Source organism: Salibacterium halotolerans (genome assembly GCF_900115625.1).
GTDB lineage: Bacteria > Bacillota > Bacilli > Bacillales > Marinococcaceae > Salibacterium > Salibacterium halotolerans.
This window is the reverse complement of sequence record NZ_FOXD01000001.1, coordinates 1-230,686: the sequence shown is the minus strand read 5'-3', so window position 1 is coordinate 230,686 and position 230,686 is coordinate 1. Positions and strand designations below refer to the sequence as shown.

The following is a 230,686-nucleotide window of genomic DNA, read 5'->3' as shown; positions in this document are numbered from 1 at the left end:
TCATTTTTGTAGGCGTCATCCTTCACGTTGACCGAAGAGACGACCTGCCCTGCTTTATCTTTCACAATAATCGTTCCGCAGCCGTTTGCCGATTTATCCGGACGGTAAGCGTCTTCCACCTGGATGGTGCCGTTTTCGCAGATGATTTCATACCGGTTCGACGAAGGAAGGTCAAAGCCTGCAAGGACTTCTCCGATGCGTCCGCTTCCATCTTCAAACAGTGCCACGGCCATCAGATCTACGCCGCCGTTTCTGTAGGTGCGGCCTCTTGTCGTCACTTTTTCCGGCTTCCATCCGAGAAGCTGATTCATCGTGTGAATGCCGTAACAGCCAATATCGTAGAGCGCTCCTCCGCCAAGCGTCTTGTCCAGGCGGATGTTGGCTTCATCCTGAATCTGAAACGAAAAATGAGCCCGGTAAAATTTCCATTCCCCCAGTTTGTGGGACTGGAGCACTTTTTTCACGACATCATGCTGTTTGTGAAACTGATGCATAAACGCCTCCATCAGCACAACCTGATACTGCTCCGCCGTCTCCTTCATCTGCCGTACTTCGTCGGCCGTAATACCGGCGGGCTTTTCAAGAAGCACATGCTTCCCCTTCTCCATCGCCTTGCCGGCCCACTCGGCGTGAAGGGCATTGGGGAGCGCAATATAAACGGCATCTATCAACTCGTCATCCAGCAGTTCTTCGTATGTCCCGTAAAAGACCGGAACATCTTCAAATTGTTCGGCCGAACCGGACCGGCTGGCAACAGCTCGTATTTCTCCTTCCGGGGCTCTATGTAATGCCGGCAGAAAAGCCTCCATCGCTATTTTGGCTCCTCCGATGATGCCCCACTGCAAAGTGTCCTCCATATACGGCACTCCTTTCCTGAGTTTTTGTTGTCTCCGCGTTATTCTTCACCTGTTTCCGCGAGAAACCAAGGGTTGTGCAGGTCTTTTTTATTATAATTCAGCGTTTCATCCGTTCCCGCGATCCGGACGGATCCTCCGGCGGCTTCCACGATGGCCTGCCCGGCACCGGTGTCCCATTCCATCGTCGGCGCAAAACGGGGGTAAAACTGAGCGTTTCCTTCTGCGATTAAACAGAGCTTCAGAGAGCTCCCCGTTGAAACAGTTTCCACCTGTTCACCGGTACTTTTCAGCTGATCGATGAACTCCTTGGTTTCCTTCGACATATGCGAGCGGCTTGCAATAACGCGTATCGTATCCTCGAAGTCAGAGGAAAGCGGCAGTTTCACCCCTGCGTGGTACCAATCTGACGTGTCTTTCTTTAAAGCGGCGGCATTCTCCACTTTCACCGCTCCTTTTTCCTGGTCTCCGATATACAGAAGATCAAGAGCCGGCGCATAAATGACGCCGAACACCGGACGACCATTCTCCACCCTGGCGATATTAACGGTGAATTCGCCGTTCTTCTTGATGAATTCTTTCGTTCCATCGAGCGGGTCCACGAGAAAGAACGTGTTCCACGCCGCTCTTTCTTCATAGGATAGAGGCTGACCTTCCTCGCTTAACACCGGTATATCCGGAAATGCGCGGTTCAAAACATCTGTAATCAGCTGATTCGCATGCTGATCGGCAATCGTCAGGGGGGAATCGTCTTCCTTGTACTCCACGTCGAAGTCTTTATTGTATATCTCCATTACAGTCTCTCCTGCCTCCAGGGCAGCCTCAATGACAGTATTCATCGCCCGTCTCCTTTATTATCAGAAATAAATGCCCGGCAGGTCCAGCCCGTACTGCTCCTGCAGCCGTCGGTTGCTCTTAGTATAACGGTCTTTCAGTTGGTTCTCCAACTCCCCCGGAAGATGGTACCGCTTGTAATGCAGCTTAAAACTCAGTTTGCTCTGCAGCACCTTCCTTGGTGAAATCTTCCCCTTAATAGGAGAAGGGTTGGATGGAATCAAACCTTTAGGATGCAGCCTGGTTTTAAAAAGATGATTAGCGCGCCGGCCGACAGCCATCTGTAGGGTGCCGTAACTGCGGTTGATCTGTTCATTCTCATAGGAAGGAATCTCGTCTTCGCCCATATATTGCAGCAGATCAAGCATGTACGCGTTCATGTCATTTTTGAAGTTCTCATAAATAAGAACATAATAATGGTCATCTCCAAAGAGCTCCCTTACCTTATCAAGGTAATACTCATAATGGTAATGATCGAGAATACCCTGACGCTCCAGGTTCTTCAGGTGGCGCTCCGGCTTGTTCACCCCGCCCTGATGGACATACTGAACATACAGGGACGTGAGAAGGTTCACCTGTTCCCGGATGCCGGCGATGATGTGAACGTCAAACTCCTCTGCGGGAAAAACACGGCGGATATCTTCCAGCACCCGGATGTTGGATTTGGACCGTTTCTGCGAAAACGGACTTCCGGAAAGCCCTTCATAGGATACAAGCAGCGGTTTCTTTTTATAAAATGACTCGACTTTATCCCGGATTTCCTGGACACGTTCATCCGACAGCCTTTTCAGCCGCAGGTCATACAACTCCTGTTTCAGCTTCCCGTACTTCACGTACCGGACATTCTTCAACTTCGGGTATATACAACGCTGCAAAAAAGATGTCGCTGTTTTATGAAATCCTATATGTACAAATATCTGTTTTCTCATACCATACTCCATCTCTTCATCATATTTATTCTTATGATACACCATTTTTCCCTGTCTTTGCTACATTCAACCTTACACACTGCCGGCTGCGACGTATAAATGATGGCATCATGACCATACTGACACATATATTTCACAACGGCAAAGGGTGTTTTTTTATGACGTATCCAGTACACGAGCATTTTTTATTCAAAGAAAAGAGAGAACATTTTGCACACACCTTTCACGCACTGGCTGAAGAAATGAGAAAAAAGGAAATCGATGTGTCTTTCCTGCACGAGGTGATTGACGCTTCTCAGGCGGTCGGTGACATTCAGGCGGATACAGCCTATCGTCTGGGGTATGAACGTGGATTCCAGACGGGGAGAGCCAACCGGAAGTACGAAATCTTCCAGGAGGAGTTTTGGAAAAAAGCAGCGGAATGAAGCAGATCAGTCTCTCCGTTTTTTTGAGTTCAGTATCTTTCCTGCCGGATGTTATGATAAGGGTATCTACCTATCAACCGGAGGAACAGTTATGAAAGAATATACAGCATTTGATATCGGAGGATCCTATATCAAGTACGGCATGGTGACGGAACAAGGAGAGCTGCGGGAACAGGACAAAATGAAGACACCGGATTCGCTGGATGTTTTAATGCAGCACATCACAGACATCGTCCACCGGCATCCTGATTCGGCGGGCATTGCCGTCAGCGCTCCCGGTGCCGTCGCGGACGAAGGCGTCATTTATGGGATCAGTGCCCTTTCCTACCTGCACGGACCGAATATCAAACACCGGCTGGAAGAGAAAACCGGGCTTCCTGTGTTTATGGAGAACGACGGGAACTGCGCCGGTGCTGCGGAACTATGGAAGGGAACGGCGAAAGGAAAACAGGATGTGCTGACTGTCGTCATTGGAACAGGCATCGGCGGTTCGGTCATCAAAGAGGGCCAAACACATAAAGGAGCCAGCTTGCATGGAGGCGAATTCGGTTTTATGCTTCTTGGCAATCCTGATACCGGCCGCCTGGAAAGCTGGAGCCAGCTTGCTGCCACACGGGCTTTGACCCGTTATGCAGAAGCGGAAAAAGAAATCGAACCGGACACCCTGACAGGTGAACAGGTTTTTGAATGGGCGGACGAAGGGGATCCGGCATGTGTCAAAGCACTCGATCGATTTTACCGGTTTCTTGCGCTCGGGTTATATAACCTGCAGTACATATACGATCCAGAGCTCATTCTCCTCGGCGGCGGAGTAAGCGCCAGAAAAGAGCTTGTGCAGCGAATCAATAAAAAATTGGATGAGCTCATGAGAGAAGCGCCCGTCGGCACCATCCGCCCGACCCTTGATGTCTGCCACTTCCGGCAGCACGCGAACCTGCTCGGCGCGGTTTATCGTTTTATGCAGCAGACCGAAGCGGCCAACCGCTGAAATGAACCCCGGCTTACACCCCGGGGTTCATTTCATTTTAATTAAGCAGGATAAGCTGAAAGAATCGAAGGCAACTCATTAATATTATTGAAAAATGGTGTTTCCTTCTCTACACTTCCTTTGCTTCTGCATTCGTTTTTATAAAGTTGGTGAATAAATACCGGACGAGCGGCCCCATCACAACAATTTGCAGAGGCAGTGCCATGACGAAGTTCTTTCCAAATACGTTGAGATAGTCCAGAAGAATAGATCCGCTTTGAAATCCGGTATGCATGTAGGCTGTAATTAAGCCGTATATCGACATGAAAAACGCCATACCGATCACCATGCATGTGGAAACAGCGAGGATCATGTACACTTTATTACCCGTGTGCCCTACTGCTTTTCCGGCTGTTTTTTTCGCATAAGGACTGACGACGAACATATCCAACATAAAAGCTATGACAAAGGCCGTTAGAAAATTAAACGTACCTTCCGTAAATGTTATGGTGCTCAACATATCATTGATATAGAGATTGTATAGTGTCATGACCAGCACCATACCAAAACACATCATAAAGCCAAACTGCCAGCTTTCTTTCCTGGTTTCAGGCATTATCATCCTCTCCTCCCGTTTGTAGTACCAATGTATTATATAAAGAAGACATAATCTTTCGTAAGTGAAACGTTTGTGAACAAAGGGAGAAGGAGCTGCATAAACACCTGCCGAAAAAAACCCGCTGCTTCTATTCAAGCAGGCGGGTTTCCTGAATACCGGCGTTCTACCGCATTAAGGCGCCGCCGTTCACTTCGATTGTTTCACCGGTGATAAAACTTCCATAGTCGGAAACTAGGTAAAAAACGGTTCCGAGCACATCTTTGGGAGTACCCTCCCGTTTTAACGGCAGACTCGAGACGATGTTTTTGCGTGCCTCATCCGACGTAAACGTGTCATGAAACGCTGTCTCTCCGATGAAACCGGGAGACACATTGTTAACGGTTACATTTGGCGCCAATTCTTTTGCCAGCCCTTTCGTAAACGTCATCAGACCGCCTTTTGAAGCAGCATAGGCCGCCGCTCCCGGACCACCGCCGTTCTGCGCCGCAAGGGACGTCATGTTAATAATGCGTCCGCCGTTTTCTTTCATCATCGGCACCGCACGCTGAGATACAAGAAATGCGCTTGTCAAATTCAAATCTATCACCTGACGCCAGAGGGCTTCCCTCATCTCTTCGACAGAACTTCGTTCCACCATATTGCCGGCGTTGTTCACCAGGATATCCAGAGTACCGTCAAATTCATTCTCCACTGCATCAAAGAGGTTATCAATTTCTTCTGTTTTCAGCATATCCGCCTGGACGATGATGCACTGCCGCCCCATATTCGTAATGATTTCTTTTACTTCTTCCGCGCCTTTCTGATTGCTGCCGTAATGAACGGCCACATCAGCACCGGCCTCTGCCAGTCCTAGGGCAATTTCACGCCCGATCCCGCTTGCACCACCCGTAACGAGAGCTTTCTTTTGGTCCAGTTCTATTTTTATCATGTCACGCACCTCCTGTATGTTAGTTCCATACTCGTGCCCTGCATTCCTGCATCACTCGGAAAATGCCGGCCTTTCTTTGATGTGATAGGATGGAAATGAAACAGACTGCCAGGGAGGGATATAATGAAAGCGTTGATTCATGAGAAAAAAACCGGCATTGAAGGCCTGACGTACCGTGATACCGAGACACCGGAGCCGGGTCCGGGTGAAGTTCGTGTGCGCCTGAAAACGGCCGGCATGAACCACCGGGATTTGTCGATTCTAAAGCGTCATCAGCCGGACGACCCGGCCTGCATAATCGGATCAGACGGTGCCGGAGTGATTGAAGCAGCAGGTACGGATGTTACGGCTGTTTCAACGGGAGATGAAGTCATTATCAATCCGGGGCTCGGCTGGGAGAAAAACAGTGATGCACCGCCGGAAGGGTTTGAAATTTTAGGCGTACCGAATGATGGCACATTCGCCGAACAAATTGTGATTCCGGCAGCCAATGTAGAGCCGAAGCCGGAGCAGTTGACCTGGGAAGAAGCAGGAGTCCTTGCGCTGCCTGCTCTCACCGCCTACCGCGTCCTATTTACAAGAGCGCGGGTGCAGCCCGGAGACACCGTCTTTATTCCGGGGGTCGGCGGTGGAGTGGCTACCTTCCTTCTGCAGTTCGCCCGGGCCGCAGGAGCGCACGTCTATGTCACGTCCCGGTCTGAAGAAAAACGAAAGCAGGCCCTTGAACTCGGAGCCCGGCAGGCCATCGACAGTCATGAAGACTGGACGAAGGCGCTTGGCGGCAGAAAAATGGATGTTGTCGTTGAATCCATCGGCGGCGCCACGTTTAACAAGTCGCTCACCCAGCTCCGCCGCGGCGGTACCATGGTCACGTTCGGATCTTCCACCGATGACACCGTGGAGCTGAATATCCGGCCGTTTTTCTACGGGCAGTACAACCTCTTCGGCTCTACGATGGGAAGCACCGAAGAACTCCAGGAAATGCTGGCATTTATTAAAAAGTATGACATAAAGCCGTTCATGGATCAGACGTACCCTCTTGCTTCCTATGAAGAAGCATTTAAGCGGCTGCATCAGGCTGCACAAATCGGCAATATCGGGTTCAGCATGACATAATTTAATGGCATCAGTGTTGGTCATTTACACGAAGCGCTTCCGGGTGTACTTATGATAACCGGGAGCGTTTTTTGCATTTTCCATCCCCCCCCTCTAGCCACCACAACTATTTCCAATACTCTGTTATACTTTTCCGGTCATTCTGTTATACTTCTAGACAAACAGTCTTAAAAAGTTCATATTATTTAAATTCCCTGATTTTTCAATATTTCTCCCGCCTTTTATTCCTCTTGCAGCTTCCTATACATTCTATTTTACAATTTTTAATTATAGGTACTTTTGACATTAATAATTATATTATTTTCCCAATATAATATCCTTTGTTTGTGTAAAAAGAACCGTGACTAAACTATTGATTTTGATTTTTTTGAAAAAAAAGATTTCTAAAAATATTAAAGACAGCGCTTTCATTACCTGTTTGTCAGTGTCTGAGCTTGTTCAAGCTGGATAGTTAACATACCGCGGCAGATTTGGTAAGGTATAATGAACCTTTCATTGATACAGATTGTGATGAAAGATTAATACAGAGAATACAAAGAGGAGGTTTTTATGATGACAACCCATAGTGTCGAAGCTTTTCGTCAAAAAAACGTTCTCTTGGGTGGAGAATGGCAAGAGAACGAACAAGGAAATAGAATTACGCTGGACTCCCCGTCAAGCGGTGAGAACATTGGTAGTGTACCGGCTTTGAATAAAGCGGAAGTTGATAAAGCCGTTGAAGCCGCGCGCGGTGCACAGAAACAGTGGCAGAAAACCCCGCTTCATGAGAGAAAACAACTGCTTCTCCGCTGGGCGGATAAGCTTGAAGAAAATAAAGAAGCCATCGGAACCGTGATTATGCAGGAAGTCGCCAAAAAGAAATCTTCTGCGGTGGATGAAGTCGTCCGCACAGCCGATTTTATCCGCCACACGGCTGAAGAGGGTGTACGGATCAATGGAGAACTGCTGACAGGAGACAGCTACAATGGTGGTCCCGCAGGAAAAACTGCGCAGGTCAGCCGCGTTCCCCTCGGTGTTGTTCTTGCGATTGCACCGTTTAACTATCCATTGAACCTGTCCGCTTCGAAAATCGCACCGGCACTGATGACTGGGAACAGTGTGATATTTAAACCAGCCACTCAAGGGTCTCTGAGCGGCATTATGATGATGGAAACACTCGAAGAAGCAGGTCTCCCGAAAGGCCTTGTAAATGTCACAACCGGCCGCGGCTCCGAGATCGGTGATGTGCTTGTCACGCATGACGGCATTGACCAGATTTCTTTCACCGGCGGTTCGGGCACCGGCATTTCCATGGCGGAAAAAGCGGGAATGGTACCGATGGTTCTCGAACTGGGAGGCAAAGATCCGGCTATTGTGCTGGAAGACGCCGATCTCGACAAAGCAGCCAAAGAAATCACAGGCGGCGCGTTCTCTTACTCCGGTCAGCGCTGCACCGCAATCAAACGGGTGCTCGTGAAAGAGGAAGCCGCTGATGAAGTGGTCGCCAAACTGAAAGAAAAAGTAGAAGCTCTCTCTGTCGGCAAGCCTGAAGATGACGCTGATATTACACCGCTCATCAATGATAAAGGCGCCGATTACCTGCAGGGTCTCATCGACGACACCATCGCAGACGGGGCTGAAGTGGTGACAGAAAACAAACGGGACGGCAGACAGTTTTCACCGGTACTGTTCGATCATGTTTCAACCGACTCCCGCATTGCCTGGGAAGAGCCGTTCGGCCCGGTCCTTCCGGTCATCCGTGTGAAAGATGAAGACGAAGCCGTAAAAATCGCCAACGATTCCGAATACGGGCTTCAGGCCAGCGTCTTTACCCAGGATATCAACGCAGCACACCGCATAGCGGACGAGCTGGAAGTCGGAAGCGTCCAGGTGAACGGAAAAACATCCCGCGGCCCGGACCACTTCCCGTTTCTTGGTGTAAAGAACTCCGGCATGGGCGTCCAGGGCGTACGCTACAGCCTGCTCAGCTGCACCCGCGAAAAAGTGACCGTGATCAATCAATAATCAGGAGAAGGAAAAGGAGAAGGATGCCGCCCTTCTCCTTTTTTTATGCTCTGGAGGAAAATAGCCCGCCCGAACCGCATGCCGGGTACTTCAGCAGGACATTTCCGGTTTTCGCTTCTGTTCACCGGGTTGTGGACACTATCATCGAAAATAAAGAACGTAGTTTCCACCGATCCTCGTTTTATGGACACTACACCGCTGAAGTCAATCATTAGTGGATGCCGGCGAAACTCAATGGACACTAATCTCCGGCATTAGAAGTCTAGTGTACACCCACATTACCTCCGAGGACACCGCGAATGCTGCGGGCCCATTTAATGTCCACAGAGCAGCTCCGGCCCGGAATAAAAGCAGCCCGGCTCCTGATGCCGGGCTGCTTTTATTTAATCCATATATTTAATCGTTTCCGGAGTGTCGCCGGTGATTAATTGACAGAGGGGGTGATCACCTGCATGCTGAAATTCGTCAAACAGCTGCATCACTTTTTCTGCGCCTTCCCGGTTTTTTAATTTCTCCACTTCTGCATGATACATACGGAGAATGGAGGGATACACATTAGGTTCCGTTCCTTTGTCCGTTTCCTGATTCCGCAGCATGGCACCAAGATAACGGCAGCGGAATTCCAACCGCTTGGTTAAATGTACGACGTGGCGAAGGTGGGCTGTGAGTTCAGGCGAATGATGTTCAAGTTCGTCGATCTGCCGCCCGGCGTCCCGAAGAACCTGCAGACTGCACAGTGCAATCATGAATAAGCCTCCTTCTTATCTTCCCACGGTTTCTGAAGGCTGATAGATCCAGCCAGCTCCTTGCTTTTCTCCCGCTTCAGCTTCCGGATTTCCTCCCGTTCCGGGGCGGTTTCAAACAATTTGAGCTCCTCTTCTGTTTCCGGTTCAATACCCGGCACCTGCATCGGCCGTTTGTTTTCATCAAGCGCTACAAACGTCATAAAAGCCGTGGTCGCCATACGCCGTTCCCCCGACATCATATCCTCGGCAATCACCTTGCAGAAAATCTCCATGGAACTTTTTCCGGTATAGGAAACAAACGATTCCACACAAACCGAATCCGACTGGTATATCGGACTGAGAAAGTCTATCGAATCTGTCGAGGCGGTGACGCATTCTTTGGCACGCGAATGCCGGCGCGCCGACAAAACCGCACAGCCATCCAGCCTTTTCATCAAAACTCCGCCGAACAGGGTGTTATAGTTATTTAAATCACTGCTGAGAACTTGATCTGTATTGACGACTTTACTTTCTTTCGGATGTTTTTTATCCATGCTGATGCACCTTCCATCGTGTAACATTACTTTTTCATGATAACGAGGGAAGGTGTATGCGTAAAATGGAATCCTTACATAGGGTCATATAACGTTTGTCTATGAAACCGTCACCTTTTATGTAAGATGGGTTTTTGCAAACCGGATCCATTCTTCTGCGGCGTGGGAGAGATAACTGTCTTTCCGCCAGATGACGGCAAGGCGCCAGTACATTGCTTCCTGATCTATGTCCTTCACACAGACATCTCCCTTCACCTGCCTGCAGATACTCTCTGGAAGCAGCGTCACCCCCAATCGAGACGCGGCCATGCTGCCAAGCAGATCCCACTGCGAGCTTTCAAACACAACGAAAGGATCAAACCCCTCCATCCGGCAGGCTTCCACCACCCGGTTCCGCAGCGCGAAATCACTGTTCAACAGCATGAAGTGTTCGTGTTTCAGATCGGACAAAGGAATCGATTCCCTGGCGGCAAGCGGGTGATCGGAGGCAGTTACCATCTGGATCGATTCTGTTCCAAATGAAAAATAAGCAAAGATATCCTCCTTCACCGGCTCGACGACCACACCGAGATCAAGATTGCCGTTTTCCACGTCTGCGGCAATCTTGTTGGAGCCATCCTCCATTAATTCAATCGTCACTGCCGGATACATATCCCGGAACTTTCCAATAATCATCGGAAAGTAGCTCGATCCGACCATCGGAGGCAGGCCGATGCGCAGATGGCCCTGTTTCAGACCGGAGAGATCTTCCAGCTGACTTTCCAGGTCTTTAAATGCCTGATGAATTACCTGCGCCTGCTCCAGAATAATTTTTCCGGCATCCGTCAGGACGACCTGTTTTTTGGAACGGTCAAACAGCGTTACATTGAATTCCTTTTCCAGGTTCTTGATCATTTTGCTGATTGTCGGCTGCGTGACATATAGATGTTCCGCCGCCCTGCTGAAACTGTTAAAACGATTGATCTCAATAAAATACTGCAGCTGTTTGATATCCATGTTCGTTCTCCCCGCTTTTCTCGTGTTTTCTGCCCTTATCTTACTATAAAAAAACGAACTTTTTCAGAAAATGAAAAAGTCCGGATTTTCTTTCTTACTATTTCCCCACCCTTTGAATAATCTCTTCTGCAATCATTTTTGACGTTCTGGATTGGGCTTCTTCTGTCAATCCTGCGATATGCGGCGTGATAAAGCAGTTACCTAGCGTCAATAGCGGGTGATCCGGATCAACCGGTTCTTTCTCCACGACATCCAGAAAAGCTCCTCCTATTTCTTCGGTTTGAATCATGTCATACAAGTCATTTTCTTCAATCACGCCTCCTCTGGAAGAATTGATCACCCAGCTCCCCGGTTTCATCTGCTTCATCCGCTCCCGGTTGATTAAATGTTTGGTAGCGGGGGTCAAAGGAACATGCAGACTGATGAAATCCGCCTGCTGCAATGCAGCGTCCAGCTCCATCATATCGATGCCGGTTTCCATCACGGCATAATCATATGTTTTCACAAAGGGATCGTATCCAATTACATGCATCCCCAGGGACTTTGCTCTGTCTGCAGCACGAATACCGGTCTCGCCGGTTCCAATCAGGCCGAGGGTCTTTCCGTACAGCTCGCCTTTTGTAAATCCTCTGCGGTCCCAATTTCCGCCTTTCACATCCAAGGCCGCCTCGGCAAGAGGACGCGTGACATGAAACATCGCCGAAATAACATATTCGGCCACAGAAGCAGCGTTCGCATTTTTGGCGGTAATCACCTCGACTCCGGCCTGTTCAGCCGCCTTCAGATCAATATTGTCCAGCCCCACCCCGAGGCGGCCCACTATCTGCAGATGCGGGACCTGCTGAAGAAGGGCTTCATCCACCTGCGTCTGATTACGCACGATCAGAATCTCTGCGTCCGCTGTTTCCTGTACCAGTGCTTCTCTATCTTTCCACAACTCCGGTTGATAGATAACGGTAAATCCCTTCTCCCGTAACATGTCTATCCCAACCGGCCAGTTCAATTCCGTGATGACGGCTTTCATCGTATCTGCTCCTTTACAAGGGGTCCGGAAAGGACAACCCATATGTTGATGCCAGGTTCTGCAATTCTCTTTCTATATTTTCTGTCAGCGGTATACCTACCGCCCTGCTTTTTTCATACGAACGGGCGCGTCGTTCTCCCGGATACAGGATTTCCTCAAACCCTTCCGCCAGTGGAGAGCTTTTGATTTCGGACAGCATCTGCGCCACTCTCTCTTCGTACCGCTCCATCTCCATCCAGTGACGGATGTTCAGCAGGATAAAACCATGCCCCACATCAGCAGGCGGATTCCCTGACTGAAAAATACTGTTTACATGAGAACCGAAAGCAGCGCCTGTCAACACACCTGCCATCATTTCCACAGCCAGTGCCATCGCGTATCCTTTCGCTCCTCCCATTGGCAGCAGGGACCCCGCAATCGCTTCAGACGGGTCTGTTGTCGGAACCCCGTTTGGATCCAGAGCCCAGTCTCCCGGAATCTCCTTTCCCTCTTTTTCCGCGACCAGAATATTTCCGCGAGCTACCACACTGGAAGACATATCAATAATAATCGGCTCTCCCTTTCTGTGTGGAAATCCAAACGCGAGTGGATTGGTACCGAAATACGCCCGGCTTCCGCCCCACGGGGCAATGCCGGAAGGAGAATTCGTCACGGTGATTAATGCCATATCCTGTTCAAAGGCTTTCTGACAGTAATACGCCGCTGTACCGAAATGGTTGCTCCCGGAAATAAAGACAGACGCCGTGCCGTACCGCTTCGCGATCGAAAAACCATGCTCCAGCGCATGACTGGATACCACCTGCCCTAGACCATTGTCTCCATGGACGTTTAACACAGCGTCCTGTTCTTCAAACATCGGCTCAGGATTGGGGTTAATCTGCTTTTCTTCCAGGCGCGGTACATACATGAGAAGTCGATTCACCCCATGCGTTCGGGCGCCTTCCATATCTGCCCGCACAAGAGAATCAGCGGTGATCTCCGCTTCTTCCCCCGGCATTCCGGTCTGTTGTAAAAGCTCGGAGCTGAACTGTTGCAGCACGCTGCTCTCATAACGTTTTTCCACTGTCTCCACTCCCCTTTTTTCTACTCAAGACGTAAATATTCCTGTCGGCAGCTGCACCAGAAACACATAACGGAACAGGAAAAAGAAAACGACTGTCACGATAATGGAGCTTCCGGCCGCGTTGCGTACTCTTTTTTTCCCTGAAACGAATCCTCCCTGCAGGTACCACGTCATTCCTCCAAGAAATAGAAGGCTCGCCGCCAAAAAGCCTATCACCCATATAAACAATACATAGCCGAGCAGACAAAGCCCCGTAATAACAGCCTCTTTGGAAAAAATGGCGGATGCTGTTTCGGTGCTTTCCCTCCCTTTCATGATACTTATGAAGAAATAAATAATCGAAAACAACAGCAGCAGGGATAATACGAGAATCGGAAATACAGCGCTCATTGTATTGAAGGAAAGCGCCATCCATAATCCACCGGCCGCAAGCAGGATGAAAAATACGGCGCTCCCTGTATCCTTTGTCATAATGATTCCTCCGCTTCCTCTTTTTCCTGTTCTTCTTTTGCCTTCTGGCTTTTTAATAATTTTCCAATATAAGGGCTGAGCAGGGACAGAATACAAAACAGCATCAGAACGAGCGTAATCGGGCGGGTGAAAAACAGCCCAAGAAGACTGAAGAAACCTTCACTGATAAGAATCGACTGGGCTAAGCCTTCTTCCGCTATAGGACCTAGAATGAGTCCTAATACAATCGGTGCCGGGGCAAATCCTCTTTCGGACAAAACATATCCGATCAAGCCGATAATAATCAGGGTAACAACATCCGTAAAGTTATTGCGGATCGCATACGAACCGATGATGGTAAGAAATACGATCGCCGGCGCGAGATAGTACGTGGGAATATTGATAACGCGGCCGATATATTTCGAACCAAACAGCGCAAGAATCAACATCACAACATTGGCCAATATAAAGGCGGTGATAAATGTGTAAATAAGATTGGCATTCTCTTCAAATAGATTCGGCCCGGGCTGGATCCCCTGCATCAGCAGCGCGCCGATAATGACCGCGGCCGGCGGGGCACCCGGTATACCAAGTGCCAGCAGCGGAACGAGAGATCCTCCAACTTCAGCGTTATTGGCCCCTTCCGAAGCCGATACACCGCGTACATCCCCTTTACCGAAAGTGGATTGATCTTTCGACATACGCACGGTGGCATCGTAAGATAAAAGACTGGCTACGTTGCCTCCTGCGCCTGGTATGATTCCTACTATAATTCCTATAACAGCCGAGCGGAGAATAAGAAATGGACGCATAAAGATCTGTTTAAATACATAACCAATCACCCCTTTCTGAGACTGGAACGGCTTCACCTGTTCTTTGGTATTCGATTGATTCTTGATCATTCGGATAACCTGCGGAATGCAGAAGAAAGCAATTAACATCACAATGAGCTCAAAGCCTGCCTGCAACTGCGAAAATCCAAAGGTGAATCGGGAATCTCCTCCGATGGGAGCCAGTCCCACCGTGCTTAAAAGCAGACCGATGCTTCCACCGATTAATCCTTTTAAAAGCGACCCGGAGGATAGTGTAGCCACCATCGTTAATCCGAGCAGTGCGATCCAGAAAAATTCCGGCGGACCAAATTGCAGGGCAAGCGCCGCCAGCATAGGGGTTAAGAAGAGGAGGGCCAATCCTCCGATCACTCCGCCAATCCCGGAACTAACCGCGGCAGTAACCAGAGCCTGGTCCGGTTTTCCCTGCTGCGTCATAGGATAGCCATCGAACGTAGTAGCGATGGATGATGGAGTTCCAGGTGTGTTAATGAGAATGGCCGCGATACATCCTCCAAATATAGCGCCGATATAAATACCGCCCAGCGTGATTAAAGCTGTATCCGGCGGCATCGAAAAGGTGAAAGGCAGCATAACGGCAATCGCCATCGTTGCCGTTAATCCCGGCAGCGCTCCCACTATCATTCCTGCTGCTACACCGAATATCATATATATTAAATTAAAAGGCTGGGTCAGCGAGCTTAAAACTTCTTGAAAAACTTCCATCCTGTTACCTCCTCGGACAGCATGATGCCATTATTCAATCTCGCCCAGTTCTCTCATCGTTTCTTCATACTCGCTCTTAAGTTCGTCAATATGTTCCTGTGTTTCTTCCCGACCCATCGAAACCGGCTCAAATCCTTCATTGACCATTTCTTCCTGAACACTTTCATCATTGGCTATTTCCAGAAAGGCATCTTCAAGGGTCTGAATGATTTCTTCATCGGTATCCGGCGGAACAGCTACACCCCTGTCAATACTGGCCGTGAAATCCGCTCCTTCTTCCTGAAACGTAGGAACATCCGGCAGCGCTTCAAATGTTTCTTCCGCACCGATGGCCAGAATATTCATGTCTTCCTTGTACTTAACCAAATCATTGGAGTTGGCAAAAATCGCATCCGTATTGCCGCCGAGAAAGTTCTGAATGGATTCGGCAGCTCCGGTGGAAGGAACATACTCCATATCCAGGTCTTTTAGATTGGATAGCTGCATGAATGCCAGATGATGGCCGGAATAAGTGCCAGAACCGGAAATGGTCATCTGTTCCCCGGTCTCTGCCTGCTCAATGAAATCATCCAACGTCTCGATATCACTGTCTGCCGGTACGGCAAGGCCGATCGGTGTTCCCTGAAAAATGGCGACCGGGTTAATCTGATCCGTTTCATACCCGGCATCATCCTGTGTCATCGGCTGCAGAATGATATGGGGAATGTTCATGCCGGAAATAAAATAGCCATCTCCCTGCTCACTCACCAGTTCCGTCCACCCAACAGCTCCTCCTGCTCCTTCTTTATACGTAATATTCACTTCGGTATCCAGGATTTCTTCCAGCATAGGCTCCTGTCTTCTTGCCTCCACATCCGACTGTCCTCCGGGCCCGAAAGGAATGCTGTAGGTAATAGGCTCACTTGGATAATTTTCTGCGCTTCCGCCTGTGCCGCAACCGGTGATTGTCATAACTGCTGCAGCCAGTGTTGTCAGTGTGACCGCCCTCTTCATTATTAAATCCCCCTTTTCATGTTTTGTGTAGGAAACGCTTTCATTCTATCTTTAGAAAAACAGCCTCCGTGAGAAAAGATTATTATCTGACAGAGGCTGTTACCGCTGTTTTTTTTACGCGCTGCGATACAGTTTCGTCATGACAAATTCCTGATGACCAAGCGCCTCCGCACTGGTTAGACGCCCGTTCACGGTCCGCTGGAGACATTCCATCAGTTGATCTCCTGCCTGTGGCAGGTTGATCTCTCTGGAGAGGAGTCCTTTCACATCTACATCGATGTGTTCACTCATCGTTTCCGCCGTATCAGGGTTGGCCGTTACTTTCACCACGGGTTCAATCGGATTGCCGATAATGTTCCCCTGACCGGTCGGGAAGAAATGGACGACCGCTCCTCCCGCTGCCATCAGCGTTATACACTCTGCCGCGGCAGAAGACGTATCCATGAAATACAAACCGTTTCCGTTGGAAGGCATCTCCGCCGGTTCCAGCACACCAATCACCTCTTTATCTCCTGTTTTCGCAATGTTTCCGAGCGCTTTCTCCTCAATGGTGGAAAGACCGCCTTTAATATTTCCCTGGGTCGGCTGGGAGCCGAGGAGATCCACTGCCTGCGATTCAATTTCGTTAATATAGTCGTTATACACAGCCATGAATCTTTCTTTTAATTCAGGGGTCGCCATCCGGTCCGCGATCAGGTTTTCGCCGCCGGTCAATTCAGACGTTTCTCCAAAAAATACGGTAGCGCCGGCATCCACAAGCCGGTTCACGGCCTGCGATACCGTCGGGCAGGAGCCAAGGCCTGTTGTTGTATCCGATTCGCCGCATTTAATACTTACGGTCAGATCTTTCAGTTCCACTGGTTCTTTCTGAAGTTCCGAGGCCCACTGTACATATTCTTTGGCTTTCCATGAGGCCCGGCGCACCGTTTCCAGATCGCCGTATCCTTCAATCGAGAAGCCGGTCACTGGCTTGCCTGTTTCAGCAATACCGTCGACGATCGTTTTTGTCCAGTTGTCTTCAATTCCGATGACAATGACCGCTGCGACATTGGGATTTGATCCTGTTCCGATCATGGTTCTGAAATGAAGATCCAGGTCCGCGCCGTATTGCAACCTTCCATACGCATGCGGAAGAGGCAGCGTTCCTTTTATCTGCTGGGCCACTGATTCACATGCGGCGTTGGAAATGTCGTCCACCGGTAAAATAATGACATGATTGCGGATGCCTACTTTTCCGTTTTCTCTGCGGTACCCATATAACTGCTGATCCATCATTTCTACCACCTCTTTGTTTTTATGTTATGTGTGTGTACGTAATCGCCTTTAGACAGTGATGCTGTTGTCTCGCCGATGGTTACGAGGTACTTAATGACACTTTCACCTTCAGCCAGATCCGCCACTGCTATTTTGTGGCCGAGCGGAATGTCTCCGTGAGAGGTTACGTCCACTTTTTCATCGGTATCCATATACACCCCCGTCACCTTTTCCCCTGATTGAATAGGGGAGGTTGCTACTCCGACATGATCGCCTTGATTATGAATCAGAAATTTGTGCAATGTTTTACCTCCTTTAATTGGTCTATAGGTTAAGTGACCCAACCAATTTGACTTTATAATATATGAGTATTCAAAAAATTTCAACACTATATTTTTTCCTGTTTTGTATGTGAAAGGAGCAGAATTCCCGGCAAAAAGGGATCCAACATTTTCTTATCACGGTTTTCAATATGATTTATCAGCAGATATAATGATACATCACGATTCCATTTCTTCTTCCATATTGTCTGTGATGGACCGTTCCACACTTTCAAGATGCCGGGCCATACATTCTCCCGCTTCCTGAGCGTTGCGGTTTTTAACGGCCTGTACAATGCGTTCGTGTTCCAGCACCGACTGCACCCCTCTGCCGGGAATCTGCATCGACTGCAGCCTCGATTCCTGCAACAGGTCAATGAGATTATGCATGACATGAATCAATACCGTGTTTCCCGACATATGGGCCAGAGCGAGGTGAAATTTCTGATCCAGCCCGGCCAGGTTTTCGTGTCTGTCTTCCTCCCGTGCTATTTTTTTTGATTCTTCCACTACTGCGGCCAGCTCCTCGATCTGATCCACCGAAGCATGTTCCACCGCCCACTCGACCGCACTGTTTTCGAGAATTTTGCGGATCGCAAACAGATCCTTGAATTGATCAGTAGAAACAAAAAAGAATGAAGCCATTTTACTGATCTGATATTCTTCCGATGCGACAAATATGCCGGTTCCGTGTTTGATGGTAATATACCCATATGCTTCCAGGATTTTGTACGCTTCCCTGACGGTATTTCTGCTCACATTTAAATTACCTGCCATTTCTCTTTCACCGGGAAGTTTATCATCCGGTTTATATTTTCCTTCCACAATAAACTGTTTAATATAATCAGCGGCTCTTTCAGAAATACCTTTTCTCTCGAAATCGAAAGAGTCAAACATGCTGCATATCCCCTTCCATGGTATGTGACAGTGGATCATAGACCCAACCACTTTATTATTTATAACTATATCAAATATGAATGATTCTTTCCAATGTTTGTCTCATTCATGTCTCTATTTACCGGAAAAACAAGATCTCCGGACAAACCCTTCTTGATAAACAGGAGATAATTTATTAATTTCAATGATAAATAATATAAGAAACCCTCATAACCACAGACTGTGATCCTGTGCTACGGTGCATGTAACGATAAATTTTCGGCGCGGGACTCAGGAGGGGTTATGATGTTTTCTGAACAACGGCTTCCGCAGAAGCAGAAACGGTCATCCACACTTATCAGCAGAACAAAAACATTGGGGATGTACCAGGGAATACTACTGACATTTATGCTTGCCCTGTTGGCAGACAGCCTGGCTTCCCTTCCTTTCCTTTCTATTTTAGGAATTATGATTATCGCGATTCTGCTCGGCATGGCCTGGAAAGCAAGCATGGATGTTCCGGCGAATGCCTCGGCTGGCATAACGTTCAGCAGCAAGTATATTCTACGGGGCGGGATTGTCCTTCTCGGCGTGCGCTTGAATTTAGTAACCATCGCCGACATGGGAATTTCCATTCTCGTCATTGATGTCGTTGTGATTACCGCCACTCTGCTTTTCGTTGTTTTTATCGGAAAAGTGATGAATGTCGACCGGGACTTGACGCTTCTCATCGGCACAGGCACAGCCATATGCGGGGCGGCTGCGATTGTGGCCGTTGCTCCGATCTTAAAGGGCAGTGACAAAAAGACCCCCCTTGCTGTTGCCTGTATCGCCATTCTCGGAACTGTCGGAGCCATAGGTTACATTGTATTGTTCCCCTGGCTGGATCTATCCAACGAAACTTACGGAATACTTGTCGGCGCAACGCTTCATGAATTGGCCCACGTCGTTGCCGCAGCAGTACCGGGCGGCGATATCAGCAGTGACGCCGCCATCGTCGTGAAACTGGGACGGGTATTAATGCTCGTTCCCGCCGCTTTACTGTTGTCATTGTTCCTCAATAAATCAAATACAGAAAGAACCAGATTGAAAGATATTCCATTTCCATGGTTTGTACTCGGCTTTTTAGCGGTGAGCATTCTTAATACCCTCGGATTTTTCTCCGTGCCGGTGCAGGACTTTCTGACGTCCTCCAGCGTATACCTTATGGCAATGGGAATGGCGGGGCTCGGCCTCAGCATGAATGTCCACGACTTCCAGAAAGCCGGTTTCCGCCCTGTGATCGTCGGAATTGCCGGATCCATTTTTATTGTCGGCATCGGCATACTCCTTGTCGTTTTGATATGATAAAAGAATAAGGAGGCCGTCGCATGAACCTGGAACACTTGAAATCGTTCTATATTCTGGCAAACCACCAGAATTTTTCCGAAACAGCTAAAATTCTGCATTTAGCCCAACCGACCGTCAGCCTGCAGATCAAAAATCTCGAGCAGGCCTTGGACGCCACCCTGTTTGAACGGACGACAAAAAGTGTAAAATTAACGCCTTCCGGAGAGATTTTATATAAATACGCCGATCAGATTTTCTCGCTCGTAAAGCAGACAGAGAAGGAACTGGATAGTCTTTCCGAAACGATTCACGGGGACCTCCATATCGGCGCCAGCCTCACCATCGGAGAACATATTCTCCCTTACGTGCTGGGACAGTTCCGTAAAGAGTATCCAAATATCCAGATGAAACTGAAAGTGTACAACTCCGAGCAGATTATGGAGCATTTAGCCAACGATGACATCGATCTCGGTTTCATCGAATCGACGAAATCGTATCCGGATTACGATCAGTCTGCCTTTCTGGAAGATGAATTGGTCGTAACCGCATCCGCTTCCCCATCATCCCCGGTCAGCCCTCAGAAACAGATTATCCAGCCGGAGGAACTGTTTGAATTTCCGATAATCATGCGGGAGCCGGGTTCCGGGACGCGCCAGGTTGTGGAAAAGCATCTGCAGAACAACGGCCTGGATCCAAACAAACTCGATATCATCATGGAGCTGGAACACACCGAATCGATCAAATCCGCCGTGGAATCGGGGCTGGGCATTATGATTATTTCCAAAAATGCCATCAAAAAAGAGCTGGAACTCGGAACGCTCCGCCAGATTCCGATTAACGGCATCCGTCTCCGCCGCTTCTTTTATGCGGTCTACAACCAGAAAAAACTGACACTGCCAGCCGAAACTTTTCTATCCTTTATTCAACAGTATTATCTCCATGAACACTTCCAACTGTAACTCCGCTGCCGATCGCTGCGGCCGGCCACTACGCTTAGTAAAGACCGGAATGGAAAAAAGAAGAATCTGCAAATCAAACGTTCCTGGAATGTGTGTTAAGAGTAGTCATGAAAAATATTTTCACGAAGCGGCAGCTAATACACAACGGGGCTGGGACAAAACCTTTATAAAATAGAAAAATGCCGAACGATTTAAAAAAACCGTTCGGCATTTTTCGTTCCTAAGATAAACACCGCTGCGCCAAAATGCTTCGCTTTCCGCGGGCACGGCTCAAGCCTCCTCGGAAGAAAACCCTTCCTGCGGGGTCTTGAAACTCGTGCTGTTCTGAGCAGGAGTCGAAGCATTTTGGCTCCGCTGGATTGCCGTTTTGAGGCTTCCTATATTCTTCCTTTTATGATGAGATCAGCTTCCCTTTCTATTCAGCGGAGGCCGGCCACGGAGACTCCAATGGGACGAGAACGGGCTGAAGATCCACTTGGTAAAGCGGTTTTCTTTACCAAGTTAGCTGAAGCCGTTCCCATGGAAAGCGCAGTGGCCGGGCGCAGCGAGCTCGTCATTCTTGATTTGTTCGGGTTTTCAGTTGGCTTCTATCCTTTTATCCCAGACTCTTTATTTTATATTCAATTTCCATCGAGCATTTCCTTGATTTGAATCACTTCTCCTGTTTTAATGGAGCGTTCGGCTGCTTCTCCTGTTACAATCGACCAGAAACCCTCTTCCGCTGTGGCGGTGGACTGCGTGTCTCCGTTTATATTGTCGATAAAGTATTTATGCTCATAATAGGTGGCGCCGTTATGCCCGCTTTCCTGAATGACCGAAGGATAGCACGGGGCACCCACTCTCGCCGTCCCGCTTTCCCCGCTCAATACTTCCAGATGGGTCGACGGACGTTCCAGCGGGAGAAAATCCTCATTTTCATACGCTTTTAACCGGCCCTGATCGCCGCACAACGTGATTTCCTCATAAAACATCGGCGCAAACATGCAGAGGTTGAAATGGGCTTTCATACCGTTCTCATATTTCACGGTAACAAACGCATCGTCGATGATATCCGAGTCCCGCCCCTCATAGTGGAAATCGCGGAAATTGACGTCCATATCCCCGACAGCATAGACCTGTACGGGCCTGGAACCGGCAAACAGGTTCATCAAGTCAAAATAATGGCAGCATTTTTCGACGAGTGTGCCTCCGGAATACTCGGAAAATTTATTCCACTGATCGACTTTATCCAAAAACGGCACCCGGTGTTCCATGATGCTTATCGTTTTCACATCGCCGATCGACCGCCGTTCCAGTACTTCATGCACCGCTTCCCTGTAAATCGCTTTATACCGGTACTGCAGTCCGATCTGAAAGACAGCCTGGTAATCCTCGGCTGTCTGTTTCAGCTCCAAAGCGTCTTCCAGCGTCGTTGCCATCGGCTTTTCCAGCATAATATGTTTGCCTGACTTCACGGCTTCTTTGACGACCTCGAGGTGTGTGTAATTCGGCGTGCAGATAATGAACCCATCCACTTCCGGATCCATACACGCGGCGTCAAGGGTCTCATACAACACAAGGTTCCGGCCCGGAAACTCCCGGTGAAACATTTCTTTCGTATTCTCCATGCTGCCGGCATTGCTGTCATAAATGCCGTGTATGACAGCCCGGCCTTCGAGCATCGTTACGCGGATATGTTCCTGGCCGATCATTCCTGCTCCAATGATCGTAAAACGGTACTCCGGTGTATCGTCAGCAAAAATATATTTATCTTTTTCTGTTAAATGGTCCGACTTAAAAAAGGGATTGTAGTAATTGGTACGGAATTCCGGCATTTTTGTCCGCCTCCTTCAGGATATGAGCTACAGGTTCAATACAACGAGACGTTCCTCCGTCATTTCTTCTATCGCATATTTCGGTCCTTCTTTTCCATTCCCGCTTTTTTTCACGCCTCCATACGGCATATGGTCCACTCTGTACCCCGGCGTGTCATTAATAATCAGGCCGCCGACTTCCATCTCTTCGGAAGCTTTCATGGCAAACTCGAGTGAATTTGTAAACACGCCGGCCTGCAGCCCGTAATCGGAGTCATTCACCCTGGCCGTTACCTCGTCGGTGGTCGTGTAAGCGTCGACAGCCACAATCGGGCCGAATGCTTCTTCTTTACATACTTTCATATCATCCTGAATGTTGGTGAGCACCGTCGGTTCATACACCGGACCGTGCCTCTTACCTCCCGTCTGTATTTCTGCACCGTGTGCGGCTGCTTCGGCCACCCATTGTTCGATACGGACCGCTTCCTCTTCCGAGATCATCGGGCCTACATCGGTTGTTTCTTCAGACGGATCGCCTGTCTTTAACGATTCTGTCTCCTGTTTCAGCGTTTCGAGAAACGTGTCATACACATTGTGATGCACATAAATGCGCTGCACCGATATACATACCTGCCCGGCATTGTTAAAGCTCTTCTGTGCGCACGCTTTGGCTGCCGCCTCTATATCCGCGTCATGGTGCACCACAGCAGCTGAATTATTCCCCAGTTCCAGCGCCACATTCCGCAGGCCGGCATTCTCTTTCAGCTTCCTGCCTGTTTCCGGACTTCCGGTGAATGTGTACATATCAATATCCTGATTTTCACACAGCCAGTCTCCGATTTGGGAACCGGAGCCGGTAACGACATTCAGGCGCCCGGCAGGAAGTCCCGCCTCTTCCATCAATTCAGCCAGCCGCAGCGCCGACAGCGGCGTCGTACTTGCCGGTTTCAGCACGACACTGTTTCCGGCTGCGACAGCTGGACCGACTTTATGACAGACTAAGTTAAGGGGCACATTAAACGGCGTGATCGCTGCAATGACACCGACAGGAACATGTTTCGTGAATGCCTGCCGGTTTTCCGACCCAGGCGCTGCTTCCACCGGAACACCCTCTCCGTGCATCCGCTTGGCTTCTTCAGCAGAAATTTCCATCGTTAATGCGGCGCGTGTGACTTCTCCGCACGATTCTTTCACCGGTTTTCCTACTTCTGCGACGAGAATAGCAGCCAGCTCTTCCTGATTTTCCCGCATGAGACGGGCCGTCTTCTGCAGTACTTCATAGCGTGCATAAGGGGAAAAAGCCTGTCGGAATGCTTTCTGTGCGGAAGCGGCTGCTTCGTCTACATCGGCTTTCGATGCCTTTGAGGTTTCCGCCCATTTTTCCCCGGTATATTTATGAAAAACCGGCTGCGTTTCCTCTTTATGTTTCCTTTCCCCTCCAATAAACAGAGGGCTCTTCGAATAGGGTGTGGATGCTGTCATTATTACGTCCTCCCTCATGATAAGATTAAAGTGATGAAAGCAGCAGTTCGGACTTGCCGCTGCTCTGGAACACACGAATTTTCTCTTTGACTTTATCTTTCATTCTCGACTTCCCGCGGCCTAAAGAGTTAGCGAGAACGATTTCATTTTCATTTTCTGCAAAGACTTCTTGGACGCCTCTCGTAAACGCCTGCCGTAATTCCGTATCTACATTGATTTTAGCCACTCCCAGAGAAATAGCGCGCTGCACCTGTTCATCCGGCACATCGGAACCTCCGTGAAGAACGACCGGACGCTGCACCGCTTTGACAATGTCACCCAGACGGTCAAAGCGAAGGTTCGGTTTTTCTTTGTAGATGCCGTGGGCGGTGCCGAGAGAAACAGCGAGGTAATCAACGTTCGTTGCCTCCACAAACGCTTTTGCTTCCTCGGTTGTCGTAATCATGGCATCTTTTTCGTCCACCGTATTATCATCTTCCGTACCGCCGATTTTTCCAATTTCGCCTTCCGACCCTATGTTCAGAGACGCTGCGATGGCTGCTGCTTTTTGTGTCAATTCAGTATTTTCTTCAAAACGCAGCGCGGAGCCGTCAAACATGACCGATTGAAAACCGAGCTGAACGGCCCTCAACGTCTGCGAAAACTCCCTGCTGTGATCCAGATGAATGCAGATTGGTATACGTGCATCGCGGCCGTACCAGTCAATGAGCATTTTCATCGGTTCCATGCCGAGCGTCTGGATCACTTTCTGGCCGACCTGTATCATAATCGGGGCCTGTTCTTCCTCAGCTGCTTCGATGACAGCGAGAATCGTTTCTGCATTATGGGCACTGAACGCCCCGACCCCGTATCCGTGCTCAAAGGCATGGTTAAGCATTGTTTTCCCATCTACAAATGGCATGCTCTCTCTCCTTTTACCGGTTTAGTTCGATATCGTAATGATACTGGTCACTGCGGTATTTCGTTTTTGTGAATTCCATCGGATGATCGTTCATCCCGAAGCTCAGCCGGGTCATTTCAAGCAGGGCTTCGCCGGGACGGATCCCGAGGAGATCCCCTTCGTGCTGCGTTGCATTAATCGCGATGATTTTCTCGGATGCTTTTTTCAAAAAGATATTATGATGCTCCAGAATTTCGTAATATCTGGCTTCGTTCAGATCATACTGCATCAGGATATTCCCGATATCATACGGCCAGCAGGTCCTCTCGAGCGCAACCGGCACATGATCGGCAAAGCGGATCCGTTCCACGAGCAGGATGCTGGCTTCTTCCTCTACTTCAAGCATCGTCTTCTCCGTATAAAGCTGGTCGCTGAATTCCGACCGGATGAGTCTGGACCGAGGCGTCTGTCCTTTCTCCACCACTTCTTCGGCAAAGCCTTTCAACCGTCCGAGGCTGCCAACCAGCTTCTGTGGTTTGACAATCGTGCCTCTCCCCTGCGTTTTTTCCACAAGCCCGGTCTGTACAAGAATGGAGATCGCCTGTCGGACGGTGCTGCGGCTTACATCAAATTCTTTCATCAACTCCTGTTCGGTCGGGATCAGGGAATGAGCTTCCCATTCGCCATCCTGAATCCGCTGAATCAGGATATCTTTAATCTGCAGGTATAATGCTTCATTTTTGTTTTGGTTGATTTTGTCTGATGACATGATGATCCCTCCTTTGAAACGGGGGAGGGTACATTTCTAGCCCCTCCCCGAGAAGCGGCCGGAGCCAGTCACGAAAGGCGTCCTGATCATTGATGAACTTAGAAGGCAGCTTTCGTTCACCGCTTTGTTCCACCGCTTCCAGCCATACCGGTGTGAAGGAGACACGGTACGGAGATGTACTGATTCGTTTCAGCGAAGCCATAACCCCGCTTCGTTCTTCCAACACCCATTCCGCTCCTGTTTCACCCGTCTGAATAGCTTCTTTTAAATCAACAGTCGACACAGCAGGGGAAAAAGATCGTTGATTCATACCAAGAAGTTCCGAACGTACCATGACACCCAAATTTTCTTTCAGCAACTCTTCCACTTCTCTGGAGACACCGCCTAATACCGGACGCCCGTTCACGATTTCTTTTTCCACCTGCTCATCTCCGCTCCATGCGGAACCCTCACTGACAACGATCAAAGCAGATCCATACGTTTCCAATGCTGATTCGGTTTGCTGCACCAAAACCTGCGGCTTCATGGGACATTCCGGCAGACTTATGACATGAGGACCGTCTTCGGGGTATTCATTAAAAAATCCGCTCGTCGCTGCCAGCCACCCTGCATTTCGGCCCATTGTCTCTAATATCCGAACCTGCTCAAAATTGTTCATCGCCTGCAGGTCCCTGCTCATATCCCTTGCTGCCATCGCTGCATATTTAGCCGCACTCCCAAATCCCGGCGCATGATCGGTGCCGGCTAAATCATTGTCCACTGTTTTAGGCAGCCCGATCACCTGAAGCGGGTAGTGCTGCTGATCCGCTTCCTGCTGTATATCATGCAGGGCCTCCATCGTGCCGTTTCCGCCCATGAACACCAGCGTCTGGACCCCGCGGCTTCGAAGGTTTTTCACCGACTGCTTGACCTTTTCACGTGTAAAACCATACCGGCCTGCGCCAAGACACGCCCCCGGCACCCTTTCATGATCCAGCACACCGCTGATCATTTCTTTTGTCCCTTCGAAAAAAACATCTTCCGCCAATCCTTCATACCCATTCCGGATAAATGTCAGTTGATGATCCTTATATAATGTTCGGACAAAACCGGCCAACGTCGCATTGATCACAGCTGTGGGACCTCCGGATTGCCCAATGGCAATATGTTTCATCGTTCCGCAGCTCCCTTCACCTTGACGTATAGACCGATACCGGCAGACGCAGCTGTTTTCCAAGCTCCATCAAGTCTTCTGTGACATCTTCATAAACAAGACCGTAATGAGGTTCAAATCCTTCATCCATTAAGTCATATAATGTCTCTGTTACATTCGTTTCCAGCTGTACTTCCACCGACGTCCCGTTAAAGCGCTGCGGTGTATCCAGCGCCTCGCCTCTCATCACAAGCAGGCGGTATCCACCCGGTGTCCAGCCGACACGGAACATCGTTACTTTGCCGGGCTTCAGGCCGAATTCCATCGTAAACCCGAGCTTGCGGTTCGGATGCACACCGGGCCGCGCGCCCTGATCCGGATGAGCCAGCGAATAAGCCCCGGCCCCGCAGTGCCAGAACACCACGGAACCCGCCGCTTCGTTGACATGAACCATATCTCCCAGATACGGGGATTTTCCGCCGGAGAGTTCCTGCAGAATAAACATCGTCACCGCCCCGTGAATATCCGATTCACAGGAGGAGACAACGCCTTCTTCTGTGAACTGCGATAAAGTAGAGCAGGCTGCTGCTCCCAGTTCATTAAAAAATTCCGGCCAGCATCGAATCGCAAGAGCAGAAATATCCTTTTCCTGAACTTCCTTTCTTACATACGAAGAAAACTGAGCAAACCGCTGTACGGTTTCATCGGAGCGCTGCAAGCCGATTACCTGCTGTTCCGCCCTGTCGATCTCCGTCTCCCATTTCTCGCGGGGCATCTGTTTGCTTTCATCAAAAGCTTTCTGCAGATCAAGACGCAGCACATCAATGCCAAACTGCTCATTCAGCTGCTTTTCATCGGTGCCGGAAAAGAAAAAGCCCGGCTGGTAGTCCCCGATGACTCCGATTTTAAAATCTGCGAGTGACTCGAGGAGCGCCTGGATCCTGATCTGCTGCTTGATCCGGCTCTGCACCTGCGCTTCCTCGGTATTGCCGAAAACAAAGGTATAGCGCCGCCCCGCGCATTTCAGGACGTGGCTGGTGCTGTTTCCGCCGGTCAGGGAGTTGAGGCGAAGCCGGGCCCCGACCACCGGTTCCCGGATCGACCAGACGATCACGGGCGCCTTCACGTGTTCCATGACGCTCTGAATAAATTCACCGTCGGCGAATGTGATACTTTGATAAATAATCACGGAAACACAGCCGCTTTCTATGGATTGAAGAAAAGTGTCCAATTCTTCCGGTGAGGTGACAATCCCTTCCGGTTCGATAACCTGTTCGGACAGCTGGCGCAGAAAAGCAGAGCTTTTCTCTCTTTCTTTTTCTCCGGTTTCCAGGTCAAATGTTTTTCTTCCAATCGGAAGGTATAATAGATTCTCCACTTCGTTGTTCCTCCTTTTTACTCGTTCTCCGTCGTGCAGTAAATATAAATATCAGGACCATACATGCCCGGATAAGCTCCCTTATCCAAAAAACGTCTGTTTTCCGGGTGGGACAGCAGCCACTTGTTTTTCATGAAAAGCAGCTTATCATCCGACTCGTAATCGAGCGGAGCATTCGTCCCGCGGGGTAGAACGACCATGCACCGGAAACCTGCTTCTGTTGTTTTACAGGGAGCCAGATGCAGGGTTGTCTGAAATAATTCCACCGCGGTGGCTTCGGGCACATAAAAAGCCTGAATGTTCTCCGTGTCATAGCGATTTTCTGTGATATCCAGTACAGAGCCAACCAGCAGAATAAAATCCGACGCCCCCACATTGATTTCACTGCCTTTGTGAAATTCAAGACCACGGAGGGTTGAACTGTTGCCGTTGCAGTAACCGATCTGCACCGGCATTTCCCCATAAAACTGCTGCTCCACCTCTGTTCGGAAGGCGTCCTGTTCCCATTCCGGCACCGACCTCACGTATATGTTGCCTTCCGGCGGAGTATCGACGGTACGGAGCTTCTGAAGCGCGTCTTCCACCGGAAAGTATTCAAGTACCCGGCCGAAAACGGAGAACGCTTCATGTTTCACATGGTGAATCGTGATATGCGGATTCCGTTCCTGAATGTCTTTGAGCATTGTTTTCCTCCTTTTCTCATTCGGTCAGCCCTTCACAGCACCAGACGTCATTCCTGCTACGAAATAACGCTGCAGGAAGATATAGATGATAACCATGGGCGCAGAAGCAATAAGTACGCCGGTGAACAGCATCGGATAATTGGTCGAATACTGTCCCTGAAAGTCAAGCAGAGCAAGCGGCAGTGTTTTATAGGCGTTGTCCGTGATGAAAAGCAGTGGATACAGAAGATCATTCCAGTGCATCACGAATAAAAAGATGGCCGTTGCCGAAAGGGATGGGAGAGAGAGTGGAAGCGCCACCCGGGCATACATCTTCCAGTTCCCTGCTCCATCCACCGTCGATGCTTCAAACAATTCTTTCGGCAGCGTCTTCATGAATCCGGTCAGAATAAACACAGCCACCGGAAGGGTTGACGCTATATTCACAAGAATCAAACCGAGCAGGCTGTTTGTCAGGCCTAAATTAAGTACGACGGAATAAAGCGGCACCATGTTCACCTGCGGAGGCACCATCATGCCGAGCGTAAATACGATAAACAGGACATTCCCTTTCCAGTTATCGAGACGGGTGATACCGTAAGCGATCATGGAAGCAAAAAATAACGTCAGAAACACAGAGCTTAACGTCACGGTGGCACTGTTTACAAAATAGCCGGCCATCGTCTGTTCATAGAAGATCGAGATGAAGTTATCAACATTGATCCCTGCTTCCGGCAGTCCCAATGGGTTCTGGAAGGTTTCTTCCCGGGTCTTCATGGAGGTTAAGAGAACCATAATGAGCGGTATCAGAATAAGAACCGCGTAAATAAATACGGCAAATCTTCGAAAAAACATTCCGATCCTTCCTTTCTTTTAATAGGACACCCGATTGGAGCGCAGAACTTTGAACTGGATGAAGGTGATCAATGCGATCAGCATCATGAACAACACAGAAATGGCAGAAGCGTAACCAAAGTCATACCCGCGGAATGCAATTTCATAAATGTAGGTGGAAATGATTTCGGTCGCATTATTCGGACCGCCGCCTGTCATCGCAAACACCAGATCAAACGCCTGAAACGACTGAATCGTCGTATAGGCAATTACAATCGTGGCAGAAGGGGCGAGAAGCGGCCACGTTACTTTTTTAAATGTCTGCCATTTCGTGGCCCCTTCTATTTTCGCCGCTTCATACAGGTCAAACGGGATGGCATGCAGCCCTGCCACGAAGATAATCAGCATCTGTCCGGCATGGAACCATACCTGGGTGAAAGCCAGGGCATAGATTGCTATATCAGCATTCCCAAGCCAGTTCATCGTAAGCATATCCAGACCGACCAGACCAAGAATCTGGTTCAGAATTCCAAGCTGAGGGTCATAGACGAACGTCCAGATAAAGGCTACGGATACAGACGACAGAATCGTAGGGAAGAAAAACAACGCCCGCAGCAAGTAATTCACTTTTGTGTTTTTCACAAGGAAGATAGCGAAAATTAATGCGATGATGGTCTGGAAGATGACAACAAACAGCATAAACTCCATGTTGTTACCGACTGACTTCACGAATATACTATCGCCCGTAATCGCTTTTTCGTAATTTTCAAACCCGACAAAGTTAAAGTTTTCGCTGATGCCGTCCCAATCCGTAAAGGAATAGAAAATGGCGCTGAAAGTCGGATAAAGAAAAAATATCGAATAAAGGATCAACCCGGGGATAAAAAATAGATAGATTGTTTTTGAGATTTTCATGAAATCAATCCTTTTTAAAATTTACTTTATACGGACGTCCACGATCAGCCGCCTATGTTTTCTTCTACAATCTGCTGTGCTTCTTCGGCCGCCTCTCCCGGCGCCGTCCCGCCGAGCGTGTTTTCAATGGAAGATAGCACCGCGTCTTCCACCGCAGCTTCTGTGATCAGATAACGCGGCTGGAATCTTGTATCTTTTTCATCGATCCAGTGAGAGGTATTCTGCAGCGCTTCCGAATCATATTCCACATCGTTTACCGTCAGGTGCTGCCCGGTTTCATTCGCATACTGTGATGCAATATCCGGCTGGCTAAGAAACTCAATAAACGTTTTAGCTTCTTCTTTCTTTTCCGAATTCTGATTCACGGCAAGCATAAAGGTCGCCGTATGGATGCCTTCATATTCCACTTCTTCTTCCGGCACCGTTATAGGCGGAAGAAAACCGAGTTCCAGATCTTCATTCAAATCTTTCAGCGAAGCCATGTGGTAGGAACCGGTCGCGAGCATGGCCGCTTCTTCATCAGCCACCATCTGCATCGCCGAATCCTGGTTTGTTCCGAGAGCATCTTCCTGGAAATAGCCGTTCTCGTTAAAATACTGGAAATCTTCAAGCGTGCTGACCCACCAGTCATTGGTCAGTGATTCTTCCCCGCTTTCAAGCTGGGCAAAGACATCTACATTCTTGGCATTATTCATCATCATACTGTTCATCGTCTGGTTCGGGCCGATATCGGCGCCTGGAAACGCAATCGGCGTAATATCGTTTTCTTTCAGCGTCTCCGCCATCTCCTGATATTCCGACCAGCTTGTCGGCACCTCAATTCCAAGCTCTTCAAACATACCTTTGTTATACACCGGCATATTAAAGACAAGCTGATAAGGAATGGCAAGCTGACTGCCTCCGGACTGTCCTACTTCGAGAGACGTTTCCGCGAAATTTTCTACAAAACCTTCATCTGACAGGTCGGTAAAAAAGCCGGCATTATTAATTGTTTCAAACTGCGTGCCTGGAAAAGAAGTGAAAACATCGCCGGTCGAACCGTCCCGGAGCATCTGCTGTGCGTTGGATTGATACTGTTCCGAAGGATAGATATTCATCTGAACGGTGATATCCGGGTTCTCTTCTTCGAATTGACTGATAATGTCGTCAAACACTTCTTCATCTTCCCCGCGCCAGTGAATAAAGCTGATTTCCGTTGCATCTTCACTGGAAGCAGAAGAACCTTCGTCCCCACCCGAATCATTGCCGCTTTCTTCCGCTTCCTGCTGACTGCTGTTGTCCGCACAGGCTGCAAGCATAAACGAGACTGTCAGCATTCCGGCAAAAACACCATACTTCTTTTTCAACATAATGACCTCCCTGCAATACATAATTATAAATTTAAAAAGGTACGAACCTTTTTAACCAAAAATAAAAGCGCTTTCATAGAGCGGTAAAAAATAAAAGATGTTTATGTCATCTTATGCAGCCCCTTTCATCGTTATTCGTATATACTGCTTTCATTTAAACATCCCCTTTATGTATTTTCAATACTTTTTTAATTTTACAACAATTAAAAATTCCAATAACTCTTATATGTTTCTTTCATGAGTCGGATCGAAAAGCCTCTTCAACAAAATCCACCCATGCTGCTGCAGCATGAGACTGGTACCCATTCCGCCGCCGGATCAATGCCAGATTCCAGTGCACCGCCGGATCGGTGACAGATAACACAGCGACGTGTTCCAGATTCGCTTTTTTTACGACCGTTTCCGGTAGAAATGCCACTCCAAGTCCGGCCATGGCCAATTCAACCAAAAAATCCCACTGGGTGCTTTCGTGCTCAACCGCCGGTTCAAACCCTGCCTGAATCGCCGCTTCCCGCACTCGGTCATATAAGGAAAAGCCTTTGCGGAACATAAGAAAACGTTCCTGCTCCAGTTCTTTCATCTTCGCGGTATTCCGGCCGGCCAGCGGATGGTCCTTTGAAACGACAAGCAGCAGGTCCCTTTTCACAATCGGCCGGACTTCAAACTGTTCTTCATCCACCGGCAGAATCGCCACCCCGACATCAATCGTCCCTTCCAGAAGGGATTGTTCCATAATCTTGGCTCCCTCCTCCACGATCTGTATTTGGGCTTCAGGGTACGTTCTCCGGAAGGAGGCAATCAAGGAGGGAAAAAAGCTCGATCCGATTACCGGCGGCAATCCAAATGTAAAGCGTCCTTGTTTACGGAGCTTTATTTCATTCGCTGCTTCCCTCAGATCTTCTGCGCCGCGCAGCACTTTCTGCGCATGAAGCAGTATCTTTTCCCCCTCCCCGGTGATTTTCAGATAGCGGGTGGAGCGGTCAAACAATCGGATATCCAGTTCCTCTTCCAGTTGATAAACCATCTTGCTCAATGCCGGCTGGGATACGTGCAGTTTGTCGGCGGCTTTTGAAAAACTTTCCTCTTTATACACTTCCACTATGTAACGAAGCTGTTTTAGATCCATCGGCCTCTCCTTTTTATTCTTATAAAGAATAAATATATTATATTTATGTATTTTACGCATGTAAGCGCTTCTAGTAAAGTGAAAGAAACTACTTTTCCGAAAGGAGCGGGGACGGATGAGCAAACGATCCACATCCTTCAGCGCCAGAATTCAATCGATTAAAGACGGGGACACGATCATTGTAGGAGGCTTCGGTCTCTGCGGCATTCCGGAAAAGGCTATTGCCGCGCTGGCGGAACACGGAGCGAAAGATCTTACGGTCGTCAGCAACAATTGCGGAGTGGATGACTGGGGGCTCGGCTTGCTTCTGGCAAACAAGCAGATCAAAAAAATGATTGCTTCCTACGTCGGCGAAAACAAAATTTTTGAAGAGCAGTATTTGAGCGGCGGACTTGATGTGGAACTTGTTCCGCAGGGGACACTGGCGGAACGGATACGTGCAGGAGGCGCCGGGATCCGCGGCTTTTACACACCTACCGGGGTAGGCACACCGATTGCAGAAGGCAAGGAACACAAGGAGTTTGGCGGCAGAACCTGCATTCTCGAAGAAGCAATCACCGGGGACGCCGCTCTTGTAAAAGCGTGGAAGGGAGATTCGTTCGGCAACCTGATCTACAGAAAAACGGCCCGGAATTTCAATCCCCTTGCGGCGGCTGCCGGCGAAAAAACCATTGCGGAAGTAGAAGAACTCGTAGAAACCAGAGAGCTCGATCCGGATGTCATTCATACCCCGGGGCTTTACATTCAGGATGTGCTGGAAGGAGCCGAATATGAAAAGCGGATCGAAAAACGCACCACCGCACAGGTGTAATCATCATCATAAGGAGGAGTAAAACATGAGTGATGCGCGTGAAAGAATCATTCAACGGGCCGTCCAGGAAATCGAGGGCGGCATGATTGTAAACCTTGGCATTGGGATGCCCACGATGATTGCCAACCATATTCCGGCAGATAAAGATGTCTTTCTCCATTCGGAAAACGGGCTTCTCGGCATCGGTCCTTATCCGCGCGAAGAGGAACTGGACCCGGATCTCATTAATGCCGGAAAAGAGACCGTTACGGTGAAAGACGGCGGCTCCTTTTTTGACAATGCCGAATCATTCGCCATGATCCGGGGCGGACACATTGACCTGGCAGTTCTCGGCGGAATGGAGGTATCGGAAAATGGAGATCTCGCCAACTGGATGATTCCCGGCAAAATGGTAAAAGGTATGGGCGGTGCGATGGACATTGTACAGGGGGCCCGGAATGTCGTTATTATCATGAACCACGTAAACAAACACGGAGACTCCAAAATTCGTACATCATGTGAACTCCCGCTTACCGGTGAACAGGTGGTCAGCCGTCTCATTACGGATATGGCAGTATTTGATTTCACAGACGAAGGCATGGTACTGAAAGAAGTGCTGAACGGAACAGATATCGCGGACATCCGCGATCACACAGAAGCTGCCTTTACGGTTGACAGCGCACTTGCACAAAAGGAGGATTCCAGGTGACATTCGAAAACGTCGTTCTTGCCGGAGCAGTCCGTACGCCGATTGGCGGATTTCAGGGCGCATTGAAAGATGTGGAGGCTGTTGATTTAGGATCACCAGCGCTGCAGAGTGCTTTAACACGGGCCGGAATAGAGGCTGATCAGGTAGATGAAGTGATCATGGGCAATGTTCTGCAGGCCGGTCTCGGCCAGAATCCGGCCCGGATCGCCGCGATGCATGCCGGCTTCCCGGAATCAACACCTGCCATGACGATAAATAAAGTATGCGGATCCGGCCTGAAAGCTGTCCATCTTGCCGCTCAGGCGGTGCAGACAGGAGATGCCGACATCGTTATCGCAGGCGGCATGGAAAATATGAGCCGGGCTCCCTATCTCAGCATGAATGCCCGCGAAGGCCTCGGCATGGGAGACAAGAAGTTGATAGACAGCATGGTACATGACGGTCTGACGTGCTCATTAGAAAACTATCATATGGGCTTGACCGCAGAAAATATCAATGATCAATACGGATTTACCAGGGAAGAGCAGGATACCTTCGCTGCCTCCAGCCAGCAGAAAGCAGCAGCAGCCCGGGATAACGGGACATTCAACGAGGAAATCACCCCAGTAGAAATACCGCAGCGCAAAGGGGATCCTCACTTTGTCGATACGGATGAACATATCCGCAGCGGAACAACGGCCGAAAAGCTTGCAGCATTACGCCCGGCCTTCCGCAAAGACGGCAGTGTCACTGCCGGCAACGCTTCCGGCATCAATGACGGCGCCGCCGCTGTCGTTGTGATGAGTGAGCGCCGCGCCAAAGAGCTTCAGATCTCCCCTATGGCGCGGATGAAGAGCAATGCCAGTGCCGCAGTGGACCCTCGCATCATGGGAACCGGCCCCATTCCCGCCACGCAGCGTGCACTGCAGAAAAGCAGCATGAAAATGGAAGACATCGATCTCGTGGAAGCCAACGAAGCCTTTGCCGCGCAGTCTCTCGCTGTGCAACGGGATCTTGCTATTCCAGAGGACCGCTTGAATGTGAACGGCGGAGCCATCGCCCTCGGCCATCCGATCGGCGCAAGCGGGACACGTGTCCTTGTTACGTTATTACATGAAATGCAGCGGCGCGGCAGCAGCACCGGCCTTGCCACCCTCTGTATCGGCGGCGGCCAGGGAGTGGCCACCATCGTGGAGCGTACGTAAAAAGGTCAGCCTTCTGGATAGGCTGACCTCTACTTTTATGCTGCCAGCGAGCGAATGTTTGTCGGTTGCGGGCGGTTTTGTGTCGATGACGAGCGAATCTGTGTCGATTGTGAGCGATAACCTGTCGATTGCGAGCGAATCACTCTTTTTCAGTAAAGATTAAAATACCTGTTTTAATTTCCTCGCAATATTTTCCGCTGTAAACCCGTATTTTTCCACAACAATATCTCCCGGAGCGGACGCACCGAATGTTTCAATACCAAACACGTATCCATGATCCCCTGTGTACTTGTGCCAGCCCAGCGGACTTGCCATTTCAAACGCTGCCCGCTTTTTAACGTCCGGAGGAATCACCGACTGTTTGTACTCTTCGGTCTGCTGTTCAAACAGATCCCAGGACGGCATACTGACAACATTCGACCGGTATCCTTCTTCTTTCAGCTGCGCTGCGGCTTCCAGCGCCAGCGCCACTTCGGATCCGGAAGCAAGCAGTACAAGATCCGGGTTCTCTGACTTTTCTACACTATAGGCACCTTTGGCTGTCCCTTTTTCTACTTCGTCTAAAGAAAGGGGGAGAGACGGAAGCTTCTGTCTGGAAAAAATCAATGCAGACGGCTGCGAGGAACGGCTTAATGCCCTTTTCCAGGCTGCCGCTGTCTCTTTGGCATCAGCCGGACGGAGCACGTTGACGTTCGGCATGGCACGAAGCGAAGCAATATGTTCCACAGGCTGGTGTGTCGGGCCGTCTTCACCAACGGCAATGCTGTCATGGGTAAACACATACGTCACCGGATTGTTCATAATCGCAGAAGTCCGGATGGCTGAACGCATGTAATCGCTCTTTCATCAGATGGTGTAATACAATTTATCCTAAAAAAGGATCGCCCCAACAATATGGGACAGCCTCTCCTTTCCAAACAGCTTATAGTCAATTCAATAATTCTACATTCACTAGATGTACAGGTTTTTCTTCGTTTAAACCTTTTAACAAATCCTTCGCAGCCAATTTAGCCATTTTTGTTCTGGTTTTTATACTGGCACTTCCTATATGAGGCAGCGTAACTACATTCGACAAACTTAACAGCGGATTATCCAGACCGATCGGCTCTTTTTCAAACACATCCAGACCTGCTGCCCAAATTTTATTATCGTTCAGGGCTTCATATAAGGCCTGTTCATCTATAATACTCCCTCTTGAAGTATTAATTAGAACAGCTGTACTTTTCATCATGTCAATTTCTCTTTCGCCTATCAAATGATGCGTTTCTTCATTATAAGGGGTTAAAACCACAACATAATCCGATTCATGCAACAACTGCTCCAAATCACGGTATATTAATCCCAATCTTTGTTCTTGGTCTGGTTTTCTTGAACGATTATAATAAATAACATTCATATTAAATCCGTTGGCGCGTTTAGCAACTGCTTGTCCAATTCTTCCCATCCCTATTATCCCAAGAACAGAACCGTGAATATCTTGTCCGGTTAATTGCATGGGAGACCACGACTGCCACTTGCCGGAGCGTAAATAGTCAGATGCTTCCATTAATCTTCTCCCGGCAGACATCAACAATGCGAAAGTTAAATCCGCGGTGGTATCGGTTAGAACTCCCGGTGTATTGGTCACCATAACACCTTTTTCCGTAGCGTCTGCCACATCAATATTGTTATATCCTACTGCCATATTGCTGATCACTTTCAGCCGAGGAGCCTGCTCCATAATTTCCTGATCAATTTGATCGGTCAACATACAAAACAGGCCGTCTATATTTTCCACTTCTTTTTTCAGAATTTCTCTTGGAACTGGAGTCTCTTCCTCATCCCACATGTTAATTTCACATTCCTGCTTGAGCAGTGCAAGTGCTTCATCAGGAATTTTTCGGGTTATATAAATTTTCGGTCTCATTTGCCACCCTCATTTATTTGGTATTAGGATCTTTTTTGAAACAAAAGTTGCAGCGCGGGATAAAGCTCTACGAAAAAAGCATATTCATCTTCATATAATGTTTTATTTATTGCTGAAGGTTCAAATAAATGAAAACAATTTCCCCTTATTTGTTTTTCTTCAAACGAGGTAATTAAACCTGCCCCCCTGGAAGCAATTAAACAAGCTCCATATGCGGCGGCTTCAGAAATTTCTTTTACAGAAATATCAGCATAAAGTACATCAGCTTTGATCTGACCCCAGTGTGTATTTTTGGCACCTCCCCCAATCGCTGAAAAAGAGGAAATATTTTTCACGGTATATTTTTCTCGAATGATTTCGTAGATTTGTTTCAATCCAAAAGCACATCCTTCATAAACCGCCTGAAGCATATCTGCTTTAGTAGTTGTTAAATCCAGACCGAAAAATACACCTTGGGCATAGGGATCCCATACCGGAGCACGTTCCCCATGCATATAAGGTAAGAAATATACGCCGTTTGCTCCCGGGGACGAACCTTTAGCGTAATCATTCAATATGTCCTTTTTATCCTTATCCCCTACATCATCTAAGAACTCCTTGTAAAACCAGTCAATACTTGCTCCGGGGGTAGACATCGGACCGTGTGAAAGCCATTGATTCTCCAAAACATGACAGCGATTTAATAAACGTGTATCTAATTCAGCTGTATCCGTTGTACATACGGTAAGTACATTAGATGTCCCGGCAGATTCAAACATTTCATTTGGTTTAAGGCCAATAGCCAAAGAGGCACAGGCAGTATCAGCACCACCTGCGATAACAGTCGTTCCATCTAATGCAGTATCGACGTCTTCCACCACCCCGATTTGTTCACGAGGATTCACAATGGAAGGCAGGATTTCTTTATCAAGGTCTGCTTTTTTAAGAATAGATTCCGACCAACAGTAATCGGAAATAGAAAAAATCCCTGTGAATGAAGCCTGTGTCCAATCCATAACAAATGTTCCAGTCAAACGAAATAGAATATAAGATGATATATGTCCCCAATAGTACGTATTCCCGAAAATATCAGGCTCGTGCTGCTTGACCCACATAAGATTGACGACAGAAGTCATTCCCGGATCTATCCGGTTTTTTATTTGATTCTCATCCCTGTACGATAGTTTTGATTTTAGTTCTTCTGCTTCATTTTCTCCGCGTTTATCCATATACATAATCCCATTCCGCAATGGACATCCCCGGCTGTCTAAAAAGACAGAAGCATGACAGAAAGAGGAGAGCGCAATGCTCTCCAGTTTTCCACCGTGTCGTTGAATCTCTTCTGCCGTTTCCACTAATAAGTCCTGCACAAGACCCCATAGATATTCTGCATTGATTTCTACTTTACCATTTTCATAATGCAGGATATAAGGTTGATGCTTATGCAGTACAAATGAACCCGAATCATCCACCGTACCAATTTTTATCCCGCTGGTTCCTATATCCACTCCTACGACATGAGACATATTCCGGCAACTCCTCTTTATCGATTTACTTTAGTCAGTTCCTCATAATACTCCACCGCTTCGTTAACCGAGGCATTTCCGTGAATCACAAATTTTAAGGCCTTTACAATTGAAGTTGGATCCTCTGTATTCCATACAAAACGTCCAAACGTTATACCTATCCCACCGGCATCGATGACATCTCTTGCCATTTGAAAATAGTCCCGAGCTTCTTCTCCAATATTACCTCCGGCTACTACAACTTTTGCGGGAGACGACGCAACTACTTTTGCGAATGACTCTGGATCACCTGTATATTTTGTTTTTACAATATCAACACCCAATTCAGCGCCGGTTCGTACTGCGTAAGCAACATGTTTCCAGTCCCCTTGTTCTTCTTTCGGTATCTGGTTACCTCTCGGATATATATGTGCAATCATTGGTAGCCCATACTTAAATGCCTGTCCCGATATAAGTCCAAGATTTCTTAATTGCTCCGGTTGGTCATCACCTCCAACAATGCACCCCATCGAAACAGCATCTGCACCAAGTTGGGCCGCTTCTTCTACGTCTGTCACCCATGTGTCAAAGTTCGGCTGCCACGGACTGAAAGTTGAGCATTTTAATATAAAAGACGTCTGATCAGCATGTTCTTTAAAGCAGGTTTCGGCTAATCCTTTATGCATCGTAATGGAATCGGGACCTCCAGCTGCGATTTCGTTCACTTTTCGCTCGATCGGCATAAGTTGTTCGAATACACCCCGCGCAACTGCCTGGTCAACCGCTACACCCAGAAGCTTCCCTGTTTCATTGTTCAAAAGTCTCTTCATTCTAATTTCTTTTCCTAATACGGTCATTGTATCCTCTTCCTTTCTATTCGTTAATAGTTAAAACCGATTTCATTCCTGTGCCATACATAACATCAGTAATCGCTTCTTCAATCGTATTTAAGGAATATCCCGACGTGGTTAGTACTTCCGTGTCTACCTTGTTATTGGCGATTAATGACAGGGCGTTTCTATTGTCTGCTCTCGTTGATGCAGTTGTACCTACAACATGCAGTTCGTTATAATGGATGAGATTAGGATCAACCTGGCTCCATTCCCCTTTCGAAAATCCGGCAAATAGATTCAGGGTGCCGCATTTCTTTAAAACACCGGCACACTCGTTCACTAATGCACCTACACCAATTGCCATGACACAGACATCTGCACCCTTTCCTTCGGTAAATTCTTTTACTTTATCCTGAAGTGATTCCTGTTCAGGATTAATAACTTCGTCTGCCCCGGCTTGAAGCGCTTTTTCTCTACGATGATCTACGATTTCGCTGACATAAACTTTTCCTGCTCCAGCAATTTTAGACAATTGAACATGCATCAACCCAATCGGACCTGCTCCAATGACTAATACTGTATCATTTAATTGGACATTACTTTTCCTCAAACCATTAATACAACAAGCCAATGGCTCTGTGATGACCGCCTGCGAATAAGTTACATGATCCGGAATTTTTAATAGATTCCCTTTTTCAACTGCCTTTTTTGGAATCTTGACATATTCGGCAAAACCACCATCAAACTCGTATCCTATAGCCTGTCGGTTTTCGCAGGCATTTTCTAATCCATTTAGGCATGCATCACAATGTTGGCAGTAAATAATGGGGATAATACCCACTCTTTCGCCAACCTTGTAATTAACTACGTTTGTTCCTATATCGACAATTTCTCCAACGGTTTCGTGGCCAATGATGGATGGAGTCCTCACATCCTTGGTTTTTTTTCCAGTGTATATTCTTACATCCGTGCCGCAGATTGCACTGTTGAAAACCTTTAATAATATCTCCCCCTCCCCTATTTCCGGTCTTTCCACCTCTTTGGTTTCCATATTTTCAGGGCCTTTAAATACTGCTGCCTTCATTTTCTTCCACTCCTATCTGTTTATAAGTTAAGCCAACTGGTGGGTTCAGTAATCAAATCAGGGAAGATGATAAAAATCATAAGCATCAGAATTGCAATGAGCATCCATGGCACTGTACTTTTTGAAATCTCTTCGATGGATAATCCCGTAATATGCGATGCCGCATATAAACATACCCCGACGGGTGGTGTAATCAGACCAAAGGAAAGTACCATCACCATAAACACTACAAAAAACAAAGGATCGATTCCGACAGCATTTATTGTAGGAAGTAAAATCGGAGTTAACACAAATATTGCAGCGGTAGCGTCCATGAACATGCCGACTATCAACAGGAAGATAAACAGTAAAAATAAAATAATAGTTGGGTTATCACTAACACTGCTTACATAAGCTGCTATTTGACCAGGAAGCCCGTCGAATTCAAATACCCAACTGGCGACTTGTGCAGTCACAGCAATGAACAATATCGTCCCCGTTAATTTGGCTGTTCGGAAAAAAATCCCTGGTAATTCTCTGATCGTCACACCTCTATACACTACAACCGCAATGATAAGAGTATATAGTGCAGCTATAGCTGCTGCTTCCGTCGCTGTAAAATAACCGCTCAGAATACCTCCCAACAAAATAACGGGAGCAAGAAGTGCCGGAAAGGCATGAAGAAAACTTTTCACTATATACTTGGGACTGAATGTTGTTTTATCCCCTATATTCTTCTTCTTACAATAGATATAGTTTATGACCATCATGATCAAGGCAATAATTAAACCTGGAATCAAACCGGCAAATAAAGCCTGACCAATAGAAACTCCTGCAGTGGAAGCGGCAATTACCATTAAGATACTTGGCGGTATTACCGTAGCCAGCATGGATGACACCAACGTAACTGCCGTCGCATATTGTTTCGAATATCCGTTTTGATGCATGGCATTAATACTGATTCTACCGGTACTGGCTACGTCAGCGACTGAAGACCCTGCCATTCCTGCAAAAATTAAACTTGCAAATATATTTACGTGCCCCAGACCACCGGACAGCCAACCTACAACACTTTTCGAAAAATTGAAGATTTCTTTTGCAACATTCCCTTCATCCATTATGATTCCTGTCAGAATAAAAAGCGGGACAGCTACCATAATAAAGCTGTTCATAGAACTAAACATAGATTGAGCTACGATATTTAAAGGTATATCGGAAAAGGCAAATATGGTAACAATACTTGATACTCCTAATGAAACAGCCACGGGAAGTCCTATCATCATGAAAAGGAAAAACAAAACAATTAAAAATATAGACATGCTATTTCTCCCCCTTCTGTTCTTCGTTATGTGGGGAGAATAGGAATTGCGTAAGATTGAAAATGCTGAGACATGCGGATACCGGCATACATAACCCCACCCAGGCAATACTCACTCGAAGGACTGGACTTATCTCGTCCATCTGCTGTCCCATTAGGCTTAAACCGGTAAAAAACAAAAACACGAAAAACCCGTATGTGACAATTAACGTTACCATCATTATTACTTTTTGGGTTTTTTGAGGAAAAAGGTTTACAAAAAAGGTGATTCTAGGTGATTCATCTTTTCTGAAACCTAATGATACACCGAGAAAGATCATCCAGATGAATACATACCTTGTCAGTTCTACAGTCCATGGGGGAGACTGTTCCAATAATCGGCCTATAACCTGTGTCAATACCACAATAAGTAGTACAACAGTTAATGCACCAGCTGTGAAATCAGTTATCTTATTAACAACCTTCACTGCCGTATAAAGTTTAGCTGGCTTTTTTCCTGCATTAGCCTCAGGACTGCTCATGTCCGACTCCCCTTTTATGATGCCAGGATGGTAGAAAAACCAATTCAACCATCCTGTCGTAAATTATTATTGTGCTTTTCCAACAAATTCTAATACTTTGTTAAAATACTCATCATCACCCACTACGTCACGGAACGAAGAATATTGGCTCTGGGAAATTTCAACAAATTTCTGCTGATTTTCATCTGAGACTTCATTGACTTCCATTCCTTGGTCTTTTAAGGTCTGGATCATCTCTTCTGTTTGATCGGTATCATATTCTCGAAGCCATTGCTGCATTTCATCGGCTGTATTTTGAATAATGTCCTGCTGTTCCGAAGAGATTTCATTAAATACTTCACTGTTTATCCCTACTACCCACGCATCTGCCATGTGATTTGTCATGCTGATGTAATCCTGGACTTCATAAAAGTTAGCATTGACCGGTATTTCCACTGGATTTTCCTGGCCGTCTATGGTACCCAGTTGCAATGCATTGTAGACCTCACCAAAATCCATTGGTGTAGGGTTTGCCCCAGCTGCTTCAAAAAAATCCACCCACAACGGATTGTTTGGTACTCTGAGTTTCAACCCCTCTAAATCAGACGGCTCGTTAATGGGATTAACGGAATTTGTAATCTGCCTGAAATTACGCGGCCAATAGTTTAATCCATTAATGCCTGAATCTTTGATATTTTCTAATAATTGTTGACCTAAATCATCATTTAGTAAATCTATATATTGATCTTTATCGTCATACAAGTAAGGGATGCTTATTGCATTAAATTTAGATTCTGAATTTGCATACACGGTAGATGATAAAGCCAGCATATCAAGAGAACCTTCTCCGAGCTGATTAATCGCAGCAGATGGATCCCCGCCGTATAAACTTCCATCCCCGTGCACTTCCACTTCTATACTGCCATCACTTTTTTCTTCTACACGATCCGCAAACTCATTTGCAGCCACTGTTATTGAAGCGTTTTCAGGATCAGGAGTAGCAAAATTAATGGATACTGTTTCCTGGTTATTGTTACCTTCTTCACCTGTGTCTTCTGTTCCTTCAGCACTGCCTCCCCCTGTCTGAGAGCCTTCAGCATTTCCGGAAGTGTTTTCATTTTCTCCTCCGCCACCACATCCACTGAGGAACACTGCAAGAGACAATCCTAATAATGAGAATTTCCATTTCATACTATCCCTCCACTTAAGAATTTCATCCTCTGAATTATAACGCTTTCATAATTCAGAGGACGAGAAGAATTATTTCTTAGATATAGTGTATAACATGGTGGTAATTTTCTTCAATATGTTTTTTAAAAAAGCAAAGATTTTTTTCAAAAAACTTATAGACGTTTATTTGAAGTTGAATCTCTTGTTTTTTGGATATTTGTGTAAGCATCTTCATAATTACGATTAGCTACCCCTGTAAATAGCGTATCTACAATGGTTAACTGAGCAATTCGCGAGGCCGTTGCATCGGTTCTGAACATTGTTTCTTTTGACGTTGTATATAAATTGATATCAGCGATTTTTGTAATAGGTGACTTCGAAAAGTTGGTAATGCTTATCGTTACGGCTCCCTGCTCTTTAGCCAATTTCAGTGCATGCAGCGTATCTGTGTGACTTCCGGTATGAGATATTCCGATGACCGCATCATCCGGCGTGAGCACACTTGCAGACATCGATTGTAAGGCGACATCTGTATAAGCATAGCATTTAATACCTACCTTTAAAAATTTGTGCTGGGCATCTACCGCAACGTTCCCAGAACCCCCTACTCCGTAGAACTCTACATTTTTTGAAAAGGCTACCGCTTCAATCGCTCTTTCCAGCTCTTCATCTGAGCATATTTCCATTGAATCGTACAATGCCTGGATATTTGACTGAAATATTTTCTTTTTTATCGTTACAACATCATCTTCAGGTTCAATAACCTCATGAATATGTTGTTCAGGTTTTATGATTTCTCGTGCAAGGTTTATTTTCAAATCCTGAAATCCCTTATATCCAAGTTTTTTGCAGAATCGAACTACCGTTGACTCACTGGTATTACTACGCTCTGCTAACTCCGTTATGGATTGATGAATAATTTTTTCATGATGATGTGTGATGAAATCAGCAAGTTTTTTTTCGGCACCCTTTAATTTTGGCAGGAGATATTCAATACGGGTGAGTAGACCTGTCATAGCGTTAACATTTAATTCTGTCATGACTTCTGCCCCTTTCAAATTCGGAATTATTATTATTGTACAATATCTAAAAACTTGAATAAATATATGGGATAGTAATCAAGACCAATGATGAAAATTTTCTTCATATTGAAATAGAAATTGTTCAATAAAAATAGAGATGTTTATTTTTTATAGCTTGAAGCCGCATTCTTCCATTGAAAAATGCGGCTGTTTCAAAAAAAGTTGTTTACTTTTCATATTCGCGCAACCATTACACACAAAATTTGTGATAAAAAGTTATTTACTGTTCTTCAATAATCGTGCCTGTTAACTTAATAATAACTACCGCATAATTGATAAACCTCTCAAGATCTCAACCATTTGCGAGATTAAAGATGGCTGTTAAATTAAACCTGTGCTTGCCCGCCATCTACAAAAAATTCACCACCCGTCAAGTAGCTGCTTTCGTCTGAAGCAAGGAAAGATACAACGTTTGCTACTTCTTCAGGTGTCCCAACTTTCCCAGCTGGAACAGTATTTCTTGTATCTTCAAGTACTCCTTCAAGTGCATCACCAAAAAGCTCATTGTAGGCAGGTGTATGAATAACTCCTGGGCTAACCACATTTACGCGGATTCCAGTTCCTTTTAGGTCAAGAATCCAGTCACGAACTAGTGCTCTTAGTGCTGCTTTAGATGCTCCATATACACTAAACGCTGGGTTGCCAATTGATCCAGCAGTAGAGCCCGTTACAATAATAGAACCTACTTTGTTCGGGAATAGTGATAACGCTCTTTGAACAGTAAAGATCGTTCCTTTAACGTTAATGTCGAACGTTCTATCAACCTGCTTTTCAGTAATTTCACCTAATGAAAGGAAGCTGCCAACGCCTGCATTAGCAAAAAGAATGTCCAACTTACCTTTTTCCTGATTTATAATGTCATATAGTTTGTCTAAGTCTTCAAGCTTAGAAATATCCCCTTGAACACCGGTTACGTTCTTGCCAATTTGGTTAACAGCTTTATCAAGTTCGTTTTGTCTCCGTCCTGTGATATAAACATATGCACCTTCGTTTACAAACTTTTGTGCTGTAGCAAGACCAATCCCACTTGTTCCGCCCGTTACAAGCGCTATATTACCTTCAAATTTACCCATACTTAACACTCCTTTAGAGTTAATTTTGTTTTATGTCTAGTACCTTTAAGTACTTGAAAAACATCTAACAAGATATAGAATAAATCAGTAACCATATTATTGGAAGTACCCACTTTTTTGTGATATAGTACCTAAAAAGTAATAAATGTGGAATGAAGGGGTTTATACATGAAAAAATTTAGTTGCGGTTTTGAAGTGACAATGGAAGTTATTGGCGGAAAATGGAAAGGCCTTGTATTATACTTTTTAATGAATGGACCAAAGAGAACGAGTGAATTAAAGCGCATTATCCCAAATATAACTCAGAAAATGCTGATTCAAACACTTAAAGAGCTTGAAGCCAGTGGACTTGTGAGCAGAAAGATGTATAATCAAGTACCACCGAAGGTTGAATATTCACCCACTGAGCTTGGAGAATCTCTTAAACCTATCTTGCAGGAGCTCTGTCAATGGGGAGGCCATTATGCGGAGCAAGAGTATGTAGAAGGTGAATTCGAAATCGTACCACCAGAAGAGGCTTCTTAATAAGGAATACAACTTTTAACACCTTATATGTAAAGTGTTTTTTTGTTGCACTGAGATGAGGTCAGTCGGTCACTTTTTTAAAGTCGCGCCATTAGAGTAGTAATTTATTCCGTTAAATGGCCCTATTCTAGAATAATTATTGCTTAAACAGTACCATATCTTTCTCGTAAGCACATAGATTTTTAAACAACTTTTTTATTACTCAACAGAAATCCCTACCGCAAAAAGTTGTGTTTTTTTCGATGTCACCGGGATAAACAAAAAAATGTCCGAACACTTCGGCACTTTTTCATTCTGCCATGAAGATGTTCGGACATATTTGTAATTTAGGATGATATTGTCATCATGCCCCATTGATTCATTTTACATTTCCTGAATATCAAATGACACAACGCGGTCGGTATCCGGATTGAAGGTGACTCCGGCTCTTATTTTTCTGGTCTCCTGAGGAGATTGCAGGGTGAATTCATATGTTTTTCGTGTTTAGTTCTGATTCTACTGCGTAGTTTCCAATGACTAGTAATCAGTAACGTTGTAGTTAGGATAAGCATTCTGGGTGATTTCCAGCAGATACTTCCCCCACGCTCCTATTCGAGTTCCGGAGACGGGGTGATATCAATAGGAATAACCCCCATTACTGGACCCGCTCCCAGTACTTCAAACACTCTTCTTTGAAGATTCAGGCGGTTCGAAGGATACCCCGCACCTCATCTACAACAGTTACGATCATTTCCCTTCCGCTGGCGGGATATCTGATCTTAAGGTTCTACCTGATGATTCTCCCACAGCTGCGGTCATATATTGATAATCAGACCAAGACATGCTGCATTTTGTCAACCGGACCTCTATCCGTCCATGTCGCCTTCCCCCTAATGGTCTGCTGACGTGGTTCATTCCCGGAAAAAGGGATCATTGGATAATGGACTGCCCCTATTTTATTGGACACTATATGCCAGAGAAGGTCTCATCATGGAAGCACGGTTTACGGAAGATCAGAAGTATCGGGCTGTTCAAGGCTATCTTTCCGGCGGCTTTTCCTATCAGGATGTTGCCGATAAGTTCGGCGCCGACAAGCGTTCCATTCGTATGTGGGTGGCGCTGTATCAGGAACATGGACGCCCGGCATTAGCCCCGTGGGATCATTGTTATTCCTACAGCTCATCTTTTAAAATGGATGTAGTACAATACCGATGGCGGACGAAAACCTCGTATTTCCGGACAGCCGTTATATTTAATCTGGTTAGTCAGCACACAGACCGCAAAGGGGAGAATGTGCTGTTTCACGAGGATAGCGAGGCTTTTCTCCAGCCGGAGAAAGAATATGCCGATATGACGAAAAAACCGGACAACCGAAGCCGGGAAGAACTGCAGGAGGAAAACGAGCGGCTGGAGCTGGAGAATGCCTACTTAAAAAAGTTACACGCCTTCGTTCAACAAAAAAAGTCCAACAAACGAAGACCGAACGCGGGCGGTCGACGAACTAAAGAAGGAATTTCCTTAGCCTTCGCTGCCTCTTCTTTTAAAGGCTGCCGGCCTGAAGCGGAGCACGTATTATGCGGTTCGGAACCGGCTCCAGCAGCCTGATCCCGACGCTTCCTTAAAGGATGATATTAATGCAAATTAACAAATATTAGTTTCTAATGACAAGGGAGCACCTCATTCCGTAGGAGTCTCGTGTTTTGACTACGCCATATGAGTATTTCTTAATCTGGGATTTTAAATGTTCTGTCTTTTACCACTTTTATTCTCTTTTGTTCCAGACTCTTTTTGGTTATTTCAAAGAATGCCATCCAAAAAGAGTTCGAACTAGGCACACTGCGGGAAATTCCCATTAACGGCATTCGTCTCCGGCGTTTCTTTTATTCCGTGTACAATAAAGATAAATTAACACTCCCCGGAGAAACGTTTTATCGTTTATTCAAAACTATTACCTGAATGAAAACTTTCCATTATAAAAAATCCGTCTTCACAATTCGGGCGGAATGCATAAGATTACGAGCGGAAACATGTCGAAAACGAGCGATTTTTTGTCGATTGCGGGCGAACTGATTGTTTCCGCATATAATGATACGAATATAAGTGAAATTCGGAGGTTGCCATATGCTTGTTTCTTCCCTTCAAATGGATATAGTGCCGGGTGATCCGGCAGCTAACCGTGCCAATGTGGCAGAGGCGGTGCGGCAGGAGGCAGATAGTACAAGGCCGGATGTCATCGTTCTTCCTGAAATGTGGACGACCGCTTATACCCTGCCGGACCTTCCCTTTACCGCAGATCAGCCGGGAAGTGAAACGATTCCTTTTCTGCAGAAGCTTGCTGCCACTCACCACATACACCTTATCGGCGGTTCCATCGCCTGGAAGGAAAACGGGGACATATTCAACCGGGCCCTTGTCATCAACAACCATGGAGAACTTATTTATCAGTACGACAAACTTCACCTGGTACCGATGCTGGATGAACCGGCTTATTTAACCGGCGGGCGTCATAAGTGTAGGATTTTTGAGCTGGACGGCATCAAAATGGGCGTTATCATTTGTTATGATCTTCGCTTTCCAGAGCTTTTACGTGATCTTGCTCTACAGGGGGCACAGGTTATATTTGTTGTTGCGGAATGGCCGGATGCCAGAAGAGATCACTGGTATCATCTGCAGATCGCCAGAGCCATCGAGAATCAATGTTACATTGTTTCATGCAACCGCACCGGCAGTTATAACGGCACTGATTTTGCCGGAACGTCGATGATTATCAATCCATGGGGACATGTGCTGGGGGAAGGACACCGGTATCATGAACAGTCAGTCCACCGTACCATCCAACCGGATCAAGTCTCCGAAATCCGGAGCCGGGTGCCGATTTTCGAGAGCCGGCGTCCGGAATTTTATCCATGATACAGCTACCTAGTGGAACGCAGGGATGCCGTGCTGCCGGAACGACTTCACATCTTCCACCCGTTGTTTCTGCGAAACCGTCATCGGAAGCGTGGCTGCATCAAAAAGAGACACCCATACATAATCGCTGGATTCTGCGTCCAGCTGCACCTGCCCCCCTGTGATACGGGCTTCGTATAATATCAAAAACTCCCGCCGTACTTCACCGTCGGAGTAAGCAATGACAGTTCCCGGGTCGGTGTACGTGCCGATGAAGCCGGTCACTTCGATCTCAAATCCGGTTTCCTCCCTGACTTCCCGCTTCACACAAGCCGCAAGGTCCTCTCCTTCTTCCATCGTACCGCCCGGCATCGCCCATTTTTCATTATCGCGGCGTTTCACAAGCAGGATTTCCTCCTTTTCATTGACGATTGCCGCAGCTGCGGCGGGTTTGACGGAGTTTGGATGCGGCGCTTCAGGGTCATTGAAGTAATCGGTGCGTGTCGTTTCAACAGAAGCCTGCCTCCACGTGAATACCGCGTCCGGCTCTTCCACCTCGACTTTATCATTGCCGGGTGGTGTTTTAATAAAAAGCAGTTCGGTTCCCGGCCTGGAACGCTGGGCATACACAGTACCCGGCGTAATCTGGAAAAAGTCTCCCGCATAAAAGGTGTATTCCTCATCTGTTTTCAAATCTATGTACTGTGTCATTCCGTGCATCAGGTACATGTACTCCACAGCTTGGGTATGGTAGTGCGGAGCCTCGGATTCCGGGGTGTCATAAGACGTTATTCCAACCTCGACTGTACCTTCCTGAAAATGCGGCACCGTCTGGGGTTTTTTCAAATCACCTGCCAGATACTGCCGCGTCGTCTGCGTCAAAGCCTGTCTGATGCTTTCATCGCTGATGCGTTTCATCGTGTAATGGATCCACCACCCTATGAAAAAAGCCAGCTTCAGCCGCCGGCTCTTTTTGTTATTTTTCTTTTCTCTGCCGTTTCTTTTTTTCATTCAGAATAAACTGTCTGAATTCCTCTTTTGTTATATCTGAATTCATCGCGGTCTTCACCAGCTCGAGCCACTCTGCTTCGAGATCTTCCTGCACTGGATCAATCGAAGATACCGGTACCTGGAGCGCTGCTGCGACGCTCTCCATTTCAGAACGCGTTGGGGAGTGCCGCTCTCCTTCTTCTATATCCCTCAGCGTATGTTCCATCATCCCTGATTTTTCTGCAAGTTCTGCAATAGTTAATGCCTGTTCATGCCGCTCTCGGCGTATGCGGACCCCAATCATGCATGCAAACATCCTTTTACTACTATGATACAAGATTCCACACAAAACACCAAGTTTTTATGTGAAACCTTTTCATGTGTACATTGTATACACGACGCTGACCGTTATGATCATGCATAGGAGCGTCAGTGGAAAGCCGACACGCGCATAATCAGCAAAGGAATAACCACCCGGACCGAATACGATGAGGTTGGTCTGATACCCGATCGGCGATAGAAAACTGGCAGAGGCCGCCACCGCCGTAAGAACAGCCATACCCACCGGCTCCATACCGATTTCGCCGCTGATTTCATAGGCAATCGGGAACATAATGACTGCTGCGGCATTATTGGTAATCAGCTCAGTGAAAATATTCGTCATGAAATATATACTGATGAGAACAGCCAGAATACCAAACGGCTGCAGCGCATGGATCAGAAGGTCCGCCGCCCATTCCGCCGTACCTGTTTCTGTAATCACATTTCCGATGCCAAGAGCACTGGCGATCAAGAGCAGCACCTGGAACTGAACGGCTTCTTTTGCTTCAGATGGTGACGTGATTCTAAGAACGAATAACGCGCCGACCATAATGACCATCGCTTTAAAGATGGTCAACCATCCAATCATAACACAGCTGATCAGTGCCATGAGCATAATCAGCGTCATCCAGCCCTGAGATTCATCTTCATAAAACTTTTGCTTCTCAAGCGGGGTCGTAATATAGAGATCCTTTCTCTCCCGCATCCGATTATGAAACTCCGGTCCGCTCACAAGCAGCAGCAGATCTCCCGCCTTTGGCACAATATCACCGATTTTCCCTTCCACCCGCTCGTCGTTACGGTGCACCGCCACCACCGCCGCATCATACGTTTGGCGGAAACGGCCCTGTTTGATCGACTGCTGTGTCAAAGGTGACTGATGGGAAACAACAGCTTCCACGAGACGTCTGTCCCCATTTTTTATGTTTTCAAGCGAAAGGTCGGTTCCCGTATTGACGATCAGCCCTTTTCGCTTCTGGAGTTCGGCAATCGTTGAAATCATACCGGTAAAAATCAGCCGGTCCCCCGTCTGAATGACTGTCTGGCTGCTCACCGGAGATATCCGTTCCTTTCCGCGGATAATCTCAATAAGATAAACGCCTTTCAAGTTCCGAAGCTGTGCTTCTTCCACGGTCCGGCCGGAATACTGGAATTCCGGAGTCACTTTCATCTCACTTAAATAATCTTTCGTGCTTTCATTGACACGTTGAATCATACTGCGGTGATCCGGAAGCAGCTTTCTGCCGAACAAGAGCAGGTAACACAGGCCGGCGATGGTGATCGGTACACCGACCCAGGCAAGCTGAAAAAAGGAAAACCCTTTTTCTCCCGCATCGATCAACAGGCCGTGAACCACAAGATTGGTAGACGTACCGATTAATGTGACCGTACCACCCAGTATAGAAGCATAAGAAAGCGGTAGCAGGTACTTGGAAGGAGAAATATCGCGTCTTGATGTCCAGCGGCGGACGACCGGAGTTAACGTTGCAACAATGGGTGTGTTGTTGAAAAAGGCGGAAAACGCCGATACGGGGAAAAGCAGTTTCCCCATCGCGCCGCGTTCTGTTTTCGTATCTGCCAGAAAAGAAGACATCAGCCTTTCAATCAGGCCGCTTTTTTCAAAAACCCCAGCCACAACAAAGAGAAGGGCCACCGTCATCATGCCCTGATTGGAAAAACCGGCGAGCGCTTCGTCCGGTGTCACAAATCCAAGCATCAAAAAGACGAACAGCGTAAAAAATACGAGCAGATCAGGCCGGGCTATTTCCAAAAAGAGCCCGGACAGCATGCCGGTTATTCCAATTAATACGACCGCGATTTCTATCGTCATATGAAACCTTCCTTATGTATCATCCTCTACTATCATTATATAGCAACCATATCGAGCCGGCAATAAATATAAGTTTTCTTATCGGAATTATTGATTTAATGATTGGGGATAGAAAGAAGTTGTATCAAAAGTCTACGAAAAGAAATAAATTTGCGCTGCAGCTTTTCCTGGGCGCATAGGCTCCGTTGACACTATATCGCCGGGCAGCATACGTAGTGTCCACGGAGGTAGTGTTAGTGGACACTAAGCCCATGTAACCCGCAAGATAGTGTCCATTGATTGCTGTCAGCGGACACCAATTCCTAAACTCAGCAGTGTAGTGTCCACTTACAACCCAGTGATTGGAATGTCTAACCACGGCTTGATGGATGACAGGCAAAAGCTTGCCTCTGACATATTGAAGCTGCACTGCAGACGTATCCTTACCATTGCTGCATTTACTTTTCAAAAAAAGGAACTGTACCTTTTGATACAGCTCCCCTGATATTTTACATTTCCTGAATATCAAATGAAACAACGCGGTCGGTTTCGGGATTATAGGTGACGGAGGCCTGTATTTTTCTCGTCTCCTGCGGCGATTGCAGGGTGAATTCATAAGAAGCCCGCGTTTGATTTTCATTTACCTCGGATGTCCCAAGCGCCTGATAGTTCGTCACGTTGTAATTGGGATAGGCATTCTGTGTTATTTCCAGCAGATATCTTCCCCATCTTTCCTCTTCGAGTTCCGGTGAAGGCGTGATTTCAATGGGGATAACCCCTGCTGCAGGATCGGCGCCAAGTGCTTCAAACACTCTTTTCTGCAGGTTGAGGCGGTTCGGCGGGTAACCAGCAACCTGATCGACAATCGTAACAATCATCTCTCTTCCAGTAACGGGATATCTGATTTTCAGATTCTGCCCGCATGAGTAAGGAGAAGATTCTCCTACAGCCGCTGTCATGTACTGATAGGCCGACCAGGGCATACCGCATTTTGTTACAGGGCCTCCCTGCGTCCATGTCGCCTGCCCCTGAACAGTCTGCTGTCTGGCTTCCGCGGAAAAAGTACGGGGCATGGAGTAAGACACAGGTGCCATAACAGGCGGCACGTACGGATAATAATACATCATGTTCCCTCCTGTTCAACTTGCCGTTCGGTTCTATCCTATGCACCAACCGCCCAGCGGGGAACGTTCGGATTCAAAAAAAGCTCCCGGCAGTCTTTTATGACCATCGGGAGCGTGCCATATATAAACTTCTTTCTGTACAAAAAGAAGACAGTTTCCAATGTCCGGATTATTTTTCGACCGCTGCGCAGCTGTTTTTGCTTTCCACACGTCCTATATAAAAAAAAGGCTTCACCGTTTCGGACATTTCCAATATTTCTTCGGTCGTTCTTCTGTGTACCCGGATCACGCCTGAATTTGTATATATCACTTGATCGTCCTGAATACCGGCTTGTTCATCTTCCACAACATAGTGAAAAAGGTGGGAGTCCGTGGCTTCTTCCTTGACGAATACATTGGCTGCATCAGACGAATGAAGGGTTCGCGCCAGCTCACACCAGTTCATATAACGCTGCACCAGTTCACATATATCATCATATGCCTCATGTCCGCGATTCGCCCGGTATATTTTCAGATTTTTTTCCATCCGGTAAGTAAGCATATTCTGACCCACAAAGCGGTTCAGCTCCACCCGGACAGCATTTGTCGAATCTCCGAACTCTCTGGTTATACTACGGAGATATCCTTCCGTGCCTGGATTCAGAAAAAATTTCAGCAGCAGACGAAGTCTTGTTTTGGAAGTGATTAAATGATGAAGCATGACTCGTATTCCCTTCTTTACATGAACTTTCAGAACGGTATCATTCATTTTTCATATGATTCCAACAATTGACATTATATCCGCAATCAGACCTAAAGTAAATGTATTTAACAGGCGTATATCATCTTTTATTGTTTGAAGGAAAATGTAACCGTCGACTTTACCGATACACAGATACCCTTCTTTCTCTTCCTCAAAACCTTTTTCAAGAATGGGGAGATTATTTTTTCAGATAAACCAGAACATTTTCATGTAGAATACAGTCAAATATCGAATATTTCCCGGGAAATATGTTGATTTTCGGCGGGAAATCAACATATTTTTCAAAAAGAGCCTGGTGTGAAGCCAGGCTCTACATTCATAACGAGTTATAATTCGATAGTTTTTTCGTTCACAACTCTCTCTATGATGTCGTCCCTGCCGACCGTCGAAGAAGTGATGTATCTGCTTCGCTGCGAAGAAGCGGGTTTTTCAAGTATTCCAAGGTGAAAGGCTGCACGGAAGAGGAGTGTTACAAACTGGCGCAGTGTGGATGTTTGGTACGTGGCATATGCTTTCAAAGTTTCTGCATATTGATCGAAAAAGTCTTTTGAACTGAATGGTTCCCTCTCTCTCCACTCTTCCAGTTTGTCCAGAAATACTTTCAAAAACTCCATATCAACAGAATAGGTCTGCGGGGATTTTCTGAACTTTATCAGATTCTCATCCTGTATGTAATAGATGGTAATACCTTCGCCGGCAGACTTCTCCGGTATCTTTTTTTCCTCCGTGCTTTCCACCGCACCAGTATTTTCTTCCCTCTTCTCGTTTGAACGGGAATTATTCTCTGAAGCCGGTGCTTCCTGAATAAAAGATTCAAGAGCAGATAACTGCCGTAAATGATGTACCGCCTGCTCCGCGCGGTCAAACTGCTGATTATCTATAGCATGCTGAACAATGCCGCGCAGTTTCTGCTTTTCTTCCAATGACAAACGTAAAACTCCTTTCTCTGCCTTGCATCATGGAATGTATTTCCATAATAGAATATGCCTTTTAATATATTATATCCATAAACACGGATAAGAATAAAGATTTAATTAAAAACTTCTGCATTTTCGATGCAGAAATTTTTTCATTTATTCCAATACAAATGAAGTGCTGTGATAACAGTATTCACAGACAGCATAATTTTTCGTTTTTATCAATGTATCCACATAATACGTGTCCTGGGAAACCTCCCGTTGTTCAAGCGGCGTTTCATTAAAGCCGCAAACGTCTCCTGCATAGGCTGTTTTATGGATTAACTGTGTGTTGTGATCAATCAGATACTTCAAATGATTCCATCCTTTCTGCTGCGATGTAAACAAACGTTTGATGAACGCCTGAAAATTAAAAAAAGCCGAAAAGGAGTCATGTCTCCTCTTCGGCTTATGTTTGGCTCTATTGGTCCAACTCATTTCCACCGTATGGCTGATTTGGTTGTAAAATAATGATAATATAGCTTTTATCTATATTGAAATCCCAGTCGACAAAGATATCATTGACTTTGCTGCCCAGGACTTTTTCAAATTCACTGACATGCAGCAGCCTTTTTTCCAACTGTCGTTTGGAAAGCTTCAGCTGCTCTTCAAAACCTCTGCGGATCAATTCCTTTTCAATTTTTACAAGGATACCGACCCTGGTGATAATAAGGGTTTTGTCATTTAAAAGACAGGAATCAACCGCTTCCGGACACTTCTCCGCCTGCATGCTTACCTGCCCGATTTGTTCATGAACCGCTTCTTTCTTTTCGTAATTCTCAAGAAGAACGTCATTTTCGCCGTCTTCATTTACCATTTCACCGACGAGCATCCCGGTTTTATTATGAAGCGACCAGTCGTAATACATTTCTTTAATATCGAGCCCACCGCTCACTTTCAGCGTAGCCTTAATATCGGGAAGCAGCTCCTGCATCAGAAGATCTCTTGTTTCTTCCACTTTCATAGTTTTATTCTGATTGATTAACACCCTTTCCATCGGGGCTAGAAAATCCCTCAGATAAATGGTGATAAACGGACGTTTTATTGAAACGTAGACCGAAGAAGGTCCCTTGCCGAAATTGTCGCGGAGCAGTTTCCCCGTGTAACTGGCAATTTCAGCCTGAATCGAGTTCTTTTCCATGACAACCAATCCTTTTATGTAGACAGAGACGTTATTTTCTCTCTCCTATGTTTTATTATAAAGGTTACAAATGGAATGTTAAAGTAATAAGATTCATCTTCTATGGAATTCAACTGAAACATGTATTATCCCGATTATTATGATTCAAAACTTTTTTACTCACATAAACAGCACCTACAGATTAAATGGTAAGCATCCCAGCACCTGTTATCAGGAAATATTAAACAGGATCCCCTTTACCTGAATCCGTGATAAAGAGGGTTATTGTTTGAGTGAGGTTCCGTTCTATATCTACAATTCGTTTTTTATTTCAGGTATACGTTGAAGATAAATAGGCATCCACTGCAGGCGGACGTTTTTACTCCGGAGTACAAGAGCGACATCGGTTCGCCTGGGCTCACCGTGTCTTCTTTGCCGCGGGCAGCGCCTCAGCTATATCCTGTAGAGGAAGATCGGTTAAGTTCGGCACGTCCTGTGCCAACACCGATCTGACTCCCGTCGTGGGAGCCTTTGTTTGATAGGATCTTCGGCTGCTGCTTCGACGAACAGGAGGTTCCAGCATCGGCGTTGGTCATAGGACGTGACCGCTTTTAGCCGATGAACCTTCAAATGTCGCCGCCTTCCACTCCTGCCTTCGTTTTCTTCTCTTTAGAAAAGGGTGCTCTTGCAGCAACACAAAGAAACCTACAGGGTTTCTATAGGTTCGCTAATCGATAGGACAGGCTGAAGCAAAAGAGGGCACGTTGTCTTTTTATGCGGAGGCATACCGATGGAATAAACGGACAAAAAAGGCTTTCCAGGGGTAGCCGCGAAATAGGGAAAGACGTTGTTCACGTGCATGCTGAACCACGTGTGATGCAAACAAATCATGTGCTGGATAACCGTCTTTAACCGCTGGCGGAAAACGCTTTTCGATTCAGGAAGATCATTACCGCTTAATACATCCTGTCCAATGGAACGAAGCAGATTATAGGTCAGGGATCCAAGAGCCAGCACAAGCGCATTCGTTGCGAACGTTCCCGAGGGGAACCTTTCTACATCCATATCAGATTTCAGTTCGCTGTGAAATTGCTCGCAGGTCCCGTGCTGCTTGTAGAGATGGATAATGGTTTCGGCCGGCAGATCCAGGGATGTCCAAAAACCCTGGAACTCTATGTCCGGGAACATGTTGATCTGCCCGTCTTTCATGATAGTTCGTACCACGAGACGGTAGACTTGATAGACTGGACGCTCTTCCAGACACCGGAAACCGAAATGCAGCCGGTATCGATCGTCTTTCCTTCTCGGGGATTTGAAGCTGTTCCATGTTGTTCAGCATGAGCCAGCCATGCTTCCGGTGATTCTAGGCGCGGGTTCCGTTTGATAATAAAGTCAGCACCATGGTCGTCACACAGCTCCAAATTTTCTTGGGCATCATTTCCTCCATCCATGCGGACACAAAGTCGTTCCGAAGTAATTTCTTTGGCGGAAGTCAAGGCCTGTTGAAGAAAGAACCTCCGGCATGCTTTTCTGCACATGTTCGTTCCCTTCATGCAGCTGAGCATAGACCAGGTGTCCTTCTTCCCCTAAGTAAGCAAAAGCAGGATTATAACCTTCGATCTTTTTATACGTGAAACGAACGCCTTCTTTTTTGGTTCCGCTGTTATCAAACGGAGAATGGTCTACATCAAGAGGAAGAAGAGACAGATCGTCCGCCTTCTGTGTTGTATCGGTTGATACAACTGTCGGAGTAAGCGAAGACGACCGTTGCCGGGTGTTTTCCTCCCATATCAACGGGAGGGTTTCCGGATGCTGAGCCAGTTGATTGAAACGCTGCCACAGTGTCGGGGAAGACGCGACTCCTTGAAGACCAAGGGATTGTTGGAAAAAGACATCACAGCGGGATTCTTCCATCCAGTCAAAATCATTTTTCCCTTGAGAGAGAAGGCCGAGATAGCTGTATACGACATCGCCATGGGAAATGGCTGCGGATGATGTTAAACCGGGCATGGATAAGAAATGGAGACGTTTATGTAAGTTCAAGGATTGAAGGAGTTCCCCTATCAAAAGAAGTCCGCTGGCAGATATAATATAATCATCCGTTCATTGGATACCAAATCGACGTTTCATGTTTTCACCTTCCGGGTGCATTCATCCAATAAGATGAATAGGATCTTACCCCTATTTTATCAAGATTTTGAAGGGCATGTCGAAAGTTATTATCACGGATTCAAGCTTTAACTAAATTAGCGAATATTGGATATTCACGTTCATTATTAAACTAAAATTGCGTGAGATACATATTCCCACTCGTAATTGCTTTTTTACTCGAGTTATCTTATCTCATACGCAATTCAGCTTGAGTAATACGTGTAAATGAGTTTGTAAAAATTTCATAAATATAAATAAAGAGCTCTATAGCTGCATAATCGATAATAGGAATATCCATTAGAATGAATATTTTACTTTGGAGCTTGCATACCTCCTTAAGCAATCATCATCTCTTTTTCAAGAGACTGCAGGGACACGCCCTTTTGGGCTTTTTGATAAATATAGAACAGGAGGGAACGGTGCCTTTCCTTGTTAGCCCTAATCTAGCAGTTACAATTAAGCTCGTGTCTGAGCAAAAGAAAAAACGAACCGATGATTCGCTGGCTGCTGTATTATTAGGCCGGCAGGCAAGCACCGTTCCCTGAAGTCCGCCTTTCAATGTCCCGTCATAGCGATGAAAGCGATAGGCAGTGTCTCCTACGGTGACGATGCAAAATGATTGGTCTTCCTATTGATTTGCCCAATCCCTGACGGGTTGAGGAATACAGCCATTCAGCAGAACACGGTTGCTTTTCAGACCTCCAATGAAATGCCATCCGCGTTGCAGCACATTGTGAATCAAGGACGTGGCAGCATACCAGCTGTCTGTCAGGACATAGACGTCTCGCATACTGGTCGGTATTTGATCCATATGATGCTCAGCAACACCGAGTTTCGAATACTCTTCTTTCACATAAGGTGTCATGGCAAACGGTAGAAAGAAGCCTCGGGCTCCCATCATCGTCGTTCCCCGTTGATGAGCGTATATAGGTTTTCCTTGTTTGTGATCAATGGGCTACGAAGCTCCTTCTGTCGGTTCCATAGCCTGTTACGAAGGCTTGGTTTTATGACAGATACTCTCAAAGGACCCTCGGAAGAGGATATCTGTTTTACTTGTTGATAGATAGATGTCTGCAGATTTCGCTGCACACTCTGTTCTTTCCACTGCCCATATTGAAAAAATCGCGTCAGGGATGTGAGATGCCGGTGCTGTTCCGTTACACGGTCATACTTCCATTCCGCCGCTCTTGAATCGTACCCTTCAGGAAATGAGAAAGATGCCGGTATCCGGCTTTGGTGCATGAAGAGATACATTTATTTGGCCTAAAATTTTCGATAGACGATGACTGTGCTATAATAGACTTACGGTAGAATCCCTCTATGTACATATTTGTCAGCTCATCCATCGCATGAGCAGATTTGGAGGTTCTGTCTTTTTATAATCATGTATGGAAATTTTTCTATGAACTATACAACGTCAGAGTTATTAATGGTTGTTTAATTGCGACTGAGTATAAGCGTTTTTTTGATGTAAAGTTCCTTCTTTCATTTTATATAGATAATCCGATTGATTGATCCAAGTTTCTTGGTGAGATATGATGATCTGCGTGGGAAAGTGTCGCTTAAGATGATACGAAACTTTTCGCTCTAATTGCTCGTTTAATGCGCTGGTTGCTTCATCCAGTATAAGAACTTTAGGTTTTCGGAATATTATTCGAGCGAGAATAATGCGTTGGCGCTGCCCTCCTGATAGATTATTACCATTTTCAGCAATTATAGTCTGATATTTCATAGGTAGTGCACTGATTTCTTGATGAATGCAAGCAATTTTCGCAGCGTGCATTACATCTTCCATATGATAATCACTGAAACCGATAGTTATATTATCTAAAATACTGCGGTTAAAAAGTTTCGACTCTTGAAGAACAGCGCCGATTGACTCTGAGCTTAAATATAATTCACCATCTCTGGGTTGATATAATCCAGTTATTAGTTTTACTAGTGTGCTTTTACCTGATCCCGAGGCTCCGACGATAACTACTTTTTGGCCTTCTCGAATTGTCAGATTAATATTTTTAAGAACTGGTTCGCTCATCCTTCCATAAGAAAACGAGACTTTATCAAACTTAATAACGTCGCTTCCGGTTGAAGGTTTAGTTTTCTTTTCCGAGGGTGTTTGCGCGAGCACATCATATAAACGTTGTAAAATAGAACTAAGGAAGATAATTTGCATATAACCGCTACTAACTGAAACGATAGGCATTAAGTATATGCTAGCCATGGAGGCGGTTGCTAAGACTGTCCCGAAAGTAATAGAACCTTTTATGACTTGATAACTACCTATCCAAAGTATCAACAAAGGCATGATAAACTGAATTGTAGAAGAAAAGGCATTTAGCCACGTAGTCCACCGCCCTGTCTTTTCAAACACATGAATCTGCTTGTTAAATACTTGCTTCCATTCTTCATAGGCTAATACTTCTAAGCCTAGTCCTTTTATATCGGTCATTGAATTAAACTGTTCCGATAAAACGCTTTGAGTTTCTGTCTGCGTTGATACTTGTTGATTTGTAAACTGTCTCGTAATATTTGTTGTTAAAAATAGAGTCAATAAAATTAGAATGCTACATGTGATAACAATGGTACCTAGCAGTCCAGACTGCAGAAGCATCCCAATCATCAATCCAACAATTAAAAGTCCATCAACAATTGTGCTGACAATTCTTTCAGACAGTATGTCACGTATTTGGACATTGGAGTTGGCCCGATATAGAAGATCTCCCTTAGATCGGTCTTCAAAAAAAGAATACGGCAATTTCAAAAGATGCTCTATGAAATGAGTCATTAGTGCTTTGTCAAGATGCTTTTGAAATCTCGTCACAATATAGCCTCTAATAACAGATAACAGAAAACGGGTCGTTGCCAGCGACATTACAAATATTCCTAAAATAGGCAAAAGCCTACTAGATCGAGGAACTAGAATACGATCGGTTGCCCACCTGGTCACAAGCGGTACAAAGAGTGTAATGCCAGTGAAAACTATTGACGAAATTAAAAGAAGTGAAAATAAGAGCTTATATCGAGCCACGAAGGAAAATAAAAAATTAAAATAACCAACCTTCTTTTTTCTTGGCAGTTGTTCTCCACCTTCAAAGGTCATCATGTATCCGCTAGCATACTTATCAAGCTCTTCTATCGTTATTTTACGTCTGCCAATAACCGGGTCTAAAATGATAGCTGTTCTTTTCTTTATTTTTTCCAGTACCACAAAATGATTAATATCCCAATGCAGAATACAAGGAAACAAAGCTTTATCGTCCAACATGGAAACCGAACCATCAATTTCATATATTTTTGAGATCAAGTTAAAATCTTCAGCAATGTGTTTAATTTCCAAAAATGATAAGCCGTTTTTTGAAGCATAATAGTCGGTACGCAGTTCTGCAAGTGTTGTATGATGTTTATAGAACCCAAGAATCATTGCAATACAAGCTAAACCACATTCACTATGGGTCATCTGTTCAATGTAAGGTACGCGTCTCATTTTTAACCTCTGAAATACTCCACGTCCATTAAAGCTTTTTTATACATATTTATTATGGACGGAAGCAATCCCTCGTCTTTCAAAAATTGAAAGTACTTATTTGCTTGTTCATACATTCCACACTCAAATAAAAGCATTGCGATTACGGTATCAATACGAAGTTCCTCCGAATGCAACTCGTCGTATTCTAAATCAAGTTGATTTTCTCGGAAACTTATAACCTCGTCAAGCATAGTTTTTAATTCTGTTTTCATTTTAAATATATAAGCGACAGTCGAGTAGAAAACAGCATCACTATCTTTAGGTTGGTAACCCTTAAGACGATTTGCAACATCTTGAACTATATCATATTTTTGTTGCTTGAACCTATAACGTAAGAGCAAACGCATGAGTGGAATAGTATAGTTTTTCTGACTTTTATAATTTTCTTCATTGCTATAGTTAAATGCTTGATCGAACAATGTTTCTATGTACGTAGATGAGACCGTATCCATGCCTTCTCTTATAAGAAAATACAACCATCTCGGATTATAAGATTCAATCTCCCGCATTTTGAACAACAGCCGGAGGTTACGCTCTGCTTTATTTTTTTCCTCTAAGATATCTGGCATATAGCCATCATGATAAATAGGGAGTCTTAAGTTAATATTTTCTTGTGATTGCAGTGTGGCATCACCGTGTCTTCTTGGTTCTTCATGCACCTTTCCATAAAAACGTATTTCACTTCTTTTATGGAAAATACGTTTTACTCCCATAATATCACCCTCATTTTTGTCTTTAATGAGCGGGGATAGTGTCAATTGATATTTTAGTGGAAAGGTTGAAAATAAACTCAAAAATTCTTTTAACAAGTATTTCTCGTTAGAATTTAACCACTCATCAGCATCAATAAAAAAAAGCCAGCCATCGTTCGATTCATCGATACCAAGATTTCTTAATTTAGAAAAATCTTCTTCCCAAGTAGTTTGTAATACTTTAATATGTCCTTCATTTAATTGACCAATTATTGATAATGTCTCATCTGTTGAACCAGTGTCGATAACGATAATCTCATCAACTTCATCACGAAGACTATGTATACATCTTCTAATGCATCGGTCTTCGTTATATGTTAGCACAATCGCTGTAGTAAATTCGTCTTTTGTGCAAAGGTGCACCTTCAATGATTTTTTTACTTCTTCTAAAGAGTCGTAGATTGAAACAGAATAGTCATTGACATCTACGATTTCCTCCCAAAAATCTGGGGTGATTGTAATCTTAGAAAGCATATGCAAACGATAATCAATTAGTCCCAACTCATCGAAATCACCTAATTTTTTATACAGCGTTGTTCGTAGCTGTGACAGGAAAGACTGATTATACCAAACGGCCCTTGCATCGTTCAAACCAATACCTCCTTGAATGAGGCAAGTAAGGCTATAATAAATAGCCTTACTTGCCTACTTTATTAACCAGAAATAGATGCGCACGGGTGACCTCTACCACCACTCGAACCTGAATTATCAGACTCTCCACATAAGCGTCCCATATGACAAGAATACATAGCATTCATTGTTTCAGAATAAACATCATACCATGTACAGCTTCCGCCATTAATATCTTGTAGATCAACGTCCTCCTTCAATTCCTTCAGTAGCGCTTTGGATTTACTCACTAATAAACCTCCTAACAAATTCAATTTTAATAGAAAATTATCTATGTTAAAATATTTACCACAAATTCATAAAAATAAAACATCATATAATTATCTGAACCTGTGATAAAAAGCGTTATTGTCTGAATAAGGTTTCGTCTCTAAAGTCGCATAATCAGTGACAGGAATATCCAATAGAATGAATATTTTACTTTGAAGCTTGCATATCTCCTCAAGCAATCATCAACTCTTTTTCAAGAGACTGCAGGGACACGTCCTTTTGGACTTTCTGATAAACATAGAACAGGAGAGAACGGCGAATATCCTGTAGTGAATCCTTGCTGCTAATGCTGCATGATGAACGTGTAGGCAAGTTAAAGCATTAGCATGTAACGCTTGATAGCAAAAAGGGATCGCAGCCTGTAATCCCCCATATGAAGTTTGTCCTTCGTTTCCTGAAAAAAGGTTTCGATGTTCCAGCGTTCAGCGTAGAAATGCAGGATCTTTTGGGCGGTTAAGCTGGAATCTGTACAGAAGAAATAGCGAACCGATGATTCGCTGGCTGCTGTGTTCGTAGGCCGGCACGCCAGCACCGTTCCCTTTAGCCCGCCTTTCAGTGCTCCGTCATAGCGATGAACGTAGTAGGAAGCGTCTCCTACGGTGACGATGCAGGATGTTTGGTCTTCCTTTTGTTGGGCCCACTCCCTGACGGGTTGAGAAACGCGGTCATTCAGCAGAACACGGTTGCTTTTCAGACCTCCGATGAAATGCCATCCACGTTCTTGAATGTAGGCCATCAGGGATGTGGCAGCATACCAGCTGTCTGTCAGGACATAGACGTCCCGCGTGCCGTCCGGTATTTGATCCATATGGTGCTGGGCCATATCAAGTTTCGAATACTCTTCTTTTACATAAGGCGTCATGGCAAAGGGTAGAAAGGAGCCGCGGGCTCCTATCATCGTCGTTACCCACTGATGAGCGTAAATAGGTTTTCCCTGTTTGTGATCAAAGGGATAGGAAGCTCCTTCTGTCGGTTCCAAAGCCTGTGACGAAGGCTTGGTTTTCGGACAGATGCTGTCATCGATAATAACTATCAAGGGATCCTCGGAAGAGGACATCTGCTGAACCTGTTGATAGATAGACCTCTGCAGCTTTCGCTGTACGCCCTGATCGTTCCACTGCCCATATTGAAAAAATCGCGTTACAGATGTGAGGTGGCGGTGCCAGAAACTGCTGTTCCGTAGTACCGTCATACTTCCATTCCGCCGCTCTTGAATCATCCCCTGCAGGAGGTGGGAAAAATGCCGGTATGCCGGTTTTGGTACATGGAGAGACACATTCACATGATTTAAGAAATTGTCGATAGATGATGACTGTGCTACAGTAAACATACGACAGAACCCCTCTGTGTGCGTGTTTGTTGGCGCATCCATCGCATGAACAGATTTGGAGGTTCTGTCTTTTCATGAACACGTATGGAATTTTTTTCTATGTATTATGCGACTTTAGAGTTATTATATCTTGATATTATTAGTAATTAAGATGAAACAACATGATATTTGATAAAAACATTACATACATCAATTAATAATGGTATAGACAACTATATTTTTAAGTGGTACTATTGTCTCTAAGATTAATATTATTTTTGATTGTTTAAAAAATTGTAGGCGCTTCAGTATGAAATCTGCAAAAAGGGAGGGATGCTTTATGTTGAAAGAATTATTACCAAGGGAAAATCTCCAAAATTTCTCAGAAGTAAGTAGTTGGGAAGCAGCAATAGCTATTGCTGGTCAACCACTGTTAAAAAAGAAAATAATCGAAGAAGAGTATATCAGCAGCATGATAGAAAGTGTACATGAAAATGGCCCATATATTGTATTAGCCGATTGTTTTGCATTACCTCACGCTAAGCCTGGTGAAGGAGTCTATTCCATGGGAATGTCATTGTTGACTTTAGATAATCCAGTTGATCTTAAAGGAAATCAAGTTAAAGTATTTTTGGTTTTGGCAGCTATAGATTCCACCTCTCACTTAAGTGCTTTATCTGAGATTTCGGAGATATTAATGGAAGAAGAAAATTATAAGATATTTATGGAAGGGTCATTAGATAAAATTTACGAATTACTTTAAAAGGGAGGATGAAAATGAAATTTTTGGCTGTATGTGGGTTTGGTGTAGGATCTTCTATGGTGTTGAAGCTCAGTATTGAGAAAGCATGCAAAGATAGAAATATTGGTTGTGAAGTAGAGAATACAGATTTAAGTTCAGCAAAAGGGGCTAATGTTGATGCCGTATTCACAAGTCATGAACTGGCTGAAGAACTGGAAAACAGCATGAAATGTCCTGTTTTTCCCATTAAACGTTATATGGATAAGGAAGAGGTTGGTCAGTCTCTTGATCAACTTCTAGAGAATAGGGGGAACTAACATGATGGCGTTTATCACTGAGAATATTTTAAGAAATCCTCCTGTTCTGCTTGGCCTGATTGCCGCTCTTGGTCTTATTGTTCAAAGAAAAAATATTGCCGATATTGTTAAAGGGGCTTTTATTGCAGCATTTGGTATGTTGATTTTAGATACTGGTGTTGGACTGATCACCGGAACTATCTCACCAATTAACACAGCTTTTCAAGAAGCTATAACCGGCAATGAGTCTGTACCTGACGCTTTGAATGAGCAAACGTTCACAACCAGTTATGGCGGGGATGTAGGGCTGGCCATGTTTATTGGGTTGATTTTTCATTTATTAATTGCAAGATTTACAAAAGTGAAAACAATATTCTTAACAGGACATATGTTATGGTGGTTTCCTTTCATATTTATTGCCGCTGGGGTAGAAGCAGATCTTTCCGGTGTATACTTGGTAGTTTTTGGAGCATTATTCTCAGCTCTATATTGGTCATTCATGCCGTGGATTATGAGAAAGTACGTTTGGGCAGTTACAGAAGATGACTCCTTTTTAATTGGCCATCCCACCGGCATTTTAAGTATTATTTCAGGTGAAGTTGCAAAACGAGTTGGAAATAAAGAAAACTCAACTGAAAATATCAATGTTCCAAAGAGTCTATCGTTTTTCAGAGAAATTTCGGTAACTGGTGCTATTGTTATTGTCGCTATGTATTTGGTAGTGGCAGTAATTATTCCAGATATTCTTGCTGACGGACAAAATGCCATTATACTTGGAGTTAATCAAGGTCTTACATTCGGTGCAGGACTTCTGATTATGTTATATGGTGTACGCCTGCTGATTAATCAAATTATCCCTGCATTTCAAGGGATATCTGAAAAGCTTATTCCTGGTTCCAAACCCGCATTTGATGTTCCCATCTTGTTTAATTTTCGTCCAAATGCGGTCATAATAGGTTTTCTTATAGCTATGAGCACTTCAACTGTTCTCATTGTAATTGCCAACTCTTTTAATGTTTTTGGTGTTGTGTTGATTCCTCTCGTCGTCACTTCATTCTTTGAAATGGGAGGTGCAGCTGTAGTTGGAGAAGGACAAGGTGGAATAAAAGGGGCTGTTGCAGGCACCATAGTATCAGCCTTTGTCATGGTCCTATTAGTTAGTATTTCAGCAAGTATCTACAGCGGTACAATTCAGAATTGGATTTTGGTTTTCGGAGGGAACGATTTATCTCTATTTGGAACTATTGCAAAATGGATAGCTGACTTATTTGCAGGAGTGTTTATGTAATGTTTCAGTACTTTGATGAAATAAAGAAAATTTTGAACACAGTTGAAAATCAGGAAAGATCAAATATTGAAGAAGCAGTCACAGTATTATCGAACGCCATATTAAATAAAAATGCTTTATTTTCATTTGGTGCCAGTCATGCCGGCATATTAACGCAAGAACTTTTCTACCGGGCAGGGGGATTAATTAATCTGAATCCCATATTCGGTAAAGAATTGATGTTGGATACTGAACCAATCACTCATACAAGCAGGATGGAAAGGCTGGAAGGTTACGGACAGATATTGGGGGAAAAGACACACTACTCAAAAAATGATGTTTTAATCCTTCACTCCGTCTCAGGACGAAATTCTTCCACTATAGATTTAGCAATCGATGCTGGAAAAAAAGGAGTTAAAACTATTGGTATAACCAATCTCGAATATTCGAAAAGTGTCTCTTCAAGACACTCTTCAGGTCAAAATCTTTATCAAATCGTTGACATTGTTATTGATAATCATGGTCATACAGGCGATGCTGTATGCGAAGTAAGTGGTTTGGATCAAAGAGTTTCTCCTTCCTCCACAGTAGTGGGTGCGACGATAGTTAATACTATTGTAGCAGAAGTAGTAAATAAATTAGTGGAAGAAGGAGTGAACTACCCACCTATATTTTACAGCGCTAACTTGGATGGCGGAGATCAATTGAATCGTCAATTGTACGAAAAGTACAAAGATACTATACATTACAAATTTTAAAAAATGCAGGAAGTGTCTAATCGACACTTCCTGCTTTTTTATTTTATCATCTTCAGTTCAAAAAAGTTTATTTAGTAAAACGCTTTGTTTTGATATTGAATTTATAGCGGTCCCCGCGGTAAGCGGACTTTACGTACTCAAGCGGTGTTCCGTCTTCGAGGTAGGTGATGCGTTGAATCAACAGCACCGGGGCTCCTTCTTCGATAGCCAGTTTATCCGCCTCTTCGGTGTTGGCAAGCGATGCTTCAAATGTCTGCTCGCCGTCCCCGATTTTCAGCCCTCTCTCTTGTTCGAGAAAGGAGTAAATCGATCGGTTTTCCACGTCTTCCGGTATGTCACCGGCAAGCTCCAGGTTGATAAAGGTGGTTTCGTACGCCATCGGGACGTCGTCCGCGAGGCGCACCCGCTTGATTTCATACACCTCGGTTTCGACTTCGGTCTGCAGAGCTTCCGCTACTTTCCCCGGCGCCGTGCGAAGGCGGTACTGAATCAATGTACTTCCAGGTTCAAGCCCGCGTGCTTTCATATCTTCGGTGAAACTGGTCAGCCCCTGCAGCGGCTGCTCTATTTTCGGTTCAGCGACAAAGGTGCCTTTGCCCTTTTCCCTCATGAGCACCCCTTCGTTGGCGAGCTCTGTCACTGCCTGACGCACGGTCATACGGCTCACATCAAAGTCTTCGGAAAAAATCCGCTCAGACGGCAGCATATCTCCGGGCTGCCACTGACCGGTTTCTATTTTTTTACGTATCATTTCCTGTATTTGATAATATATCGGCAGGGGTGAGTTTTTATCAATCATCTCGTTTCCCTCTCCCTTCCTTCAGAGATCCATTTGTTGAACGAAATACCTGATAGAGCCGCTTCATCCGCTATTATTGTAACATATGGATGATTCTGAAGAACGGACGCAGGAAAATCCTCATTTATTTTTCCTTCAAGCAGGTTGGTTACGGCTTCTTGTTTCCGGGTCCCGGAAGCAAGAAGAAGAATATGGCGGCTTTCCATGATAGTTTGGATTCCCATCGTCACCGCATGATACGGCACCTCTTCTTTGTCGTCAAAAAACCGGGCGTTAGCCTCACGGGTGGACGGCTTTAACTTTACAATATGGGTCCGGGAATCAAAGGAAGTACCAGGCTCATTAAATCCGATATGACCGTTTTCACCGATACCGAGAAGCTGGAGGTCGATCCCGCCGCCTTCCTGTATGTCTTGTTCATACCGGCGGGCTTCTGCCTGAAGGTCATCAGCATCTCCTTTGGGCAGGTGGGTCTGGCCGGATCTCAGTTCGAGCGGCCGGAACAGCTTTTCTTCCATATACCGGTGGTAACTGTTCGGGTGATTCGGGGAGAGGCCGGCGTATTCGTCCAGATTAAAGGTCTGGAGGCGGGAAAGAGGGAGGCCGGCGGCGTTACGTATCCATTCCCGGTACGTTCCTTCCGGCGTCCCGCCTGTAGCCAGCCCCAGTACGATGTCCGGATTGTCGGTTATTTGTGCTGCGATGATCGACGCTGCTTTTTCACTCATTTCCTGTTCGTTTTTTACCGCTATCACTTCCATCTTATTCCTCCTTTCCTTTTTCATAAGCCGGTACTCCCCGGCACCAGGTCCGACGGACTTCCTGGTTTCCGTCAAGAAGCACCATATCCGCATCCATGCCCTCTTTTACTTCTCCTTTACGGGACAGGCCGAGCTTTCGCGCAGCATTTCGGGAAGCCATGGCAGCGGCTTCTTCCCATGAACAATTCGTGAAAGCCATTATATTTATCAACGCTTCGTTCATTTTCAGCATACTTCCGGCAATCGTGCCGTCTTCCAGATAAGGCCTGTTTCCTTCGACAGTCACCGTCTGCCCGCCCAGGTCATACCTGCCGTTCTGAAGGCATTTCGCCCGGATGGAATCGGTAATTAACAGCAGTCCCGCCGCCCCCTTCATCCGAAAAGCCATATCCACCATCGAGGGATGCACGTGCACCCCGTCGGCAATGATTTCATTGGTAAGACTACGGTTTAACAAAGCGGCGGAGGCAAGGCCGGGATCGCGGTGATGAAGACCGCTCATGCCGTTAAAAAGGTGCGTAACATGGGACACGCCGTTTTCTGCCGATTCATTTATTTCTTCCAGTCCGGCATTGGAATGGGCGGCAGCCGTTACAATTCCGTTTTGATGGAGAAAGCGGATCAGGGCATGGTCCGGATCCTGTTCAGGGGCAAGTGAAACCCATTTTATCAAGCCGCGGGCCACCTGCTGCCACTGTTGAAACAGCGCTGTATCGGCCGGCCTTACATATTCTTTTGGCTGGGCTCCCGCTTTTTCAGCGGTGAAAAAAGGACCTTCAAGATGAATGCCGAGCATCTCCGAACGTCCAGCCGGCTGGTTTAAGGCAAATGTGGCTGCATTCTCAAGCGCCCTCGTAATCACATCTTTGTGCTGCGTAATGGTAGTGGCAAGAAAAGACGTTGTTCCTTCCGACGGGAGGTTTTCAGCAATGGCTGTCAGGGCTTCTGGTGTGCCGTCCATCACATCGGCATGATTCGTGCCGTGGATATGCACATCGATCATACCCGGTATAAGCACATCATCCGGCTCAGCTTTTATTTGTACGGTGGCTTCCGTGACGACTTCTTCAGCACTGCTGTCTCTGCCAATGGCGGTAACCACACCGTTTTTCACCAATACATAGGCATGCTCCTGTGTGCTATCCGGATTCACAACGGTAACATCCCGGAGAATAAACTCTTCCATCCCGCTTCCTCCCTCTCATCTAATCTGATACATACATTATATCGTCCAAAAATATAGTTGTCTATACCATTTTTGAGCGGTAAATCCTTTATCCCCTAAAAACCGATGGCATGTACTTGATAAGCCACTATGACAAGACGTCATCCAGAAACATCCATAAAGGAACCGGGAGAACAGCGCTCACCGCATAATATACACATTGCGCGGGCATACTTTCATGGTATAGGGTAAAGACATGCGTGTTTCGACATATTCTGCAGCCTTGGGAGGAACTTGAAATGAACCGAAATATTATGGATTGGCCCACGTTTTTTGGTGCTTTGTTTCTGCTGATTGCTATTGCTGCTCCATTAGTGATTATTCCCGAATTCGGAGCAGCCGTCGTGAATGCCGCGAATACGTTCGTTTCCAAAAATCTTGGAGCCCTGTATCTCGTCATCGGCATGGTATTGTTTATTTTCTTATTATACATAGCCTTCAGCCAATACGGCCGAATCGTTCTCGGAAGCCGCGGGGTTAAACCGGAATTTAATACTCTGACTTGGGCAGCCATGCTGTTTGCTGCCGGGATCGGTTCCAGTGTGCTGTATTGGGGAACGATTGAATGGGCGTACTATTTCACGGGGCCGCCGTTCGGCATTGAACCGGAGTCGGCGGAAGCTGTTACGTGGGCTGCCACGTACGGCCTTTTTCACTGGGGACCGATTGCGTGGGCAATCTACTGCCTGCCCGCGCTTCCGATCGCCTATTTCTTTTACGTGCGCAGAAGACCGGTTCTGAAAATCAGCGAGGCCTGCCGCCCGGTTTTGAAAAAATATGCCGACGGGCCTGTTGGCACCATCGTCGATATTTTGTTCATGTTCGGACTCCTCGGCGGCGCCGGTACAACCATGGCATTGGCTACGCCGCTGATTGCCGAAGGAGTAAACTATTTCACCGGCATTGAACCGAATATGGTCGTTAACACGATTGTGCTCATGCTCTGTACGATCATTTTTGCCGTCAGTTCCTATACCGGGCTTCGCCGGGGGATCCGCTGGCTCAGCAACATCAATCTATGGCTGTCCTTTGTCCTCCTTGGATTTATCCTCATTATTGGACCGACGGTATTTCTCGGAAATACGATGGTGAACAGCATCGGCACTCTCGCGGATAATTTTTTCAAAATGAGTTTATGGACGGAACCATTTGCCGGTATGGATGGCTTTGAAGAAACAGGATTTCCGGAGAGCTGGACCGTTTTTTACTGGGCCTGGTGGCTCGTCTATGCACCGTTTGTCGGTTTGTTTGTCGCCCGGATTTCACGCGGACGCACGATCCGGGAAATGATTGTCGGAACACTCGTCTACGGTACGATCGGCTGCGCCCTGTACTTTGGGATTTTAGGTAATTACGGGCTGTATCTTGAATTAAGCGGACAGTACTCCGTCGTAGACGTGCTGAACAACGAAGGTGCCCCGGCCGCAATCATCGGCACGATCGCCCAGCTCCCCGGAAGCGCCCTGTTTGTCGCGATTTTCGTGATCCTGGCCATCATCTTTCTGTCCACCACCTTCGACTCCGGCTCCTACATCCTGGCCTCGGTGACCCAGAAAGAAATCGACGACGAGCCGGAACGATGGAACCGCCTGTTCTGGGCATTTGTCTTAGCCGCTCCGTCTCTTGTGCTCATGTATCTCGGCGGCCTCGAAACCCTGCAGACCGCCAGTATCGTAGGTGGGTTCCCGCTTATCTTCATTATGATCATGCTCGTCATTTCGTTTACGCGGGCAATCAAGGAAGATATGCCGAACACCTTTGGAGGCAAATATTTTATATACCGGGAAGATAAAGACTGAGGAACAGGTATGTTGTGGACAGATCAGGCGGTGAATTGTCTATAACCCTCTGTTTCGAACCAATTGACGGAGTGATATATCATAAAGTGTCCCTATCCCATTTTTTCTGGACATTTCTGCGTTTGTACAGCATGAAATGTCCTTTATTTCTTGGTTATGGACATTTTCTCCCTTGAACTGTCCATAAAAAAACAGCTTGTATTATGCTGGAGGTTTGGTAAGATATAAGATATCAAAAGGAGGGAAATATGATAAGGAAAGCCTGCACCCCGTCCCATGAACTTCAATGTCTCCGCGTTCTCCACCGACGAATGAACTTCTCCCCCGGCCAACGGCAGTATTACGTCAGCCTGGAGAAAGGGTTTGAGGGAGAACAGACGTTGAATCAATCGCTGCTTCAGCTTGAACACGACACCATCATTATGAATGATCTATTGATCGAACATCATCACAGTTTTTACCAAATCGATACGCTGGTGCTGACATATGACCAGGCTTATCTGTTTGAAGTAAAACATTACGAAGGCGAGTATTATCTTCATAAGAACCGGCTTTACCTCATGAACGGAAAAGAAATGAAAGATCCATTGCTTCAACTGCAGCGGAGCGAAGCGTTTCTCCGGCAAACCTTTCAAACTCTACCGCTGACTCTTCCCATTCAAGCCCTTGTCGCTTACACCCATCCTTTTTTCATTCTTTACCATGCCTCTTCAGAACTTCCAGTACTTCTCCCGAACCAGCTTCAGCGTTTTATCCAAAAATGGAACCAGGAACCCTCTTACCCTCTCACAGATCAGCACCATCATGCTGCGGAACAGCTGTTGACGCTGCATTGGGATATGTCTCCTTATACACGTCTCCCGGATTACGACTATCCTTCTTTAACCAAAGGAATGTCCTGTCCTTTTTGTTCCGGATGGATGAAGGAAAGGAAAAATACATTGACCTGTTCCTCGTGCGGGCATAAAGAAACCCGCCGCAGCGGTATCCAGCGTAGTATCGAAGAGTTCAGACTGCTTTTCCCGCAGGATAAGTTGACGACCAGTATTATCTATGACTGGTGCGGCCTCAGATGCAGTAGAAAAAACGTCAGCCGCGTCCTCCTTTCGCATTATCAGCGTGTCGGGAAGGGAAAAGGATCGTATTATGTTTCACCTCCACATAGATAGCCGACAGTTCTCCGCTGTAAATGTCCATGAAAGAAATTTACTGGACACTTTAAACTGTGCGCACGTTAACTTGTTCAGTTAATAAAAATACTGGACACTTCGATCACATCTTCATCGAATTGTGTCCAGTACTATGTAATAGAAGACATTTCCCTTTCGAAAATGTTATCAAAACCCGTACCCCAGCTTTTTGGATAAAGCGGCGGCGGTTTCTTTCAACTGTTCAATATAATGAGACATTTCTTCTTCCGACGTTCGTACGATCAGAGTCGAAATGCTGAGAGCGGCGGCAACCCGGCCGTTATGGTCATAGATCGGTACAGCAGCGCAGCGTACGCCGGGTTCATTTTCTTCCCGGTCTTCGGCATAGCCCTGCTCCCGCACCTTTCGGATCTCTGCCCAGAATGAAGCGGCATCGGTAATGGTGTGCTCGGTCTGCCGGACAAAATGATAGTCCTTCAGAAAAGCAGTGATCTCTTCGTCAGGCTGGAATGCAACCAGTACTTTGCCGACACCGCTGCAGTGCAGGGGGATGCGCCGGCCGATGCGGGAATATAAAATGGTCGCCGAGGTGCTTTCCACTTTGTCTATGTAAACCCCTTCCCGTCCGTCCTGGATGACAAGGTGCACCGTCTGGTTCGTCTTCTGTGAAAGCTCATACAGATAATCCCGGGCCGTGGCGCGGATATCACGGCTTCGGATCACGTAGTTTCCCCGTTCGAACAGTTTCATCCCGAGACTGTATTTGCCTGATTCTCCTGTCTGCTCAATATATTGATGTTTTTCCAGTGTCTTTAAGAGCGAATGAACGGTGCTCTTATGAAGGTGGAGCCGTTCACTGATATCGGTGATTTTCAGTTCCGTTTCGTTGTCATCAAATAAATCAAGAATCTGCAGGGCACGGTCGACGGATTGAATAATCGGCACCGCACGTCCTCCTTTCTACAACACGTATTGAATGAGCAGCGCGAGCGCTGTTCCTCCGCTGCTGAAGAGTAAAGCAGCCGGTAGGTTCCAAAGCGAGATGCGGTGCGGATTCTGGTGAAGAAGCATACCCGTCAGTGAGACGGTAATGTTAAATGGCCCCGCCATGACCGTGGACAATCCAGACGTGATCAGTACAACGGCTGCTCCGGCCGGCGCAATATCCCCAAGCAGCGGCTGCAGCATCTCTCCGGCCAGCGTGATCGTCACAATCGGATGAAAACCGATCATCGCAAGCGCGAGAAACATAACCTGAATGGACATAAACAATAAAACCGGCATATCTTCCAGAAATAAAAACGGGTACTGCAGCCAATCCATCCACACCGTTTGTTCCAGCACACTGATAAAAAAACCGACCGATAAAAACAGCACAATGTAATTCTGCATAGAAGCCGTGCGGTGTTTCCAGTTTTTCGAAGCATATACAAGAAACGAGCGGATTCTGCCAATCACCAGTGCCCAGCTGAAGGAAAACGGAACAATGACCAGCGCCACCGTTTCGAGAAACGATACCGGCATCACCCGCTGCAAGACGACGACGGACGTTATAAATAAGATGAGAAAAAAGGTTAATTCCGCGATTTTGCGATATACCATGTTCATGTTCACAGAACCGATTTCAATGGAAGCCGGAATATGCCGATACTTCCGTCCGCTCACCCAGGTAATCACCAAAAACACACCGGCAAAAAGAAGCAGAAGCGGTAGCAGCTCCAAGTAGCCGGCTCCGGTGATATCCAGCGATATGGCAACGAGCAGTTCCATCGGACTCCAGACGAGACAGAGCGCATAGCCCCGCAGCATCGCCGAGCTGATAAATCGGGCGGAGAGCTTCGCGCTTTGTTCACGCAGGTTACGGCGCAGAACATGAATAACGAGCGGCAGGGTGCCGATATTCAAAAACGTCCCGATTAAAAAAGAAACCCCCGCTGCACGCCGATACAGCTGACCGAGATGCGAGATGTTTGTTTTCAGCAGTTTATTGACTTTCTGATCATAGCGACCGACAACAATCACACTGTTCATAAACGGCAGTACATAAAATACCATCATCAGCATGACCATGGATGTCATATAATACGGAAACTCACGAACAGGGAGTCCTTCCGCCCAGGCGGCCGCAAGTGCTGTTACAAGAAAGACCGCGGCGGTACCTTTGTACAGACGTCCGGCTTTTGGAAAAGAAACGAAGACAGCCGCTGCCGCAGCCAGACCTGTCAGATAGGACAGCCACTCGGCTTCCGTGAAAAGAGAAACAGCGTAAGATCCCACCAGTACGCTGTATAATACAATATACATCATAGCAGACGTTCCTTTACCAGCTGGAATCGTTCAAAAAAGAAAGCAGCGCGTCCTCCTGTTTAAAAACGCCCTGCTGCACATACTTTTTTACTGCATGGCTTGATGAAATGCCTCCGTGAAAGCCTGCGCCCGCTTGGTGAGAGCGGCTTTTTCCTCTTTGTTCCAGGGGTTCTTCGTATTAACCAGCGCGCTGCCCACACCTGCGGCGACAGCTCCCTGGTCCATATAACTTTTCAAGTTATCCGTTGTAATACCGCCGGTCGGCATTAACGGGATTTGAGGAAGCGGTCCTTTAATGTCTTTCAGGTAAGACGGGCCGAATTGATTGGCAGGAAAGACTTTAATGACGTCTCCGCCGTACTCAAAAGCCGTCAAAATTTCTGTTGGCGTCATGGCACCCGGAATGCTGACCACGCCGTACCGCTTGGACATCCGGATCGTTTCCGGATTCACGGTAGGAGAAAAGATAAACTGGGCTCCTGCCATAATGGCGGAACGTGCGGTTTCGGGATCAAGTACGGTGCCTGCTCCTGTAATCAATTCATTCCCGTAGGATTTGCGGAGCTTCTCAATCGCAGCCAGTACATTCGGCGTTTCCATCGTGATTTCAAGCGTCCGCACACCGCCTTCCAGAAGCGCTTCCGCCATATCCTCAATATTGTCCGGGTCCGCTCCGCGGATGATCGCCACAATCCCGTTTTCTTTAATATCCTGAATAGATGTCATATTATTGATATCCTCCTTAGCGCCGCACATCTTCTGTGCCGCTGTTTTTATTCACCAGCGCATCGACATCTTCGGGTTCCGGCAGACCTTCCACATCACCTTCCGCCTGGGTGACAAGCGCGCCGACCGCATTGCCCCGCTGCACAGCGTTTTCAGCTGAAAGTCCGTCGATCAAGCCGGAAAGATACCCGGCAGCGAATCCGTCTCCCGCTCCCACCGGATCGACCACCGTTTCTACATCAAAGGACGGAATAAATGCCGATCCATTTTTGTTGAAATGGTAGGTGCCTTTGCTTCCCGCCTTCAACACGACGTCACCGGCTCCCTGCTGCAAAAAGAGACGTCCCAGTTCATCGGGATTCTTCGTACCAAACAGAAAATCCCCTTCGTCAATACCCGGCAGAACAATATCCGCCAGCGCAGCCAGTTCAAGCAGTGTCCTGCGTGCCTCCTCTTCGCTCCACAACGAGCGCCGCAGGTTTGGATCAAAAACAACTGTTACACCGTGTTCTTTAGCCGTTTTCACAGCTTCGGGCAGCATGTTCCTACAGCTGCTGCTGAGTGCCGGTGTAATGCCGCTGATATGTAAATAGTCCGCCTGTTTTATATAATTTTCATCGATATCAGCTGTGCTCAAACGACTTGCCGCCGACCCTTTCCGGTAATACTGCACGCGGATATCCCCGGCTTTTCGGAATTCCTTAAAATACAGACCGGTCGGGGCTTCGGTGTCGTACGTCACGTGACTGGTGTCCACCCCTTCCCCGCGAATAAAATGAAGCATCGCTTTTCCAAGTTCATCGTCGCCGACACGGCTGATCCAACCCGCCTGATGGCCAAGCCTTGAGAGTCCTATGGCCATGTTTGATTCCGCTCCGCCGAACTTTCTCGAATAGGAAGGAGCATACCGCATAAGCCCCTTCTGGTCCGGAGTGAACAGCGCCATTGTCTCCCCTATCGTAACTACATCCATGTTGGCACCTCCGCTTGTTTTATAATATAAAACATTATTCTATTATGTTAATTCTATCGTATACCACGACAACCGAGTCGTCAATTTCCTGTAAAAAAAAGAGCTCCTGTCATCGGGAACTCCTTTCATCCGGCATGTGCGTGGGATACCAGTCCCAGCCGAGTTTAAGCAGATGTACAATCTCATCAGCCGCTTCTTCTTCACTTTTACCATCCGTATCAATCTGCAATGTGTTCAGTGCATAAATTCGCTTTCGTTCATAGAACAGGGCTTCCATCTCTTCCAACGTTTTATTCTGCAGAACAGGCCGGTTTCCCTGGATATCAGGGAGACGTTCCTTCCATGTTTCCCAGCTCAGGTTCAACAGAATTACAATACCGTATTTCATACAGACTTCCCTTATTTCAGGCTGACCGTATGCCCCTCCGCCGAGAGCCAGAATTTTCAGCCGTTCCTTTTCAGAGAGGTGGACCGTTGCTTCCTTTTCAATCTCCCGGAACGTTTCTTCTCCTTTTTTACGAAAAATATCCGGGATGCTCATCCCCTGCTGTTCTTCAATATATGTATCCACATCAATAAAATCCCTGTACAGTTTTTTCGACAACAGGCTTCCGATCGTGGATTTCCCTGATCCCATAAATCCAATCAATACAATGTTTCGTTCCCGCAAAGCCGGTAACCGCTCCATGTTCCTCCCCGCTTTCTATCATCATCTAACCTTGATCACAAATACGTTTCCAGCTCTCTCATGACGTCGATTGGTATCTGGCCGGGCGCCGAACTGCTGGATCCTGCCGCAAACGTGAACAGCGAACCGAACTGCCAGCCGGCTATTCTTGAAACAACCCCCATTTTCCCCATCGACATGGTAATGACAGGGACGTCCAGTTGGTTTTGGGCTGCCCGTGTTACCTTCAAAAGAGAAAGAACATCATCCATCGTTTCAGGCATCACGGCCAGCTTGGCGGCATCTGCACCGGCGCTTTCCATGTCTTTTAAGATAGTCAACATGTCATCCTCAGGCGGTGTGGAAGAAAAATCATGAAAGGAAACGACGAAAATCACACCATGTTCGCTGCAGACTGTTTGAACGTCCCGCCGTTTCATCTGATCCTGCCGCCATTCATAATCTATCATATCCACATATCCACCACTGCACAACCTGCGGTACAGCTCGATTTTATCAGTTTCTGAGAGGGATGTATTCTGTCCGCCTTCCGCTTTAGACCGGATGGTAAAAAGAAGAGGAACGTCCTTCAAGGATCCCCGGATCCGCGCTGCAGTACGTTCCACCTGTTCAGGATCGGACAGGTCTTCAAAAAAGTCGGCCCTCCATTCCAGAAGGTCCGGCTTTTTTTGCTGTGCAGAAACCAATTCCTCCAAAAGTCCTGATTCTGTTCCGGCTGTCATCGGCAGGCAGAGAGAAGGCTGCCCCGGTGAAAATGTACGGGTTCTGGTATGAATGTCTTTCGCTCCCATTTCGACCTCCTGAACTGTTTTTCTTCCATTTTCTAAAAAATCATCGATATATGTTACATTTTTCAAGAGTTATAAGCTATAATAAAATTATTATACTACATTTACTACGTTGAATGGCAGGTGCAGGCTTTGTCAAAAGGGGATTATACCAACACGACACATTCAGAAGGAACTTCGCAGCTTTTTCCTCTGATCATTTTTCTTTTTGCTGTGGTCGGCGCGCTGCTTATGGCCTTTCAGCAGTACGATCAGACGTTATCCAATAATCCTTCTTCTCTTATCGTAACAGCTTTTCATTTATTTCTCACCACTGCTGTTGGTGTGTCTGCTTCATCCTACGGCCGGATGTGCGGCTTTGGAGCACTTCTGCGCTGGGAGCATTCTCAATAGGGATACATTTCTCCAGGCCGTTTTATCCCGGCCGCTGAAAATTCAAGCATGATTCATCCCATCGGCCGCTGGGTTTTCAAAGAAACGTTCCATTCCTGACAGACGTCTTTGTTTTTCTGCGTTTAAGCTTCATTAAGCAGGGGAAAATGAGTGACAGCTGTATTCATAATAGAAAGGAGTATGCTGATGAGCCTGAAAAAGAAACTTTTCAGTACCGCGAAAGAGTATTTAAAAGACGAAAAAAACCGGGAAAAAGCAAAGCAGATGGCCAACACTGCTGTAAATAAAGCAAAACAGATGAAGAAGAAATAAGCCTGTCCTCCTGCTTATTTCACAAAAATATTTTGACAATTATTCATCTGCATGATACGTTATAAGCAATCGCATACAAAGAGGCCGCTAGGGGCGCTTAAAAAGCTGAGATAAGGAATGCTGTATTCCTTGGTCCCTTAGAACCTGCTCTGGTTAGTACCAGCGAAGGGAAGTGGAGCCGGCAGATCTGTTTTTGGATGAAAGGCGGGCTTTTACGCCGCCCCGACCATAATATCTCCTACCAAGCAGAGCCGCTCCATTTCCGGAGTGGCTCTTTTTATGTGAAAAATCACAGAAAGGCAGGAGATTAACCATGAGATTTTCAGAGAAATTGAGGGAGAACACGAATCACATTTTTGAGGCTTGCTATGACCACCCATTCATTCAGGGAATCGGAAAAGGGCATCTCGAGAAAGAACAGCTGATTCATTATGTTAAACAGGACTATGAATATCTGAATGCAATGATCCAGGCCCGCGCGCTCGCGATAGCCAAAAGCAGAACACGGGAGGAAATGGAATTGTTCCACTCCGGTATCGGCTTTATTCTAAACAGCGAAATCCACCCGCACCACAATTTATGCGACCAGGCCGGGGTCGGGTACGATGAACTGCACGGATATCCGCTCGCTCCCGCCGCCCAGCATTATGCCAAACATATGCTCCATACCGCCTACGACGGCAGTATCGGGGATATCATCGCGGCCACCCTTCCCTGCCCGTGGATCTATCTCTATGTCGGCCGCCGGCTCATCGAAGACTTTCAGCCGGATGACACCCACCCGTTCTACGACTGGATTACCTTTTATGGACAGCAGGAAGAACCGCGCATGCAGGAATACCTGGATAAACTCGATCAAATGGCAGAAACCGCGTCCGAGGAAGAAGTCAAGCGCTGGGAAGAACATTTTCTCGACGGCTGCCAACTTGAATACATGTTCTTTGATATGGCTTATAAAGCAGAAGACTGGCCGTTTGCTGAAGATAAAAAACCGGAGCGTACAGCTGAATGAGACAAAGCCGCACGATGAATCTCCGTGAAATCGTAGTGATGGCTTTTATCTCCGCTGTTTTCGGAGTTCTTTATTTAGTCTGGATTTTTCTCGGGCAGCTGGTGACCGGCATCCTGGGTCCTGTAGGAGGCGGACTGATGGCAGGGTTCTGGATTATGGCCCCCATCGTTTGTGCGCTGATTATCCAGAAACCGGGGGCGGCCCTGTTCGCTGAGCTTATCGCCGCCGGTACCGAAATCATGGTCGGATCCGTGAATGCCGGATCCGTGCTGATTCTCGGTTTCACCCAGGGAATCGGCGCAGAGCTTGTATTTGCCATGTTTCGGTACCGACATTTCAAACTGCCTGTGCTCATGCTTGCGGGAATGGCGGGAACCACCGCCAGTTTCCTGACCGAATTCGCCATATACGGATACAGTCAGTTTGCAGCAGGCGTCGTATGGTTCATGCTTGGCACGATGCTGCTGAGCGGACTGCTGCTTGCCGGCTGGGGAAGCCATTACCTGACCTGGGCACTGGAGAAGACCGGTGTACTGCATAACTTCGCGATCGGCCGCAACAGCCGTGCAGAGAAACAGGAGAGAGGTGCATCATGATGAATGCTGCCGCCATGCAAAGCTTGACCATCACCTATCCCGCCGAAGAACATCCCGCTCTCCAACCGCTTGATCTTGAAATCAACAAAGGGGAAAACATACTTCTCCTCGGCCCTAGTGGATCCGGCAAAAGTACGCTTGCTCTTGCACTCCAGGGGTTGATTCCACGAGCGGTCGAAGCAGAGATGACCGGAGAGCTGACCGTACATGACGCAGCGCCAAAACACTGGAAGATCACCGAGGCATGCCGGCACGTCGGTATTTTGTTTCAGGACCCGGAAACACAGTTCTGCATGGAAACGGTCGAAGACGAAATCATTTTCGGCATGGAAAACATCGGTCTCCCGGTTGGTGATATAAAGGACAGACTCGAACACGTCCTTAAGATAACGGGACTGAAAGAACAACGCTTCAGCCGGCTCACAACCCTCTCCGGCGGTCTGAAACAAAAGACGGCAACCGCCTGCCTTCTGGCACTGGACCCGGGCATGTTTATTCTGGATGAACCGACGGCCAATCTGGATCCAAAGAGCAAGGAAGACTTTATTCAGCTATGGATCAACACCGCCGCCCGCCAAAACAAAACCCTGCTGTTTATCGAGCACAACATGGAAACCGGGCTCGAACATATCGACCGTGTGATTGCGCTGCGAAAAGAAGGGGGAGTTCTGCTCGACGGGCCTCCCCATACTGTTTTCCGGGAACAAGCACACATCCTGGAGCAGGAAGGGATTCATGTGCCGGAGGTCTGCCGGACGGCGCGCCGCATGGAACAGGAAGGGAACATAACGTGGAGTCCTTTTCCATTAAGTCTTCATGAATGGGAAACACAATGCATGCAGCACGGCTTTCAAAAAAGAGAGGAACCGTTCTCCGGTCTTTTTCCACATGCTCCAGCTGAACCTCCTTTGATCGAAGCTGAAAACATGACATTTTCATATGGTTCCAAGCGTATTCTCGACAACGTTTCTTTCATACTGCACGCCGGAGAGTTCACTGCTCTGTGCGGATCGAACGGCGCAGGCAAAAGCACGCTCGCGCGCCTGCTCACAGGACTCGAGGATCCGGAAGGGGGCACTCTTTTTCGAAACGGAAAAGATACCAGGCACCTCAAAACACGTGACATCTTGAAACAAACGGGCATGGTGTTTCAGAATCCGGAGCACCAGTTTATCTGTGACACTGTAGAAGACGAATTAACATTCGGCTGGCGTGCTGCCGGTCTGGCTTCATCGTCATTCCATAAGGAACTGGAGAAACTGCTCGATCTCTTTCAACTGCAGGAGAAACGACACAGCAATCCGTTTTCCCTCAGTCAGGGCCAGAAACGGCGCCTATCGGTGGCTGTCATGCTGACTGGAAACCAGAAATTGCTGATTTTGGATGAACCGACGTTCGGTCAGGATGAATCCGGAACCAAAGCATTGATGGGCATGCTGAAAAAATGGCAGCAAAAAGAAGGCGGAACGATCCTGATGATCACCCATGACATGTCACTGGTCGACCAGTATGCGGACAAAGTCCTGCTGCTGGATAACCAATGTACCGCCTTTGAGGGAAGCACCGACGCCCTTTTCAAGCAGACGGATCTGCTGGAGAAAGCGTCCGTAAAAGTGCCGGTGTCCCGGGAACTCAGGACCTGGGTTACATCTCTTGAAAGGCAGGAAACACCATGTTAGAACATTACCAGCAGAAAGATCGTTTCCTGCAGAGGGTCAACCCTTCCCTGAAACTAGGTGCCGTCCTCGTTATTATTATCATGATGGTACCGGTGTTTGATCCGTGGACCCCACTGCTTTTATTCGGAGTCACGGTTGCCTTGATCACCGGATTGGGCGGGGTACACCTGCGTTTTCTGGGACTGCTTCTCCTCCCATTTCTGCTGTTTGCGTTCAGCTTCGTCTGGATCCAGGTTGTGTTTCCGGATGAGCGCGGGGGAACGATTTTATTTACCATCGGGAGTCTCCCGGTATCCCTTGAAAATGTATCGACAGGCGTCTCCCTTGGCATGCGCGCCCTCGTTTTCGGATCCTGGTCCCTGCTGTTTGTGCTTACGACAGAACCGTCCCGGTTTATGCTGAGCCTCATCCAGCAGTGCAAACTCCCGCCCCGCTTCGGCTACGGCATGATGGCGGCCTTCCGCTTTCTTCCGCTGTTTCGGGATGAGCTGCGGCAGATCCGCACCGCCCACCGCATCCGCGGTCTTGGAGAAAAGCGTGGACTCCGTCAGCTGAAACGGTACTTTATACCGCTCATGGCCGGCGCCATCCGCAAGGCCGAACGAACCGCCGTCGCGATGGAATCCAAAGGATTTGACGGAAGTCGGAACCGCACCTTTTATCACCGCATACACTGGAACCGGCATGACGCGTATTTTACCGGATTGTTCCTGCTTCTGCTCACGACGATCTGGTTTGTCAGCACCCCCTGGTCCGCCTGACAGGATAGTGTATTTTAGGATGGAGGGGCTGTAGTGCGGTGCCTCAGGGTCAGGGTATGGACACTAATTGTCCGAAATCTGCCTTTAGTGTCCATACATCCCGGTTACGTAGAAACTATGCCATCAGTTCGTGTAAATAGTGGACATAGACACCCACCGGCAGCCACTAATCCATCATTTCAACATCACAGTGTCCACGAAAGACTATGCCATGACCACTAACCCGTAATTTGCACAGATTAACAGCCAAGCAGCTGAACCCTTTTTAAAAAGAATACTCTTTACAAAAAGAGACTGGGACAAAACCTTTATAAGATAAAAGAATGCCGAACGATTTTTTTGAATCGTTCGGCATTCTTCGTTTCTTAGATACACCGCTGCGCCAAAATGCTTTGCTTTTACTCCAGAGCACAAGGGCGGCATCGATTCGCTGGGGCTCATCGTGTCTTCTTTGCACTCCGGAGTACAAGGGCGACATCGATTCGCTGGGGCTCATCGTGTCTTCTTTGCCCCGGGCACGGCTCGCGTCCGCAGTTCCTCCGGATCAGCTGCTTGTCGAAACCGACGGACCCCGGCCGTTCCAGGGCCCGTTTGCCGGGATAGAAGCCACACCTGAGCTGCTCCGCGATGTGATCACGACACCAACCGGTATAACGGGGGAAAAGGTAGCAGATCCGGCCGTACGGATGTACGGAAGTTCGTTGGGAATGGGTCATAAGGCACTTTAGGGGGTTCGGCGACCCCTTAAACGTCGTTAAGCATGGCTCATGAGGCACTTTAAAGTATCCGGTGCCCCTCCAAACGTCATTATGAATGATTCATAAAGCACTTTAGAGGGTTTCGTTCCCCCATAAACGTCGTCATGAACGAATCCAGGTTCCGTTTAGCGGGAAAATGAACGGGCCGACGCAACAAAGAGTTCGCGTCGCTGCATGAAAAGTGGGATGAATAGTCATAAGACACTTTAGAGTATCCGGTGCCGCCTTAAACGCCATTATCCTGTGGAAGTACGTCACAGGTACCCTGCTTCCTGCGGGGCACCCGTGACTCGTGCTGTTCTGAGCAGGAGCCGGAGCATTTTGACTCCGCTGCTATGCGGCTCTTGAACAACGCCGCAAAATATTCGTGTTTTCCTCCGCCTATTTTACTTTTGTCCCAGACTCTTTATCTTTCTTTATTTATCTTCTTGTTTCGACAACGAGCCGGGAGAGTCGTGTAGGCGGACGACGGCCGGGATGAAGAGCGGCAGAATGACAAGACCGAACAGCAGCAGTCCGGTAACGACGACCGTGCCGACCTGCATGAGCGTGAGGACGCCGGACGGGATCATCGCGCCGAACGTGCCGGATAGAATAATGGCCGCCGTAATAATGACGGTCCCCATTTTCTTCATAGCCTTCAGCAGGCCTTCCCGGACACCTAGCTCCGCTTCTTCGCGGTACCGGTCAAACAGAAAGATGGAATAGTCAACGCCGAGTGCCACCAGCATCACAAAGCCGAAGAACGGCACCGGCCACATCATGCCGGGATAGTCGAGCACCTGAACGAAAATCATTTCCGCTGCTCCCATGGCAGTGTAATAAGCCAGCAGTAGTCCGCCGAGAATAAAGGCAGGCTGCACAATCGAGCGGAGCAGCACCGCAAGAATCAGGAACAGTCCGATCAGAATGATAATGATGGTGTTTGTGAAATCTTCGCTGGAAATGTTCTCAAGGTCCGCGTTCGTTCCCGGAACGCCGCTGTAGGTGATCGTATCCTGCTCAAGCGGCGTACCGGCGGTTTCCATCGAAACAAGCTCTTTCACGTTCTCCACGGCCTCAATGGCTTCCACCGAGTATGGATCCTGTTTCAGACTTACTTCCATCGTCATGCCGGTCCGGTCTTCAAACGCATATTGGTCCACACCTTCCTGAAAATCTTCGTTTTCCAGAAGATCATCAGGCACAAACACACCACTTCCTCTGACATAAGAAGCATCTGATGCCTCTCTCGTGTACGTTTCGGCGCTTTCCAGCCCGGAGTTAATATCCTGAAGGCCGTTTATGGCATCCTGCACGCCGCTCGTCAGTTGATCGAGACTGGACGCGAGGTCATTAGCACGGGCCTGCTGCTCGTTGCTCAGCTGCTGTGTTCCCTGCTGCATCCCGTTCTGCACTTCCGTGAGTCCCTGCTGCACTCCGGAAAGCTGCTGGATGGCCTCCTGCGTATTACCGGTCTGCTGCAGTTGACTGGAAATACCTGCGACCCGGCTGTTGATGGTTTCAATACTGGAAGCTGCCTGGTTTAAAGACCCTGTACTGCCGGATCCGCTTTCCTGAATCCGGCTGTTCATGTTCTGCAGGCCGCTTTGAACGTCACTCAGACCGTTTTGAACTTCCGTCAGGCCGTCGCGGGCGTCTGAAATCCCGGTCGATACATCCTGCAGCTGGTTATCGACGTACATAGAATCCAGCACAGAACCGGTCGGACGAGTCACACCGCGTACTTCATCCACAGCGTCCGACCGATTCAACGTGCGGGCCAGGGACTCCACCGCCGCCAATTTCTCTTTTGTGATCATGTCATCGTCTGAATCAATAACGATTTCAAGCGGCAGTGCATCCCCCATTCCAAAGGCACTTTCAATGACGTTCAACCCTTCAACCGATTGGGCGCCGCTTCCTATTTCATCCGTATTATTGTAAGAAATATTGTTGTCGTAGGTTAACAGAAAAGGAACCGTCACGACAGCGACGATTAGAATGGAGAGGATTGGCCGGAACACAGAAAGCCGTCCCATCGCTTTCCAAAGTTTATTATCCTGATGGGCAGCTCCTTTTTTCGACGGCCAGAACAGTTTGTCTTTCAGTACGGCCATGAAAAACGGCATCAACGTGTACAGCACAAGAAGCAGTACGATAATACCGACCGCCACCCCGACCGCCGACTGGAAGATTGCAAAGTCCGCAAAACCTATCGCAGAAAAGCCGACCAGTACAGCAACACCGCTGTACAATAATGTTTTCCCGGCGGAACGGTAGGTGTTCACAATAGCGTCTTTCACTTCATGCCCGTCGGAAAGCTCTTCTTTATACCGGCTGAGAAGCAGAATACAGTAATCCGTCCCTATGCCGAACAACACCGCAACGAGAAAAACCTGCGTGTACGTCGACAATGGAAAACCAAAACTCTCCGCCAGCAGCGCAATGACAGACTGACTCAACAGATAGGTAACCCCGACGGCAATCAGTGGTATAAACGGGGTAACCACCGCTCGGAACACGATAAGCAGCAGCGCAAAAATAAGCACCACCGTGATGCCTTCCGTGCGTTCCAGGCCTTCCTGTGTTGTTTCATCGACGGCATCGCTGATGATCGCATCCCCCGTTACATACTGGGTCATACCGTCCGGAACCGACAGCGACTGCACCGCTTCCCCGGCCTGAACCGCCGCTTCCTGTCCTCCGTCCACGGAAACAGGCACAAGCACCACATTTTCCTCACTCGATACGAGTTGATTTCGTATCTCTTCACGCTCAAACGGAGACGTTACTTCTTCGATGTTTTCATCAGCTGACCTGACGTCTTCCATATACTCGGTAATGTTTTGTTCCTTTTCTTCCGTCAGAGAACCGTCGAGTTCCAGCACCAGGCTGATGGACTCCGCTCCTTCCCCCGCTTTTTCCAGTATCTGATCTGCCTGCTGCGAGGTCATTTCATTCGGCAGCTGAAAACTGTCTTCCTGCTCTGACAGGCGGGACAAATCCGGCGACAGGAAAAACAGCAGCGCGGTCAGAGCAGCCAGTGCTGCCGCAATCACCCACCGGAATCTTAATATCGTGCGCATTGGTTTCTCCTCCTTCTTTTTTACACAAAGGAAGAACGGGAACCGCCTAGCCTTGGTTTTTCAGCAGTGTTTTGACTTTCTGGAAAATATAGATGAATTCATCCACTTCTTCGTCATCTATTCCGGACAGAATCGAACTTAAGTATTCATTCACCTGCTGATTCGCATGTTGATAGGCTGCGGCTCCTGCTTCCGTCAGTTGTACATGTTTCAGGCGTCCATCGATCTCATCCGGTATCACCCGGACATATCCTTTTTCCACCAGTTTTTTGAGACGGCTCGACGTGGCGCTCTTATGCCCGCCCTGCAGCTCGGTTAACTGTTTGGACGTCATCGGTCCGTGCCGCTCGAGCAGATTCAGCATCTTGATCTGTTCCATCGAAAACTCTTTGTGGAGCTCGTTTTCGACCTTTCGGAACACTTCGTTCTGGCCGTCAATCATCACGTCTGTGAACAGACGGATCGCTTCCTCCATTCTATTTTCACCCATATAAAGTTGACCCCCTAAACTACAATTTAGTTTACCCCTTGAACTATCATCCTGTCAATGAATAGGCTGATTGTGATGTGCTAACCGCCACTTTTTGCATCCAACCGTTGAATTGCGGCGGTTAAAATGTGACGGGTAAAGCCGGGATGCTCCATAAAAAAACTGCTCCCGTCTTAAACGGGAACAGCTTTTAACCGAATAATAGATTCATATTGGCTCACAACATCAGAATCCGAAGCGGCGGGACAGTGTGCCGGTCACTCCCGGCTGTACGGCGAACAGTCCGCCGGCGTGAGGCTGGCCGGCAATCTGTTCTTCGCTTAAATTGTTCCGGGCTGTCGTGATGTAGAGAGTCGTGAGATCCTTCCCGCCGAAAACACAGGACGTGACCTGACCAGCGGGGACGTCAATTTCCTCCAGACACTCCCCTGTTTCCGGATTCCAGCGGCTCACTTTCCAACCCCGGAAGTGGGCAATCCAAAGCATTCCTTCCTTATCTATCGTCATCCCGTCCGGACGCCCGTCGTCTCCTGAAAAGGTAATCACCGGACGGCGGTTCGAGATGCCGCCGGTTTCGATATCATAATCAAATGCGCTCACTTCAAGGGCCGGGGTGTCAATGAAATACATCACGGTGCCATCCTCACTCCACGCCAATCCATTGGAAATACCGATGTGATCGACTTTTTTACTCCAGGAAAGATCAGGCTCAAGACAATAGAGCGCCGCCTGGTCTTTCTGTTTGCTGTAGGCCATCGTTCCGGCCCAAAAGCGCCCGGCTGGATCGACTTTTCCGTCATTAAACCGATTGCCCGGCAGGTGTTCTTCCGGATCAGCCACCGGCTCAAACGTCTTCCGGTCAAAGTCTATATGGTAAAACCCGTGCTGCATCGCGCCGATAAGTTCCGTACCTTTATGCACCACAACCGCTCCCGGTTCCTGACCGGCATCTATCGTTTCATTGGTCTTCTCCGCCGGAGAATAGCGGTGGATCCTGCAGCCCATAATATCAACCCAGTATAAAACGTTCAGGCTCTCATCCCAGGTCGGTCCCTCCCCAAGAAGTGCCTTTTCATCCACAATGAGTTCTGCCTTTTTGTTCATGGTTCACCCTCCCTGTATAACGTGTTCCGGCGTGCGGCCGTGTACTCCATCCACACACTGCCGCGCGGCATCCATTGCCATCGCATGTCTCGTTTCATGCGTAGCGGTTCCGATATGCGGCAGTGCGACAACGTTTTCCATCCCCAGCAATGGATGCTCCGGGTCCACCGGCTCCTGCTCAAACACATCGAGCCCGGCAGAAGCAATTTCTCCGTCGTTCAGGGCCTGAATCAAATCTTCTTCCACAACAACCTGTCCGCGGCTTCCATTCAGAAATACAGCGTGCTGCTGCATGCTGCCAAACGCTTCGGCATTAATCAGTCCGCGCGTTTCGCTCGTGAGCGGGGTGAGCACCATCACAAAATCGGATGACTGCAGCAGTTCATGCAGTCCGGCATAAGAAGCGCCGGTGTTATGTTCAGCGTCCGGTTTCCGGCGCCGGTTGTAATACATCACTTCCATACGAAAGCCAAGCGAAGCACGCCGTGCCACTTCCTCTCCGATCCTTCCCATACCGATAATGCCAAGCGTCTTATGGTGCACATTGGTGCCGAAATACTCTGACGTGAGCGGTTTTTTCCAGCCGCCGGTTTTCACCATGTTGTTCAGCTCCGGCATACGACGGGCTGTGGCAATCATCAGGCCGATCATCGTATCAGCCATCGTATCAATCAAGACGGTCGGCGTGTGTGTGGCGGTTATTCCTCTTTTTGAAATCGCTCCCATATTCAAATTATCATAACCTACCGACACATTGCTGATTACCTTCAGGTTCAGCGCATGTGCCAGCAGGTTTTCATCAATCCGTAGACCTGCGCCATACAGGGCATCGGCTTCTGCAAGTTCTTCATAAAACCGTTCTTCTTCTTTTTTCGGGCGCACTACAGTGACTACTGCGTGTTCTTTCATGAAGGCAAGAACGTCTTCCGGCGGTTCTACATAAGAGAGTATCTTCGGCATCGTGCTCATCCCTTCCCTGTAAACTATGCTTTTATTCTATCATATATCCGCTTTCACAGGGTGGAAGTACATAGCTTATCATCGGAATCTCTTCTTCAAAAACCATCCCGTCGTTTAATCCATCGACAGAATGGGAAATTGAATACTAACAACACACAGAGAGGTGATGTATAAATGGCCGGTCAAGAAGCCTGGAGCGACAAAATAAAAGGCGCCGTCAACAAAGTAAAAGGCGAAGCCAAAGATCAAATCGGCAACGCCAAAGATGACAAAGAACTGCAGGAAGAAGGACAGAAAGATAAATCCAAAGGCAATATCCAGCAGGATATCGGCAGCATAAAAAATGAAAAAGATAACCAAAACGACAATGGAAATGAAAATAAAAAATAAACCAAAAGAGACTGGGACAAAACCTCTATAAGATAGAAAAATGGGGCTGTATCAAAAGCCATTAAACTTTAAGGCATCCGCTGCAGGCGGACGCTTGCCGCGGGCAGCGCCTCAGCTACATCAAACGGTAAACCGCCGTTTGATGGGATCTTCGGCTGCTGCTCTTCCCGCTGGCGTCGCCGCCTTCCGCTTCTGCCTTGGGCGAATATTCTATATTACAGAAAAGGAGCTGCACCTTTTGATACAGCTCCATTTTTCGTTGCTGAGACAAACCGTTGCGCCAAAATGCTTCGCTTTTACTCCAGAGCACAAGGACGGCATCGATTCGCCGGGGCTCATCGTGTCTTCTTTGCACTCCGAAGTACAAGGGCGACATCGGTTCGCGGGGCTCACCGTGTCTTCTTTGCCGCGGGTACGGCTCGAAAGGAGGAAGATCGGCTAAAACCGGCACATCCTGGCGGGCGCCGACCTGACCCGCATCCTGCGGGGGGTCCCCGTGACTCGTGCTGTTCTGAGCAGGAGTCGAAGCATTTTGGCTCCGATGCTATGCGGGTTCTAAACAGAAACAAAAGACGTTTGTGTTTTGTTTTATACATTTTTCTTTTGTCCCAAACTCTTTTTATGAATACCTTATCCGGACGTGGAGGTTAGTCCGTTGATAAAGGCTATGCTTTCGATTGCTATCATTTCTTTGTCGTTATCAAGTACGGCGGTGTGGTAACTATCGTGCATCGGAATGATGCGTTTGTTTTCCGAGGAAATCGTGTGGTAAATATCTTCACTGTTCGCAGGTGGTACAACGTGATCGACATCCGACACAAAGATTCTTGCCGGCACCGTGATGTCCATCAGGTTGCTGCGGGTTTCAAGCATCAAGCCAAACAGCTCTCCATACGCTTTCACAGGAGTCTGACCGTACACGGCTCTCACATCGGTTTCTTTCTTTATATCGGGAGGGGCCGTATGTACAAATCGTTGATCCGGCAGCTGCCCGGGATCGGCATCCGGAATCTCAATGGCAGCGTTGATGACAATAATGCCTTTCATTTCCGGGATACGCTCCGCCAGATACAGCGTCAGTGTGCCTCCCATGGAAAGCCCGACGACATATATATCCGTACAGGTCTCTTTTAAAAACCGAAACCCTTCTTCCACGTTGTCGCACCATTCCTGCCAGGAGGTCTGTTCCAGATCTTCCGGATGTGTGCCGTGCCCAGCGAGCCGCGGCCCGAACACCGTGAATCCGGCCTCATGAAAACTTTCACCCAAAGGACGCATACTATGGGTGCTTCCTGTGAATCCGTGAATCACCAGTACACCAGTATCGTTCCCTTCAAAATAGAAAGGCTCCGCTCCTTCCATCACCGGATAACGTTCCGCCATCTTTCTCACCCTCCCGTTCATGGTATAAAACTATTTTCCCACAGAATAGCGTAAAATCAGAATTTTGTCATGTGAAACGTTTTATTTTTCACAATTTCTTTATATCAGCGGCTCTGCTGCTGGATGGCTTCCACCGTCTGTTTCGGTATATGATGGCCGTGGTCTTCTTTCACAGACCGGACGATCATCGCACCGAAGGTAAGAACAACACCCGCGCCTATGACAATATACGGCGGCAGCCAGGGCTGTTCCATCGTCAGCATTGTCATCCCAAGTCCCCACCAGAACAGGCCGAAAGCTATAATGAACGGGAGAAACGACGCGTTCGGCATATGAATGGAATCCAGCGGTGCCGCCGCCTTCATCCGGCCGTCTCCGTGCACTTTTTCATAAAACCAGGGATCCAGCGCGCGGACCTGCGGCACCTGAGCGAAATTGTATTCCGGCACCGGGGAAGGAACAGACCATTCCAGTGTGCGCGCGCCCCACGGATCACCGCTTTGCACCCGTTCTCCCTTCAAAGCAGAGTAAACGATATTGATGATCAGCACGATGATGGCAGCCGTCATCAAAAACGTTCCCATTGTTGAGATAAAATTGTACGTATTCATCCCTTCTCCGTCCATATAAGTGAAGTAGCGCCGCGGCATACCGATAATACCGAGAATATGCTGCACGAAAAACGTCACGTGAAAGCCGATATACATCAGCCAGAACATCAGCTTCCCAAGCGTTTCATTAAGCATATGCCCAAACATTTTTGGATACCAGTAAAACAAACCGGCCAGCAGCCCGAGAATAATGCCGCCGATGAAAATATAATGAAAATGCGCCACCACAAAATACGTATCATGATACAAATGATCCACCGGCGCCATGGCTACCATGACACCAGTTATACCGCCGAGTACGAACGTCGGAACAAACGAAGAAGCACAGAGCATGGCTGTAGTGAACGTGATTTTTCCTCCCCACATCGTAAACAGCCAGTTGAATATTTTAATACCAGTTGGAACAGCGATGGCCATTGACGAAAGGGCAAATACGGAATTCGCAATCGGCCCCAATCCCACGGTGAACATATGGTGCACCCACACCATAAAGCCTAGAAAAGCAATTAAAAGTACCGCAAACACCATCGTTGTATACCCGAACAACCGCTTCCGCGAAAAAGCCGGCACCACTTCGGATATGATGCCAAACGCCGGCAGGACGAGAATATAAACCTCCGGATGGCCGAACACCCAGAAAATGTGCTGCCACAAAATCACGTTTCCTCCGGCATCCACCTGAAAAAACTGCGCCCCGAACAGCCGGTCCAGCATGAGCATCGCAAGTCCCGCCGCGAGAGGGGTAAAGGCAAATACGATGAGAATGGAAACAATAAGCGTTGTCCAGCAGAACAGCGGCAGCCGCATCATCGTCATTCCCGGCGCCCTCATATTGATAATTGTCACGATGAAGTTGATCCCGGAAATCAACGTTCCAAGGCCGCTGACCTGGAGACCGAGCACGTAAAAATCCATCCCGGACGAACCGTATTCCCTTGTGGACAGCGGGGTGTAAGCGAACCATCCCGCATCCGGCGCCCCTCCAAGAAACCAGCTCAGACTGAGAAGCAGCCCACCGAAAAAGAAAATCCAGAATCCGAGCGCGTTCACAAACGGGAACGCAACATCACGCGCCCCTATCTGCAAAGGAACAATATAGTTCATAAAAGCAAAAATAAGCGGGGTCACCGCAAGAAAAAGCATAATCGTTCCGTGCATCGTTAAAAGTTCATTATATGTCTGCCCGGACAGAAAAGACTGTTCCGGATACATGAGCTGTATCCTCATCAGGACAGCCATCACACCTGCTTTCAAAAAAAACAGCGTGCCGCCGATTAAGTATAGAATCGCTATTTTTTTATGATCTACCGTCGTCAGCCAGTCCCAGACAACATTTTTCTTCTGATAAGCGGTTTCCATATTCTATTCAACCTCCCGGGTTCATTGTTTCCAACCCTCAGAGCTTCTATACTGGAACGCCGGGAGAAACTTCCAAATAAAAAATCCGAACGGGGAAGCAGCATTAAGCGCTTGAGCATGCTGCTTCCCCGTTCGGATTCCGGTCTCTTTCATTTCCTTTTTATAAGTGCCGTTAGGATTCTTTAATTGTCAACAATTTAACAGAGTGTGGGAACAGTTCTTCTTTGATTTTATTGTAAAAGGATCTGGCCTGGCTCTTGCATTCAAATGTGACTTCGTCGTTTTCTATATGTCCTGCGTAAGATTCAAGACCTACTTCATTACCCTGCTGATCGACGGCTACAATCAAATATTTTTCGTTATGCATGCTATACCCCTTTTTGTTCTTTCATTTGTTCACATACCACATGACCATTTAAAAAAGTTTCGATGTCCGTTTTATTCATCGCCCCTTCATATTTGCCGCTCTGCTCCGCTCCCTTCATTACATATAAAGACGGATAGCTGCTGACGCCAAAATACTGGGCCATGTCTTCGTCCTTGGATGAAATAACCTTTATATCCATCTTATCGGCACTGCAGTTATTACTTTTAGTAAGTAATGCTCTGTAAAAAGGCCGCTCCGCCTGTAGATTGTTGTCATCGGAAAACAACAGCACAGACGTTTCTGCATGAAGCTCCTGTATCGCAGCGGGCTGGCTTTGAGCGGCGCAGGCAGTCAGAGGCAGCATCAAACAGATCACTGCTGCCAAAAGCCGCTGGGTATGACCCGGCATATTCGCGTACTCCCTTTCTCCAATACCTTTAACAATCCACTTATGAAATGCTGTTTTCAGATACCTTTTTAGAAGAGCAATAAAACATGTTACGTAGAAAGTACTCGAAAAATGAATATTTCTTATCAAATATGCTGCGATATCAAAATTTCGTGTTTATGGTTCAAAAGACTCGGGTATCAATACTTAAAAATAATCCTACGTCCATTCGGTAAAGGAGAAAGATTCTTATGGAATATATTGACCGTCGGACAACTTCTTACTGCAGGGTGGTACAGCGCAGCGTGAAGGTCGAGTTCTCCATCTTTCTCAAGAAAGGTAATCTCGAAGTATGTGCGACATGCACCGGTATTGAAGAAGTCTGCAAAAACTGCCCTGTTATACAATACAATAACTTATATCCCCCTGCCACCCAAAAAAGGCTGCCACCAGTGTGACAGCCTTTTTATTAGTGATGTGCCGTTGTTAAGCTGCAGTCGTCCGACGTGCATTCCGTTTCAATGGTAATATGCTCCAGGGAATAAGTCTCCAGTGCCTCTTTGATGGAAGCTTTCACCCGCATCATATCTGCCTTCGTGACATCTTCGTTCAATACGACATGCGTGGAGAGCACGTGCTGCTCGCCGTCGAGTGACCAGATATGCGTATGGTGCGTATCTTCCACATCAGGAATACGCCGGATACTCTTTTCGATCTGCCCGGCGTCCATCTCTTCCGGGACGGCGTCCAGGAAGAGAAACAGCGTTTTTTTCAGGTTCTTTAATACATTCACGAGAATGTACAGCGTAATAAGAACAGACAGAAGTGGATCCAGAATGGCTGCATCCCAGAACATCATAACGACACTGACAACGAAGACGGCCGCCCACCCCATGACATCTTCCAGCAGGTGCCAGGACACCACTTTTTCATTCATCGACTGTCCGGATTTCATCCGCAGCACCGCCGCGCCGTTCACGGCTATACCGAGAAGGGAGAGCAGGAGCATTCCACCAGCGTGGGCGGATTCCGGGTTCAACAGACGCGGCACGGCTTCGGATAATATAAATAAGGATCCGGCAACGAGCACGAGGCTGTTGATAAGCGCTCCGAGCAGGGAAAAACGACGGTATCCGAACGTGAACGTCTGATTGCTTTTCTGCTCGGATTTGTTCTGAAGAAACCACGCTGTGCCAAGAGACAGCGAATCGCCGAGGTCATGAATCGCATCCGAAATAATCGCCATGCTGTTCGTCAGAATACCGCCGATTAATTCGATGATCGTAAAACCGAAATTCAGAAAGAAAGCGGTTTTGATATTGGAATGGCTGTGATCGTGATGATGATGATCGTGTCCCATATGTCTCAGGCCTCAACAACAGACCGCTCGGCTTCCCGGTCCTGCATTTCCTGCTGATGGGTCTGAGCCAGCTTGATCATGTCTTCTACGTGACTGTCTTCGAGCGAATAATAAACCAGTTTCCCCTCTTTTCGGTATTTCACCAGACCCAGTTTCCGAAGATACCGCAGATGATGGGACGTAGTCGCCGTGGAAGCACCGAGAAGATGGGAGGCATCACAGACACATATTTCTCCTTCGGCAGCCAACGCCTGAAGTACTGTCATTCTGTTTTTATCGGCCAGTCCTTTGAACATGGCAGCCATCCGATCCATCTGCCCGTCATCAATGGAAGCCTGCAGCCTCGCTACTTTTTCTTCGTCCACACAGGTGACTTCGCATACTTCTTCCCTCTTCATACCGTTCACCTCTTTTTTCTCAACTGTTTATTCATCCATTATACTACATTCAAGCGTGAATTTGAATGTGTGTACTGCAGTATCACGAATTTCTATCGGCGAGCGCTTCGTTTAACTTTCTCATTTCATAATAAAAATAAACGAAAAAGCAGAACCAGATGACAGTGTAAATGATCAGAAATAACCCCATTCCAATCAAAAAGCCCCAAATGGTAAAAGGAATCCAGCCGATCAAAAAGGAAAGGACGAAATAGAGCATCGTCACCGTTATAAAATGAACGATGGTGCGTTTCGTAAGACTCCAGTTTTCTTTGGCAAAAATCAGTCCCCCTGTACTGAAAAACCAGCCGCAGAACATGCTCCCGAGTGAATCCAGGACAAACCTTCCGCTTTCAATATTTTCCACTCCTCCAAATAAAATGACGCCATAATGGATAAGAATACTGACGAGGGCCCCGAAACAGATACCAAGAAAACTTTGGTACACGATGGTTTTCATTTTTATCCCTTTCCTTTCCAGCGGATTTTTTCCTTAATTCCGTTCACGTATTTTCTTGAGACATATTCTTTCTCTCCTGACCGGAAATAAACGCAGAGAGACCCGTGGAATGACGCTTCGAATTGTTTTAATTCATCCAGATTGGCAATGGCGGATTTGGAAAGCCGTACAAACTGACTATCCGGAAGCTGTTGTTCAAGTTCATACAAACGCTCTTTCATCTGGAAGGTTCCTTCTTTCGTTTTTGCCATAACCGTTTTATCCATAGTATAAAGATATATAATATCATCCGGCCGGAAGATGTGGCGTGTTTCTTTGTCCATCCCCGCAAAGTACACTCTTTTCTCTTCCTGCAGCCGGTCAAGCAGCTGCTGCACTTCTTTGTCCCATACATTGGATCGTATCCATACTTCTTTCGTTTCCAGTGTTTCATCAATCTCCACTTGAATTTTCACCGCAGTCCCTCCTTCCTCTGCTGGTTTCAGTATATAGAACGTAAAGAGCTTCCGTACAGCAGATACCGCCAAGTGGTATAAAAAACGCGCCAACGTGTCTGTATTCCGCGTTGAAAAATGGATTAATAAGGAGGTGTCTGCGGGTAAAGAGTAATAGTATATACCATAACAATAAAGGAGCTGGAATAAAATGAAAGAAGTACAGGAAGACAAACACAGTGATTACGTCCTTCGGTATCTCGTGCGTCTGGCGGACCGCGGCGCGGAAATGGATATCACCCTGAATGTCGGCGGCGCGACGATAACCGGGGTCTTGATCGGCAATATTGCCTATCTGGAAGAACTCGAACGCACCCTGCACCGCGGCAACAGCGAGCTGGAAAGTAAAATGACAATTTTTTTCGAGAAAATGGCGGATAAGTTCCAGCGCGAAACTGATCAGGACGAGTACGAAAGCGGCTATCTCCATCTTCGTAAAGCAAAACTTGTGGATTCGCAGGGGAAAGTACCGATCCACGGCAGCCTGTGGAGAGGAAAAATTTCCGACGTCAACGGGTTCAGTTTCGAATCCGTGCAGTAGCGGGATCCAGCTGGTGAGCAGGCTGCCGGAACCCGCACAGCACGTCGTCAAAAAAACATTTACCAGCCAAACGTTTCCGTTTACCCGCCAAATGAAAGGCAATACCAGCCGAATCATTCGTTACCAGCCAACGTTGCATGACTACCAGTCCACATAACAAACGAGGCTGTCTACGCGGCAGAGTATCTCAATCAAAAAGACGGAGCAGGATGATTCTCCCGGACTCCGTCTTTTTGAATTTTTTCGCTTTGCCCCGGATTCTTCCTTAATGTTATTGCTGAAGCATACGCTGAAGGGCGGTGGTGGCTTCGCGTGTCGTCTGTTCGTCGACTTCAATTCTGTAATGCGGTTCGGCACTGAGAATGCTTTCCAGAGACCAAAGCAGATGCGGCAGATCGATGCGGTTCATTGTTAAGCAGGGACACATATTCGGATTCAGCGACCGCACTTTTTTATCTGTTTCTTCCTGCATGAGCCGATTGACGAGATTCATTTCCGTTCCAACGACCCATGTGCTTCCGGCCGGCGCCTTCTGGATCATATCGATAATCTTATTCGTCGATCCCGCCGCATCTGAGGCCTGAACGACATCAAACATGCATTCCGGATGAACGATGATATGTGCCTCCGGATCATCCTTTCTCACCTGCCGCACATTATCCATCGTGAATTTTTCATGAACCGAGCAATGCCCTTTCCACAAAATCATCCGTACCTTTTCCGGATCCCCGTCACAGTCCAGCTCCTGCCTGATTGGATCCCACACCGCCATTTCCTCAAGAGGGATTCCCATATCATAGGCGGTGTTACGCCCAAGATGCTGATCGGGCAGAAACAAAATCCGTTCTTTGCGCCGGAATGCCCACTGCAGCATGGTCCCGGCGTTGGAGGACGTCAGAGTGGCTCCTTCGTGCCTGCCGCAGAATGCCTTAATGGCCGCGGTGCTGTTCACATACGTAAGCGGTGTGATTGTATCAGCAAAGGTTCCCTGCAGGTTCTCCCAGGCTTTCTCCAATTGCGTGATTTCGGCCATGTCCGCCATCGAACAGCCGGCCCGCAGATCCGGAAGCAGCACGGTTTGATGATCCTCCGATAAAATGTCCGCTGTTTCGGCCATGAAATGCACGCCGCAGAACACGATATATTCCGCTTCTTTGTTGGCAGCGCCGGTTTTGGCGAGCTTCAGGGAGTCTCCGGTTTCATCGGCAAACTGAATCACTTCCTCTTTTTGATAATAGTGACCGGGCATAAACAACCGGGTGCCCAGCTCCCGCTTCATGTCCCATACCCTTTTTTCCATGTCGCTCTGAGTCATGGCCTGGATATGATCCGGCAGTGATGGTACTTGAAACTGTTCCAATACACTCATCGATGCTCCTCCTTTCTCATGTCGCGCAGTTGAAAACTAAGATCCAACGCTTGAACCGAATGGGTGATCGATCCTGCAGAAATGACGTCTATTCCTGTTCCCCGGTATGCCCCAATGGTTTCCCGGGTGATAGTACCGGAAACTTCTGTCCGGATGGAGAGTGGAACGACTGAGGCCCACGCTGCGGCCTCTTCCGGAGAACAGTTATCAAACATAATGACATCGGCTCCTGCTTCCACGGCTTCTTCCACTTCTTCCAACGATGTGGTTTCGATTTCAATTTTCACCATATGCCCTGTCTTCTCTTTCACTTTCGCTGCCGCTCCGGTAATGCTTCCCGCCGCAGTAATGTGGTTATCTTTGATCATGACCGCGTCATAGAGACCACAGCGGTGATTCACTCCGCCCCCGCAGCGCACGGCGTATTTATCAAACATCCGTAGTCCCGGCATCGTTTTTCTCGTATCACATACGTTTATCTGCGGATCATTCAGCGCTTCTACGGTGCGGCGGACTGCTTCAGCGACGCCGCACATCCGCTGCACCAGATTCAAAAGCACCCGTTCCCCGCTGAGTAACGCCTGCACCCGCCCCTTTACGGTCAGAAGCGTCTGCCCCTCCTCTATCCGCTCTCCTTCATTCACGTGTACGGCGATACGCGCCGATTCATCGAGCATTCTCCAGCCTTCTTCAAACACAACGGCGCCGCAGAATATACCGTCTTCTTTTGCTTTCACGATGCCTTCCACTGTTTCTCTACCTGAAAAAACAGCTTCGGTTGTGATGTCACCGCTTCCAATATCTTCTTCAAACAACCGTTTCAATGCTTCTCTAACCTGATACCTCTGCACAGCCTTCCTCCCTTGCTCCGTCCGCTTCTTATTTTCATACAAACCGACACTCCCAATAAAAATTACATTTGTCTTGACACATATGTTTACATAAATCTAAACTGGATACAACCGTTTTTGTGAATTTTTTAACAAAAGGAAGGAGAAAGAATGATATATCTGGACCATTGCGCTACCACCCCCATGAGTGCGGCTGCGCTGGACGGCTACCGCCAAGCGGCAGAGCGTTTTTTTGGGAATGAGCAGAGTCTGCATGGACACGGGGAAGAAGCATCACACCTGGCCGGCCACTGCCGGAAACAGCTGGCTGCCATTATCAACGGCAGCGAAGAAGGCATCTACTTTACCAGCGGCGGTTCCGACAGCAATATCACGACGCTGCTCAGCCTGGCATACGGCAGAAAAGACCACGGACGCCATATCGTCACCTCCCCCTTCGAACATCCCTCCATCGGTCAGGGACTAGGGCGTTTGAAAGAAGAGGGATTTACGGTTAGCGTCGTAGATGTCCATCGTAATGGCGAAATCTGTCTGGATTCTCTCACATCCCTGCTCCACGCGGATACGATACTTGTTACGATCTGCCATGCTTCCAGTGAAACCGGTGTACTGCAGCCTCTCGCGGATATTGGAGCGCTTCTGCACAACCATCAGGCTCTTTTGCATAGTGACTGTGTGCAGACCTTTACCACGATACCAATTGATGTGACGGCTGCCGGACTGGATGCATTGTCGCTTTCGGCTCACAAAGTTCAAGGGCCGAAAAACACCGGTGCCGCTTATATCGCCCCGGGTATAAACTGGCAGGCTGTATATCCAGGTGTCGTGCACCAGCACGGTTTCAAGCCGGGAACGCTTGATATACCAGGCATTGCCTCGTTTATGGAAGCTGCGGTGGAAGCTGCCAACGCTATGGATGAACTACAAGACCGGTGGCGTTCCATGCAACAGTGGCTGCTTGCGCAACTCCATCCTGGAGCTTACCGACTTTTCGGCGACCGGTACCAAAGGCTTCCTCATCACCTTGCACTGCGGGCCGTCGACCGGGAAGGGCAGTGGATCATGCTCGAATGCAGCCGGCGCGGTATCACCATTTCACCGGGAAGTGCCTGCAAAACCAGCTCGTCCGCGCCGCCGGACAGCCTGCTTGCTATGGGATATACCGCCGATGAAGCACACGGTCTGTTCCGTATCAGTTTCGGCCGGGACACCACTTATGCGGAACTGCGGGAAACCGCTTCTGTCTTGAACCAACTCGCCGGAAAGTGATGGTAACCACGCTGCCGGCGAAACATAGATTAAGCAGGAAGTGTCAGCGGGTAAAGAATAACAACGGATAGAGGACGCATTCCTTTACATGCTGCGTTAAAAATTACAAAGGGGGAAACAGGCAGTGAGCATCGTTTGGTATAGCATACAGATGATGATAGTTGTCCTCGTTATCACTAGTGTCACCGGCGTTGTACTGTTTGCTTTCATGAAGGAACGTATCAGAAATGACCTCCGGTATGCGGCAGGCTGGACCATCGTTACGGTTCTGGTATTCATTGTATCGCTCCTTTTCGGACTTCAGACGCTCCCCTTCCCCTCTTCGTAACGCTGTCCCGCGATGTGTAAATTCGACCATTTCACCTGCTGAAAAACAGCAAAAATTAGAGTACACTAAAAGGGTGACGTAATTTCTTAGAAGAGAGGGATGGCTCATGGAACACGATATAACCATAAAGCAGGTTACAACCGGAAAAGCAAAACCCGACTACAATCATTTAAGTTTCGGCAAATATTTTACAGACCACATGTTTGTGATGGATTACAATGAAGAAGACGGCTGGTTCGATGCACGCATCACCCCGTATGAACCACTTCTGATGGACCCGTCCTCCCTCATGTTCCATTACGGCCAGTCCGTATTTGAAGGACTGAAAGCGTACACTTCCCAAAAAGGCGGCATCCAGCTGTTCCGGCCGGAAAAGAATTTCAACCGTATGAATATATCCAGTGACCGGATGAACATCCCTGAGGTGGATCCGGACTTTCTCGTGGATGCCTTGAAACAACTCCTACATATCGACAGGGACTGGATACCGGTCGAGGAAAGGCAGTCGTTGTATATCCGTCCGTTCATCATCGCCACCGAACCGGCACTGAGCGTGAAACCTGCCTCCCAGTATAAACTGATGATTATTCTGTCGCCGGTGGGCTCCTACTACGCACAGTCCGATCAAATGAGCCCGGTCAGCATTTACGTAGAAGATGAGTACGTCCGCTCCGTCAAAGGCCTCGTCGGCTTCACGAAAACAGCCGGCAACTATGCAGCCAGCCTCAAAGTGCAGCAAAAGGCGGAAGACCTCGGTTATGACCAGGTACTCTGGCTCGATGCGATCGAGAAAAAATACATCGAAGAAGTCGGCAGCATGAACATCTTTTTCAAAATCAACGGGGAAATTATTACTCCCGCTCTGAACGGAAGTATTCTCGACGGCATCACCCGCGACTCCGTGATCGAACTTCTCCGGTACTGGGGCTGGAACGTGCATGAACGCCGGATTTCCATTGATGAGGTGAAACAGGCGCACACGGACGGTGTTCTGGAAGAAGTGTTTGGAACCGGCACCGCCGCCGTGATTTCGCCGGTTGGCAGGCTGAAGTGGAAAGACGAAGAGCTTGTTATCAATGACAATCAGACCGGCCCTGTATCCTATGATCTGTATGATACGATTACGGGCATTCAGACCGGCGCGACAGACGACATTCTCGGCTGGACCGTGCCGCTTCAGGAACAGGAAACGTAAGAAAACGGTGCGCTGTTAAAAGGCCCGGGCGATTCATGGAAGAATCGTCCGGGTCTTTTTTGTCTGTCGTGAACGTGGTGAAGGCAGTGCTTGGCCGGTAAATGACCGGATTCGGCTTGTAACCGGGTTTACTCCGACTGTACTCGGCTGCCTTTGGCATGTAAATGACCTCATGCGGCTTGTAAATGCCCTCATTTGGATCGTATTAACCTTTCTCCCCGCTCTCCCATACTTCAGGGTTCAGCAGGTTCGGCGGACGCTTTCCCTCAAGGGCGGCTTCCACGTTTTCGGCGGCCAGAAGCGACATGTTATCTTCCGTTTCGCCGGTGGAGGAGCCAATGTGCGGCGTCGTCACCACGTTGGTCAGCTGCAGGAGCGGGTGATCCGCAGGCACCGGCTCCTGCTGATACACATCCAGACCGGCTGCAAGGATCTCTCCGGTCTCGAGTGCCTGAATCAGCGCCCCTTCGTCCACCGTGGCTCCGCGGGATCCGTTGATGAAAATGGCGCCCTGTTTCATCTGCTGAAACTGCTCCCGTCCGATAAAGCCTCTTGTCTCCGGCGTTAACGGCGTCATCAGGCAGACGATATCCGCCTCGGCAAGCAGCTCCTCCAGGCTGCAGTACGATGCATCGTACGTCTCTTCCACCTCCGGCTTCGGCGACCGGTTATGGTACAAAATCTCCATATCAAAACCGAAATGCGCGCGCTTGGCAATGGCTTCGCCGATCCGTCCCATGCCGATGATACCGAGCTTGCGGTGGTGCACATCTGTACCGAACTTTTCCTCCGGGAGGTCTCCCTCCCGCTCCCACTCTCCTGCTTTCACAAACCGGTCCAGTTCCGGAATCCGCCGCGCGGTCGCAAGCATGAGGCCGAAAATGGCGTCGGCCGTGGTATCATTCAGCACGTCCGGGGTATTGGTGGCTGCCACCCCGTGCCGGGTGAGAGCTTCCAGATCAAGATTATCATAACCGACCGAGACGTTGCTCACCACTTTCAGATGCGGGGTGCGCGCAAGCAGGCGGTCATCAGCCGGTATCCGCAGCCCTATCAACGCTTCAGCCTCCGCAAGAGCGTCAGCAAAAGAAGCATCCGACACATCTTCCTGTCCTGAAAACACGTGCAGGTCATAATGTTCCCGTAGTTTCTTCTGCGCTTTTTCTCTGACACGGCCGTAGGTGATTACTTTCTTCATCATCTTCAAGTCCTTCCTTTATGAGTCATCCAGCATCCGAAGGGCCTCCGCTGCCTGTGTCACCGGCTGTTGGCAGGAAAAATTCCGGCACACGTAGACGGTTGTTTTTCCTTCGACTTTATGGTACAAAGATGCAAACGGCGCGGCTTCTGCCAGGGCGCCTGAATCGTCGTGAATCAGATACGTCACTTCCGGGTAAAACCGCTGCTGCAGAGCGTTTGTTACAGTACGGGCATCTTCGTCGCCGCCGGTGAGCACCACCACTTCTTTCATATCACTGCACAGCAGCAGGTAACTTTGCAAAAAGTGCAGGTGCGCCCCGGGAATCTCCGTCAACTCGCGGGCGAACGCATCCTGGGAGCTGCGCACTTTTTCTTCATAAGCCATTTCTCCAGTGAAACGGGCAAGCCGCAGCAGTTCGCGGACAGCGGTACTGTTTCCGGACGGCATCGCGCCGTCAAACGATTCTTTCGGCCGCGCCAGCAATTCCTCCGCGTCCGAACCGTAGAAGTAAAAACCGCCGTTCTCCTCGTCCCAGAACAAGTCAATCATCTGATCTGCGTAATACCGGGCTTTCGTCAGGTACTCCGGCTTCAGCGTACTTTCATAAAGCTCAAGGAGCGCCCAGAGAATATTGGCGTAATCATCAATAAATCCTTTATGCTTCACATCACCGCCGCGGTACCGGACCATCACGCGGCCATCCTGGACGAGGTGCGATTCGATAAACGTAAACGCACGCTCCGCCGCGTCAGCATAACGGTCCGAATCAAAGGCGCGGCCGGCGCGGGCAAGAGCGGCGGTCATCAGCGCGTTCCAGGACGTAAGCATTTTGTCATCCGTATGAGGGTGAATCCGTTCTTCGCGCGCTTCGAACAGTAACGGTTTCGCCTGCTCCACCCGCTCCCTCACCTGTTTTGGATCGAGGTCATGGCCACGGGCGAACGCTTCCGGCGACTGCCCGATCAGGTTCGGAATGTTCACTCCCTCAAAATTGCCATCTTCTGTGATATCGTACACTTCGCAGAAAAGAGAGCCGTTTTCCTCACCCAGGATCTGTTTGATCTGGCCGGGGGTCCAGAGATAAAACTTGCCTTCCACCCCCTCGGAATCCGCATCCTCGCCGGAGTAGAAACCGCCTTTGGCATCCTGCATGCCACGCAGCACGTAGTCCAGCACTTCTTCGGCCGTCTGCCGGAAACGGGATTCTCCTGTCACCTGCCATCCTTCTGTATAAGCGATCGCAAGCAGCGCGTTATCATACAGCATTTTCTCAAAGTGCGGCACGAGCCATTTCTCATCCACGGAATAACGGGCGAATCCGCCGCCGATGTGATCATACATGCCCCCTGCCGCCATGCCGTCAAGTGTTGTCCGCGCCATCTCGAGCGCCTTCTCGTCACCGGACCAGCGGTAATACCGGAAGAGATACATCAGCACGTGCGGTGTCGGGAATTTCGGCGCGTTTCCGAAACCGCCGTACGTGGGATGGAATGTCTGCTGGAGCTCGTGAAAGCCCTTTGCGAGCGCTTCTTCGGACAACACGCTGTCCTGATCGGCGGTTTGGGGCTGCACCACTTCCGCCATCTGTTCGCTCACTTCTTTAATTTTCTCCGGATCGTCCTGGTACCGGTCGTAGAGTTGTGTGATGACATCTGTCATGCCCGGCATGCCGCGCATGCTTTCTTTTGGGAAGTAGGTTCCGGCGTAGAATGGCTTTTGGTCCGGGGTGACGAATACGTTCAGCGGCCAGCCGCCGTGTCCGGTCATGGCCTGGCATGCGGTCATGTAGATGGCATCGACGTCCGGCCGTTCTTCGCGGTCGACTTTAATGGCTACAAATCGGTCGTTCATTAGTTTGGCGATGCTTTCGTCTTCGAAGCTTTCCCGCTCCATTACGTGACACCAGTGGCAGGTGCTGTAGCCGATGGATACCATGACGGGTTTGTTTTCTTTCCGTGCTTTCTCAAAGGCTTCTTTGCCCCACGGATACCAGTCCACGGGGTTGTGGGCGTGCTGCTGCAGGTACGGGGATTGTTCATGAATCAAACGGTTTGCCGACATCACCACATCCTTTCCAATCACTCTTTCTAAAAGTGTAACCTATATGTTCCAATTAAAAAACCGAACCCTTTGATGCGGATTCGGTGTGAGGCTTGGATGCAGAGCGGTGCCGGGGCTTTCTAACGTGCACTTTGGGGACGGTACAGGTGCATTGTGACGCTTAGCCCGCATCTAACATTTAAAATCGCAGTCCGATAAGCAAAAAGTGACGCTTAGCTCGATTCTAACGTGCACAATCCGGCAGGCGGTGGTCCATTTTGGGGGTTAGCGGCCTGGTTTGCGACGGGCGGTGACCCGTTCGAGGCGGGCGCGGTTGGTGCGCTGCAGGATGATGATGGGAATATTCAACGTCAGTGCGTAGAAGACATTGAGCCATGCTGCCCAGAGCGGGTTCCATAGAAAAAACAAAACACAGGGCAGGATGGTGAACCAGTGGGTCAGTTCGGCGCGGCGCGACTCCAGCACAAATACGCCGAGATAACCGGCGTCCTGCTGCTGGAGTTGTTTCTTGGCGAAGCCGTTCTGGAACATCGCGGCACCGTCCGGTACAAGATGCTTCCAGCTCTTTACCCGCAAGTATTTCTGCCAGAAATGTCCGCCGCGCTCCCAATTGCGGATGCGGTACAGACCGGCAGGCTCACTGAACCAGCGCGCGGGCATGTAGTAACATCCGGCTGATGCGGCCATATGAAACACACCCCAGGCCAGAATATCGAGGATGACAACCCAGTACAGCGGAAGCTCAACAAGCGGCATAGCCAAAGCCCTTCCTTACACGTTGATTTTACGTCCGCGCCATGTGACGGTGCCGCGGACATTCGTCAGATACAGCGACCAGAGAAACAGCCCGAGGAAAAAGAGAAGCAGCACCGGGAAGAATAGAAAAATCCAGCGCGGAAACGTTCCGGTACGCCGCGCCAGCCAGGCCGTGTGAATCACATACACGCCGTATACCGCAGCGGCTGCGACAGCGGTCCACCCCGGAAGCGGAAAAAGAATTGCTGCGAAGGGAAGCAGCATCCCCGCCATGCCTCCGCTTATCCACAGGCTGATAAGTACGGTCACAAAAGGATGCGTCGCCTGCGAGGCGGTGCCGAAGTTCTTCGTCCATCCTTCGACGAGGGAACGAAAGCCTTCCGGATACATCCGAAAATCAATGATGCCCCGCCCCCCGTAACAGAAAACGGGGAACCCCGAGCGGCGGAACGCGGCGCCAAGTTCCAGATCATCCATGACGGCTTCACGCACCCCTTTATGCCCGCCGGCGGCGAAGTAATCGCTGCCCGAGCACATGATGCACGGTCCGAAAGACCCGGCTTCACGGAGCGCGGTCCCGCGCGGCGTGAATACGTTCATGCCCGCCATCACAATCACGTTAAACCAGGCGGACAAATACTCATAGCCCTCATACATCACGTGATACGGCTGTACGGACAGAAGACCGCGGCCGCCGTTCCCATCAAATGCCGACCGGATCCGGTGCAGGCTGTTCTTCTCTCTTAAAACCGTGTCCGCATCGAGAAAAAGCAGCCTCTCCCCGGCGGCCCGCTGCGCCCCGAGCCAGCACGCAGCCGATTTCCCGGTCCAGCCATCTTCGAGTTCTTTACTCGGCAGCACCTCCGCTCCGTACGAAGCCGCAATTGCCGCTGTATCGTCGGTGGACGCATCATCTACAACAAGAATCTCAAGCGGCTGCACCGTCTGCCGCCGCAGCGATTCCAGCAGCGGCCGGATCCGGCGTGCTTCGTTGCGTGCGGGAATAATAACAGTGACATCCGCCACGCCTTTCTCCAGGGTGCCGCCCGTCTCTGCCGGAACCGGTATCCGCCAAAGCATCAACGTGCCGGCTGCCACACCAGCTGCAGCCAGCACCACTGCCGCTCCAAAAAGAAATGTAAGCATTATCTGCTCCTTCCTCCGCGGTCCCGTTCCACAATCAAATCACGGACCTGCTGGCCGCTTTTGGTCACCATCGGCATGCCGCCGCCCGGATTCACCGTACCGCCGGCAAAATACAAATTGTCGTAGCGGTCACTCTGCTTCGGGTGCTTGAAACCTTTATTTTTTTTCTTATCCGACAAGGTACCGTAAATCGATCCACGGTGCGACCCGTACATGCGCTCGATGTCATGCGGCGTCCAGCGGTCTTCGGTGACAATATGATCCCGGAGCCCCTCAAGCCCCATATTTTCCAGCTTATCCAGCACGCGCCCGCGGAACCACTCATAATCCCGGTCCGAAAAAGGTTCATCCTGAATATACGGAATGTGGGGAAGCACCTTAATATTTTCATGACCCTTAGGAGCCTGGGACGGATCGGTTTTGTTCACATTCACAAGATATATCGTCGGATCATCCGGCAGTTCATGCCGGTGGAACACTTTATTCATCTGCGCCTTTACATCATTTGAGAAGAAGAAATTATGATGCGACAGCTGCGGATACATCTTATCCACCCCGAGGTGAAGGACAAGACCGGAGCTCGATGGTTCATATTTTTTCTCCAGTTTTCTAAGATAAGACGTGTCCTCGCCAAGCAGCATTTCATACGTAGGAATGACTTCCCGGTTCGAAATGAAATAGTCGGCACGGCGCTGGGTGCCGTCCTCCAGTTCGACCGCCGCAATCCGGCCGCCTTCTTCTTTCACAAAACGCCGTACGCCGGTCCCGGTGTGAATCTCCACGCCGATTTCTTTGGCAAGTGCTGTGATGCCCTGTGCGATCTTATGCATGCCGCCGGGCACGTACCATGCCCCTTCGGCGTGCTGCATGTATACCATCATATTGAGCACAGCCGGGGCGTCGTACGGAGAAGAGCCGACGTACTTGATAAAGTAAGAGATCATATCGCGCAGCTTCGGATGGCTGATGCGTTTTGCAATGGCCTCATGCATGGTAGAGAAGAAATCAAACCCGTGCCACGATTCCTTCAAGCCGTGAAAACGGAGAATCTCCGGCAGCGTGTCCAGGCCGCGGTCAAGATACCCTTTCTCCGTTACGTCATAAATGGTCCGGGCGTAGGAAAGAAAGGTTCTGTATTCTTCGATATCCTTTTCTTCAAGGGCCTCATTTTCTTCCAGCATTTTCATCAGATCGCCGTACAGATCCAGCACCGTGCCGTCCGGAAAAAACGACCGCCATTCCCGCTCCAGCCGCACTGTCGGTATATAATCTTCCATCCGGCGGTTACCGCCGGTAAATAATGCTTCAAAGATACGCGGCATCGTTAAAAGGGACGGTCCGAGGTCAAACCCGAACCCGTCCTGTTCCAGGCGGTTCAATTTGCCGCCGAGATGGTCGTTCTGTTCATAAAGAGTGACGTTATATCCGCTCTGCGCCAAGGACACAGCCGCGGAGAGTCCGCCCAGACCGCCTCCCGTCACGATAACCGTTTTTCCATCGTCATTCATGCCGGTTCACCTCTTCCCTTCTTCACTGAAAACAGTTGTACTGCCGGCTGCGTACCCGGTCGAGAATCCCCCGGTACAATCTGGCGGAAAGAAGAACCTGGTCCCGGCTGTCTTCATCAAACCAGTCAATGTACTGTCCAAACCCGTCATAGAGTGTTTCCGCACGCTGGGCCATCGTTTCCCATATCGCTGTGAAGCTGTCATTAATAACGCCCTGCTCCAGATCCGTCAGCTCATAAGACACTCGTTCCATTTCCTGCCGCGGCAGATAAATCCGGTTATTCTGCGTGAGATCTTCGCCCACGTCCCGCAGAATGTTTGTAATCTGCATCGCAGTGCCAAGGTCGATGGCCGCTTTTTTCAGGGAGCGGACGTTGTCCATCGCGAGAATGGGCAGCAGCATGAGCCCTACTGTTCCGGCAACGTAATAGCTGTACTCTTCCACGTCCTCCATCGTCTCCGGCATTGTGAAGTCGATATCCATGCGCTGCCCGGACAACTGGTCAAAAAAGGGCTGCAGTTCCATATCAAAGCGTTCGAATACATCCCCCAGCGCGTTCCAGATCGGGTGGTCCACCGGTGTTCCTTTCGAAAACCATACCAGCTCGTGGTGAAGCTGCTTCAGCTGCTGGACCTGCTCCGGTTTGGACGCCGCCGTATCGATGCTGTCGTCGGCCCTGCGGCAGAAGGCATATACCGCATAAACCGCCTCCGCTTTCTCTTTTGGAAGCTGGGAAAAAGCATAATAAAAACTGTTAGAGTGCTGCCTTATAATATCTTCGCAGTATTTATAATCCATCTCCAGGCTGCTTACTTTATTTTTCTCCGGCATGTGCACCACCCCGCTTCTGAACTTGTTCTCCCTGATCGTCTGCGATCAACTCTTCCGAAGCGATCCGGGCCGACAGCAGAACAATCGGTACACCGGCTCCCGGATGCGTGCTGCTTCCAGTGAAATACAGGTTCTCACATTTAGGCGCCTTACTCTGCGGCCTCATATGATTACTCTGCGTCAGATTGGGACGGAGACCGAAACAGGCTCCGTTGTAAGCATGGAACTTCGATTCAAAATCGGGAGGTGTCATGTGCGTTTCCGACACGATGTGGTCTTCCATATTTTCAAAACCTTCTATTTTCTCAAGCTCTTCAAATATACGCGAGCGGTAGTACGCGACCGTGTCTTCGTTCCATTCGTAATCCGCGGTCGACAGATCCGATACCGGCATCAGAATATACAATCCATCTTTACCTTCCGGCGCCATGGACGGGTCCATTTTCGAACCGATATGCACGTAGAACGACGGATGTTCGAGTTTCCGGCCGGCGAAAATGTCTTCAATGTTTTCTTTCAGGTCTTTACCGAATACAAAGTTATGGACATTCACGCGTCCTTCATACTTTTTATCCATGCCGAGATACATAATGAAGCAGGAGCAGGAATATTTCATACGGTCGATTTTTTTGTCGGTATATTTCCCTTTCGCTTTTTCATCTGTCACCAGATGCTTCATGGCATAGGGAAAATCGGCGTTGCATACCACATAATCGGCATGAACATCCTGTCCGCCGGTGCGGATGCCATACGCCTGCCGGTTCTCAATCAGAATCTCTTCCACCGGGCTGTTGTAGTGGACTTCGCCTCCCAGTTCCAGAAACAACCGCTCCATCGAAGCCGCCATCGTATACATCCCGCCTTTGATGAACCAGACGCCGTACAGATGTTCAATCATCGGAATCATCGTGTAAAGGGAAGGACCGTTATACGGGGACACGCCGATATACAGCGTCTGAAAACTGATCATTTCTTTCAGCCGTTTATTTTTGATGAATTTCCCGACAAACGTATCCGCGCTTACGAGCGTCCGCAGTTTCGCCGCCTGCCGGAGGACAGAAGGGTGAAGCACCTCCCACGGGCTTCGGAACGGCCGCTGGATGAAATGATGCTTTGCGGTAAGAAAGCGTTCATGAATCGTCTGCAGGTACTTCAAAAAGCCGGAAGCATCTTCGTCCCCGAAGGACTCGAGGGTTTTCATCAGCTCCGCGTTATCTGATGACATATTATAGCTGTCTTCCTTGTTCTCCCCGAAAAAGGCTGTGTACATCGGCTCCAGTTTGTCCATCGGAATGTAATCATCCGGATTTCTGCCGGCAAGCTCAAACACTTCCCGGTACAGCTCCGGCATCATTACAATGCTGGGACCGAGGTCAAACTGGTATCCGTCTTTTTCCATGCGGTGCATTTTGCCGCCGGGCATCGATTCCTTCTCATACAGAGACACCTGATACCCCGCGTGCTGCAGGCGGATGGCCGAAGCCAGTCCCGCCACGCCCGCACCTATTACAATCGTGTTTTTCGTCTTTGTCATCATTTCCGCCTCTACTTCTGATCGATCCGTCTGCTATTTAACACAGCAGACGGATCGATTCTACCACCGGGAGAAGCATCTGCCTTAATCTCATTATCTTATAAAAACAACTTCTGCCCTATACCCGGACAGCTGAAAAATCAAGCATGGATTTTATTGGGATAACTGCTGTTTCCACTTCCTGATTTCGGCGTTAAGCTCTGCCTTTTCCATCACATCCGGGGACTTGGATTCCAGCCCGGATTCCTGTTTCAGCTGCAGGATTCTCGTCACGCTTTTATTGATACTGTCTTTTGTTACATCTCCGTCTTTCACAGCCTGAAGCAGAGCATTCTGCAGTTCTTCAAACCTTCCATTCCCGGCCTCGGCGATCAGTACCATATCCGCGCCGGCTTTCAGCGACTGCACGGCAGCTTCAGTCATACCGTACTCGTTCGTGATGGCTCCCATCGTCATATCATCGGTCACCACCACACCGTCAAAATGCAGCTGTTCCCGCAGCATCCCTGTGATCACCGCTTTGGACAACGACGCCGGATACTGCTCGTCCACGGCCGGAAACAGAAGATGCCCGGTCATGACCATATCCGCGCCCTCTTCCACGGCCTGCTGAAATGGAAGAAGTTCCATGTTCTCCACTTCCTGTCTGGTTTTATCCACGACCGGAAGCTGGACGTGCGAATCGGTGGACGTATCCCCGTGGCCGGGAAAATGTTTTACAACCGGAATCACATTCTCTTCTTTTATTCCTTTCATGACTGCGGTGCCGATACGTGACACCTGTTCCGCGGTTGTTCCGTACGAGCGGTCGCCGATCACTGGATTATCCGGGTTGCTGTTGATATCGAAGACGGGAGCGAAATCCATATTGAACCCAAACCGCTTCACTTTCTCAGCCAGCAGCTGTCCCGCCTGACGCGCCGTTTCTTCATCTGCCGAGCGTCCGACAGCGGCTGCCGCCGGAAGATTTTCGATTGTATCCGGGATCCGGCTGACACGGCCTCCCTCCTCGTCCACGCCGAGAAAAAGAGGAATGTCCGTCTGGGCATCCGTTTCCTTGATGTTATTCATATACCGGGTGAGCTGGGCTTCGCTCTCAACGTTGCCTCCAAGAAGAAAAACACCACCTGCTCCCGCCTGGATCATGGATCTTTCCTGGTCGGATAAGGACGTACCCTGCACCCCGACATACAGGAGCTGGGTCACCTTCTCTTCCAAGGTCATGTTCTCCAGTTGTCTTTTCACCGGATCCGGTTCTTCTTTCTGCATGTTTTGTTCTGTATTTGTTTTGGAAGGCTGTTCTTCAGCGGGTGGGTGTGCATTCTGATTACACCCCGCAAGAAGAGTCGTCACAATAATGATGAGGCAGAGTGATTGTTTCATGCAGACCTCCTTATGTTTGTACACGGCTTTCAAGTGGAACACAGGCCGTGCCGGATTGTTTTCGGTACTGCTTCGAAAGTGACCCCATTTTATCATGATATACAAGACAGGAGGTACAACATTGACCACCTTTACTCATTATATAAACGGCAGCTGGGTGACACCGGTGCATAACGAAACGATTACCGTCGAAAACCCCGCAACGAAAGAGACGATTGCGACCACCCCGTCCGGTACGGCGGAGGAAACCAGGCAGGCGGTCCAGGCTGCGCGCAGCGCCTTTGGCAGCTGGAGTCAGACACCGGCGTCCGAACGCGCCGGGTATTTAAGCCGCATCGCCGACCTGTTTGAGCAGAACAAAGATCACCTCGCCCGGACCCTGACCGAAGAAAACGGAAAAGTCCTCGCCCTGTCCGAAGCCGAAGTGGACACCGCCGTCGACTACTTCCGGTACATGGCCGGCTGGGCCAGAAAATACGAAGGTGAAATTCTGAACAGTGACCGTTCGAATGAAAATATATTCGTTATGAAAAAACCGATCGGCGTCATCGGCGGTATCATTCCTTGGAACTTCCCGATCTTCATTTTTGCCCGTAAAGTCGCACCGGCGCTCTTGACCGGATGCACCGCCGTCATTAAACCCGCGCAGGTCACACCAGTCACAGCCGGGGAAATGATGAAACTGATTCACTCTATCGGTCTCCCGGACGGTGTGCTGAACATTGTCTACGGCAAAGGCTCCTCGGTCGGCAGCACCCTGGCCAGCCACGAAAACATCGGCATGGTCTCCATGACCGGAAGCAAACCGGCCGGCACCGCTGTGATGGAAGCCGCTGCGCAGACGATGACCAAAGTGAACCTCGAACTCGGCGGCAAGGCGCCGGCGATTGTGACCAAGCACGCCGACCTTGACACCGCAGTGGAAAACATCTACCAGTCCCGCATGATCAATAACGGACAAGCCTGCACCAACGCAGAACGCGTTTACGTGCATGAAGACGTCGCCGAAGCATTCACGAAACGCATCACAGAGAAAATGAAACAGGCCACGTACGGCGATCCGCTGCAGGACAGCGATGCCGATATCGGTCCGCTCGTCGGGCAGGAACAGCTCGACAGCGTCACCGACATGGTGAACGAAGCGGTGAAAGCCGGCGCCTTCGTCGAAACCGGCAGAACACCAGCTGAAAACACAGACGGCTATTACTTCGAACCGACCGTGCTTAGTAATGTGACGCAGGACATGAACGTCATCCAGCAGGAAATCTTCGGACCGGTTCTTCCGATTGTGACGTTCCAGACGATGGACGAAGTCATCGAAAAATCCAACGACACCGAATACGGACTGTCGTCTTCGATATTCAGCGAAAACATGCACGAAATCATGAAAGCCGTCAACGGCCTTGAATTCGGCGAAACCTTCGTGAACCGCGAAAACTTCGAAGCCATCCAAGGCTTCCACGCCGGCCGTAAACAATCCGGCATCGGCGGCGCCGACGGCCGTCACGGACTAGAAGAACACCTCGAAACCCACGTCGTGTACATGCAGTATAAAGACGATATCCAGTAATAACGGCTTCGTTCCTACGTGCGGAAAAGAAACGGAAAGGAATAAAAACGTAAGTATGGCTGTTCCATACTTACGTTTTTTTAGTGGTCGAAGGAGAAAAGGCAATGTTGGAAGATCTCATGTTACATTTTTATCATGGATGCAGGCAACAAATAGAAGCATTTTCGTGGTATCATAGATAATAGATGCAACGGGATTTCCCTCTAAGGATGAGCAGCCACTCCCCATAGAAAGGGGGTGGTGCTATGTCTGATTATCAACTTATCATGATAATGCTGACAATATTGCTTATCGTGGTGTCAGGCAGAAAGTAAAACCCCATCCTTAAAATAGAGCGGCAACTCTAATAAGGATGGGGTTTTGAATTCCCCGTTAAAATTGTTGCCCTCTTTGAAGGGCCGTTCGCATCGCTCAATAGACAGGGGCAGTTAGCAGCTGCCTCTGTCTTTTATTGTATCCTCAATATACCATACTATTCTCATAACATCAAAATAATAACTACGAATGATTATCTCCTTGTTTGCATATAAAAAAGCCCTGCGAAACAGCTGCTGTAATCCACGCCTATTGAATATTTATCATTTAACATATTTGTCCCGTGAGACTGCCTCCACCTTTTTAAGGAAGCAGCCATTTCACTCAGCCAGTCGATCGGTAGATTTTGAGCTAGAAAATGGCGTGTGAAGGAGATGAAAGACAGCGTTTCTATCACTTCTCCTTTGGAGGTACGCTGATATAACCAACGCAGCAGGAGATGCGTAATCAAGGCTGCATAAAGCTGGTTAAATACGGTGTTCGGCGTCGTTCCAAACAACGTTGGTATGTTCAAATACTGCTTGATCCACCGGAAAAAGGATTCAATCTGCCAGTGTTCCCGGTAGATGGCGGCCATCGTATCGGCATCTACCGTTCTAAGATCGGTCACAACCCGGATTTCATTTCCGTAATCATCCCGGAAGAACACCACGCGATGCCGCTGCTTCGAACGGACCTGGGCGGAACCCAGATGGCAGGTGATATCCCGGGTGACACGCGAGTCCTCCCTGTGCAGGTTTTTTAACGATGTCGGCCGGACAATCTTGACATTTTCTTTCATCCGGATGACAAAGGACTGCTCTTCTGCCAAAAACGAATCGATGCGCTGGATCTTAAAATAAGCGCGGTCTTCGACAAGGATGGAATCCCTATGATTCAACGATGGACCGATGGGACCGTCATGTTTTCGAGCCCTGGTCTCCTCCACCTGCAGCGGCATTCCCGTAGAAGGTGTATAGGCCACATGAAGCTTCACACCGGAACGCTTGCCATGATAAAGCGCCCAGGGGAGCCGGTTTTCCCCAACGGTGATCATGGTGGCATCGATAACGAGAAGGTCCTTGTCAAGGTTCAAAGCCAGGCGTGTGGGCCGATTGCACATAGCTATCAGCGTATGGAACAGCTTTTTAAAAATCGTATAAGGAACATTCCCCGCTTTTTTAGAAAGCGGGGAATGTTCCACCTCCGGCCGTTCATGCCGGGGTCTTCCAAAGCACTTTGGCGGTATCCTGTCCAAGCATGGGCCGACGCGTTCGTTAAATAGTGAAGCAGGGTGAACCCATCCAATTTGCGGCCGGTATCGATATAACCGACGGTTTCTAAGAGCTCCTGCAGCCTATCATAGCGCATCGAGATGTCGTTTTTGGAGTAAGTTCGGGAATGTGATACGATGGTTCAAGAGAGACATCCTTTCTGATGTGTTGTGTCGCAACTCCAGTCTAGCTAAGGATGTCTCTTTTTGTATACATTTTTAATGGATATTCATGTCAAATCAACAGACGTGGTTGTTTAGTTTTCTACACAATTACTAAATAATAACCCCTGAATGTAACAATAAAGTCGTTTAAAATCCAGTCTTTATGCCACAAACGCTCCCTATAATTGAAGATCGCTTTTTTAATTTTTTCCCTCCACCTTTGGAATTTGTCTGAATGCAAATTCAACCCGATGAATGTTCTTGTTCTCGTCTCTCACAAAACGAATAGTAGTATCCAGTTCCCTCATGGTAAATAAAAATTGGTCATCCCCAATTGGCTTAAGCACGACATCAAGCAATCCAGCGGTTGCTAAATGCAGTTTTCCATCTTCTACATAAAATACATTTTTCATACCATCACCTGATATGAACGTTCCCTCATATTCCTTTAAACTTTCAATTGCCAAGTCAACAACCTCAACGTTTAAATGCGATTCATCGATGGGCTTGCCCAAGTAACCGGCACATGCACCAAAGAGAAGTTTTGAAGACGGGGCTCCAGCTAAGTTTGCAAGCGATATTCCCGTTAGCCCGAGTTCGGGAAGAATATTCATCTGAGCCGTTACCCCTTTAATATCCCCACCATGCTGAATGAGCTTATATCCAAAGAAATCTGGAGTGATCATTAATCCGTAACCGTAGTAAGTCCCGTGGGCACATTGGATATATGGTGTTGTCATGGACGCCACACTTTCAGGCGAGAGGACTCGTATGTGACCTACCTCCCCGTCATTTCGAATCATATTTGCAAATTTGAGCATGTCATTCACTGTCGACTTTAAAAATCCTGCCGCACGCATTGCTGGAGCGTCACAAGGATTATTGGATCTAAATATAATATCTCCATTATCTTTATTTCGCATGTCGTATAAGACAGCTATATCTTCATATTCCTGCAATTCTTTATATTGAAAAACACTATGTTGCATACCGGCAGGCTCTAAAATGTTTTCTTGCACATATTGTTCATACGGTATACCGCTGATGCGTTCGATTATGGCACCTAAAAGGGCATAGGCGTCATTTGAATAACTGAATTCGGTTCCCGGTGCCCCAAGTAGTGTGAATTCTGCATTTGCAATGGCATCCATTAACTCCGAATGTGTATCAATCTCCTGGATCGCATCCAATGGATTCTCTTGCTGTTGATCTTCTTCGAATTTTGGATCCTTTTCCATACTTTTCTTTACTGCACCCATTAACGTGGCTAATGGTGGCAGGCCTGATGAGTGTGTCAAAAAATGATGAATCGTCATTTGTTTGGTTTGCTCTTCACTCGGCGTCTTAAATTCCGGTAAATATTTGATGACAAGGTCATCTACATTCAGCCTCCCCTTTTCTTGTAACTGAAGAATAGCAACAGCTGTTAGTGCCTTCGTTATTGAGCCGACTCCAAAAACGGTATCTGGTGATAAGGGAAGCTTTGCTTCAATGTCACGAAAACCAAACTCTTTCTCATAACACAACTCACCATCTTTGGATAACCCAATTGCAAAACCAGGTATTTTGTACTTTTTCAAAATCTCATCACAATATCGTTCGAAATCACGAATCCCTGTTCCTTGTTTCATAAAGTAAACCCTTCTCTCTTTTTATTTCCTTTAGGTGCATTTTAACCATTTAAAGTTGCTTCTGCATCGTTTTTAAGAATGGGGCTTTCTACTACCTCAGACCGATATTTTGGTGAAGATTGTCGTCACTATTTATTTCGTCAAATGACCCGGTAAACACTAGTCTTGCAAATAACTTCCTACAAGTGTCATTTGTGGGTTATTTTGCATGTACAAACATAAAAAATCTCCTATTGTAGAGGCCCAAAAACTCTACAAAGGAGACTAAACCATGGGTAACAGTATACCAGAAAAAACGGTTTGTGAACATATTCTTTCCTCCATTCACAGCATTGGTTTTCGGAATCCCTTTCACGATCATGGGGCGAAGAAGCTGTTGATCGGTCAGGCTCTCGACCTTCTTATCAAGGCTCAGCTGCGCCAGCACGAATCGCTCTCGGATATTGAAGAAAATCTCCGGATGAGGCCCGAACTCCGACGGGCGCTGAACCTTGAAACGGTGCACGGGTCCACCATCTATCGAAAGATGGAAGCCTTATCGGTTTCGACGCTGCAGGAACTGGCTATGCAGTGTTTACAAAAGCTTGATCATCAGTACAGCGGTACGCCTTCTTTTCCGAACCTTGGAAAGCTCCATGTCGTAGATGGAAGGGAAATCAGCCTTCCTGACAAAGCGGGGGAATGGGCGTACTGCAACAAAGATAAGAACGCGGTGAAAATCCATCTCCGCTATGTTGTCCTCAACGAGGAAACAGGCTATCCGGATGATCTGGTGTTATCCACAGCCGTGGTGTCCGATAAGGAAGGAGCCGCCGGTTTGATTGTGGATCAGGACACAACGTATGTGCTGGACCGGGGCTACATCCACTACCACCGCTATCATCAATGGGAACAACAGAACATTGCTTTTGTGGCGCGGATCAAAAAAAACATGAAATGCCCGGTCGTCCGGTATAACCAACCTTCCGATAATCCCAACGCGCCGTTGGATGCCGAGGTGGAAATAACGGATCCCGAAACGGGAGAACCCTTCCGGCTGCGCCTTGTGGCATTTCAGGACGAGCAGCACCGGGAGTATCGCGTTCTTACGAACCGATGGGATCTCACGGCCTGGGAAGTAACGGAAGTCTACCGGCACCGGTGGAAGATTGAATTATTTTTCAAGTGGCTGAAACAACATCTCCATCTCGTTCGGTCCTACAACCATAAGCAAGAAGCCGTGTGCCTTCAAATTTATACGACCATCATAGCTTACAGTCTTATCGAATGGATGAAGACACAGGTCGAAAAAAAAGTTACCACGTGGGATATTCTGAAGAAAATCCGCCACTACTGGTTTCTGACCTGGCACCAATGGATGGAGGAATTCCAACGGAAACCAATACGTTCATCCAAAGGACGGCGGAAAAAAGGCAAACCAGGACGACCCCGGAAACACCCAAAGAAGCAGCATCCTCAAAAAAAGATCCTAACATAACAGCATGTTATTAGAAAAAATGGTAGAAGGTCTAGGCGTTTTTGGACGCTGCTGCCTTTTTTCATTTTCCGCCCGAAACCTTATGTCAAAAAACAATATTAATGGACTTTCACCCCATCTATATTGGAATATCATTATCCTCTTCCTGTCTATTCGAGAAGAACCGAAAACGAAAAAAGGTTTTATTTCTCAATAAGAGTATTTTATGTTAGCTATTTGCAAGACTAGTGCACTTATCGGGAATAAGATTGTTAATGTGCAAGGCCACACTATTACAAAAGCAATCTAGATTCCCAATCCTTTTCTATCTTAACTCTCCAGCCTGGTGCAGCACTTTATAGTACAGAGACTTGGATACATGAAAGTTGTATTCCTTCAACTCATCTAATATTGGCTTGATGGCTTCAATTTTTCCTTTTTTCTTAGCGAGTATTAAAATACCGAGGGTTCCAATTGGCGTAAGCATAAAAGTTTTCGATAAAGTACGGGCAGCCTTTTCGTCTATAATCACATATGACACATTTAACTCCTTCGCTCCAACGATAACTTCCAGTTCACCCTCATGAAGTTTTCCGTACAACTTTTGGACCATTGGACTGTTTTCGACGCGGTACAATTGAAACGTTCCTTTATCTATAAACTCTAAAAGTTCCTGTTTTCCATGAGACTTTGAGGTGTGGTCATGAATGATTTCATAAAAAACCGCTTCGGGGACCAGCACATCATCAAATAAATCTGTTAAAAGAGAAAGCTTTCCGATCATGGAAAGGCCAATAATAGGCGTAGAGTTAACAAGAACTTTTGTCATTTCTCTTCCTCTTTAAGAATGTCATGTATTGCTTTCTGGTCCTCTTTTAAATGATCTTCCGTATATTCCAACCATGGAAGATTTTTTGAGCGTAATACATCAATGAATTCAGCCAAAGGCATTTCCGCTAACGTTGCCGCACGGGCCAGAGTTACCTGTTTTTCGGCAAAAAGTCCGATTGCAAGAGATACTCTTACTTTAGCATCCACATCTGATCCTTCCATCGTTTGAATCACTGGGAGAAATTCTTTGGGCAGGTTTACCTTAAAGGATTCCATCGTCACATTCATCACGCTCCTTTTGTTTATCTTACCATGATCTACAAAGCAGTTGACATTCTGTCCTATTCTTTCACATATCGGTGGCTTTATCATTCAGCAGTCCCTCACTAGTCAAAATCGTTAATGGACTGTTATACCATCCAAAGCGTATTCACTGCGAAACGATCACTTCAGGGTCAAACAGCTCGACCAGCACGAGCGAGACGGCGCCGAGTGCTGTGACCTGGTCGCCGAGTCCGGAAACGACGACGTCGGTGTGCTTGGCTTTTGTCGTCAGGGCCCGCTTCTCAATTTCTCCTTTTATCGGAGGAAGGATATAAGATGCTGCTTTGGACACACCTCCTCCGATCACGATTTTGCCGGGGTTCATGACGTGAATCAGGTTCGTGAAGCCGATGCCGATGTAACGGCCGGTGTCTTCGAGCAGCTTCCGGCACACCTCATCTCCTGCCAGCGCCGTTTCATACACCAGTTCCCCGGTGATGACGCCGCCGCTGCGGGAAGCTCTTTCAGACAGTGCCGCGGCTTCCCCGGATGCTGCCACTTTCTCTGCTTTAGCGGCAAGCGCCGGTCCGGAGGCCATCGTCTGAAGGCACCCGGTATTGCCGCACTGACACGTTTCTCCGTGAATATCAATCGTCATGTGCCCGACTTCTCCAGCTGTATCAAATTCCCCGTGATACAGCTTTCCGTCTATGACCATACCGGCTCCGATACCGCGGCCGATGTTGACGGCCATCATGCTGTGGGCCTCCCCGCTTTCGCCGAACCAGGCTTCTCCTAGCGCCATCGCTCTTGCGTCATTTTCGACCTTCACCGAATAGGGAAAAGCAGCTTCCAGTTCCTCTTTTATCGGCATGTCACGCAGATTCAGATTCGGCGCATAAAGCGATATCCCCGACGCCGCATCCACCACACCGTGCATGGCGACACCTATGCCGATGATATTTTCACGGAGATGATTATATGTGTGTAAGAACCGGTCTATTCCGTCCTGCAGCATGTCCATAAAATCCTGCTCCCCGATGGACGGTGGGATCGGCATCCGGGCGTGGTCCACGATGTCACCGGACAAATCCGAGATGATCATTTCCATTTCTTCCGGGCCGGCGTCGATACCTATCACAAAAAACGCGCTGTTGTTCATCTCGAGCATCGTCGGTTTCCGTCCGCCCTGCGACGTTCCAAGACTGCTTTCTTTCACAAAGCCCTGATCCAGCCACTCTTTCACGATACTGCTCACGGTCGGGGGTGTCAGCTTGGTATCTTTGGCGATCTGAGCGCGTGAAATCGGCCCGTTCGTGCGTATTTTATTTAATATAATAGATTTATTTAATGATTTCATCCATTGAAAACTTCCGGTTTGTACCATTTTGTGCCCTCCATCCTGTCGTTCCTTTCATTATATCATATAAATTAACTTAATTAATGTTATATTGTATGCGTTTACATAAAGCTTTTTTATATGTTTTCCCTTCGTGAAAAACGGTATGCTTTTGAACAAATCAGGGTGTGGACACTAAATCACCCGGAGGCCTACATAGCGTCTACGGAAGTCATGTTCGTGAACACTAACCTGCCGTCGCGACTAAATAGTGTCTCTACCTATACGTCCATGGTACACTAGCTTCCTATTCCGGAAAGATAGTGTCCACCAACCATCGATGAGCGTACACTAACCTCTCGTTTTCAACACGTAGTGTCCACTACAAGCATAGCAGGCATCACCTCCTGCTTTTTCCATCTACAAACAAAACGCTCCCGGCTATCGCTCAGGATAACCGGAAGCCGCTTTTACATGCCCTTCCTTGTTCTACAACGTTTCATCAAAAAACACCAGGTTGTACGTTTCGGAGTCCGGCACAACCGGGGCGGACAGCTGCAGGACAGCGGTGTCGCCCTGCGGCCGGGCTTCGTTCAGATTCAGGGTAACGGTATCCCCTTCCGCCTGAATGCTCTCGACCGATATCGTACTGCCTCCTGTAGTAGCCAGTCTGTACGCTTCAGAGTCCGTTACATTCATTCCGTTGATGTCTCTGTTGAACTGGACCGTGACCTGCTTCAGGCCGGAAGCCATCACGTCTTCCACGACCGGTTCCGGTGCTGTTTGGACGGTTTCTCCTGTCCACGTCCCTTTGTAAGACAGGGAATAAGACTGATCAGGCTGCATCCCCTCTACCGTTAAACGAACCGTGCTGCCTCCTGCCATCTCCGCACGTGTCACATTCACGGCCGGATCAAGTGAAAACTGTCCGGCAGCCGGGGTGTCCGGGGCCTGCGTGAATTCCACGTCTATCGTGTTGTCATCGACGACGCTCACACCGGTCAGTCCCTGCTCCTTCGTATACTCATCAGCCATCGCTCTTTCCAGAAACACAGCAAACTGAGCTCTTGTGACAGAGTCCCGCGGGTGAAAACGCTGATCAGGTGTCGAGGTAATACCGTGGCCGGCGAGTATTTCAATGTTCGCCCGGTGGGTTGGGGAGGCATCCTCGATATCGGCAATAACCGTCTGCTTATCTTCCTGCGGCTGCAGTCCGAAAGCCCGCACCAGAATCGAGGCCATCTGCTCGCGGCTGAGATTTCTGTCAGCGGAGAACAGCGTATTGTTTTCCCGGCCGCCCATCAGTCCTGCTTTCTTTACAGCTTCGGCTGCCGGGGTGAAATAGCTGTCCCCGTTTAAATCTTCAAATGTGGATGCCGGCTGTTCTTCCATATTCAAGTCAAAAGCCCGTACGAGCATAGACGCCGCCTGGCCCCGGTTTATCTGCTCCCCGGGGGCAAAGGTGCCGTCGGAGTAACCTCCTAGTATGTCCTGCTCCGAAAGGCGCTGAATGGATCCGGACGCCCAGTAGTCCTCTCCGACATCCGAAAAGGCTGTCGCTGCTTCTGCCCTGGGTGCCTGCGGACTGATTACCGCGGACACACAGACAGCAGCAGCCATTGCTGCGCCCATTATCCACTTGCTTGTATAAGACATCATCGTTTTGTCTCCCCTCTTATTGTGACGACATCGTTAAAATCCGTTGGCCATACGTTCATCTTTGTAGTAAAGGGTGTGTCCTCCTGTTTCATGCGTTCCTGTCGTCAAACGGACGACGGTTTCGGTCTCACTGCTGTCGACCGAAGATTGTTCCTCGTCCACAAAATTCACACTCAGCACACCGACAGATGGTTCAAAGGAAAAATCCTCCACGCTGATCGAGGACAACGACCGGTTGAAGCCGACATCCACCGTGTTTTGACTGGAAGCAGCCACCTCTGTAATGCCGGCATCTTTTGTATGTGCCTGGGCCCTTGCACGGTCCAAAAATACCGCAAACTGGGCTCTCGTTACCGTTTCATCAGGACGAAACATACCGCTGCTTGTCTGCGTAATACCGGTTTGGGCGAGAATGTTTATATTAGGACGGTGGGTCGGAGACGCTTCATTCAAATCACGAACGTCTCCCCCTCCCCCACCGGCTTCCAGGGAAAACGCCCGGACGAGAACCGTCGCCATCTGCTGTCTCGTCAAGTCCTGCCCTGCTTCAAACTGACTGCCGTTTCCCGTCATAAATCCTGCCTCATTTACCGCCTGGGCAAAGGGGGCGTAATAACTTCCACTGTCGAGGTCGCTGAATGACGGGGCTGATCCGCCTGCATCAAGGCTGAATGCTGTCGTCAGCAGTTCAGCCACTTGACCGCGGTTGATTTCTTCGCCGGGATGGTAGGTTCCGTCAGAATATCCATTCACGATGTTTTCTTCCGCCAGATGTTGTATAGATTCCGAAGCCCAGTAACTATTTCTGACATCGGAGAACGCTTCTGCCGCGGCTGCATCACCCGCGGAATACAAAGAACTTCCAATCACTGCTGCCGTCGCTGTCGAGAGAAGCAGGCCGGCACGATTTACAGGCTTCATCTGCTGGACCTCCTTTTTTATCCAAAATACCTTTTACAAAACTAAAATTCCCGCTGTCTTCCTTCCCATAAACGTTTTCATCCGGAAAGTCCGCCGGTGCCCATTTTCCGCGCGGCAAGGCTTGCTGTCACATAGCCGGCACACGATAACAATACCGGCAGAGTTACCGTATGCATCCCGAACGGTTCCGGCCACAGATTATGGATTAGACTGTACGCGGCGACTCCGATGATGATGGAGGCAAGCGCTCCGTACTTGTTCCCTTTCGACCAGTACAGACCGAGAACGACCGGCCAGATAAAGGCAGACTCAAGACCCCCGAAAGCGAACAGGTTCAGCCAGATTAACAGATCAGGCGGGCTGAGCGACATCGCAAATACGCTGATACCAAGAACCGCCGTCACCCCGAAGCTGACCCGTTTCACCTGCTGCCGGGAAGCATCGGGTTTCATGTAGTTCACATACACATCTTTCACCACCGTCGAGCTCACAAGAAGCAGCAGCGAATCCACGGTGGACATGATGGCTGCCATCGGCGCAGCCAGCACGATACCGGCAAGCCAGGCTGGCAGCACTTCCATCGCTATCCGCGGCATCACCGAATCCGGTGTTTCAATGCCGGGCAGAATTGGACGGGCCATCACGCCGACAAGGTGCATCCCAAACATCATAAACGCTGTTACCACTGTACCGATGATGAGCGCCCGATGCATCCCTTTGGAACTCTTATAGGACATGGCCCGCACCGCTACCTGTGGCAGGCCGATGACACCCACACCTACAAGAATCCAGAACGAAGAAACATACCTCGGGGTCAGGCTGCCGTCGTGACCAAACGGCGTCACAAGATTTGGATTCTCCGCGGCAAGATCGGCCATGATGTTACCCATGCCGCCGCCTGCTATAATGGTTCCAATAAGTATAATAAGTGTACCGAAAAACATGACGATACCCTGCAGTGTGTCCGTTACGACGACGGCACGGAATCCACCGATGATAACGTATACAATCACCGCGGCGGCAAAAATGAACAAAGCGGACGTGTAGGAAAGCCCCGTCAGCGACTCAATCAGACGGGCGCCTCCCACCCACTGCGCGGCCATCGCCGAAAACAGGAAAATAATAATGCTTGCCGCACTGAGCAGCACGACAGCCTTGCTCTCATAACGTCCTTTCAGGTAATCGACGAGTGTCACAGCCTTATACTGCCGTGCCTTTACCGCAAATTTTTTCCCAAGAATCATGAGCACGAAGTAACCGGTTGCCGTCTGGGACATCGCAAGCAGCACCCAGCCGAGACCTTGGGTGTAGGCGACTCCCGGACCGCCGACAAAACTGCTCGCGCTTCCATACGTTGCAATCATCGTCATCGCAAGGATCAGCCCGCCAAGCTCCCGGCTTCCGAGAAAATACTCCTGCAGGAAGTCACGCTTGGACGCCATCTGCCTCGATGCCCAGAAACCGATACCGAAAATCGCCGTGACAAATATAATCAGAGGGATCACAACTCCCCAGTTCATGAGGATCCCTCCTCATCGTCAAGCGGTACTTCTTTGAAAAAAAGCTTTACTACGGCGCTGACCAGCACCATCATCACAACCGATCCCAGCGCGCAGCTGTAGAAAAACCAGGCCGGCATCCCCAGGATATAGTGGTACTCCTCCGGCTCAACCGACCCCAGGCCGTAAGCAAAACCAAACCACCAAAGAAAATTGAATACCACCAGGCCGACCCCAATCCAGGCTTCCCGGTGTGCAATACGAAATCGCTGATCCACGTTCTTCATCTCCCTCTCCCCTCAAGCAATCATCTACGACAGATTTTACTATGTATCGTTCCTTTTTCACATACAATTCGCAAAATAATTCGGTGTTTCTTCTGTTTTGGGAAGGGTATAGTAAGAAGTGTGGAACACGTTCAAACCTTGGAGGATGGTTATATGATAGCTGCTATTATCGTTTTACTCTGTGTATCCCTGTTTTTATCAGGCAGCGAAACGGCTCTTACCGCCGTCAATCAGATGAAAGTAAAATCACGCGCGGACAACGGAGATAAAGCATCCCAAAAATTATTACATATGATTTCACGTCCCGATGAAATGATCACCGCGATCTTGATCGGCAATAATATTTCCAATATTACCCTGCCCACGCTGGTCACTATCGTAGCTCTCGATTACGGCATCAACGTCGGCATCGCATCAGCAGCCCTTACGGTAACGATTATTATCTTTTCTGAAGTGCTGCCAAAATCAACGGCAGCTACCTTTGCCGACCGGATTGCCTATTTGGTCGCCCCGGTTATTCGAGCTGTGATGACCGTTTTCAAACCACTGACCTTTCTGTTGTCGCATTTCACAGGAGCGGTCATACGGATTATCTCCAAAGGGGAAAAAGAACAGTCCTCTTTCTCCAAAGAGGAACTGAAAACGATGGTCGACATCGGTTCGTCGGAAGGAACGTTTGAAAGCGATGAAACCCAGCGGATCAAAGGGGTCATCGACTTTTACAACAAAGATGTGAAAGATGCCCTGAAAACGCCGCGCATCGACATTACCGGCATTCCGGCCGGAAGCTCATACGACGAAGCTGAAGCCATCGTGCTCGAGAATAACCATACCCGCTATCCCGTGTATGACGGGGATATGGACCATATCATCGGTATTTTTCATTCCAAACTTCTTCTTCGCTGGGCTCAGGAGCCGCACCGGAGCCTGGCGGATTTCACCGATAATTATCCGCTCTACATTGTCGAAACGACTAACATCGAGAGAGTCTTTAAAATGATGCTCAAAGAGAAAAAGCATCTGGCCATCGTGCTCGATGAATACGGCGGCACCAGTGGTATTATCAGCCACGAAGACATTATTGAAGCGATGATCGGCCAGGAAATCGCCGATGAAACCGACGACGGGGAAGAGAAGCTGATTGAGGAACTGTCGGAGAAACATATCGTCTGCCACGGCAAGCTCGGTCTCCGCCGTCTCAATGATCTGTTCCGGGAAAGTATCCCCGAAGAGGAAGATATCATTGCCGGTTTTCTGTACAAAGAGATGGGGCATATTCCCCGGGAAGAAGACAAGCTGGAATATGATTCACTGTACTTTGAAATCCTGAAGATGAATCAAAACCGGATTGAAAAAGTGAGAATCACAAAAATGACGGAAGAATAACAAAGCTTCCGCCTGTCGATACAGATGGGCGGAAGCTTTTTTGGTATGCTTTATTTTCTTACCGGAAGTCTTTTAAAATCATCACCCCTTTTGGCTCGATAGTGTGCGCTCCTGTCACCTTTTGTCCTGTAAGCAGATCCTCAGTCTGCCTCTCTCCGATATCAAACGATGACGTGCGGTCGTTGTGATTCATGAGAAACAGATAGGAACGGCTGTCCCTGTGTCGTTCCGAAGCTTCCACCCCGTCGTCGGCGTGTGTCACAAGCGGGTCTATTCCCTGCTTTTCACAAAGGTCGCGGAGAAAATCTTTCAGAAAATCCCCTTCCGGACTCGACGCCACATAATAGGCATTTCCGCTGCCGTAGGAGTTCTTCGTTACAACCGGCATGCCCGCGTAAAAGTCGGAACCATACTCCGCCAGCACCTCAGCGCTTTCTGCGTGGATAAGATCAAACAGCATCCGGCAATCATATTCTTTCTGCCCGTGCTCCCATGGTTCTTTCATAATGATCTGATTCTTTTTCTCCGGCGGCAGCGCATCGATTTCTTCAGCCCAGATACCGAGCAGACGTCGCAGCTCTCCAGGATAGCCTCCGAGGGTGACGAGATCATGTTCATCCACGATACCGCTGAAGAACGTCGTAACAAAGGTACCGCCATTGTTCACAAACGCCTTCAGCTTATCGGCGTAACCGCGTTTCACCATGTATAACACAGGAGCAATAACGAGGTCATAGCCGCTCAGGTCTTCTTCCACCCCGATCATGTCCACCTGGATATTCTGCTGGTACAAGGCGTCGTAATATTTGTGCACTTCCGTCACGTAATCAAGCGCCACGGACGGCCCGCTCGACAATTCAACCGCCCACCGGTTTTCCCAGTCAAAAACGATGGCGGCTCTGGCCTGCACCCGGCTGTCCAGCACTTCATCCGACAACATGTCCAGCTCCCGGCCGAGCTCCGCGGTCTCTCTGAACACCCTCGAATGCTCATGACCCGCGTGTTCAATAACAGCACCGTGAAATTTTTCCGTAGCGCCGGCGGAACGGCGCAGCTGAAAATACAGAACCGTATCGGCTCCCCGCGCCACCGCCTGGTAACTCCACAACCTCATGACACCGGGCCGTTTCAAAGAGTTGTAAGGCTGCCAGTTCTGCTGGCTCGGTGTCTGTTCCATCAGCATGAACGGCTGCCCGCCTTTCAGCCCGCGCATTAGATCATGCGTCATCGCGGTGTAGCTGAGCGGGGTATCCATGGCCGGGTAATTGTCCCACGAGACAACATCCATCTCTTTTCCCCATTTGAAATAATCAAGCATTGGAAACGTGCCCATGAGATTCGTCGTCACCGGTGTATCGGGGGTATGTTTTTTCAGCGCGTTGTACTCCAGCTGAAAACACTCCAGCAGACTGTCCGACATAAACCGGCGGTAATCGATGGAGATACCCTGAAAATCTGTTTCACTCCCTTTCCGTTCCTCACTCAATGCATTGGGGGCGACGATTTCATCCCAGTCGTAAAACGTGTGACCCCAGAAACGGGTATTCCATACTCTGTTCACTTCATCGAGTGTCTTGTACTTTTCTTTCAGCCACTCCCGGAACGCCGCTTCGCAGTACCCGCAGTAACAGTAGCCCCCGTATTCATTGGATACGTGCCAAATCAGCACTCCGGGATGCTCTTTGTATCGCGCTGCCAGCTTATCCGCAATTCTTTCGGAGTACTTCCGGTAGGTCGGACTGTTCGGGCAGGAATTGTGCCTGCCTCCGAACTTCCGCTGCTGCCCATGGAAATCCACCCGTAAAATATCGGGATACTTCTTTGCCATCCACGCCGGGTGAGCGGCCGTGCTCGTGGCCAGGCACGTATAAATACCCTGTTCATACAGGCGGTCAATCTGTTCATCGAGCCACGCAAAATCGTACGTATCCTCGTCCGGCTGATTCAGCGCCCAGGAAAACACATTTAATGTCGCCACATCAATGCCGGCCAGTTTAAACATGCGTATATCCTCATCCCACGTCTCCTTATCCCACTGCTCCGGATTGTAATCCCCGCCAAACCAAATCTTTGGAAGTTGTTTGTTTATCATAAAGAACCCTCACTTTTTTATAGTAAATGCAATGTCTGGAGTTATTCTTTCGTAGCTCCACCCAGTATTCCTGAAACAAAGTGCTTTTGCAGTACGAGAAATACGATTAATACCGGAATGATCGAAATGGCAGTTCCAAGCATAACCTGACCGTAATCGACGGATCCAAGACCGGCGATGGTAGATAAAGCCACCGGCAGGGTATACGTGCTTTCATTCGTTAACACAATCAAGGGCCACATAAAATTGTTCCATTGAAAAGTAAACAGAAATATACCAACTGCAGCCAAAGCAGGCCTCATGGTCGGGAGAGCTATCTTGAAGAAAATAAATAGTTCTCCGCCCCCATCTATCCTTGCTGCTTCAATTAAAGAATCCGGCAGTCCCTTCATGTTCTGTCTGATTAAAAAAATGGCGAAGGGATAACACATTTGAGGTAAAATGACAGCTCTGTACGTATTGATCCAATCCAGAGAGCTGAACAACTGAAACAAGGGAATGATGGTAGCTTGATACGGTATCATCATAGCCAGCAGTAACACCCCGAAAATGACTTCTCTTCCTTTAAATTGATATTTTGCAAAAGCATACCCCGCTGCTGAACAAACGAGTAAACTGAAAACGACAAAAATAACGGATATCGCCGAAGAATTAAAGAGAGACTTAAATATATTAATAGAATCACTCAAGTTCCTCAGATTCTCCATTAGATGGCCGCCTGGAAGAAACGGCGGCGGTGAACTCAATATCGCTCCTGAAGGATTAGTGGCACCAATTACAATCCAGTAAAACGGAGCCAATGAAAAAATGAGCCCCACGATAAGAACAATATACATCAACGTTTTTTTTACTATCTGTCCGTTATTCATCATTTAATCATCCCTCGCCATCTTGAATTGCAGCCAGGACAGTACAGCGATAATGACTACGATGACATAGGCAATCGCTGACGCATAACCAAAGTCAAAATATTGAAACCCTTGGTTGTACAAATAATACGTAATGGTCAGCGTAGCATTGTTGGGACCGCCGCCGGTTAAGTTATAAGGTTCATCAAAGAGTTGGAACGTACCGATCGTTGATAAAACAACAGCAAATAATAGTACCGGCTTCAGCTGTGGAATAGTAATAGTGAAAAACTTTCTTACCGCTCCCGCCCCGTCAATGCTGGCTGCCTCGTATAAATCATTCGATATATTCTGGAGACCGGCAAGTATGATAACCATATTGTACCCGGCCCATCTCCAGGTCGTGACCATAATTAACGATACTTTCGCCCAAAAGCCATCGGATAACCAGTTAATCTGCGGCAGTCCGACCGACTGAAGAAGATAGTTGACCAACCCGTAGTTGCCGTTAAGAAGCACGACAAAGATCAAAGAAGCTGCCACCAGCGATGTAACAGCGGGGGTGAAAAAAGCCGCCCTGAAAAACCCTTTCATCCGGATCAATGCAGAATTCAGGATAACAGCAAGCAACGTACCGATGATGAGCATAAGAGGAACCTGAAAGATAAATACGATAAACGTATTGCCTAATGCTTTATAAAATAGTTCATCCTGAAATAGTCTTATAAAATTACTCAATCCTACAAACTCATAGTAACCGTCTACGTTTGTCTGAAAACTGAGCAGGAAGGAAGAAACTATGGGATAGGCAGTGAACAGTAAAAATAGTATTACAGCTGGTGCTATGAATAGATAAGGTGCTGTTTTAAGGGTTATCCACCCAATCCGCAACTGGCTTGATGAACCAGACTGTGATAGTTTTTTCCGCAGCAACACCGGCGCCTCCTTTAAGTATCCTCAAGGGCTGATTGTCATAAATCAGCCCTGAGCATGGTTGTGGTTATTCACTTACCTCCCGGCCACTTTGACTTTTTATTTCTTCCTGACTGTCCGATAATACGTCCTGCACGGACTTATCTTCCAGCAGAAATGCCTCCAACTGACTTTCCATGATATCCCGGGCCGCCAGGTTGTCGCTTGTATAATTAATCGGCGGAATATCTTCTACGGTTTCTGCAAAATCACTGTAGAAGGTTTGATTATTAAAATACTCCTGCTGCTGATTAAAATAATCGCTCTCATAGGCAGAGGTTAAAGAAGGAAATAATCCTCTGTTTTCAATACCCTGAACCTGCAGTTCTTCCTGAGTCGTGGCAAATTCAGAGAATACGTAAGCTGCTGCTTTGTTTTCTGATGCTTCCGGAATGGCTAAGGCAGAACCACCATTGTTCGCAGCTCTCGCTCCCCCTTCTTCAAAGGCAGGAAGCGGGAACATTCCCCAATTTCCGGACAATTCCGGCATCTGTTCGATCATGGTTCCTCCCCACCATACGGCATCCGGCTGTGTAGCAACCGTCGAGTTCTTCATGGCTCCGATATGACCATCCCAATCATTGGTGTACGTGAGCAATCCTTCGTCTTTCATCTGCCCGATTGTTTCCAGTGCTCTTTGTGCTTCTTCTGAGTTCACATTAATATTTCCGTCCTGATCGAAGTAGTACGTGCCTTGCTGCTGCAGCATGACGCGGAGAAGAGTATCGTCATAACTTCCCAGCATGTATTCACCCGTGTGATCTACAATTTGTTTACCGGCTTCAATATAATCGCTCCAGGTTTCAATACTCGAAGGATCGACTTCGGCTTCCTCAAAAATGTCCGTTCGATAGATCACCCCTACCGGTCCTAAGTCTCTCGGCATAGCAATAATATTACCGTCGGCATCTTTTAAGCCTTCCAGTTTTGCTTCCGGGAACTTATCTGCATGTTCTTCAAAACCTAACGCACTAAGATTCGTAAAACCTTGCGGAAACTGCCCTGAAAATGAATTAATCCGGCTGTTTTCAATCTGGGTTACATCCGGCAGGCCGCTGCCGCCACCTGAGAACCCTGCATTAAGTTTTTGATATACCTGGTCCACACCTTGTTTCTCAATCGTCACATTTACATTGGGATATTTTTCTTCAAATGCCGGGAGAACGTCCTGCTCTAAAAAGTTAGCCTCCAGTTCCCACGCCCATACCGTAATGTCACCGGATACTTCCTCTGGATCTTCCGGTATGGAAACCTCTTCCCCGCTGCTTTCTGAATTATTTCCACAGGCCATAAGGAATATTGTCAGCACGAACACACTGCCAACTACTTTTAAACGTCCCAATAAAAGCCTCCCCTTTGAATTTAATTAAATTAATTAAATAATATGTGCAGTTTATGCCCTCCTGGAAAACAGAAAGCTGAACCGCTTTTTCTCATTGCTCCCTGAAATGTTGAAGCTCATATTCGATAACATAATTAGTGATGTCTGTAAGCTCCTTCTTGGTAACTTCTGAAATATGCTTACTTGGACGCTTCTCCATAAATTGTATTACTTTGTTCAACTGGTCATAACTTTTATTTGCCTGTTTTTCTGCCTGTTTTGTCATTCCACGATCCCGAAAACGTTCGGCCCGGTCCACATACTTTTCAGCCGTGTTTATTTTGGACAGGAGGGCTTTTCTAATGCCGGGAGAATTGATGGCAGCCTGGTCCACTTCTGCTCTTAAGTCATCAAAAGTATAGTTGTTTGGGATTCTGATTAATTCCCATACCTGATGGTCTCCAGCGTTAGGTTCCCATAATCCCAGTTCAGCGTTTTCTTCCGTCGATTCACCTGGGATTTCAAGAAGATCCCTTTCCTTGTCGTTAAGAAACGTATATTCTTTATCTCCTGATGTGGACAATAACCACTGTTGATCCCCTGCACCTTCTGCCTCTTTCTCCTGTACAATGCTTCCATTATCCAACCCGATCACTCTGCCGCTCTCTTTATTCATGATTGTATAATATTCTTTTGAGCTGTAGCCTTCTGTTACCTTTTCGATACTCCATTTTTGACTTGGCTGATCGTCCTGTTTTGTGCGCTGAACGAGTTCATTCCCTTCTTCGCTTAGATCCATCACTTTTCCGCTGTTTTTATTAACGATTTTATAGTCATCCCGTTCATTCAGGAAACGTTCGCCTGCATCCACTCCCGATACTCCATCTACTACATACGTCGTTATGGATTGTGCGGGAACCTTATCAGAAAAATGTTCATCGGAAATAGAAAAGCTTTCTTTTTCTTTCAGGTTTTCTGTTTCAGACGTTACATGTGGTGTTACCGAACCCTCCACCGATGAAAAGCTGGACAAATCAAATTCAACTTCTTTCTCATTCTTGGAATGGTTCGTGTGAACAAGCACCAGTTTTTCGTCTTCTTTACTTACAGCAGCCAATGTATCGCTGTTATTCGTGTTGATGAAATGATCGCCCGGGCGGATGAATTTACTGTAATGTCCCATAGCATAATATTTTTTGTTTTTGTAATAGTTCAATCCTTCGAAACTTTCCGGGTCAAAATCAACATGAATCAGCCCCCAATTCATATTTTCATTGTTTTCATTCATATTGACCTTATCTTCAATTGCCTGCCACATCACCCATGCTTTCGGTTCCAGTTCCTGAACATCGCCTTGAATACGTTCTGAAAAAGAAAGCGCAGGCCTGATATCGTCAAAGTCCTGTGGTATGCCGCTTGGACCAAGATCCACTTCAGACATCCAGAGTTCTTTTTCCTCGGCTTTCGCTATGTCTCTAATACTCGCTCTCTGCTCCGGCCAGTACGTGTGCACATTCAATTGCCCCAGGTTATCACGTGCAGCCGAACCATATTGATTCCAGTTATGCCTGAACCTTTCGGGATTGGTTTCATCCATTCCTGATACGACCGTATCCATATTCTTTGCATCCAGTTTTTCTTTTACCTCATTTATAATTTTAACCTGTGATGATGGTGACCAATTGGATCCTTCCTGCCGGCCCATAGCCCCCCAATATCCATTATTCGGTTCATTTACGGGGGAAAGCGTATCAAATTCAATACCCATATCTTTTTCGAGATGGTCCACGACAGTAGTTAGATAAGTTGCAAAATTCTCAAATTTATCAGGCTGAATATTATCCTCCCAAGGGTCCCAGTTCCCTGATACCAGACCGCTTCGGGTCATGAAATACGGCGGAGAGTTAGAAAAAGCTTCAAATGTATCCGCTCCTCTTTCCTTTGCGGCCTGCAGCCACCACCGTTGATTCGCATCAGCATCCCAGTTCCAGTGGTCCGGATTTTCAGGGTTCCACCAATTTTCCTCCTCTTCCCAGTCGTCCCCCGCATCTTCCGGCGGTGAAAATTCTTCCGGGCGATTCCAATAGCCTGGCACAGCTCCTCCGAGTCTCATATACGGTTCGGTTTCAGGGGCATCCCCGCCGCCGATATTGTACCTGCTGATATTAAATTGGAGTCCCTTTTCACCATAAAGTTCATCTGCCAGATCTTCTTTTATCTCATCCGGCCAGCCCCCCGTTACATTGGCAAACCAGGTTAAGGCAGTGCCCCAGCCTTCAAACGATTCATGCTGATAACCCGGGTCCACCTTGATTGTTTCCGGATCCGTCCCTTCCTCAGCAGAAGAGTGACCTGACATGTACGAAGAAGTAAACGGTGAGACAGCAATAAGTATCGTTAAACTTAACTTAAAACATTTCATTTTTTTCATTCCATCATGCCCCTTTCCTTTTTCAAATGCAGTTGGAAATGAACGCTTTTGTTCGGTTACCTTTCTCCAGCATGAAACGCCCCCTTCGTAACATTATATGGAACAAAGAATACAAGCATGGACTGCCGCAGCTGTGGTTGGATGACAAAGATAAATTGAAATCGCTTTCAAAGGTAGTTTAATTAACTTCCTCTAAAATGTCAATTATTAATTAAATTAATTAATTCTTGAAAGGGGCAAAATGAAAGGCTTTTTCTCTTATGATCTTGAGAGATATGTCCACTATCTTCTCGAAAGGAAAAACTAGTGTCCACGAAATGGCATTGCGGGGACACTAAACAGCTGAAATCATGGATTAGTGGTTACGGGCTGACGGCAATGGACACTATTTGCTCACGTCAGCGTCGTAGTGTCCATCAATTTCACTCCGGTGGATACTATAAGTTCAATCCAAATATTTAGTGTCCACGGACGACTCCTATTAAAAAAGCGCGGTGCCTTCAACAGAAGAAATTCCGCTGAAAACACCGCGTCGTGCCGGATTTTTCAAACTTCATGTAACAGTGACTTTGTTTTCTGAAAAGAAGGCTTCAACCGAAAATGCCGCGGAACCGAGAGCGCAGGATTCAATGCCGAACTGGGAGAATGAGACGTCCAGCCCCTCGTAAAAAGGGGGAAACAGCCGCTGTTCCAGCACGTGGTGTACAGGGTTCTCGAGCCAGCGCTGAATTTTGGACAGGCGGTTGCCTATGATAATCTGTTCCGGGTTGAACGTGTTCACGACATTAGTCAACCCTATACCTGCGTATTCCCCGATGCGGCTGAACAAAGAGAGAACCTCCCCATTCCCTGAATCCGCTTCCTGTATTAACTCGTCCAGATTCAACTCTTTTCCTTCCATCGAAGGCAGTTTCGCCGCCTGCTCAAGCAATGTACTTTCTGAACTGTATAATTCCCAGCACCCTTTGTTCCCGCAGCGGCATTTCTTTCCGTTCGCGTCGATCGTGACATGGCCCATTTCCCCCGACATTCCGCGGGCGCCTTTGTATAATTTATTATCAATAATAATGCCGGTGCCAATCCCGATGCCTAGACTGATGTAAACAAAGTCTGAACTTCTTCTGCCCGCTCCGTGAATATTTTCGCCATGGGCGCCGGCTTTTGCTTCGTTTTCAATAACCACCGGCAGCTTGAAATACTGCTCCAGGTCCTGCTTCACATTCACCTGTTCCCAGTTCAGGTTTGGCGCGAATAAGATAGATCCGTTATTGTCCGTAATACCCGGCACACCAACGCCTATGCCAACAACCCCGTAGGGACTGGATGGCTGCCTTTGCATCAGCGTATTGATAATATTCTTAAGCAAAGGCAGAACAACTCCGGGAGATGTTTCCTCCAGCGGTTCCTCCATTTTTTCCACTACCTGGCCCTGCAGGTCCGTCAGCACAGCCAGTATATAGTTTACCCCGAGATCGATACCGATGGCATAGCCGGCTGTCTGGTTAAAATAAAGCATAACCGGTTTCCGGCCGCCACTCGAGAGCCCGGTCCCGATTTCAAGTACAAAGTCTTCTTCCATCAATTCGCTCACCAACCCAGATACCGTCGCCTTGTTCAACCCCGATTCCTTGGAGATTTGGGCCCTCGATATCGGACTGGATGCCTGTATCGTCTGCAGAACGATGGATTTATTGATTTTTTTCACTAACTCCTGATCACCGGTTTTCATGTTAATCCTCCATACTTTGTTTGCCCAAAAAACATAATATCATATTTACCCACCGTATAACCATCATTAATCATATAGGAAAAATTAAAAAATAAATCATTTGAGAAATATGGCGTTAAATGTTGACAGCGTTTTCATATTAGATTTATACTTTGTTTATCGTTAAAACAAACTTACAAAACAGGAGGGGAAGGCAATGAAAATAAGACTTGGAGTGCTGTTTTTATTCATCATATGTTTTTTGGCTGCGTGCGGACAGGATGTCGCTCAAGAAGGGGAAGGCAGTTCCAGTGAAGAAGATGACTCTCTGACAATCGGTCTGTCTGTCGCGGATTTGACACTGGAAAGATGGCAGCATGACCGTGACATTTTCGTTAAAAAGGCAAAAGAACTTGGTGCAGATGAAGTCATCGTCCAGTCTGCTGATGGAGACGAGGCAGAACAAAACAGTCAAGTGGAAACGATGCTGACACAGGGTGTGGATGTCATGGTTATTATCCCCGACAACTCGGACAGTATAGGATCTGCCGCTTCCATGGCTGAGGAACAGGGAGTTCCTGTCATCGCATACGACCGGATGATCAATAACGCTGATATCGAAACTTATGTATCGTTTGATAACGAGCGGGTCGGCGAAATGCAGGCTGAATATCTGCTTGAAGAAGTTCCACAGGGGAATTATTTCTTAATGGGCGGCGCCCCCACTGACAGCAATGCCCAGGTTTTTAGAAACGGTCAGATGAATGTACTGCAGCCTGAAATAGATTCTGGAAACATCCAAGTGGTTGGAGATCAATGGGTGGATGACTGGTCTGCTGCGAATGCTCTAAGCATTATGGAAAACGCTCTCACTGCAAATGATAATAATATTGATGCCGTTGTCGCTTCCAACGATAGTACGGCCGGTGGTGCCATTCAGGCCTTAAAGGCGCAGGGACTCGCTGAGGAGACAGCTGTCTCCGGACAGGACGCTGATTTGGCTGCCGTCCAAAGAATTGTCGAGGGCACTCAGACGATGACGGTATATAAACCGATCACCAATATTGCCACCCGTGCTGCTGAAGTTGCCGTGAAAGTTGCTAACGGCGAAGAATATGAAACAGATACGCAGGTAAATAACGGAGAGTACGATATTCCGTCGATCCTCCTCGATCCGATCGCCGTCAATGAGGACAACATGGTGGAAACTGTAATCGCAGATGGTTTCCATAGTTTTGAAGAAGTGTATACAAACGTTCCTGAAGAAGAAAGGCCGGAAAGACCACAATAACATTCTCATTCTGGAGGTGGATTCAAATGTCGATACTTCACATGAACAATATCTCAAAGTCTTTTCCCGGGGTGAAGGCGCTGGATAATGTAAATTTTAAAGTAGATGAGGGAGAAATTCATGCGCTCTGCGGCGAAAACGGAGCCGGTAAGTCCACTCTTATGAAGATATTAAGCGGAGTCCACCCTTCTGATTCCCATGAAGGTGATGTCTATATCCATGATCAAAAGCAGCACTTCGAATCCATCAGAGATTCGGAGGCTGCCGGCATCACGATTATTTATCAGGAACTGGCGCTGGTTGAAGAATTATCTGTCGCCGAAAATATATTTCTTGGAAACGAACCTGTTCATAATGGGATGATGGACTGGAATCGCATGCACGACCGTACCAAACGTCTACTCGACTATATCGGGCTTACCATTCCTTCCAACGAAAAAGTGAAAAATCTGGGGGTTGGCAGGCAGCAGTTAATTGAAATCGCGAAAGCATTGGAAAAACAGAGCAGCCTTATTATATTGGACGAACCGACTGCAGCTTTGGCCGAAGGAGAAGTAGATATTTTAATGTCTATTCTGGAGGATTTGAAATCCAAAGGCATAACCTGTATCTATATCTCCCATAAACTGAAAGAAGTACTTCATATCGCGGACAGCATCACTATTCTCCGCGACGGAAAAACAATAGAAACCATTGCCCGCTCTGAAGCTGACGAAAACCGGATTATCGCTTCGATGGTAGGGAGAGAGCTCACGGAGCTGTTTCCCTATCAAAATAACAGCACAGATCATACCATACTTTCCGTCATGGAATATTCCTTCCTCCGTAAAAAAGACACCGACCCCATGGTGTATAATATCAGTTTTGAATTAAAAAAGGGGGAAGTGCTCGGCATAGGCGGGTTGATGGGCTCCGGGAGAACAGAACTTGCCATGAGTCTTTTCGGCAGTTATGAAGGAGAAGCGTCCGGTTCTGTTTATCTAAATAATGAGCCGGTAACACTGCGCTCTCCCAAAGAAGCTGTCGGGCATGGCATCGGCTATGTATCTGAAGACAGAAAACGATACGGGCTCGTAACAGGCATGGATGTGTCCAAAAATACAACACTCTCTTCTCTGTCCCATATATCCTGGTATGGCATCCTGAACAAAGAACAGGAGGTTTTCAACACCCGTCAGGTCACCCGGAAAATGGGAGTGAAAACTCCGTCTCTGCAGACGATAGTGAACAAACTCAGCGGCGGAAATCAGCAGAAAGTAGTATTAAGCAAGTGGCTTTTAACATCCCCGGACATACTCATTCTTGATGAACCAACGCGGGGAATTGATGTGGGAGCGAAACAGGAAATCTATCATTTGATAAATGAGCTGACATCCGAAGGAGTTGCTATTATCATGATTACGTCCGAGCTTTCAGAGCTCATCGGCATGTCCGACCGTATCATGGTAATGGCTGAACATACGACAGCCGGAGAAGTTAATAGAGAAGACGCAGATCAGGAAACAATCATGAAGCTGGCTACAGGGGGATCGGTCCATGCTGAATAAGTTATCGTTCAAAATGAATATAAGAGCATATGCACTCATTATCGCTTTTCTTCTCATTGTGACAATCTTCACCATACTGACAAACGGAGACTTTCTGACGTCAAGAAACATTACGAACCTGATGAGACAAATGACGGTAATAGGAGTACTCGCAGTCGGAATGACATCGGTGATTATTTCAGGAAATATCGATCTTTCTGTCGGTTCTCTGCTTGGCCTGACAGGAGGAATAGCGGCTATTCTTCAAGTATGGCTTGGCTGGAATACAGTATGGGTTATTATTGCCACCATTGCCGCCGGTGTCCTGCTTGGTCTTTGGCAGGGCTGGTGGATTGCTTACAGAGGAATACCCGCATTCATTGTCACGTTGGCAGGAATGATGATTTTCCGGGGAATCCTGCTTGGAATAAGCGGGGGACAAACCATTGCTTCTCTTGATCCCGGTTTTATGGCCATAGGACAGAGCTACCTCCCCTATTCCATCGGTTACATCCTGACAGCCTTGTTTATTCTAAGTCTCTTCACTTTAAAAATTCGGAGCCGTCAGAAGAGTCATAAGCTGGAACTGGTAACGGAAAGTGTTTTTGTTGACTATGGAAAATTGGCTGTTTATTCTGGTTTATGCTTAATACTTGTTTATTATATAAGCCGTTATCAAGGTATTCCTATGCCTATGCTGATTCTCACCCTTTTGGCCTTGTTGTTCATCTTTATTCTTAATAATACAGCATACGGACGGCATCTATATTCCATCGGAGGCAATCATGAAGCTGCGTTGTTGTCGGGTATCAATATTAAACGAAACACCTTAATGGTTTTCGTTCTGATGGGGGCATTGTCTGCCGTAGCTGGAATTATTTTAACAAGCAGGTTGAATGCAGCGACGATCAGTGCCGGCGAAATGTATGAACTGGATGCGATTGCAGCGGTTGTTATCGGCGGTACCAGTCTTATGGGAGGAACGGGAACCATCATCGGCTCTATTCTGGGTGCCTTGATTATGACAAGCATTGATAACGGAATGAGCATGCTGAACGTTGAAACATTCTGGCAGAATATTGTGAAAGGTATGATACTGATTCTGGCCGTCTGGCTGGACATATCTTCAAAAAAATAGCTTGAAAGATCAGCTCAGGTTGAGTGAAGATAGTGTTACCGTTCATCCCCCGCTATCTGATCAAAAATCAGGATTAGTGACCGGTAGAGAAAGTCTATCGGACACTAACGAATGAGAAGGTAGAAATAGTGGTTCATAGAACATCTCTATGAGCCACTATCCAACTGCTTCGTGTGTGCTTGTGTCCATTAGGACCGTTCTACCGGATACTATGTAAACAATGTTAGACTGATAGACAGCCGGTCACCCCCTGCTGATACAGAAAAGACCCGGGAGTCCAGCGCTCCCGGGTCTTTCCCTGTCATCTTTACGTTCGAAATTCTTGCAGCCTGCTGTTCAGTGCCTTCGTCTGTTCGTACACTTCCTTGTATAAGCCGTATAGTGCTCTGTACGTTTCGCGCCTTTCCTCGTCCGGATAAAACACTCGGTCCACCTGAAGGAAAACCTCGGAGCATTCCTGCAGACTTGAAAACGCTCCGCTTCCGTAAGCCGCAAGCATGGCTGCACCTACACCCGGCCCCTGCTCGCTTTTCAGTTTGATCACATCGGCTTCAAATATATCCGCCTGCATCTGCAGCCACGCTTCATTTTTCGCGCCTCCACCGATGGAGACAATGGATGAGATCTCCCGGCCGTGATTCCGGATGATGTCCACCGATTCTTTCAACGAGAACGTAATGCCTTCCATCACAGACCGGACGAGATCCTTTCTGCCATGCGAACTGTCCATGCCGATAAAACTGGCACGTATATCAGCATCGGCATGGGGCGTGCGCTCCCCGTCCAGATAAGGCGTAAAAAGCAGACCGCCGGCGCCTGACGGGATGTCCTCCACTCCTTCTACCAAATCGCCGATAGATTCTCCGGGGGCAAAAACGTCCTGAAACCAGCGGAGACTGTTGCCGGCGGATAATGTGACCCCCATGGCATAATACGCATCCGGGGCCGCGTGATTAAAGTAATGCACGCTGCCTCCGAAATCTTTTGATCCGTCTTCTTCGTACGACAGCACCACTCCTGACGTGCCGACGCTGCATAACGTTCTGCCTTCCTGTAAAATGCCTGAGCCGACCGCACCGCATGCGTTATCGGCGCCGCCTGCGATGACCTCTGTTTCCCGGGACAGTCCGGTACGCTGTGATATTTCCTCTGTCACCGGGCCGACAGGGGCAGTGGACTCAAGCAGCGGCGGGCAGAACGAGGGATCGATTGCAAAAGCTTCGCACATGTCCCGGCTCCAGGTGCGCTCTACAATATCAAGCAGCAAAGTTCCCGCAGCATCGGAATAGTCCATATGAATACGCCCGGTTAGTTTGTAACGTACATAATCTTTCGGAAGCAAAAACGTTGCGGCCTGCTCCCATGTATCAGGTTCGTGCTCTTTCACCCACAACATTTTGGAAAGGGTGACGCCTTCCACCGCAGGGTTTTTTGTAATGTCCAGAAGACGTTCTTTCCCCAGAACGTCTTCTATCTCCCGGCACTGTGCTGTCGTTCTCGTATCATTCCAGAGAATGGCGTTGCGGAGCACGTTGTTTTGTTTATCGAGTAAAACAAGGCTGTGCATCTGACCGGAAAAGCTGAGACCTTTAATATGTTCTGCATCATACGGAAACCGCTCCACCAGTTCCTTCAGCGCGCGTGTTGTCTGCTCGGCCCATTCTTCCGGATTCTGTTCGCTGAAACCGTTCTGTGGCTGCATGAGGGAAAGGGGTTTGGATACCTCGTCTGACACCTCTCCCTGTTCACTTACCAGCATTGCTTTGACGGCACTTGTTCCAAGATCTACTCCAATGAAATAGTCCATAGCTTATGCTCCTTTACCGGGAAAATTCCGTGAGCAGATATTGATTGAGGATCGATCTGATTTTTTCCAGACGTCCGGACTGATGCTCAATCGAACCTGCATCCAGGATATGTTCCTCCAATTTGTGAATATCGGTGCGGTCATTTACAATATCCGCTCCGATTCCTTCGCCGTAACTGCTGTACCGCTTGGAGATAATATCTTCGAGCACACCGTCATCCAGCAGGCGGGAGGCGACTTTCAACCCGGCAGCATACGTATCCATACCGGAAATGTGGGCGTGGAAGAGATCTTCAGGTTTAAAGGAACCTCTGCGTACTTTCGCGTCAAAGTTCAGACCTCCTTTACCGAGCCCGCCGTTTTTCAGAATTTCATACATGGCCAGGACCGAAGAATAAAGGTCCGATGGAAACTCGTCAGTGTCCCATCCCAGAAGCAGATCTCCCTGGTTGGCATCCACAGATCCTAGAATGTTATGAATCCGGGCGTAATGCAGCTCATGCTCAAACGTATGACCGGCCAGTGTAGCGTGATTGGCTTCAATGTTGAATTTGAAATGATCAGTCAGCCCGTAGTTCTGCAGAAACGCATAACCCGTCGCTACATCAAAGTCATACAGGTGCTTCATCGGTTCTTTCGGTTTCGGTTCGATCAGAAACTGACCTTCGTATCCTATTTCCTCCGCGTAATCCACCACCATATGAAAGAACCGCGCCAGATTATCCAGCTCCTGCTTCATATCTGTGTTCAAGAGCGTTTCGTAACCTTCCCGTCCGCCCCAGAACACGTAATTTTCTCCGCCGAGTTCTTTGCCGATTTCAAGTCCCTTCTTCACTTTGGCAGCAGCATACGCGAACACATCCGCATTATTGGACGTCGCTGCGCCGTGGATAAAGCGGGGATGGGTGAAATTGTTCGCGGTGTTCCAAAGCAGCCTGGTGTTACTGTCTTTCATGTACTCTTTGATCATACCGACAATCGTATCGAGATTCCTGTTTGTTTCTCTTAATGTATTTCCTTCCGGCGCGATATCTACATCATGGAAACAGAAATACGGCACGCCGAGTTTCTCGAAAAATTCGAATGCCGCCTCTACCCGCGCTTTGGCCAGGTCCATCCCGGTGTATCCGTCCCATGGCCGCTCCATCGTGCCGGCGCCGAACGGATCCGACCCGCTCTCTACAAACGTATGCCAATACGCTACCGAAAACCGGAGATGCTCCTCCATCGTCTTTCCCTGTACTTTTTCCTCTGGATTGTAGTATTTAAACGCGAACGGGTTCGTGGACTGTGGTCCTTCATACGCAATCCGGCTGATGTCTTTGAAATATTCCATAAAACAAATCCTCCTTCACTATTAAAAACCGTTTACAATATATTTTAAATGTCTGAATCTTACTTTGTCTAACAAATAAACAAAGATTTATTGATTTAATATCTAACTTTACTATCTTACGTACGATAATCGAAGTATCGAAAATCAGCTGCCAGTTTGGCACCGCTTAAATCCTGGCTGCATATGCCTGTAAATGTTCCTGTAAATCGAACGTCGTCCGCTGTGTCATCGGATAAATGAGAAATATCCATAGAATCACCGGCTGTCTGCCAGGCCCCCCTGTCCACAGAATAATAAAGCTGCAGCCATTCCTGTTCCAGTACGCCTTTCAAACACACCTCTCCTTCGTCCGGAATAGAAATTCGCATCGTGGGTTCTTCATATACACCATAAATGGTCCGCAGCACTCCCACGCAACGCCCCTTTTCTTCATCGTGACCGACAAAAAGATAAACATGATCCGTTGTATCGTAGTAAAAGATGAGTCCGGCCATCTGCTGAAAGGTAACCGGATGAAAATCAAGACATGTTTCCACTTCTGTTTCCAGACAATTTAACCTTCTGGCCATAAGACTCTGTCGATGCAGAGAGTTTAAAGATTCCCCGCCTTTCAACCGCAAATATCCCGCGCGTTCGGTCCATGATATCCATTCTTCTGTAAACGGTCGTCTTAAAGACTTCCAATACTTCTTAAGGTATTCTCCTGTAAAATCATCTTTATTTCCTTCTGTCCGCGGATAGAACACTGGAAAGTCCGGTACTTCAATGGATGTCTGCGGCCGGCTTCCTCCCTCCACCCTGATCCAGTCATCTTCTGTCCAGTAACACTTCTGCAGCGCCGTCTCTCTTCCCAGAATGCAGCGCTCCTTTTTTACAGGACGACCACAAAGATGAGCGAGATACCAGGTTCCATCCTGTGTCTGCACCAGACTGCCGTGTCCTGCTTTTTGAAGGTACGCATCGGTATCTTTCGATGTCAAAACAGGATTGGCTGGATCCACTTCGTAAGGGCCGAACAAAGAACGGGAACGTGCTATCGTGACAGCATGCTCATATTCAGTGCCGCCCTCAGCTGTGACAAGGTAATAATACCCGTTTTGTTTATAAAGGTGGGGAGCCTCCGTTACACCTATCGAGGTACCTCTGAAAATTGTTTTAACAGGACCAATCAGCTTCTGTTCTACCTGTGAATACTCCTGTATGACAATACCTGCAAAGGAGTGATTGCCCGCGCGGTAATCCCATAACATATTAAGCAGCCATTTTGTGCCATCCTCTTCATGATACAAAGAAGGATCGAACCCGCTGCTGTTCAAATATACCGGGTCGGACCACGGGCCTTCGATATCAGCTGTTGTAACCAGGTAATTGTGGGAATCTTTATAGGCTCCGTGCCTGCTTTTCATATCGGTGTAAATCAAATAAAACAATCCATCGGAATAGCTTAGACATGGCGCCCACACTCCTCCTGAGTCACAGTTTCCAATCATGTCCAACTGGGACGACCTGTTCAATGGAGAAGGAAGCATCTCCCAATGCCGCAGATCTCTGGAGTGGTACAATTCCACCCCCGGAAACCACTCAAAGGTGGAGGTCGCCATGTAATAGTCATCTCCCACTCTCATAATGGAAGGATCCGGGTGGAAACCTGTTAAAATTGGATTCTCAATCGCTCTCATATGCATCCGCCTTTCTTATTATCCTTTTACTGATCCGGCCGCGAGACCTTTTATAATCTTTTCCTGGGCCACAAAATAAACAAGCAGCAATGGAATACTTGCCATAGACAGTGCCGCCATCAGTCCGGGAATATTAACGGAGAATTCCCCATAAAATTCTCTCAGTCCTATCGGCAGCGTAGCTGCTTCATCTGAGTTTGTCAGTACAAGCGCAAAGATAAACTCATTCCAGATATGAATAAAGTTATAAATAGCTACGGTTGATGTTGCCGGCACGAGCAGAGGAAATAATATTCTCCAAAACAATTGAAAATGTCCGCACCCATCAATTTTGGCCGACTCTTCCAATTCCTTAGGCAGATCAGACATGAACTGCGTATAAATGACAACGGAAATTGGGAGAGCAAACGCAATGTATGGACCAATCAATCCCCATAACGTGTCGTACAGACCAAGATTCTGAGTTAAAAGAAAGATTGGAATCAAAGTGGTATGAATAGGAATCATCATACCGACCATGAACAACAGAAGCAGCGGGCGATTTAACTTAAACTTCATTCTGGACAGCGGATAACTTGCCATGGCTGAAAAAATAATCACGAGCACCACTGAAATAACAGAAACAAACAAGCTGTTCCCGAAATATTGAAAGAAGTTTGTTTCAAACAGCGCCGTGTAATTATCCAGAGAAAAATTCTGCGGCAGCGCCCAGGGAGCCGAACTGAATTCCCCCTGATCCTTAAACGACGTATTCAGCATGATGAAAAACGGAAGTCCCGTAAACAACAGAATCAAAATCGCGATAACGTAGAGCGGAATATGTTTCGCCTTTTTCATCATATCAGTAATCCGCCTTTCGTTTATTATCCAGAGTTATAATAATCACTGTGACAATAAAGGCTATAATAAACATCATGGAAGATATTGTACTTCCATATCCCATATTGAAATTAGTGAAGGTCTGATCATACATATAGGTGGCCATAAGGTCGGTCGCGTTATTTGGCCCCCCGCCTGTCATAATGTAAATTAAGTCAAAATATTTAAGCGCCCCGATAATAGACAATATAGCGGAAGTGACAATAATAGGTTTTAAAAGCGGCAGTGTAATACTAGAAAACCGCTTCCAGCCGGTAGCTCCATCAATATCAGCGGCTTCATACAGCTCCTCAGGGATTCCCACGATGGCAGCCCGAAAGAGAATCATATAAAAAGGAGCAAACTGCCAGCATATCGTTACAATAACAGCCCATATCGCTGTGTTCTCATTTCCCAGCCAGCCCCTCTGCAGTGATTCCAGCCCTATGGATCCGAGCACCTGGTTGACCAAACCAAAGTTGGCATCATAAATATAAACGAAAAGAATCCCGATCGCCACCGTCGACATAAGAAACGGCATAAAATAGACCGTTCGGAACAATCTCATTCCCTTCACCGGGCTGAAAAGAAGCAGTGCCATAATCAGTCCGAGAGGAATTTGAGTGAACAAAGACGCGGCAATTAAAAGAGTGTTATTTTTCAAAGACTGCCAGAACGTCATATCTCTGAATAACTCTACATAATTCTGAAGGCCGATAAACTCCAGATCGGCATCTATACCTGTCCAATCAAATGTACTGTAGTAAAACGTCATACCTATCGCATAAACCACATACAGCCCGTAGACGATAAGAGCCGGAGCCATGAAACCTATAATGACCCAGGTCTTTTTCCTTTTTTGTTTTCTTCTGAAAGCTGCTGCACCGGCAGACGACTGCTGTGACTGTGCATGTTCAGACAAAAGAAGCTCCCCCTTATGTTAAGGCTGCATCAGGATGCAGCGGCATTGCCTGATGCAGCCTTATGGTTATTCCAATACTTCCTGTGCTGCCTGCTCGACTTCCTGTGCTGCTTCTTCCGGGGTGATGGATTTCCCAAAAAGTCCCTGGGTTGTATCTAAATGCACCTGCGCCACCTCAGGCGGCAGGGTCTGATCATAAAACGTCTGAAGATAGTTCGCTTCATTCAGCGTGCTGTTCAGTCTTTCAATATAACCATCTTCATATTCCACACCCTGAACCGCTGAAATATTTCCACTTCGATCAGCCAGTCCCTGCGCGGTCTCCTGACTGCTCAATTCTTTCAACAGCTCCAGAGCCAAATCAGGGTGTTCAGTCTTTGAAGAAATAGAAAAGGCAGGACTAACTCCTCCAATAGCGTGATTTTGACTTCCTTGTCCCCCTTCTACTTCTGGAAAAAGAAAATAGTCTAATTTTTCTTCGAATTCAGGCATTTCTTTCCTTACATTATTCAGCATAGCTCCGCTGTTCATAATTTCCATAGCCGCATCACCGGAATACATCAGTTGTCTTGATTGGCCGTTATCATAATTCATCCCGTTTACTCCATCCGGGAAAGCTCCCATATCGACCAGTTCCTGGATCTTCTGTCCTGCTTCGATATAGGCTTCATCATCAAACGTTCGGCCGGTGCGGTTATACGCTTCATTAAATAAATCCGGTCCGCCTATTCTTTCTGCCAGATACATCATGTAAAAGGCTCCGGGCCACTGCGGCTGATTGGCCAGCGCAAATGGAATGATATCGTTAGCTCTCAACGTTTCTACAATTCCGAGAAGATCATCATACGTCTCCGGAACTTCAAGGTCGTATTCTTCAAAGATAGCAGTGTTGTACCAAACCGGCGTCAGCTCCATGCCGACCGGTACTCCATAAATTTCTTCATTAAAAGTGACCGTATCCAGTCCGGTCTGCAAATAATTATCAGGGTTTATATCCTCTGTGATATTCATGACCTGATCCGAATCTACAAAGTTTTTCAGCCATCCTCCTCCCCAGGAGTGAAAAATATCGGGTGGAGAGTCCCCGCCCATCGAAGTGATAATCTGTTCCTTATACGGATCATTCTGATATTGATTCAGCTCGACGGTGACACCTTCATGTTCTTCTTCAAACCGTTGAGCGGCTTCCTGCAGTACCTTTTCTGCCTCCCCTGTCTCAATATGCCAAAGCGACAACTCTTTGTTTTCAGAACTCCCCCCGGAATCTGAACCTCCCTCCGGAGTCTCCGCATTCTCGGAAGAGGGCTGGCATCCTGCAGCCAGAACTGCCAAAGAACAAATAAGAACAACAGCATACTTTTTCAACCGGCATAACCTCCCTTTCTTTTTTGTTACCGCTTTCAAATACCTTCAAAAAACCCTCGCTTCTCTTCCCCCCTTCTAAAGTATAAAAACCACTAAGTTTGTTCATTGGATAAACTTAGTTAGGTTACATTTATACTAACTTATGATTCAATGAATGACAAGCAGGTTTTTGAAATCCTCTCGTTTTTATGGCAGCATCTTTATCTTTTAAAAAATTTACTTCCTATTTACACTGCCTTAATATTAATCCTTCACAATCGTACGTGCAGTGAACTTTCATGTATTTGGAAAATTAATAGGAAACAGTAACTAATACATAGCTTAGGAGGAGAAAGGCTTTATGCTTAAAAGGCGCTGGAACAACCTGAACATCGGTAAAAAGTTCGGAACAGCATTAACAGTTACCATTGTACTATTTCTTATTTCTACCATTATTGTCTCCATTCAGCTGACACAGGTTCAACGTAATATGAACGCTGTTGAAATGCAGGCTGAGCGCTCGATCGATATCACACAGATGGCTTCCTTGTTCCGGTCCAAGGATGCGCGGATCGCAGACTATATGATTGCTGAAGACGAGCAGCTTCTCGAGGAATATGAAAATCAGCGTGCTCAGTTCCAGGAGCTTTTGAACTCGATTCAGCCGCAGATGGACACAGAAGAGCAGCTGAATCTTCTTCATCAGATCCAGAATAATGACGCCGAAGCCGATCGTGTGTTTACCGAGCGTATTGTCCCCGCCATTCAGGAGGGGGACACACAGGGGCTTTACACGTTCCGCGAACAGACCATTGATTACCGGAATGAAACGAGTGAGCTGCTCGGACAGCTCCGGCAGCTCGTGGATGAAGAAAGACAGGCCTCGATTCAGGCAGCAGACCAGCAGGCATTAACGGCGTTCTGGACATTAATCATATCCATTGTTGTATCAACGCTGCTCGGTGGTTTAATCGTACTTTTCGTCAGTCGTTTTGTGAATCGGAATCTCAAAAAAGTTGTCTCGCTCAGTAACAAGGTCGCAGAAGGCAATCTCGACACTGGCACACTCTCCTACAATAGTAAAGATGAAATCGGGCAGATCGCCAATGCGTTTGACACGATGGTGGCAAGACTGCGCAGTACCGTTCACCAAATTCAGGATATTTCAGAACAGGTGAGCATCCGGAGCGCAGAGCTGACCCACTCTTCGCGCGAAGTAAGTTCCGGCGCACAGCAGATTTCTTCAACCATGGAGGAACTGTCGTCAGGGGCGGAAGAACAGGCAGGCACCTCCAGTGAGATATCGACCATCATGTCCGAGCTGGATGAACAAATCCGCGAATCCAATGAAGAAAGCCGCGAACTGGAGGAGTCCTCTCAGGTTGTGAGTCAAAAATCCAGAGACGGGCGCACCCAGATGGCCGAATCCGTAAACCAGATGCACAACATCACGTCTCTCGTGCAGGATACGTCTGAAAAAGTAAAAGGACTTGAAAGCCGTTCCCGGGAGATTTCCAAACTGATTGAAGTCATCGAAGACATTGCCGAGCAAACCAACCTGCTGGCGCTCAATGCAGCGATTGAAGCCGCCAGAGCGGGAGAAACCGGGAAAGGGTTTGCCGTGGTGGCCGAAGAAGTCCGCAAACTGGCGGAACAGGTATCAAACTCTGTTTCTCACATCACCGGCATTATCCACGGCGTACAAACCGATACAAATGCCGTCGTACAGTCTCTCGATGAAGGACAGCAGACCGTTGCAGATGGAAGCCGGCAGATTGAAGTGAGCCGGGATTACTTTGATGCGATCAATGAATCCATTGACTCCATGCAGCACCGCATCCAGACGGTGGCTTCCAATTTAACCAGCATCGCCGCCCACAGCGCCAAAGTCAGTGCTTCCGGCGAAGAGATTGCTTCCACTTCCGAGGAGACATCCGCCGGTATTGAGCAGGTATCAGGCACAGCCGAGCAGCAGAACTCAGCGATGCAGGAAGTTGCCGGAAACGCTGAATCCCTGTCCCATATGGCGGAGGAACTGAACGGCTTAACGAAAAAATTCCGGCTCTAACTCACTGATCACCACTGACGCAGCATAATCCGCTCCCGTTTATCCCGGCAGATAAGCGGGAGCTTTTTTTCGAAAACATTGTTTGTTTTATAAAAAATATTTTTTTCAAAACGTATCACTGCTTTTCACTGAAGCTCACTGACGTTCACTGAGCATTCTCATGTGCTGTGACAGCCGGTCATCGACGTTGGAGGAAAAAATCGGGTGTGGTACGATGTTTCCCAGTTGATTAGAAAAAAAGCACTTCCCGCGGCGGGAGCTCTGGAGGAGGAAATTCACAATGTTAATTGATACCGATGTTCACGAACGCGTCATGTACGAAGAACTGCTTCCTTACCTGGAACAGCCATGGAAACGATATATCGAAGACTGCCACTGGATCCAGGAAAAGCATATGCCTTACACCCAGCCGGCCGTAGCCGGTGTCGACCGCGCCGACGCCCGTATTCCGGACGGCCGCCCGGCGGGGACGGATCTTTCCTTTATGCAGCAGCAGCTGCTCGATGCCAACAACCACGAAAAAGCGATACTGACCGGCGCTCTCGACCCTTCCCCGTCTTCCATGCATGGCTGGTACGAAATGGCGACGGCTCTGGCCACAGCATATAATAACTGGCAGATTGACAAGTGGCTGGACCAGGACGAACGCCTTTACGGGTCCATTCATATCGCAGCCCAGGAACCATGGAACGCGGTGAAAGAAATTGAACGCGTCGGCTCCCATCCGAAAATGGTGCAGGTTTTGCTCCCGATCGATGATAAACTGTGGGGCGATCCGTACTATCATCCGATTTTTGAAGCAGCCCAGCGGCACAACCTCGCGATCGGCATGCACCACAATGAACCGCCTGTCTATTACGGGCAGTGGCCGAAATACTTTATCGAGTGGCACACCCTGATCCCGACGTCCCACATGAACGTCGTGACCAACATGATCTTCAACGGTGTTTTCGATAAATTCCCGGATCTGAAGCTGATCATGATCGAAGGCGGCTTTACGTATGTTCCTTTTCTCATGAATAAAATGGATCAGCAGTATACCGATCTCCGTCACGAGGTGCCGTGGGTGAAGCGGATGCCAAGTGATATTGTGCGGGAAAATATGCTGTTTACCACGCAGCCGCTGGAGAGCATGAAGAAGAAAGAACTCATGCAGATTATCGACCAGCTCGGGTCGGATGAGATTATTTCGTTTTCTACCGATTATCCGCACTGGGATTACGATTCCCCGGACGCAGCGCTTCCGCCGAACCTGGATGATGATCTCAAAGAAAAACTCTACACCGAAAACGCACGTAATTTTTACCCTAAATTTTAGTCTACTTGGAGGTGTCGTTCATGGAACAAAAGGTCTGCCATAAAGAAGACCTGCAGCCCGGGGAAATGATGGAAAGCACCCTCGGCAAACATTCCATCGTCGTCTGCCGGGCTTCCGACGGACATTATTACGCTTTTCTCAACCGCTGCATACACCAGGGCGCTCCGCTCTCCAAAGGAAAATTGTGCGGCGCCCCCGCCCCTACCGACAACGTCGGGGAATACAATTTCGAAAAAGACGGCGACATTCTGCGCTGTCCCTGGCACGGCCGCGAATTCGATGTGAAAAATGAAGGCCGTATGCTCGTGAATGAAAAATATAAAGTTAAAAATTTTAGTGTATCAGTCGAAAATAATGACGTGATTGTTTACAATTGAGTGTGGGTGATGTTATATGATCAATGAAGAAGAGCTTTACGATATAGCGATCATCGGCGCCGGCCCGACCGGCCTGTTTGCCGCATTTTACGCAGGTATGCGCGGAATGAGTGTCAAGTTGATCGACAGTCTGCCGCAGGTGGGCGGACAATTGTCCACTCTCTACCCGGAAAAATATATATACGATGTAGCCGGATTTCCGGGGGTGAAAGCGCAGAAACTCGTGGATGACCTGGCTGAACAGGCTTATGCCTTTGATCCGACCGTGGTTCTCGAAGAAACCGTACAGGAAATTGATAAAGATGCCGACGGCCGCTTCGAACTTTCCACAAATGAGAAAACACATTATGCCAAAACGGTCGTTGTTACAGGCGGCATCGGTGCATTCGAACCGCGCCGTCTGAAGATGGAGGAAGCGCGGGAATTCGAAGGGAAAAACCTGCATTACTTCATCGATGACCTGCAGGCCTTCTCCGGACATAATGTCCTCATCTCCGGCGGCGGCGATTCCGCCCTGGACTGGGCCTTAATGCTGGAGCCGATCGCCAAAAACGTGACGGTCGTCCACCGGCGCGAGAAATTCCGCGCCCATGAACACAGCGTGGAACAGCTTTTCCAGTCCGGCATGAGTGTGAAAACACCGACGGAAATCTCGAAGTTCGAAAGCCAGGACGGCAAAATCAAAAAAGCCGTGCTGAAAAACATTCAAAATGAAGAAGAGGAAGACCTCGATGTCGATTCTGTCATCGTCAACCACGGCTTCATATCGTCCATCGGACCGATCAAAGAATGGGGCCTCGATCTTCAGAAGAACTCCATCGTTGTCAACTCCCGGATGGAAACGAACATCGAGGGACTGTACGCGGCCGGTGACATCTGCACGTACGATGGCAAGGTGAAACTGATCGCCACCGGATTCGGGGAGGCGCCGATTGCGGTGAACAACGCCAAGCACCTCATCGACCCGAAAGCCAAAGTACAGCCACAGCACAGCACAAGCCTGTTTTCGTAAAACCTTACAATGGAGACCCGCGCGCCGGATTTCGGCAGCGGGTCTCTTTTTTTGGTTCGGCGTCCGGAGCCGGCCTGCGGTTGTTCCAGGCCGCAGCAGCAAGGCGGCATGGCAGGCATGGTAGCGTGGCTCCGTGGACACTAAATCGCACGACTGCTTCCGTAATGTCCACGGAAGGATGTTCGGCGGACACTGCGCCTCCCGCACCGCCGGTTAGTGTCCATTGATTTTCATCAACGGACACTACTTCCTGATTTCAACGGGATAGTGTTCACGGAACACTGCTCCATGGACACTATACCCTGATGTTTCAATGATAGTGTCCACGGCGCCAGGAACGGAAGCTTAGACATACGCTGTAAGCTCCCCCTGCCACTCACTACAATCTATTTTGTAAAAAAGAAGCTGTACCTTTTTGATACAGCTCCTTTCATTACTTACCTGAACATTGTCCCAGATTCTTTTTCATCAAACGTTTGTTTACTTCCTATTTTTCCTTCAACTGCTTCACAAATTCGCGCATGATGGCGGGGAGGTCGGGCCAGGCGTGTCCGGAGACGAGGTTGCCGTCGACGTAATCCATTTCGTTCATGTACTCCGCTCCGGTACTTTCCACTTCCGGCTTGCAGGCGGAATACGCGGTCAGTTTCCGCCCTTTCACTTTTTCTGCGATCGGGGTGAGGACAAGGCTGCCGTGGCACATGATGGCAATCGGCTTGTTTTCATCGAAAAAATGAACGACGATATCAAGCAGATCTTGGTGCATGCGGATGTGTTCCGGCGCCCGTCCACCTGGAATAATCAGCCCGTCGTAGTCAGCCGCCTGAACATCAGCAAATGTCTTGTTTGCATCGATCCCGTACCCGCGTTTTTCAGTATAGGTCTCCCAATCTTCAAAATCGTGAATCACTGTGTTCAGTTTCTTCTGATGGGGCGCTGCAATGTCCGTGTCAAAGCCTTCTTCCAGGCAGCGGAAATACGGATAATATACTTCCAGCGCCTCTACTGCATCTCCGGTCACAATAAGAATTTTTTTCGATGAAGCCATAAGATCCCTCCTTTTTCCATCATTATATCATGAAAGGAAACCATCATTGAGATTCGCAGGTCATCTTTACATCATATTTATAAATAGGAACGTGTACTTGTTCAGCTGCCGGGACAAATTGTGGCGGTTGGAATCATTCTAACGGTTGATTTTTCATCCCTTACAGCTGCATGTGACGGTTACACCAATTCTAAAGGTTACTTTTCGCTCCGACGTTCGAAAAAGTAATAATTTGAGCAGAATCCCTATCCTCTAAATCTTAAACTGGTTCACAGAGTTCTGGAGATCTTCGGCCAGGGAGCTTAGGGATTTGGCGGAAGAATCGATTTCTTCACTGGAAGCCGACTGTTCTTCCGATGCCGCCGCCACATTCTGAGTGCGCCCCGCATTATCTCTTGAAATCTGGGCGATGTCCTGGAAGGATTCCGACACCTGCTGAGAACTGGCGGCGATTTCTTCGGAAGTGGCCGCCATCTGTTCAATCTGTTCCGCCACCGATCCGATATAGTTCTGAATTTCTTCAAAACTCTTCTGGGAGCCGTCCGCCAGGGTCAGTCCTTCTTTCACTTCGCTGCTCACCTGTTCAATGGACTTCGTGGAGTTCTCAATGTCGTGCTGGATGTCCTGAATAATATGGGCGATCTGCTGGGAAGAGGACTGGGACTCTTCGGCGAGCTTTCTGACCTCTTCGGCAACAACGGCGAATCCTTTGCCGCTTTCCCCGGCGCGGGCCGCTTCAATCGCTGCATTCAGCGCAAGGAGATTGGTCTGTTCCGCAATGTTGGTGATCACCTGCAGAATATTTTCAATTTCTTTGGAACGCTGATTCAGAGACGTATTGACTTCATTGGAAGATTGAACTGATTCATCAATGGAACGCATCTTGCTCAACGTTTCTCCTACATTTTCTCCCCCGTCTTTGCTCTTTTGCAGAGCAGAAGATGCATTTTCGGAAACAGAGGACGCATTTTCGGCCACATCCTGAACGCCTTTGGATACTTTATCCATTGTCTGCACGCTTTCGTTAATTCGTTCCGTTTGCGATTCGGAGCCGGATGCGACTTCCTGAATGGAATTGGAAGTCTCCTCCGAAGCACGACTCGCTTCTTCCGAGCCGGCCTGCAATTCTTCGGAGGAAGCGCTCACCATTTCCGCGCTCTCTCTCACCTGATACAACAGCCCTTTTAACTGCTCTTTCATGGTATTTACACTTTCAGCGAGACGACCCACTTCATCCCTGGACTTCACCTGTATGTCTTCTCCGGTCAAATCACCACCGGCCACAAGCTGTACCTGCTCACTTACTTTGTGGATCGGCCGGCTGATGGAGCGGGCGATGAACCAGGCCAGTACAATGATAAGGACAGCCGCCGCTGCAATCATAAGCCCGGCCTGCAGCTGAAGAGAATCGGTGACATGAAGCACCGTGCTCATCGGGACGGCGAAATACAACCCGTACTGCGCCATGTCAACCGGTGCGTGGGCGAGCACCTTATCCCGGCTCTGCAGCACTTCCGATCCGATATTCGTTTTTCCTTCTTCCAGACGCTGCCGGTATTCCCGCCCAATATCAGCCTCGTCGAGTGACTGGCCGATCAATGCTTCATTCTGGTGAAGCTGAATCGTGTTGCTGTTGTCGATGAGAATCGGCTGCAGCCCTTCTTTATTCAAAGTGTCTTCTGATAAAAACTGATTAATTAATGCCTGAAAATTTGCCACCGCACTCAGTACGCCAATCACATTGTCCGATTCACCGTATACTGGTGTCGCGAGCACGATAATCCGGTTGCCTGTAGCCTTGGATTCCAGCACATCCGAAATCGCATGTTCTTCTTCCATAGCCTGTTGATAATACTGTCGTTCACTAAGATCCAGCTGACCGATATTGTCTTCTGTCGTATCAGCACGCACGATTCCTTCTGCGTCCGTAAAGACTACATTTTCATAGGACTCATCGCTGTCTTTAAGAATCCTGGCCATCCGCATCTGCCGGTCTTCCTCCGCCGACATGATCTCTTCGGTTTGCGCCATCAGCTGCAGCTGTGACATTCGTTTATCAATCCACTGCTGCATGCTCGCGGCCGTCGTATCCGCCAGCGACTCCAGATTTTCCCTTTCCTTTGCTACTATTTCGTCTGTGCTCGTCTGGTAGATGAAAAAACCGATAACAATCGTCGGTACCAACCCTGTAAGCAGCAGATAAAGCATCAACTTGTTTCTCATCGATCCCCTTATCGTCAACCGGTTCGACCGCCTCTCCTGCTTTTCTTTTTTCACCACTGTTTCTCCCCCTTCAATCAAACTGAATAAAATTTCTATTCATTTTATCGGTGTAAGATTTTAAGATTAAAGAATTATTTATTTGAAAAAAATACCTTTCCGGTGCTGCCCATGATTTTTCGTTAGATAATGTAACAATTTCAACATCCCCTTCTTTCTTTGAGCCGCAACGTGAAGAAAAAGTTTTCCACTTGTCTCAGCCGCCGATGCATCAGTCATAATTCCAACTGATTATGAGGATACTACTGACTGCCTTTTCTTAACATTGTCGAATTATGTCCGATAAAACAAATAATTTAGTATAAAATTGTCTATTGTAACAAGGAAATGAAAATGTCTAAATTGTATGATAAGTCTAACGATGATACTTCATCATGATACTTCATCATTTTATTTTAACTATTCTACAGGGGGGCTATCATGAAAATTCCAGCAAAACTTGCGGGAACAACGGCTTTTGCCTTGATGCTTGCATTAACAGCATGCGGCGGAGGAGGTCAGGAAGAAAACAGCGGCAGTACGTCAGGAGATTCAGGCAGCAGCGGGTATAACGACATCACCATCACATTCAGTCACAACCAGCCCGAAGACAGCCCGGAACACACCGGCGCCGTAGCGTTTAAAGACCACATTGAAGAGGCGACAGACGGCAGCGTGACGGTGGATCTTTATCCGGCTTCGCAGATGGGAAGTCTCCGCGAACAGGTGGAAGGAACACAGCTTGGTGAAATTGACATCACGATGCAGCCATCCGCTGTTGTTACTCCATTTGTCGATGCGGTCAAACTGATCGACCTGCCTTATCTCTGGCCGGCAAGCAATGAAGAGAAATACGAAGTTCTTGATTCCGAGGTCGGAGATGAATTACTCGGCACATTGAATGAAGGTGGTTTCGAAGGACTTGGTTACTGGCCGGGCGGATTCAAACTGTTCACGACAAGCGGAACAGAAATTCACAAACCTTCCGATTTTGAAGGGCTCACCATGAGAACGATGGAGTCTCCCGCACTTATCACACAATATGAAGAGTGGGGCGGCAGTGCCGAACCGGTCGCTTACGCAGAAGTTTACAATGCCCTGCAGCAGGGAGTTGTAGACGGTCAGGAAAACCCGCTTCAAACCATTTATCTAAACGATTTTCATAAAGTCCAGGATTACGTCATCGAAAGTTACCACGGCACGATGACTTATCTTCTGATGGCAAACCAAAGCTGGTTCAATGGACTGAATGAACAGACACAGAACGCCATCCGCGAAGCAGAGGCCGCTGGTGTGCAGGCAGCCCGTGAGGACCTCGCCGCTACCGAAGACGAGTACCGGCAGAACATCAAGGACTCGGAGGCAGAGTATTACAAGCTGACCGAGGAGGAAATCGCGAATTTCCGGGAAGCTTCCCAGTCTATCCATGAGGAAATCGTCCAGGATGAGTCCCAGCAGGAGATTCTCAGCAAACTGAAAGAAAAAATCAACGAAGTGCAGAGCGAATAAGCAGATTCTGCAGAGAACCAGTATGCTGACAGGCTGCTGGTTCTCTGTTCCATGAAGCATGTCTTGAAAGGAGGCTCGTCATGAACGCTTTACAGAAAGGGCTTCGCTCATTTTATAAAACGGAGGAAGCCATTATCGGCCTGCTGATTATCGCCGCGACCGCTGTGTTATTTTTCAATGTGGTGATGCGGTTTGGCTTTAACGCCAATGCCAGCTGGGCGAACGAACTGATTCGGTATATGATGATCTGGATTACATTTATCGGAATGGCTATCTGCTTTCGTAAAGGGATGCATGTCGGTATTGATTTCATTTTGAATTACCTATCCGAACGTGTCACGAAAGCTGTGAGGCTTACTGTTTACCTTCTCTCCATTCTGTTTATGGCTTTTCTTGGGTATTTCGGGTTGGAACTCGTGTTGTTTTCCATGAATACGGGGCAGATCACCCCTTCTCTTGAGATAGCCATTTACTGGGTATACCTGATTATACCGATTGGATGCCTGCTCTCCATTTTTCATCTTGTCACCGTCTCGATTCAGCTTCTGATGAATAAAGAAGAGCCATCCGAGAACAACGTGAACGAAGGAGACTCCCTATGATTACATTACTGATCATTCTTATCATCATCCTGTTATTCATCAGTGCCCCGATTTTTGTGTCACTCGGGCTGGCTTCTTTTGTCAGTGTTTTGCTGCTCAGCAACATAGAACCTATGATTCTTGTCCAACGTATGTTCGCAGGGCTCGACCAGTTTGCTTTAATGGCCCTGCCGTTTTTCATTCTGGCTGCCAATATTATGGAAGGCGGTGGTCTGTCCGACCGGCTTCTCCGCTGGGCGCGCGCACTTGTCGGACACCTGGCCGGAGGTGTCGCTATGACGACCCAGGTATCCAGCATGTTTTTCGGCGCGCTGTCCGGATCGAGTCCGGCTACCGTTGTTGCCATAGGGAAAATCATGTATCCCGAGCTTGTGCGCCGGAAATATGATCCCGCCTTTGCTGCAGGACTGCTCGCGTCTGCAGGATCAATTTCCCTTATTATACCGCCGAGTATCACCTTGATTGTGCTGGCTTCTGTCGTAACGTCCGTGTCCGTCGGCGAATTGTTTACCGCAGGAATCGGCGCGGGGCTGATTTTTGGCATCGTGACAATCGTCTATATTTATTTCTATTCAAAAAAACAGAACCTTCCCCGGGATAAGCGCGCCACATTCAAGGAATTGATCCAGGCAACGGTGAAAGCGTTCTGGGCGCTTTTGATCCCCGTTATCATTCTCGGCGGAATATATGCCGGTATCTTCACCCCGACCGAGGCCGCCGGAATATCTGCGGTATATGCGCTGATTATCAGCATGTTTGTGTACCGGGAAATGACGTGGAAAAAATTCTATCACGTCTGTGTCGAGTCCGCGGTGACATCCGCCCAGGTACTTGTGCTTGTCGCTTCCGCGCAGATCCTCGGCTGGCTGCTTACGAGATCCGGCATTCCGCAGCAGATCGCCGGGTATGTCACGGAACACGTCGGTTCGGTGCTTTTGTTTCTGCTGCTCATCAACATCGCCCTGCTTATTATGGGCATGTTCATGGAGGGAATAGCCGCCATCATTATCGTCGCGCCTCTGATCTTTCCAGCGGCATCGGGCCTCGGAGTGGATCCGGTCCATCTCGGTATTCTGATGATCTGCAACCTGGCCATCGGCATGTATACGCCACCGTTTGGCATCAATATATTCGTCACCCAGACCATCTCTAAATTAAACATGGTGCAGATGATCCCCGGCCTGAAACGTTTTCTGGCCGTGCAGATAGCGGCACTTCTGATTATTACCTATGTTCCGGAATCCGCCCTGTTTCTGCTCCATTTTTTTGACTAAGACATGAATTGGTGGGAGTAAAATGACTATATCGCTGCAGGATGCCATGAAAATAGGAGGACTCCGTGAATGCCGGGTCATTGCCGGCTACCAGGGGCTCGATGCCGAAATCCGGTACGTCACCATAATGGAAGTCCCTGATATTGTCCGCTGGCTCAAAGGCAGAGAGCTGATGCTCACCAGCCTGTATCCGATCAAGGATGACCCGGAGGCCCAGAAGCAGCTGATTAAACAGCTTTACGAAAAAGGAACATCCGCGCTTGCGATCAAGCCGAACCGTTTCGTCGAAGATATCCCCCTGCCGATTCTCGAGGAAGCCGAAAAATACGGATTTCCGATCATAGAAATACCAGAGCCCGTCAGTTATCTCGATATTCTGTCTCCGGTCATGAATACGATTTTTGACCAGAAAGTTGTTCTTCAGGAAGATCTGGAGGAAGCTTACCGTCTGTTAAACGAAGTGTCTCTGAATGAACCGGGAATTCAATCTCTGATTGATATTTTGACGCATCTGACAAAGCATCATATTGCCATTGAAAGTCTCGTCTCTTTCGTTGACACCCCCCTGTTAAACAGTCCGTTTCACGATTTCAAGCATCAGCAGATCGAGGAGCTTGAGCATGTGCAGCGGCCGATCCGGCTGAAACGCAGACACAAAGAAGCAGGAGCGGTCAGCTGTATCACCGCCCCGATTATCGTGGACGGAACGCTGTACGGCGCCATTTCCAGCTGGGACGACACTCACGATCACATCGAGGCGGATCTCGCCATTCTCGAGCGCGCCTCCTCTGTTCTGGCTCTGGAGTTCATGCGCCGGAAAGTCCGCTATGAAGTCGAACTGCAGTATAAGAGTGATTTTTTCCGGGCGTTGTTTAAAGGGAGCACCTCCCACACAAAAGATCTGGAAGAAAAAGCGCGGGGCTACAATATTCTTCCGGAACGGTGCTACATGTGCTGTGCGGTTTATTTTGAACAGGCGGATACGACAGGTGCGTTTTTGACCGATCATATGACAAAGCTTGAAATGATCATTCATCACATCGAACCGCACGCCGTTGTGGGCATGATGCATCACGTGCTGTACATCCTGTATCCAACGAAAGGCAAAGGAGAGGAACGGGCACTAATCGATATTAACCGTTTCATCCGCGAATTTGAGAAAATGTTTGCGAAGACGCCGTTCGCCGGAGTGGGAAGAGTGAGCAGCAGCAGCTTCAGCGAACTGCAGGAAACGTTTGAGCAGGCCGAAACCGCTTTGTCGATCAGCCGCACTCTCCACCTGCAGGACAGCCGACCGGTTCATTATGATGAACTCGGCGTGTACCGCCTTCTCGCACAGGTAAGCGAAGAAGAGGAGCTGACAAGGTTTTACCGTGAAACCGCCGGCCTTCTAGCCGAATACGATGATAAGCACAATCTTGAACTCATCCGCAGTGTAGAAGAATATTTTTACCACAACGAATCCGTATCAGCCGCGGCCGACAGTCTGTACATTCACGTCAACACCCTGAAGTACAGACTACAGAAAGTCAAAACATTAACCGGCTGGAGCCTTCAGGATTCCGAAGGGAAATTGATGATTCAGCTCGGACTGAAGATCGGGCACTACATCCATCATGGTTATCGATGACAATGAAAAAGCAGTCCGCATTATGTCCCTGCAGCCGAGGAAACCCAAACCGTCAGAATATTAAAATGTAGATAAAGACAATGACACGGGTTTTTCACAGCAGTTAAGATATCGATTCTTATAAGAAGAGGTGGACATGATGAGTTTGGAACGTATCGATGAGTGGCTGGAACAGGTGAATAATATCGGAAAAACATCCGCTCCCGGCCTGTATCGTCTCGCGTATACAAGAGAAGAACAGGATGCGCTGGATGTCTTCCGCGGACTCTGTGAAAAAGAAGGAATGACTGTGCGCGATGATGCGGCCGGCAACCTTATCGCCCGCCGGGAAGGAACAGCCGACTTCCCCGCAGTCGCCCTCGGATCTCATCTGGATACCGTTTACGCAGGCGGACAGTATGACGGTACACTCGGTGTTCTGGCCGGTCTGGAAGTCATACACCGCCTGAATCAAAAAAACTTACGCACCACGCACCCTGTTGAAGTTATTGTATTCCGGGCTGAAGAATCTTCCCGGTTCGGCACCGCCACAATCGGCAGTAAGCTGATGAGCGGAAAAGCGGATCTTTCGAAACTCGCGGCTCTGAAAGATAAAGATGGAATCCCTTTTCCGGAAGCTGTGGAACGGGCAGGTTTTTCATTTGAAAAACTTGCTGATGCCAGACGCCCGCAGTCTGACATCAAAACGTTCATGGAACTGCATATAGAGCAGGGTCCGGTGCTTGAAAGCAAGCAGCTGCCAGTCGGTATTGTCACTGGTATCGCCGCGCCGCTGCGGCTGCGGGTGCATGTCAAAGGCCAGGCATCCCACTCCGGCACAACCAGCATGGATATGCGCAGAGATGCATTGACCGGCGCTTCTGCATTGATTCTCGATCTCGAAGCCGGCGCCCGGAAAGAAAAAGACAACCATACGGTCGCAACTGTCGGCAGTATTGAAGCTTCCCCCGGAGCCATGAATGTCATTCCGGGACAGTGCCGCTTCGACGTCGATATACGAAGTACCGACACCGCTTCACGGGAACGGGTCTACCGGCAGTTTCTGCAGACGGCAGGGCTGCTGGAGCAAACACGCGGTCTTTCTGTTCAAATCGAGACACTCGCCGAAGAACAACCGGTGCCGCTTTCTTCCCAGGTCCAGAACGGGTTGAAAGAGATATGTTCGAATTTGAACCTGACACCGGTTTGGATGCCGAGCGGCGCCGGACACGACGTGATGAACATGGCTGAACAATGGCCTTCGGGTCTTCTTTTTGTCCCGTCTGTCAATGGACTGAGCCATCATCCGGATGAATTTACCTCTCTGGCTCATACGGTGGAGGCGGTGGACGTTCTGGAACACGCGGTTCACATTGAAGCAGACGCAGGACGTTCTAAAAATCATATGGAGGTGAGATCATGATGAAACAGCACCTCCTGCCCATTCTTACCAATGTGCAGGTATCCGAGCGTTACTGGCATATGACCATTGATACGTCGAATATGAACGAGCGTATCGAACCCGGCCAGTTTTTTCATATTCGCTGCTCCGACAACGCATTCCCGTTTCTGCGGAGGCCTTTCAGTATTTACCGCATCAACCGGGAAGAAGATACGATCGAATTTTTGTATCTCGTCAAAGGCGAAGGTACGAAGGATTTAACAAAAAAGAAGCCCGGGGAGACGGCCGACCTTCTCGGTCCGCTCGGATACGGCTTTAAATTGGATCCAGGTTTTGATGAGATTCTTCTCACCGCGCGCGGTGTGGGCATAGCCACACTGGCAGCACTTGCCCAGGAAGCCGGGCGGAAAGGCGTACGTTGTACCGCGATTCTAAGCGCCCGTTCCAAAAATGATCTTCTCGCGGCGGAAACCCTTCAGGATTTCGGAGCCGAAGTGCATCACGTGACCGAAGAAGAAGAAACGAGCGGTGTGGAATCGGTGGAATCGCAGATGCGCGATATTATCGAACGAAAAGACGTGAACGCGCTGTATACGTGCGGATCGCGCCGGCTGTCCCGGCTGAACCAACGACTTGCCGCCGAATACGGACTGCCCGGTGAAATTGCACTCGAAGAGCAGATGGGCTGCGCGATGGGAGCCTGTTTCGCCTGCGTCTGCGATTTGGAGGAAGAAGGAAAGCACCGCTCTGTACGGGTCTGTCTGGAAGGACCGGTCTTTCCACTGGAAAAGGTAGTGATTTCATGATTGCACAACGTAAAATGGGCATATCCATCGGATCCCTCACCCTGCCGAACCCTGTGATGCCGGCTTCCGGTGCGTTCGGACCGGAAATGCATGAAGCACTCGATTTCAACCAAATCGGCGCTATCGTGCCAAAAAGCATCACGAAACATCCGCAGCCGGGCAATGATACACCGAGGGTATGCGAAACCTACGCCGGCATGATTAATTCCATAGGTATTCAGTCCAAAGGGCTGGACGCTTACCTTGCCAAAACCATCCCGGAGTTTTCCGCCTATGACGTTCCGCTGATTTCAAGCATTTCGGCGGAATCGATCGATGAATTTGTCGAGATGTCTGATGTTCTCGGTAATCACCCGGATATTGACGCGCTTGAGCTGAATATTTCCTGCCCGAACCTGAAAGGCGACGGGCATGCTTTCGGCATGGATGCGGACGTGACGTATGAGCTGATGCAGCGGGTCCGGAAGGTAACGGATATCCCGCTGATCGCTAAACTCACCCCGAACGTGACAAGCATTCAGGAGATTGCGAAAGCAGCGGATGCAGGCGGCGCCGATGCGCTCACCGTCGCCAATACGATGCTGGCGATGGCCATAGATACGGAATCGAGGAAGCCGATGGTCGGTAATGTCATGGGGGGACTCTCTGGTCCGGCGGTGAAGCCGATTATGGTGCGTATGATTTATCAAACCGCCCAGGTGACCGATCTTCCGATTATCGGCTGCGGCGGTGTGATGAACGGAAATGACGCCATCGAGATGATCATCGCCGGCGCTTCCGCCGTACAGGTCGGCACCGCAAGCTTTATTACCCCTACCGCTCTGACGGATGTTATTGAAGAGATACGTGAGTATATGGACCGCCATGATATCATGGATATTAACGATCTCACGGGGACCGTGGAGATTTAGAAAGAGACAGCTTCCTTATGTGAAAGCAGCGTGGGGAGCCTGTATTCTTTTTCCATTCCGATCAAGAAAGGATGATGCATGTTGGCATGGCAGCAGCGTATTAAAAATGGAACGATTGTGACAGGAAAAGAGACGTACCAGGCGGATATTTATGTGGAGGATGGCCGTATTGCAGCCATTACGACCGAAGAACTGCCGGGAGATGTGGAAGAAGATATTGATGCCGCAGGCAAATACGTGTTTTCCGGGTTTATGGATACGCATATTCATTCCCGTGATCCGGGTCCCACGCACAAGGAAGATTTCACGCATTCCACCAGAGCCGCAGCAGCCGGCGGGCTCACAACTGTATTTGAAATGCCGAACACGACGCCGCCTGTTAATGATGCCGAGCACTTTGACAGTCAGCATGAGCACCTCGGTTCCCAGGCGAACGTCGATTTTGGACTGTGGGGCATCTGTCTCGGCCACCTGAACGAAGAACACATCCCGGACCTGCACGATAAAGGAGTCATCGGATTTAAATTCTTTTGGGGCTATGCTGTACACGCCGAAACCTTTCAGCTGATGTACAACTACAAACCCGGCATGGAAAACGTCATCCCGCCGTTTCATGACGGAGAGGTATACAAAATGATGGAAAACGTTGCGAAGACCGGCCAGGTGTTTGCGGTACACGCGGAAAATAATGATCTCATCCAGACGCTCACCTCCCGGGTGGAAGAACGCGGCGGCTCCACGTACGAAGATCTGCTCGAAGGCCGTCCGGCGCTCGCCGAAGTATTGACCGTTCAAACCGGGATCGAAATGGCAAAAGCCACTGGCGTCCGCTTTCACGTACTCCACGTCAGTGCCGGCGAGTCCGTCCGCCTGATACGCAAAGCCCAGCAGGAAGGACTGCCGGTCACGGTCGAAACGTGCCCGCACTTCCTCTTTTTATCAGCCGAGGACTTCGATCGGGTCGGTCCGAAAATGAAGGTGTACCCCCCGGTAAAGCATAAAATCGATCAGGACGAGATCTGGCGCGGGATTGCCGACGGTACCATTTCGCACGTGTGTTCCGACCACGCGCCGCATACGCAGGACGAAAAAGACGGCAGCCTCTGGTCGATACCGGCCGGCATGTGCGGCATCGAAACCCTTGCCCCGCTCATGCTGAACGCTGTAAGTGAAGGACGGCTTTCCCTGCAGCGCGCCGCCCAGCTTCTCTCTGAGAATCCAGCCCGCCTGTTCGGCATCGCTCCGCAGAAAGGGACGATGCAGCCCGGATCGGATGCGGACTTTACGATTGTGGATATGGACAAAGAAGGCACCATCGACCAAAACAAGCTCCACAGCAAAAGCAAAGTAACGGCCTATCACGGTTTTGACATTAAAGGATGGCCGGTCCAGACAATCGTCCGCGGCCGTACGGTCATGAAAGACGGCGATATGGTGTCAGAGGGGCACGGTACACTGATTCAACCTTCGAGCACTGGGCAGACAGTCTATGGAACATCGTAATCCAACGTCCGAATTGATTCAGAACCACCGCTCCATACGCCGTTTCAAGGCGGATCCGGTGCCGGATGAGATGCTCGAGAACATCATACGGTCTGCCCAGTGGGCACCGACGTCTCATAATGTGCAGGCGTATACGATTATTTCCGTCACGGACCCGGATGTCCGCAGCAGTCTGGAACAATGGTGCGGGCCGCAGCATTACGTCGGCTCCGCCCCTGTCTTTCTCGTTTTCACCGCGGACTTTCACAAACATGACATCATCAGCAGAGAGCAGGGAACGGCTTTTGAAATGGCAGAATCCGAAAATGTACTTGTCGGCGCAGTCGATGCCGCCTTAGCTGCCCAGAACGCTTTTATTACCGCCAAGTCATACAGGCTCGGCGGCGTCATGATCGGAGGAATCCGCAACCGCCCGTACGATGTCGCCCGGCTTCTTGAGCTTCCGACGTATACCTTTCCTGTCATGGGAATGTGTCTCGGTTTTCCGGAGCATCTGCCTGGACAGAAACCAAGGTTCCCGCTCTCCGGCGTCCGGCATGAAAATAAGTACGAGGAACAGCGGATCCGGGGCGCGCTGCCGGTGTTTGAAACATCAACCCGTGATTATTACGAAAACCGCCCGTCCAACCCGAAATTCGAAAGCTGGGCGGAGCAGATGGCGACTTACCTCGCCGCGCCGCGCCGCCCGCAGATGACGGCGTTTCTGAAAGACCAGGGATTCACTCTAAAATAAAGGAGAATGCAGCATGACCGGACCCATCACCTTCACCGCAGCAGGAGACTGCTTTATTACTAGAAGACTCCCGGAGAAAGCATCGCAGGCGCTGGCGTTGCAGCGCTTCCTGATGCAGGCGGACGTCCGTTTTGCCAACCTCGAAGTTACCACCCACAACCGGGAAGGTATTCCTTCTCCTGTCAGCGGCGGAACGTGGGCGATGGCTGAACCCGGCGTGCTCGATGATCTCTCCTTTTATGGGTTTAACATGTTAAACGGCGCGACCAATCATGCGCTCGATTATCTGTACGGCGGGCTGCACGCCACCGAAGAACATGTAAAAAACCGGGACTTCGTCTATGCCGGTACAGGGGCGAACCTCGCCGATGCCTCTGCCCCTTCCTATCTCGAGACACCGAATGGAAGAGTGGCTCTGATTGCCTGCACGTCCACGTTTTTTGATTTCTGGGCGGCAGGAGATCAGGGCCGGGACATGGCAGGGCGTCCCGGCGTGAACCCGGTGCGCGTTCAGACGGTGCACCGCGTGAGCCGGGAAGATATGGATGCGCTCCAGCGGGTGGCACAGAAGACGGATGTGAACGCCGACACGAACCTGGCGGTCAAAGAAGGATTTCTGCCGCCGCAAGATGATAAACGGCTGAAGGTCGGAAACCTCTCGTTTGAAGAAGGCTCCCCTTCCGGAACATACCGCTCGCCGCATCCTGCGGATAAAGACCGCCTGCTCCGGAAAGTGAAAGAAGCCAGACGGCAGGCCGATGTTGTGCTTGTCAGCATTCACTCCCACGAGATGGACGGCGAAGACAAAGCAGCTCCCGCCGATTTTCACAAAGACCTGGCCCATTCGCTCGTGGATGCGGGAGCCGACAGCATTATCAGCCACGGCCCCCATATTCTCCGGGGCATTGAACTGTACCAGGGCAGGCCGATCTTTTACAGTCTCGGCAACTTTATTTTTCAAAATGACAGTGTCACACATCTTCCGCCGGATTTCTTTGAAAAATATTCGCTCGATGACAAGGCGGGAATTGCAGACGCCCTCGATATCCGCAGCGACTATGGCCGCAAGGGGCTCGGCGTGAATCCGGAAGTCTGGCGTTCGGTGGTGCCGTACTGGGAAATGGAAAACGGGGAGCTGACAAAACTGACCCTTCACCCGATTGAACTAGGATTTCACCTGCCCCGTTACCGGAAAGGCTGGCCCGCCTTTTCCGAAGACCGGAGCACCCTGGAGCACCTCCGGAATCTGTCCGCCCCGTTTGGCACGACGATAACCATCAATAAAAACGGAGCCGGAGAAGCACAGGTATAACCCTGCTTCCCCGGCTTTTTTTGTTACAGCTCCTGTTTTAAATCAAGTTCTTCCACGAATTCATCGTAATCTATACCAATAATACCGCAGTACCGTTTCACGCTTTCGAAAAAATCGAAATTCTCGTCTACCGGCTTGTCACGGTTTTCAGAATAATACAACAACAATTCATATAACTCCTTGAACGCCTGCGCTTTCGTCATCTGTTCACTCATCGGGCTTCCTCCTTCCGTGAATAAAAAAATCCTGATCTACTGTGTGCCCCTCTCTATCCCCTGGTATGAGAGAGGTGGAAAAAAGGATAGAGGGTATAGTATAACACAGAGATCAGGATCCATGACACAAACCTGTAATAAAGGGTTCTATTATCATTATCTCATAACGAAAAAACGTGCTGAATGTCCGTATGACCGTAAATCTTCCCTGGTTCTTGTTGCGGGCGACGACAGGAATCAGGAATAAACATGGACCGTTTGGCTTGGACTTGGTGTTTCGATTCCTGTCAGTGAAATGGATATCTCTTCCCCAATAGGGAGCTGCACATCTGCCGGGGTATCGACTGTCCATGAATGCCCTTGAACCTCTACAACATAATGCATTTCTTTTCCTTGAAACTGAGAATTCACTACTCTTCCTTTCAGACCGTCTCCGTGTTGGTTCAACTGAAACTGCTCCGGCCGGACCGGAAATGTTCCATTCTCTATAAAGGTCGATGCAACCCGGGTGCAGGGCCACACAATATCGGTGTCAGATAATGGATGAAATCCTTCCGGTGTAAAGGTACCAGGAACCATATTAGCTTTTCCGACAAAGCCGGCAGTAAATTCAGTCTGCGGAAAACTGTAAATATCGCGCGGACTTCCGATTTGTTCTATCGATCCGTGATTCATAACAATAACTCGGTCAGCCATGGCAAGCGCTTCGGACTGATCATGAGTGACATAGACAATCGAGGTCTCTGTTTTCCTGTGAATGGCTTGAATTTCCCTCCGCATCTCCAGACGCAGACCAGCATCCAGACTGCTCAGCGGCTCATCCATTAAAAGCAGGGAAGGCTGTGCAGCAACAGCTCTGGCGAGAGCGACACGCTGTTTCTGCCCGCCCGATAACTCATTTGGCATACGATCCGCATAATGCTGCAGTCCGACCATCTCCAGTACCTCCTTCATCCGTTCTTTTTTCTGTTTTTTGAACCTGTCCGGGACATATTTATGATGATCCAGCGGAAACTGCACTTGTTCTTTCACTTTCATATGCGGCCAAAGGGCAAAAGATTGAAACACCATGCCTATATTACGCTTTTCCGGCGGTACCATGTGTCCAGGCTCTACTGCCTCTATGTCATCAATTCTTATATTTCCGCTCGTGGGTGTTTCGAATCCGGCAAGAAGCCGAAGCAATGTAGTCTTGCCGCAGCCGGATGGTCCCAGCATTGCAATGAATTCCCCGTCTTTTATATCCAGATCGATAGATGATAAAGCGACAGTGTCTCCGAATGTTTTTCTCACATCCTGCAATGTTGCACTCATGTCTTCACCACTTTCTTTTTCCAAAGATGATGGGCAAGCATTAACGAACCAATAACCATCAGCATTAAAACAACCACAACAGTGGAAAATGCGGTGGAATAATGCGTGTAACCCGCCTGTTCAAAATCAAATATCGTGACGCCAATAGTTTCATTTCCTGCCGACATCAAAAGAGATGATACTGTAAGCTCGGTAAATGATGTTAAAAATACAAGCATTGTGCCGCTGATTAAACCGGGGAGCAAAAGAGGAAGCATGATTTTTCTCCATTTGATGAGTCCCTTGGCTCCAAATACATGGGAAGCTTCTTCCATTGAAATATCCACCTGCATCAGTGCTGTCATACTGCCCCGTACCTGCAAAATCATAAAGCGGGTGATGTAGGCAATCATTAGTATACCGATACTTCCATATATTCCTGGGTTCCATCCTGGTATCGGCTCCATCCAGGTAAATATCATCGCAAGAGCCAGCACAATACCAGGCAGTGCATACGGAAGACCTGTAATGAGTTCTGTACTTCTTGTGAGTGTCGAAGGCCTCCTCACCCGGTAATATGCCAGGATGGTACCCGCGATTAACGCCGTTACCGCTGTCCATAATGCAAGCATAAGGCTGTTTCCAATCGCTCCCTGCGTTTTCTCGTTTTCAAATAATATGTAACTGTAATTGGAAAATGTGATGGTCTCCAGGCTGAAATCTACGCCATACGCGGAAAGCAGCGAAGAAGATACCATCGAAGATAGTGGTACAAAACTGATAAACACCAGCGCCACCCACACTGCCGTCTCAGCCGGAAACCTCCATACACCAAGACGGAAACGAGGCCCCGTCTCTTCATGTGCCGTCTCCAGCTCCCGTGATTTTCGTAAAAGCATCCACTGCAAAAAAGTGCCAAGAAGGGCTATAACACCAAGCAGAACGGATAGAACAGCTGCCCGGGCAAAAGCGGATGGTCCGAAACCAACTACCTCTTGATATATGGCCGTGCTTAGAACTGTAATATTTCCCGGAATACCGAGAAATGCAGGGATCCCAAAGTTATCCAGGTTAGCCAGAAATGCGAGTAGACCTCCCCCGGTAATGCCTGGTAGAGCAAGCGGCAATGTAATTTTTCGAAAAACTGTCCACTTTCCCGATCCGGAAGCCCTTGCCGCAGATAGCAGTTCCTGTGGAATTTTCCGAAGAACGGCTACGGTAAAAAGATACACCAATGGATAATTCGACAGCCCCAGCATGAATATCATACCGGGCAGCGTGTATAAATCGGGAGTCTCCAGATTCCCCGGCAGCCACTGGAGTATACCGGAGAACCAGCTGGAATCGCGGAAAAGCTGCGTCCAGGATAAAGTGATGATATAAGACGGAATGATGAAAGGAAGCATAACCATCACATGAATCGCTTGTTTGGCACGTATATCGCTGTACGTAATCAGCCATGCCATAAATACCCCAAGAAGCAGAGTCATTATAGTAGATCCCAGCACCATCCAGAACGTATTCTGTATTACCGTCCATGTTCCTGCGTCTGATAATACCTCATTATAATGCTGCCATGTTGGAACCGCGTCTTCAGTGAAACTCAGCCATATAAGGCGGACGATCGGCAGTACAAAAAAAAGGATCAATACCACCAAGGTGACCGCAAGCATCATCCGTTTCCATAATACTGGGTGTGCAGAAAGCGCGGAAAACCAGGAAGCAGGTCCTCCCTGGTTTTTTTTCGCTGTATTATCCATGGAACGTCACTCCTTACTCCTGCGCCGCTCCAACGATATCGGCAAACTGCTGTTTATCCTGCTCGCGGGTTTCAAGAAGCTCCTGCACATCATGGGAAAGAATGTTTAATTCATCCACTGTTTCCAATCCTTCAGGAGCATCTACTCCTTCTCTGATCGGCGTGTAGCCAATCTCTGTTGAAACTTCCTGTCCCCGTTCAGAAAGGACAAAGTCCACAAAAGCCTGGGCGGCTTCCTTGTTATCTGTGTTCTTCATGATTCCAATTGGTTCGGTAATGACCGGTACCCCTTCATCCGGATACACCAATTCAACCGGTGACCCTTCTACCGCCGCGCGGGCCACAATAAAGTCTACAACCATACCGTAGGATTTCTCACCTGAGGCAACCGACTCGAGGACTCCTCCGTTCCCCTGTACAACCGTGACACCGTTATTGCTTACGTTTTGGAAAAAGTCCCATCCGAATTCATCTTTCCGACTCATCACCCCGACATTGTAAGCTGCAGCACCGGAGTACAATAGACTAGGCATAATACTTTCACCGGCTGCCGCTTCCTCGGTGAGCACTTTCCAGGAGTTTGGGATCTCTTCCACGTTGTCTGTATTGACGGCCAGAATAGTGGACATGATTTTCGTACCATAGTATTGATGGTCCGGATCAACGAAGTCATCCGGTATCCCCCCTGCTTCCGGTGATTCATAAGACATAAGCATATCCTGTTCCTTCAGAGACTCAAACGTAACCGAATCCGCCACGAGCATCACATCAGCCTGAACATTACCTGCTTCTTTTTCAGCCTGCACCTTGCTGATCACTTCTTCCGTGCCGGACCTGTAAACTTCCACGTCAACATCCGGATACTCTTCGTTAAAGGCAGATACAAGAGCTGTTGCATCTTGATCCGGCTGCGAGGTATAAAAACTAAGACTTCCTGATACACCTGACGTTTCTGCGCCTGCTCCGCTGCTGCTTTCCTCATTTGCTCCGCAGGCAGCTATCAGACTCATGGTCATCGTTCCAATGAGAAGTGCTGACATACGTTTCATTTACGGTATCCTCCTTATATTCCTTATATTGTGAACCCGCTATTTTGTTTCGCTCATTGTCTGGTGCCCCGGATGAATGGTTATGTTCGACGCCTTGAATTGTTCCGCCAGTTCAATGGAACGCCATATCTGCTGATAAGATGCTTCCCGGATATCTTTATTAATGGATGCCGGATTCAAATCCCAGTTCGGAGCACCGTCTCCTGAACAGATTCTGTCTGGTTCAACTCTCCCCCTTTGGCGGTATGTAGTTTCTCCCTGACGATAACCATACGATATGAATATTAACCTCTTATGAAACAAGCACTAGCTTTTTGTAAAGGGATGTGAAGACACGTTAACATTTTTTGATTGGCAGTCAAAAAGGAATGTTATGTAGAATCCGGGCGGAAATGGCAGTGGACACTAAAATGTTTATTCGCAGTATTAGTGGTTCCCGGACTCTGCCGGCATCCATCAGCGTCTCCTTTCCGCAGCGTAGTGTCCGTAAAACAGTGCTCCATGGACACTACGCAAAAATATACATAAAATAGTGGTCACGCAGCCGGCTCAAAAGCTGTTCAGCCCCACGCGCATAACGCATGCAGCACAAAAAATCCGGACGATACCGAATGCCCGCAGCATCCAGGATGATCGTCCGGATTGTTTTGATTTATATGCTTCTGCCTAAGTTCAGATTATCCCCGTTTCGAATCGGATACACCATCAACGATGAGCCATATGGCTGCGATGACGTGCATAATCCAGCCGACTACAGGAATCCAGGCTAGCAGTGAAGTGACAAGGCCGAAGATATTTGGTGCTTTCGACCGGCGGTACACAAACATAATCGCCAGAGCGACAAGATGTAGAATGAAAGCTGTTCCGAGTGCCCCGTAGCCGGTGAACACAACAATGCTGCCGCCGATAAACGGAATGGCAAGCAGTGCTTCGAACCCGCCGGTAATAAATTTCGCGAGAGCCGGTATCATTTGATAAGAACCTCCTTCTGTACAAAACGTGCTTCTTCCTATACGTTACCCTATACGCTTAGGTTTCACGCTTCTATTTTATGTGACATGTTTCCTGATGGTTCCCAAATATGAAGTCATGAAAAACCCCTGAGCAAAAAGCTCAGGGGAATGGGGAGGAATTACAGGTTGATCGATACGTCCGCATTTTCACGCAGACTCTGCACAAGAGATTGTGCGGCCTGAGATTCTTTCTGGCTTACGATTTGCTGCTTAAGCTGTGGTTTCATTTCTTCGTAGGAAGGAATACTCGACTGGCTGCTGCTGTCGCTGCTTCCGCTTCCGCTGCTTCCTTCACTACTGCTGCTGTCGCTTCCACTGCTGCTCTCTTCGCTGCTTCCGCTGTCACTGCTGCTGTCACCACTGCCGCTACTGCCACTGCTGGCCTGCTGCTGTTGCTGGCGCTGCGACTTGAATTGATCGTAGAGGTTTCTCATTTCTTCTTCCGACGGCTGCACATCGCCGGCTTCTTCTGAAATCAACTTATCGAGTTTTACTTGATTCGAAAGTTGATTACGTACCTCTTCTTCACTCATTCCCTGCTGCTCTTTTAACGTGGAAAAGAGCTGATCCTGATTTTTTATGCCGCTGCTTTGTTCCACCAGATTACTGATTTGGTTGTTCACTTCTTTCTCGGTAGCTTCCAGATTACGGTTTCCTGCTTCCTGAATCAGAAGTTCCTGGCCGACCATGCTGTCTGCCACCTGCTGTTTAAGCTGATCCTGTTTGATTTCCTGACCGCTCATCTGAGCCTGAAGCGCCCGCTGTTGAAACTGTGATTGATATCTTGTTTTAAATTCTTCGCCGGTAATCTCTGTGCCGTTTACCGTCGCTACGGTGTCCGGAATATTATCAAGTTTCGGTTCAGGCATGGAGGACTGCTGTGAGCTGTTTCCGCTGCCTGAATCCGATGAACTGCTTCCTTCACTGTTGCTGCTGCCACTGTCTTCAGACTGTTCTTGGCCTGAACCTGCCTGACTGCTGTCACCTGAAGAGCCACTGTCACCGCTGCCTCCGCATGCAGCCATTACGGAAATAATCAAAGCAAGGGAAAAACCAAATAATACTTTTTTAATCAATGTCATTCTCCTTTTTTTAAAAATTTATACTGATGTACCTGAAACAAACGCACTGCGCTTACGCCGTCATTTTCGCATTCCGGCGTTAACCCTGCATGCTTCATCCCCCCAACTAATCGAACAACCTCTTCTTCATGTTCCTAATCTATCATCGCAATGTATCAGGAATGTGTCAAAGATAAAAAACCCTGCAGAGAATATTCTCTGCAGGGCAGACACCTTTTATGAGGAGGTATTCATTGCGCTGACAACGAAGCTCTGTCCGCCGTAGGCTTCTTTGAGTTCAACGACAGCCTGCTCATCGTTCGGGGAATACGCAACGCTTGCGATCATGTCGGCGCTGAGTTGTGCATCAGAGGATGTCAGCTGACTGATGTCATCAATCTGCCATGTACCTTCCGAATCCTGGGATACGTCCAGCGCATCCACATCATCGGCAAGCTCGAGGCTGTCAATTTGTGAAATGCTGTTTTCGACTTCTACTTCCACCTGCGCAAGGGTGGTTGTAAAGTCACCTTCCACGTGTTCAAGATAAATTTCGGCTGTCCCTTCGGATTGACCCGTCACGTTGAAATCCAGCGCTTCATCCGCGGTGACGTTCATTGAATCACTGCTGGCTACCGTGGCGACGTCTTCGTCACTGCTTCGTACCTGCAGGCTGCCGGAATCATTCAAGTTAGACAGCGCACTTTCAATTTCACTGTTACTCAAGTTGATGCCGTCATACATGGCACCGGTTGAAACGGTGAACTGAATTTCTTCCGAATCTTGATTAATGGAGCCGCCTTCGAGCGCGTTCTGAAGATCGACCGATTCGGGTTCGGTGGAAAGACTGAACTCATCGACTTCGGAAGAATCAAGCTGGACGAATTCAAGGGTTGTCGTACCGATGGTCTCGTTATCATACGTGAACTCGACTTCATACTCGCCTTCAAGATTATCCGGATACGATACATCGAGTTTGCCTTCACTGTTTACCGTGGCACTGCCGGATGTCACTTCGGAACCGTCAGAGTCGGTGATGGTATAACTGATCTCTTCGTCGTTACCGTACGGCTGATCATATTGATCCAGGACGGTGAATGTGTCAGAAGTGGAGTTTGTTGTATAACGTTTTGTCGTTTCATCTGCTTCCATGCTGCTGATTTCTTGATTGGCCAGAACTTCTACGTTATATTCCACTGGATTGTCCATGCCTTCAAAATGAACGCTGAAGGTCACATCCCCTTCGCCGGTTACCTGAAGACCGTCTTCGTTATAGTAGGCAATGGAGGCATCACTTGACGTCACGCTCTCGACTGCCGGGAAGGACGCTTCATCGGCATTCACTTCGTCACCGAAATCGTTGGTTCCGGTAACCGGTTCAAACATCATACCTTCCTGAGCCGGAGTCACGTAGTCCTCTTCATAACGGCTGCCGCTGTCATTAAACAGGGCCACTTCGGTAACCTCGGTCACGTCACTTTCTGAACTTACATCGACTTCCATCTCTTCGGATTCAACTTCATTTCCGTCTTCATCTGTAACCGAAACAGCGTAACGGAAGGTATCAGAAAGATTATCGCTTGTTCCGTCGATAACACCTTCCTGCTGCGCCTGATCGGTATCAAACGGAGCATTGTTGGAATTATAAAGGAACTCTACTTCATAGCCGGCGTCTTCCAGTTCTTCCACCGACAAATGACGGATTCCATTCACGGTGAACTCAAGCTGCTGGTCTTCTGCCTGACGAATGGTGCTGGTGGTGGCTTCCACGGAATCCACATTGATTTCGGAATAATCAAAGTCCATTTCAAAATTGTTCACCATCAATGTGCCGGCCATGCCTTCCAGATCATTGTCCGCATGCTCCACCATGATGGTTTCTCTATCGTCACTGATTTCTACATTGGTCGGCGTGACATCCGTCTCTTCGTCGTCTTCGTTCATAACGGAGATATTAAGCATCTCTTCCACATCGGAGCTGTCCCAGTCTTCATTTAATGCTTCATCGAGGTTGATATTAAAGCTGGTCGTAGACTGAACCGACACGTCATCTACCGTGATGTCACCGGACTGCGTCGCTCCACCGGTAAAGGTCATGCCGGTATCTTCGCCGTCATACGAAAGACTGTATTCTTCATCATCAGTCTGTTCTTCTGTTGTCAGACGCACAACAGTGCCTTCCGCATTCTGGCTTGCTTCCGAATCTTCCGGTGCGATGGTTTCCGCGTCCACGACATCCAGGCTTGGATCAATGGAGAAATGATCGGCATCGATATTTCCTTCCACACTGCCGTTAAAGCTTACTTCCACCGTCGTATTATTTACCGCTTCCACGTTGGAAACCGTTGTTTCTTCTTCTTCATCCTGTCCAATCTGCATGGCACGGTCAAGGAAAACAGCGAACTGTGCTCTTGTTACCGTTTCATCCGGACGGAACATATTGTTGGCGGTGTCGGTGATATCATACTGAGACAGAATGCGCACGCTGCCGCGGTGGCTTTCATGTACTTCATCAAGGTCCGCGACGTCTGCCTCTGCATCTTCTTTTTCATCAAGATTAAATGCTCTCACGAGAATGGTTGCCATCTGTTCACGGGACAAATCCATGCCCGCCGCAAACTCGGTGTTGTTCTGGCGTCCCCGGATCAATCCTGCTTCTTTCACCGCTGCCGCAACAGGAGTGAAATAACTGTCGTCGGAAAGATCGTCAAAAGGAGCCTCTGCATTCTCATTCACATCCAGGTTAAACGCTGACGAAAGCATCGCTGCGACCTGGCCGCGGTTAATCTCTTCACCAGGACGGTATTCGCCGTTTGGATAACCACTGATCACTCCGTCTTCAGCAAGTTTCTGGATGGAGTCCGATGCCCAGTAATCATTATCTATATCAGGGAAGGACTCAGCGGCATCTGCGTGCTGCACGTCCGCTGGTACCGCAGCACCTGCTGCCGCCACCATGGCTGCTGATACAGATCCTGCTAAAAATTTGCGATACGTTCTTGGTTGATAAGCCATACTATCTCCTCCTTAGGAAATTCTGCTATCACATTTTCGGGCCCTGACATGCTGTATACCTGAATCTATCAAGTATTAAACATACCACCCAAAAATGGTTGGGGATAGAAACCTATTCCGTTCATTCCCTATTTACACTTTAGAAGAAACTTCTTTGGTTGAAAATCATTCCTCTGTATCATTTCTATGCCGCTTGGGAAGGCCCTGGGCAGATAGTTTAGGCGGTTTTTCGTTATTTTTTCCCAAATCTATCAGTGAATGGTGCTTATATCTACTCTCATCCTTCTTTTTCCTCTTAAGTGAAACAAGGAATTCATGCACTGCTCTTCATAGGAGCCCTTTTACGGACACTGTTTGAAGCAGAAATAGAAATAACGGGCATTATACGCAGCACGGTGAACACTATCCTGCTTCTTTTCAGCGTCAGTGGGGCCAAACAGACGTCGGCGGACACTAATCGTCGGTGACAGAACCGTAGTGTTTGCGAAACAGTTGTCTACTGGAAATGAGAACGCCGGCCATTCCCGAATCGGCTGTATTTTTTACTCAAAATACGCTTAATCCGCTTTTTATCAATGTCCAATCCACACCATTCATGCACTCCTCTGGTCGTAAGCGGCTCTTCGGGAAATAACAGTTTCCATTCTTCTGCGTTTCGTATGACCCCCTTTTCCAGTGATTCTGCTCTACCGCATGCCGGGCAGATCAGTGTCCGCTGCGGCAGTTTGAGGAAAGCAGAGCACGCCCGGCACCGGATTCCATTTTGCAGCTGTCTTCGCGTAAACGCCGGAAACTGGCGGAACGGGGACATCTCTATATGAAGCGCCTGGAGTTTTTCAGCGGCCCGGTGTGATTCATGGGAAAACTGCACGGGGTCATGTTTCCATTGTGAAACAAACGGTTCGATTTGGTGTGGAAAAATAATAGGAAGATCATAAGAGGCTTGATAGACATAGAAATCCGGGTTGGTGAAAACGAGAGAAGCTTTAACAGGGAGGGAGATGCGGTACTTCTGAAACAACTGCCGCAGCAGGGATTGATTTCGCTGCAGCTGCAGAAGCGGATTTTTGATTTCATATCCCGTCGTGGTGTACCACACTTCATTTTCTATCATGAAGTCTCCTTCATAGTTTTTTACTTCGAAAAGATGGACAACATCGTGGGACAAAAGAAGGGTGTCTATTTGAAAGTGCGTGTTATTGATTTCAAAAAGAAGATCGCATAAAATCACAGACTCGTCGGGCAATGCCTGCAGCTGGCTGTCAAAATATATTTCACCTTCCAATCCTTTTTCTATGTTCATTAGCTGCTGCCTGTATTTCAGGGGAAGTTCCATGCGCGGAGCCAGAGAACGAAGACAGAGGAGTTCTCGGGAGGGAAATCGGGGTTTAAGAAACATGGTCACCCGCCTATCTTGGTTATTTTGAATTAATCATATAGTAGCTATGTAGAAAAAGCAAGAAAAAAATGGAACGCCGGCGCTCCTTATATGTGCCGGGTCGGGCCGCGGTGCAGCATGGGGATGAGTGTGGACACTAAGGGACTCAAAAAACCAGCTAGTGTCCATCGGAGAAAGGTCCGGGGATACTACCTCCCCTCAATCCCACGCTAGTGTCCCCTCCCTACCTTCCGTGGACACTAATCCACTTTAACCAAACCGTAGAATCCATTCACCCTGCTTCCAGGGACACTAACACTGCATAACTATCAACTAGTGTCTCCTCCTCTCCCCATCCTTCATGAGATTTTTCTCACGCAGCATATCCCCTGACCCGGGGAGTGGTGTGGACACTAAGGGACTCGAAAAAACGATTAGTGTCCATCGAGGTAAGCTCCGTGGACACTATCCCGCTCCAATCCCGCTCTAGTATCCCCTCGCTCCCGCTGGGGATACTATTCATCTGTGTTTGCTGGATAGTGTCCACCAATCCTCACTCCATGGACACTAAAGCAGTAAATCTTTCAACTAGTGTCCCCTCTCCTCCTTTCCCTCTTCTCCTTATCAACCCAACATATAACAAACAAAAACAAAATTATTTTCTTTTCTTTTTGCATTTATTTATATTGATTTATGTTGACCTTGTGTATGCTGTGTTATAAAATACCAATTGTAAAAATGAAAACGCTTTAAAGAAGGAGGCGGAGAATGAAAATAGGAAAGAAAAGTACCACCGGATGGCGCGCGACGATTGCAGTGGCCATGGCGAACTATATTGAAGCCGGATCCATCATCGCCGCTGCCAGTAGTTTGACGTTATGGGAAGCTTATCTTGGACTGGATAATACCGCGGTCGGACTTTTAAGTGCATTAAGTGCAAACGCTTTCGGTGCCGCGATAGGTGCTCTTATCGGTGGCCCTTTAAGTGACAAATTGGGACGGAAATTTATTTATACGTATGATCTGCTTGTTTATATGCTCGGCGTCCTGTTAGTGGCCGGATCGGTCAACTTCACGATGCTTCTTGCCGGTACAGTGATCACCGGTATTGCAGTCGGAGCGGGTGTGCCTGCTGCCTGGACCTACATTGCAGAGCAGGCGCCGGACAAAGAGCGTGCGAAACACGTGGGCACAGCACAGCTGGCCTGGTCGATGGGGCCCATGATCACCTTTTTGCTGGCTGTAGCCGTCGCACCGCTTGAGCTGATGGGAAGCCGTTTGATTTTCCTGCATTTATTTGTAGTAGCCCTTATCACCTGGTACGTACGGCAGGGACTTCCCGAATCCGACCTCTGGAAAGAAGACAGAGATACCAAAAACAAAACCAAAAATTCCACCCCTATCTCAAAAGGAATGCTGGTTGAACTTTTCACCATTAAAGCAAACCGGCAGGCTCTCTTTCTGTTGGTCGGGATCTATCTGTTCTGGAACTTGACCTCCGGTGCCATGGGCTATTTCATGCCGTATATTTTTGAAAATGTCGGGGGATTAAGCAACGAAAGTGCCAATCTGCTTCAGGCCGTGCTATGGTTCTTTACCGTTGTCCTCACATACTTTGGCTTTATGCTTCTGGGAGACAAAATGAGCAGACGCCTGCTGTTTTCCATCGGAGCCGTTGCCGGTATTGCCGCGTGGGTGATGCTGACGTTTGCAGGCATGAGCTGGCCGGTGCTGATCACATTCGTTATCCTGTGGGGAGGATCGGCAGGCATTGGAGCGCAGGCTTTTTACGGACTGTGGGCCGCAGAACTGTTCCCGACCCGCTACAGAGCAAGTGCGCAGGGACTAATGTTTTTCATCGTCCGTTCCGGCATCGCCATCTGGTCGTTTGTTCTGCCAACCGTTATGGCCACACTCGGCTTTCAGGCGGCCGGTATCGTCATGATTATATTCCTCGTCATCCACCTCATCATCGGCGTAGCCCTTGCGCCTAATACACTGGGTAAATCACTCAGCACGATTGAAGAAGAACGATTTGGTGAAGTGATAAGTGAAGACAAAGTAAAAGAACAATAGAGAAACAGATCCCGGACAGTTTGCTGCCCGGGATCTTTTTGTACGCAGGTTATGCCTCGACATAGGTAGTGGCGGGAGGTGGTTTGGATACTAAGGAACTCGGAAAAATAATTAGTGTCCACCGGAGTGAGTTCCGTGGACACTATCATGCTCAAACTCTGCGTTAGTGGCCCCTGCCAGCCGCCCGTGTACACTATCCGTCTGCGCCAGCTTGATAGTGTACACCAATTCCACTTCCATGGACACTAAAGCTGTCCCATCTATCAACTAGTGTCCACACCCTGCCACTCAAAAAACGACCCCCGTTTCTCCAACGGGGGTCGCGCTATTATTCATCTGAAGGGCCTTCGAGATTTGCTCCGTTCGTCCGGATAACCTCCTGATACCAGTAAAATGATTTTTTCCGTCTACGCTCCAGTGTCCCGCTGCCGTCATCGTGCTTGTCCACATAGATGAAGCCGTACCGTTTGGCGTATTGGCCGGAAGAGGCACTGACGAGGTCGATGCAGCCCCAGGCGGTATAACCGATAAGATCAACACCGTCCTCAACCGCTTCCCGCATCGCCTGGATGTGGTTCTTGAGATACTCAATCCGATAATCGTCCTGGATGCTGCCGTCGTCCTCCAGCTTATCGTAGGCGCCGAGCCCGTTTTCCACGACCATTAACGGCAGCTGGTAACGGTCATACAGCTCGTTCAATGCGATACGAAGTCCCGTCGGATCAATTTCCCATCCCCAGTCACTAGCTGCGAGAAACGGATTTTTCACGCCCTGCAGCAGATTACCGCTGCTCAGCTCTTCCTCTGATTTCTCTTTTTTCTCCGTCTTGGACATGTAATAACTGAGAGAAATGAAATCGACGGTGCCTTCTGCGATTGTCTCCAGGTCGCCTTCCTCCATGTCGATGTCGATGCCGTTTTCTTCGAAGTACCGTCTGCTGTAGCCGGGGTACTCCCCGCGGATCTGCACGTCCCCGCACAGGAAATTGAAGATCCGTCCTTCGTCGAGTGCGTGCATCACATTTTCCGGATTGGAATCATAAGCGTAGGTCGGCGCATACAAAAGCATGCAGCCAATGCGGGAGTCCGGGATAATATCATGACCAAGCTGAACGGCTCTGGCACTTGCGACGAACTGATGGTGCAGCCCCTGGAACGATTCCTGAAGCCGCGTTTCTTCACTCGTCGCTGAAAAACCGAGTCCAAACAGTGGAAAATGCACAGCACCGTTGATTTCATTGAAGGTCAGCCAGTATTTCACTTTATTTTTATAGCGGTTGAAAAGAACCATCACATAGCGTTCGAAAAAGTCCACGAGCTTTCTGTTTTTCCAGCCGCCGTACTCCTTGATCAGATGCAGCGGCGTTTCGTAGTGGGAAATCGTGACAAGCGGCTCGATGCCGTGCTTATGCAGTTCATCGAACACACGGTCATAAAACGCCAGCCCTTCTTTATTCGGTTCCTCTTCATCTCCATTCGGAAAAATACGGCTCCAGGCAATACTCATGCGGTAAACGTTGAAACCCATTTCCGCAAACAAGGCGATATCTTCTTTGTACCGGTGATAAAAGTCGATCGCTTCATGGTTGGGGTAACGATACGTATCCCGGTCCATTTCAAAATCAAAACCAGGCTCTGTGAGAAGACGGAGACGGGCCTGTCCGCCGGGAAGCACATCGGCGAGATTCAGTCCTTTCCCGCCTTCCTGATAGGCGCCTTCCACCTGATTGGCGGCAGTGGCGCCACCCCATAAAAACCCTTCCGGAAAACTGTTACGTGACATCGAATGACCTCCTTCTTAATAGTAAACGTTACGCTCGGTCTGGTGCTTCTGCCTTCATCAGGTAGTCACCAACGTTAATTTCTTCTGCTTTTGTCATATGCAGCTCATCGAAGTCACCGCTGTTTGTCACGATGACCGGTGTGACAACAGAGTAGCCCGACTGCCTGATATTATCTATATCAAAATCAATCAGCTTCTGTCCTTTTTCCACACGGTCTCCCTGTTTCACATGGGATTCAAAATAGTCCCCGTTCAGCTGCACCGTATCGAGTCCCACATGGATGAGCAGCTCCGCGCCTTGATCAGTGGTGATTCCAACGGCATGGCCGCTCGGGAATGATACGGATATCTCACCGGAAGCTGGGGCAAAAACAACCCCGTCGGAAGGATCTACCGCAAGCCCTTTTCCGAGCTGTCCGGTAGAGAACGCTTCATCCGGCACTTCTGATAAAGGCAGGGCCCGTCCCGGCATGGGACTGACGATGTCGTGATTGTCTTCTTCAGCTGCACCCTGCTTCTGTTTTGCATCGGCACCCAGCGCTTCGCGGTCTTTCTGACCAATTCCTCCAAAGAAATACGTCAAAAGAAAACCTACAATAACGTTCAGACCCATTGCTATCATACCGCCCCAGAATCCCATATCCAATCCATCCGGACCGATTTTGGATGGAATACCGAAAATACCAAGACCTCCGAGCATGTACACCCGTGTTCCCATTAATCCCATCACAGCGCCGCCGATAGCGGATGTAATTAAGGTAATGATGAACGGTTTCTTTAACGGCAGGGTAATGCCGTAAATGGCCGGCTCGGACACACCGAACACACTTGAAATCGCAGCGGGAATCGATAATGATTTTAACTGTTTCTGCTTTGTTTTAACCAGCACACCCAGAACCACACCGGTTGTGGCAAGAGAAGTAGCTGAAATGTAGGCCAGAATAGGATCGGACCCGTTGACCGAAATATTGTTCAGGCCGATCGGCACCAAGCCCCAGTGCAATCCGAACATGACAAAGACCTGCCATAATCCTCCAAGTAGAAAACCAGCTAATATGGGGCTGAGTTCAAAAACCCAGATGGTTCCACTTCCAATGATCGTTCCAAGCCATGTAGCAATTGGACCGATAACAAGAAACGTCAGCGGAGCAATAATTAATAAGGTGAAAAACGGTACCAGAAACGTCTTCACAACATCCGGAATGACTTTTTTCAGCCAGCCTTCAAATCTTGACGCAACGAACGCGGATAAAATAATCGGAATCACTGACGAAGAGTACGTCATGAGAATGACCGGTATGCCGAGAAACGTGATATGAATCGGAGACTCAAATAACGTACCCGAAAACAACGTATACTGCGGATCGCCTTCTGTCAAACCAGTAAGTGCCGGGTAAGTCAGAGCAGCACCGATGGCCATACCAACGAGCTGGTTTCCGTTGAACTTTTTCATGGCTGTCATACCAATAAATATAGGAAAAAAATGGAACAGTCCATCGCCGACTGCCTGCAGAATCTGGTAGGTTCCGGACTCTTCTGTGTAGAGCCCAATGGCATGGAAGAAAGCGTTGAAACCTTTGATCATACCGGATGCGGCAAGCACCCCGAGAATTGGGGCGAAAATACCTGAAATAATATCAATCAGCTTGTCGAATACCTTTTTATCCGACTGATCGTCCTGTTCTTTTGTGTCCTGCTTCTGAAAGCCGCCGACCTCCACGACTGCCTGATAGACATCGGGCACATGATTGCCGATGACAACCTGGTACTGGCCGCCGCTTTGCGTAATCGTAACCACACCGTCCATGTTTTTCAGCGCATCTGTGTCTGCCTGGCCTTCATCTTTTAATTGAAAACGAAGACGCGTGACACAGTGTACAACATTGTTCACGTTTTCCGTTCCGCCAACATGTTTTATAATGTCATTGGCTAATTGTTTATATTTCATCTTCAGCACGTCCTTCTGTTTGTGTCATTCAAAAAATCCCTTTCACTCAACCTGCATGTGAAAAAATAAATAATTGCAACCCCTTACAAATAAAGGCCGATATACAGGGTGGACGAATCATCCACCCTGTTTTTACAGCGTGCGTCATTCCTTTAATCGATACGAAGAGCCATATTTAACTGGTAGGTCAAAAAAGCCCGGTCCTTTTCATCCATCTCCTGCTGGAGCCAGTTTCTTAAATGATTCTCCGTCACCTTGTGCTGCTCACTGATTTCCTGAAGATCACGTTGTATCTGTTCTTTTTTCCGAGTATCCTGGATGGAAGCGATGAGCGTTAAATACCCTTCCTTCACCATGTAGTCGGCGAAATGGATATGTTCACTGACAGCTTCTTTCTCCCTGTTCAATTCTTCCTGCTCCTGCCGTACGTCCTCGACGCTGTGAATATGATCAAGACCGTAATAGACGTAAAGCGAAGAAGGTGCTTCGTTTTCTTCCATCAGCTGCTTCATTTTGACGATCATCTCAAACTCTTTTTCCGGATCGGTGATCGGGTATTTCTGACCGGGGTCCTCAGCGTGATGGAATAATTTGTTGCCAAACCGCTGGTGGCTCTCAGCCATAAAGTCAGACGTCTGTATTTTCAGTGCGCCGGCCCCTTTGGTGAAGGAAAAGGAGTGATCCAGCTCCGCCCCTTTCAGTTCCTCCGGCTTGAAGCGGCTGTTCATTCTCATCGGCATGAGGGTGTACTCATAGAGATAGTCCTCTCTTCCCGGATAAGGTGTTCTCATATAGATGTAATCTCCGTCCACCACATTGATGTTGTTCCCGAAATTACCAAAAAGGGCTGACTCGTGAATGACATCGTTCGATTCAATCACAGAGCGCAGCGGTTTTCCTTTCATCATCTCCGGCACCTCGAGGTCAAAGAATTCCAGAATAGTCGCCGGGACATCAATATTCTGCGCGAGTTGATCCCTCGTTTCATCGTGAACCTGGAGCTGCGGGTTCCAGATGAAAAACGGGAGATGAGCAATCTCGTTGTAGACCGGCATGATGTTTTTGCCCCACCAGTCATGCTCGCCAAGCAGCAGGCCGTGGTCCGTGTTGACAATGAGCATCGTATCCTGCCACATGTTCTGTTCGTCCATGACATCGAGGATTTTTCCGAGATAATCATCACACATCGTTACAAGTGCCTTGTAGTACCCTTTCATCACTTCCGCTTTTTCGTTCGTGAAGTCATCGTTAGAATAAAGCAGCCAGCCGTTGAAATCATCCTGGGAAAGCCCGTACATCGCTAAATACTTTTCAGGAACGAAAAATGGCTCATGAGGGTCGAAACATTCAATCTGCAGAAACCATTGATCGGCATCCTTATTTTCTTTGAGAAAATCCAGCCCGCCTTGAACGGTTCTCGCCATCGGATGATCCAATTCAGCTTCCATGTATTCGCGGTTCACAAAATCCTGGGACATGCTTTCTGCTTTTCTCGCTTTAAACGCATCCGGCAGATGTTCAATGCCAGCCACGTCTGTATCCTTATTCACTCTTGCTTTCCAGCGGTCACCTTCCTGTCCGCGTATCAGTTCATAGGAAGAATAACGCGGATGATACGTAGAACCGCCGTCCCGCCAGTAGTGCTTGTGGTCCGTTACCATGTGCGTGTAAATGCCTTTGGATTTAAGAATCTCAGGCATGGAATCATCAAACGGTTCCAGTGGCCCCCAACCGCGGTGTAAAAAGTTATATCGTCCTGTGTGCAGATCGCGGCGTGCCGGCATGCAGGGAAGACTGCCGGCAAAAAAATTATCGAATTGAACCGTTTTCTGCTGCAGGCGCTTGAAATTCGGCGTGCTCACATCTGTATGCTCATAAGGAGTCAAGTAATCCCTTTTCAACGTGTCAAACATCAGTTGAATCGCCTTCATTGGTCTATCTCCTTCCATGCAGCCTCTGTTCTGTGTATGTATTTCCATCATGCATGAAGATGTCCCAAAAAAGAAGGGCTGCAACGGTTTGTGGGAAACGGTTTCACCGATTGGGAACGTTATCATTTCAATAAAAAAATCCCAGACAGTAGAGTGCATCCGACTGTCCGGGGTTTTCTTCCTAATTTCTGCTTAACAGATTATTTTTGTATTCAAAATAATGATAAGACAACACATCAATGGCGCTATGAAAGGCACTTGATGTACTGATGGAAGCGGGATTGATTTCGTTGTACACAGGCATTCCATAATCAGCATGATTCATCAGCCAGTTTGTATAGGAACCGGTCACCGCGAGAATTTTCACGTTTTTCAACATAGGAATATGAAGGGCCTCTTTCAGAGCGGGGTTGTTACCGCTGCCTGAAATAACAACCATCATGTCCTCAGCTGTCATCCTCTCTACTACGAGCTGATACAGGTTCGTATTAATATCGAGCGGGACGATCTGCATGTTTTTCCCCATACCGAGAAAGATCCGCTGCAATTCCTGGGCGCAGTTCTGCTGAAGCTGGCCTGTCCCCGTCACGTAGACATTCGAGCTGTCTTCAATCGCCCGGCAGACCTGGTACAGGTCCATGTTCATCAGATTCGTTACCGTCTGCTCCACGCTTTGAATTAACGAGTCGGCAAAGTCTTTATGCGTAACATTGTGCTCGAAGAGTTCGGTTTCCCATTTCATGAAATTTTTCATTTCCGTATAGCCGCTGAACCCAATTTTCTGTGCAAACCTCAGTATCGAAGACTTAGAGCTTAAACTTTTCCTGGCAAACATGTTGATGCTTAAATCACTGATTTCTTGTTTGTTGTTCAGAATAAAGGTGCCGAGTTCCTTTTCTCCTTCACTCAAACTCGAAAAATTAGTATTTATCAGCTCTTCAATTTTCACGAGCATACCTCCCTGGTTTGGAAGTTCTCTGCGGAGGAAAAGACCATTGTTCAGTTTTTGGCATCAGCGGCGCACCGGAAACCCATATTCCCTGTCGAACTGTCGATCGTGTTGGAACTGCGCGCCGCCACCCGGTACCGGTTGCAGTAGGTATAGTGACACAGGTAGGAGCCGCCGCGTGTTACTTTAGCGTCTCCTGTTTCCGGTCCTGTTGGATTGATAGACTCCCGCTTTTCATACGACGTATCAAACCAGTCCGAACACCATTCCCATACATTTCCCGAGACATTGTAAAGTCCATATCCATTGGCGGAGAAAGACCGCGCCGGCGCCGTTCCTTTAAATCCGTCTTCCAGCGTGTTCTCTTCAGGAAACGTACCCTGCCATATGTTGCAGTAGTGTTCGCCGCCCGGCGTCAACTCATTTCCCCATGGATAGCGGTTCTGTTCCAATCCGCCGCGGGCTGCCATTTCCCATTCCGCTTCAGTGGGAAGACGTTTCCCTGCCCACCGGCAGAAAGCTTCGGCATCATTCCATGATACGTGAATCACCGGGTGGTCCATCCGATCTTCAATCGAAGAACCCGGTCCTTCCGGCTGATACCAGTACGCCTCCCCGACCGCATACCACCACGGAATGGCAGGGAGCTGCTGGGTTTTCACGCCTGGGTTGTCCGGCAGAAAAGAATAAAAAACAAACGACCAGCCGAATTCTTCTGATTCGGTGCGGTACCCTGTTTCTTCTACAAATCTGCTGAATTCGCGGTTGGTCACCGTGTACGCATCGATATAGTAAGGGGATACGGTCACCTTTCGGACAGGCCCCTCTCCATCTGCCTTAAAGCCTTCCTCATCATCAGTGCCCATGAGAAACTCCCCGCCCGGGATGTACTGAAGTTTATCACGGAATCTCGTTGTGTTCCCGCTCGGCACACCGATATTTTCCTCATTTCTGCTTGCCGTAAAATCAACATCTACCATCGAGCGGCTTCCCGCACAACATGACTTCTGATTTTCCTTATGTTCCATGACACACACCTCTCCCTTCTCATAGGATAGAACCATCTTTTCGTTACGATTCCTGCTCGTCTATTGTACGTTATCGCCTGCACGCTTTCCAATCAATTAGACGTCGGACTGCAAGTAGTTACTGTGGAGACCCGGCTTCGATTGATCAATGATATTGGATGAAGCTGCGTGGCGGACACTACATGATGGTATTCAGGAAATAATATCCACCGAATCTGTTTTTGTGGACAATATTCCGGTGAAATTGCGGCTTAATGGCTGATGATAACTGCCGGTGCACACTATTTTCCCGGACAGGTTTCATAGTATCCACAAACGCTTCGTCCGGAGACACTACGGCAGTATATTCATCCGTTAGTGTCTCCACCCCACCTCAACTCTCTCCTTCTTCAATACAGAAAAGAACCCCCGTTCCTCCCTATCACCGGGAGGAACGGGGGTTCATTATCTGTCGATTATTCAAGTGTGGTCTGCTCGAGCAGTTCGCCGCCTTTGGCGTAGATAAGGCTCACATTCTGATCCGGATACACCTGCCGGATCATATCGGAATAGGTGGTTTTCAGCTCTTCGGTCAGCTCCTGGTTGGAGGCAATCGTAATATCAATGTTGACCTGCTGTTCGTTTTCACCGTTCACTTCCTGCACCGTGGCTTCCTGCACGCTCTCTTCACTTTCGAGCTGTGACTTCAGGTCGCTGTTGGAATTGAGTTCGGTGGACGTCTGCTGTTCTTCCGCGCGCTGCTCGCTTTCAGATTGCTGATCTTGGTTTTCCGTCTGCTCCTGTGACGTTTCCTCGTTGTTCTGGCTGCTCTCACTTGAGCCGTCCCCGGAGGAGCAGGCGGCGGTAACCGCCAATCCCAACGCTGCAATTCCTGTTAGCAGTATCTTGCGTTTCTTGATCATAAGCCGAGACCTCTCCTTTTTCTGCTGGGTAAAACGTAGTATAGGCAAAAATCCCAAAGATGTACAGGGATTTTATGCCTATTTTGTTACATCTCTTCTTTCGGCTGTTTTTTCAGCCTTTTCTTCTCCCGGCGGTTTTCCGCTTTTCGCTTGAACCAAAGCACGATATTGTCCGACGAAGCGTACACAACAGGGATTAGAATCAATGTGAACAGTGTGGAGAATGCAAGCCCGAAGACAATAACAATCGCCATCGGCGCCTGTGATTCGGCACCTTCGCCAATGCCGAGAGCCACCGGCAGCATTGCAAGGATCGTTGTCATCACCGTCATTAAAATCGGACGGAGGCGGGATGGCCCTGCATCCATAATGGCCTCATCGCGTTCGAGACCATCGGAACGTCTCTGGTTGATGTAATCCACGAGTACGATCGCGTTGTTCACCACAATTCCCGCCAGCATGATCAACCCGATAAAGGCCGTCACACTGAGCGGTGTCTGCGTGATAAACAGACCAAGTAACACACCGATCAACGTAGCCGGAATCGAGAACATGATAACAAGAGGCTGAATAAAGGATTCAAACTGAATCGCCATCACGGCATAAACAAGAAAGATAGAAGCAACGAGCGCCAGTCCGAGGTCACCGAACGCTTCCTGCATATCCTGCTGCTCACCGCCGTAATCCACGGTATAGCCGTCCGGCATATTCATGCTGTTCATCGCTTCCTGCACTTGGGTGGATACGCTGCCGAGCACATAGCCGGGAGCGACATCACTGGTGATGTCAATCTGGCGCTGGGAGTCTTCTCTTGTAATCTGGGTAGGTCCGGTCGTTTCGTTCAGTTCCGCTACCGCGGCAAGTGGAACGCCGGCTCCCTGGGCTCCCGTCAGTGTCAGATTACGGACGTCGGAAATCTGCTCTCTGGCGCTTCCGGGCAGAATAACCTCTACAGAGATTTCTTCCCCTTCTTCGTTATACTCGGTCGCAACCTGCCCGTTAAACGACGTCATCACCTGTCCCATAATATTCTGGTAGGTCAGACCGTACTGAGAAGCCTGCTGCCGGTCAATGTTCAGTTCAAGCTGAGGACTTCCTTCTCCGGAAGAATTCTCAACATTCATTGTACCCGGTATACTCTCTACTTCAAACACAGCCTGTTCCGCCAGGTCCCGAAGAACGTCCTGTTCCTGGCCGCTGATACTTACCGTTATCGGAGTACCGCTTCCTGCCGCACCGGAGGCGACATTCGATACGGACACCTCAGCGCCGGCAATCCGGTCGGCCTGTTCAGACAGATCTGAAATCATGCCGCTCGTCTCAATCTGCCGCTCGGAAGAATCGACGAGCGAGATGTTGACGGTAGCAGTGTTGCTGCCTCCGCCGCCTCCTGCTGCTGCGGCACCGCCGCCTCCTCCAAGGGAGCTGTACGTGGAATCAATACTGTCCTGATACGGCTCAAGCATGTTCCAAACCTGCTGTACAGCGCGCCGTGTCTCTTCTTTCGTGGAGGCTTCCGGTGTTTCCACGTTCACCGCGATTTCACCCTGGTCGGATTCCGGTATAAATACCGCACCGATAGCAGGAACAAGGGCAAGCGACCCTATCACGAGCACAAACGTCATAAGCATAACCGTCTTACGGAACCGCAGCGACCACCGCAGCATACGCTGGTAACGGTCGTTCACCGCGCGGCCCAGCCGGTTGAAACGGCTGTTTTCATCCGGTTTCTTACTTTCTTCCTTAATGAACTTGGACGCAAACATTGGTACGATCGTCAGCGCTGCAATTAAGGAAGCAATCAGGGCAAACGAAACTGTTAAGGCAAGCGGTGTGAACAGCTCGGACGAGATGCCCTGCACAAAGACAAGCGGCAGGAATACAACCAATGTAGTACTCGTCGAGGCAACGACCGCGCTTCCGAGCTCTTTTGCCCCGGCAATGGCAGCTTCTTTCCGCGATTTTCCGTATTCAATATGCTTGTAAATACCTTCGAGAATAACGATGGCACTGTCCACCATCATACCAACCCCGAGCGCAAGTCCCCCCATCGTAAGAATGTTCAGGGACTCCCCGGTGAAATACATCAGAGTGAATGTCGCCACAATCGAAATAGGTATCGAAATAGCAATGACCATCGTGGCGCGTACACTGCGTAGAAAGGCAAGAAGCACAAGGACAGCAAATAGAGCGCCAAACAACAGGTTGTTGAACACACTATTAATGGAAGATTCTATGTAATCCGCAGAATCATAGACTATTTCAAGCTGTGCCCCGTCTCCCAGTTCATTATTGTTTAGGTTGTTCACAATGTCGGTCAGAGATTGCGACACTTCCACTGTGTTGGCATCTGACTGCTTCATAATCGAAAACATGACAGAGGAGCTGCCGTTTACATACGTTTCTGATGAATTATCCGCAACTGTATCAACGACATCCGCCACATCACTGAGCTGGACATTGCCGCCGTCCGGGAGCGGAATGAGCGTGTTCTCAATGTCCTCAACCGACGTGAATTCCCCGTCGACCCGGAGCTGCAGGTCCTGCCCCCCGCTCTGCACTTCTCCGACCGATCCGGAGTCATTTTCTGCATTCAGGGCGTTGACGACATCATCGGCTGTCAGCTGATACCGGTTCAAATCTTCAATGCGGAGCTGGGCTTCAATTTCTCGTTCTTCGAGTCCTTCAATACTGGCGCTGGCTACACCGGAGCCCTGCTCCAGCTGCGGCTGAATCCGTTCCTGGGCCAGCTGCTGCATATTCATATTCCCGGTGTCTCCGGAAATACCAATCCACATCATCGCCTGCGAATCCGGATCAAAACTGAGGACAGAAGGGTCATCCGCTCCTTCCGGCAGCTGAGCTGACGCACCGTCAATCGATTCCCTTATATCAAGCATCGCCTGATCGAGGTCTGTGCCGAATTCAAACTGAACCTGAATCAGCGATGACCCTGAAGAAGACTGGGAAGACAACGTGTCCAGTCCTTCCAGGGTACTGAGTGAATCCTCGAGCGGCTGTGTTACGGTTTCCTCTATATCTTCGGGAGCGGCCCCGTCATAACTTGTAGTGACCACAGCAAACGGAAGTTCCATGTCCGGGTATAGGTTAATTGCCAGATTCCGAAATGAAACCAGACCCAGTACAAGGACCATAGCCACGGCCATGAAAATACCGACGGGCCGCTTTACCGACCAACTGGAAAGATTCATGATGTCATGCCTCCATTAAGTGGGGCATGCGCCGTTTTCTCTGAACTGGATGAGTCTGCATTGTTTTGCTGACTTTCTTCATTACTGCTTTCCTGATTTTCTTCGCTGTTTCCTTCTTCAGACCCGCCGGATCCATCTTCTTCTGAACTGCCGGAGTCACTGGAGGAATTCTGGGAACTTTCTTCGACTTCCTGCTGGGACTGCACTTCACTTCCGTCTTCCAGGAAGTACTGTCCGCGTGTGATAACAGGCGTACCTGCTTCTATATCTGCTTCAATAGCTGTGAGATCGGACTCTTCCCGCACGACTTCGACCGGTACGAGTACCGCTTGATTTTCTTCACGGATGAAGACAGAAGACTGTCCGTCCACGTTTATCACAGAGCTGGTCGGTACAAGAAGTCCGTCTGAGACATACGTTTCATACAACAGAATCTCTGCGTATATGCCGGAACGCAGTTCACCATTAGGATTCTCCACCTGTACTTCCACGTTAAACAAACCATTATCGTTGGAAGAATCAGCGATATAGGTTACCGTTCCGGTTCTTGTTTCTCCAATAGAAGGAAAACGGACATCCATCTCCGCCCCTTCTTCAAAACTGGACAACTGTTCTTCCGTGACGGTTGCCGTGGCATTGAGCGTATTCATTTCACCAATGGTTATCATCGCTTCCTGCTGGGAATAATACTCCCCGGGATCCACCGCCACCGTCAGTACCCTGCCGGAACTGGGAGCTGTCACAACAGCATCCTGAAGGTTCTCTTCAGCCTGCTGCACAGCCTGGCGCTGCTGTTCTACACTGGCCTGGGCATTATCGGTATTACCCTCTGCTTCATCCACAGAGGCGTTTGAAGATTCAATTCTTGCCCGGATTTCCTTTTTGGAATCACGCGCCTGCTGCAGATTGGACTGCGCTGTTTCCACCTGGGACTGCAGCTGTTCGATATTATATTCCTGTCTGGTCTGTTCCAGACTGTTCTCCGCTTCCGTTACGCTGTCCTGTGCATCTTGCACAGCGGTCTTCGCGTTCTCCAGCTCCTGTTCTGAAATCAAACCTTCGTCATAAAGCTGCTGGCTGCGGTTCCGTTCATTTTTGGCGGTCTGCAGATTCCGCTCGGCAGTCTGCAGAGCCTGTTCCGCATTCTCAATCTCATCTGAGCGGTTCGCTCTGGCCTGCTCTAGATCAATCTGTGCCCGGTTGAGCTGTTCTTCAGCCTGGCGGATGGAATGGTTCGCATTCTCAAGCGCCGCCTGCTGCTGATCGACACTTGCTTCTGCTCCTCTTTCTCCGGCTTTAGACACCTCAACATTACTCTGGGCAGCCTCTAATGCAGCACGCTCCTGCTGCAGTGTATTGCGCAAAGAAGAATCATCCAGCCGCGCCAGTACCTGTCCCTGCTCTACCTGCTCGCCTTCTTCCACGAGCACTTCTGTGACATCTGCGGTCAATTCAGGCGTGAGAGAAACTTCCGAGAGCGACTGCGTCGTAGCGTTCACGATACGCTCTCCTGTGAGATCCCCTATCTCTGCTTCCTGTGTCTCCACCGTTACGGCTTCCTGCTGCGAACCCACCTCAGCCGACGAACACCCGGCGATCACCATAATCACCAGAAGGCCGGCTGACAGTTTCCATGTATGTGATAGTCGTCTTTTCAAATTAAGGCGGCTCTTCAATTCACCGTCTCCCCCATTCTCTCCAATAGTTTTAAAGTTTTAAAAAACATGTACAGCCCCGGATATTATGATTATGCATCTATGGTAAAGGATATCATAGATAACGTGTTTCCATCATCGATAAGAGATCCCCTTCCTGTTTTTCCAATAAATAATTATATCACATAACTATTTAAAAACTTAACTATTCGTAATATAAGGCAAAAGAACTAAAGGGTCAACTCATTTACTGAAGTTCATAAACTCTTCACATTATGGCTGTAAACGCTTAGATTCCCATAAAAAACTGCAGGGAGTATATCCCCCTGCAGTTTTTCGTCCCTATTGTGCAGATGCCTGCTGTCCGGATCCTCCTGCAGAGGAACCTCCTCCCGAAGCAGATCCAGCTGATCCACCGGTGCCGGCGGCAGGCTGTGATGCACCACCGGACTGCTGTACGAGTCCGTCCTGCATCGCTTTAATCTGCTCATTAATGAGAAACAGGTTCCAGCGGGCGGAAGTCAATTCCTGCTCGGCCTGATCAACCTGGATGCCGGCCAGGTCGTATTCAGACTGTGGAATCACGCCGATCTCGGCCTGAACACGAAGGTCCTCGACATCCGCCTCAGCGTAGCTGACTTCATCACGGGCCTGCAGCACAGCCTGGTACTGCGTCTGTGCCTGCTGGAACGTGCTGTTTATCGACGTCCGCAGGTTCTGCCGCAGCTGAGCGATATTTTCCTGTTCTGTTTGCACGCTGATATCAGCCTGTTCTTTTTCAGCACTGGTGGCGTCTTCATCATTCTGCGTCTGCTCCCGGTTGTATTCGGCGAGGTCCAACGCTTCCTGCGCGTTCTTCATACTGAAAGATTCTTCAATGAGTTTTTCTGTCTCTGTTGTCTGCTGAATCGGCTCCAGTTTTCCTAATTCCGGTGCTTTCAGCGTCAGGTCCTCATGGTAGGTAATCCCGATGTCGAGAGCGAACATTGCCAGATCATGATTGTACTGCGAACGCGCGTCGGCGAGATTGTTCTGAAGCCGTCTTACCTCACGCTGTGAGGTCTCATATTCACTTTCCGGCGCGGTGCCGATTTCGACCCGGCGCTCGACGTTGGACGTCTGCTGCTTCTGGTTCTCAAGAGATGCCTGCGTCATTTCTATCTGGTTCTGCTGCATGAGCAGCTGGACAAACGTGGACTTCGCAGAAAGCTCCGCACTACGGTGTGCCTGTTCCCGGTTATAGCGGATCTGAATTTCATTGGAATTCAACTGCCGGATTGAATCTTCCAGACTGTCCAGGTTGTCTTCTATTGTCTCCTGTTGATTCTGAATCTTCAGACGCTGCTGGAAAGAACCTGCCATGTCACGGAGTTCGTCCATTTGATCGTCTAGATCATCGAGGTCATCCTGCAGATCACTGTAGTCATCTTCGGAGCCCTCAATCTGGCTTCGGATGTTATCAAGCCGGTAATTCATGAGAATCAATGATGAATTATCGTTCAGTGCCGCGTCCACCGCCTGCTCCATCGTTAACGTCTGTACAAGATCTTCCTGGGACTGCTCACTGTCGGTCTGCTGGTTTTCTCCTGACGTCGATTCTTCCGGCTGCTCCGATGCCTGCTCCTGTTCCTGATTTTCCGCTTCCTGAGCCGATACCGCACCGGTCAGCCCGGAAGAAACAAAGAGCACCGCCAACCCCGCAGAAAAAATGCGTTTCATGTTCTCCTCCCCTATCTGCAAGAAATAATTGTTTAGATTTCTTAATAGTTTCCTTCACTAATCAGTTGCTATTATAACGTAAATGAACCGGAAGGAAAACAAAAAAGCCATTATAATTCTGTGAAAAAAAATCCGCGGGTGATGTATCTCCCCGCGGCAATTAAGTATATATCTTCGTTAGATGAATTTTTCAGAGTATCTGTCTTTTCATTAATAATACCTATTCCATAGATACTGCAGCCTTTCTAACTTCCCCCAGGCTGTAAAAACAGATTCATTATTATAGTTGTAAGACGCATTCTCTTGAAGTATACAGTTTAATTCTGTCTTCTTCCTTTTTTACCAGGATGGTTTCTGTATGTATGCCGCCGGAAACCTGAAGCTGGTATCCTTTGCATTTGGCCGGATGGTTCTGACTCCGGATTACGTATTGTCTGCCATCGTGCGGGAAAAACTCAAAAGTCTCCCACTCGTCTTCAAACCTTTCGTCAGCTGTAATACGCACAGCAAATGCTGCCAAATCTTTGTCCACTTCGTTTTCAACATATTCGCTCATATAAATCGAAAAATTCGGATGTTTCATCATGTATCTCCTTTTCTCATAAAAGACTGCATCCCATTTTAGTAAAAATAAGTAATTTGTATGGTGTTTCCATCTTACTTTTTGCCATTTTGTTATCTGTGTTCCAATTTTTTCAGTTTTTCAATTTTTCCGCCGGCCTGAATAACTTTTCTTTTGATACTGAAGAGGTGTCTGCCCTGTAATGCGTTTAAACGCTTTTGTGAAATACGTCTGATCATTAAAGCATAATAATGCCGCAATTCCTGAGAGGGTGTGTTCGGTAAAAAGAATCAACCGTTTCGCTTCTTCGATTTTGCGCTCCAATATATAATGTTTTAACGTCACACCGCACTCTTTCTTAAACTGTGTGGACAAGTGCCCTTTTGATATATTCATATAATCGGCCACAGCTCTCACATCCAACGGCTCCCTCAAATGGCGCTGAATAAAATCACGAATTTTTTGGACAAACGGACTGTGATGGGTATTACAATGTTGGTGGATCAAAAAATAAAATGCATCAAAAATTTTTCTCTGTAGTTCATGCAAATCGGTGAGATTAGACGTCTTTTCTATTGTAAAAAGAAACCCATTTGAAATTCTCAAAGCTTCAGATGCAGCAACACCTGATTCAATCATCGCCCGGACCAGTATTGTCTCCAGTACTATCAGTTTGTTTTTCGAATGACGGATTGAATCTGTGGAACCAAAAGTAATACTGGAATCTTCCTCCATAACCTGAAGCATTGTATAGCTTTCAGGATCTGCACTCTTAAAATATTCCAGAAACTTTCTTTCCTGTTCATATGGATATTCCACGTTCTCGACTTCAGCCTGGAATATATCTGCCGTCATCCAGTCATACTCCCGTAAAAATCCGGGATAATAATAGAAATAGTGCCTTATGAGGCTGTTAGATATAGTTATTACATGGTGATGCTTTGATATTACGGAAATGTCACCAGTACTTCTGGATACATTCACGTCTAATTGAAGCAGTTCCTTCCCCGGACTATCATCGGTCGTATGATAGGGACCTGTCAGCATATAACCATGCAGCGCCGGAATCCATACGGAGAAATAATAAATATCATGCTCTGCAATATATAGAAAACACTCTGCCGTCTGAGAGCTGTCATTCAAAAGCTGAAACAGCGAGAAACCCTCTTTGTTCGTTTCCCATGCAATAAAGGAAGTTGACGTGATAGAGAAGCTTTCGGTATAGAAACCCGCAGGAATATTTGTCGTGTCGGTCAATACATCTACCAGTTCATTTATTTTAGTTTCCGTGGCCTTTGTGATTGTCATCGATGCATCTCCCCCCCTGCTTCTTGCATGTCATCAGCTGTAAAACTACAAAATTAGTGGTATTTTTGTCCTATTATATATTGCTTAAATGCACTCGTCTGTTTTTTAAACAAAATGGCAAAAATTAAGATGTATGTACCAAAGAGATTTGTTATTCCTAACATGAAGACTGCCTGAACGTTATAGTTCAGACAGTCTCTGTTTTTACTATTTACGTAACTTTTTAAGGGCGGACCTACGCCAGTCTTTGACGGTATGGGGCGATACGCAAAAGCGCGCGGCAATCTCCTTAATGCCGCGGCCGTGGATGCTGTACTCAAGTACCCAGTCCTGCTCGCGCAGGGTGAGCCTGTCAAGATACGGGCGCAGGCTGTCCAGTTCCAGAAACAGGCTGGCGGTATCAGGCGCCGGCGGTTCGGGAGTATGTTCGAAATCACTGGGTGTATACCGCTCCTCGTGCACCGAATCTTTGCGCAGCTGTTCCTGCATCTCCCCCTTCACCGTAATATACGCGTAAGAGGAGAACGGCACATTTTTCGTCTCATCGAAACGTTCATACGCCTTCCATAACGCGATAAACCCCACCTGCATAAACTCTTCCTGATTCTTGTAGATCCGGAGCCGCTTAATCATACCTGTCACAAGCGGTGTGAAATCTTCCGCCACTTCTTCAAACGAAATGCCCAGTGCCTGATTCATCATTCTAACCTTTTCGGCCGGCGCGCCGCCGCTTTATTCCATGGTAGCTTCAGCGTAAGCGAAAACCCGGTGCCGCGCACCCTGCTAAATGTCAGGACCCGACATAGGGAATTTGAATTTCCGCCGGGAAACCGCCAACCATTAAAGACTGCCGCTTCAATGTTAAACGAATCGGTAATGAAGTTTCATTGGGTTTCGACACCTGGATCCATGGGGTGCTTCAAGGTTTGGCAGGTAAGTGAGGTTGTTTGGCATGTATTTGGGTGGATTCGGCATGTATTCCTCCCGGTTTGGCCGGTACCGGCGGGCCCCGCTTGTATTATGGTGCCTTTGGCTTGTAAAGCATGCCGTTTGGCCTGTATTCGACAAAAGTCCGCCGGTAACACCCGGTCCACCGACCGAACCCGCGCACGTGCATACCGCGATAAACACAAAAATCCGGACGGTACCTAGTGCCACGCAGGGCACTTCGGATACTCGTCCGGATATTTACGTTCAAAACGTTCCACTTTATCGATGCTGCCACTACAGAAAGAAGCGCTGCGTCAGGCCGGCATAGTCTCCGGCGAGGCGGGCGAGCGGATTCAGGGAATCGAGGTCGATTTTATGATCGCCGAGATAGGCGGCCGTCTCTACATGGGCGCGCTGGACACGTCCTAGTACGAGATGATCGGTCCCGACCGGCACGATCTGATCCAGCACACATTCAAACGCGATCGGCGCTTCCTGCACCAGCGGAATATCTATCGTTTCCGACGGATATGGTGTGACTCCCGCTTCCGCCGCTTCATCGACTTCAGGCGCCACACTCCGGGCGGAAGTCTGCATCTTCTCCCCCAGCTCACAGGAAACGATGTTAATGGCGAATTCGCCGCGTTCGCGGATGTTGGTCAACGTATCTTTCACCGTCCCTGTCCGTTCCTGGATACCCGGTCCGATCGATATCGCCAGTGTCGCCGGCTGCCTCGAAGCTACCGTGAAAAAGCTGAACGGCGCCAGGTTCAGCACGCCTTCGCTGCTCCTCGACGTCACCCACGCGATCGGCCGCGGCACGACAGACCCCGTCATGATTTTATAAAAATTCTGCGTATCCTCCACCGCCGGATCAAACGTTTCTGCATGGTTACCTGGCATGCGTATGCATCTCCTTTCCATCTTTCAACCAAACTATTATTCCCTTCTCCACGCATTCAGAAACTAACGGGAATGCGCTGGCAGCAAAAAGCCGCTGCGTTAAGGTGACACAACGGCTTTCTTTCCATTCATTATTGAAAATAGAACACTAGATATTACCTCGGCCAGTCTCTCACGGGTTTGTACCCGGAGTTAAGCAGAAAGTCCTGCTCCTGCTCTTTATTCAATCCCTGCATGGTAATACCTTTTTCTATTGCAGTAATGTGCATTTTAGCGGTATACTCCATCGTCTGCAGAGCCATCCGGGCTTCTTTGATACTTTCATCGTAAATGAGGATGCCATGATTTTCGAGAAGCATGACGTTCGTATCCTTTGCTTTTTCTTTCACAGCATCAGCAAGCTCCCGACTGCCCGGGTGACAATACGGAATTCGCTCTACCCTTTCAAGATAATACATAGCCTCCACAAAATAATTCGAAGGCAGTTCCACATCGGAGCAGGCGATTAATGTGCTGTAGAAAGGGGATGCATGAAGAATCGCTCCGATTTCCGGACGTTCTTCATACACGGCACGATGCATGTTGAATTCTTTGGATGGTTTTTTTCCGGAAACCCATCCTTCTTCGAAAGAGCATAGAGAAAAACCGTCCATCTCCATATGGCCGACACGGGTGCCGCTTGCCGAAATATAGAATTGATTCTCTCCTGCTCTTGCACTGATATTGCCGGCAGTTCCCCATACAAGATCATTTTCTTTCATAAACAAACCTGCTTCGTGTAATTCTTTTACTGTCGTAAGGTGTTCCATTTTATATTCCTCTCCTTTGTTATAAACTCAGCAAACCAGTAGAAACCTGCGGGACAAATATAATGATAAGAAGCGTCAGCAAGACGGCCACATAAAAAGGAATCATTCCTTTTGCTAGTTCATCCAGTCGTAAGTTGGCAATACGACCAGCTACAAATAAATTCAATCCCAGTGGAGGTGTCACCATACCGACCGCCAGTGTCACAATCATCACCATTCCGAAATGAATCGGGTCTATACCCAGTTCCAGTGCGACAGGTGCGAGTATTGGTGCCAGGATGATTATTGAAGCGTTCGTTTCCATAAACATCCCTACAATCAACAACAGTACAACGACAGACAGAAGGAATACAGAAGGATTATCTGAAATCGAGGTGAAAAACCCGGCAACCTGCTGCGGAATATTTTCAATGGTCAGTACCCAGCTGAAAAGTCCTGCCACCGCAATAATAAACATGATAGTAGACGTGGTGGAAATGGCTTGATTTAATATTTTCCCAATATTGCCAAAATAGATCGAACGATAAAAAACAGTGCTGATAATAAAGGCATAAGCCACAGCGACGCCGGCTGCTTCTGTGGCGGTAAAGATACCGCTGTAAATACCACCTAAAATAATGAACGGCATGATTAAAGCAGGAATGGTCTGCACAAAGGCTTTTCCAAGTTCACCAGTGCTGGTCTTTGCTTCACGGTTGTACCCGCGTTTTTTGGAAATAATAATGACCGTAATAATCAATCCTGCGCCGACAAGAACCCCCGGAAGTACGCCTCCTATGAACAAATCACCGATGGATGCGTCTGCTGCGGTACCATAAAGGATCAGGGGAATGCTGGGTGGTATGATAATACCAAGAGTTCCTGATACCGATTGCACACTTCCGGCAAAATCACGGTGGTATCCTCTTTCGACCATAGCCGGAATTAAAATAGAGCCTAGTGCCGCCGTTGCTGCAATGCTCGATCCGGATATTGCAGCAAAAAACATTGTCGTAATTACTGTTACCATCGCCAGACCTCCGGAGAAATGCCCCGTTAATGCGTTTGCAAAGTTAATAAGGCGCTGGGATATCCCGCCAAATTCCATAATGACACCAGCCAGAATAAACAACGGGATTGCAAGCAGCGGAAAAGAATCAAGCGATACGAAGGCACGCTGAGCGAGCACAACAAGCGGCGTCCCCCCTTCAATCAAAAGAGCAAGGCTCGTCGATAAACCCAGTGCTACCGCAACCGGTACTCCAAGTACAAACAATACAATAAGTGATATAACTAGTGCCGTAATCAAGGTGTTTCACCCCCTGCAGCGTTTTCATTTCCAATCGCTGAATTCAAAATATTAGCAATGCTGTTTAACGCCATAACAAAGGAACCGATCGGAACTGCGGCATACACCCATGCTATCGAGAATTGCAGAGTTGGTGTGACCTGCCCAATCACTGTAATGGTTAACACGGTGCCGTAATAACAAAGAATAATAAAAAACACAGTTGAAATAATGGAAACAATGAGCTGAAGTTTTTTCTTCTTTGCAGCGCTTACAATGTCGAATAAAAAATCAATTGCAATATGCTCTTTATTTCTAACAGCCAGTGCTGAACCAAGAAATACAATATAGATGGTTAGGTAACGGGAGATTTCCTCCGACCACGCTAACGGAAAATTAATCACAAATCTCGTAATCACCTGAAAGAATACAAGAACAGCCAGCGCAACAAACATTATGGATGCCACGTATTTCACACATTTATTCACATATTCAACAGCCGTTATATACTGCTGCATTCTGCAAACCTCCTTTTTACTCTCTCATCTCTACTATTTCGTCATATAGTTCCCGTCCATATTTGTTCGCAAGCTTTTTATTGACGGTTTGAACTTTTTCGCTGAATAATGACCTATCTACTTCCACGATTTCCATTCCAGCCTCTCGCATCGTCTGCATCGCTTCTTCCTGCTGTTTCGAAACGAGCTCATTCTGATATTTCCTTGCTTCAAGTGCCGCCTCTTCCACGGCTTTCTGCTCACTGACAGTCAGTTTTTCGTAAGTCTTATCACTCATAAGCAGCTGCACGTAGCCATATACGTGTTCCGTCATCATAAGGTAATCCTGCACTTCCTGCAGCTTTGCATTTGTAATGAACGACGCAGGATTTTCCTGGGCATCAATGACTCCTGTCTGCAGAGAAGAATACACTTCACTGAAGTTCATTGGAGTAGGGTTGGCCCCCATCGCATCCCAGCCTTCCACGGACGCTTCGATATTCGGTACTCTTATTTTCACACCGCTGAGGTCTTCAGGTGTTTCCACACGTTTATTGGCGGTTAGCAGTCTAGGGGAGCGGATGAAGAATTCCAGCCCTCTCACACCGGTTTGTTCGAGCATGTCCGCTTGAAGATTTTCACCGCCCTCGCCGTATAAAAAGTTTCTTAAGTGTTCATTATTCTCAAATAGATAAGGTAGTTCGAGAATCGCGTATTCCGGATGAAAGTTCGAAAGCACACCGGCAACCAGAGCAAAGTCAACCGATCCAATCTGCATCCCTTCTACAAGATCACGATCCGAGCCGAGCGTAGAGCTTGGATACAAATCGACCTCGACAGATCCATTCGTTTTCTCTTCTACCAGTTTGGCAAAGCGCTTAGAACCAAGGTGCCAGGCATGTTCCTCGTTTTGAATGTGTCCGAGCCGAAGGGTTGTCACAGAACCGGCTTCTGCCGTTTTGGACGAGCCGGTTCCCTGTGAACATCCCGCGAGTGTCAGAACCAGTATCATGGCTGAGACAGCAAGCGTTTTCACGTTTTTCACACTATTCCTCCTCTTCGTTAAAGGTCACTAATACTTTGACAGATTCATCTTCTTTCTTATCCACCATTCTGAACCCCAATGCAGCCTCCTGTACTTCGAGCCGGTGGGAGATAACGTTTTCCACCGGAATGGTCTGCGCTTCAATAATGTGTAAGGCTTCTTCTGTATCCGGGCGGTTGTATGTCATACATCCAACAAGTTCTTTCTCTTGCTGCTGGAGCTGTTCCACATCCAGCTGCTGCTGCCCATGAAACATAGCGACGGTGACGGCGCGCCCGCCTTTTTTCAGCAGTTTAAGAGAGTCGTTTATAATCCCGGGAACGCCAGCTGTGATCAAAACTTTGTCAAAGGAACCACCCATGGTCTCCTTCACATGGCTGATCCAGTACTGGTCGTCTTTAATGTTGTATGTTTCTTTAGCGCCAAGATCCGCCGCCTTTTCCAATGAGTAATCCAGCACATCTGTTACGATTGTGTTTTCAGCTCCTTTAGCCCGCACTGCAGCAAGCGTCAACAACCCGATCGGTCCGGCGCCAATCACTGCCACCCGGTCATCCGGGTGAATACCGGCTTTCTGTGCGGCATGAACACCGACAGCGAGTGGTTCCGTTAAGACACCACGGTCATAGCTGACTGAATCAGGAAGAGGGATAATCAAAGATTCTGGAGACACGAAATAATCAGCCATCGTTCCAAGCCACGTATCCATCCCAGGGGCCAGTCTCTCATCCGAGTAATTGATATGACCGGTCATTTCTCCTTCACTCTCTCCTGTACCAAGCTGCGGTTCGACCGTTACCCGGTCTCCAACTTTGACATGTGTAACATCGCTTCCAATACTTACAACCTCTCCCGCTACCTCATGCCCAATTACAACAGGCGGCTTCCGGAAAGGATGAAGACCCTTATACGTATGGATATCTGATCCGCATATTCCTGCCACAGCAACCTTAATCAGCACCTCATCTGCTTTGATTTCCGGTGTGTCAATGTCTCTCACTTCTACCTGTTCCGCGTCTTCTACAAAAACTGCCTTCATGATTCTCCACTCCCTTATTCTTTACTGAAACAACATCTGCTTCGATTCCTGAAGATGCGTCCTCATAACCTCTACACTTTCCGGGTCATTGTTTTTTAGTGCTTCGTACAACTGCATATGGTCTTCATAGAACTTCCGGATCCTTGTGGGATCTTTTTTCAAGTGGCGCAACGTAATCCGCAGCAGATGATCCTGGTAATTGATCAAAATACGTGTAATCTCACTGTTTCCTGCAATTTCACTGATTGTTAGATGAAATTCATGATCCAGATTGGCAAACGTTTTGACATCAAGAGTCTCAGCTGTCTGCCTGGTTTCTTCGAGATTCTTCTCCAACTCCTTCAGCTGGTCTTCTGTAATACGTGGATACAACTGTTCACAGGTGAACGTCTCCAGCGCTATCCGAAGATTATAGATATTGTTGATCCGCTCCACCGATAAATCGTGGACAAGAATACCCTGTTTGGAAGAAACGGTTGCAAACCCTTCCGCTTCGAGGCGGGTCAACGCATTTTTAATCGGTGTCTTGCTCATCTGCAGATCATTTATTAACGTCCGCTCCGACAGAAATTCTCCAGGAGGGTACTCTTCTTCCAGTATTTTTTCTTTAATTTTTTGATACGCGGCATCTTTTAACAACATGGTTTCTGCCACCTTTCTTAGCGTGATCCATTATTCTTTTCCAGCTTGGAATACTTTCTCAAAGAAGGCCTCTCCGCCGAGCTGCCCACTTTTCAAAGCTATTTCCAGCCCGTTGAAACGTTTATCATCAGAGTAGGCATGACATAACGGAGCACCAGGCGCGGTGGATTCCAGCACTTCCAGACCATAGATACCCAGCTGCGATGTGACAAAGCCGGATGTATCGCCGCCTGAAATCACTAGCCTGCGCAGAGAAGATTGTTCCATGATGTGTTTTGTCCACTCTCCCAGCCGTTTTCCAAGATAAATACCCATGTCTTCCTCTGCGATTCCTTCGTTTTGCAGGTGGGTTCTCGTCTTTTCAATCGCTTCATCGGAGGGACCCTTCGCTGTGTACAACACAACTTTCTTCTTCTGCTCCAGAAGAGTCAGGACGTGTTGGATAAAGGAACCCAATGTTTCCTCAGACGTAAGCAGCTCATAAGGAACCTGCTCCAAGTGAAATCCTGCCTCTTCTGCCTGCTCGAGCTGCTTCTTCGTAACATCGGACACACTGCCTGATACGACCAGCATTTGTTCAATATCCTGCGCTTGTGCTGTCTGCTCGTACGCGTTTGTCTGTCCTTCGGCTTTCCATTTAGCAGCCATAGCAAATTCAATACCGGAAGAGCCGATCAAGAATTGAGGTTCATCCTGCCTGGATGCCCACATTACGTCTGCAAACCAGTTCATGTGCTTTTCTTCCAGAGCATCGAAAATAGTGATGTCTTCTGTATCTTCCAGAACGGTAGGCTCAGGTGACTCCTTCTCCATATCCAGTACTGTTTTATATCCAATTGACTGACTTGTCTGCTTCTGCAGATGCTTGCCAAGATCTGCTTCATCCATCGGCGTCACAGGATGTTTTGACATGACAGGATGTTCATCAAGACGGAAAACGTTCCCGTGAAAATTTGCAAAATGACTGCCAAATACCGTGTAACGCCCCAAATCCGGCGTTCCTACCAACAGTGGATAAGTGGATCCCTTAAAATACCGGCGGGACAACTCACTCACAAAGCCGATGCTGCCCACCTCCGGAGAAGAATCAAAGGTGGAGCATACTTTGTAATGAACAAAATAAGGGCGAATGCTCTGAAACAAGCTCCACACCGGTGTCAGTTCTTTCTCCATGCCGGCGGGGTTTTTGGCCCGGGCCGTACCTGCTATACCGATGCACTGAACACCTTCAAACTGCTCCAGCATGGACTCTGTAGGTACATCCAAAAACAATATCGTTCGTAGTCCGAAACGATGCAGCGCTTCCATCGCATCGGTTGAACCAGTGAAATCGTCTCCATAAAACGCCAGAAGAACACGATTGTCCATATATTCAAACTCCTCTGCATATGAAATCCAACTTAGATCTAAGTTATATCTAAAAGAAATCTATCACAACTTAATGGACAAATCAACACCAAGGTTCAATTTCATAAAAACATTATCGGTATAAGAAACGTGTTTGTTCAGCGCCATATAATTCATTGAAATAAGTGTTTTTCGTGCAGCATCTCTCTGGATTATTTACGAGCGCAATCCACTGGCAGTGAAAGCTGCATCATCGCAACATTCGACAAAAACCGATGCGTGACAGGTGCTGGTAGACTTTGGTACGATATTTTTAGGTTTAATCTATGGGAGGGTTTTGCATGAATTCCAGAAAATTAGGGGTTATTTCATTATCTGCCGCCTTGGCGGTTAGTGCCTATGCTTCCGGAGTTTCCGCCGAAGAAGCGGGCACTGATCAAGTAAAGGCCGCGGATGAGCAGATGGTGAAGATAAGTTCTGCCGACGTCAATTTCACGAAGGAAGATTTGATCAATCGTTTCAATGAATTGTTTCCTTCCAGATTTGATTCTCTTGAGAACAGCGATTTCCGCATGAGCCATCTTCGCGGACCTGGAAGTGAGGAGGACGTCCTGACCCATCATTTAAGTTTTGATAGAGAAACCACTGATGGTAAACGGGTGTATGGAAATGTACGTTTTATCGGGGAAGAGCTGCAGCTGCAGAGTTTTAACTATCAGCCCGGCAATGTTCCGGATGCGCTGTATCCGGCTGAGGTGACACAACAGGAAGCAGAGGACGTGGCCCGGGAATTTGTAAATAATACTGCAGCCGGGGACTATACGTTAAGTGAACAGCAGCGCCCAACTATCATTGCGGGCAACCAAACGCTGACGGAGCCTGTACAATATCAATTTACTTTCCAGCGTATGAAAAATGGCATCCCGGTACAAAATCAGACGATTCACGCAACGGTACTCGGAAACGGCGAGCTGTCCCGTTACAGCAATGGTACATACCAGCAGTCCGCTTCCTATGAAGATCAGGAAGGTATCGTGGCAAAAGAAGAAGCAGAAACATCCATCAAAGAGAACCTGGACCTGCGCCTGCAGTATGCTGTCCAGCGTGATTATACAACGAATGAGGAAAACGTCAGTCTGGTGTACGTTCCTTCTCCCACCATTCAGGGAGTTCACGCCAAAACCGGGGAGTGGAGTATAAACAACTCCTTTGTTTCCGAACTGCCGGAAAAGGAGCAGTTGAATCGTCTGCGCGAAGAGCCTCTTGAGGAAAAGACGTCCCCTGTGTCGCGCGAGGATGTGAAACAAATGGCTAAGGATTTATTAACCGTTTCAGAGGACGCTGAATTAAATATCCGGTCTGTCCAGGAGACGGAACGAAACGGTGTCGCCGTGTTTTCTCTCCAGTATATGATACAGCGCGGTAACTCCGGCCACGGTACGAGTGTTGTTGTGGAAAAAGAAACCGGCGATATTGTAAGTTTCCGAAACGTTGATTACAGTGAGCGCTCGCTGGAGAAAAACTTATCAAGAGAAGAAGCGTTGGAAGCTGCAGTAGAAGCTGCAGAAACGTACGGCAGTTCCTTTGTGCACGAATACGCGTATCCCGTTGACAACGGAATCTCAAACTCCGGTATTGAAGGGACGTACCGCTTTTCTTTTCCACAGGTGAAAAACGGCCTTCCTGTACAGGGCCGCTCGTTACACATCACGGTTTCTGCGGAAGATGGAGAGCTTGTTTCATTTAACAATCGGCGCAACGGTGATATTACAAATTGGCCGGACCCTGAAAATGCGGTGGATAAAGAAACAGCCCTGCAGGACTACAAAAACGAACTGAATGCTGAGTTATCTTATGCCTCTCATGACCTGCAGGCGGATACGAATACGTACCATCTTATCTATCAGCCTTCGTATCAATCGAACGGTCTTTATTATGATGCGGCAGCCGGTGAATGGACGGAACCGCAGCTCACTCAAAATGAATCGTCGACAGAAGAGGTCATCACGGATCACTGGGCAGCCGACCAAATCAATTATATGGTACAGTCCGGCATCCTTTCCGCCGATGAAGGGGAAGAATTGAAACCGAATGAAGCCGTGTCCAAAGGCACCGCCCTGGAAATGCTGATGAAGTCCATGGAAAGTTTCTATCCAGGCAATCCAAATGAAGAACAAACAGCAACATTTGAAAATATTCAGCCGGACCATTCTTCCTTCCAGGTAGTGGAGCAGGCCGTCGAGTCGGGGGTTATCAATTCGGAAAACAGCACCTTCCCCGTTGACGAAACCTTGACCCGCGAAGAACTTGCCGTCTGGATTGTCCGCATCCTGAACCTGGAGCAGGCAGCCAAGCACAAAGACATTTATAGTCTTCCATTTGAAGATACGAATGAGATATCCGAAGAATATGCCGGGCACGTCGCTCTGGCCCATGCGGAAGGAATCCTGCAGGGAAGCGACAATCAATTCAACCCGGACGATGACGTGACCCTGGCTCATTTAGCGGTCACCTGCTTCCGACTCGCGGAGAAACAACCGAATAACCAGTAAATAAAAAGCTGTCCCCGGAAAAGGAACCCCGGGGACAGCTTTTTAATGCGAATCTACAATAAGATTAACATTGAGAACAATGAAAATACTTACTATATGCGTGATCATCTTACACAAATAGAAAAAGCAATAAACGATGGAATTCCGGTTATCAGCTATACTTCTTGGAGATGTATTGATATTGTCAGTGCCGGTACTGGAGAAATGAAAAAAGATATAATTCACAATTATACCACATCAAAAAAGCTGGGTGTTTCTCAATAAGAGAAAAGCCCAGCTTTTTGTTATTACTACCTAGGTATTGTACAAAGAGAAAAGGAATAACTGAAATCCTGCAGGGAACAAATAAACTGTAGCTTGAATGAGTGTTGGAGGGATTTTCGTTTGATCACATAAGGAATATTATTACATGTATATTTAAATGCGATAAAAGTTTTTTCAAACCTCTTAGGTAATTAATTGGAACCAGGCATCAGTATATTTATATCGGCATTAAAGACAAACAGTAGTAAAACTATGAGCATTAGAATAAACATTGGAAATACTTTCTTGGCAATATCCCATATAGGCATTCCAGTGATACCAGCGGCGACAAACAGGTTCCCCCCCAATGGCGGAGTGATAAACCCTATAGCTAGATTCACTACCATAATAACCCCAAAATGCACTGGATCGACTTGAAGTTCAGTCGCAATAGGATACAATATTGGTGTTAATATAATAATCGCTGCCAGGGTATCCATAAATGTCCCTACAAACAACAAAAAGACTGTTATCATCAGTAATATAATGATTTTATTATCCGATACACTTGTCATTAATGTACTGATTTGATCAGGAATGCGTTCAATAGTCAAAATTCTACCAAAAGCATTTGCCGATCCAGTGATAATTAAAATAACTCCCGTCGTTAATGAAGCGTTCACAAACACTTCATAAACCTGTTTAGGTTTTAATTCTTTGTAGATAAATATACTTATAAAAAGCCCATAGACGACGGCTACGGCAGCTGCTTCAGTAGGTGTGAAAACTCCTCCATATATACCACCAAGGATAAGGACAGGGATTAATAAAGCCCAAAAGGCATTTAGAAATGTATTAAATAACTTATACCATGTGAATTTTTCCGTTAGTTGGTCGTAGTTATTCTTTTTTGCATAAAAATAACTATAAATCATTAACACAATACCAATAACAATTCCCGGGATAATCCCCGCAAGAAATAAGTCTCCAATCGAGGTAGATGAAGATACACCATAGATAACCATGGGAATACTGGGAGGGATGATAACGCCAATAGTTGCCGCACATGCTACTAAAGCTGTAGCGAACTTTTTATCATATCCTCTCTCGACCATCATAGGAATAACCATTCCACCAATAGCTGCAACAGTGGCAGGACCTGAGCCTGAAATTGCTGCAAAGACAATACAAGTGGCTACTGTTGCTATCGCTATTCCACCAGTGATATTACCAACTATCATCTTCACAAAGTCAAAAAGCCTTCTGGATACACCACCCTTTCCCATAATCTCACCGGCTAATATAAATAAAGGAACAGCCATTAAAGGGAAAGAGTCAGTGGTAGTGGTTAATCCTTGAGCTAAGTATGAAGGAGAAACAGTTCCATTATATATAATAGTCACAAAGCTCGCGATACCCAAAGATATTCCTATAGGCACCCTGATTAGAAATAATAAAATAAAAGTCCCAAACAATATTAATGAAGTCATTCTTATTTCTCCTCATCAAGATTTTTCATTTCCCGCTGACTCGTCCTAATATTTTATAGAGTTATAAAGATTTTGAATGAGTCTAATGACTGTCAAGAACATACCGACAGGAACAGCTGAATATACCAATGCCATATTTATTCCCAAAGCCGGGCTCGTTTGACCATAGCTTAGAATGGTCTGCATCACACTGAGACCATAATAAACCATTAAGCAGGCAAATAAGCCAAACAATATCTGCGCGACGACATCCATTATTTTTTTTCCTTTATCGGGAAGACTGTCATAAAGAGTATCAAATGTAATATGCCTGGCTTTTTTCGCTCCGTAGGCTATAGCTATATATATTAACCATATGAAACAATACCTAGCTAATTCTTCTGACCAACTAAGAGACGAATTTAAGAAAAAACGCATAAAAATCTGAACAGAAATAGAAGCAACAGCTATGCTTAGAAATAATGTAAGCAACCACTCTTCAATCGATTCATTTATTGTTTTTAGAACGGACATTTTCTTTCCCCCTTATCCTGGCAATTTACTTTTAACAAAGGCTGGAACAATGAAATCGAATAAATAGTTCCAGCCATCAACTATTTATGCTCCTTATTCTCTGAACATCGATACGATATCCGATCCAATAGTGTCTTGATATTCCTCGTATACCGGCTCTAATGCATCTTTAAATCTCTCAACTTCTCCTTCAGCGAGTTCAGTGACCTCCATTCCCTCTTCCTCAAGAGTGTTTAAAGCATCCTCTTCTTCTTCAACAGTCAAGCTTCGGTTATATTCAATAGCATCTCTTGTAACTTCATCCAAAGTTGTTTGCAGTTCATCCGGCAGGCTATTGTAAAAGTTGAGATTCGCCAGAATAACGTAAGGGCTGTACACATGTCTAGAAACCGTTAAATAATCCTGAACTTCATATAAGTTGTTATCTCTAATCAAACCTGCCGGATTTTCCTGACCATCAATTGTTCCTTGCTGCAACGCTGTATATAATTCTTCAAAAGACATTGGCGTGGGATTTGCCCCAAGGGTATTCCAAGCATCAATGTGGATATCATTTTCCATTGTTCTTATAGAAAGTCCTTGAAGGTCTTCCAATGTTTTTACCGGTCTTTGGTTATTTGTCAAATTCCTAAAACCGTTCTCAAAGTAACCCAGACCTTTCATGCCATCTTCCTCCAAAGAATTTAACAGCTGCTGACCAGGTTCACCATCCAGCTTTTCGTAGGCCTGTTCCCTGTTTTCAAATAAAAACGGGTAATCGTAGATACCAAATTTTTCATTTATTCCTGTAATAGCCCCAGTTGAAGGAGCTACAGCATCAATTTCTCCTAATTGCACTGCTTCTGTAAGCTCTCTATCTCCTCCCAATTCACCGTTAATATACAGTTCCACATTGATACGGTTATTCGTCTGGCTCTCTAATTCCTCTTCAAAATATCTCCATGTTTTAGCAAGGGAAAATTCAGGACTCATTGTTCCGGCAGCAACTTCCATAGTAAATTCGCTTTCATTATTGTTATTATTTTCACCGGATGCGCTTTCACTATCTGAATTTTCTGATCCGCAGGCAGACAACGCAAACAATATCAGACTGGATGAGAGCGTATAAGAAATAAATTTTTTATTAAGAAACATTTTATTCACCTTCCCCGATCATACTTTTTTATTAACCCAGTAATTAGGATTTTTTCCTTGTAAAACATCATAAACATTTAAAGCAGTCTTTTTCTTTAATTCGTGAACGGATTCTTCTGAGTAAAACGCCGCATGCGGAGTCAAAACCACATTATCCATGTGGGCCAGTGGATTATCACCGCTAATTGGTTCATTTTCTATCACATCTAAAGCAGCTCCAGCGATTTGATTATTTTGCAGCGCTTTAATTAGTGCCTTTTCTTCAATAATAGGCCCCCTTCCTGTATTAATCAGTACAGCTGTTGCTTTCATAGCGTCTAGTTCATCATCGCTTATGATATGTTTTGTTTCCTTTGTGAGCGGGGCATGTACACTGATAATATCGGACTCATGTAAAAGTTCGTCTTTAGAAACTAACCTTACTCCAAACTCTTCTGCAGTTTCTTGACTGCAGTAAGGATCATAGGCAAGAACCTCGAATCCTACAGCTTTTAATTTGGTGGCCGTGACACGGGCTATATTACCAAAACTTATGAGACCGATTTTTTCTGAAGAAGATCGCCTAATCGGAGTCTCATCAAAAACACTCCATGTATAATAGTTTTTCACATTATTATTCAGTTGCACGATCTTTCTTTTGAAAGCCATAATTAAAGCAAGTGCATGGTCTGAAACTTCTTCTATACAATAATCAGGTACGTTTGCTACTCTTATACTTCTTTCCGTAGCTGCCGGAATATCTATGGTATCTACGCCGATGCCATATCTTGAAATCACTTTTAACTCAGGTATGGATTGAATCACTCTATCTGATACCGGGGCCAGGGCATTGAGCAGACCATCAGCATTTTTAGCGGCTTCAATCAAGTCATCTTCATTGGTGTAATCAACAACAACTAACTCACAGCCGAGAGGTTCTAAAACTTCCTTTTCAATTTCATAATCTTCAAAAGTACGATCAGTTATAACTACTTTCATCATCACCGACTCCTTATAAATTTCATTTACGTCCTTATGTAGCAGAGGAATAAAAGTAACGGCTGTTTCATGCAGTTAAAATCAACAGATAAATAAACGAATTAGAAAGCGCTACTTCTAACTTTTGTTTTTAATCAAAACTTTTCTTTATTCAGAATTCAATAAGAACTTCTAAGATGGACTAAAAAATAACTCTTTAACAGTGAAGCGATTACAATACAGCTAATTTTTTTAATTCAATTACTCCTTTCATCATACTACCTTATGTACTCATTATTATTATGAATAACAATTAAACGTTTCATGTTCTGTCGAATTTCGTTACGGCATACATATTTTAAAAACCAACAGTTAATTATTTATTTGTGTTGAAACGTTTCACTCATAGTACAATGTATACGCTATCATTTCAACCCATATTATAAAAATTATTTGTAGCGGCTTTGCTTAATACCAAAAGCTTCTTTTATCTTTCAGTTTTACTCAATTGGATATTCCATCATTGATAGACGTTTATAATTCGATCTCAAAAGCATTTTTTATATTGAATAATACTGTTTTTCCAATTATAAATACACTTATTATTATAAGTTTTTGTAGAAGGGCTCTTGATTTGCAAGCGCATACTAATTATAATATTTGTTGAAACGTTTCATCAATACCCTAAAATAATATAAAAACAAAAAGATAGGATTTTTATACTATTTTTATAAGTGAGTCGTTTCAACATTGGAGGTGCTTACATGAAAAAACTTTATGGAGTAACGTCAGCGATGGTAACACCGATGCTCGAAGACGAACGTATCGACAGGCAAGGTCTCGAGCAGCTGACAACATTTTTGATCGACAAAGGGGTGGACTGTCTTTTTCCGCTCGGAACAACCGGAGAGATGTTCAAATTATCTGTGGAGGAACGGAAGGAAGTAGCGGAAACGGTGATTCAAGCTGCCGACAAGCGGGTTAACGTCTTTATTCACGCAGGCGCGATGAATACTAAAGACACCCTTGAGCTGGCGGATCACGCCTATCAATCCGGAGCTGACGGAATTGGAGTAGTTTCCCCCGCCTTTTTCAACGCGGGCGATGTGGAAATCATCGAGTATTATCAGACCATCTCCGCCGCCCTGCCTGGAGACTTCCCAATCTACCTTTACAACATCCCGCAGCTGTCGGGAAACGACCTGTCTGTCGACGTTGTAAAAGAACTGGCGGAACATTGCGGGAATATTGTCGGGCTCAAGTACAGTTATCCCGATTTTCCAAGGCTCAGCGATTATCTACATGCCACACCGGAATATTTCTCCATTCTCACCGGAGCCGATGGCTTATTTCTGCCTGCACTGGCCATGGGATGTGACGGGGTTGTATCCGGCGTATCCGGCGTATTTCCCGAGCCGTTCGTGGAACTATACGACAAATACCAGAAATATAACCTCGAAGAAGCAAGACAAACGCAGCGCGCAGCTGGTGAAATCATTAAAATCCTGCAGGCCGGGGCGAATATGTCCTACTTCAAAAAAGCGCTGGATTACAGAGGTCTCCGGGGCGGCTTTATGAGAAGTCCTCAAAAAACTATCCCGCCTGAACAAAAAAAAGCGGCAAGAGAGCACATAGACACGTGGCTGCAGGAATATCACTACACCCTTTCATTTGATAAATAAATGCTTCCGTGTTTTATATAGAAGAAGGAAACAATAGATACACGGAGGTATATCCATGAGGAAAGTAACGATTAAGGATGTAGCTGAACATGCGGGAGTATCGGTAGGAACCGCTTCGAAAGTAATGAACGACAAAGGGTATGTCAGCAAAGCCGCCCACGACGCTGTGATGAAAGCCACCCTGGAGCTGGGATACAGCGTGAACGCCAATGCCAGAAGTCTTAAAACGTCGAAATCCAATAAAATAGCCGTACTAACTTCCGACATTTCCAACCCATACCTTATGTCTATTGCTAAAGAAGTGGAAGAAATGATCCGCTCCCTGGATTCCCACATGGTGCTGTTAAGCCACAACGATAATCCCGAAACAGAGAGATCATCGCTCAACATCATCATAGAACAACAGGTGGATGCTCTCGTTATTATACCGACCGGACAGAACGGAGATCTTATAGAAAAAATAAAAAATACCAATACTCCTGTGATCGCTATCGACCGGGAAGTAGATGAGGTGGAAACCGATTTAATTGTCGATGACAATTTTTTCGGTTCCTATGAAAGTATCAAATACCTGCATTCACTGGGACATGAAAACATCGGTGTTATTTACGGCCATGAAAAAAATTCTATAGGACGTGACCGTTTATATGGAGCGATGGAAGCCATCAAAGACGGCAACATTAACGACGATCCCTCTTTTCTGCATGAAGCGGATTTCAGAGAAGATCTCGCTTACCGGGCGGTGATTGAACTATTGATGCAGCCAGTCCCCCCTACCGCCATCTACTGCTGTAACAACACCATGACCAAGGGTGTCTTGAAAGCGCTGAAAGATCAGGAAATCCGTATTCCCGAAGATATTTCCCTCATCGCGTTCGGTGACAAGGAGCAGTGGGAACTGATAGAACCGTCATTGACCTTAATGACACAGCCGATGAAACGAATAGGCATTGAAGCTTCTATCTTACTGAAGAGCCGTCTGAAGTTTGCCGAAGACTATCCATTGCAGCAGAAAGTAATGAAACCTTCATTTATAGAAGGAGCATCTTGTATATCTATTAAAAATTCTGAAATATTCTAAGACAAAAAGGCGGTGACAACCATCAAACCTAAGATTACAGTCATTGGGAGCATCAACATGGATGTGGTGACAGATACGGAACTGCTCCCCTCTCAGGGAGAAACCGTACTCGGAAAGGATTATTTTATGACCCCCGGGGGCAAAGGAGCCAATCAGGCTGTCGCCGCGTCACGTCTCGGCGGGGATGTTTCGTTCATAGGAAAAGTAGGAAATGATGTATTCGGAGACAGGTTGATGGCAAATCTGCAGCAGAACGGCGTGAACACAGAGGGAATCGAAAGCAGCGAAACCTTCTCCTCCGGCATGGCCAATGTTCTGTTAAAGAACCAAGACAACAGAATTATTGTCGTTCCGGGAGCCAATAATCAAGTGACAGCGGAGTATGCGGAGCATTACAGTCATATTCTCACAGAAAGCAATATCGTGCTTGCCCAGTTAGAAATCCCGCTCTCCACTATCGAATGGTGCTCGGCGTTCTGCCATGAGCACGGCATCCCATTTATTCTTAATCCCGCGCCTGCCCAGCTGCTGCCAGAAACCTTGATAAAACACAGCACGTACATCACTCCCAATGAAGAAGAGTATACAAAAATAAATTCTCCTTCGATAGAAAAAGACTACGGAGAGACGTTTATTACAACCCTGGGCGCCCACGGGGTGACATATAGAAATATGACGGTGCCCGCACCGCAGGTAAAAGCCATCGATACAACAGGAGCCGGGGACACCTTCAACGGCGCATTATCGTATTATCTGGCCTCCGGATACAATGTGGAAGATGCTCTCTATCTCTCAAACACCGCAGCCTCTTTCACCGTGGAGCATCCGGGCGCCCAAGCCGGCATGCCAACATGGGAACAGGTGCGGGAGCGTACAGATAAAGAGCGGACACCCTAACCTGTACATGAAGGACTTAAGAGGAAAAACCGCTGAAAGCAGGGCAGCGGTTTTTTTCTTTCTTGAAGCTTCTTGAATGTAAGAGCTGGGTTTCTTTCTATAACCGATCTGGCCTACCCGTACTCCCCTATTAGAAGGGCTCCAAAGAAATGACTGTTTTATTTGAGTTGAAGTCCCCTTCGGAAAAAAAGGAAGGAACCTCCGCAAAAGGAATGGTCTGCGTGATATATGATCGATAAATCAGCCCTTGATTCATACAATGAATCACATATTCAAAATCTTTTCTTAACGCATTTCGACTCGCTAATAAGGTTAATTCCTTGGTGTGAAAATCCGGATCGTAAAAATGTAAAGAATCCTTCACAAGACCGACATAAACCAATTTCCCACCGTGTGACACATACTGAAATGCTTCATTCATTGATTGTTTATTTCCTGTAGCATCAAGTACAGTATTAGGAAGTACACCATTATTTTCATTTAAAAGTTGTTGGAATGAATCATCGGAGGCTTGAATAGCAGCATCACATTTTGCCCATTTTTGACAAAAATCCAGGCGGTCTTCATCAAGATCCATAATGATGGTCTTCGCACCCGATAATTTGGCAAAGCGCGCAGTGCCTAAACCGATAGGCCCCGCTCCTATAATCAATACTGTTTCTCCGACATCAATGCCGGCTCTTTTGACAGCATGCGCTCCGATGCTCAGAGGTTCCACAATGGAAGCTTCATCCAGAGACAAATCATTGACAACCATTACGTTATCAGCATGCACCTTGATATATTCAGACATCCCTCCATCTTCATGAACACCCAGCACTTTCATGTTCGTACAACAGTTTGTTTGTCCATTGCTGCAGGAAACACATTCCCCGCAATGTATATAGGGAATTACCGATACAATGTCCCCTGGTGCAATATGGTCCACTTGATTTCCAATGGTGTGCACCCTTCCTGACAATTCGTGACCCAGCACACGTGGGTAGGTAAAAAAAGGCTGATTGCCTTTGTATGCGTGGCTGTCAGTGCCGCAGATGCCGATTCGTTTGATGTTAATCACTACCTCGTCCTCTGCAACGGTACCGATATCTTCCGCATTAAAAATTTCCATCTTATATGGTTCTTTGCAAACGATTGATTTCATACGTTACCTCTTTTCTACTTATTTCCCGGCTTAGACTTTTCTATCGTGCTGTCCCTTGATTTCATTTTTCAAAATAATAATTGAGGAGCGAACAAGGACAAGGACAACTATGAAAATAAGAGTTCTATTATTTTACAAACGATTCAACCCCTTCTTCCTGATCTAAAATTACACGTTACACAGCTGTCGCGTTAGCGCTTTCAAAAAAATTAAAAAATTTATTCTTTCCTTATGCTCATAACGAACATCTCCTCTTTTTCTTCCACTACCTTTAGACGGGGCATTGTTTACGCTTACAAAAACTTTGAATCATCTTCTTGTTTTTATAATATCATTGTATATATTGAGATGATTGGAATCGGACAGAAAATCCCAAAGGTCCTCTACCGGAACGTGAACCGTGCGCTGTTTTTCAAAACGGATGACATTACTCATGAGCGTTTGCCGCCTCCTTATGATCTGCATGCTGACGGCGGATCTCAGTGAATGTGGAGAAATGATAGAGAAACAGTTCCATTAATTCCGGGTCGAATTGGCGGCCTTTCTGTTCCTGGAAATACGAAAAAATCTCCTCATCGCTCCACGCTTTTTTGTACACCCGTTCACTGCCAAGCGCATCAAAAACATCGGCAATCTCGGTAATCCAGTCGAAAATATGTGTCTCTTTTCCCTTGATACCTTTCGGGTACCCCATGCCGTTTCATCGTTCATGGTGCTCACGGGCAACCTGGGCCGTCGATTTAAGTAAATGACGCTTCGAGTGCCGGAACACCTGATACCCGATTTCTGTATGCTGCTTCATCGTTTGAAATTCTTCCTCTGTCAGTTTTCCTGGCTTTAAGAGGATTTCATCCGGGATAGCTCCTTGCCTATGTCATGCATCGGGGACGTCGCGTATAATGAATGGGCTTCAGACCCGGAAAGGCCGGCTAGTTTGGCGAGAGTGTAGGAATACAGAGCCACACGTCTGACATGATAGACTGTTTCTTTGGAGCGGCTTTCCCCTACTTCTCCCATCGTTTCTATCACTTCCTGCTGGGGTGCAAGCAGTTCTTCGTACAGCATCTTTGCTTCGATGGCATCGTTGAACCGGTTATCCTTATAGGCATCGTCCACATTGATAATCTCCTGCTATGACATCGAGAGACCAACAATTCCACTGCCATCCGGTATACGGATGCGGTCCGCCCCATGCGCGGTGGTTGTCCAAATCTCTTCGTTATCCTGATTATGAATCATACTGTACACCGATCCGCCGACGCTAAGTCTCTGCCCAGATCGGCGAGCTGCATAAGTACGCGGTCCATATTCCGTTCCGCGGAAATATCCGCTATGTACGAAAGTATCAAAGCCAAATCATTTCTCGAATCCAATGGCTGTCCCCCCTATGTGTGCGTCTTTATTCCACGTCAAAGACACATATCACCTGCTTGTAATATCGGCATCAAGAGGGGAACATTTAAGCGCCATCATATACTTCGGTATTATCGCTCAACCAACCGGCAATATCGGCTAACGCCACTTTTCCTTGAGCAACATCCACCGTAAAGTTCTCATTCGCTGTGTCATTCTTTTTGATGTTATATCCGTTTTTCTTTAAAAATATGTCAACAGCTGCAAAGGCGGTCCGTTTATTGCCGTTATGAAAGCAATGATTTCTTGCTAAGGACTCGAATAAGGCCAAAGCTTTTTCAAATAACGTTGGGTATGCGTCTTCTCCAAAAGCCGATTGCTGCGGGCGGTAGACAGCTGATTCAAGGAGTCCTTGTTCTTTAATTCCTGCCTGCTCTTCGTCATTGAATTTTTTCATCATCATGAAATGAATCAAAGCCACATCTTTTGTTCTCAAGTAATGTACCGTCATTTATCTATCCTTCAGCTTTTCGAATACATCATGGTGATCTTCGAACGTTTCAGCCAGCATATCAAGCATTTCCGGATCCACATCCTCTTCCCACTTCCGTTTTTTATTCAATACGATTTTGTTATCCTGCACCTCGAATTCGATGTCATCACCCCGTTTAATCTTTAAAGAGTCGGTAATGGATTTTGGCAGGCCGACACTTAGACTGTTCCCCGTCTGAGTCACTTTACGACTTTCCTTCGCGCTCATAGAATCACACTCATTTCTTGTCCAGCTTTACTCAATATGTGTTTAATTCGTTAGTATTTACATACAATTATTTTAACGTAATTACATTATAACAATCCGTCAAAAGAAAAGCAAGTATGGTTTCACTTTCCCCATTTTATTTCACCCAATGAATATACCTCGGAGTGTAGATGAAAGAGAAATCAGCCTTCCTGCCAAAACAGGGGAGATGGTCTGGTGTTATCCACAGCTGTGGTTTCTCATAAGGAAGGGTACGCCCATTTGATTGTAAATCAAGAAACAACTGTGCTGCACCGTGGCTGTATCTATTACCACCATTATCACCAAATCTTGAACTGATCCCGAAAGATGCGAAAGACGCGGCTTAATTGTGTTACAATCTGAAGGGGTCATTATTATTCCACCAATGATGTTAATGTTTTGGGTTACTTACCTTTATCATAACGGAATAACAATGGCTTCACCTATGCCTTTAGCTGCTGTATTCCATTTTGCAATTAAGTAAACCAGCCCAGACTAATATTATACCGTTTAAATGTTTACGTTTGTATCCCCTGTGTTATAATATACGTAAACCTGCATACTTCTTTGGAAGCAGCATAAAACTAAAAGGAACCGCAGGTGCGGTTACACCTGCGGTCCTGTACAACAGCCGCTTTAAGAGCGGAGGGCTCTGCCCGGTTTCAGTTACGGAGATAGACCGCGCACCTTACCTGGGGGGCGGTCTATTTCTTTTGCGACATAATCAACACGATTAACGTCCCAAACATCACCATCAAGGATAATGTCTGATACATGTCCATAGGCATCACCTCCACTCCGGGAGATTAGCCGACCGCCCTTAGAAGCCTTCTATTGTACAAGATATATTATATCATAAACCCTTCCGTCTTTGAGGATATGCTTCAACGCAATGTCGTTAGTTATCGAACACCCGTGGAGGGATACGGAAGAAGCGGTTCATAGTCATACCAGTACTTCCCGTGCCCCGGGTATTTCTGATAGTTGACCATAGGGCCGACACGGTAGAGCGGCTTGTCTCCGATGATATGCACAACGTCCCGTATTCTTCTTTTATAGGCGTTTTCCAGCAGCGGCTGATAATTTCCCTTATTAATAAACCAGAAGTTAAGTTAAAAAAACATCTTCCTTCCTTCAAAAAGGCCGGGCACTTTAATGAATTGTTAACACCTTACCTTGAACGTGCTTTGAAAAATGCTGAGAAAATGAAAAAAGGTCAGAAAACAGTGCTGGAGAGGAGAAACAGTCCGGATTTCGATGCCATGTTCTATAATTTCCTTGCACCTATTTTCGACATAAGAAGCCAAAATTCTTGCGGCATCAGCAAACTTATTGAATTCAGCAGCCTCTGAATATAACATCAATGTAAGTCGTTTGTCTGCTCATTCAATTTCTCTGTATAGACATCTCGTCTGTAAGAAGCAGGAGATAAATGGTAATACTTTTTAAACAGCACACTGAAATACTGGCTGCTGCTGATCCCAATGTAGGATGCGATGTCAATAATGGGTATCGTTGTTTTTCGTAACAAGATAGCGGCTTTATTCATACGCAGACTCGTTACATATTCAATGATGGTAGTGCCTATTGCTTGTTTAAATATTCGTTGCAGATACGTGGGATGGACTTTCAACACCTGGGCAATGTGACCAATCTGCAGCGATTGGTCATAATGCTCATGAATATAGCGGACAGTGTCTCTAACATACGGATGGCCCGGCGTATTTTTGTATTTGAACACGTCTTCAGCGGCAGAAGCCATCTTAAGAAGCAGCTGACGAAATAAAAGATCCGTCATCAGACTTGTTCGGTCCACACTTTGCTGATAATCCAATTCGAAGACCAAATCCTTCATAATGGAAAGGATATTTTCAGAATCCTTTACAACCAGATAACTACTGCGGCTTTCCAGTAGCTTTTTCATTGCTTCGTTATCGCGGAAAAGGTCTTTCATAGAAGGAAACGGTGCATCAGCCTCCAAAAAATTAAATTCCAGATTTAATATTCTGGCCCGGTGGCTGACTTCAAGTTTATGCGGCGTACAAGAATCAATTAAGATACATTCTCCCTTCACTAATTCTATCCACTCCTCATTACATCCCACCAAACATGACCCTTCCATCAAGTACATGATTTCAACTTCTTCATGCATGTGACACATCATGTCATACTCTCTCATCTCTTTGAAATAATAAGCATTGATTTTGGGATGCTGGTTCTCTGATTTATGGGAGTAATAAAGACTGTTTTTATATACCCGCAACGGCTGCACCTCTCTTTCACTCGTATTAGAGATTCGTTCTCAGCCTTTGTCCGCCGCTCCCGCATTATGTCTTGCTTTCTCCTTGTCCTGTTCCATCTCTTTCACTGTCATGGTTCTTTTTCTCGCTGCTCCTTGATAATCCGTTTTTACCGGAATCCGATTTATGCTTCCCTGTCTCGATTTAGCTTGTTGAACAGCCTTTTCATACTGTGGCAGCCATTTTTCCTGAGCTATCAGAAGGTCATCGGTCATCTGCCATACTTCCATAGGGTTACACACCGCCCCTGTCAGCGGATCCATCAGCATGGCTTGTTTCAATAATTGTTCGTCCCCGGATACTGCTGCCTCCACGGATAAACGCTGGACGGAAATACTGGCGTTACAAACAGCCGCCGGTCCTAAAGGAAGATCTCCTATCACCGGCATATGGATACCCGTACGGTCCACATATCCCGGAGCTTCTATGACAGCGTCCACCGGCAGGTTTTTAATGACCCCTCTGTTGGTTGTATTGAAATGCCCCCGATATAACCTGCCTGTCTCCAGCCCTTCAATAATATAAGAGCCGTGTTCTTCTCCTCTGTTTTCTTCAGTATAATGAAAAGGTTCCTCTTTCATCCAATTTGGAAAATCCGTTTCAAACCAATTTCGTCCTTCTGTAGACACCCGGAGATATCCTCCGGTTTCTCCATTAATCCAGCTTTCTGTATCAATCCAGTCATGAATTTCCTCCGGACGTTTCCGGTACCAGGGCAGATACTCGCTTAAATGCCCGTTGGATTCCGTACTATAGTAACCAAACCGGCGCAGGACATCGATTCGAACTTTCTCTGTTTGACTGAATTTCGGATGAGATTCAAATGCCTCCAGCAGCTCTCCTGTTTTATCTATGCCATGTTGTCTCACTTCGATATACCATGTTTGGTGATTAATTCCTGCACAAATGATATCAATATCTTTCTTCTCAGCATCCAGCACTTCCGCTATCTGTCTGTGCCCTCCCTGGACGCCGTGACAGAGACCAATCGTATACACACCGCCGTATTTGTTACACGCCCAGGTAAGCATTGCCATAGGGTTGGCATAGTTAAGCAGTAAACAATTCGATTGCGCCCTCTCTCTAATGTCTTTACAAATATTCAGCATTTCATAAATGCCTCTTTGGCCGTACATGATCCCCCCGGCGCTCAACGTGTCTCCTACGCATTGATCCACACCATACTGCAATGGAATATCAATATCTTTCTCAAACGCTTCTAATCCTCCAACACGTATCGTATTAAATACATATTTCGCTCCCTCTAGTGCCTCGCGGCGGTCTAACGTGGAATGAATGCGGATGGAAAGGCCGTTTTGGTCTATATCCCGTTGGCACAGCTCTGTTACCATTCTTAGATTCTCTGCATCAACGTCTGTAAAGGTTATATCAATATCATGAAATTCAGGAACAGCTAGCAGGTCTCGTAACAAACTCCTGGTAAATCCAATACTGCCTGCCCCAATAAAAGTAACTTTAAAACTCATCACCTATACCTCCTATCAAATAATCAGCCTTTTCGCTACTTTATCAGCCCCAAAATGATTCCGCTTTCAAAATCATACCCTTTTCAACTGTTTATGTTTAAAATCACAACCTTATTTCTTTTGAGCTCAAGATTTTTTATTTTTTTAATTACTATGAATCCTTTCATGGCAGGTTTCACGGAGTTCAAAAATATATTCCTGAGTAATTTGAAACCGTTTGCAATAAATGCATGGCTGTGATTAAATCAAAATACATTTCCAGACACCCGCAGCCGGCTGATTATTCAATACTTTCGTTAAAAGGAGGTTGTATCATGCCTAAAACAAGTGGTTTGATGGTCGTTACTCTGTTTCTTTGTTTTGTAACCGCATGTTCTTCTGGAGAATCGAAGGGAAACGCTGCCGAAAGTCAGTTAACGGTCTCTTCGACTATTATGAGCGCGTCCGAACAACAAGTTTTCATGGGCATTGTCAATGACTTTGAACAAGAATCAGGCATCGCTGTTGATGTCAATTTTCCCGGCGGCACATATGAACGACAGATGAGAATTAAAATGGCAGCAAATAATATGCCCGATCTATTCGATACGCATGGATGGGCCCAAAATCGCTATGGAAATTACATCGAAAGTCTTTCAGAACAGCCATGGGCTGATAGACTGGAACCTTCCATTAAGAATGTACTCACAGACGATAATGGAAAATTATACGCCTACCCACTTAACCAGGCATTAGATGGTATCAGTTATAATGCAAACATCTTAGAGAAATATAATATCAGTCCTCCCTCTACATTTAATGAGTTTAAACAAGCCCTTCGAACGATTGATGAAAAAAGTAACGGAAAAACCACTCCTTTCTTTATTGCCGAAACTGGAACGGGAAGCGTCAATCAGTATTTCGGACAAATGGCCACCACCCTGCTCACCACGGATAAGCAGCATAATTATCAAGAAGAATTAATCCACGGAGTTTTTGATTGGTCAAAATATAAACCTCTTGCTACCGACCTAAAAAAAATGAAAGAACGGGGATGGGTTAATAATAATGCTGCTACTGCAGACGGTGCCCAAGCAGCACAACTGATGGCTCAAAACAAAATCGCTTTTATCTTTCCAGGGGGTGCAGGCGGATCTTTTGGACAGACAGTAACCTCCTTAAACCCGAACGTACAAGTGGGCGTTATACCTATCCCTTCTTTTCATAAAAATGATGAACCTGTCTGGGGCGGTGGTGAAAGACATACCCTTGCCTTATGGAAAGATTCTAATAAAAAACAGGAAGCACGTGAACTTTTAAAATTTTTTTCCAAAGAGGAAAACGCGAAAAGCATGGCCGAAGCGACAGCGGCTCCTACAGGATTTAAAAATGTAAAAGCAGACACTTATTATTCAGAGTATTATGATCAATATAGCAACATCGCCGTGGAACCCTATTTTGATAGAGCCTACCTGCCGAGTGGAATGTGGACGATAATGGGGCTTACAGGGCAGGAGCTGTTAGCAGATACTATGAGCCCTGAAGAGGTTGTTAATAAGATGGAATCAGAGTTTCACCGGTTACGTGAAACAAAAGGAATAACAAAAGGGGAGAGTCTTGACTAAGCCCAATAAACGCAGGAGGGGTAGCATGCAAAAGGCTTACGAGTTTTCCAGGAAGTTAAAGTCAAAAAAATCGGAAAAAATGCGATCGAATAGTGAAAACTCTTTATGGGTGATGTTTATTCCAGCATTACTGTTTATTTCAGTATTTATTATATTTCCATTTATTTATGGGTTTAGAATATCTTTAACTAACTGGGATGGTTTCTCACAAACCATGAATTTCACCGGCATATCCCAATATATTCGCTTGTTTAGTGATCCTACAACCTGGCTTGTTACTCGTAATACTCTATTATACGGCGTCGGAAGCACTGTTTTGCAAATGGCACTAGGACTCGCTTACGCCCTCCTTTTAGTAAACAGTATCAAAATGCGGGTCATCACCAGGACCATCATTTATTTGCCGGTTATTATAAGTCCTTTAATAATGGGATACATCTGGTATTTTATCTTTGCCTATGACAATGGTGCACTTAACGATATATTACTTGCTTTCGGATTGGAAAAATCAAATTTTCTCGGTCATCCTTATGTTAATATTTTCATTATTGTCATGGTCAATGTTTATCAATTTGTCGGATTATCAATGATAGTATTTATAGCCGGGATTCAGAGCATCTCCAGAGATTTCTTTGAAGCAGCAAAGATTGACGGAGCTTCCCGTTTTCAACAATTAAAAAATATAACAATTCCGCTTTTGGTGCCCGCGATGACAATTAATGTGATTATTAATCTAATAGGCGGACTGAAACTTTTCGATGTGATTATATCTTTAACAGGCGGGGGACCCGGCGATGTATCTCAATCCCTGTCAACGTTCATGTATTCCTTGTACTTTGAACGTCAGGATGCTGGATATGCAGCTACTCAAGGAATCTTCATGGTTATCCTTATCTTTACTATTACAGTATGTTCCGTATTATACCTCAGAAGAAAGGAGATTGAAGCTTAATGAGTTCTATGAAAGTACAAAAATGTAACTTAAATGTGTTAGCTTTATGTATTTGTTTATTACACTTGGTTCCTTTCTACATCCTTATAACGACTTCATTTAAATCTTCCAGTAACTTTTCGTCAATGTGGAAACTGCCGAGTTCTTTCCAATTTGACAATTTCATAACTGCCTGGAATCAAGCCAGTCTGGGAACAGCTTTATTTAATTCCGCGTTTATTACCTTTTTTTCAGCGGTTCTGTTAATTGTCTGCGGATCACTGGCTGCCTACCCTCTTGCCAGAAAAAATACGAAGTTGAACAAGTTTATGTATTTTCTTTTTGTTGGGGTAATGGTAATTCCTCCCTTGTCCGTATTAGTACCTTTATATCAAATGGTGGTGGATGCCGGCCTTTTAAATACCAGGCTGATTGCTGTTCTCAATAATACAGCTGCATTTCTTTCCATGACGATTTTTTTATACACCGGATTTATTCGTTCCACCGTCCCCAAGGAGTTAGAAGAAGCAGCCAGAATTGACGGGGCCGGCACACTGACTATATTTTTCAGAGTTGTTTTTCCCTTGTTAAAACCTATAACAGCTACTGTACTGATTATTTGTTGCGTTTATATATGGAATGACTTTCAATTTGCCCTATTCTTTCTACAGGATGAAAATGTTCAGACTCTTCCCGTTGCTATCAACAGCTTCTTTGGAGCAAACTCAACAAATTTACATTTGGTAGCAGCAGCTTCCATTGTTGCGTTACTCCCAATGACTATATTGTTTTTAGTACTACAAAGATACTTTATCGAAGGATTAGCTCAGGGAGCGGTAAAATAACAAATGAACAGGAGTGTTATCATGACAAAAGTAACGTTTATCGGTGCCGGAAGTACTGTGTTTGCAAAAAACATTTTAGGAGACTGCATTGTCTCCCCAAAGCTTCAGCATTTAGAAATTGCGCTGTATGATATCGATAAAAAACGACTTCATGAGTCTGAACAAATGCTGATCCACTTGACCCGTAAATATAACAGCAAGATAGAGATCACGGTGTATGATGACCGGAAAACGGCGTTGCACGGCGCTTCATATGTCATCAACGCTATCCAGGTCGGGGGATATGATCCGTCTACTATCATTGATTTTGAGGTTCCCAAAAAATACGGTCTGGAACAGACAATTGGAGATACAAATGGGATTGGAGGTTTGTTTCGAAACCTGCGCACAATCCCTGTCATGCTCAATATTGCGAAAGACATGCGGGAGGTATGCCCGGAAGCATTGTTTATGAATTATACGAACCCAATGTCGGCACTCACGAAAGTGATGACCGAATACGGTGGAATCCATACGGTCGGCCTCTGTCATAGTGTACAGATGTGCGTGCCGGAGTTATTTCAACTTCTTGACATGGACGACACGGGTGTCACATCTAAAATTGCCGGCATTAATCATATGGCTTGGCTACTTGAAGTCCAAAGAGACGGTGTGGATCTGTACCCGGAGATCAAACGGAGAGCAAAAGAAAAACAGAAAAAGTCACACGATGATATGGTCCGGCTCGATATGATGGAGAAATTCGGCTATTATCTTACCGAATCTTCTGAGCACAATGCGGAATATTATCCATTCTATATTAAACGAAACTATCCAAAACAAATCGAAAGGTTTAATATCCCTCTCGATGAATATCCAAGGCGGTGCGTTGCTCAATTAAATGAGTGGGAAAAACGCCGGGATGAGTTTGTGGAGAATGATCAGCTGACGCATGAACGCTCAAAAGAGTATGCCTCTTACATGATAGAGGCCATGGAACACAACGAACCGATGACAATTGGTGGAAATGTAATGAACCACAACCGGTTAATTCCCAATCTACCCGAAGATGCCTGTGTCGAAGTGTCATGTGTGGTAGATGCTTCCGGCATTACACCAGAGTATGCAGGGAAACTGCCACAACAGCTGGCAGCACTGAATCGCAACGCAATTAATACCCAGATAATGAGTGTTGAAGCAGCTATTACCGGTAAAAAAGAGCATGTCTATCAGGCAGCTATGCTGGATCCTCATACCGCTGCAGAACTCTCGCCAGATGATATCATTGCCCTGTGTGACGAATTGATTGAACGGCATGGAAACTGGCTGCCAAGTTTGCAGTAGTGTCATTTCCATTGGAATGAAGGGGGATGACTTACTTCAGAGATTGAATATTTCTCTTTCGTTGATAGTAACATCCCCCCTTATGTTTCAGCGTTCTGTTATGATTTCATATGCTTTTGCCACCTCCCTCTTTGTAATTAATTATTCTTCCACATGCTCTTGTTTTCTCCGAATTTCTATCCTATCAATGATAACCAGATACGCGTGTTCCCACCTCACGGACACATATATTGTTACCTATAACAATTTGAACCAGTTTTGAATCCTTCCAACTGCCGAACAGGAATTTGTTGGTAAATTAGTATATGACCGTGCTCTTGGAAATCACCCACATCGCACATGGTCGCTAACCCTCCCATATATCACTGGCTGAAGGTCCATACATTCCTTCGTCCGGCGTATCCATGTGATGGGGGGCGGCTAAGCTCCTTAGCTGGGTCTATGCCCGAATGGATAAAATGAACGCCGCCTCGGCACTGCTGGTGTTTGTTCTATAGACACAGAAG

At 47.5% G+C, this 230,686-nt stretch carries 219 protein-coding genes and 1 riboswitch (1 of these 220 cut by a window edge); of the genes, 67 read left to right on the top strand and 152 right to left on the bottom strand.

What is annotated here, in order from left to right; translation table 11 throughout:
- The 3 genes in view from BM124_RS01040 to BM124_RS01030 are tightly spaced (at most 38 nt apart) and all read right to left on the bottom strand, a layout consistent with a single transcriptional unit that may run on beyond the window.
- Positions 1–857, bottom strand: the 5' portion of a protein-coding gene (locus tag BM124_RS01040; RefSeq protein ID WP_093334788.1) for a Gfo/Idh/MocA family protein. It extends 139 nt beyond the left edge of the window; the window shows 857 of its 996 coding nt (coding positions 1–857); the start codon lies at positions 855–857; its stop codon lies beyond the left edge, outside the window.
- 38 nt (positions 858–895) lie between these two features.
- Positions 896–1,693, bottom strand: coding sequence for a 3'(2'),5'-bisphosphate nucleotidase CysQ (gene cysQ / locus BM124_RS01035; protein WP_093334787.1), 798 nt, complete (start codon positions 1,691–1,693; stop codon positions 896–898).
- An 18-nt stretch (positions 1,694–1,711) separates the two neighbouring features.
- Positions 1,712–2,617 (bottom strand): hypothetical protein, encoded by a 906-nt coding sequence (locus BM124_RS01030; RefSeq protein WP_212634926.1) that lies wholly within the window; start codon positions 2,615–2,617, stop codon positions 1,712–1,714.
- 158 nt (positions 2,618–2,775) lie between these two features.
- On the opposite strand from BM124_RS01030, the gene BM124_RS01025 reads away from it, so the two are divergent.
- Together BM124_RS01025 and BM124_RS01020 are read left to right on the top strand one after the other, a co-directional pair.
- Entirely contained in the window at positions 2,776–3,042 is a 267-nt protein-coding gene (locus BM124_RS01025; RefSeq protein ID WP_093334785.1) for a hypothetical protein, read from the top strand.
- A gap of 91 nt (positions 3,043–3,133) precedes the next feature.
- Positions 3,134–4,030, top strand: coding sequence for an ROK family protein (locus BM124_RS01020; protein ID WP_093334784.1), 897 nt, complete (start codon positions 3,134–3,136; stop codon positions 4,028–4,030).
- 109 nt (positions 4,031–4,139) lie between these two features.
- Here BM124_RS01020 and BM124_RS01015 read toward each other — a convergent pair whose 3' ends face one another.
- Both BM124_RS01015 and BM124_RS01010 read right to left on the bottom strand, forming a co-directional pair.
- The gene (locus tag BM124_RS01015) at positions 4,140–4,625 is read right to left on the bottom strand and encodes a DUF2798 domain-containing protein (protein ID WP_093334783.1); all 486 of its coding nucleotides are present in this window, start codon (positions 4,623–4,625) and stop codon (positions 4,140–4,142) included.
- A gap of 166 nt (positions 4,626–4,791) precedes the next feature.
- Complete coding sequence (locus tag BM124_RS01010) at positions 4,792–5,553, bottom strand: SDR family NAD(P)-dependent oxidoreductase (RefSeq protein ID WP_093334864.1); 762 nt, start codon at positions 5,551–5,553, stop codon at positions 4,792–4,794.
- A 126-nt stretch (positions 5,554–5,679) separates the two neighbouring features.
- Between BM124_RS01010 and BM124_RS01005 the strand changes: the two genes are divergently transcribed.
- Both BM124_RS01005 and BM124_RS01000 read left to right on the top strand, forming a co-directional pair.
- Complete coding sequence (locus BM124_RS01005) at positions 5,680–6,672, top strand: zinc-binding dehydrogenase (RefSeq protein WP_093334782.1); 993 nt, start codon at positions 5,680–5,682, stop codon at positions 6,670–6,672.
- Between the two features lie 552 nt (positions 6,673–7,224).
- Entirely contained in the window at positions 7,225–8,676 is a 1,452-nt protein-coding gene (locus BM124_RS01000) for an NADP-dependent glyceraldehyde-3-phosphate dehydrogenase (protein ID WP_093334781.1), read from the top strand.
- Positions 8,677–9,059: 383 nt separating this feature from the next.
- Here BM124_RS01000 and BM124_RS00990 read toward each other — a convergent pair whose 3' ends face one another.
- From BM124_RS00990 to BM124_RS00940, 11 genes are all read right to left on the bottom strand, one after another.
- Entirely contained in the window at positions 9,060–9,422 is a 363-nt protein-coding gene (locus tag BM124_RS00990) for a hypothetical protein (protein WP_093334779.1), read from the bottom strand.
- A complete protein-coding gene (locus BM124_RS00985) occupies positions 9,419–9,955 on the bottom strand; it encodes an acyl-CoA thioesterase (RefSeq protein ID WP_093334778.1) in 537 nt (178 codons plus the stop codon). The genes BM124_RS00990 and BM124_RS00985 overlap by 4 nt, the downstream gene beginning before the upstream one ends.
- A 117-nt stretch (positions 9,956–10,072) precedes the next feature.
- Entirely contained in the window at positions 10,073–10,951 is an 879-nt protein-coding gene (locus BM124_RS00980) for a LysR family transcriptional regulator (RefSeq protein WP_093334777.1), read from the bottom strand.
- A 97-nt stretch (positions 10,952–11,048) separates the two neighbouring features.
- On the bottom strand, positions 11,049–11,975 hold the full coding sequence (locus BM124_RS00975) for a hydroxyacid dehydrogenase (protein ID WP_093334776.1): 927 nt from the start codon (positions 11,973–11,975) through the stop codon (positions 11,049–11,051).
- A gap of 13 nt (positions 11,976–11,988) precedes the next feature.
- Entirely contained in the window at positions 11,989–13,038 is a 1,050-nt protein-coding gene (locus BM124_RS00970; protein WP_244504185.1) for an Ldh family oxidoreductase, read from the bottom strand.
- 24 nt (positions 13,039–13,062) lie between these two features.
- The gene (locus BM124_RS00965) at positions 13,063–13,509 is read right to left on the bottom strand and encodes a tripartite tricarboxylate transporter TctB family protein (RefSeq protein ID WP_093334775.1); all 447 of its coding nucleotides are present in this window, start codon (positions 13,507–13,509) and stop codon (positions 13,063–13,065) included.
- Complete coding sequence (locus BM124_RS00960; RefSeq protein ID WP_093334774.1) at positions 13,506–15,044, bottom strand: tripartite tricarboxylate transporter permease; 1,539 nt, start codon at positions 15,042–15,044, stop codon at positions 13,506–13,508. The genes BM124_RS00965 and BM124_RS00960 overlap by 4 nt, the downstream gene beginning before the upstream one ends.
- 30 nt (positions 15,045–15,074) lie before the next feature.
- Positions 15,075–16,037, bottom strand: coding sequence for a Bug family tripartite tricarboxylate transporter substrate binding protein (locus tag BM124_RS00955; protein WP_093334773.1), 963 nt, complete (start codon positions 16,035–16,037; stop codon positions 15,075–15,077).
- Positions 16,038–16,151: 114 nt separating this feature from the next.
- Positions 16,152–17,309, bottom strand: a complete 1,158-nt coding sequence (locus tag BM124_RS00950) for a UxaA family hydrolase (RefSeq protein WP_093334862.1) — start codon at positions 17,307–17,309, stop codon at positions 16,152–16,154.
- Positions 17,310–17,314: 5 nt separating this feature from the next.
- Positions 17,315–17,593, bottom strand: a complete 279-nt coding sequence (locus BM124_RS00945; protein ID WP_093334772.1) for a UxaA family hydrolase — start codon at positions 17,591–17,593, stop codon at positions 17,315–17,317.
- 198 nt (positions 17,594–17,791) lie between these two features.
- Positions 17,792–18,508, bottom strand: a complete 717-nt coding sequence (locus BM124_RS00940; protein ID WP_093334771.1) for a FadR/GntR family transcriptional regulator — start codon at positions 18,506–18,508, stop codon at positions 17,792–17,794.
- Between the two features lie 285 nt (positions 18,509–18,793).
- On the opposite strand from BM124_RS00940, the gene BM124_RS00935 reads away from it, so the two are divergent.
- From BM124_RS00935 to BM124_RS00925, 3 genes are all read left to right on the top strand, one after another.
- Positions 18,794–19,834 carry a YeiH family protein gene (locus tag BM124_RS00935; RefSeq protein WP_244504184.1) on the top strand — a complete coding sequence of 347 codons (1,041 nt, stop codon included), beginning with the start codon at positions 18,794–18,796 and terminating at the stop codon, positions 19,832–19,834.
- A 23-nt stretch (positions 19,835–19,857) separates the two neighbouring features.
- Positions 19,858–20,775 carry a selenium metabolism-associated LysR family transcriptional regulator gene (locus BM124_RS00930; RefSeq protein ID WP_093334770.1) on the top strand — a complete coding sequence of 306 codons (918 nt, stop codon included), beginning with the start codon at positions 19,858–19,860 and terminating at the stop codon, positions 20,773–20,775.
- Between the two features lie 447 nt (positions 20,776–21,222).
- Positions 21,223–21,426 carry a hypothetical protein gene (locus tag BM124_RS00925; RefSeq protein WP_212634925.1) on the top strand — a complete coding sequence of 68 codons (204 nt, stop codon included), beginning with the start codon at positions 21,223–21,225 and terminating at the stop codon, positions 21,424–21,426.
- Here BM124_RS00925 and BM124_RS00920 read toward each other — a convergent pair.
- The 11 genes from BM124_RS00920 to BM124_RS00870 form a co-directional block, all read right to left on the bottom strand.
- On the bottom strand, positions 21,396–22,589 hold the full coding sequence (locus BM124_RS00920) for a Gfo/Idh/MocA family protein (RefSeq protein WP_093334768.1): 1,194 nt from the start codon (positions 22,587–22,589) through the stop codon (positions 21,396–21,398). The two genes, BM124_RS00925 and BM124_RS00920, sit on opposite strands and share 31 nt — an antisense overlap.
- Before the next feature lie 27 nt (positions 22,590–22,616).
- A complete protein-coding gene (locus tag BM124_RS00915; protein ID WP_093334767.1) occupies positions 22,617–24,050 on the bottom strand; it encodes an aldehyde dehydrogenase family protein in 1,434 nt (477 codons plus the stop codon).
- Positions 24,051–24,075: 25 nt separating this feature from the next.
- On the bottom strand, positions 24,076–24,951 hold the full coding sequence (locus tag BM124_RS00910) for a class II fructose-bisphosphate aldolase (RefSeq protein ID WP_093334766.1): 876 nt from the start codon (positions 24,949–24,951) through the stop codon (positions 24,076–24,078).
- 13 nt (positions 24,952–24,964) lie between these two features.
- Positions 24,965–25,699 (bottom strand): GntR family transcriptional regulator, encoded by a 735-nt coding sequence (locus BM124_RS00905; protein ID WP_093334765.1) that lies wholly within the window; start codon positions 25,697–25,699, stop codon positions 24,965–24,967.
- The gene (locus tag BM124_RS00900; protein ID WP_093334764.1) at positions 25,665–26,852 is read right to left on the bottom strand and encodes a diphosphate--fructose-6-phosphate 1-phosphotransferase; all 1,188 of its coding nucleotides are present in this window, start codon (positions 26,850–26,852) and stop codon (positions 25,665–25,667) included. Before BM124_RS00900 ends, BM124_RS00905 begins: the two co-directional genes overlap by 35 nt.
- 16 nt (positions 26,853–26,868) lie before the next feature.
- Positions 26,869–28,209 (bottom strand): sulfoquinovose isomerase, encoded by a 1,341-nt coding sequence (gene sftI, locus BM124_RS00895; RefSeq protein WP_093334763.1) that lies wholly within the window; start codon positions 28,207–28,209, stop codon positions 26,869–26,871.
- Positions 28,210–28,226: 17 nt separating this feature from the next.
- Positions 28,227–28,892: a DUF4867 family protein gene (locus BM124_RS00890; RefSeq protein WP_093334762.1), complete on the bottom strand. Its 666-nt coding sequence runs from the start codon at positions 28,890–28,892 to the stop codon at positions 28,227–28,229.
- A gap of 24 nt (positions 28,893–28,916) precedes the next feature.
- Positions 28,917–29,726: a carbohydrate ABC transporter permease gene (locus tag BM124_RS00885; protein WP_093334761.1), complete on the bottom strand. Its 810-nt coding sequence runs from the start codon at positions 29,724–29,726 to the stop codon at positions 28,917–28,919.
- Between the two features lie 18 nt (positions 29,727–29,744).
- Positions 29,745–30,620: a carbohydrate ABC transporter permease gene (locus BM124_RS00880; RefSeq protein WP_093334760.1), complete on the bottom strand. Its 876-nt coding sequence runs from the start codon at positions 30,618–30,620 to the stop codon at positions 29,745–29,747.
- Between the two features lie 44 nt (positions 30,621–30,664).
- Positions 30,665–31,966, bottom strand: coding sequence for an ABC transporter substrate-binding protein (locus tag BM124_RS00875; RefSeq protein ID WP_244504183.1), 1,302 nt, complete (start codon positions 31,964–31,966; stop codon positions 30,665–30,667).
- A 238-nt stretch (positions 31,967–32,204) separates the two neighbouring features.
- Positions 32,205–33,095 carry a LysR family transcriptional regulator gene (locus BM124_RS00870; RefSeq protein ID WP_170840896.1) on the bottom strand — a complete coding sequence of 297 codons (891 nt, stop codon included), beginning with the start codon at positions 33,093–33,095 and terminating at the stop codon, positions 32,205–32,207.
- A 115-nt stretch (positions 33,096–33,210) separates the two neighbouring features.
- On the opposite strand from BM124_RS00870, the gene BM124_RS00865 reads away from it, so the two are divergent.
- Genes BM124_RS00865 through BM124_RS19450 form a run of 4 tightly spaced genes read left to right on the top strand, consistent with a single transcriptional unit; the run spans position 33,211 to position 35,941 of the window.
- The gene (locus BM124_RS00865; protein ID WP_093334758.1) at positions 33,211–33,906 is read left to right on the top strand and encodes a CoA transferase subunit A; all 696 of its coding nucleotides are present in this window, start codon (positions 33,211–33,213) and stop codon (positions 33,904–33,906) included.
- Between the two features lie 25 nt (positions 33,907–33,931).
- Complete coding sequence (locus tag BM124_RS00860; RefSeq protein WP_093334757.1) at positions 33,932–34,594, top strand: 3-oxoacid CoA-transferase subunit B; 663 nt, start codon at positions 33,932–33,934, stop codon at positions 34,592–34,594.
- Positions 34,591–35,778: an acetyl-CoA C-acetyltransferase gene (locus BM124_RS00855; RefSeq protein WP_093334756.1), complete on the top strand. Its 1,188-nt coding sequence runs from the start codon at positions 34,591–34,593 to the stop codon at positions 35,776–35,778. Before BM124_RS00860 ends, BM124_RS00855 begins: the two co-directional genes overlap by 4 nt.
- 37 nt (positions 35,779–35,815) lie before the next feature.
- Positions 35,816–35,941 carry a hypothetical protein gene (locus BM124_RS19450; protein WP_280139703.1) on the top strand — a complete coding sequence of 42 codons (126 nt, stop codon included), beginning with the start codon at positions 35,816–35,818 and terminating at the stop codon, positions 35,939–35,941.
- On the opposite strand, the gene BM124_RS00850 is transcribed toward BM124_RS19450, so the two are convergent.
- The 10 genes from BM124_RS00850 to BM124_RS00805 all read right to left on the bottom strand — a co-directional run bounded on the left by BM124_RS00850 (position 35,938) and on the right by BM124_RS00805 (position 46,207).
- Complete coding sequence (locus BM124_RS00850) at positions 35,938–36,609, bottom strand: transketolase-like TK C-terminal-containing protein (protein WP_093334755.1); 672 nt, start codon at positions 36,607–36,609, stop codon at positions 35,938–35,940. The genes BM124_RS19450 and BM124_RS00850 overlap by 4 nt on opposite strands.
- A 97-nt stretch (positions 36,610–36,706) precedes the next feature.
- Positions 36,707–37,684, bottom strand: coding sequence for a 2-hydroxyacid dehydrogenase (locus BM124_RS00845; RefSeq protein WP_093334754.1), 978 nt, complete (start codon positions 37,682–37,684; stop codon positions 36,707–36,709).
- Positions 37,685–37,707: 23 nt separating this feature from the next.
- A complete protein-coding gene (locus BM124_RS00840; RefSeq protein ID WP_093334753.1) occupies positions 37,708–39,189 on the bottom strand; it encodes a xylulokinase in 1,482 nt (493 codons plus the stop codon).
- Positions 39,190–39,206: 17 nt separating this feature from the next.
- The gene (locus BM124_RS00835) at positions 39,207–40,025 is read right to left on the bottom strand and encodes a class I fructose-bisphosphate aldolase (protein WP_093334752.1); all 819 of its coding nucleotides are present in this window, start codon (positions 40,023–40,025) and stop codon (positions 39,207–39,209) included.
- A gap of 16 nt (positions 40,026–40,041) precedes the next feature.
- Positions 40,042–41,085, bottom strand: a complete 1,044-nt coding sequence (locus tag BM124_RS00830) for a zinc-dependent dehydrogenase (protein ID WP_093334751.1) — start codon at positions 41,083–41,085, stop codon at positions 40,042–40,044.
- Positions 41,086–41,105: 20 nt separating this feature from the next.
- The gene (locus tag BM124_RS00825; RefSeq protein WP_093334750.1) at positions 41,106–42,383 is read right to left on the bottom strand and encodes a TRAP transporter large permease; all 1,278 of its coding nucleotides are present in this window, start codon (positions 42,381–42,383) and stop codon (positions 41,106–41,108) included.
- Position 42,384: 1 nt separating this feature from the next.
- Positions 42,385–42,903: a TRAP transporter small permease gene (locus tag BM124_RS00820; protein ID WP_093334749.1), complete on the bottom strand. Its 519-nt coding sequence runs from the start codon at positions 42,901–42,903 to the stop codon at positions 42,385–42,387.
- 66 nt (positions 42,904–42,969) lie between these two features.
- Complete coding sequence (locus BM124_RS00815; RefSeq protein WP_093334748.1) at positions 42,970–44,073, bottom strand: DctP family TRAP transporter solute-binding subunit; 1,104 nt, start codon at positions 44,071–44,073, stop codon at positions 42,970–42,972.
- Positions 44,074–44,225: 152 nt separating this feature from the next.
- Complete coding sequence (locus tag BM124_RS00810; RefSeq protein ID WP_093334747.1) at positions 44,226–45,092, bottom strand: MurR/RpiR family transcriptional regulator; 867 nt, start codon at positions 45,090–45,092, stop codon at positions 44,226–44,228.
- Positions 45,093–45,460: 368 nt separating this feature from the next.
- Positions 45,461–46,207 (bottom strand): SDR family NAD(P)-dependent oxidoreductase, encoded by a 747-nt coding sequence (locus tag BM124_RS00805; protein ID WP_093334746.1) that lies wholly within the window; start codon positions 46,205–46,207, stop codon positions 45,461–45,463.
- A 168-nt stretch (positions 46,208–46,375) separates the two neighbouring features.
- On the opposite strand from BM124_RS00805, the gene BM124_RS00800 reads away from it, so the two are divergent.
- From BM124_RS00800 to BM124_RS00790, 4 genes are all read left to right on the top strand, one after another.
- Positions 46,376–46,732, top strand: a complete 357-nt coding sequence (locus BM124_RS00800; RefSeq protein WP_093334745.1) for a winged helix-turn-helix transcriptional regulator — start codon at positions 46,376–46,378, stop codon at positions 46,730–46,732.
- Positions 46,733–47,701: 969 nt separating this feature from the next.
- Positions 47,702–48,316 (top strand): transposase, encoded by a 615-nt coding sequence (locus tag BM124_RS00795; protein ID WP_093334744.1) that lies wholly within the window; start codon positions 47,702–47,704, stop codon positions 48,314–48,316.
- Positions 48,317–48,499: 183 nt separating this feature from the next.
- On the top strand, positions 48,500–48,667 hold the full coding sequence (locus tag BM124_RS19130) for a type 2 periplasmic-binding domain-containing protein (protein WP_212634924.1): 168 nt from the start codon (positions 48,500–48,502) through the stop codon (positions 48,665–48,667).
- A gap of 165 nt (positions 48,668–48,832) precedes the next feature.
- Entirely contained in the window at positions 48,833–49,621 is a 789-nt protein-coding gene (locus tag BM124_RS00790; protein ID WP_093334743.1) for a carbon-nitrogen family hydrolase, read from the top strand.
- A 9-nt stretch (positions 49,622–49,630) separates the two neighbouring features.
- Here BM124_RS00790 and BM124_RS00785 read toward each other — a convergent pair whose 3' ends face one another.
- The 10 genes from BM124_RS00785 to BM124_RS00740 form a co-directional block, all read right to left on the bottom strand.
- Positions 49,631–50,611: an NUDIX domain-containing protein gene (locus tag BM124_RS00785; RefSeq protein WP_212634923.1), complete on the bottom strand. Its 981-nt coding sequence runs from the start codon at positions 50,609–50,611 to the stop codon at positions 49,631–49,633.
- Positions 50,577–50,894 (bottom strand): helix-turn-helix domain-containing protein, encoded by a 318-nt coding sequence (locus tag BM124_RS00780; protein ID WP_170840895.1) that lies wholly within the window; start codon positions 50,892–50,894, stop codon positions 50,577–50,579. The genes BM124_RS00785 and BM124_RS00780 overlap by 35 nt, the downstream gene beginning before the upstream one ends.
- Before the next feature lie 72 nt (positions 50,895–50,966).
- Positions 50,967–52,742 carry an SLC13 family permease gene (locus BM124_RS00775; RefSeq protein ID WP_093334741.1) on the bottom strand — a complete coding sequence of 592 codons (1,776 nt, stop codon included), beginning with the start codon at positions 52,740–52,742 and terminating at the stop codon, positions 50,967–50,969.
- A 488-nt stretch (positions 52,743–53,230) separates the two neighbouring features.
- Positions 53,231–53,848, bottom strand: a complete 618-nt coding sequence (locus BM124_RS00770; RefSeq protein ID WP_244504182.1) for a DUF3889 domain-containing protein — start codon at positions 53,846–53,848, stop codon at positions 53,231–53,233.
- A 166-nt stretch (positions 53,849–54,014) separates the two neighbouring features.
- On the bottom strand, positions 54,015–54,593 hold the full coding sequence (locus tag BM124_RS19125) for a hypothetical protein (protein WP_212634922.1): 579 nt from the start codon (positions 54,591–54,593) through the stop codon (positions 54,015–54,017).
- A gap of 320 nt (positions 54,594–54,913) precedes the next feature.
- A complete protein-coding gene (locus BM124_RS00760) occupies positions 54,914–55,516 on the bottom strand; it encodes a hypothetical protein (protein WP_093334740.1) in 603 nt (200 codons plus the stop codon).
- Between the two features lie 144 nt (positions 55,517–55,660).
- On the bottom strand, positions 55,661–55,891 hold the full coding sequence (locus BM124_RS00755) for a hypothetical protein (RefSeq protein ID WP_170840894.1): 231 nt from the start codon (positions 55,889–55,891) through the stop codon (positions 55,661–55,663).
- A 73-nt stretch (positions 55,892–55,964) separates the two neighbouring features.
- Positions 55,965–56,684 carry a Na-translocating system protein MpsC family protein gene (locus BM124_RS00750; protein ID WP_093334738.1) on the bottom strand — a complete coding sequence of 240 codons (720 nt, stop codon included), beginning with the start codon at positions 56,682–56,684 and terminating at the stop codon, positions 55,965–55,967.
- 684 nt (positions 56,685–57,368) lie between these two features.
- Complete coding sequence (locus tag BM124_RS00745; RefSeq protein ID WP_212634921.1) at positions 57,369–57,887, bottom strand: transposase; 519 nt, start codon at positions 57,885–57,887, stop codon at positions 57,369–57,371.
- Between the two features lie 210 nt (positions 57,888–58,097).
- Entirely contained in the window at positions 58,098–58,751 is a 654-nt protein-coding gene (locus BM124_RS00740) for a transposase (protein ID WP_280139704.1), read from the bottom strand.
- A gap of 365 nt (positions 58,752–59,116) precedes the next feature.
- On the opposite strand from BM124_RS00740, the gene BM124_RS19120 reads away from it, so the two are divergent.
- On the top strand, positions 59,117–59,359 hold the full coding sequence (locus BM124_RS19120; protein WP_093334735.1) for a hypothetical protein: 243 nt from the start codon (positions 59,117–59,119) through the stop codon (positions 59,357–59,359).
- A gap of 83 nt (positions 59,360–59,442) precedes the next feature.
- Here BM124_RS19120 and BM124_RS00730 read toward each other — a convergent pair whose 3' ends face one another.
- The 5 genes from BM124_RS00730 to BM124_RS00715 all read right to left on the bottom strand — a co-directional run bounded on the left by BM124_RS00730 (position 59,443) and on the right by BM124_RS00715 (position 65,322).
- A complete protein-coding gene (locus tag BM124_RS00730; protein ID WP_139217042.1) occupies positions 59,443–59,715 on the bottom strand; it encodes a transposase in 273 nt (90 codons plus the stop codon).
- Between the two features lie 525 nt (positions 59,716–60,240).
- Positions 60,241–62,298: a peptidase domain-containing ABC transporter gene (locus BM124_RS00725; protein ID WP_093334733.1), complete on the bottom strand. Its 2,058-nt coding sequence runs from the start codon at positions 62,296–62,298 to the stop codon at positions 60,241–60,243.
- A 2-nt stretch (positions 62,299–62,300) separates the two neighbouring features.
- On the bottom strand, positions 62,301–63,683 hold the full coding sequence (locus BM124_RS00720; RefSeq protein ID WP_093334732.1) for a glycosyltransferase: 1,383 nt from the start codon (positions 63,681–63,683) through the stop codon (positions 62,301–62,303).
- A gap of 62 nt (positions 63,684–63,745) precedes the next feature.
- Positions 63,746–63,952 (bottom strand): hypothetical protein, encoded by a 207-nt coding sequence (locus BM124_RS18475; RefSeq protein WP_139217041.1) that lies wholly within the window; start codon positions 63,950–63,952, stop codon positions 63,746–63,748.
- A 353-nt stretch (positions 63,953–64,305) separates the two neighbouring features.
- Positions 64,306–65,322 (bottom strand): IS701 family transposase, encoded by a 1,017-nt coding sequence (locus tag BM124_RS00715; protein WP_170840892.1) that lies wholly within the window; start codon positions 65,320–65,322, stop codon positions 64,306–64,308.
- A 319-nt stretch (positions 65,323–65,641) separates the two neighbouring features.
- On the opposite strand from BM124_RS00715, the gene BM124_RS00710 reads away from it, so the two are divergent.
- From BM124_RS00710 to BM124_RS00695, 4 genes are read left to right on the top strand one after another with little or no spacing between them, the layout of a single operon-like run.
- On the top strand, positions 65,642–66,064 hold the full coding sequence (locus tag BM124_RS00710; RefSeq protein WP_093334730.1) for a PTS sugar transporter subunit IIA: 423 nt from the start codon (positions 65,642–65,644) through the stop codon (positions 66,062–66,064).
- Between the two features lie 14 nt (positions 66,065–66,078).
- Entirely contained in the window at positions 66,079–66,360 is a 282-nt protein-coding gene (locus BM124_RS00705; protein ID WP_093334729.1) for a PTS sugar transporter subunit IIB, read from the top strand.
- A gap of 1 nt (position 66,361) precedes the next feature.
- Positions 66,362–67,627 carry a PTS ascorbate transporter subunit IIC gene (locus tag BM124_RS00700; protein ID WP_212634919.1) on the top strand — a complete coding sequence of 422 codons (1,266 nt, stop codon included), beginning with the start codon at positions 66,362–66,364 and terminating at the stop codon, positions 67,625–67,627.
- Entirely contained in the window at positions 67,627–68,364 is a 738-nt protein-coding gene (locus BM124_RS00695) for a sugar isomerase domain-containing protein (protein ID WP_093334728.1), read from the top strand. Before BM124_RS00700 ends, BM124_RS00695 begins: the two co-directional genes overlap by 1 nt.
- Positions 68,365–68,431: 67 nt before the next feature.
- On the opposite strand, the gene phnF is transcribed toward BM124_RS00695, so the two are convergent.
- Genes phnF through nagA form a run of 3 tightly spaced genes read right to left on the bottom strand, consistent with a single transcriptional unit; the run spans position 68,432 to position 71,110 of the window.
- A complete protein-coding gene (phnF, locus tag BM124_RS00690) occupies positions 68,432–69,163 on the bottom strand; it encodes a phosphonate metabolism transcriptional regulator PhnF (RefSeq protein ID WP_093334727.1) in 732 nt (243 codons plus the stop codon).
- Positions 69,160–69,924: a glucosamine-6-phosphate deaminase gene (gene nagB, locus BM124_RS00685; protein WP_093334726.1), complete on the bottom strand. Its 765-nt coding sequence runs from the start codon at positions 69,922–69,924 to the stop codon at positions 69,160–69,162. The genes phnF and nagB overlap by 4 nt, the downstream gene beginning before the upstream one ends.
- A 1-nt stretch (position 69,925) precedes the next feature.
- Positions 69,926–71,110 carry an N-acetylglucosamine-6-phosphate deacetylase gene (nagA, locus tag BM124_RS00680; RefSeq protein ID WP_093334725.1) on the bottom strand — a complete coding sequence of 395 codons (1,185 nt, stop codon included), beginning with the start codon at positions 71,108–71,110 and terminating at the stop codon, positions 69,926–69,928.
- 278 nt (positions 71,111–71,388) lie between these two features.
- Here nagA and BM124_RS00675 point away from each other — a divergent pair, with 278 nt between their 5' ends.
- The gene (locus tag BM124_RS00675) at positions 71,389–72,948 is read left to right on the top strand and encodes a BCCT family transporter (protein WP_093334724.1); all 1,560 of its coding nucleotides are present in this window, start codon (positions 71,389–71,391) and stop codon (positions 72,946–72,948) included.
- Between the two features lie 248 nt (positions 72,949–73,196).
- Positions 73,197–74,117 carry a nuclease-related domain-containing protein gene (locus BM124_RS00670; protein WP_093334723.1) on the top strand — a complete coding sequence of 307 codons (921 nt, stop codon included), beginning with the start codon at positions 73,197–73,199 and terminating at the stop codon, positions 74,115–74,117.
- Positions 74,118–74,285: 168 nt separating this feature from the next.
- Here BM124_RS00670 and BM124_RS00665 read toward each other — a convergent pair whose 3' ends face one another.
- The 6 genes from BM124_RS00665 to aroD form a co-directional block, all read right to left on the bottom strand.
- Complete coding sequence (locus BM124_RS00665) at positions 74,286–75,044, bottom strand: IclR family transcriptional regulator (RefSeq protein ID WP_093334722.1); 759 nt, start codon at positions 75,042–75,044, stop codon at positions 74,286–74,288.
- Positions 75,045–75,059: 15 nt separating this feature from the next.
- Positions 75,060–76,406: a hypothetical protein gene (locus BM124_RS00660; RefSeq protein ID WP_093334721.1), complete on the bottom strand. Its 1,347-nt coding sequence runs from the start codon at positions 76,404–76,406 to the stop codon at positions 75,060–75,062.
- Between the two features lie 87 nt (positions 76,407–76,493).
- Positions 76,494–77,132 (bottom strand): bifunctional 4-hydroxy-2-oxoglutarate aldolase/2-dehydro-3-deoxy-phosphogluconate aldolase, encoded by a 639-nt coding sequence (locus tag BM124_RS00655; protein WP_093334720.1) that lies wholly within the window; start codon positions 77,130–77,132, stop codon positions 76,494–76,496.
- Between the two features lie 16 nt (positions 77,133–77,148).
- Positions 77,149–78,105: a sugar kinase gene (locus BM124_RS00650; protein ID WP_093334719.1), complete on the bottom strand. Its 957-nt coding sequence runs from the start codon at positions 78,103–78,105 to the stop codon at positions 77,149–77,151.
- A gap of 109 nt (positions 78,106–78,214) precedes the next feature.
- Complete coding sequence (locus BM124_RS00645) at positions 78,215–78,793, bottom strand: shikimate kinase (RefSeq protein ID WP_093334718.1); 579 nt, start codon at positions 78,791–78,793, stop codon at positions 78,215–78,217.
- 35 nt (positions 78,794–78,828) lie between these two features.
- Complete coding sequence (gene aroD / locus BM124_RS00640) at positions 78,829–79,584, bottom strand: type I 3-dehydroquinate dehydratase (protein ID WP_093334717.1); 756 nt, start codon at positions 79,582–79,584, stop codon at positions 78,829–78,831.
- Positions 79,585–79,713: 129 nt separating this feature from the next.
- Here aroD and BM124_RS00635 point away from each other — a divergent pair, with 129 nt between their 5' ends.
- The 7 genes from BM124_RS00635 to BM124_RS00610 all read left to right on the top strand — a co-directional run bounded on the left by BM124_RS00635 (position 79,714) and on the right by BM124_RS00610 (position 85,062).
- A complete protein-coding gene (locus tag BM124_RS00635) occupies positions 79,714–79,974 on the top strand; it encodes a hypothetical protein (protein ID WP_093334716.1) in 261 nt (86 codons plus the stop codon).
- 186 nt (positions 79,975–80,160) lie between these two features.
- The gene (locus BM124_RS19445; RefSeq protein ID WP_280139702.1) at positions 80,161–80,286 is read left to right on the top strand and encodes a hypothetical protein; all 126 of its coding nucleotides are present in this window, start codon (positions 80,161–80,163) and stop codon (positions 80,284–80,286) included.
- Between the two features lie 79 nt (positions 80,287–80,365).
- Positions 80,366–80,474: riboswitch (TPP riboswitch) on the top strand.
- A gap of 125 nt (positions 80,475–80,599) precedes the next feature.
- Positions 80,600–81,298 (top strand): thiaminase II, encoded by a 699-nt coding sequence (gene tenA / locus BM124_RS00630; RefSeq protein WP_093334715.1) that lies wholly within the window; start codon positions 80,600–80,602, stop codon positions 81,296–81,298.
- Positions 81,295–81,894: an ECF transporter S component gene (locus tag BM124_RS00625; RefSeq protein ID WP_093334714.1), complete on the top strand. Its 600-nt coding sequence runs from the start codon at positions 81,295–81,297 to the stop codon at positions 81,892–81,894. The genes tenA and BM124_RS00625 overlap by 4 nt, the downstream gene beginning before the upstream one ends.
- Positions 81,891–83,573 carry an ABC transporter ATP-binding protein gene (locus tag BM124_RS00620; RefSeq protein ID WP_093334713.1) on the top strand — a complete coding sequence of 561 codons (1,683 nt, stop codon included), beginning with the start codon at positions 81,891–81,893 and terminating at the stop codon, positions 83,571–83,573. Before BM124_RS00625 ends, BM124_RS00620 begins: the two co-directional genes overlap by 4 nt.
- On the top strand, positions 83,567–84,334 hold the full coding sequence (locus BM124_RS00615) for an energy-coupling factor transporter transmembrane component T family protein (protein ID WP_093334712.1): 768 nt from the start codon (positions 83,567–83,569) through the stop codon (positions 84,332–84,334). Before BM124_RS00620 ends, BM124_RS00615 begins: the two co-directional genes overlap by 7 nt.
- A 323-nt stretch (positions 84,335–84,657) precedes the next feature.
- Positions 84,658–85,062: a hypothetical protein gene (locus tag BM124_RS00610; RefSeq protein WP_093334711.1), complete on the top strand. Its 405-nt coding sequence runs from the start codon at positions 84,658–84,660 to the stop codon at positions 85,060–85,062.
- Positions 85,063–85,508: 446 nt separating this feature from the next.
- On the opposite strand, the gene BM124_RS00605 is transcribed toward BM124_RS00610, so the two are convergent.
- The 4 genes from BM124_RS00605 to BM124_RS00590 form a co-directional block, all read right to left on the bottom strand.
- Positions 85,509–88,160: an MMPL family transporter gene (locus BM124_RS00605; RefSeq protein WP_093334710.1), complete on the bottom strand. Its 2,652-nt coding sequence runs from the start codon at positions 88,158–88,160 to the stop codon at positions 85,509–85,511.
- Positions 88,161–88,206: 46 nt separating this feature from the next.
- Positions 88,207–88,650, bottom strand: a complete 444-nt coding sequence (locus BM124_RS00600) for a MarR family winged helix-turn-helix transcriptional regulator (protein WP_093334709.1) — start codon at positions 88,648–88,650, stop codon at positions 88,207–88,209.
- Between the two features lie 225 nt (positions 88,651–88,875).
- The gene (locus BM124_RS00595) at positions 88,876–89,754 is read right to left on the bottom strand and encodes an SMP-30/gluconolactonase/LRE family protein (RefSeq protein ID WP_093334708.1); all 879 of its coding nucleotides are present in this window, start codon (positions 89,752–89,754) and stop codon (positions 88,876–88,878) included.
- A 3-nt stretch (positions 89,755–89,757) separates the two neighbouring features.
- The gene (locus BM124_RS00590; RefSeq protein WP_093334707.1) at positions 89,758–90,714 is read right to left on the bottom strand and encodes a 2-hydroxyacid dehydrogenase; all 957 of its coding nucleotides are present in this window, start codon (positions 90,712–90,714) and stop codon (positions 89,758–89,760) included.
- Positions 90,715–90,888: 174 nt separating this feature from the next.
- Here BM124_RS00590 and BM124_RS00585 point away from each other — a divergent pair, with 174 nt between their 5' ends.
- On the top strand, positions 90,889–91,104 hold the full coding sequence (locus BM124_RS00585) for a CsbD family protein (protein WP_093334706.1): 216 nt from the start codon (positions 90,889–90,891) through the stop codon (positions 91,102–91,104).
- A 630-nt stretch (positions 91,105–91,734) separates the two neighbouring features.
- Here the strand turns inward: BM124_RS00585 and BM124_RS00575 are convergent.
- The 8 genes from BM124_RS00575 to BM124_RS00540 all read right to left on the bottom strand — a co-directional run bounded on the left by BM124_RS00575 (position 91,735) and on the right by BM124_RS00540 (position 97,924).
- A complete protein-coding gene (locus tag BM124_RS00575) occupies positions 91,735–92,487 on the bottom strand; it encodes an alpha/beta hydrolase (RefSeq protein ID WP_093334704.1) in 753 nt (250 codons plus the stop codon).
- A gap of 104 nt (positions 92,488–92,591) precedes the next feature.
- Positions 92,592–94,457 (bottom strand): cytochrome c oxidase subunit I, encoded by a 1,866-nt coding sequence (gene ctaD / locus BM124_RS00570; protein WP_093334703.1) that lies wholly within the window; start codon positions 94,455–94,457, stop codon positions 92,592–92,594.
- A gap of 172 nt (positions 94,458–94,629) precedes the next feature.
- A complete protein-coding gene (locus tag BM124_RS00565) occupies positions 94,630–94,824 on the bottom strand; it encodes a hypothetical protein (protein WP_093334702.1) in 195 nt (64 codons plus the stop codon).
- A gap of 1 nt (position 94,825) precedes the next feature.
- A complete protein-coding gene (locus tag BM124_RS00560) occupies positions 94,826–95,233 on the bottom strand; it encodes a thioredoxin domain-containing protein (protein ID WP_093334701.1) in 408 nt (135 codons plus the stop codon).
- 448 nt (positions 95,234–95,681) lie between these two features.
- Entirely contained in the window at positions 95,682–96,572 is an 891-nt protein-coding gene (locus BM124_RS00555; protein WP_093334700.1) for a cation diffusion facilitator family transporter, read from the bottom strand.
- Positions 96,573–96,577: 5 nt separating this feature from the next.
- Complete coding sequence (locus BM124_RS00550) at positions 96,578–96,970, bottom strand: ArsR/SmtB family transcription factor (RefSeq protein ID WP_093334699.1); 393 nt, start codon at positions 96,968–96,970, stop codon at positions 96,578–96,580.
- Positions 96,971–97,052: 82 nt separating this feature from the next.
- On the bottom strand, positions 97,053–97,469 hold the full coding sequence (locus tag BM124_RS00545; protein ID WP_093334698.1) for a DUF3021 domain-containing protein: 417 nt from the start codon (positions 97,467–97,469) through the stop codon (positions 97,053–97,055).
- Positions 97,470–97,471: 2 nt separating this feature from the next.
- Positions 97,472–97,924 carry a LytTR family DNA-binding domain-containing protein gene (locus tag BM124_RS00540; protein WP_093334697.1) on the bottom strand — a complete coding sequence of 151 codons (453 nt, stop codon included), beginning with the start codon at positions 97,922–97,924 and terminating at the stop codon, positions 97,472–97,474.
- Positions 97,925–98,114: 190 nt separating this feature from the next.
- On the opposite strand from BM124_RS00540, the gene BM124_RS00535 reads away from it, so the two are divergent.
- Positions 98,115–98,504 carry a hypothetical protein gene (locus tag BM124_RS00535; protein ID WP_093334696.1) on the top strand — a complete coding sequence of 130 codons (390 nt, stop codon included), beginning with the start codon at positions 98,115–98,117 and terminating at the stop codon, positions 98,502–98,504.
- Between the two features lie 271 nt (positions 98,505–98,775).
- Here BM124_RS00535 and nadA read toward each other — a convergent pair whose 3' ends face one another.
- Both nadA and nadC read right to left on the bottom strand, forming a co-directional pair.
- Positions 98,776–99,873 (bottom strand): quinolinate synthase NadA, encoded by a 1,098-nt coding sequence (nadA, locus tag BM124_RS00530; RefSeq protein WP_093334695.1) that lies wholly within the window; start codon positions 99,871–99,873, stop codon positions 98,776–98,778.
- Positions 99,870–100,724 carry a carboxylating nicotinate-nucleotide diphosphorylase gene (nadC, locus tag BM124_RS00525; RefSeq protein ID WP_093334694.1) on the bottom strand — a complete coding sequence of 285 codons (855 nt, stop codon included), beginning with the start codon at positions 100,722–100,724 and terminating at the stop codon, positions 99,870–99,872. The genes nadA and nadC overlap by 4 nt, the downstream gene beginning before the upstream one ends.
- A gap of 150 nt (positions 100,725–100,874) precedes the next feature.
- Here nadC and BM124_RS00520 point away from each other — a divergent pair, with 150 nt between their 5' ends.
- The 3 genes from BM124_RS00520 (at position 100,875) to BM124_RS00510 (ending at position 103,516) form a co-directional block, all read left to right on the top strand.
- Positions 100,875–101,993 (top strand): IscS subfamily cysteine desulfurase, encoded by a 1,119-nt coding sequence (locus BM124_RS00520; RefSeq protein WP_093334693.1) that lies wholly within the window; start codon positions 100,875–100,877, stop codon positions 101,991–101,993.
- Positions 101,994–102,117: 124 nt separating this feature from the next.
- Positions 102,118–102,321: a hypothetical protein gene (locus BM124_RS00515; protein ID WP_093334692.1), complete on the top strand. Its 204-nt coding sequence runs from the start codon at positions 102,118–102,120 to the stop codon at positions 102,319–102,321.
- Positions 102,322–102,427: 106 nt separating this feature from the next.
- Complete coding sequence (locus BM124_RS00510) at positions 102,428–103,516, top strand: branched-chain amino acid aminotransferase (protein ID WP_093334691.1); 1,089 nt, start codon at positions 102,428–102,430, stop codon at positions 103,514–103,516.
- A gap of 205 nt (positions 103,517–103,721) precedes the next feature.
- On the opposite strand, the gene BM124_RS00505 is transcribed toward BM124_RS00510, so the two are convergent.
- The 8 genes from BM124_RS00505 to nagZ form a co-directional block, all read right to left on the bottom strand.
- The gene (locus BM124_RS00505; RefSeq protein ID WP_093334690.1) at positions 103,722–104,717 is read right to left on the bottom strand and encodes a 2-hydroxyacid dehydrogenase; all 996 of its coding nucleotides are present in this window, start codon (positions 104,715–104,717) and stop codon (positions 103,722–103,724) included.
- Positions 104,718–104,732: 15 nt separating this feature from the next.
- Positions 104,733–106,778, bottom strand: a complete 2,046-nt coding sequence (locus tag BM124_RS00500; protein ID WP_093334689.1) for a thioredoxin domain-containing protein — start codon at positions 106,776–106,778, stop codon at positions 104,733–104,735.
- 264 nt (positions 106,779–107,042) lie between these two features.
- Complete coding sequence (locus BM124_RS00495; RefSeq protein WP_093334688.1) at positions 107,043–107,534, bottom strand: glycosyl-4,4'-diaponeurosporenoate acyltransferase CrtO family protein; 492 nt, start codon at positions 107,532–107,534, stop codon at positions 107,043–107,045.
- Positions 107,535–107,549: 15 nt separating this feature from the next.
- A complete protein-coding gene (locus BM124_RS00490; protein WP_093334687.1) occupies positions 107,550–108,680 on the bottom strand; it encodes a glycosyltransferase family 2 protein in 1,131 nt (376 codons plus the stop codon).
- Positions 108,680–110,188, bottom strand: a complete 1,509-nt coding sequence (locus tag BM124_RS00485; RefSeq protein WP_093334686.1) for a phytoene desaturase family protein — start codon at positions 110,186–110,188, stop codon at positions 108,680–108,682. Before BM124_RS00485 ends, BM124_RS00490 begins: the two co-directional genes overlap by 1 nt.
- A gap of 22 nt (positions 110,189–110,210) precedes the next feature.
- A complete protein-coding gene (locus tag BM124_RS00480; RefSeq protein WP_093334685.1) occupies positions 110,211–111,020 on the bottom strand; it encodes a phytoene/squalene synthase family protein in 810 nt (269 codons plus the stop codon).
- The gene (locus tag BM124_RS00475; RefSeq protein WP_093334684.1) at positions 111,004–112,554 is read right to left on the bottom strand and encodes a phytoene desaturase family protein; all 1,551 of its coding nucleotides are present in this window, start codon (positions 112,552–112,554) and stop codon (positions 111,004–111,006) included. Before BM124_RS00475 ends, BM124_RS00480 begins: the two co-directional genes overlap by 17 nt.
- A 153-nt stretch (positions 112,555–112,707) precedes the next feature.
- On the bottom strand, positions 112,708–113,937 hold the full coding sequence (gene nagZ / locus BM124_RS00470) for a beta-N-acetylhexosaminidase (protein ID WP_170840890.1): 1,230 nt from the start codon (positions 113,935–113,937) through the stop codon (positions 112,708–112,710).
- Positions 113,938–114,058: 121 nt separating this feature from the next.
- Between nagZ and aldA the strand changes: the two genes are divergently transcribed.
- Complete coding sequence (gene aldA, locus BM124_RS00465; protein WP_244504180.1) at positions 114,059–115,507, top strand: aldehyde dehydrogenase; 1,449 nt, start codon at positions 114,059–114,061, stop codon at positions 115,505–115,507.
- A 508-nt stretch (positions 115,508–116,015) separates the two neighbouring features.
- Here the strand turns inward: aldA and BM124_RS00460 are convergent.
- The 3 genes from BM124_RS00460 to BM124_RS00455 all read right to left on the bottom strand — a co-directional run bounded on the left by BM124_RS00460 (position 116,016) and on the right by BM124_RS00455 (position 118,870).
- Positions 116,016–117,005 carry an IS4 family transposase gene (locus BM124_RS00460; RefSeq protein ID WP_093334681.1) on the bottom strand — a complete coding sequence of 330 codons (990 nt, stop codon included), beginning with the start codon at positions 117,003–117,005 and terminating at the stop codon, positions 116,016–116,018.
- Positions 116,930–117,172, bottom strand: coding sequence for a hypothetical protein (locus tag BM124_RS19210; protein WP_244504191.1), 243 nt, complete (start codon positions 117,170–117,172; stop codon positions 116,930–116,932). Before BM124_RS19210 ends, BM124_RS00460 begins: the two co-directional genes overlap by 76 nt.
- A 267-nt stretch (positions 117,173–117,439) precedes the next feature.
- Positions 117,440–118,870 (bottom strand): serine hydrolase domain-containing protein, encoded by a 1,431-nt coding sequence (locus BM124_RS00455; RefSeq protein ID WP_093334680.1) that lies wholly within the window; start codon positions 118,868–118,870, stop codon positions 117,440–117,442.
- Between the two features lie 271 nt (positions 118,871–119,141).
- On the opposite strand from BM124_RS00455, the gene BM124_RS00450 reads away from it, so the two are divergent.
- Entirely contained in the window at positions 119,142–120,347 is a 1,206-nt protein-coding gene (locus BM124_RS00450; protein WP_093334679.1) for an IS4 family transposase, read from the top strand.
- A gap of 304 nt (positions 120,348–120,651) precedes the next feature.
- Here the strand turns inward: BM124_RS00450 and BM124_RS00445 are convergent, their stop codons facing one another.
- The 7 genes from BM124_RS00445 to BM124_RS00415 all read right to left on the bottom strand — a co-directional run bounded on the left by BM124_RS00445 (position 120,652) and on the right by BM124_RS00415 (position 127,126).
- Positions 120,652–121,155, bottom strand: a complete 504-nt coding sequence (locus BM124_RS00445; protein WP_093334678.1) for a PIN domain-containing protein — start codon at positions 121,153–121,155, stop codon at positions 120,652–120,654.
- On the bottom strand, positions 121,152–121,433 hold the full coding sequence (locus BM124_RS00440; protein ID WP_093334856.1) for a UPF0175 family protein: 282 nt from the start codon (positions 121,431–121,433) through the stop codon (positions 121,152–121,154). Before BM124_RS00440 ends, BM124_RS00445 begins: the two co-directional genes overlap by 4 nt.
- Positions 121,434–121,587: 154 nt before the next feature.
- Positions 121,588–122,808, bottom strand: coding sequence for an ROK family transcriptional regulator (locus tag BM124_RS00435; protein WP_093334677.1), 1,221 nt, complete (start codon positions 122,806–122,808; stop codon positions 121,588–121,590).
- A gap of 441 nt (positions 122,809–123,249) precedes the next feature.
- Positions 123,250–124,419, bottom strand: a complete 1,170-nt coding sequence (locus tag BM124_RS00430) for an S-layer homology domain-containing protein (protein ID WP_093334676.1) — start codon at positions 124,417–124,419, stop codon at positions 123,250–123,252.
- Positions 124,420–124,452: 33 nt separating this feature from the next.
- Positions 124,453–125,340 (bottom strand): S-layer homology domain-containing protein, encoded by an 888-nt coding sequence (locus tag BM124_RS00425; protein WP_093334675.1) that lies wholly within the window; start codon positions 125,338–125,340, stop codon positions 124,453–124,455.
- Between the two features lie 77 nt (positions 125,341–125,417).
- Positions 125,418–126,860, bottom strand: a complete 1,443-nt coding sequence (gene panF, locus BM124_RS00420; protein ID WP_093334674.1) for a sodium/pantothenate symporter — start codon at positions 126,858–126,860, stop codon at positions 125,418–125,420.
- On the bottom strand, positions 126,857–127,126 hold the full coding sequence (locus BM124_RS00415; protein ID WP_093334673.1) for a YhdT family protein: 270 nt from the start codon (positions 127,124–127,126) through the stop codon (positions 126,857–126,859). Before BM124_RS00415 ends, panF begins: the two co-directional genes overlap by 4 nt.
- A 153-nt stretch (positions 127,127–127,279) precedes the next feature.
- Here BM124_RS00415 and BM124_RS00410 point away from each other — a divergent pair, with 153 nt between their 5' ends.
- Positions 127,280–128,512: a hemolysin family protein gene (locus BM124_RS00410; protein WP_093334672.1), complete on the top strand. Its 1,233-nt coding sequence runs from the start codon at positions 127,280–127,282 to the stop codon at positions 128,510–128,512.
- Positions 128,513–128,570: 58 nt separating this feature from the next.
- Here the strand turns inward: BM124_RS00410 and BM124_RS00405 are convergent, their stop codons facing one another.
- The 6 genes from BM124_RS00405 to BM124_RS00380 form a co-directional block, all read right to left on the bottom strand.
- Complete coding sequence (locus BM124_RS00405; protein WP_093334671.1) at positions 128,571–130,604, bottom strand: beta-galactosidase; 2,034 nt, start codon at positions 130,602–130,604, stop codon at positions 128,571–128,573.
- Positions 130,605–130,645: 41 nt separating this feature from the next.
- Positions 130,646–131,473, bottom strand: a complete 828-nt coding sequence (locus BM124_RS00400; RefSeq protein ID WP_342028572.1) for a carbohydrate ABC transporter permease — start codon at positions 131,471–131,473, stop codon at positions 130,646–130,648.
- Between the two features lie 3 nt (positions 131,474–131,476).
- Positions 131,477–132,190: a carbohydrate ABC transporter permease gene (locus BM124_RS00395; RefSeq protein WP_342028571.1), complete on the bottom strand. Its 714-nt coding sequence runs from the start codon at positions 132,188–132,190 to the stop codon at positions 131,477–131,479.
- Between the two features lie 262 nt (positions 132,191–132,452).
- Positions 132,453–133,766 carry an ABC transporter substrate-binding protein gene (locus BM124_RS00390; RefSeq protein ID WP_093334669.1) on the bottom strand — a complete coding sequence of 438 codons (1,314 nt, stop codon included), beginning with the start codon at positions 133,764–133,766 and terminating at the stop codon, positions 132,453–132,455.
- A gap of 91 nt (positions 133,767–133,857) precedes the next feature.
- Positions 133,858–136,176 carry a glycoside hydrolase gene (locus tag BM124_RS00385; protein WP_093334668.1) on the bottom strand — a complete coding sequence of 773 codons (2,319 nt, stop codon included), beginning with the start codon at positions 136,174–136,176 and terminating at the stop codon, positions 133,858–133,860.
- Between the two features lie 553 nt (positions 136,177–136,729).
- Entirely contained in the window at positions 136,730–137,905 is a 1,176-nt protein-coding gene (locus BM124_RS00380; RefSeq protein ID WP_093334667.1) for an ROK family transcriptional regulator, read from the bottom strand.
- Positions 137,906–138,101: 196 nt separating this feature from the next.
- Here BM124_RS00380 and xylF point away from each other — a divergent pair, with 196 nt between their 5' ends.
- The 3 genes from xylF to BM124_RS00365 are packed head-to-tail and all read left to right on the top strand — an operon-like array spanning position 138,102 to position 141,839.
- The gene (gene xylF, locus BM124_RS00375; RefSeq protein WP_093334666.1) at positions 138,102–139,175 is read left to right on the top strand and encodes a D-xylose ABC transporter substrate-binding protein; all 1,074 of its coding nucleotides are present in this window, start codon (positions 138,102–138,104) and stop codon (positions 139,173–139,175) included.
- Between the two features lie 26 nt (positions 139,176–139,201).
- On the top strand, positions 139,202–140,722 hold the full coding sequence (locus tag BM124_RS00370) for a sugar ABC transporter ATP-binding protein (protein ID WP_170840888.1): 1,521 nt from the start codon (positions 139,202–139,204) through the stop codon (positions 140,720–140,722).
- Complete coding sequence (locus tag BM124_RS00365) at positions 140,712–141,839, top strand: sugar ABC transporter permease (protein ID WP_093334664.1); 1,128 nt, start codon at positions 140,712–140,714, stop codon at positions 141,837–141,839. The genes BM124_RS00370 and BM124_RS00365 overlap by 11 nt, the downstream gene beginning before the upstream one ends.
- 307 nt (positions 141,840–142,146) lie before the next feature.
- Here the strand turns inward: BM124_RS00365 and xylB are convergent, their stop codons facing one another.
- The 6 genes from xylB to BM124_RS00335 form a co-directional block, all read right to left on the bottom strand.
- On the bottom strand, positions 142,147–143,646 hold the full coding sequence (gene xylB, locus BM124_RS00360) for a xylulokinase (RefSeq protein WP_093334663.1): 1,500 nt from the start codon (positions 143,644–143,646) through the stop codon (positions 142,147–142,149).
- A 13-nt stretch (positions 143,647–143,659) separates the two neighbouring features.
- Entirely contained in the window at positions 143,660–144,982 is a 1,323-nt protein-coding gene (xylA, locus tag BM124_RS00355; protein ID WP_093334662.1) for a xylose isomerase, read from the bottom strand.
- Positions 144,983–145,098: 116 nt separating this feature from the next.
- Complete coding sequence (locus BM124_RS00350; protein WP_093334661.1) at positions 145,099–146,661, bottom strand: glycoside hydrolase family 43 protein; 1,563 nt, start codon at positions 146,659–146,661, stop codon at positions 145,099–145,101.
- Positions 146,662–146,679: 18 nt separating this feature from the next.
- Positions 146,680–147,501, bottom strand: coding sequence for a carbohydrate ABC transporter permease (locus BM124_RS00345; protein WP_093334660.1), 822 nt, complete (start codon positions 147,499–147,501; stop codon positions 146,680–146,682).
- Between the two features lies 1 nt (position 147,502).
- Positions 147,503–148,441, bottom strand: coding sequence for a carbohydrate ABC transporter permease (locus BM124_RS00340; RefSeq protein WP_244504179.1), 939 nt, complete (start codon positions 148,439–148,441; stop codon positions 147,503–147,505).
- Between the two features lie 66 nt (positions 148,442–148,507).
- Positions 148,508–149,806, bottom strand: coding sequence for an extracellular solute-binding protein (locus tag BM124_RS00335; RefSeq protein ID WP_244504178.1), 1,299 nt, complete (start codon positions 149,804–149,806; stop codon positions 148,508–148,510).
- Between the two features lie 340 nt (positions 149,807–150,146).
- Here BM124_RS00335 and BM124_RS00330 point away from each other — a divergent pair, with 340 nt between their 5' ends.
- From BM124_RS00330 to BM124_RS19440, 5 genes are all read left to right on the top strand, one after another.
- Entirely contained in the window at positions 150,147–151,853 is a 1,707-nt protein-coding gene (locus BM124_RS00330) for a methyl-accepting chemotaxis protein (RefSeq protein WP_093334658.1), read from the top strand.
- Positions 151,854–152,133: 280 nt separating this feature from the next.
- Positions 152,134–153,171, top strand: coding sequence for an amidohydrolase family protein (locus tag BM124_RS00325; protein ID WP_093334657.1), 1,038 nt, complete (start codon positions 152,134–152,136; stop codon positions 153,169–153,171).
- 20 nt (positions 153,172–153,191) lie between these two features.
- Complete coding sequence (locus BM124_RS00320; protein WP_090927718.1) at positions 153,192–153,548, top strand: Rieske (2Fe-2S) protein; 357 nt, start codon at positions 153,192–153,194, stop codon at positions 153,546–153,548.
- Positions 153,549–153,564: 16 nt separating this feature from the next.
- Positions 153,565–154,560, top strand: coding sequence for an NAD(P)/FAD-dependent oxidoreductase (locus BM124_RS00315; protein WP_093334656.1), 996 nt, complete (start codon positions 153,565–153,567; stop codon positions 154,558–154,560).
- A 9-nt stretch (positions 154,561–154,569) separates the two neighbouring features.
- The gene (locus BM124_RS19440) at positions 154,570–154,704 is read left to right on the top strand and encodes a hypothetical protein (RefSeq protein ID WP_280139701.1); all 135 of its coding nucleotides are present in this window, start codon (positions 154,570–154,572) and stop codon (positions 154,702–154,704) included.
- Positions 154,705–155,047: 343 nt separating this feature from the next.
- On the opposite strand, the gene BM124_RS00310 is transcribed toward BM124_RS19440, so the two are convergent.
- Both BM124_RS00310 and BM124_RS00305 read right to left on the bottom strand, forming a co-directional pair.
- Positions 155,048–155,608, bottom strand: coding sequence for a DJ-1/PfpI family protein (locus BM124_RS00310; RefSeq protein WP_093334655.1), 561 nt, complete (start codon positions 155,606–155,608; stop codon positions 155,048–155,050).
- Between the two features lie 252 nt (positions 155,609–155,860).
- Entirely contained in the window at positions 155,861–157,888 is a 2,028-nt protein-coding gene (locus tag BM124_RS00305; RefSeq protein ID WP_093334654.1) for a methyl-accepting chemotaxis protein, read from the bottom strand.
- A 420-nt stretch (positions 157,889–158,308) separates the two neighbouring features.
- On the opposite strand from BM124_RS00305, the gene BM124_RS00300 reads away from it, so the two are divergent.
- The 10 genes from BM124_RS00300 to BM124_RS00255 all read left to right on the top strand — a co-directional run bounded on the left by BM124_RS00300 (position 158,309) and on the right by BM124_RS00255 (position 169,528).
- Complete coding sequence (locus tag BM124_RS00300; RefSeq protein ID WP_244504177.1) at positions 158,309–159,376, top strand: TRAP transporter substrate-binding protein; 1,068 nt, start codon at positions 158,309–158,311, stop codon at positions 159,374–159,376.
- Between the two features lie 80 nt (positions 159,377–159,456).
- A complete protein-coding gene (locus BM124_RS00295) occupies positions 159,457–159,978 on the top strand; it encodes a TRAP transporter small permease (RefSeq protein ID WP_093334653.1) in 522 nt (173 codons plus the stop codon).
- Positions 159,975–161,252 carry a TRAP transporter large permease gene (locus BM124_RS00290; RefSeq protein WP_093334652.1) on the top strand — a complete coding sequence of 426 codons (1,278 nt, stop codon included), beginning with the start codon at positions 159,975–159,977 and terminating at the stop codon, positions 161,250–161,252. The genes BM124_RS00295 and BM124_RS00290 overlap by 4 nt, the downstream gene beginning before the upstream one ends.
- A gap of 22 nt (positions 161,253–161,274) precedes the next feature.
- Positions 161,275–162,882, top strand: coding sequence for a PucR family transcriptional regulator (locus tag BM124_RS00285; RefSeq protein WP_093334651.1), 1,608 nt, complete (start codon positions 161,275–161,277; stop codon positions 162,880–162,882).
- 136 nt (positions 162,883–163,018) lie between these two features.
- Positions 163,019–164,284 carry a Zn-dependent hydrolase gene (locus tag BM124_RS00280; RefSeq protein WP_093334650.1) on the top strand — a complete coding sequence of 422 codons (1,266 nt, stop codon included), beginning with the start codon at positions 163,019–163,021 and terminating at the stop codon, positions 164,282–164,284.
- Entirely contained in the window at positions 164,281–165,069 is a 789-nt protein-coding gene (locus BM124_RS00275; protein ID WP_244504176.1) for a dihydroorotate dehydrogenase electron transfer subunit, read from the top strand. Before BM124_RS00280 ends, BM124_RS00275 begins: the two co-directional genes overlap by 4 nt.
- Positions 165,066–165,980 carry a dihydroorotate dehydrogenase gene (locus BM124_RS00270; RefSeq protein ID WP_093334649.1) on the top strand — a complete coding sequence of 305 codons (915 nt, stop codon included), beginning with the start codon at positions 165,066–165,068 and terminating at the stop codon, positions 165,978–165,980. The genes BM124_RS00275 and BM124_RS00270 overlap by 4 nt, the downstream gene beginning before the upstream one ends.
- 78 nt (positions 165,981–166,058) lie before the next feature.
- Positions 166,059–167,483, top strand: coding sequence for an allantoinase AllB (gene allB / locus BM124_RS00265; protein ID WP_093334648.1), 1,425 nt, complete (start codon positions 166,059–166,061; stop codon positions 167,481–167,483).
- On the top strand, positions 167,470–168,216 hold the full coding sequence (gene nfsA, locus BM124_RS00260) for an oxygen-insensitive NADPH nitroreductase (RefSeq protein WP_093334647.1): 747 nt from the start codon (positions 167,470–167,472) through the stop codon (positions 168,214–168,216). Before allB ends, nfsA begins: the two co-directional genes overlap by 14 nt.
- Positions 168,217–168,229: 13 nt before the next feature.
- Positions 168,230–169,528, top strand: a complete 1,299-nt coding sequence (locus BM124_RS00255) for a CapA family protein (protein WP_093334646.1) — start codon at positions 168,230–168,232, stop codon at positions 169,526–169,528.
- Positions 169,529–169,551: 23 nt separating this feature from the next.
- Here the strand turns inward: BM124_RS00255 and BM124_RS00250 are convergent, their stop codons facing one another.
- The 8 genes from BM124_RS00250 to BM124_RS00220 form a co-directional block, all read right to left on the bottom strand.
- Positions 169,552–169,743, bottom strand: a complete 192-nt coding sequence (locus BM124_RS00250; protein WP_093334645.1) for a hypothetical protein — start codon at positions 169,741–169,743, stop codon at positions 169,552–169,554.
- Between the two features lie 237 nt (positions 169,744–169,980).
- Positions 169,981–171,057 carry an ABC transporter ATP-binding protein gene (locus tag BM124_RS00245; protein ID WP_093334644.1) on the bottom strand — a complete coding sequence of 359 codons (1,077 nt, stop codon included), beginning with the start codon at positions 171,055–171,057 and terminating at the stop codon, positions 169,981–169,983.
- Positions 171,054–172,796 carry an ABC transporter permease gene (locus BM124_RS00240; RefSeq protein ID WP_093334643.1) on the bottom strand — a complete coding sequence of 581 codons (1,743 nt, stop codon included), beginning with the start codon at positions 172,794–172,796 and terminating at the stop codon, positions 171,054–171,056. Before BM124_RS00240 ends, BM124_RS00245 begins: the two co-directional genes overlap by 4 nt.
- A 13-nt stretch (positions 172,797–172,809) precedes the next feature.
- Positions 172,810–173,835 carry an ABC transporter substrate-binding protein gene (locus tag BM124_RS00235; protein WP_093334851.1) on the bottom strand — a complete coding sequence of 342 codons (1,026 nt, stop codon included), beginning with the start codon at positions 173,833–173,835 and terminating at the stop codon, positions 172,810–172,812.
- 48 nt (positions 173,836–173,883) lie between these two features.
- On the bottom strand, positions 173,884–174,024 hold the full coding sequence (locus tag BM124_RS18670) for a hypothetical protein (RefSeq protein WP_170840886.1): 141 nt from the start codon (positions 174,022–174,024) through the stop codon (positions 173,884–173,886).
- 497 nt (positions 174,025–174,521) lie between these two features.
- Positions 174,522–174,815, bottom strand: coding sequence for a hypothetical protein (locus BM124_RS00230; protein ID WP_093334642.1), 294 nt, complete (start codon positions 174,813–174,815; stop codon positions 174,522–174,524).
- Positions 174,816–174,976: 161 nt separating this feature from the next.
- Positions 174,977–175,933 (bottom strand): SurA N-terminal domain-containing protein, encoded by a 957-nt coding sequence (locus BM124_RS00225; protein ID WP_170840885.1) that lies wholly within the window; start codon positions 175,931–175,933, stop codon positions 174,977–174,979.
- Between the two features lie 222 nt (positions 175,934–176,155).
- Entirely contained in the window at positions 176,156–178,933 is a 2,778-nt protein-coding gene (locus tag BM124_RS00220) for an S-layer homology domain-containing protein (RefSeq protein ID WP_093334640.1), read from the bottom strand.
- Positions 178,934–179,232: 299 nt separating this feature from the next.
- On the opposite strand from BM124_RS00220, the gene BM124_RS18665 reads away from it, so the two are divergent.
- Entirely contained in the window at positions 179,233–179,400 is a 168-nt protein-coding gene (locus BM124_RS18665; RefSeq protein WP_170840884.1) for a hypothetical protein, read from the top strand.
- Positions 179,401–179,429: 29 nt separating this feature from the next.
- Here BM124_RS18665 and BM124_RS00215 read toward each other — a convergent pair whose 3' ends face one another.
- Positions 179,430–180,269, bottom strand: a complete 840-nt coding sequence (locus tag BM124_RS00215; protein WP_170840883.1) for a nuclease-related domain-containing protein — start codon at positions 180,267–180,269, stop codon at positions 179,430–179,432.
- Positions 180,270–181,079: 810 nt separating this feature from the next.
- On the opposite strand from BM124_RS00215, the gene BM124_RS00210 reads away from it, so the two are divergent.
- Positions 181,080–182,387: an MFS transporter gene (locus tag BM124_RS00210; protein ID WP_093334638.1), complete on the top strand. Its 1,308-nt coding sequence runs from the start codon at positions 181,080–181,082 to the stop codon at positions 182,385–182,387.
- 111 nt (positions 182,388–182,498) lie between these two features.
- Here the strand turns inward: BM124_RS00210 and BM124_RS18660 are convergent, their stop codons facing one another.
- From BM124_RS18660 to BM124_RS00105, 22 genes are all read right to left on the bottom strand, one after another.
- Positions 182,499–182,654, bottom strand: a complete 156-nt coding sequence (locus tag BM124_RS18660; RefSeq protein ID WP_170840882.1) for a hypothetical protein — start codon at positions 182,652–182,654, stop codon at positions 182,499–182,501.
- 61 nt (positions 182,655–182,715) lie between these two features.
- Entirely contained in the window at positions 182,716–184,170 is a 1,455-nt protein-coding gene (locus BM124_RS00205; protein WP_093334637.1) for a glycoside hydrolase family 1 protein, read from the bottom strand.
- Between the two features lie 28 nt (positions 184,171–184,198).
- On the bottom strand, positions 184,199–186,118 hold the full coding sequence (locus BM124_RS00200; protein ID WP_093334636.1) for a beta-glucoside-specific PTS transporter subunit IIABC: 1,920 nt from the start codon (positions 186,116–186,118) through the stop codon (positions 184,199–184,201).
- Between the two features lie 152 nt (positions 186,119–186,270).
- Positions 186,271–188,049: a sulfatase gene (locus BM124_RS00195; protein WP_093334635.1), complete on the bottom strand. Its 1,779-nt coding sequence runs from the start codon at positions 188,047–188,049 to the stop codon at positions 186,271–186,273.
- Positions 188,050–188,230: 181 nt separating this feature from the next.
- Positions 188,231–188,998, bottom strand: a complete 768-nt coding sequence (locus BM124_RS00190) for a MurR/RpiR family transcriptional regulator (RefSeq protein ID WP_170840881.1) — start codon at positions 188,996–188,998, stop codon at positions 188,231–188,233.
- Between the two features lie 50 nt (positions 188,999–189,048).
- Entirely contained in the window at positions 189,049–190,026 is a 978-nt protein-coding gene (locus BM124_RS00185; protein WP_093334633.1) for a formylglycine-generating enzyme family protein, read from the bottom strand.
- A gap of 178 nt (positions 190,027–190,204) precedes the next feature.
- Complete coding sequence (locus tag BM124_RS00180) at positions 190,205–190,393, bottom strand: hypothetical protein (protein WP_093334632.1); 189 nt, start codon at positions 190,391–190,393, stop codon at positions 190,205–190,207.
- Between the two features lie 88 nt (positions 190,394–190,481).
- Positions 190,482–190,928: a hypothetical protein gene (locus BM124_RS00175; RefSeq protein ID WP_093334631.1), complete on the bottom strand. Its 447-nt coding sequence runs from the start codon at positions 190,926–190,928 to the stop codon at positions 190,482–190,484.
- An 86-nt stretch (positions 190,929–191,014) separates the two neighbouring features.
- A complete protein-coding gene (locus BM124_RS00170) occupies positions 191,015–194,140 on the bottom strand; it encodes an efflux RND transporter permease subunit (RefSeq protein ID WP_093334630.1) in 3,126 nt (1,041 codons plus the stop codon).
- Positions 194,137–195,744 (bottom strand): efflux RND transporter periplasmic adaptor subunit, encoded by a 1,608-nt coding sequence (locus tag BM124_RS00165; RefSeq protein WP_212634918.1) that lies wholly within the window; start codon positions 195,742–195,744, stop codon positions 194,137–194,139. The genes BM124_RS00170 and BM124_RS00165 overlap by 4 nt, the downstream gene beginning before the upstream one ends.
- A gap of 393 nt (positions 195,745–196,137) precedes the next feature.
- Positions 196,138–197,514, bottom strand: a complete 1,377-nt coding sequence (locus BM124_RS00160; RefSeq protein WP_093334628.1) for a TolC family protein — start codon at positions 197,512–197,514, stop codon at positions 196,138–196,140.
- 280 nt (positions 197,515–197,794) lie between these two features.
- Positions 197,795–198,097 carry a hypothetical protein gene (locus tag BM124_RS00155; RefSeq protein WP_093334627.1) on the bottom strand — a complete coding sequence of 101 codons (303 nt, stop codon included), beginning with the start codon at positions 198,095–198,097 and terminating at the stop codon, positions 197,795–197,797.
- 120 nt (positions 198,098–198,217) lie between these two features.
- Positions 198,218–199,384, bottom strand: a complete 1,167-nt coding sequence (locus BM124_RS00150) for a helix-turn-helix domain-containing protein (RefSeq protein WP_093334626.1) — start codon at positions 199,382–199,384, stop codon at positions 198,218–198,220.
- Between the two features lie 207 nt (positions 199,385–199,591).
- Entirely contained in the window at positions 199,592–200,083 is a 492-nt protein-coding gene (locus BM124_RS00145) for a sigma-70 family RNA polymerase sigma factor (RefSeq protein WP_170840880.1), read from the bottom strand.
- A gap of 525 nt (positions 200,084–200,608) precedes the next feature.
- A complete protein-coding gene (locus BM124_RS00140; protein ID WP_093334624.1) occupies positions 200,609–201,217 on the bottom strand; it encodes a flavin reductase family protein in 609 nt (202 codons plus the stop codon).
- 155 nt (positions 201,218–201,372) lie between these two features.
- Positions 201,373–202,026: a class II aldolase/adducin family protein gene (locus BM124_RS00135; protein ID WP_093334623.1), complete on the bottom strand. Its 654-nt coding sequence runs from the start codon at positions 202,024–202,026 to the stop codon at positions 201,373–201,375.
- A gap of 19 nt (positions 202,027–202,045) precedes the next feature.
- Complete coding sequence (locus BM124_RS00130; RefSeq protein ID WP_093334622.1) at positions 202,046–203,314, bottom strand: TRAP transporter large permease; 1,269 nt, start codon at positions 203,312–203,314, stop codon at positions 202,046–202,048.
- On the bottom strand, positions 203,311–203,811 hold the full coding sequence (locus tag BM124_RS00125; protein ID WP_093334621.1) for a TRAP transporter small permease: 501 nt from the start codon (positions 203,809–203,811) through the stop codon (positions 203,311–203,313). Before BM124_RS00125 ends, BM124_RS00130 begins: the two co-directional genes overlap by 4 nt.
- Before the next feature lie 16 nt (positions 203,812–203,827).
- Positions 203,828–204,835 (bottom strand): TRAP transporter substrate-binding protein, encoded by a 1,008-nt coding sequence (locus BM124_RS00120; RefSeq protein ID WP_244504175.1) that lies wholly within the window; start codon positions 204,833–204,835, stop codon positions 203,828–203,830.
- Between the two features lies 1 nt (position 204,836).
- A complete protein-coding gene (locus tag BM124_RS00115) occupies positions 204,837–205,874 on the bottom strand; it encodes a zinc-dependent alcohol dehydrogenase (RefSeq protein ID WP_093334620.1) in 1,038 nt (345 codons plus the stop codon).
- A 21-nt stretch (positions 205,875–205,895) separates the two neighbouring features.
- A complete protein-coding gene (locus BM124_RS00110; protein WP_093334619.1) occupies positions 205,896–206,516 on the bottom strand; it encodes a GntR family transcriptional regulator in 621 nt (206 codons plus the stop codon).
- 30 nt (positions 206,517–206,546) lie between these two features.
- Positions 206,547–207,884, bottom strand: coding sequence for a four-carbon acid sugar kinase family protein (locus tag BM124_RS00105; RefSeq protein ID WP_093334618.1), 1,338 nt, complete (start codon positions 207,882–207,884; stop codon positions 206,547–206,549).
- 320 nt (positions 207,885–208,204) lie between these two features.
- On the opposite strand from BM124_RS00105, the gene BM124_RS00100 reads away from it, so the two are divergent.
- Together BM124_RS00100 and BM124_RS00095 are read left to right on the top strand one after the other, a co-directional pair.
- Entirely contained in the window at positions 208,205–210,415 is a 2,211-nt protein-coding gene (locus BM124_RS00100) for a YcdB/YcdC domain-containing protein (RefSeq protein ID WP_170840879.1), read from the top strand.
- Positions 210,416–210,460: 45 nt separating this feature from the next.
- Entirely contained in the window at positions 210,461–210,679 is a 219-nt protein-coding gene (locus tag BM124_RS00095) for a family 1 glycosylhydrolase (RefSeq protein ID WP_093334616.1), read from the top strand.
- Between the two features lie 191 nt (positions 210,680–210,870).
- Here BM124_RS00095 and BM124_RS00090 read toward each other — a convergent pair whose 3' ends face one another.
- The 4 genes from BM124_RS00090 to BM124_RS00075 form a co-directional block, all read right to left on the bottom strand.
- Positions 210,871–212,148 (bottom strand): TRAP transporter large permease, encoded by a 1,278-nt coding sequence (locus BM124_RS00090; protein WP_093334615.1) that lies wholly within the window; start codon positions 212,146–212,148, stop codon positions 210,871–210,873.
- A 45-nt stretch (positions 212,149–212,193) separates the two neighbouring features.
- A complete protein-coding gene (locus BM124_RS00085; protein ID WP_093334614.1) occupies positions 212,194–212,661 on the bottom strand; it encodes a TRAP transporter small permease in 468 nt (155 codons plus the stop codon).
- Between the two features lie 93 nt (positions 212,662–212,754).
- On the bottom strand, positions 212,755–213,795 hold the full coding sequence (locus BM124_RS00080; protein WP_093334613.1) for a DctP family TRAP transporter solute-binding subunit: 1,041 nt from the start codon (positions 213,793–213,795) through the stop codon (positions 212,755–212,757).
- A gap of 18 nt (positions 213,796–213,813) precedes the next feature.
- Positions 213,814–214,773: a C-terminal binding protein gene (locus tag BM124_RS00075; RefSeq protein ID WP_093334612.1), complete on the bottom strand. Its 960-nt coding sequence runs from the start codon at positions 214,771–214,773 to the stop codon at positions 213,814–213,816.
- Between the two features lie 743 nt (positions 214,774–215,516).
- Between BM124_RS00075 and BM124_RS00070 the strand changes: the two genes are divergently transcribed.
- Genes BM124_RS00070 through rbsK form a run of 3 tightly spaced genes read left to right on the top strand, consistent with a single transcriptional unit; the run spans position 215,517 to position 218,412 of the window.
- Entirely contained in the window at positions 215,517–216,434 is a 918-nt protein-coding gene (locus tag BM124_RS00070) for a dihydrodipicolinate synthase family protein (protein WP_093334611.1), read from the top strand.
- Positions 216,435–216,489: 55 nt separating this feature from the next.
- Positions 216,490–217,515: a LacI family DNA-binding transcriptional regulator gene (locus BM124_RS00065; protein WP_093334610.1), complete on the top strand. Its 1,026-nt coding sequence runs from the start codon at positions 216,490–216,492 to the stop codon at positions 217,513–217,515.
- 12 nt (positions 217,516–217,527) lie between these two features.
- Entirely contained in the window at positions 217,528–218,412 is an 885-nt protein-coding gene (rbsK, locus tag BM124_RS00060; protein WP_280139700.1) for a ribokinase, read from the top strand.
- Positions 218,413–218,542: 130 nt separating this feature from the next.
- Here the strand turns inward: rbsK and BM124_RS00055 are convergent, their stop codons facing one another.
- The 8 genes from BM124_RS00055 to BM124_RS19430 all read right to left on the bottom strand — a co-directional run bounded on the left by BM124_RS00055 (position 218,543) and on the right by BM124_RS19430 (position 222,724).
- The gene (locus tag BM124_RS00055; RefSeq protein ID WP_093334608.1) at positions 218,543–219,556 is read right to left on the bottom strand and encodes a zinc-binding alcohol dehydrogenase family protein; all 1,014 of its coding nucleotides are present in this window, start codon (positions 219,554–219,556) and stop codon (positions 218,543–218,545) included.
- 309 nt (positions 219,557–219,865) lie between these two features.
- A complete protein-coding gene (locus tag BM124_RS19435) occupies positions 219,866–219,991 on the bottom strand; it encodes a hypothetical protein (RefSeq protein WP_280139699.1) in 126 nt (41 codons plus the stop codon).
- Positions 219,984–220,250, bottom strand: a complete 267-nt coding sequence (locus BM124_RS19115; protein ID WP_212634917.1) for an HD-GYP domain-containing protein — start codon at positions 220,248–220,250, stop codon at positions 219,984–219,986. The genes BM124_RS19435 and BM124_RS19115 overlap by 8 nt, the downstream gene beginning before the upstream one ends.
- A gap of 143 nt (positions 220,251–220,393) precedes the next feature.
- Positions 220,394–220,672 carry an HD-GYP domain-containing protein gene (locus BM124_RS19110; protein WP_212634916.1) on the bottom strand — a complete coding sequence of 93 codons (279 nt, stop codon included), beginning with the start codon at positions 220,670–220,672 and terminating at the stop codon, positions 220,394–220,396.
- Positions 220,673–221,015: 343 nt separating this feature from the next.
- Complete coding sequence (locus tag BM124_RS00045) at positions 221,016–221,420, bottom strand: type II toxin-antitoxin system death-on-curing family toxin (protein ID WP_093334607.1); 405 nt, start codon at positions 221,418–221,420, stop codon at positions 221,016–221,018.
- Positions 221,421–221,669, bottom strand: coding sequence for an AbrB/MazE/SpoVT family DNA-binding domain-containing protein (locus tag BM124_RS00040; RefSeq protein ID WP_093334606.1), 249 nt, complete (start codon positions 221,667–221,669; stop codon positions 221,421–221,423).
- A 725-nt stretch (positions 221,670–222,394) separates the two neighbouring features.
- The gene (locus BM124_RS19625; RefSeq protein ID WP_407636207.1) at positions 222,395–222,466 is read right to left on the bottom strand and encodes a putative holin-like toxin; all 72 of its coding nucleotides are present in this window, start codon (positions 222,464–222,466) and stop codon (positions 222,395–222,397) included.
- Positions 222,467–222,592: 126 nt separating this feature from the next.
- A complete protein-coding gene (locus BM124_RS19430; RefSeq protein ID WP_280139698.1) occupies positions 222,593–222,724 on the bottom strand; it encodes a hypothetical protein in 132 nt (43 codons plus the stop codon).
- On the opposite strand from BM124_RS19430, the gene BM124_RS00035 reads away from it, so the two are divergent.
- Entirely contained in the window at positions 222,719–223,042 is a 324-nt protein-coding gene (locus BM124_RS00035; protein WP_170840878.1) for a hypothetical protein, read from the top strand. The genes BM124_RS19430 and BM124_RS00035 overlap by 6 nt on opposite strands.
- An 8-nt stretch (positions 223,043–223,050) precedes the next feature.
- On the opposite strand, the gene BM124_RS00030 is transcribed toward BM124_RS00035, so the two are convergent.
- Both BM124_RS00030 and melA (BM124_RS00025) read right to left on the bottom strand, forming a co-directional pair.
- The gene (locus BM124_RS00030) at positions 223,051–223,953 is read right to left on the bottom strand and encodes an AraC family transcriptional regulator (protein ID WP_093334604.1); all 903 of its coding nucleotides are present in this window, start codon (positions 223,951–223,953) and stop codon (positions 223,051–223,053) included.
- Positions 223,954–223,992: 39 nt separating this feature from the next.
- Complete coding sequence (gene melA / locus BM124_RS00025) at positions 223,993–225,477, bottom strand: alpha-glucosidase/alpha-galactosidase (protein ID WP_093334603.1); 1,485 nt, start codon at positions 225,475–225,477, stop codon at positions 223,993–223,995.
- Positions 225,478–225,791: 314 nt separating this feature from the next.
- On the opposite strand from melA (BM124_RS00025), the gene BM124_RS00020 reads away from it, so the two are divergent.
- From BM124_RS00020 to melA (BM124_RS00005), 4 genes are read left to right on the top strand one after another with little or no spacing between them, the layout of a single operon-like run.
- Positions 225,792–227,081 carry an ABC transporter substrate-binding protein gene (locus tag BM124_RS00020; RefSeq protein ID WP_170840877.1) on the top strand — a complete coding sequence of 430 codons (1,290 nt, stop codon included), beginning with the start codon at positions 225,792–225,794 and terminating at the stop codon, positions 227,079–227,081.
- A 25-nt stretch (positions 227,082–227,106) separates the two neighbouring features.
- Positions 227,107–228,033, top strand: a complete 927-nt coding sequence (locus BM124_RS00015; RefSeq protein ID WP_093334601.1) for a carbohydrate ABC transporter permease — start codon at positions 227,107–227,109, stop codon at positions 228,031–228,033.
- Positions 228,033–228,857, top strand: coding sequence for a carbohydrate ABC transporter permease (locus tag BM124_RS00010; RefSeq protein WP_093334600.1), 825 nt, complete (start codon positions 228,033–228,035; stop codon positions 228,855–228,857). The genes BM124_RS00015 and BM124_RS00010 overlap by 1 nt, the downstream gene beginning before the upstream one ends.
- A 21-nt stretch (positions 228,858–228,878) precedes the next feature.
- A complete protein-coding gene (melA, locus tag BM124_RS00005; protein ID WP_093334599.1) occupies positions 228,879–230,180 on the top strand; it encodes an alpha-glucosidase/alpha-galactosidase in 1,302 nt (433 codons plus the stop codon).
- The last annotated feature ends 506 nt before the right edge of the window (positions 230,181–230,686 follow it).

Bases quoted from the DNA above. Each gene is read 5' to 3' on its own strand.
- BM124_RS00090 (WP_093334615.1), bottom strand. From the start codon at position 212,148: ATGACTTCATTAATATTGTTTGGGACTTTTATTTTATTATTTCTAATC.
- BM124_RS00035 (WP_170840878.1), top strand. From the start codon at position 222,719: ATGCACAACGTCCCGTATTCTTCTTTTATAGGCGTTTTCCAGCAGCGG.
- BM124_RS00795 (WP_093334744.1), top strand. From the start codon at position 47,702: ATGGAAGCACGGTTTACGGAAGATCAGAAGTATCGGGCTGTTCAAGGC.
- phnF (WP_093334727.1), bottom strand. From the start codon at position 69,163: ATGATTGATAAAAACTCACCCCTGCCGATATATTATCAAATACAGGAA.
- BM124_RS00960 (WP_093334774.1), bottom strand. From the start codon at position 15,044: ATGGAAGTTTTTCAAGAAGTTTTAAGCTCGCTGACCCAGCCTTTTAAT.
- BM124_RS00430 (WP_093334676.1), bottom strand. From the start codon at position 124,419: ATGATGTCTTATACAAGCAAGTGGATAATGGGCGCAGCAATGGCTGCT.
- BM124_RS00405 (WP_093334671.1), bottom strand. From the start codon at position 130,604: ATGATAAACAAACAACTTCCAAAGATTTGGTTTGGCGGGGATTACAAT.
- BM124_RS00270 (WP_093334649.1), top strand. From the start codon at position 165,066: ATGATTGCACAACGTAAAATGGGCATATCCATCGGATCCCTCACCCTG.
- allB (WP_093334648.1), top strand. From the start codon at position 166,059: ATGTTGGCATGGCAGCAGCGTATTAAAAATGGAACGATTGTGACAGGA.
- BM124_RS00650 (WP_093334719.1), bottom strand. From the start codon at position 78,105: ATGGATGTAGTTACGATAGGGGAGACAATGGCGCTGTTCACTCCGGAC.
- BM124_RS19445 (WP_280139702.1), top strand. From the start codon at position 80,161: ATGAGCCTGAAAAAGAAACTTTTCAGTACCGCGAAAGAGTATTTAAAA.
- BM124_RS01020 (WP_093334784.1), top strand. From the start codon at position 3,134: ATGAAAGAATATACAGCATTTGATATCGGAGGATCCTATATCAAGTAC.
- BM124_RS00065 (WP_093334610.1), top strand. From the start codon at position 216,490: ATGAGGAAAGTAACGATTAAGGATGTAGCTGAACATGCGGGAGTATCG.
- BM124_RS00825 (WP_093334750.1), bottom strand. From the start codon at position 42,383: ATGTCTATATTTTTAATTGTTTTGTTTTTCCTTTTCATGATGATAGGA.
- BM124_RS00415 (WP_093334673.1), bottom strand. From the start codon at position 127,126: ATGAAGAACGTGGATCAGCGATTTCGTATTGCACACCGGGAAGCCTGG.
- nfsA (WP_093334647.1), top strand. From the start codon at position 167,470: ATGGAACATCGTAATCCAACGTCCGAATTGATTCAGAACCACCGCTCC.
- BM124_RS00210 (WP_093334638.1), top strand. From the start codon at position 181,080: ATGAAAATAGGAAAGAAAAGTACCACCGGATGGCGCGCGACGATTGCA.
- BM124_RS00565 (WP_093334702.1), bottom strand. From the start codon at position 94,824: ATGCATAACGAAAAATATTTGATTGTAGCCGTCGATCAGCAGGGTAAT.
- BM124_RS00625 (WP_093334714.1), top strand. From the start codon at position 81,295: ATGAGACAAAGCCGCACGATGAATCTCCGTGAAATCGTAGTGATGGCT.
- BM124_RS19450 (WP_280139703.1), top strand. From the start codon at position 35,816: ATGCTGCCAGCGAGCGAATGTTTGTCGGTTGCGGGCGGTTTTGTGTCG.
- BM124_RS00290 (WP_093334652.1), top strand. From the start codon at position 159,975: ATGATTACATTACTGATCATTCTTATCATCATCCTGTTATTCATCAGT.
- BM124_RS00790 (WP_093334743.1), top strand. From the start codon at position 48,833: ATGCTTGTTTCTTCCCTTCAAATGGATATAGTGCCGGGTGATCCGGCA.
- BM124_RS00885 (WP_093334761.1), bottom strand. From the start codon at position 29,726: ATGTTTTTTCGAAGATTTGCCGTATTTATTTACGCGGTTCTTATTCTG.
- BM124_RS00620 (WP_093334713.1), top strand. From the start codon at position 81,891: ATGATGAATGCTGCCGCCATGCAAAGCTTGACCATCACCTATCCCGCC.
- BM124_RS00550 (WP_093334699.1), bottom strand. From the start codon at position 96,970: ATGAAGAGGGAAGAAGTATGCGAAGTCACCTGTGTGGACGAAGAAAAA.
- BM124_RS00615 (WP_093334712.1), top strand. From the start codon at position 83,567: ATGTTAGAACATTACCAGCAGAAAGATCGTTTCCTGCAGAGGGTCAAC.
- BM124_RS00950 (WP_093334862.1), bottom strand. From the start codon at position 17,309: ATGGATCAGCAGTTATATGGGTACCGCAGAGAAAACGGAAAAGTAGGC.
- BM124_RS00325 (WP_093334657.1), top strand. From the start codon at position 152,134: ATGTTAATTGATACCGATGTTCACGAACGCGTCATGTACGAAGAACTG.
- BM124_RS00500 (WP_093334689.1), bottom strand. From the start codon at position 106,778: ATGTCGGCAAACCGTTTGATTCATGAACAATCCCCGTACCTGCAGCAG.
- BM124_RS00955 (WP_093334773.1), bottom strand. From the start codon at position 16,037: ATGAAGAGGGCGGTCACACTGACAACACTGGCTGCAGCAGTTATGACA.
- BM124_RS00040 (WP_093334606.1), bottom strand. From the start codon at position 221,669: ATGAGCGCGAAGGAAAGTCGTAAAGTGACTCAGACGGGGAACAGTCTA.
- BM124_RS00310 (WP_093334655.1), bottom strand. From the start codon at position 155,608: ATGGCTTCATCGAAAAAAATTCTTATTGTGACCGGAGATGCAGTAGAG.
- BM124_RS00300 (WP_244504177.1), top strand. From the start codon at position 158,309: ATGAAAATTCCAGCAAAACTTGCGGGAACAACGGCTTTTGCCTTGATG.
- BM124_RS00160 (WP_093334628.1), bottom strand. From the start codon at position 197,514: ATGAAACGCATTTTTTCTGCGGGGTTGGCGGTGCTCTTTGTTTCTTCC.
- BM124_RS00125 (WP_093334621.1), bottom strand. From the start codon at position 203,811: ATGCAGCAGTATATAACGGCTGTTGAATATGTGAATAAATGTGTGAAA.
- nagZ (WP_170840890.1), bottom strand. From the start codon at position 113,937: ATGAAACAATCACTCTGCCTCATCATTATTGTGACGACTCTTCTTGCG.
- BM124_RS00815 (WP_093334748.1), bottom strand. From the start codon at position 44,073: ATGAAATGGAAATTCTCATTATTAGGATTGTCTCTTGCAGTGTTCCTC.
- BM124_RS00495 (WP_093334688.1), bottom strand. From the start codon at position 107,534: ATGCCGCTTGTTGAGCTTCCGCTGTACTGGGTTGTCATCCTCGATATT.
- BM124_RS00975 (WP_093334776.1), bottom strand. From the start codon at position 11,975: ATGAAAGCCGTCATCACGGAATTGAACTGGCCGGTTGGGATAGACATG.
- BM124_RS00830 (WP_093334751.1), bottom strand. From the start codon at position 41,085: ATGAAGGCAGCAGTATTTAAAGGCCCTGAAAATATGGAAACCAAAGAG.
- BM124_RS00455 (WP_093334680.1), bottom strand. From the start codon at position 118,870: ATGAAACAAGGAACAGGGATTCGTGATTTCGAACGATATTGTGATGAG.
- BM124_RS00010 (WP_093334600.1), top strand. From the start codon at position 228,033: ATGAGTTCTATGAAAGTACAAAAATGTAACTTAAATGTGTTAGCTTTA.
- BM124_RS00435 (WP_093334677.1), bottom strand. From the start codon at position 122,808: ATGGTACAAACCGGAAGTTTTCAATGGATGAAATCATTAAATAAATCT.
- aroD (WP_093334717.1), bottom strand. From the start codon at position 79,584: ATGGGAGCGAAAGACATTCATACCAGAACCCGTACATTTTCACCGGGG.
- BM124_RS00200 (WP_093334636.1), bottom strand. From the start codon at position 186,118: ATGAAATATAAACAATTAGCCAATGACATTATAAAACATGTTGGCGGA.
- BM124_RS00085 (WP_093334614.1), bottom strand. From the start codon at position 212,661: ATGTCCGTTCTAAAAACAATAAATGAATCGATTGAAGAGTGGTTGCTT.
- BM124_RS01005 (WP_093334782.1), top strand. From the start codon at position 5,680: ATGAAAGCGTTGATTCATGAGAAAAAAACCGGCATTGAAGGCCTGACG.
- BM124_RS00165 (WP_212634918.1), bottom strand. From the start codon at position 195,744: ATGGTGATCGCCGGGTGTTCGTCGGCTGAGGTGGGTTCGCAGCAGGAA.
- BM124_RS00585 (WP_093334706.1), top strand. From the start codon at position 90,889: ATGGCCGGTCAAGAAGCCTGGAGCGACAAAATAAAAGGCGCCGTCAAC.
- BM124_RS00240 (WP_093334643.1), bottom strand. From the start codon at position 172,796: ATGGATAATACAGCGAAAAAAAACCAGGGAGGACCTGCTTCCTGGTTT.
- BM124_RS00800 (WP_093334745.1), top strand. From the start codon at position 46,376: ATGAAAAAATTTAGTTGCGGTTTTGAAGTGACAATGGAAGTTATTGGC.
- BM124_RS00660 (WP_093334721.1), bottom strand. From the start codon at position 76,406: ATGATGTATATTGTATTATACAGCGTACTGGTGGGATCTTACGCTGTT.
- BM124_RS00100 (WP_170840879.1), top strand. From the start codon at position 208,205: ATGAATTCCAGAAAATTAGGGGTTATTTCATTATCTGCCGCCTTGGCG.
- BM124_RS00365 (WP_093334664.1), top strand. From the start codon at position 140,712: ATGCTGAATAAGTTATCGTTCAAAATGAATATAAGAGCATATGCACTC.
- BM124_RS00440 (WP_093334856.1), bottom strand. From the start codon at position 121,433: ATGGAATCCTTTAAGGTAAACCTGCCCAAAGAATTTCTCCCAGTGATT.
- BM124_RS00610 (WP_093334711.1), top strand. From the start codon at position 84,658: ATGCCGAACGATTTTTTTGAATCGTTCGGCATTCTTCGTTTCTTAGAT.
- BM124_RS00555 (WP_093334700.1), bottom strand. From the start codon at position 96,572: ATGGGACACGATCATCATCATCACGATCACAGCCATTCCAATATCAAA.
- BM124_RS00015 (WP_093334601.1), top strand. From the start codon at position 227,107: ATGCAAAAGGCTTACGAGTTTTCCAGGAAGTTAAAGTCAAAAAAATCG.
- BM124_RS00845 (WP_093334754.1), bottom strand. From the start codon at position 37,684: ATGAGACCGAAAATTTATATAACCCGAAAAATTCCTGATGAAGCACTT.
- BM124_RS19120 (WP_093334735.1), top strand. From the start codon at position 59,117: ATGAATATTTTACTTTGGAGCTTGCATACCTCCTTAAGCAATCATCAT.
- BM124_RS00020 (WP_170840877.1), top strand. From the start codon at position 225,792: ATGCCTAAAACAAGTGGTTTGATGGTCGTTACTCTGTTTCTTTGTTTT.
- BM124_RS00250 (WP_093334645.1), bottom strand. From the start codon at position 169,743: ATGAGTGAACAGATGACGAAAGCGCAGGCGTTCAAGGAGTTATATGAA.
- BM124_RS00520 (WP_093334693.1), top strand. From the start codon at position 100,875: ATGATATATCTGGACCATTGCGCTACCACCCCCATGAGTGCGGCTGCG.
- BM124_RS00560 (WP_093334701.1), bottom strand. From the start codon at position 95,233: ATGCCGGGTCATACCCAGCGGCTTTTGGCAGCAGTGATCTGTTTGATG.
- BM124_RS00590 (WP_093334707.1), bottom strand. From the start codon at position 90,714: ATGCCGAAGATACTCTCTTATGTAGAACCGCCGGAAGACGTTCTTGCC.
- BM124_RS00245 (WP_093334644.1), bottom strand. From the start codon at position 171,057: ATGAGTGCAACATTGCAGGATGTGAGAAAAACATTCGGAGACACTGTC.
- BM124_RS00965 (WP_093334775.1), bottom strand. From the start codon at position 13,509: ATGACAAAGGATACAGGGAGCGCCGTATTTTTCATCCTGCTTGCGGCC.
- BM124_RS00095 (WP_093334616.1), top strand. From the start codon at position 210,461: ATGCGAATCTACAATAAGATTAACATTGAGAACAATGAAAATACTTAC.
- BM124_RS00770 (WP_244504182.1), bottom strand. From the start codon at position 53,848: ATGATGTATTATTATCCGTACGTGCCGCCTGTTATGGCACCTGTGTCT.
- BM124_RS00075 (WP_093334612.1), bottom strand. From the start codon at position 214,773: ATGAAAGTAGTTATAACTGATCGTACTTTTGAAGATTATGAAATTGAA.
- ctaD (WP_093334703.1), bottom strand. From the start codon at position 94,457: ATGGAAACCGCTTATCAGAAGAAAAATGTTGTCTGGGACTGGCTGACG.
- BM124_RS00535 (WP_093334696.1), top strand. From the start codon at position 98,115: ATGAAAGAAGTACAGGAAGACAAACACAGTGATTACGTCCTTCGGTAT.
- BM124_RS00485 (WP_093334686.1), bottom strand. From the start codon at position 110,188: ATGAATGACGATGGAAAAACGGTTATCGTGACGGGAGGCGGTCTGGGC.
- nagA (WP_093334725.1), bottom strand. From the start codon at position 71,110: ATGGAAGAGTTTATTCTCCGGGATGTTACCGTTGTGAATCCGGATAGC.
- nadA (WP_093334695.1), bottom strand. From the start codon at position 99,873: ATGAGTGTATTGGAACAGTTTCAAGTACCATCACTGCCGGATCATATC.
- BM124_RS00255 (WP_093334646.1), top strand. From the start codon at position 168,230: ATGACCGGACCCATCACCTTCACCGCAGCAGGAGACTGCTTTATTACT.
- tenA (WP_093334715.1), top strand. From the start codon at position 80,600: ATGAGATTTTCAGAGAAATTGAGGGAGAACACGAATCACATTTTTGAG.
- BM124_RS00910 (WP_093334766.1), bottom strand. From the start codon at position 24,951: ATGCCATTTGTAGATGGGAAAACAATGCTTAACCATGCCTTTGAGCAC.
- BM124_RS00695 (WP_093334728.1), top strand. From the start codon at position 67,627: ATGTTTCAGTACTTTGATGAAATAAAGAAAATTTTGAACACAGTTGAA.
- BM124_RS00510 (WP_093334691.1), top strand. From the start codon at position 102,428: ATGGAACACGATATAACCATAAAGCAGGTTACAACCGGAAAAGCAAAA.
- BM124_RS00195 (WP_093334635.1), bottom strand. From the start codon at position 188,049: ATGAAGGCGATTCAACTGATGTTTGACACGTTGAAAAGGGATTACTTG.
- xylF (WP_093334666.1), top strand. From the start codon at position 138,102: ATGAAAATAAGACTTGGAGTGCTGTTTTTATTCATCATATGTTTTTTG.
- BM124_RS00315 (WP_093334656.1), top strand. From the start codon at position 153,565: ATGATCAATGAAGAAGAGCTTTACGATATAGCGATCATCGGCGCCGGC.
- BM124_RS19125 (WP_212634922.1), bottom strand. From the start codon at position 54,593: ATGAATGATACCGTTCTGAAAGTTCATGTAAAGAAGGGAATACGAGTC.
- BM124_RS00575 (WP_093334704.1), bottom strand. From the start codon at position 92,487: ATGGCGGAACGTTATCCGGTGATGGAAGGAGCGGAGCCTTTCTATTTT.
- BM124_RS00880 (WP_093334760.1), bottom strand. From the start codon at position 30,620: ATGAAAATCTCAAAAACAATCTATCTATTTTTTATCCCCGGGTTGATC.
- BM124_RS00320 (WP_090927718.1), top strand. From the start codon at position 153,192: ATGGAACAAAAGGTCTGCCATAAAGAAGACCTGCAGCCCGGGGAAATG.
- BM124_RS01025 (WP_093334785.1), top strand. From the start codon at position 2,776: ATGACGTATCCAGTACACGAGCATTTTTTATTCAAAGAAAAGAGAGAA.
- BM124_RS00750 (WP_093334738.1), bottom strand. From the start codon at position 56,684: ATGGAAAAGAACTCGATTCAGGCTGAAATTGCCAGTTACACGGGGAAA.
- BM124_RS00490 (WP_093334687.1), bottom strand. From the start codon at position 108,680: ATGCTTACATTTCTTTTTGGAGCGGCAGTGGTGCTGGCTGCAGCTGGT.
- BM124_RS00835 (WP_093334752.1), bottom strand. From the start codon at position 40,025: ATGACCGTATTAGGAAAAGAAATTAGAATGAAGAGACTTTTGAACAAT.
- BM124_RS00785 (WP_212634923.1), bottom strand. From the start codon at position 50,611: ATGAAAAAAAGAAACGGCAGAGAAAAGAAAAATAACAAAAAGAGCCGG.
- BM124_RS00840 (WP_093334753.1), bottom strand. From the start codon at position 39,189: ATGTCTCATGTCGTAGGAGTGGATATAGGAACCAGCGGGATAAAAATT.
- BM124_RS00110 (WP_093334619.1), bottom strand. From the start codon at position 206,516: ATGTTGTTAAAAGATGCCGCGTATCAAAAAATTAAAGAAAAAATACTG.
- BM124_RS00715 (WP_170840892.1), bottom strand. From the start codon at position 65,322: ATGTTTACTGTAGCACAGTCATCATCTATCGACAATTTCTTAAATCAT.
- xylA (WP_093334662.1), bottom strand. From the start codon at position 144,982: ATGGAATATTTCAAAGACATCAGCCGGATTGCGTATGAAGGACCACAG.
- BM124_RS19210 (WP_244504191.1), bottom strand. From the start codon at position 117,172: ATGCGCTATGATAGGCTGCAGGAGCTCTTAGAAACCGTCGGTTATATC.
- BM124_RS00985 (WP_093334778.1), bottom strand. From the start codon at position 9,955: ATGGATAAAAAACATCCGAAAGAAAGTAAAGTCGTCAATACAGATCAA.
- BM124_RS00400 (WP_342028572.1), bottom strand. From the start codon at position 131,473: ATGAATAACGGACAGATAGTAAAAAAAACGTTGATGTATATTGTTCTT.
- BM124_RS00980 (WP_093334777.1), bottom strand. From the start codon at position 10,951: ATGGATATCAAACAGCTGCAGTATTTTATTGAGATCAATCGTTTTAAC.
- BM124_RS19115 (WP_212634917.1), bottom strand. From the start codon at position 220,250: ATGGGGTACCCGAAAGGTATCAAGGGAAAAGAGACACATATTTTCGAC.
- melA (WP_093334603.1), bottom strand. From the start codon at position 225,477: ATGAGTTTTAAAGTTACTTTTATTGGGGCAGGCAGTATTGGATTTACC.
- BM124_RS00780 (WP_170840895.1), bottom strand. From the start codon at position 50,894: ATGATTGGGGTCCGCATACGCCGAGAGCGGCATGAACAGGCATTAACT.
- BM124_RS00205 (WP_093334637.1), bottom strand. From the start codon at position 184,170: ATGTCACGTAACAGTTTTCCGGAAGGGTTTTTATGGGGTGGCGCCACT.
- BM124_RS00595 (WP_093334708.1), bottom strand. From the start codon at position 89,754: ATGAACAAAAAGGCAGAACTCATTGTGGATGAAAAGGCACTTCTTGGG.
- panF (WP_093334674.1), bottom strand. From the start codon at position 126,860: ATGAACTGGGGAGTTGTGATCCCTCTGATTATATTTGTCACGGCGATT.
- BM124_RS00990 (WP_093334779.1), bottom strand. From the start codon at position 9,422: ATGATTGCACTGTGCAGTCTGCAGGTTCTTCGGGACGCCGGGCGGCAG.
- BM124_RS00700 (WP_212634919.1), top strand. From the start codon at position 66,362: ATGATGGCGTTTATCACTGAGAATATTTTAAGAAATCCTCCTGTTCTG.
- BM124_RS00185 (WP_093334633.1), bottom strand. From the start codon at position 190,026: ATGGAACATAAGGAAAATCAGAAGTCATGTTGTGCGGGAAGCCGCTCG.
- BM124_RS00410 (WP_093334672.1), top strand. From the start codon at position 127,280: ATGATAGCTGCTATTATCGTTTTACTCTGTGTATCCCTGTTTTTATCA.
- xylB (WP_093334663.1), bottom strand. From the start codon at position 143,646: ATGGACTATTTCATTGGAGTAGATCTTGGAACAAGTGCCGTCAAAGCA.
- BM124_RS00370 (WP_170840888.1), top strand. From the start codon at position 139,202: ATGTCGATACTTCACATGAACAATATCTCAAAGTCTTTTCCCGGGGTG.
- BM124_RS00380 (WP_093334667.1), bottom strand. From the start codon at position 137,905: ATGAAAACCGGTGATCAGGAGTTAGTGAAAAAAATCAATAAATCCATC.
- BM124_RS00600 (WP_093334709.1), bottom strand. From the start codon at position 88,650: ATGGGTGAAAATAGAATGGAGGAAGCGATCCGTCTGTTCACAGACGTG.
- BM124_RS00605 (WP_093334710.1), bottom strand. From the start codon at position 88,160: ATGCGCACGATATTAAGATTCCGGTGGGTGATTGCGGCAGCACTGGCT.
- melA (WP_093334599.1), top strand. From the start codon at position 228,879: ATGACAAAAGTAACGTTTATCGGTGCCGGAAGTACTGTGTTTGCAAAA.
- BM124_RS00150 (WP_093334626.1), bottom strand. From the start codon at position 199,384: ATGACAATCACAAAGGCCACGGAAACTAAAATAAATGAACTGGTAGAT.
- BM124_RS00805 (WP_093334746.1), bottom strand. From the start codon at position 46,207: ATGGGTAAATTTGAAGGTAATATAGCGCTTGTAACGGGCGGAACAAGT.
- BM124_RS00230 (WP_093334642.1), bottom strand. From the start codon at position 174,815: ATGATACCGGCTCTCGCGAAATTTATTACCGGCGGGTTCGAAGCACTG.
- BM124_RS00480 (WP_093334685.1), bottom strand. From the start codon at position 111,020: ATGCCGGAGAAAAATAAAGTAAGCAGCCTGGAGATGGATTATAAATAC.
- BM124_RS19435 (WP_280139699.1), bottom strand. From the start codon at position 219,991: ATGAGTAATGTCATCCGTTTTGAAAAACAGCGCACGGTTCACGTTCCG.
- BM124_RS00285 (WP_093334651.1), top strand. From the start codon at position 161,275: ATGACTATATCGCTGCAGGATGCCATGAAAATAGGAGGACTCCGTGAA.
- BM124_RS00055 (WP_093334608.1), bottom strand. From the start codon at position 219,556: ATGAAATCAATCGTTTGCAAAGAACCATATAAGATGGAAATTTTTAAT.
- BM124_RS00105 (WP_093334618.1), bottom strand. From the start codon at position 207,884: ATGGACAATCGTGTTCTTCTGGCGTTTTATGGAGACGATTTCACTGGT.
- BM124_RS00725 (WP_093334733.1), bottom strand. From the start codon at position 62,298: ATGAGACGCGTACCTTACATTGAACAGATGACCCATAGTGAATGTGGT.
- BM124_RS00345 (WP_093334660.1), bottom strand. From the start codon at position 147,501: ATGATGAAAAAGGCGAAACATATTCCGCTCTACGTTATCGCGATTTTG.
- BM124_RS00135 (WP_093334623.1), bottom strand. From the start codon at position 202,026: ATGGAACACCTTACGACAGTAAAAGAATTACACGAAGCAGGTTTGTTT.
- BM124_RS00155 (WP_093334627.1), bottom strand. From the start codon at position 198,097: ATGAAACATCCGAATTTTTCGATTTATATGAGCGAATATGTTGAAAAC.
- BM124_RS00930 (WP_093334770.1), top strand. From the start codon at position 19,858: ATGAACCTGGAACACTTGAAATCGTTCTATATTCTGGCAAACCACCAG.
- BM124_RS00940 (WP_093334771.1), bottom strand. From the start codon at position 18,508: ATGTTTGACTCTTTCGATTTCGAGAGAAAAGGTATTTCTGAAAGAGCC.
- BM124_RS00450 (WP_093334679.1), top strand. From the start codon at position 119,142: ATGGGTAACAGTATACCAGAAAAAACGGTTTGTGAACATATTCTTTCC.
- BM124_RS00935 (WP_244504184.1), top strand. From the start codon at position 18,794: ATGTTTTCTGAACAACGGCTTCCGCAGAAGCAGAAACGGTCATCCACA.
- BM124_RS00140 (WP_093334624.1), bottom strand. From the start codon at position 201,217: ATGCCAGGTAACCATGCAGAAACGTTTGATCCGGCGGTGGAGGATACG.
- BM124_RS00275 (WP_244504176.1), top strand. From the start codon at position 164,281: ATGATGAAACAGCACCTCCTGCCCATTCTTACCAATGTGCAGGTATCC.
- BM124_RS00505 (WP_093334690.1), bottom strand. From the start codon at position 104,717: ATGATGAAGAAAGTAATCACCTACGGCCGTGTCAGAGAAAAAGCGCAG.
- BM124_RS00425 (WP_093334675.1), bottom strand. From the start codon at position 125,340: ATGAAGCCTGTAAATCGTGCCGGCCTGCTTCTCTCGACAGCGACGGCA.
- BM124_RS01030 (WP_212634926.1), bottom strand. From the start codon at position 2,617: ATGAGAAAACAGATATTTGTACATATAGGATTTCATAAAACAGCGACA.
- BM124_RS00080 (WP_093334613.1), bottom strand. From the start codon at position 213,795: ATGTTTCTTAATAAAAAATTTATTTCTTATACGCTCTCATCCAGTCTG.
- BM124_RS00170 (WP_093334630.1), bottom strand. From the start codon at position 194,140: ATGAATCTTTCCAGTTGGTCGGTAAAGCGGCCCGTCGGTATTTTCATG.
- BM124_RS00220 (WP_093334640.1), bottom strand. From the start codon at position 178,933: ATGGCTTATCAACCAAGAACGTATCGCAAATTTTTAGCAGGATCTGTA.
- BM124_RS00175 (WP_093334631.1), bottom strand. From the start codon at position 190,928: ATGATCAAGAAACGCAAGATACTGCTAACAGGAATTGCAGCGTTGGGA.
- BM124_RS00810 (WP_093334747.1), bottom strand. From the start codon at position 45,092: ATGACAGAATTAAATGTTAACGCTATGACAGGTCTACTCACCCGTATT.
- BM124_RS00915 (WP_093334767.1), bottom strand. From the start codon at position 24,050: ATGACAGCATCCACACCCTATTCGAAGAGCCCTCTGTTTATTGGAGGG.
- BM124_RS00675 (WP_093334724.1), top strand. From the start codon at position 71,389: ATGAACCGAAATATTATGGATTGGCCCACGTTTTTTGGTGCTTTGTTT.
- BM124_RS00235 (WP_093334851.1), bottom strand. From the start codon at position 173,835: ATGTCAGCACTTCTCATTGGAACGATGACCATGAGTCTGATAGCTGCC.
- BM124_RS00730 (WP_139217042.1), bottom strand. From the start codon at position 59,715: ATGATGGGAGCCCGAGGCTTCTTTCTACCGTTTGCCATGACACCTTAT.
- nagB (WP_093334726.1), bottom strand. From the start codon at position 69,924: ATGGAAGTGATAGCGGTAAAAAACGAACAGGAAATGAGTGAAAAAGCA.
- BM124_RS00705 (WP_093334729.1), top strand. From the start codon at position 66,079: ATGAAATTTTTGGCTGTATGTGGGTTTGGTGTAGGATCTTCTATGGTG.
- BM124_RS00890 (WP_093334762.1), bottom strand. From the start codon at position 28,892: ATGCTCAAAGACATTCAGGAACGGAATCCGCATATCACGATTCACCAT.
- BM124_RS00775 (WP_093334741.1), bottom strand. From the start codon at position 52,742: ATGACGATAGAAATCGCGGTCGTATTAATTGGAATAACCGGCATGCTG.
- BM124_RS00330 (WP_093334658.1), top strand. From the start codon at position 150,147: ATGCTTAAAAGGCGCTGGAACAACCTGAACATCGGTAAAAAGTTCGGA.
- cysQ (WP_093334787.1), bottom strand. From the start codon at position 1,693: ATGAATACTGTCATTGAGGCTGCCCTGGAGGCAGGAGAGACTGTAATG.
- BM124_RS00445 (WP_093334678.1), bottom strand. From the start codon at position 121,155: ATGACAAAAGTTCTTGTTAACTCTACGCCTATTATTGGCCTTTCCATG.
- BM124_RS00645 (WP_093334718.1), bottom strand. From the start codon at position 78,793: ATGGAGCGGTTACCGGCTTTGCGGGAACGAAACATTGTATTGATTGGA.
- BM124_RS00115 (WP_093334620.1), bottom strand. From the start codon at position 205,874: ATGAAGGCAGTTTTTGTAGAAGACGCGGAACAGGTAGAAGTGAGAGAC.
- BM124_RS00820 (WP_093334749.1), bottom strand. From the start codon at position 42,903: ATGAGCAGTCCTGAGGCTAATGCAGGAAAAAAGCCAGCTAAACTTTAT.
- BM124_RS00045 (WP_093334607.1), bottom strand. From the start codon at position 221,420: ATGACGGTACATTACTTGAGAACAAAAGATGTGGCTTTGATTCATTTC.
- BM124_RS00870 (WP_170840896.1), bottom strand. From the start codon at position 33,095: ATGGATCTAAAACAGCTTCGTTACATAGTGGAAGTGTATAAAGAGGAA.
- BM124_RS00545 (WP_093334698.1), bottom strand. From the start codon at position 97,469: ATGAAAACCATCGTGTACCAAAGTTTTCTTGGTATCTGTTTCGGGGCC.
- BM124_RS00925 (WP_212634925.1), top strand. From the start codon at position 21,223: ATGGGACGAGAACGGGCTGAAGATCCACTTGGTAAAGCGGTTTTCTTT.
- BM124_RS00850 (WP_093334755.1), bottom strand. From the start codon at position 36,609: ATGCGTTCAGCCATCCGGACTTCTGCGATTATGAACAATCCGGTGACG.
- BM124_RS00070 (WP_093334611.1), top strand. From the start codon at position 215,517: ATGAAAAAACTTTATGGAGTAACGTCAGCGATGGTAACACCGATGCTC.
- BM124_RS01015 (WP_093334783.1), bottom strand. From the start codon at position 4,625: ATGCCTGAAACCAGGAAAGAAAGCTGGCAGTTTGGCTTTATGATGTGT.
- BM124_RS00670 (WP_093334723.1), top strand. From the start codon at position 73,197: ATGATAAGGAAAGCCTGCACCCCGTCCCATGAACTTCAATGTCTCCGC.
- BM124_RS00475 (WP_093334684.1), bottom strand. From the start codon at position 112,554: ATGACAAAGACGAAAAACACGATTGTAATAGGTGCGGGCGTGGCGGGA.
- BM124_RS00920 (WP_093334768.1), bottom strand. From the start codon at position 22,589: ATGCCGGAATTCCGTACCAATTACTACAATCCCTTTTTTAAGTCGGAC.
- BM124_RS00350 (WP_093334661.1), bottom strand. From the start codon at position 146,661: ATGAGAGCGATTGAGAATCCAATTTTAACAGGTTTCCACCCGGATCCT.
- BM124_RS00145 (WP_170840880.1), bottom strand. From the start codon at position 200,083: ATGAATCAGGCACTGGGCATTTCGTTTGAAGAAGTGGCGGAAGATTTC.
- BM124_RS00865 (WP_093334758.1), top strand. From the start codon at position 33,211: ATGAGCAAACGATCCACATCCTTCAGCGCCAGAATTCAATCGATTAAA.
- BM124_RS00900 (WP_093334764.1), bottom strand. From the start codon at position 26,852: ATGAAACATATTGCCATTGGGCAATCCGGAGGTCCCACAGCTGTGATC.
- BM124_RS00710 (WP_093334730.1), top strand. From the start codon at position 65,642: ATGTTGAAAGAATTATTACCAAGGGAAAATCTCCAAAATTTCTCAGAA.
- BM124_RS01000 (WP_093334781.1), top strand. From the start codon at position 7,225: ATGACAACCCATAGTGTCGAAGCTTTTCGTCAAAAAAACGTTCTCTTG.
- BM124_RS19440 (WP_280139701.1), top strand. From the start codon at position 154,570: ATGGAGACCCGCGCGCCGGATTTCGGCAGCGGGTCTCTTTTTTTGGTT.
- BM124_RS00860 (WP_093334757.1), top strand. From the start codon at position 33,932: ATGAGTGATGCGCGTGAAAGAATCATTCAACGGGCCGTCCAGGAAATC.
- BM124_RS00905 (WP_093334765.1), bottom strand. From the start codon at position 25,699: ATGTCATCAGACAAAATCAACCAAAACAAAAATGAAGCATTATACCTG.
- BM124_RS00655 (WP_093334720.1), bottom strand. From the start codon at position 77,132: ATGACATCTATTCAGGATATTAAAGAAAACGGGATTGTGGCGATCATC.
- BM124_RS00215 (WP_170840883.1), bottom strand. From the start codon at position 180,269: ATGGAACTTCCCCTGAAATACAGGCAGCAGCTAATGAACATAGAAAAA.
- BM124_RS00295 (WP_093334653.1), top strand. From the start codon at position 159,457: ATGAACGCTTTACAGAAAGGGCTTCGCTCATTTTATAAAACGGAGGAA.
- BM124_RS00280 (WP_093334650.1), top strand. From the start codon at position 163,019: ATGATGAGTTTGGAACGTATCGATGAGTGGCTGGAACAGGTGAATAAT.
- BM124_RS00385 (WP_093334668.1), bottom strand. From the start codon at position 136,176: ATGAAAAAAATGAAATGTTTTAAGTTAAGTTTAACGATACTTATTGCT.